Origin of the sequence: Arcticibacter tournemirensis (assembly GCF_006716645.1) — a bacterium.
GTDB classification, from domain to species: domain Bacteria; phylum Bacteroidota; class Bacteroidia; order Sphingobacteriales; family Sphingobacteriaceae; genus Arcticibacter; species Arcticibacter tournemirensis.
This window is the reverse complement of the sequence record NZ_VFPL01000002.1, coordinates 57,672-288,357: the sequence shown is the minus strand read 5'-3', so window position 1 is coordinate 288,357 and position 230,686 is coordinate 57,672. Positions and strand designations below refer to the sequence as shown.

157 protein-coding genes, 5 tRNA genes and 2 pseudogenes (2 of these 164 only partly in view) are annotated in these 230,686 nt (G+C 43.4%); 93 read left to right on the top strand and 71 right to left on the bottom strand.

Annotation, left to right across the window (positions count from 1 at the left end; genetic code table 11):
- Positions 1–26, bottom strand: partial view of a GTPase Era gene (gene era / locus BDE36_RS22760; protein ID WP_141816820.1) — the 5' end (the start) only. It extends 853 nt beyond the left edge of the window; the window shows 26 of its 879 coding nt (coding positions 1–26); the start codon lies at positions 24–26; the stop codon falls past the left edge of the window.
- 145 nt (positions 27–171) lie between these two features.
- Between era and BDE36_RS22755 the strand changes: the two genes are divergently transcribed.
- The 4 genes from BDE36_RS22755 (at position 172) to BDE36_RS22740 (ending at position 1,876) form a co-directional block, all read left to right on the top strand.
- Positions 172–244 (top strand) — tRNA-Met (locus BDE36_RS22755).
- A 44-nt stretch (positions 245–288) separates the two neighbouring features.
- A tRNA-Glu gene (locus BDE36_RS22750) sits at positions 289–360 on the top strand.
- 261 nt (positions 361–621) lie between these two features.
- On the top strand, positions 622–900 hold the full coding sequence (locus BDE36_RS22745) for an ISAon1 family transposase N-terminal region protein (protein WP_244939601.1): 279 nt from the start codon (positions 622–624) through the stop codon (positions 898–900).
- Positions 893–1,876, top strand: coding sequence for an ISAon1 family transposase (locus tag BDE36_RS22740; protein WP_244939602.1), 984 nt, complete (start codon positions 893–895; stop codon positions 1,874–1,876). Before BDE36_RS22745 ends, BDE36_RS22740 begins: the two co-directional genes overlap by 8 nt.
- Positions 1,877–1,932: 56 nt before the next feature.
- On the opposite strand, the gene BDE36_RS22735 is transcribed toward BDE36_RS22740, so the two are convergent.
- From BDE36_RS22735 to BDE36_RS22720, 5 genes are all read right to left on the bottom strand, one after another.
- On the bottom strand, positions 1,933–2,886 hold the full coding sequence (locus tag BDE36_RS22735; protein ID WP_211360934.1) for an ISAon1 family transposase: 954 nt from the start codon (positions 2,884–2,886) through the stop codon (positions 1,933–1,935).
- Positions 2,887–2,896: 10 nt separating this feature from the next.
- Positions 2,897–3,262, bottom strand: coding sequence for an ISAon1 family transposase N-terminal region protein (locus BDE36_RS24050; protein ID WP_202616981.1), 366 nt, complete (start codon positions 3,260–3,262; stop codon positions 2,897–2,899).
- Positions 3,263–3,280: 18 nt separating this feature from the next.
- The gene (locus BDE36_RS22730) at positions 3,281–3,898 is read right to left on the bottom strand and encodes a putative glycolipid-binding domain-containing protein (protein WP_161987787.1); all 618 of its coding nucleotides are present in this window, start codon (positions 3,896–3,898) and stop codon (positions 3,281–3,283) included.
- 642 nt (positions 3,899–4,540) lie between these two features.
- Positions 4,541–5,380 carry an SDR family oxidoreductase gene (locus BDE36_RS22725; protein ID WP_141816818.1) on the bottom strand — a complete coding sequence of 280 codons (840 nt, stop codon included), beginning with the start codon at positions 5,378–5,380 and terminating at the stop codon, positions 4,541–4,543.
- 86 nt (positions 5,381–5,466) lie between these two features.
- Positions 5,467–6,411 (bottom strand): helix-turn-helix domain-containing protein, encoded by a 945-nt coding sequence (locus BDE36_RS22720; protein ID WP_141816817.1) that lies wholly within the window; start codon positions 6,409–6,411, stop codon positions 5,467–5,469.
- 147 nt (positions 6,412–6,558) lie between these two features.
- Here BDE36_RS22720 and BDE36_RS22715 point away from each other — a divergent pair, with 147 nt between their 5' ends.
- From BDE36_RS22715 to BDE36_RS22705, 3 genes are all read left to right on the top strand, one after another.
- A complete protein-coding gene (locus tag BDE36_RS22715; RefSeq protein WP_141816816.1) occupies positions 6,559–7,497 on the top strand; it encodes a helix-turn-helix domain-containing protein in 939 nt (312 codons plus the stop codon).
- A 105-nt stretch (positions 7,498–7,602) separates the two neighbouring features.
- Positions 7,603–8,370, top strand: coding sequence for an SDR family NAD(P)-dependent oxidoreductase (locus tag BDE36_RS22710; RefSeq protein WP_141816815.1), 768 nt, complete (start codon positions 7,603–7,605; stop codon positions 8,368–8,370).
- Between the two features lie 298 nt (positions 8,371–8,668).
- Positions 8,669–8,740, top strand: a tRNA-Glu gene (locus BDE36_RS22705).
- An 81-nt stretch (positions 8,741–8,821) separates the two neighbouring features.
- Here BDE36_RS22705 and BDE36_RS22700 read toward each other — a convergent pair.
- The 5 genes from BDE36_RS22700 to BDE36_RS22680 form a co-directional block, all read right to left on the bottom strand.
- Positions 8,822–9,685: an AraC family transcriptional regulator gene (locus tag BDE36_RS22700; protein ID WP_141816814.1), complete on the bottom strand. Its 864-nt coding sequence runs from the start codon at positions 9,683–9,685 to the stop codon at positions 8,822–8,824.
- 220 nt (positions 9,686–9,905) lie between these two features.
- Positions 9,906–10,220, bottom strand: coding sequence for a DinB family protein (locus BDE36_RS22695; RefSeq protein ID WP_161987785.1), 315 nt, complete (start codon positions 10,218–10,220; stop codon positions 9,906–9,908).
- Between the two features lie 165 nt (positions 10,221–10,385).
- Positions 10,386–11,054: a hypothetical protein gene (locus BDE36_RS22690; RefSeq protein ID WP_141816812.1), complete on the bottom strand. Its 669-nt coding sequence runs from the start codon at positions 11,052–11,054 to the stop codon at positions 10,386–10,388.
- A 125-nt stretch (positions 11,055–11,179) separates the two neighbouring features.
- Positions 11,180–11,731, bottom strand: coding sequence for an isopentenyl-diphosphate Delta-isomerase (idi, locus tag BDE36_RS22685; RefSeq protein WP_141816811.1), 552 nt, complete (start codon positions 11,729–11,731; stop codon positions 11,180–11,182).
- 4 nt (positions 11,732–11,735) lie between these two features.
- Complete coding sequence (locus BDE36_RS22680; protein WP_141816810.1) at positions 11,736–12,563, bottom strand: phytoene/squalene synthase family protein; 828 nt, start codon at positions 12,561–12,563, stop codon at positions 11,736–11,738.
- Between the two features lie 412 nt (positions 12,564–12,975).
- On the opposite strand from BDE36_RS22680, the gene BDE36_RS22675 reads away from it, so the two are divergent.
- From BDE36_RS22675 to uxuA, 3 genes are all read left to right on the top strand, one after another.
- Positions 12,976–13,860 carry a MerR family transcriptional regulator gene (locus BDE36_RS22675; RefSeq protein WP_141816809.1) on the top strand — a complete coding sequence of 295 codons (885 nt, stop codon included), beginning with the start codon at positions 12,976–12,978 and terminating at the stop codon, positions 13,858–13,860.
- A 262-nt stretch (positions 13,861–14,122) separates the two neighbouring features.
- A complete protein-coding gene (locus BDE36_RS22670; RefSeq protein ID WP_141816808.1) occupies positions 14,123–14,965 on the top strand; it encodes an SDR family oxidoreductase in 843 nt (280 codons plus the stop codon).
- 152 nt (positions 14,966–15,117) lie between these two features.
- On the top strand, positions 15,118–16,305 hold the full coding sequence (gene uxuA / locus BDE36_RS22665) for a mannonate dehydratase (protein WP_141816807.1): 1,188 nt from the start codon (positions 15,118–15,120) through the stop codon (positions 16,303–16,305).
- Between the two features lie 306 nt (positions 16,306–16,611).
- Here uxuA and BDE36_RS22660 read toward each other — a convergent pair whose 3' ends face one another.
- The 6 genes from BDE36_RS22660 to BDE36_RS22635 form a co-directional block, all read right to left on the bottom strand.
- Positions 16,612–17,643 carry a LacI family DNA-binding transcriptional regulator gene (locus BDE36_RS22660; protein ID WP_141816806.1) on the bottom strand — a complete coding sequence of 344 codons (1,032 nt, stop codon included), beginning with the start codon at positions 17,641–17,643 and terminating at the stop codon, positions 16,612–16,614.
- Between the two features lie 184 nt (positions 17,644–17,827).
- The gene (locus tag BDE36_RS22655; RefSeq protein ID WP_141816805.1) at positions 17,828–21,028 is read right to left on the bottom strand and encodes an efflux RND transporter permease subunit; all 3,201 of its coding nucleotides are present in this window, start codon (positions 21,026–21,028) and stop codon (positions 17,828–17,830) included.
- 23 nt (positions 21,029–21,051) lie between these two features.
- Positions 21,052–22,191, bottom strand: a complete 1,140-nt coding sequence (locus tag BDE36_RS22650; RefSeq protein ID WP_141816804.1) for an efflux RND transporter periplasmic adaptor subunit — start codon at positions 22,189–22,191, stop codon at positions 21,052–21,054.
- 14 nt (positions 22,192–22,205) lie between these two features.
- Complete coding sequence (locus tag BDE36_RS22645) at positions 22,206–23,537, bottom strand: TolC family protein (protein WP_141816803.1); 1,332 nt, start codon at positions 23,535–23,537, stop codon at positions 22,206–22,208.
- A 100-nt stretch (positions 23,538–23,637) separates the two neighbouring features.
- A complete protein-coding gene (locus BDE36_RS22640; RefSeq protein WP_141816802.1) occupies positions 23,638–24,234 on the bottom strand; it encodes a TetR/AcrR family transcriptional regulator in 597 nt (198 codons plus the stop codon).
- 542 nt (positions 24,235–24,776) lie between these two features.
- Entirely contained in the window at positions 24,777–25,682 is a 906-nt protein-coding gene (locus tag BDE36_RS22635) for an AEC family transporter (RefSeq protein ID WP_141816801.1), read from the bottom strand.
- A 216-nt stretch (positions 25,683–25,898) separates the two neighbouring features.
- On the opposite strand from BDE36_RS22635, the gene BDE36_RS22630 reads away from it, so the two are divergent.
- The 4 genes from BDE36_RS22630 to BDE36_RS22615 all read left to right on the top strand — a co-directional run bounded on the left by BDE36_RS22630 (position 25,899) and on the right by BDE36_RS22615 (position 30,304).
- Positions 25,899–26,954 carry a nucleoid-associated protein gene (locus tag BDE36_RS22630; RefSeq protein WP_141816800.1) on the top strand — a complete coding sequence of 352 codons (1,056 nt, stop codon included), beginning with the start codon at positions 25,899–25,901 and terminating at the stop codon, positions 26,952–26,954.
- 65 nt (positions 26,955–27,019) lie between these two features.
- Positions 27,020–27,544, top strand: coding sequence for an ExbD/TolR family protein (locus BDE36_RS22625; RefSeq protein ID WP_141816799.1), 525 nt, complete (start codon positions 27,020–27,022; stop codon positions 27,542–27,544).
- 70 nt (positions 27,545–27,614) lie between these two features.
- Positions 27,615–28,055 (top strand): hypothetical protein, encoded by a 441-nt coding sequence (locus tag BDE36_RS22620; RefSeq protein ID WP_141816798.1) that lies wholly within the window; start codon positions 27,615–27,617, stop codon positions 28,053–28,055.
- Positions 28,056–28,174: 119 nt separating this feature from the next.
- Positions 28,175–30,304 (top strand): type IA DNA topoisomerase, encoded by a 2,130-nt coding sequence (locus BDE36_RS22615; RefSeq protein WP_141816797.1) that lies wholly within the window; start codon positions 28,175–28,177, stop codon positions 30,302–30,304.
- Between the two features lie 3 nt (positions 30,305–30,307).
- On the opposite strand, the gene BDE36_RS22610 is transcribed toward BDE36_RS22615, so the two are convergent.
- The gene (locus tag BDE36_RS22610; protein ID WP_244939642.1) at positions 30,308–31,411 is read right to left on the bottom strand and encodes a DUF2891 domain-containing protein; all 1,104 of its coding nucleotides are present in this window, start codon (positions 31,409–31,411) and stop codon (positions 30,308–30,310) included.
- Between the two features lie 127 nt (positions 31,412–31,538).
- Between BDE36_RS22610 and BDE36_RS22605 the strand changes: the two genes are divergently transcribed.
- Entirely contained in the window at positions 31,539–32,678 is a 1,140-nt protein-coding gene (locus BDE36_RS22605; RefSeq protein WP_141816796.1) for a TlpA disulfide reductase family protein, read from the top strand.
- 103 nt (positions 32,679–32,781) lie between these two features.
- On the opposite strand, the gene purD is transcribed toward BDE36_RS22605, so the two are convergent.
- Positions 32,782–34,053 carry a phosphoribosylamine--glycine ligase gene (gene purD, locus BDE36_RS22600; RefSeq protein ID WP_141816795.1) on the bottom strand — a complete coding sequence of 424 codons (1,272 nt, stop codon included), beginning with the start codon at positions 34,051–34,053 and terminating at the stop codon, positions 32,782–32,784.
- Positions 34,054–34,217: 164 nt separating this feature from the next.
- On the opposite strand from purD, the gene secA reads away from it, so the two are divergent.
- From secA to BDE36_RS22570, 6 genes are all read left to right on the top strand, one after another.
- Positions 34,218–37,529, top strand: coding sequence for a preprotein translocase subunit SecA (gene secA / locus BDE36_RS22595; protein WP_141816794.1), 3,312 nt, complete (start codon positions 34,218–34,220; stop codon positions 37,527–37,529).
- A gap of 4 nt (positions 37,530–37,533) precedes the next feature.
- Positions 37,534–38,718, top strand: a complete 1,185-nt coding sequence (locus BDE36_RS22590; RefSeq protein ID WP_141816793.1) for a M20 metallopeptidase family protein — start codon at positions 37,534–37,536, stop codon at positions 38,716–38,718.
- A gap of 201 nt (positions 38,719–38,919) precedes the next feature.
- Positions 38,920–39,873 carry a hypothetical protein gene (locus BDE36_RS22585; protein WP_244939641.1) on the top strand — a complete coding sequence of 318 codons (954 nt, stop codon included), beginning with the start codon at positions 38,920–38,922 and terminating at the stop codon, positions 39,871–39,873.
- Positions 39,874–39,973: 100 nt separating this feature from the next.
- Positions 39,974–41,890 (top strand): DNA primase, encoded by a 1,917-nt coding sequence (gene dnaG / locus BDE36_RS22580; protein ID WP_141816792.1) that lies wholly within the window; start codon positions 39,974–39,976, stop codon positions 41,888–41,890.
- Positions 41,890–42,249, top strand: a complete 360-nt coding sequence (locus tag BDE36_RS22575) for a YraN family protein (protein WP_141816791.1) — start codon at positions 41,890–41,892, stop codon at positions 42,247–42,249. Before dnaG ends, BDE36_RS22575 begins: the two co-directional genes overlap by 1 nt.
- Positions 42,250–42,408: 159 nt before the next feature.
- Complete coding sequence (locus BDE36_RS22570) at positions 42,409–43,455, top strand: glutaminyl-peptide cyclotransferase (RefSeq protein ID WP_141816790.1); 1,047 nt, start codon at positions 42,409–42,411, stop codon at positions 43,453–43,455.
- A 58-nt stretch (positions 43,456–43,513) separates the two neighbouring features.
- Here the strand turns inward: BDE36_RS22570 and pgi are convergent, their stop codons facing one another.
- The gene (gene pgi / locus BDE36_RS22565; protein WP_141816789.1) at positions 43,514–45,160 is read right to left on the bottom strand and encodes a glucose-6-phosphate isomerase; all 1,647 of its coding nucleotides are present in this window, start codon (positions 45,158–45,160) and stop codon (positions 43,514–43,516) included.
- A 163-nt stretch (positions 45,161–45,323) separates the two neighbouring features.
- Between pgi and prfB the strand changes: the two genes are divergently transcribed.
- Positions 45,324–46,401, top strand: a protein-coding gene (prfB, locus tag BDE36_RS22560; protein ID WP_202618096.1) for a peptide chain release factor 2 whose coding sequence is annotated in 2 segments (ribosomal slippage) — positions 45,324–45,383 and positions 45,385–46,401 — 1,077 coding nt in all. Because the reading frame shifts where the segments join, the coding sequence is not laid out codon by codon here.
- Between the two features lie 10 nt (positions 46,402–46,411).
- Here the strand turns inward: prfB and BDE36_RS22555 are convergent.
- Positions 46,412–47,281 carry a transglutaminase-like domain-containing protein gene (locus BDE36_RS22555; RefSeq protein WP_128770989.1) on the bottom strand — a complete coding sequence of 290 codons (870 nt, stop codon included), beginning with the start codon at positions 47,279–47,281 and terminating at the stop codon, positions 46,412–46,414.
- Positions 47,282–47,460: 179 nt separating this feature from the next.
- Between BDE36_RS22555 and BDE36_RS22550 the strand changes: the two genes are divergently transcribed.
- A complete protein-coding gene (locus BDE36_RS22550) occupies positions 47,461–48,246 on the top strand; it encodes an O-methyltransferase (protein ID WP_141816787.1) in 786 nt (261 codons plus the stop codon).
- A gap of 2 nt (positions 48,247–48,248) precedes the next feature.
- Here the strand turns inward: BDE36_RS22550 and BDE36_RS22545 are convergent, their stop codons facing one another.
- Complete coding sequence (locus tag BDE36_RS22545) at positions 48,249–49,379, bottom strand: BamA/TamA family outer membrane protein (RefSeq protein ID WP_141816786.1); 1,131 nt, start codon at positions 49,377–49,379, stop codon at positions 48,249–48,251.
- Between the two features lie 140 nt (positions 49,380–49,519).
- Between BDE36_RS22545 and BDE36_RS22540 the strand changes: the two genes are divergently transcribed.
- The 11 genes from BDE36_RS22540 (at position 49,520) to BDE36_RS22490 (ending at position 64,826) form a co-directional block, all read left to right on the top strand.
- Positions 49,520–50,584, top strand: a complete 1,065-nt coding sequence (locus tag BDE36_RS22540; RefSeq protein ID WP_141816785.1) for a LacI family DNA-binding transcriptional regulator — start codon at positions 49,520–49,522, stop codon at positions 50,582–50,584.
- A gap of 323 nt (positions 50,585–50,907) precedes the next feature.
- Positions 50,908–52,827 carry a glucosamine-6-phosphate deaminase gene (gene nagB, locus BDE36_RS22535; RefSeq protein WP_141816784.1) on the top strand — a complete coding sequence of 640 codons (1,920 nt, stop codon included), beginning with the start codon at positions 50,908–50,910 and terminating at the stop codon, positions 52,825–52,827.
- 95 nt (positions 52,828–52,922) lie between these two features.
- A complete protein-coding gene (locus BDE36_RS22530; RefSeq protein WP_141816783.1) occupies positions 52,923–54,248 on the top strand; it encodes a sugar MFS transporter in 1,326 nt (441 codons plus the stop codon).
- A gap of 7 nt (positions 54,249–54,255) precedes the next feature.
- Positions 54,256–55,368 carry a phosphotransferase enzyme family protein gene (locus BDE36_RS22525; protein ID WP_141816782.1) on the top strand — a complete coding sequence of 371 codons (1,113 nt, stop codon included), beginning with the start codon at positions 54,256–54,258 and terminating at the stop codon, positions 55,366–55,368.
- A gap of 22 nt (positions 55,369–55,390) precedes the next feature.
- Complete coding sequence (locus tag BDE36_RS22520; protein WP_141816781.1) at positions 55,391–56,032, top strand: carbohydrate-binding family 9-like protein; 642 nt, start codon at positions 55,391–55,393, stop codon at positions 56,030–56,032.
- 65 nt (positions 56,033–56,097) lie between these two features.
- Positions 56,098–56,916: an alpha/beta hydrolase gene (locus tag BDE36_RS22515; RefSeq protein ID WP_141816780.1), complete on the top strand. Its 819-nt coding sequence runs from the start codon at positions 56,098–56,100 to the stop codon at positions 56,914–56,916.
- Between the two features lie 219 nt (positions 56,917–57,135).
- Complete coding sequence (locus BDE36_RS22510; protein WP_128770998.1) at positions 57,136–57,366, top strand: hypothetical protein; 231 nt, start codon at positions 57,136–57,138, stop codon at positions 57,364–57,366.
- 96 nt (positions 57,367–57,462) lie between these two features.
- A complete protein-coding gene (locus tag BDE36_RS22505; protein WP_128770999.1) occupies positions 57,463–58,032 on the top strand; it encodes a biliverdin-producing heme oxygenase in 570 nt (189 codons plus the stop codon).
- The gene (locus tag BDE36_RS22500) at positions 58,013–59,530 is read left to right on the top strand and encodes a GAF domain-containing protein (RefSeq protein WP_141816779.1); all 1,518 of its coding nucleotides are present in this window, start codon (positions 58,013–58,015) and stop codon (positions 59,528–59,530) included. Before BDE36_RS22505 ends, BDE36_RS22500 begins: the two co-directional genes overlap by 20 nt.
- 10 nt (positions 59,531–59,540) lie before the next feature.
- Positions 59,541–64,391: a chemotaxis protein CheB gene (locus BDE36_RS22495; RefSeq protein ID WP_141816778.1), complete on the top strand. Its 4,851-nt coding sequence runs from the start codon at positions 59,541–59,543 to the stop codon at positions 64,389–64,391.
- A gap of 84 nt (positions 64,392–64,475) precedes the next feature.
- Positions 64,476–64,826 (top strand): response regulator, encoded by a 351-nt coding sequence (locus BDE36_RS22490; RefSeq protein WP_128771002.1) that lies wholly within the window; start codon positions 64,476–64,478, stop codon positions 64,824–64,826.
- Positions 64,827–64,911: 85 nt separating this feature from the next.
- On the opposite strand, the gene BDE36_RS22485 is transcribed toward BDE36_RS22490, so the two are convergent.
- The 4 genes from BDE36_RS22485 to ileS form a co-directional block, all read right to left on the bottom strand.
- Positions 64,912–65,613 (bottom strand): SIMPL domain-containing protein, encoded by a 702-nt coding sequence (locus BDE36_RS22485; protein WP_141816777.1) that lies wholly within the window; start codon positions 65,611–65,613, stop codon positions 64,912–64,914.
- Positions 65,614–65,788: 175 nt separating this feature from the next.
- A complete protein-coding gene (locus BDE36_RS22480) occupies positions 65,789–66,439 on the bottom strand; it encodes a lipoprotein signal peptidase (protein ID WP_128771004.1) in 651 nt (216 codons plus the stop codon).
- Positions 66,439–66,822: a TraR/DksA family transcriptional regulator gene (locus tag BDE36_RS22475; protein WP_128771005.1), complete on the bottom strand. Its 384-nt coding sequence runs from the start codon at positions 66,820–66,822 to the stop codon at positions 66,439–66,441. The genes BDE36_RS22480 and BDE36_RS22475 overlap by 1 nt, the downstream gene beginning before the upstream one ends.
- Before the next feature lies 1 nt (position 66,823).
- Positions 66,824–70,216, bottom strand: coding sequence for an isoleucine--tRNA ligase (gene ileS, locus BDE36_RS22470; protein WP_141816776.1), 3,393 nt, complete (start codon positions 70,214–70,216; stop codon positions 66,824–66,826).
- Between the two features lie 269 nt (positions 70,217–70,485).
- On the opposite strand from ileS, the gene BDE36_RS22465 reads away from it, so the two are divergent.
- Genes BDE36_RS22465 through recO form a run of 3 tightly spaced genes read left to right on the top strand, consistent with a single transcriptional unit; the run spans position 70,486 to position 71,892 of the window.
- Positions 70,486–70,785 carry a signal peptidase gene (locus tag BDE36_RS22465; RefSeq protein ID WP_141816775.1) on the top strand — a complete coding sequence of 100 codons (300 nt, stop codon included), beginning with the start codon at positions 70,486–70,488 and terminating at the stop codon, positions 70,783–70,785.
- Positions 70,786–70,819: 34 nt separating this feature from the next.
- A complete protein-coding gene (locus BDE36_RS22460) occupies positions 70,820–71,167 on the top strand; it encodes a diacylglycerol kinase family protein (RefSeq protein ID WP_141816774.1) in 348 nt (115 codons plus the stop codon).
- On the top strand, positions 71,167–71,892 hold the full coding sequence (gene recO / locus BDE36_RS22455; RefSeq protein ID WP_141816773.1) for a DNA repair protein RecO: 726 nt from the start codon (positions 71,167–71,169) through the stop codon (positions 71,890–71,892). Before BDE36_RS22460 ends, recO begins: the two co-directional genes overlap by 1 nt.
- A 3-nt stretch (positions 71,893–71,895) precedes the next feature.
- On the opposite strand, the gene BDE36_RS22450 is transcribed toward recO, so the two are convergent.
- Both BDE36_RS22450 and BDE36_RS22445 read right to left on the bottom strand, forming a co-directional pair.
- Positions 71,896–72,267, bottom strand: coding sequence for a response regulator (locus BDE36_RS22450; RefSeq protein WP_128771010.1), 372 nt, complete (start codon positions 72,265–72,267; stop codon positions 71,896–71,898).
- Between the two features lie 306 nt (positions 72,268–72,573).
- The gene (locus BDE36_RS22445; protein ID WP_141816772.1) at positions 72,574–78,381 is read right to left on the bottom strand and encodes a carboxypeptidase-like regulatory domain-containing protein; all 5,808 of its coding nucleotides are present in this window, start codon (positions 78,379–78,381) and stop codon (positions 72,574–72,576) included.
- 621 nt (positions 78,382–79,002) lie between these two features.
- Here BDE36_RS22445 and BDE36_RS22440 point away from each other — a divergent pair.
- Genes BDE36_RS22440 through BDE36_RS22425 form a run of 4 tightly spaced genes read left to right on the top strand, consistent with a single transcriptional unit; the run spans position 79,003 to position 83,624 of the window.
- Positions 79,003–80,088, top strand: coding sequence for a hypothetical protein (locus BDE36_RS22440; RefSeq protein WP_141816771.1), 1,086 nt, complete (start codon positions 79,003–79,005; stop codon positions 80,086–80,088).
- A 55-nt stretch (positions 80,089–80,143) separates the two neighbouring features.
- On the top strand, positions 80,144–81,241 hold the full coding sequence (locus tag BDE36_RS22435) for a mandelate racemase/muconate lactonizing enzyme family protein (protein WP_141816770.1): 1,098 nt from the start codon (positions 80,144–80,146) through the stop codon (positions 81,239–81,241).
- A gap of 13 nt (positions 81,242–81,254) precedes the next feature.
- Positions 81,255–82,295 (top strand): aminotransferase class I/II-fold pyridoxal phosphate-dependent enzyme, encoded by a 1,041-nt coding sequence (locus tag BDE36_RS22430; protein WP_141816769.1) that lies wholly within the window; start codon positions 81,255–81,257, stop codon positions 82,293–82,295.
- Between the two features lie 3 nt (positions 82,296–82,298).
- Complete coding sequence (locus BDE36_RS22425; protein WP_141816768.1) at positions 82,299–83,624, top strand: D-alanyl-D-alanine carboxypeptidase/D-alanyl-D-alanine-endopeptidase; 1,326 nt, start codon at positions 82,299–82,301, stop codon at positions 83,622–83,624.
- A gap of 56 nt (positions 83,625–83,680) precedes the next feature.
- Here BDE36_RS22425 and BDE36_RS22420 read toward each other — a convergent pair whose 3' ends face one another.
- Positions 83,681–84,166: a YMGG-like glycine zipper-containing protein gene (locus tag BDE36_RS22420; RefSeq protein WP_141816767.1), complete on the bottom strand. Its 486-nt coding sequence runs from the start codon at positions 84,164–84,166 to the stop codon at positions 83,681–83,683.
- Between the two features lie 104 nt (positions 84,167–84,270).
- Here BDE36_RS22420 and moaC point away from each other — a divergent pair, with 104 nt between their 5' ends.
- From moaC to BDE36_RS22365, 11 genes are all read left to right on the top strand, one after another.
- Positions 84,271–84,768 carry a cyclic pyranopterin monophosphate synthase MoaC gene (moaC, locus tag BDE36_RS22415; protein WP_141816766.1) on the top strand — a complete coding sequence of 166 codons (498 nt, stop codon included), beginning with the start codon at positions 84,271–84,273 and terminating at the stop codon, positions 84,766–84,768.
- On the top strand, positions 84,743–85,357 hold the full coding sequence (locus BDE36_RS22410; RefSeq protein WP_202618097.1) for an NTP transferase domain-containing protein: 615 nt from the start codon (positions 84,743–84,745) through the stop codon (positions 85,355–85,357). The genes moaC and BDE36_RS22410 overlap by 26 nt, the downstream gene beginning before the upstream one ends.
- Before the next feature lie 24 nt (positions 85,358–85,381).
- Positions 85,382–85,621: a molybdopterin converting factor subunit 1 gene (gene moaD / locus BDE36_RS22405; RefSeq protein WP_141816765.1), complete on the top strand. Its 240-nt coding sequence runs from the start codon at positions 85,382–85,384 to the stop codon at positions 85,619–85,621.
- A gap of 16 nt (positions 85,622–85,637) precedes the next feature.
- Positions 85,638–86,033, top strand: coding sequence for a molybdenum cofactor biosynthesis protein MoaE (locus BDE36_RS22400; RefSeq protein WP_202618098.1), 396 nt, complete (start codon positions 85,638–85,640; stop codon positions 86,031–86,033).
- Positions 86,034–86,039: 6 nt separating this feature from the next.
- A complete protein-coding gene (moaA, locus tag BDE36_RS22395) occupies positions 86,040–87,032 on the top strand; it encodes a GTP 3',8-cyclase MoaA (RefSeq protein ID WP_141816763.1) in 993 nt (330 codons plus the stop codon).
- A 5-nt stretch (positions 87,033–87,037) separates the two neighbouring features.
- Entirely contained in the window at positions 87,038–88,147 is a 1,110-nt protein-coding gene (locus BDE36_RS22390) for a HesA/MoeB/ThiF family protein (RefSeq protein ID WP_141816762.1), read from the top strand.
- Positions 88,147–88,932 carry a sulfite exporter TauE/SafE family protein gene (locus BDE36_RS22385; protein WP_128771022.1) on the top strand — a complete coding sequence of 262 codons (786 nt, stop codon included), beginning with the start codon at positions 88,147–88,149 and terminating at the stop codon, positions 88,930–88,932. The genes BDE36_RS22390 and BDE36_RS22385 overlap by 1 nt, the downstream gene beginning before the upstream one ends.
- 1 nt (position 88,933) lies before the next feature.
- Complete coding sequence (locus BDE36_RS22380) at positions 88,934–90,127, top strand: molybdopterin molybdotransferase MoeA (protein WP_141816761.1); 1,194 nt, start codon at positions 88,934–88,936, stop codon at positions 90,125–90,127.
- Between the two features lie 260 nt (positions 90,128–90,387).
- Positions 90,388–94,686: a hybrid sensor histidine kinase/response regulator gene (locus BDE36_RS22375; protein WP_141816760.1), complete on the top strand. Its 4,299-nt coding sequence runs from the start codon at positions 90,388–90,390 to the stop codon at positions 94,684–94,686.
- A gap of 97 nt (positions 94,687–94,783) precedes the next feature.
- Positions 94,784–95,152: a PadR family transcriptional regulator gene (locus BDE36_RS22370; RefSeq protein WP_244939640.1), complete on the top strand. Its 369-nt coding sequence runs from the start codon at positions 94,784–94,786 to the stop codon at positions 95,150–95,152.
- A complete protein-coding gene (locus BDE36_RS22365) occupies positions 95,149–98,337 on the top strand; it encodes a glycosyltransferase family 117 protein (RefSeq protein ID WP_141816759.1) in 3,189 nt (1,062 codons plus the stop codon). The genes BDE36_RS22370 and BDE36_RS22365 overlap by 4 nt, the downstream gene beginning before the upstream one ends.
- Positions 98,338–98,339: 2 nt before the next feature.
- On the opposite strand, the gene BDE36_RS22360 is transcribed toward BDE36_RS22365, so the two are convergent.
- Together BDE36_RS22360 and BDE36_RS22355 are read right to left on the bottom strand one after the other, a co-directional pair.
- Positions 98,340–100,613 carry a GH92 family glycosyl hydrolase gene (locus BDE36_RS22360; protein WP_141816758.1) on the bottom strand — a complete coding sequence of 758 codons (2,274 nt, stop codon included), beginning with the start codon at positions 100,611–100,613 and terminating at the stop codon, positions 98,340–98,342.
- 151 nt (positions 100,614–100,764) lie between these two features.
- Positions 100,765–102,180, bottom strand: coding sequence for a DUF3863 domain-containing protein (locus tag BDE36_RS22355; protein WP_141816757.1), 1,416 nt, complete (start codon positions 102,178–102,180; stop codon positions 100,765–100,767).
- Between the two features lie 663 nt (positions 102,181–102,843).
- Between BDE36_RS22355 and BDE36_RS22350 the strand changes: the two genes are divergently transcribed.
- The 3 genes from BDE36_RS22350 (at position 102,844) to BDE36_RS22340 (ending at position 108,092) form a co-directional block, all read left to right on the top strand.
- On the top strand, positions 102,844–104,070 hold the full coding sequence (locus tag BDE36_RS22350; RefSeq protein WP_141816756.1) for a helix-turn-helix transcriptional regulator: 1,227 nt from the start codon (positions 102,844–102,846) through the stop codon (positions 104,068–104,070).
- Positions 104,071–104,296: 226 nt separating this feature from the next.
- Positions 104,297–107,359 (top strand): beta-L-arabinofuranosidase domain-containing protein, encoded by a 3,063-nt coding sequence (locus BDE36_RS22345; protein WP_235904206.1) that lies wholly within the window; start codon positions 104,297–104,299, stop codon positions 107,357–107,359.
- A 106-nt stretch (positions 107,360–107,465) separates the two neighbouring features.
- Positions 107,466–108,092, top strand: a complete 627-nt coding sequence (locus tag BDE36_RS22340; protein ID WP_141816754.1) for a hypothetical protein — start codon at positions 107,466–107,468, stop codon at positions 108,090–108,092.
- 177 nt (positions 108,093–108,269) lie between these two features.
- Here BDE36_RS22340 and BDE36_RS22335 read toward each other — a convergent pair whose 3' ends face one another.
- Both BDE36_RS22335 and BDE36_RS24385 read right to left on the bottom strand, forming a co-directional pair.
- Entirely contained in the window at positions 108,270–108,560 is a 291-nt protein-coding gene (locus tag BDE36_RS22335) for a hypothetical protein (RefSeq protein WP_141816753.1), read from the bottom strand.
- A 30-nt stretch (positions 108,561–108,590) separates the two neighbouring features.
- Positions 108,591–108,815 carry a helix-turn-helix domain-containing protein gene (locus tag BDE36_RS24385; RefSeq protein WP_141816752.1) on the bottom strand — a complete coding sequence of 75 codons (225 nt, stop codon included), beginning with the start codon at positions 108,813–108,815 and terminating at the stop codon, positions 108,591–108,593.
- A gap of 521 nt (positions 108,816–109,336) precedes the next feature.
- Here BDE36_RS24385 and BDE36_RS22325 point away from each other — a divergent pair.
- From BDE36_RS22325 to BDE36_RS22305, 5 genes are read left to right on the top strand one after another with little or no spacing between them, the layout of a single operon-like run.
- Positions 109,337–110,158 carry a type IV toxin-antitoxin system AbiEi family antitoxin domain-containing protein gene (locus tag BDE36_RS22325; protein ID WP_141816751.1) on the top strand — a complete coding sequence of 274 codons (822 nt, stop codon included), beginning with the start codon at positions 109,337–109,339 and terminating at the stop codon, positions 110,156–110,158.
- Positions 110,155–110,964, top strand: a complete 810-nt coding sequence (locus tag BDE36_RS22320) for a nucleotidyl transferase AbiEii/AbiGii toxin family protein (RefSeq protein ID WP_141816750.1) — start codon at positions 110,155–110,157, stop codon at positions 110,962–110,964. The genes BDE36_RS22325 and BDE36_RS22320 overlap by 4 nt, the downstream gene beginning before the upstream one ends.
- A gap of 41 nt (positions 110,965–111,005) precedes the next feature.
- Positions 111,006–114,392 carry an SNF2-related protein gene (locus tag BDE36_RS22315; protein WP_141816749.1) on the top strand — a complete coding sequence of 1,129 codons (3,387 nt, stop codon included), beginning with the start codon at positions 111,006–111,008 and terminating at the stop codon, positions 114,390–114,392.
- Between the two features lie 2 nt (positions 114,393–114,394).
- The gene (locus BDE36_RS22310; protein ID WP_141816748.1) at positions 114,395–118,126 is read left to right on the top strand and encodes an Eco57I restriction-modification methylase domain-containing protein; all 3,732 of its coding nucleotides are present in this window, start codon (positions 114,395–114,397) and stop codon (positions 118,124–118,126) included.
- Positions 118,126–119,856 carry an AAA family ATPase gene (locus BDE36_RS22305; protein WP_141816747.1) on the top strand — a complete coding sequence of 577 codons (1,731 nt, stop codon included), beginning with the start codon at positions 118,126–118,128 and terminating at the stop codon, positions 119,854–119,856. Before BDE36_RS22310 ends, BDE36_RS22305 begins: the two co-directional genes overlap by 1 nt.
- A gap of 238 nt (positions 119,857–120,094) precedes the next feature.
- On the opposite strand, the pseudogene BDE36_RS22300 reads toward BDE36_RS22305, so the two are convergent.
- Both BDE36_RS22300 and BDE36_RS22295 read right to left on the bottom strand, forming a co-directional pair.
- Positions 120,095–121,119: pseudogene (locus tag BDE36_RS22300) on the bottom strand (IS481 family transposase); the annotation flags it as partial.
- A gap of 166 nt (positions 121,120–121,285) precedes the next feature.
- On the bottom strand, positions 121,286–122,002 hold the full coding sequence (locus BDE36_RS22295) for a hypothetical protein (protein WP_235904212.1): 717 nt from the start codon (positions 122,000–122,002) through the stop codon (positions 121,286–121,288).
- Positions 122,003–122,244: 242 nt separating this feature from the next.
- On the opposite strand from BDE36_RS22295, the gene BDE36_RS23925 reads away from it, so the two are divergent.
- Together BDE36_RS23925 and BDE36_RS22290 are read left to right on the top strand one after the other, a co-directional pair.
- A complete protein-coding gene (locus tag BDE36_RS23925; protein WP_170205941.1) occupies positions 122,245–122,388 on the top strand; it encodes a hypothetical protein in 144 nt (47 codons plus the stop codon).
- Between the two features lie 49 nt (positions 122,389–122,437).
- Positions 122,438–123,994, top strand: coding sequence for a recombinase family protein (locus BDE36_RS22290; RefSeq protein WP_202618099.1), 1,557 nt, complete (start codon positions 122,438–122,440; stop codon positions 123,992–123,994).
- A gap of 962 nt (positions 123,995–124,956) precedes the next feature.
- Here BDE36_RS22290 and BDE36_RS22280 read toward each other — a convergent pair.
- The 12 genes and pseudogenes from BDE36_RS22280 to BDE36_RS22225 all read right to left on the bottom strand — a co-directional run bounded on the left by BDE36_RS22280 (position 124,957) and on the right by BDE36_RS22225 (position 135,967).
- Complete coding sequence (locus BDE36_RS22280; RefSeq protein ID WP_141816744.1) at positions 124,957–125,859, bottom strand: DUF3226 domain-containing protein; 903 nt, start codon at positions 125,857–125,859, stop codon at positions 124,957–124,959.
- Positions 125,859–127,985 carry an AAA family ATPase gene (locus BDE36_RS22275; protein ID WP_141816743.1) on the bottom strand — a complete coding sequence of 709 codons (2,127 nt, stop codon included), beginning with the start codon at positions 127,983–127,985 and terminating at the stop codon, positions 125,859–125,861. The genes BDE36_RS22280 and BDE36_RS22275 overlap by 1 nt, the downstream gene beginning before the upstream one ends.
- 514 nt (positions 127,986–128,499) lie before the next feature.
- Positions 128,500–129,655, bottom strand: a pseudogene (gene tnpC, locus BDE36_RS22270) (IS66 family transposase); the annotation flags it as partial.
- Between the two features lie 334 nt (positions 129,656–129,989).
- Positions 129,990–130,829 carry a hypothetical protein gene (locus BDE36_RS22265; protein ID WP_141816742.1) on the bottom strand — a complete coding sequence of 280 codons (840 nt, stop codon included), beginning with the start codon at positions 130,827–130,829 and terminating at the stop codon, positions 129,990–129,992.
- Positions 130,798–131,268 carry a hypothetical protein gene (locus BDE36_RS22260; RefSeq protein ID WP_141816741.1) on the bottom strand — a complete coding sequence of 157 codons (471 nt, stop codon included), beginning with the start codon at positions 131,266–131,268 and terminating at the stop codon, positions 130,798–130,800. Before BDE36_RS22260 ends, BDE36_RS22265 begins: the two co-directional genes overlap by 32 nt.
- A 328-nt stretch (positions 131,269–131,596) precedes the next feature.
- Positions 131,597–132,031, bottom strand: a complete 435-nt coding sequence (locus BDE36_RS22255) for a helix-turn-helix domain-containing protein (RefSeq protein WP_141816740.1) — start codon at positions 132,029–132,031, stop codon at positions 131,597–131,599.
- 2 nt (positions 132,032–132,033) lie between these two features.
- Positions 132,034–132,366 (bottom strand): type II toxin-antitoxin system HigB family toxin, encoded by a 333-nt coding sequence (locus tag BDE36_RS22250; RefSeq protein ID WP_109414020.1) that lies wholly within the window; start codon positions 132,364–132,366, stop codon positions 132,034–132,036.
- Positions 132,367–132,440: 74 nt separating this feature from the next.
- Positions 132,441–132,953 (bottom strand): hypothetical protein, encoded by a 513-nt coding sequence (locus BDE36_RS22245; RefSeq protein WP_141816739.1) that lies wholly within the window; start codon positions 132,951–132,953, stop codon positions 132,441–132,443.
- A complete protein-coding gene (locus BDE36_RS22240) occupies positions 132,950–133,882 on the bottom strand; it encodes a relaxase/mobilization nuclease domain-containing protein (protein WP_141816738.1) in 933 nt (310 codons plus the stop codon). The genes BDE36_RS22245 and BDE36_RS22240 overlap by 4 nt, the downstream gene beginning before the upstream one ends.
- Positions 133,857–134,249: a plasmid mobilization protein gene (locus tag BDE36_RS22235; protein WP_141816737.1), complete on the bottom strand. Its 393-nt coding sequence runs from the start codon at positions 134,247–134,249 to the stop codon at positions 133,857–133,859. The genes BDE36_RS22240 and BDE36_RS22235 overlap by 26 nt, the downstream gene beginning before the upstream one ends.
- 123 nt (positions 134,250–134,372) lie before the next feature.
- Positions 134,373–135,614, bottom strand: coding sequence for a site-specific integrase (locus BDE36_RS22230; protein WP_141816736.1), 1,242 nt, complete (start codon positions 135,612–135,614; stop codon positions 134,373–134,375).
- 279 nt (positions 135,615–135,893) lie between these two features.
- Positions 135,894–135,967, bottom strand: a tRNA-Pro gene (locus tag BDE36_RS22225).
- Positions 135,968–136,350: 383 nt separating this feature from the next.
- Between BDE36_RS22225 and BDE36_RS22220 the strand changes: the two genes are divergently transcribed.
- Positions 136,351–137,589 carry a PQQ-dependent sugar dehydrogenase gene (locus BDE36_RS22220; RefSeq protein ID WP_141816735.1) on the top strand — a complete coding sequence of 413 codons (1,239 nt, stop codon included), beginning with the start codon at positions 136,351–136,353 and terminating at the stop codon, positions 137,587–137,589.
- Positions 137,590–137,620: 31 nt separating this feature from the next.
- Here the strand turns inward: BDE36_RS22220 and serS are convergent, their stop codons facing one another.
- Complete coding sequence (gene serS / locus BDE36_RS22215; protein WP_141816734.1) at positions 137,621–138,892, bottom strand: serine--tRNA ligase; 1,272 nt, start codon at positions 138,890–138,892, stop codon at positions 137,621–137,623.
- A 129-nt stretch (positions 138,893–139,021) separates the two neighbouring features.
- On the opposite strand from serS, the gene rsmI reads away from it, so the two are divergent.
- From rsmI to lnt, 3 genes are read left to right on the top strand one after another with little or no spacing between them, the layout of a single operon-like run.
- Positions 139,022–139,699: a 16S rRNA (cytidine(1402)-2'-O)-methyltransferase gene (rsmI, locus tag BDE36_RS22210; protein WP_141816733.1), complete on the top strand. Its 678-nt coding sequence runs from the start codon at positions 139,022–139,024 to the stop codon at positions 139,697–139,699.
- 18 nt (positions 139,700–139,717) lie between these two features.
- Complete coding sequence (locus BDE36_RS22205; protein WP_141816732.1) at positions 139,718–140,380, top strand: PH domain-containing protein; 663 nt, start codon at positions 139,718–139,720, stop codon at positions 140,378–140,380.
- Between the two features lies 1 nt (position 140,381).
- Positions 140,382–142,004 carry an apolipoprotein N-acyltransferase gene (gene lnt, locus BDE36_RS22200; RefSeq protein ID WP_141816731.1) on the top strand — a complete coding sequence of 541 codons (1,623 nt, stop codon included), beginning with the start codon at positions 140,382–140,384 and terminating at the stop codon, positions 142,002–142,004.
- A gap of 259 nt (positions 142,005–142,263) precedes the next feature.
- Here lnt and BDE36_RS22195 read toward each other — a convergent pair whose 3' ends face one another.
- From BDE36_RS22195 to BDE36_RS22185, 3 genes are all read right to left on the bottom strand, one after another.
- Positions 142,264–142,731 (bottom strand): RrF2 family transcriptional regulator, encoded by a 468-nt coding sequence (locus BDE36_RS22195; protein ID WP_128770818.1) that lies wholly within the window; start codon positions 142,729–142,731, stop codon positions 142,264–142,266.
- A 74-nt stretch (positions 142,732–142,805) separates the two neighbouring features.
- Complete coding sequence (locus BDE36_RS22190; protein ID WP_244939639.1) at positions 142,806–143,582, bottom strand: precorrin-2 dehydrogenase/sirohydrochlorin ferrochelatase family protein; 777 nt, start codon at positions 143,580–143,582, stop codon at positions 142,806–142,808.
- 77 nt (positions 143,583–143,659) lie between these two features.
- Positions 143,660–145,759 carry a HEPN domain-containing protein gene (locus BDE36_RS22185; RefSeq protein WP_141816730.1) on the bottom strand — a complete coding sequence of 700 codons (2,100 nt, stop codon included), beginning with the start codon at positions 145,757–145,759 and terminating at the stop codon, positions 143,660–143,662.
- 167 nt (positions 145,760–145,926) lie between these two features.
- On the opposite strand from BDE36_RS22185, the gene BDE36_RS22180 reads away from it, so the two are divergent.
- The gene (locus BDE36_RS22180) at positions 145,927–146,889 is read left to right on the top strand and encodes an isopenicillin N synthase family dioxygenase (protein ID WP_141816729.1); all 963 of its coding nucleotides are present in this window, start codon (positions 145,927–145,929) and stop codon (positions 146,887–146,889) included.
- A 6-nt stretch (positions 146,890–146,895) separates the two neighbouring features.
- Here the strand turns inward: BDE36_RS22180 and BDE36_RS22175 are convergent, their stop codons facing one another.
- Both BDE36_RS22175 and tilS read right to left on the bottom strand, forming a co-directional pair.
- Positions 146,896–147,378 (bottom strand): hypothetical protein, encoded by a 483-nt coding sequence (locus tag BDE36_RS22175; RefSeq protein ID WP_128770815.1) that lies wholly within the window; start codon positions 147,376–147,378, stop codon positions 146,896–146,898.
- Positions 147,326–148,717 (bottom strand): tRNA lysidine(34) synthetase TilS, encoded by a 1,392-nt coding sequence (gene tilS / locus BDE36_RS22170; RefSeq protein ID WP_141816728.1) that lies wholly within the window; start codon positions 148,715–148,717, stop codon positions 147,326–147,328. The genes BDE36_RS22175 and tilS overlap by 53 nt, the downstream gene beginning before the upstream one ends.
- Before the next feature lie 125 nt (positions 148,718–148,842).
- On the opposite strand from tilS, the gene BDE36_RS22165 reads away from it, so the two are divergent.
- The gene (locus BDE36_RS22165; protein WP_161987781.1) at positions 148,843–150,987 is read left to right on the top strand and encodes an OstA-like protein; all 2,145 of its coding nucleotides are present in this window, start codon (positions 148,843–148,845) and stop codon (positions 150,985–150,987) included.
- A gap of 14 nt (positions 150,988–151,001) precedes the next feature.
- Here the strand turns inward: BDE36_RS22165 and BDE36_RS22160 are convergent, their stop codons facing one another.
- Both BDE36_RS22160 and BDE36_RS22155 read right to left on the bottom strand, forming a co-directional pair.
- Entirely contained in the window at positions 151,002–151,577 is a 576-nt protein-coding gene (locus tag BDE36_RS22160) for a non-canonical purine NTP diphosphatase (RefSeq protein ID WP_141816726.1), read from the bottom strand.
- A gap of 68 nt (positions 151,578–151,645) precedes the next feature.
- A complete protein-coding gene (locus tag BDE36_RS22155) occupies positions 151,646–152,161 on the bottom strand; it encodes a hypothetical protein (protein WP_141816725.1) in 516 nt (171 codons plus the stop codon).
- A gap of 239 nt (positions 152,162–152,400) precedes the next feature.
- Here BDE36_RS22155 and BDE36_RS22150 point away from each other — a divergent pair, with 239 nt between their 5' ends.
- Positions 152,401–153,750: a peptidylprolyl isomerase gene (locus tag BDE36_RS22150; protein ID WP_141816724.1), complete on the top strand. Its 1,350-nt coding sequence runs from the start codon at positions 152,401–152,403 to the stop codon at positions 153,748–153,750.
- Positions 153,751–153,765: 15 nt separating this feature from the next.
- Positions 153,766–154,728: an AAA family ATPase gene (locus BDE36_RS22145; RefSeq protein ID WP_141816723.1), complete on the top strand. Its 963-nt coding sequence runs from the start codon at positions 153,766–153,768 to the stop codon at positions 154,726–154,728.
- A 39-nt stretch (positions 154,729–154,767) separates the two neighbouring features.
- On the opposite strand, the gene BDE36_RS22140 is transcribed toward BDE36_RS22145, so the two are convergent.
- The 6 genes from BDE36_RS22140 to mutL form a co-directional block, all read right to left on the bottom strand.
- Complete coding sequence (locus tag BDE36_RS22140; protein WP_128770808.1) at positions 154,768–155,622, bottom strand: hypothetical protein; 855 nt, start codon at positions 155,620–155,622, stop codon at positions 154,768–154,770.
- A 148-nt stretch (positions 155,623–155,770) separates the two neighbouring features.
- Positions 155,771–157,231, bottom strand: a complete 1,461-nt coding sequence (gene cysS / locus BDE36_RS22135; RefSeq protein ID WP_141816722.1) for a cysteine--tRNA ligase — start codon at positions 157,229–157,231, stop codon at positions 155,771–155,773.
- Positions 157,232–157,286: 55 nt separating this feature from the next.
- Positions 157,287–158,411, bottom strand: coding sequence for an endonuclease/exonuclease/phosphatase family protein (locus BDE36_RS22130; protein WP_141816721.1), 1,125 nt, complete (start codon positions 158,409–158,411; stop codon positions 157,287–157,289).
- Positions 158,408–159,265, bottom strand: coding sequence for a rhomboid family intramembrane serine protease (locus tag BDE36_RS22125; RefSeq protein WP_170205940.1), 858 nt, complete (start codon positions 159,263–159,265; stop codon positions 158,408–158,410). The genes BDE36_RS22130 and BDE36_RS22125 overlap by 4 nt, the downstream gene beginning before the upstream one ends.
- Positions 159,262–160,014, bottom strand: coding sequence for a rhomboid family intramembrane serine protease (locus tag BDE36_RS22120; protein ID WP_141816720.1), 753 nt, complete (start codon positions 160,012–160,014; stop codon positions 159,262–159,264). Before BDE36_RS22120 ends, BDE36_RS22125 begins: the two co-directional genes overlap by 4 nt.
- Before the next feature lie 26 nt (positions 160,015–160,040).
- Positions 160,041–161,891, bottom strand: a complete 1,851-nt coding sequence (mutL, locus tag BDE36_RS22115; protein WP_141816719.1) for a DNA mismatch repair endonuclease MutL — start codon at positions 161,889–161,891, stop codon at positions 160,041–160,043.
- Positions 161,892–162,368: 477 nt separating this feature from the next.
- Between mutL and BDE36_RS22110 the strand changes: the two genes are divergently transcribed.
- Together BDE36_RS22110 and bshA are read left to right on the top strand one after the other, a co-directional pair.
- Positions 162,369–164,210: a serine hydrolase domain-containing protein gene (locus BDE36_RS22110; RefSeq protein ID WP_141816718.1), complete on the top strand. Its 1,842-nt coding sequence runs from the start codon at positions 162,369–162,371 to the stop codon at positions 164,208–164,210.
- 66 nt (positions 164,211–164,276) lie between these two features.
- Positions 164,277–165,431, top strand: coding sequence for an N-acetyl-alpha-D-glucosaminyl L-malate synthase BshA (gene bshA, locus BDE36_RS22105; RefSeq protein WP_141816717.1), 1,155 nt, complete (start codon positions 164,277–164,279; stop codon positions 165,429–165,431).
- A 24-nt stretch (positions 165,432–165,455) separates the two neighbouring features.
- On the opposite strand, the gene BDE36_RS22100 is transcribed toward bshA, so the two are convergent.
- Entirely contained in the window at positions 165,456–166,589 is a 1,134-nt protein-coding gene (locus BDE36_RS22100; protein WP_141816716.1) for a lactonase family protein, read from the bottom strand.
- Between the two features lie 105 nt (positions 166,590–166,694).
- A complete protein-coding gene (locus BDE36_RS22095) occupies positions 166,695–168,227 on the bottom strand; it encodes a pseudouridine synthase (RefSeq protein WP_141816715.1) in 1,533 nt (510 codons plus the stop codon).
- Between the two features lie 313 nt (positions 168,228–168,540).
- Here BDE36_RS22095 and BDE36_RS22090 point away from each other — a divergent pair, with 313 nt between their 5' ends.
- The 4 genes from BDE36_RS22090 to BDE36_RS22075 all read left to right on the top strand — a co-directional run bounded on the left by BDE36_RS22090 (position 168,541) and on the right by BDE36_RS22075 (position 174,667).
- Positions 168,541–169,389 (top strand): lytic transglycosylase domain-containing protein, encoded by an 849-nt coding sequence (locus BDE36_RS22090; RefSeq protein WP_128770799.1) that lies wholly within the window; start codon positions 168,541–168,543, stop codon positions 169,387–169,389.
- Positions 169,390–169,528: 139 nt separating this feature from the next.
- Positions 169,529–172,372 carry an excinuclease ABC subunit UvrA gene (gene uvrA / locus BDE36_RS22085; RefSeq protein WP_141816714.1) on the top strand — a complete coding sequence of 948 codons (2,844 nt, stop codon included), beginning with the start codon at positions 169,529–169,531 and terminating at the stop codon, positions 172,370–172,372.
- A 34-nt stretch (positions 172,373–172,406) separates the two neighbouring features.
- The gene (locus BDE36_RS22080) at positions 172,407–173,162 is read left to right on the top strand and encodes a DUF1570 domain-containing protein (protein WP_141816713.1); all 756 of its coding nucleotides are present in this window, start codon (positions 172,407–172,409) and stop codon (positions 173,160–173,162) included.
- A gap of 11 nt (positions 173,163–173,173) precedes the next feature.
- Positions 173,174–174,667, top strand: a complete 1,494-nt coding sequence (locus tag BDE36_RS22075) for an NAD(P)H-hydrate dehydratase (protein ID WP_141816712.1) — start codon at positions 173,174–173,176, stop codon at positions 174,665–174,667.
- Between the two features lie 20 nt (positions 174,668–174,687).
- Here the strand turns inward: BDE36_RS22075 and lipA are convergent, their stop codons facing one another.
- The 4 genes from lipA to BDE36_RS22055 all read right to left on the bottom strand — a co-directional run bounded on the left by lipA (position 174,688) and on the right by BDE36_RS22055 (position 177,534).
- Entirely contained in the window at positions 174,688–175,572 is an 885-nt protein-coding gene (gene lipA / locus BDE36_RS22070; RefSeq protein WP_141816940.1) for a lipoyl synthase, read from the bottom strand.
- Between the two features lie 71 nt (positions 175,573–175,643).
- Positions 175,644–175,976 (bottom strand): bacillithiol system redox-active protein YtxJ, encoded by a 333-nt coding sequence (gene ytxJ / locus BDE36_RS22065; RefSeq protein WP_128770794.1) that lies wholly within the window; start codon positions 175,974–175,976, stop codon positions 175,644–175,646.
- 295 nt (positions 175,977–176,271) lie between these two features.
- Positions 176,272–176,763: a 6,7-dimethyl-8-ribityllumazine synthase gene (gene ribH, locus BDE36_RS22060; protein WP_141816711.1), complete on the bottom strand. Its 492-nt coding sequence runs from the start codon at positions 176,761–176,763 to the stop codon at positions 176,272–176,274.
- A 93-nt stretch (positions 176,764–176,856) separates the two neighbouring features.
- Complete coding sequence (locus BDE36_RS22055) at positions 176,857–177,534, bottom strand: YfgM family protein (protein WP_128770792.1); 678 nt, start codon at positions 177,532–177,534, stop codon at positions 176,857–176,859.
- A 149-nt stretch (positions 177,535–177,683) separates the two neighbouring features.
- Between BDE36_RS22055 and recF the strand changes: the two genes are divergently transcribed.
- Both recF and BDE36_RS22045 read left to right on the top strand, forming a co-directional pair.
- Positions 177,684–178,781 (top strand): DNA replication/repair protein RecF, encoded by a 1,098-nt coding sequence (gene recF / locus BDE36_RS22050; protein ID WP_128770791.1) that lies wholly within the window; start codon positions 177,684–177,686, stop codon positions 178,779–178,781.
- Positions 178,781–179,071, top strand: a complete 291-nt coding sequence (locus BDE36_RS22045; protein WP_128770790.1) for a DciA family protein — start codon at positions 178,781–178,783, stop codon at positions 179,069–179,071. Before recF ends, BDE36_RS22045 begins: the two co-directional genes overlap by 1 nt.
- Before the next feature lie 103 nt (positions 179,072–179,174).
- Here the strand turns inward: BDE36_RS22045 and BDE36_RS22040 are convergent, their stop codons facing one another.
- A complete protein-coding gene (locus tag BDE36_RS22040; RefSeq protein WP_128770789.1) occupies positions 179,175–179,594 on the bottom strand; it encodes a nucleoside-diphosphate kinase in 420 nt (139 codons plus the stop codon).
- Positions 179,595–179,711: 117 nt separating this feature from the next.
- Between BDE36_RS22040 and BDE36_RS22035 the strand changes: the two genes are divergently transcribed.
- The 7 genes from BDE36_RS22035 (at position 179,712) to BDE36_RS22005 (ending at position 187,093) form a co-directional block, all read left to right on the top strand.
- Positions 179,712–180,722 (top strand): DHH family phosphoesterase, encoded by a 1,011-nt coding sequence (locus BDE36_RS22035; RefSeq protein ID WP_141816939.1) that lies wholly within the window; start codon positions 179,712–179,714, stop codon positions 180,720–180,722.
- A gap of 28 nt (positions 180,723–180,750) precedes the next feature.
- Positions 180,751–181,725, top strand: coding sequence for an FKBP-type peptidyl-prolyl cis-trans isomerase (locus BDE36_RS22030; RefSeq protein WP_141816710.1), 975 nt, complete (start codon positions 180,751–180,753; stop codon positions 181,723–181,725).
- A 69-nt stretch (positions 181,726–181,794) separates the two neighbouring features.
- A complete protein-coding gene (locus BDE36_RS22025) occupies positions 181,795–182,817 on the top strand; it encodes an FKBP-type peptidyl-prolyl cis-trans isomerase (RefSeq protein WP_235904215.1) in 1,023 nt (340 codons plus the stop codon).
- A 208-nt stretch (positions 182,818–183,025) separates the two neighbouring features.
- A complete protein-coding gene (gene dnaK / locus BDE36_RS22020) occupies positions 183,026–184,924 on the top strand; it encodes a molecular chaperone DnaK (protein ID WP_128770787.1) in 1,899 nt (632 codons plus the stop codon).
- Between the two features lie 86 nt (positions 184,925–185,010).
- Entirely contained in the window at positions 185,011–185,778 is a 768-nt protein-coding gene (locus BDE36_RS22015) for a TatD family hydrolase (protein WP_128770834.1), read from the top strand.
- A gap of 51 nt (positions 185,779–185,829) precedes the next feature.
- A complete protein-coding gene (locus BDE36_RS22010; protein ID WP_128770786.1) occupies positions 185,830–186,879 on the top strand; it encodes an asparaginase in 1,050 nt (349 codons plus the stop codon).
- Between the two features lie 126 nt (positions 186,880–187,005).
- Positions 187,006–187,093, top strand: a tRNA-Ser gene (locus BDE36_RS22005).
- Positions 187,094–187,182: 89 nt separating this feature from the next.
- On the opposite strand, the gene BDE36_RS22000 is transcribed toward BDE36_RS22005, so the two are convergent.
- On the bottom strand, positions 187,183–187,374 hold the full coding sequence (locus BDE36_RS22000) for a hypothetical protein (RefSeq protein WP_141816709.1): 192 nt from the start codon (positions 187,372–187,374) through the stop codon (positions 187,183–187,185).
- Positions 187,375–187,512: 138 nt separating this feature from the next.
- Between BDE36_RS22000 and BDE36_RS21995 the strand changes: the two genes are divergently transcribed.
- Genes BDE36_RS21995 through BDE36_RS21985 form a run of 3 tightly spaced genes read left to right on the top strand, consistent with a single transcriptional unit; the run spans position 187,513 to position 194,790 of the window.
- Entirely contained in the window at positions 187,513–190,701 is a 3,189-nt protein-coding gene (locus BDE36_RS21995; RefSeq protein WP_141816708.1) for a SusC/RagA family TonB-linked outer membrane protein, read from the top strand.
- Positions 190,702–190,717: 16 nt separating this feature from the next.
- Positions 190,718–192,211: a SusD/RagB family nutrient-binding outer membrane lipoprotein gene (locus BDE36_RS21990; RefSeq protein ID WP_141816707.1), complete on the top strand. Its 1,494-nt coding sequence runs from the start codon at positions 190,718–190,720 to the stop codon at positions 192,209–192,211.
- A gap of 20 nt (positions 192,212–192,231) precedes the next feature.
- On the top strand, positions 192,232–194,790 hold the full coding sequence (locus BDE36_RS21985; RefSeq protein ID WP_141816706.1) for a phosphocholine-specific phospholipase C: 2,559 nt from the start codon (positions 192,232–192,234) through the stop codon (positions 194,788–194,790).
- Between the two features lie 38 nt (positions 194,791–194,828).
- Here BDE36_RS21985 and BDE36_RS21980 read toward each other — a convergent pair whose 3' ends face one another.
- Positions 194,829–197,375: a beta-L-arabinofuranosidase domain-containing protein gene (locus BDE36_RS21980; RefSeq protein ID WP_141816705.1), complete on the bottom strand. Its 2,547-nt coding sequence runs from the start codon at positions 197,373–197,375 to the stop codon at positions 194,829–194,831.
- 227 nt (positions 197,376–197,602) lie between these two features.
- Positions 197,603–197,797: a cold-shock protein gene (locus BDE36_RS21975; protein ID WP_128770781.1), complete on the bottom strand. Its 195-nt coding sequence runs from the start codon at positions 197,795–197,797 to the stop codon at positions 197,603–197,605.
- A 592-nt stretch (positions 197,798–198,389) separates the two neighbouring features.
- On the opposite strand from BDE36_RS21975, the gene BDE36_RS21970 reads away from it, so the two are divergent.
- The 5 genes from BDE36_RS21970 to BDE36_RS21950 all read left to right on the top strand — a co-directional run.
- The gene (locus BDE36_RS21970; protein WP_141816704.1) at positions 198,390–206,744 is read left to right on the top strand and encodes a PKD domain-containing protein; all 8,355 of its coding nucleotides are present in this window, start codon (positions 198,390–198,392) and stop codon (positions 206,742–206,744) included.
- A 7-nt stretch (positions 206,745–206,751) separates the two neighbouring features.
- Positions 206,752–207,771: a PorP/SprF family type IX secretion system membrane protein gene (locus BDE36_RS21965; RefSeq protein ID WP_141816703.1), complete on the top strand. Its 1,020-nt coding sequence runs from the start codon at positions 206,752–206,754 to the stop codon at positions 207,769–207,771.
- 194 nt (positions 207,772–207,965) lie between these two features.
- Positions 207,966–213,623 carry a beta strand repeat-containing protein gene (locus BDE36_RS21960; RefSeq protein WP_141816702.1) on the top strand — a complete coding sequence of 1,886 codons (5,658 nt, stop codon included), beginning with the start codon at positions 207,966–207,968 and terminating at the stop codon, positions 213,621–213,623.
- A 4-nt stretch (positions 213,624–213,627) separates the two neighbouring features.
- Entirely contained in the window at positions 213,628–219,645 is a 6,018-nt protein-coding gene (locus BDE36_RS21955; protein ID WP_141816701.1) for a tail fiber domain-containing protein, read from the top strand.
- 18 nt (positions 219,646–219,663) lie between these two features.
- Positions 219,664–230,686, top strand: partial view of a hypothetical protein gene (locus BDE36_RS21950; RefSeq protein ID WP_141816700.1) — the 5' portion only. The gene runs 7,841 nt beyond the window's last position; 11,023 of the gene's 18,864 nt are visible here — the first part of the coding sequence; it begins with the start codon at positions 219,664–219,666; its stop codon lies off the right edge, out of view.

Here is a 230,686-nt window from a genome sequence, read left to right as displayed (position 1 = left end):
CTCACAAATCCGGCTTTATGCGTCATGAAATTTTTTTTAAAAAAGATTTGGACTGCAAAGAAACGAAATTTATCTTTGCAGTCCAATTCAAACGGTACCCTAAGTTATGAGGGGTTGCTGAAAAAGCCTCACAGGAGGTCAAATCAGGGAAATTTGGAAAGGAAAAAATAGTGCGGGGTGGAGCAGTTGGTAGCTCGTCGGGCTCATAACCCGAAGGTCGTCAGTTCGAGTCTGGCCCCCGCTACCGAAAAAGAGTCGTGCGAGATGACTCGGTAAAAAGGAAATATTGGCCCGTTCGTCTAGGGGTTAGGACGCAAGATTTTCATTCTTGAAACAGGGGTTCGATTCCCCTACGGGCTACTAAAGAGGGAAAGATTCAATTGAGTCCTTCCCTCTTTTGTTTTACGTCGGTTTTTAGTCAACGTCAGGTATTGCGCGGATCCAGAATTAGCGATAGTGGATCTGTGGATCAAGCGGAATACTTGGGGGATACAATGAAAAGTTGTTTTTTTGCGGAGAGTTAATAACACGTAAAAAGAGTAACCCTTGCAAGATCCATACCTACAGTTAGCGAGCATATTATTACCGAAAGGCATCTTAGAATTTTTTGAATTAACACAGGTGCTTCAAAGTGCAGCAGGCCTGCATATATATCTTGAAGAGAAGAATATCCTTCCCCAGGAATATCACAACCAAAAGCTGGAATCCAAGGGGTTCATGCCCGAAATCACCATTCAGGACTTTCCTATCCGGGGCCAGAAGGTAAACTTGTGTATAAAACGGCGCAGATGGGAAGTAGCAGATAAAGGGACTATAGTAACCAGAGACTGGGATTTAGTACAGAAAGGAGCGCGGATGACCACAGAATTCGCCGCTTTTTTAAAAGGAATATTTGGATAATTATCCGGTAAGCTGTCATCAACTGGGACACTATTTTAGGATTGACGGTAAACAGTTACAGGAACAATATAAAGATCATATCAGTACATTCCATCAGTGGGAACAGAAAGATCATGCTGCCGAATGGATGATATTCCCGGCCAACATGGGAGAATACCTCAGTATAGATGAAACGGCCCTCTCTGGCGGAGAATTGTATACTATAATCACTAATAAGGCTGCAAGAGGGAGAAAAGGGAGCATTGTAGCCATGCTGAAAGGCACTCAGGCCGATCAGATCATTGCAGTTTTAGAGCGTATATCATTCCGCCTGAGAAAAAAAGTAAAAGAAGTAACCCTGGATATGGCTGCAAATATGGCCAAAGCTATCCGAAGATGCTTTCCATCTGCCCGCCGGGTCATTGACCGGTTCCATGTACAAAAGCTTGCCAGCGATGCTGTTCAGGAGCTCAGGATCAGATACCGGTGGGAAGCTTTGGAAGAGGAGAACGGACGGATTGCCCAGGCCAGGAAAACCAAACAAAGCTATCAGCCTGAGGTGCTTCCTAATGGCGATACCCTCAAGCAGCTCCTGGCCCGAAGCAGATATCTGCTCTTTAAACACGAAAGCAAATGGACTCCATCACAAAAAGAACGTGCAGACATCCTATTTCCCCGCTATCCCCTGTTACATAAAGCCTATCAGTTAGCCCTCAGGTTAAGTAACATCTTTACCATCTGTAAGAGCAAGACACAGGCTTTTAAAAGACTGGCCATGTGGTATAATGATGTGGAAACTTCTGCTATTGATTCTTTCAGCACAGTAGCCAGATCGGTACAAAGCCATTACGAATATATCCTGAACTTCTTTGACAACAGAAGTACCAACGCCGCTGCTGAATCTTTCAATGCCAAGATCAAGGCTTTCAGAGCTACCTCCAGAGGTGTTAGAGATACTGCTTTCTTCTTATTCCGTCTTGCTAATATTTATGCTTAATAAAGCCTTCCCCCCAGGAATTCCGCTTGATCCGGATCTGTTCCAAAACCTGTGGACTAAGCAAATAATTTCATGAGTCTGAAGAGGAAAAAGTTTACATTTCCTACGCCTCTGTATTGGGCTCTGAAAGCTTTAATTTTGGCGTTGAACGATTCGGCCGAAGCGTTTGTACTTCGGTTATCAAAGTAGTTCAGGATATTGTTGTGGTGGAGCGTGATGGTTCTGGCAATGGCATTAAAAGATTTAAAGCCGGATTGCTCCACCTTCTCATTCCATCGGGCCAGTCTTGCAAAGGCGTAGAGCTTATCTTTGGTATTGCTGAATATCCAGGATAAGCCCCGGGTTAGCTGATAGGCTTTCTCCAGGGAAGGATATCGCTCAAAGAGCAGGGAAGCCCGCTCTGCCTGTTCAGCACTCCAGTTTTGCTGGTCCTTGTAGAGCAGATAGCGGCTTCTGGCCAGTAACTGCTTTAAGGTATCTCCATTGGATAATACTTCAGGTGAATAGTTTGTTTTACTTGCTTTGGCTTCTTCCAGAGCCTGATTCTCTGCATCAATGGCTTCCCAGCGGTATTTGATCCGTATTTCCTGCAGCGCTTCTGTGGCTAACTGCTGCACATGAAAGCGATCAATGACCTGAGAGGCCAAAGGGAAGCACTTTTTAGCGATCAGACTCATGTTGCCCGCCAGATCCAGGGTGATCTCTCTGACCTTATTTCGCAGTCTTTGGGGGATCTTTTGAAGCAGTGGAATGATGTTCTCTGAACGGGTACCTTCCATAATGGCAACCAGAGTGCCCTTTTTGCCTCTGGCTTCTTTATTGGTGACCACCGTATAGAGCTCACCCTGGGAAAGACTGGTCTCATCTATAGAGAGATAAGGACCGATGTTCTGTGGGAAGATCAGGCCTTTACGGGCATCGGTACAGTGCTCCCAATTCTTGTATTCACTGAGTTGATCGCGATAATAGCGCTGCAGCTTCTTCCCTTTGATCCCGTAAAAGGAGGCCATCGTCTGTAGACTATGCGGCTGGGTATCGGCTGATTGCTTTTAAAAAAGCCGCGAAATCACTGGTGATCCGCGTTCCTGTTGCCACAACACGCCAATCCCGGTGAACGACCTTTCCTGTATCCAGATTCCACCATCTGCGTCGCTTAACATGCAAATACACTTCTTGTCCCCGTATAGGAAAGTCCTGCAGAATGACTTCATCAAAGAAGCCCTTTGAGAGCAACTTACTGGTCTTGTATTCCACCGGAGTGGAGTTGATCTCTTCCAGGTAAATATGAATCCCGCTAGTGTCTTTTTTGTGATCTGTCAATTGGAAATAATCGGATACTCCTTCAGGAATAATCAAGGGAAGTAGGGCTTTAAACGACTCGTGCATTTATGGATTTTATGCCCGCTAATATCTTACTTTTACTCTTCTCTCCACAACTTTTGTCCCTGTTCCGCGATAGTTGGTTTTCAATACCTTAGTTCTGACAAACAATGACGGATAATCCACCACTAATCCTGATTCATCAACTTGAATTGTCGCTTCAAAATCATTCGGAATATTTTCATAATGATATTCAGAATTAGATAAGCAGGTATATCTCTGGCCTACGGGCTTTATTTGTCCACCCAAAAGGTCGCAATAAAGCACCATGATTTCCCGGGTCTGGTTGAGCTTTAGTTTAAGTCTGCGTATGGGAAGTGTGTTACTGAAAGGCGTTAAGGAGATATCCACGTCAATACATCCTTTGAACTGGTTAGCTTTTTTACTATTATTCATCCAATTACCCTTGCCATCGCCTTCCAGTTTAATTATTTGAGTCTTGCTATTATGCTGACAAGTAAGGTCTAACAATACAGTTTCCCAGTTTTGGTTTGTTTCTATTCGATAAGCTACTTTGTAAATACTTTCGTCATAACACCCAATTATTGAGGAAGTAATGATTGAGCCTGTTGCCTTCGTTTCTATCAAACAGTTTTCTAACGAGTAATATTCCCGTCCGGTCCAAAGTATATTAGTCTGCATAGTCATTTTATAATTACCGAGGGTTAGGGCTTGCAGTTGTTACAGCATTAACTTGTACATAGGTGTGAAGCCAGCACTAATGTAAAAGAAAGTACTGAAATGGCATAACCACACCAGCCGTAAATTGCAATAAGGCAATTGGCGGGCGCCGGTATCTTTGTCGCGGAGCTGAAATGAAACTCGGGCACTGGAGAATTTGGTGAAATAGGTTTTAAGTCTTTCTTAACTCACGCCCAAAATAATTTGAGGAAATAAAATATACATGATTTAGGGTAATCACCAGCAGCAATGAATTCGTGATTTTCAACAAACGGCATTTTTGTACCAATAAAAGAGGGGTGAAAGTTTATAAAAAACCTATAGAATGTCTGACCAATCCCTGACCAGAACCTGATCTCGTCAGCATCTCGTCAGTATCTCCTCAGCATCATGTCAGACTCTCGTCAGACTTTAGTCTGACATGATGCTGAGGAGATACTGACGAGATGCTGACATGATGAGGCACTGGTAAGGGGTTTATCAGAGCTTTGTCAGGCGGTGTACTCATATTTGCCTCCCTGAGGCCCCCCTTCTTTTAGTACATTATTAACGTTTATCGGATTGATCCTAACGGCAGGATTGAACAGAGGTAAAGAGATCTGACTAAAAATCAGTTGACTTGCCAATGTTCTCAAACGTGGTCAGATCATTCTCAACAGCTTCTATCTTAGTGTGGGCCATGCCCAGTGAGTCAGAACCGAGGAAAAGATGCAGAGGGCGTTTTTCCATTTCAGCCACCTTGATAAATGCAGCGGCGGCTTTTTCAGGATCACCCGGTTGGTTGCCAATGATCTGATCGCTATGTATCACCTCTAAATCGCGGGCCTCCTTATATTCTTCGATAGGGTTCGCTGCTGTGTGGAGTGAACCCTGCAGTAAGAAGTTGGTTTTGAAGTATCCCGGATACACGATGGTGGCGGTTACGCCCAGCGACTGGGTTTCTGCTGAAAGTGCTTCGGTAAAGCCCGCCACGGCAAACTTAGTGGCGTTGTAGATGCCCCAACCAGGGAACGTTCCAAGAAAACCTGCAATAGATGAAATGTTAAAAAACGCACCCGATCTTTTTTCGCGAAAATGCGGCATAACGTTGCGGATCACGTTTAATGATCCAAATACATTGACATCGAAATTTTTGCGTGCCTCCTCATCCGTTAGTTCCTCGAGGGTGCCTAACTGGCCGTAACCTGCGTTGTTTACTACTACATCTATAGCGCCCAGTTTGGCAATAATCTCCGAAACGGCTTCTCTAACACTTCGGTCATTGGTTAGATTTACTTCGAGGGGAAGAAAGTCGCTACTTTCAACGCCCGTTTCTTTTCGTAACGCATCTGCATTTCTGGATGTTGCCGCTACCTTATACCCTTCACTCAGCAATCGTTTTACCAGTGCTAAACCTAAACCTTTTGAGGCTCCTGTAACGAACCATACTTTTTGTGTTTTCATGTCTATGATCATTTGTTTGTGTGATACAAATTTGATCATAGCTCGCACAATGGTGTTTATTCAAAACAAAGAAGAATTTTCGAGTTTCAAATATTTACAGGTATCATCGCGTTTTTCCGGTAAGCAGACGGTGAGGTATTTGTCTTCTTTCTGAAAAATGAGGTGAACGCTGCTTGTCCTGAGAATCCCAACCCGTCACTGATTTCATTGATTCCCCAATCCGTTTGCACCAGCAGCGACTTAGCCTCATAGAGCAGGCGGTCCTGTATATGTTCCCTTAAGGTCTTACCCGTTTGGGTCCTCACTAAAGCGTTGAGGTAGTTTGGATGAACGTGCAGCTCGTTCGCAAATTCCGCTGCTGTTTTTAATTTAGCGTATGTGTCACGTTTTTGAACCTGAAATGCAGATTCAAGCAGAGATAAGAAGCGATAGATATATCCGTACTCTTCGGAAATAGTCGTTTTTGCGAGATTTCTTCCTGCGCGTTGGCTTTCCAGCAAGAGCATCTGGAGCTGAAGTAAAATAGCTTGCTTTTTATCATCATTCGCGCCGCGGTCTTCGCTTAGCATCGCTTCAAAATATCCGTTGATGGTGGCAGACTGTTCATCTGTAAGCCGGATAACGGCTCTGTCTGGCGCAAAATACGGATATTGACGGAACAAATTTAGCACGTGATCTGCGTCGGGACCGAAGTATTCAGGATGGACCAGGCAAAAATGACCGCCCGTTTCTCCGGATGTTGTTTGCCACGACATGATCTCATCCGGATGAATAAACGCAATTTCATTCGGGCCCATTTCATACCGGTGTAATCCTACGATAAGTACGCCTGTGCCAGATGTCATATGGAAAACCTTATAAAACTTTCTGCGCTGCGGTGATATATAATCTCTTATCGGAAAGTTGTTACGGTTCTCAATAACAAAATATCTGGAATTGAGCGGGTGATATTCTATATTCAGAATCGGAACTTTATAGCCCTCCCGTGCAAAAGTCTCCAGTTCCAGTCGGGGGATCGTTGAATTCTCCATACGTAGTTATAAAAGATAGCCTTGTTGGATTTAAAAATAGCAAATTTATAGCTAGAGAAGTCCTTTTGGCTAAATCCTTTCTCCAATACTCCGTACAGTTCTATGCTAGTTCTAATTTGCTATCTTTGAATTTTGCAAATCAGTCCATTGAAGAATATCAGGAATATATCGCTAGAAGAGTTTTACAAAGAAGCTGCGGCTTTTACTGGTAAGGATATTATTACACTTTTACCTCCAGGTATCAATAAAGAGATAGGGCATTTTAACGTATTTGATATTTATGAAACACTAAAGGAGGTAAAAAGGAAACAGGCAATGCCTTACAATCGGCGGGCCTATTATAAAATTAGCCTGATCAGAGGGAGAAACAAAGCTGAATATGCTGATAAAGTTATTGATGTTAAGAGGAATGCCCTGCTATTTGCTACTCCTAAAGTTCCTTATCACTGGGTGCCTCAAGACGAAAATCAATCAGGTTCTTTTTGTGTATTTACAGACGAGTTTCTAATAAAAAACAAAAGTGGTATAGTTCTGGATGAACTTCCGATTTTTAAACCAGGAGGTTATCCTGTCTTCGAGATTACCGATGAAGAAGCAGAGGAAATAGGACTGATATTCAGGAAAATGAAAAAAGAGATAGCTTCTGACTATGAGTTTAAATATGATCTGCTTCGAAACTATGTGTTAGAGGTCATTCATTATGGACAGAAGCTACAACCGGCTACAGCTTTACATGCAGACCAAAATGCTTCGGCGCGGATCATCTCCCTTTTCATTGAGCTGTTGGAACGGCAGTTCCCTGTTGAATCGCCCAACCAAAAACTCCGGTTACGGTCTGCCAAAGAATATGCTGAAAGACTTTCTATTCATGTCAATCATCTTAATAAAGTATTAAAGGAAAATACAGGCAGAACCACCACCGAGATTATAAGTAGCCGGATGCTCCAGGAAGCCAAAATCCTGTTGAAGCAAACGGATTGGAATGTTTCTGAAATTGCTTACAGCCTGGGATTTGAGGAAGTAGCACACTTTTCTAATTTTTTTAAAAAACAAACTGCCGTTACCCCGCTCTCGTTTCGTTCTTAAACGTCAATATTTGATTTTAGTAAAAATTGGATTGATGTTCGCAAACCGGAGCTCTGCTTTTTGACTGACATTTGTTTATCAAATAAATAACAAACGAAACAAACTATGGAAACTACAAAAAGTAAGATCGCTTTAGTAACGGGCGGAAGTCGAGGCTTGGGAAAAAATATGGCAATCAGCCTTGCGAAAAAAGGAGTTGATATCATACTCACCTATAACAGCAATAAGCAGAAAGCTGATGAGGCCGTGGCAGAAATTCAGTCACTTGGCCAGAAAGCCATTGCTTTTCAGTTGGATACAGGCAATGTAAAGGCGTTTGCCGAGTTCTTTCGTCAGGTAACAGAACATCTTGAGGAGCACACTGGTAGTCCGAATTTTGATTTTCTTATTAACAACGCAGGGACTGCACTTTATGCACAGTTTGCAGAAACTACCGAAGAACAATTTGATGGGATTATGAATATTCATTACAAAGGAGTATTTTTCCTTACCCAAAAAGCACTACCTTTTATAAATGACGGTGGGCGTATCATCAATATTTCATCAGGACTGGCGCGTTTTTCTTACCCGGGTTCTTCGGCCTATGGCTCTATGAAAGGCGCGATAGAAGTGCTTACACGGTACCTTGCAAAAGAATTGGGTTCACGGGGCATTGCTGCAAATGTGGTAGCACCTGGCGCTATTGAAACTGATTTTGGTAATGGCCACGTGCGAGATAACAAAGATGTAAACGACCAGATAGCAGGTTTAACTGCTTTGGGCCGCGTTGGGCTGCCGGAGGACATCGGCGGTGTAGTGGCATTTTTATGTACAGAAGAGGCGCGTTGGATAAACGGGCAGCGAATTGAAGTATCGGGCGGTGTGAGCCTTTAGAGAAAAGTACCTTATGTATTTCATAGCGGTGAAGTGTCACACGTTTTATTTTACCACATCGGTCCGATATATTTAATCGTAAAATTAAAACGAGGCGACTGTGCAGGTCGAGGCTAATCTATGACAATAGTAAGGAAATAGGTTACTAAGCTAAAGGGTTTTGAGAGAGAGTGGATCAGCCAAAGTGATCCACTCTTCTCATATAAAGAGAAGTCAAATACCATTTGCTAATAAAAATAATTAATCTATTTTTGCACGCGGTTTTACCGGAATATCTTTCGGTTCGTAGAATTTAAGAGGCCCGTTCGTCTAGGGGTTAGGACGCAAGATTTTCATTCTTGAAACAGGGGTTCGATTCCCCTACGGGCTACTTGATGGAAAGGGTTCAGATTTTATGAAACTATAGCAAAGGCCATGTTAGTACGACATGGCCTTTGTTAATACAGGGCAGTTATTTTCTGCGGACAGCAATCCAGACCTCACTATAGGCACAATCCTTATTATTCGAGTCGGTTTTCGTAAATGAAAAAGTTGGCGCATTTATCAATTCGAAATCGGATGCTGGAAGCCACTCTGCGTAGGCTTTGGCCATAGTTTCCTGTAATATTGAAGGGAACGGCCCTTTATTTGGAAATACTACCCAGGAATGAGCTCCCACCGGCACCTTTTCTAATTGGCTGCTTGTTTCCTCTATGGTAGTCAATACACCGATTAGATGTGTTAGCTCTCCTTCTTCTTTTAAAAATTGATGATCGGCATTATACGAAACATTTACTATTTCGAGAGGTGCCAGGTTTTGAATGGCGCGCATTTCCATTCTCTGTTTTTCTGTTATACTTTGGGCCAGTTTCAATATTTCGTTATTAATCCCCTCAAATTGCATGGGGACACGTTTACTTACGCCTACAAAATTGAACGCTGGTTTTTCTTCAATTCTAAATTCCATTGTTTTTCCTCCTTTTATTGTGATGACGAATGATAATTTTGGGAACGATCTGCCAATATTGTTTTTAGACACCTCTGACGGTAAGCAGCCACTCCACTTTTTGAATGCTCTTGTGAATCCGTCCATAGATTGGTAGCTATATTTAAAGGCAACATCCGTTACTCTTTCGCCGTTCAACAAGTCTTTGTTTGCTTCCGATAGCTTTCTGTTCTTAATGTATTCACTAAGTGTCAATCCTGAAAGGTGAAAAAAGACTGTTCGAAAATGATAGTCTGATACACCTGCGTAATCGGCGATCATTTCGAGTGAAATATCATCTGTTATGTGATCTTCAATATATTCAATCACCCGGTTAAGTTCTTTTAACATTGTTTTTTTTATACCTCAAAGTTACTTGTGCGTTGCAACAAGTGCTCGACTTTTCGATAGAACAAATATCGAATTTCAGAATCAGTCAAAACGCTTCTCAAATGACGTATGAAAGAAAATCTGCTGCCATTGAGGCAGCCGCACGAGTTGTAAATGAGAAAATGTGCTTGAACAGGCTGGCAGAGATCATAGTACTACAGCCATTTGGCGAGGTATTTATTTATATGGAGATAAGCACCTTGGTACAATTATTTACCAGCCAACATAACTTGACCTGCTCATCCAGTTGGTCATCTGTAACGTTCGCATGTGCTTTTAGTCCCAGATCATAGGCCTCCCCGAGTGTTTTCGACATGTCGGCCTTCGACAACTTCACCCCTAATGTCCGCTTTGCGGGCGCCTCAACAAAAAGATAAGCTGACGAAAGCCAGGTCATATTATCGGCGATGTGAAGCAGCTGTTCCCGGAACGTCATTTCTTCTGGCGATGGCCTGAAATCATATTTGTCTTCGGGCATCAGATCTGCCAGTTTCAAAGTATAAGTCTTACTGTTTGCCCATTTTTGGGCCAATTGTGCTTGCAGACTGTCGGTGGGCTGTGCAGTAGCGGGACCCAAAGAGCCGGAGAAACAGGCTTTGCGATAAGCGCAGCGGGTCTTATTTCTTTGGAAAAGAAACCATTCTGTAAAATTTCAGGAACGCTATTTTTCCAAACAATCATGTTGAGTGCTGCCCTTAAAATCTATTAGTTTGCGGAAGTCTTTTAGTACCGGCTCAATAGATTTACATTTCACTTCTTTGCTCTGCACCTCTTCTGGCCTTGGATTGTTGGAGGAATTCGACCTCTTTATATATTTTTTCTCCAGACAAAGGAGCGGTTTTTCTTTGACTATGTACAACCGCTGTTCTGTGATATCATCTTTAGTTGCACCTTCGGCTGCCTGTCCTGATTCAAAGCTCCAGCTTACTCCTTTAAAGTGAGCAAAGAACAGGGTGCTGTTACTTAAGAAATACAGGTCAACAGCAGAGAAATGGCTGTATTCATTGTAGCTATGCTTTATCATAGCTAGTTGCCCTTTGTCAGAAAAGTAGGTAATGGTTCCGTTTCTTTCCTGATTGCAGTCATACTTAAAAGATATAGAATCCAATAGCCCGTGCTGTAGCTTGTCGTTTATAATAGCATACCTCTGTTTGATCTCTTCCACCGACAATGGATTAGAGTTAACTGTCCCGGAATTCGAGTTTGCTGGAACTGAATCAGTTTTAACCGTCATTGAATCAGTGTCGAGAGCCGCCTTGTCTTCACTATTGCGCGTTTGTCCGCAGGAAAAGAAAATTAAGCACAGTGTTAAATATATGTAGGGTTTCATCTGAATAAAATCACTTCATGTACTAAACGGTATTTGATCCTATAAGTTTTGTATCCCTCGAATCAGGTAAGGTGTGCCATGTTATACGTGGGACTTCTTTATCTGAAGGTTCCGCTTTGCTGAATTTATAGGTTGTTAGTAAAGCCGGGCAGCTCTCTTAATCTTCTATAAGCAATGTGGAACCAGTGTGTGTAAAGATAGGGTCTTATTTCAAGATCATCATCAATGGTTTCTAAAGATGTGAATTTCCAGTCTGCAACTTCTTCCGGATTTACATCCGGCGTTCCTGAGAAGCGGCCGGTATAGACATGGTCGTATTCATGCTCGAACATTCCTTTATCCAGGCTCACGTGGTATAGAAAGGAAAATGACATTGTCAATGGGCAGGATATCCCCAATTCTTCTCTCAGCCGTCGTAAGGCGGCATCGTCAGTTGACTCGCCTGGTCGGGGATGGCTACAGCAGGCATTGGTCCACAGGCCTCCTGAGTGATACTTTCCCAGCGCACGCTGCTGCAAAAGCATCTCATTGTTATTGTTCAAAAGAAATACAGAAAATGCACGGTGTAACTTCCCTTGCCGGTGTGCCTCAAGTTTCTCCATTTTACCTAACTGCTGGTCTGAACTATCTACCAGGATAACCTGATCAGCGTTGCTGTTCTTGTGGGCTTCCGTCATAACATTAAATTCTTTGAAGCACCATCGTTTGAAGCATAATCCCCAGTTTGTGACTGTTAGCAACCCTGATCCGTTCTGTCATGATCTTCTGCGGAGGCACTCGTTTTATTTTATTAAACAGTACCAGGTAGTAGGCGTAAGCAAGGTATACTCCTCTCCGTGCGCTTTTGGGAAGCCTTTTTATCCCTTCAAGGGCCTCCCTGAAATCTCCGGCTATTTCATTTTCAATTTTTATTTTATCGCAGTGAGTAAAGTTCTTAATATTCACCTGCGGAAAGTATAGCCTGCCAAGTTCTTCGCTGTCGGCCTTTATATCGCGCAGAAAATTAATTTTCTGAAATGCAGAGCCTAGTTTCATTGCCGGATGTTTCAGGGATTCATACAACGCTTCATTTTTATCACAGAAAACCCGCAGGCACATCAGTCCAACCACCTCCGCCGAGCCAAGTATATATCTTTCGAACAGATGCCTTGAATAGAAGTTATGATGCAGATCCATTTCCATGCTGTCAAGGAAAGTATCGATCAATTCCCTTTCAATCCCATATTTATGCACAGTTTGCTGGAAACTGTTCAAAATGGGATTCAGACTAATGCCGAGATCGATAGCTGTATATGTTTGCTCCCGGAAGTCTTTTAGCAATTGTTCTTTCGGATAGCCATGAAAGGAATCGACAATTTCGTCTGCAAATCTTACAAAGCCATAGATCGCATAAATAGGATCATGAATCTCCCGGGAAAGAAAACGTATGCCAAGCGAAAAGGAGGTACTATACGCCCTGGTCGTCATTTTGCTGCATCTAGCGCTGATCTCGTCAAAAAGAGCTTTCATCTGGTCAATATTTGTAGTTGATAACTATAAAGAAGCAGTTCTGGCTGTATCCTTATCATGGCCGCTTATAGCCATTAAATATGTATTGTCTGTCATTCCAGGCCTTTATTGTTTCTTATAAACTATATTCTTATAGACTCCATTCTTAGGTGCGTTATATCCTAATATTCAAATATAGTATTTTGTTTAGGGTTTTTATAAAAACATTAAACAAAATACATAAGCTGTTAAACTCGCATCCGCTTATTTACACCATAGTTGGGTTGTTTGGACTACTTATTAAAAGAATATAATGGATTTGTTTACATTTGAATGTGCAATAGTTAAACAGGAATAGATAGGATTAGCGGTTTGCAATAAAGAAGGCAAAGATGGCAAATTGGAGATGAGATGCTATCTCTCATAATATAAGATGAAAATTATAGAGAATTACTCAATCAGAGATCTTGAAAAACTCTCAGGAGTTAAAGCACATACAATTCGGATATGGGAAAAGCGTTACGGGATAATTAGACCTAGCAGAACAAGTACTAATATAAGGTATTACACCAATGAGGACTTAAAGCAATTGCTTAACATCAGTCTTCTTAATAAGAATGGGTATAAGATTTCGGCAATATCAAAAATGTCTCCTTCTGAAATATTAAATCATATCTCTGCAGTTATGCTGCTGAAGGACAATACAGAAGGATTGAACGAGAGCCTTTTGATGAGTTTGATTGAAATGAATGAGACAAGATTCACCCATGCCTTCATGTCTATGGTCATAAAAGTGGGATTTGAAAAGGCTATTATTAAGTTTATCTTTCCTTTCTTCGAGCGGATAGGTATTATGTGGCAAACCGGGTCTATTAATCCGGCACAGGAGCACTTCTTTTCAAATATGATCAGGCAAAAACTAATAGCTGCAACTGATGCTTTGGATATTGACAGCCAATCAGACACAAAAACGGTAGTGCTGTTTTTACCTGAGAATGAGTTGCATGAAATCGGCCTGCTTTTTTATAACTATGCACTAAGGGCGCGCGGCTACAAAACCATCTACCTCGGTCAGGCTGTTCCATTCGAAAGTCTTGAAGCCGTAATGGATATCTGCAGGCCCGATTATGTAGTTACCGGGGTGACTAATTCAATCCATTCGACCGATTTTCAAGCTTTCTATGAACGACTTCAGCGTCTGTTACCTGATAACAGTATATTCTTAACAGGCCCTGTGCCAAAGGAAATATCGGAGAAGGATGACAATAGAATTCTTACGGTTAAAGATCTTCTCTTGTTCCTCAATATTCAGCTTTAATTAGTTGCTTAGTTCCCCACCTTGTGTGCTTTAAAGTTTGCGATAAAAGATTGTTAAGACAGTTTCTTTATCAAACTTAATGGGGGCAATATGAAGACGCAGGGGAGAAGCCGTTGGAAGTAGATCGTGATGTAAAAGCAGAAAAAGAAACATACCTTTCCCGGAATCGTTTCCGTAAATAATTCCCTTTGAAACATAGGGAGGCGCACTTTTTTTTGTCAATTTTACCTGATCAAACATCAGTTTTAAATAGATTAAACGTATGTCATCAGAATTTTCAGGAAAAGTTGCAGTCATAACAGGCGGCGGCGGTGTGCTTTGCAGTACAATGGCAAAAGCATTATCAGCTCAGGGGGCAAAAATTGCTATTCTCGATTTGAAAGCCGAAACAGCCGAAAGAGTAGCGTCAGAAATTAACAGTGCAGGAGGGCAGGCCGTTGGTGTAGCCTGCAACGTCCTCGATGCTGAAAGCTTAAGGGCTGCACATGCTAAAGTTGTCGAACTATTGGGCACCTGTGATATACTTATTAACGGCGCCGGAGGGAATCATCCCAAAGGAACCACATCGAAGAATCACCTGTATCCGGAAGATCTCAACTCAACTGAAGAGGGATTGAAGACTTTCTTCGACCTCGACCCGGAGGGCATCAAGTTCGTATTCGATCTGAATTTTATCGGAACGCTTCTTCCCACACAGATATTCGCCAAAGATATGGTAGGAAAACAAGGAGCTACTATAATCAATATTTCTTCGATGAATGCCTTTAGGCCGCTTACAAAAATTCCGGCATATAGCGGAGCCAAAGCTGCAATATCTAACTTTACTCAATGGCTTGCCGTTCATTTTTCTAAGGCAGGCATTCGCGTAAATGCATTGGCCCCCGGATTCTTCCTTACCGACCAGAACAGAAGCCTTCTTACCAATCCCGATGGTAGTCTCACTGATCGTGGGAATACGATTATGTCGCATACACCAATGGGTCGTTTCGGCACACCAGAGGATCTGACAGGCACCGTGCTCTGGCTTTGCGGAGAAGGTTCGGCATTCGTTACTGGCGTAGTAATACCGATTGACGGTGGCTTCAGTGCCTTCAGCGGAGTGTAGGAGTTAGTATCAAGTATCAAGATACAGGATGCAAGAATCAGGAAGGTATCATAAGTAATAAGTAATACGTAATAAGTAGTAAAGGGTAGTTTATTTTGGGAGGGATTACTGAATATCCCTGCAACTCATAACTCATATCTCATAACTAAATAATGGCTTTAGAACAAACATGGAGGTGGTACGGTCCCAAAGATCCCGTTTCCCTCGCAGATATCAGACAAGCAGGAGCAACAGGTATAGTAACAGCCTTGCATCATGTACCCAATGGTGAAGTGTGGTCCGTAGAAGAGATCATAAAAAGAAAAGAAGAAGTTGAGGCCGCCGGATTAACCTGGTCGGTTGTTGAAAGTGTCCCGGTTCATGAGGATATTAAAAGGCGGTCGGGCAGCTATCTGCAATACATCGAAAATTATAAACAAACGCTTGCTAATCTGGGAGCATGCGGTATTGATATTGTTTGCTATAACTTTATGCCGGTACTGGACTGGACAAGGACCAATCTCGACTACCCTATGCCCGATGGTTCTACAGCCTTACGTTTCGAAGCAGCAGCTTTTGCAGCTTTCGAACTTTACATCCTGAAACGGCCTGGTGCAGAGGAAACATTTACAGAGGATCAGAAGCAAAAGGCGAAACAGTATTTAAGTCAGCTTTCAGAAGCCGACAAGCAGTTGTTAATTAAGAATATTATCGCTGGCCTTCCCGGCTCGGAGGAGGGTTATACCCTTGAAGAATTTTTGAAGGTACTCGCCGGATATAATGAAATTGGTCCGAAAGAACTGAAAGCAAATCTTTTCCACTTCCTTGGGCAAGTCATTCCCGCGGCAGAAGAAGCAGGAGTACTGATGTGCATTCACCCTGATGATCCGCCATATCCAATTCTGGGTCTTCCTCGCGTAGTAAGTACGGAAGCCGACATCCAGGAGTTGTACGCAGCTGTAAACAGTCCGAATAACGGACTCACTTATTGCACCGGATCTTTTGGTGTAAGAGCAGACAACGACCTGCCGGGAATGGTAGAAAGACTAGGCGACCGGATCCACTTTATCCATCTCAGGAGTACAAAACGAGATGCCGAAGGGAACTTTCACGAGGCAGATCATCTTGCAGGTGATGTAGATATGTATGCTGTGATGAAAGCCTTGCTTGCTGAACAGAGAAAACGCGAGGCTGCAGGCCGTAAAGACCTGCGTATGCCTTTCAGGCCTGACCATGGCCATAAGATGCTCGACGATCTCCATAAAAAGACGAATCCCGGATATTCAGCAATAGGCCGATTAAGAGGCCTGGCGGAATTAAGAGGCCTCGAGCTTGGAATACTCAGGAGCTTGAACAATTGACAATTGACAGTTAGGAGCGACAATTGATACAAGCAGTACTGTCGGCTGAGCATGTACTTTTTTCTTTGACCGCAAAGAAAAAAGCTACCAAAAAAGAAACTCGCGGCTGCTTTCGTTGCTTTGAAATATTGTGCTTTTACGAAGTTTAGCACTGCCGCAACGAAAAAGGCCGCAGATTGCGCTTACGGAAGCTTTAGCCAAGTCATTTGATAAGAAATGGGTTGACCAATTGATAATGCACAGGGTACAATTGCAAACTGCCCTCTATGCATTATCAATTGTCCTTTGTCAACTGTCCATTATCAATTATCCCTTGTCCCTTGTCAATTGCCTCGTCGATTCCCTCTCAATCAGAGTTGATGTAAGCACAATTTTCCTGTCTCTGAGTTCAGAGGCAGTCTTTCCTAAAGCGCCGAATAAAGCAGTGGCAGCCTGTTTTCCTATTTCAAAGGCAGGTTGGGTGATCGTTGTCAGCGGGGGATCAAGCAGAGAGGCTGTGCGAAGATTTGAAAAGCTGATGACCTTCACATCAGCAGGTATCCGAAGGCTCAGTTCTTTACAGGCTTCATAAAGCAGGATCGCAAGAACTTCTACAGAAGCAAATATCCCGTCCGGCCTTCTTTCTGAAAGCAGCAGCGATTTTATTTTGCTGTAGTTCTCCTCAGAATTGTTGCCGCAATGAATAATGAAGTCGTCGTTTACAGGGATATTTTGATCTTTCAAAGCATCCATATATCCCTGCATTCTCTTCTGATCAATAGAAAGATTCTTGGAAAAAGCGAGATATCCTATTTCTCTGCATCCTTTCTCAATTAAATGTTTGGTTGCCTGATATCCACTCTCGTAATCGTTCGTTGTTACTTTTACAGTATTTATGCTTTCGCAGATTCGGTCAAAAAAAACAATTGGAATGTTATATTCTTTCAGTTCATGAAGATGACTGATGTCGTCGGTCTCGCTTGATAAAGACATCAAAACGCCATCAACCCTCCCGCTCATAAGATGGCGAATAAAAGCAGCTTCTTTTTGATGATTTTCATGAGTTAAGTATATCAAAACATGATAGCCATTGGCTTGTGCGATTTCTTCAATTCCCCCTATCGCCAGGGAAAAGAAGTTATTGGCAATTTCAGGAATAACAATAGCAATCGTATTACTGTTACGTTTCCTCAAGCTCCGGGCATATGGATTAGGATGGTAATTGAGCTTTTTAGCCAGGGATAGTACTTTTTCCTTCGTTTCGATGCTGATATCATAGCTGTCGCTTAAAGCCCTCGACACTGTCGACACAGCCAGGTTCAATTCCTTCGCAAGCCTTTTTAGATTTACCTGATCCATTTTAATACGAATATATAAAAAGGATATTTGTTTGTCTTTGGAAGACTGCTATAATCTTTTGAATTGCAATCTGAGAAACTCTTTTCAGCTTATCATATTCGTAAAAAAAGAGGGTGCCTGAAAAGACACCCTCTATACGATTAGCCATTAATTGTCCATTATCAACTATCCATTGTCAATTCTCTCAGATGTTCCCTTCGTCCTTATCATCATCGTTCACATGCAACGTATCTGCATGTTGTTCGGGATGATAATTTGCCTGTAGCTCTGCCAGTTTCTTTTTGCCATAAGCAAATCTGGTGATCAGAACAAATAACACAGGAACAAAGAATATGGCAAGGAGAGTAGCTGCAAGCATTCCTCCAAATACAGTCCAGCCAATGGTTTGCCGCGCTGTTGCCCCGGCGCCCGAAGAAAGCATTAGCGGGATAATACCAAGTATAAACGCTAGTGAGGTCATGATAATTGGTCTCAATCTGAGTTTTACAGCCTCGATAGTCGCCGCGATGAGTTCCATACCCCAGTCCACACGTTCTTTAGCAAACTCGACAATCAGGATGGCGTTTTTTGCAGCCAAACCGATCAAAGTTACCAGACCAATCTGCGCATAGATGTTATTATCCAGTTTTGGCAAGAATATTAAAGCAAGGATAGCCCCGAATATACCAAGTGGAACAGATAGCAGGATTGAGAACGGTACCGACCAGCTTTCATACAGTGCGGCAAGCAGCAAGAATACGAAGATAATACACAAGCCAAATATCAGAATTGTACTGTTCCCTGCCTGCCTTTCCTGCAAACTTAAACCTGAGAAGCTATATGTATAACCCGCCGGTAGTGTCTGAGCCGCTACTTCCTCCAGTGCGTTCAGCGCATCGCCACTACTGTAGCCCGGAGCTGCACTACCACTGATCTCAACAGAACGAAACAGATTATAGTGGTTGATAATAGAAGCATTCTCTTCCATTTTGTAAGAAACGAGCGCGCTTAAAGGAACGTTAGTGCCGCTTATGTTTTTTACATACAACTTATTGAGGTCTTCTATGTGACTTCTAAACGTGGTATCGGCCTGGGTAACTACCCTGAAGTTACGCCCATATCTTGTAAAGTCATTAATATAGCTGCTGCCCAGGTAACTGGAGATCGTGCTATAAACACTTCCAACAGATACTCCCATTTTCTTTGCCTGATCCCGGTCGACGGTGAGCTTATAATTTGGAGTATTGGCATTAAACAGTGTATAGGCCATTGCAATTTCAGGCCGCTGATTTGCTGCACCTAAGAATTTGTAGACCGATCCTACGAAGTTTTGAATTTCGCCTGCAGCCTGTTCTTCAATCTGCAGACTGAATCCTCCGCTCACTCCCAGGCCGGGGATAGGCGGCGGAGACACAACAAGAAGGTTCCCTTCCTTACTTCCTGCAAACATGCCCTGTACCTGACCTATAATTTCAGCTACCGTTCTGTTTCTTTCTTCCCATGGAACCAGCTGGACGAAGAACGTCCCCGCATTAGATTTAAACGCCCTGTTAAGGATATTGATACCGGCAATAGAAGTTATGTTTTTTACTTCAGGAACCTGTTTTTTGATAGTCTCTGTGATTCTCTGCAGAAAAGCGTCTGTTCGGGCTCCCGATGCTCCTTCGGGAAGACTCGCGCCCATCAGGAATATCCCTGCATCCTCGGTTGGTATAAACCCGGCGGACTTTGCTCTGAACAGTCCGAAGGCACCTACATAGATACATACAAGAATGATCATTACTAAAGGAGCCTTTCTGATGGCCCATCTTACGCCATCCGAGTACTTATTGGTGGTCCTGTGAAACCATACGTTAAATTTAAAGAAATAACGGTTCACACCTTTTGACTCCTTGTTCAGGTTCATTGGCACAAGCAACAGAGAACACAAAGCAGGTGTTAACGAAAGTGCCACGAAGGCCGACAATACCACCGACACTGCGATGGTTATCGCAAACTGCTGATACAGCTGGCCTACCATCCCCGGAATAAATCCTACCGGCACAAACACCGCCGCGAGGATTAAGGCAATAGCAATTACCGGAGCTGTAATGTCCTTCATCGCTCGTCGTGTAGCTTCTTTAGCCGATAACTTCTCATGGTCTATGTAATGCTGTACCGCTTCCACTACCACAATGGCGTCATCCACCACTATACCGATAGCCAACACGAAAGCAAGCATCGTAAGGGTGTTGATCGAGAAACCAAAAAGCGTGAAAAATATAAAAGTACCAATGATAGATACCGGAATGGCCAGTATTGGAATGAGCGTTGCCCGCCAGCTTTGAAGGAAGAAGAACACCACAATCGTAACCAGGATCAGCGCCTCAACTAACGTATGTATTACCTCGCTGATGGACGCTTCAATTACGGATACAGTTTCGTAACTTACTACATAGTCCATATCCTTGGGGAACGACTTCTTGAGCTCCTGCAGCGCTTTGTTAATCCCCTCTGCCGTTTCAACTGCGTTTCCTCCAGGCATCTGGTTGATCGCCATCATGGATGCCGTTTTCCCGTTTACCATCGCACGGGTAGAATAAGCAAATTCTCCCAGTTCTATTCTCGCTACATCTTTAAGATAAACAATAGAGCCGTTGGTTCCGGTTTTAACAATGATGTTTCCAAATTCCTCTTCTGTCTCAAGATCGCCATCAAGTACAACCGAAAATTCAAACGACTGATTCGATTGCTGAGGCGGACCACCTACAGTACCGCCCGGAATACGGATGTTCTGTTCCTGTATAGCGGCCGAAACATCAGCCGGGGTAAGTCCTAGCTGAGCCAGCTTGCTGGCATCGAGCCATACGCGCATACTAAATGGCTGACCGAAGGCCTGTACGTCACCTACACCCTTAACGCGTAAAATAGCATCACGGATGTAAAGGTTCACGTAGTTCGACATAAATTTCTGGTCGTATGTGCCATTGGGTGAATATAGCCCCAGCACCATTAGAATATCGGTGTTAGCTTTACGTGTAGTTACACCAAGACGCCTTACAGATTCAGGCAAAGCCGGTTCTGCAATGCCCACCCGGTTTTGCACGTCGAGTGTTGCAATATCTATATCTGTCCCTACTTCAAAGGTGACAGTGATACTTGAGCGGCCATCAGACGTACTGTTTGATGACATATAGATCATCCCCGGAGTACCGTTAATCTGGCTCTCTATAGGGGTGGTGACCGTTTTTTCAACAGTTTCTGCGTCTGCCCCTGTATAACTGCCGTTTACGGTTACAGTTGGAGGCGAGATGTTGGGATACTGACTGATCGGCAGGGTAGTGATAACAATAGCTCCTACCAGAACGATCAGTATGGATATGACGATGGCGGTTACCGGACGTCTTATAAATACTTCTGAGATCATAAAATTCTTCTTACGGTAATCAATTATTTTTGTCCGGGCGCCGGAGCCTGGTTTGCACTAGAGGGGTCAGTTGGCTGTATTTTAGTGCCTTCCTTTAAATTTTGAGTGCCGGCGCTGACAATAGTCTCACCCTCTTTCAGACCGTCCTGAACAACTACTTTATCCTCTGTTTTAATACCCAAGGTGATCTGCCTCTGCGAAACCTTGCTGCTGTCTCCTACAACAAACACCGAGAATTGTCCCAACTGTTCAGTAACCGCAGCATACGGAATTACTATTTGTTCTCCTGACTGTTTATTTGGAACTTCCACCGAACAGTTCATCCCGGCTGTGAGCCGGCCCGAAGTATTCGGAAAACTGGCCCGTACCCTAAGTGTTCCTGTCTGTGGATCTACCTCCCGGTCAACAGCAAGGATTTTTCCGCTTGCATTATATTTTGTTTGATCCGAAAGAATGATGTTAAAGTTTGCTGCTCCGGCCTGTTGTAACTTTACAAAATAAGGGATGTCTTTCTGATTAACAAATATGTCGACTCCAATAGGGTTCGGAGACGAAATTGTGTTGATCAGCGTTGATCCGGCGGTAACCAAACTGCCTTGTTTTACAAGAGATATTCCTACCTTTCCCGATACTGGTGCAACAATTACAGAACGTCTTAAATCAGTGGCAGCGGTAGATAGTGCAGCTTCTGCTGCCGATACCTGGGCCTGGGCGGTTTGGAGGTCGGCCTGTGCATAATCAACACGCTGTTTGGCAATCGCATCCTGTTGTGCAAGTCTGGTGTATCGTTCGGCATCCTTCCTTGTCCGCTCAAGGTTTGCTTTAGCAGTCTGAACCTGCGCTTGCGCAGAGCGGTATGCCGCCGAATAACGGCTCCGGTCTATTTCGTATAGTTTCTGTCCTTTCGAGACAGTTTGCCCATCGCGAACGTAAATCCTGGTAATATACCCGTTTACTTCCGCTCTCAGCTCAACTTCGTTCAGTGCGACGACAGTTCCCGGATAGGTGTCAACACCTTTTACTTCCTCTTTTGATACCTTATACACAGATACAGGTACAGCCTGGGGGGGCGGTGGTCCCTGTTGCTTTTTGTCGGATCCTCCGCAGGCGCTAATAATGGTTGCGCATGTAATAACAGAGGCAAATGCTAAATTTCTATTCATCAGAGTTTTCATTGTTAAAAGGTAATGGTTCCTAAAGCTTGTTGTACGTCGAGTTTGCTTGATAATAAGCTATATAATGCGTTGAGATAATTCACCTGGCTCGTTCTCAGATCGGTCTCTGCAGTCATCAGTTCGAGATACGTTTTAATACCTTCGTTGTACTGTAACTTAATGGTATTGTAAACATCCCGCGACAGCTCTACATTTTGTTTTGCTGTTTTCCAGTCATTGAGGTTTGCTTTATATGATGCAAGGGCCGTTTCGTACTGTGTGAAGATCTGGTTTTTTGTATTCTCAAGATCGAGGTCGATACGGCGTTCCTGAAGTTGCGATTTTCTGATCTCCTGAATGCGCCTTGTTCCTGTAAAGATCGGCAGGCTTAACGTTAATCCAGTAACGGAGTTAGGAAAGTATCTGTCGTAGAGGCTGCCGAAGTCGTTGTTAAAATAGTTAAAATTATAATTTATAAATCCCGACAGCGTAGGCAAGAATGATAGCTTATTGTAACCGGTGTTAAGCGATTGAAGTTTCCTCTGCGTTTCCAGCAGCCTGTATTCAATCCTGTTCTGGTAGTTGAGCTGTTGAGTCGTGTCCAGAAGGACCGCGCTTTCCATGCTCGTATTATCAAAAGAAAGATCCAATGTTTTTTCCGCCGGATATCCCATCAGTTGCTTAAGATTGGCGTACTTCGACTTCAACATTTCAACTATTCTCTTTTTGTCGGCATTGGCGTTACTAAGGCTGATCTGCGCCCTTTTGTAGTCGGTTTTATCAACGATCCCACCCTCATATTGAGCATAGGCATCTTTCAACTGTTTCTCCAGCCTTGCAATATTTTCATTTGTGATAGTTAGCTGCTCATTACTGGTAAGGATATCGTAAAATGCCTTACTTACATCTACCACGGTATAGATCCTGCTGTTTTCGGTGTACTGCTTATATTGCAGGCGGTACCATTTTGCTGATTGCGAAGCCTGGATAAGTCCGGCATTCAGGATTTGCTGCGTTGCCTGCCCGCCTAACACGGACGTGTGTTTCTGCCCGGTTGTTACGATTTGGTCGCCAAAAGCAATTGTCTGCTGTTTAATATTGTAGTTGTATGACCCGGTCCCCGTAATCTGCGGTAACCATCCTGAAAGGGCAGAATTAATATCCCTCTCGCCAATCTCCTCGTCAATAAGAGATTGCCTTACCTCAGGCTGGTTTTTGAGTGCATAGTCAATACATTGCTGTAAAGTAGCATTCTGCAATGTTCTTTCTTCCTGTTGTGGCTGACCCTTTAGCAGAACCGGCGCAAGTAACGGGATGCTTACCAGTAGGGGTAAGAGGAGCTTATTATATCTCATGGTGTAAAAATTGTGTAATAGTTATAAGTAGTATGTATTTTGCTGTCGGCTTTCAGTAATTAGCTCTCAGCTATTTAATTTATCCTAATTCTTCAGCAATCTACTTTTTGCTCTCTTGTTCTTTAATTCCGTCCCATATCACCTCTGCCATTCCATAAAGGCGGTCGGTGGTGAAAGCATGATGACCCGAAAGATGAAATTTTGCTGCAGCCACGATACTACCGTGCACTATTGGCCCCAGCAGTTCGTAGTCCATTTTACGTATCAAACCATTTTCTATTCCATATGCCACAAAAGGTTTCACCTTTGTATTGAACTGCTTGCTTTCGCTGCCTGCAAATCGCTTGGCGTAAGGAGAATTAATATATTGTTCAAGAAAGTAAAGGATAGCAGGATACTCGATGAAAAAGCTGCACTGATTGACCCAGAAATCTAAAAACCGGTCCCTGTAGGGCCTGCCGGCATCATCAGTCTTTAATATTTCATCTGCAAGCTTATCTTTAACATATATATACAGCTCCCTGATTAATTCGTCTTTACTTTCAAAATAATGATAGATTGTTCCCGCTGCCACACCCGCATTTTTCGCGATCTGACTCATCGGAGTGCCATGGAAACCATGCTCCTTAATCAGAAGAAGAGTGCTTTCGAGAATGGCTGTTTTCTTGTGGGTCTGAGTATCTAATTGAATATTCATTCGGTGCGAAATTAACTCATCTTTTTATTACAATTACGATAATGAACTTATATGACATTAGTATGATAAGAGCCTTAACTTTTTAAAATTATCAATGCTTTCTTGGTTTTGTTGAAAGTTTCGTATTGCCTGAGAATCAAACAGTAAGATGTGTTAACAATCAAAATATAAAGTGATCTATATCAATCGGTTTTTTTACACCGAAATCTACTTTTGTCATACAAAAATTCTTTGCCATGACAGACGTTAATGATTGTATTTCAAGAGTTAGCCATTCAGTTTTTACATGTCCATGCTGCAATTCAGCATTAGATTATGTACAGTTGTTAAATGATGATAAAAGGATCCAGGAGGATTTCTTTGTGTGTGAGAAATGTGGGTCGCGTATTGAAAGCGTTTTCGTAGAAGAGGAAGATGTTCCTGCATTTTACGACTAAGAAGCACTCATTTTTTATTTACTATATATACTGATAAGCGGGAAATTGTTAAATCGTTTCCTGCTTTTCTTTTTTTGTACTACCTGTCTTTTATTTCTTCTTCACTTACAGAATGAGTTGCATTACATACCACCAGAAAGCGGTGGATATAAAAGCAAACAAGATGCCGAGGCCCACCATTAAGTTTGATAACTGAGCGTTCAGCTTATACTGATCAGCCAGGAGGTTTCCGGTGACAAGTGTCGGCATTGCCGCTTCAAAAAGACTTATCTGTGCAACCGGGCCCTTAAACCCGAATAGCAATGCTACCAGCAGCACCAATGCCGGCGCGATCATTAGTTTATAAATCAATCCGAAACTTAGGTTTTTAACTTCCGCCCTCCATTTTGAAAACTTAAGCTGTAGTCCAATAGAAAAAAGAGCGAGTGGGCCAACGGTTGCTATAAGCTTATCGAGTAAAGGGTTTACCGGTGATATATCGATGAAACGAGGGAGGATGAGAGCCGCAATGAAGGCAATAAAAGGAGGAAATTTAATAGCTTTCTCCAGGATAACCTTTGTAGAGAGCTCCTCTTTTTCAGAAGCCCTGAGTGCAGAAATAATGCCAACAGTGGATAAAAGTATGAAATTTACCTGGTCTGAGATAATAGCAATGCTTAGTTCCTTTTCACTGAAATAGGCAACGATCAATGGAAATCCCAGGAACGAGGTGTTCGACAAGCCCAGACTAAGTTTCATGCATCCTCTTGTAGCATTGTTAATAGGATTAAAGCGGGCATATATCTTGATAGAAAGCCATGCTCCCACCCAAACGATAACAGGTGCGATAGCAGGAAAAAGCATATCCATATTCCATTCAATTGCCGGAATATATTTCAGAGAGAGTGCCGGCAGGGCGATATATAACACCCAGGCATTAATGCTTCTGTAAGACCCTTTCGGAAGGGTTCTTGAAAAATTGAAAATTAAGCCTGCCAGCAATGATCCGGCGATCAGAATGAAATTTGTCATGGAATATTATAGAAAGCCAGCGGCTTTCCGGCTTCATAAAGGAATAAGATGCCTTTACATCTGCAAAAATAAGCAAAATTGCATGGCTTCACTCTGTTATATCTTTCATTTTTTCAATACGGGTCCAATCAAGATTCGACCGTTGGTAACTCATGATTTGTGGCGGCTCCGGATATCCGGATTATTTTTAGTATGTTTCGAGCCTTTTTCATTTATATGGTTACTTTTTTTGAAGCATCGCTAAGCCAGCTCTCAATACACCGGATCGGCAATAAATCGCAGGACGAGTTTTATGTTCTATCAGAACATCCATTCCGGATGGAAGACGAGACCCTCAACAATCTGCTGCTGCAGTATTTTCTGAAACCTTTTGAAAAGGTGAACGAAGTTTACCATTTCATGCACTCCAGCGACAATCTCGATCTGAACGAAGCTTTTCATTTTTCTACAGCGATGTTTGAAAATGAAGAAGCCTTTCATGAAAATACAGAGAACCTGGCAAAGTATCTGTATGAAATATCCACTCATCCCAAGATTAAACCTGGAGAGCTGTATGTAGCGTACTTTAAAAATGTTCAGATAGAAGGCGAACTTCTGGATGCTATTGGAATATTTAAATCGGAGACAAAGGAAACCTATTTCAAAGTATATCCTGATCAGAGCGGTTTCAAAATGGAATATGAACAGGAGGCTATAAATATTCAGAAGCTGGATAAAGGCTGCCTGATATTCAGAACATCAAAAGAAGAGGGCTACAAGGTGGTGGTGACCGATCAGACGAACCGGAATGCGGAAGCCGTTTACTGGAAGGATGAATTCCTCAAGCTGAAGATCAGGAACGACAGTTTTAATCAAACCAACAACACACTGGGAGTATACAAGAGTTTTGTCAGTACGAAACTCGACGAGGAGTTTGAAATGAACAAAGCCGATAAGATCGATCTCCTGAATAAGTCGATGAAGTATTTCAAGGAAAAGGAAAGTTTCGATATAGACGAGTTTTCAAACGAAGTGATTGGAAACCCTCAGGCCATCGAGTCGTTCAAAAACTTCAAGTCCGACTATGAAAAAGAGTTCGACACTCAAATAGCTGATTCCTTTGATATTTCATCCGCTGCTGTAAAAAAACAGGCCCGTGTATATAAAAGCGTACTGAAGCTTGATCGTAATTTTCACATTTATATCCACGGGAACAGGGAGTTGATTGAAAAAGGCTTTGATGATGGAAAATCAATGAACTATTATAAGGTGTATTTTAAAGAAGAGGAATAAGAGGGGCACATTGTGGAAATTTGTTGTTCTCTGCATCTCAATGATATAAACTTAAATTTAATATCATGGCAGAGCTTACTACCCGCAATGATCGTAGCTCAGGAAGAGCAAAGCATGCGCCCCGTTTAGATCTCACCCCGATGGTTGATCTGATGTTCCTGCTAATCACGTTTTTTATGCTTACCACTACATTGGCCAAGCCATCAGCGATGGATATAGCCATGCCTTTGCAGGATGAAGAACCGATCGGCCTGTCTGAAAGCAGGACAATGACTATTTGTATCGGTCATCATAACCAGATTCAATGGTACATGGGTACTCTCGAAGATCCGTTGATCACTCCGGCTCTGACATCGTTTGGAGCAGACGGAATCAGGAAGGTTCTTCTTGGGGCTGTTTCCGAAGTAGAGAAGATCACGGGCAGTAAGAAGAAGGGCCTGGTGGTACTGGTGAAACCAAGCAGTAAAGCGGTGTACAAGAACGTGGTGGATATTATTGACGAATTGCAAATTACAAAGGTACCTTCTTATGCAATTGTGGATATTTCAGATGAAGAAATACAGCAAATGAAAATGTCGGGGATTTATTAGGCTTGATCTTTTTTTGTAACTTGAACCGCTTATCCCTGAATGGGAGTTCGTAAAAAAGCAGCAAAAAAGTATGGCGGAAAATGAAGCCCGAAAAGAAAAAGGCGGGTATGAAAAAAGGATCAGCTACTTTTTGGTAGCTTTACTGTTAATGGCTCTGTCCTGCACTCCTTCCGTTAAACAGGAAGACCTGTACGGCACGTGGAAATATACAAAAGTTGAAAACCCGAATCAGGGAACTCCCAATGCAACTTCAGGAGACGAGTTAAAAGAGAACGATCCCTCCATCAGCTTTAGTGCCAGCGACAGTTTAAAGATGATCTGGGGCGGGAAAGTATTGTCACGCGGTACTTTTAAGCTTGAGTATCCTACCATATCCTATAAAGAACAATTACCCGGCGGTACAACGCGGAATATCCGTTTTCTGATTAAAAAGTTTGCAAACGACGAGATCGTTTTTGAAACGATGGAAGCTGACGCGGTAAGAGTAACGGCTAAACGAACTGCTCCCTAAAACGTCAGTCTCTTCCCTGGCGGTAATGTTACAGACCCACCTTCCATTGCTATATTTCAAACGGAGAATTGAAGAAGTTCGGGAATGGCTTCTTTTAATCCTTAACTTCGCAGCACAATATGAAAGTTGTTATTGCGGAGAAACCTTCGGTTGCGCGTGACCTTGCAAAGGTATTTGGAAAGACGACAAAGAAGGATGGATATATTGAAGGTCCAGGCTATTCGTTTACATGGGCTTTTGGCCATTTGGTGCAGCTGGCTCCACCTGAAGTTTACGGATTTAAAGGATGGCGGGTTGAGAACCTTCCGATGTTGCCCGAAAGATTTAAACTGGCGGTAAGGCAACAGAAGACTGCATCAGGTACTTCAGATGATCCGGGAGTAGTGAAGCAACTGAATATCATAAAAAAACTCTTTGATGAGGCGACAGAGATCATTGTCGCCACGGATGCCGGAAGGGAGGGAGAGCTCATCTTCCGCTATATTTATTACCATCTCAAATGTAAGAAGCCATTCAAAAGGCTCTGGATCTCATCGCAGACGGATGAGGCTATAAAGAATGGTTTCAGGAACCTGAAGCCAGGCACTGAATACGATACCTTGTTTTTTTCTGCCCAATGCCGGTCGGAATCCGATTGGATTGTAGGTTTAAATGCAACGCAGGCGCTGAGTATTGCTGCCGGAAACAGGGCGGTATTGTCGTTAGGCCGTGTTCAAACGCCTACTCTGGCAATGATCTGCTTCCGATATCTTGAAAATAAAAACTTTAAGCCGCAGATTTATTTTCAGGTGGCGATCTATCTGAACAAGGATGATGTCGGCTTTCGGGCGCTTTCTATAAAGAATTTTAAGGATGAAGAGACCGCTCTCGAAGTACTTAAGAAGGTAAGAGATGTTGCATCAGGTGATGCTGCCGGCGGACTGATACAAAACGTTGAAGTGAAGCCAAGGAAGGAACAGCCACCGTTGCTGCACGACCTGAGCAGTCTGCAGCAGGAGGCCAATAAGCGGAAGGGTTTTACGGCCGATCAGACGCTCAGTCTTGCACAAACGCTGTACGAATCAAAATTGATTACCTATCCCAGAACCGGAAGCCGTTATATCGGAGAGGATGTGCTGGCGGGTATTCCGCAGCTCATTGAGAATCTGGAACATCACCCGCTTTTCGGCAAGCAAGCTTCGTTTCTGAAAACAGCAAAACTGAATAAGCGGAGTGTCAATGCAGCGAAAGTTACCGACCACCATGCATTGTTGCCTACAGAGAATGTTCCGTCGGGCCTTTCTCCCGATCTTCAGGCCGTTTACGATCTGATTGCAGGTCGAATGCTGGAGGCGTTTCATCAGGAGTGTATAAAGGAACTCACCAAGATCACCATTGAATCGGGTTCTTTATTTGTCGCTAACGGGACCGTCATCCAGTCGCCGGGCTGGCGTTCTGTATTTAATCAGAAGGATGATGAAAAGGAGGATGAGGACAATGCAACGCTTCCTAAAGTAAGTAAGGATGAAAGTCTTCCAATCGAAAAGAAAGAAGTACTGGAGAAGCAAACGAAGCCCAAGGCACTGTATAATGAAGCAAGCTTGCTGAAAGCGATGGAAACTTCGGGAAAAGAAATAGAAGACGAAGAACTGCGGCAGGCAATGAAAAACTCTGGACTTGGCACCCCGGCTACCCGCGCGTCTATCATCGAAACTCTGATCAAACGCGACTATATAAAGCGGGAAAAGAAACTGCTCTTGCCTACAGAGAAGGGCTTGGCCGTTTACGAGCTTGTGAAGGATAAGAAAATTGCCCAGGCAGAATTAACCGGGCTATGGGAGAAACGGCTCGAAGATATCAGGACTGGCGGATCTGTCGCAGAATTTAAAAATGAGATCAGGGAGTATACCCGCACGATTACATCCGAGTTACTGGAAGCAGGCAGAGGCCTCTCCGGCCTTATTGCTGAGCCGGAGCCTGAAGAAGGCGCAGTAATTTGTCCTCACTGTAAAAAGGGCGCTCTTCGTTTTGGGGATAAAGCAGTAAGCTGCAACGGCTATCAGCGTGGATGCAGTTTTGTGATATGGCGAACCATGTCGGGTAAACAATTGACCGATAGCCAGATTATGGAACTCATCGAAAAAGGGCGTACCTCAGTTTTGAAAGGCTTTAAATCAAAAGCCGGCAATAGCTTTGATGCCTCACTTCTTTTGGCGGATGGTAAAGTGCATTTTGTATTTGCACCCAGGACGGAGGAGGCTAAGCAGTAAAGTTTACTGCGTGGTAAGCGCATAAACAGCAAAGGACGCAAGCCAGTGTTCACCCATGTAATCACCGCTGGCCACATGAGGTAATGCCGCCTTTAAGTGAGTGTTTGCAAGGTTAAGAAGGGCCTGCTTGTTTTTTTTGCTGTGCTTGGCAATGCCATACAAGTCCCATGCGCGGCTTAAGTTCAGCCCATCGAGATGTACCAGTTTTCCGTCAGAGCGGTCTTTTACCTGCCCGGGCGCAAGGCTGATCTCCGGTTGAAATAAGGATGGCAGAAACTTAACGACCCAGGTGTGATATTCGGCTGGAGAAAGGATACGCCACATCAGATCGGCTTCTTCGAGGGAGGGACTTAGAAAATCAGAACCGCCTGGTTCCCAGGCAATGGGTGCGTTGCTATCGTCTTTATAAAACCGGAGAGCCGTTTCTTTTATAACTGCTTTAAGGGAGTGGTCTTTTGTGGTTTCCGCATAATCCCACGCCAGCCGCAGTCCAAATGCCAGGTTAGAGTGTTCGCCAACTCTGATAGGATAAACCATCTTCGGAAGATATTCCTGGTACATTAGGGATAATTGTTGGGCCAGTGGATTAAGGTTCATGCTCAGTTGCCTGCCCAAAGGGTCGTCCCAGTTGAGAAGTTCGTTTTGTAGCTGAAGCAGCCAGGCCCATCCATAGGTTCTTTCTAATCCTTTATTCTCCTTTGACTGGAAGATCTTAATTTCCCTGCTGATATTTTCGGTCGAAAGGTTCTGAGCTAATTTTTCTCTTGCTTCGGCGGCCTCGGGCAAGTCAGGAAACAGCTTCAGCAGGCGTACCAGCATCCAGTGTCCATGTACGCTTGAGTGCCAGTCGAAGCATCCATAAAATGCAGGATGATAAGAAGCGGGTTTCCCTAAAAGGGCGCTGTCGGTGAAAGTAATGCCGGTTTTATAAGGGAACTCCTGCTGCATGCATTTTAAAGGAAGTTTCGCAAGGTGAGAAGCACCTGCAGGGGTCAGGATATATTTGCCTTGCCTTATCTGATAATGAGCTTCCTGCGCTTCCGACATATGAGTAAAAATGAATGAGAAGGAAAAGATGGCGACAAATTTGAGAGACAACGAACGCATAATGCTAATATAGGAATAATTAGATTGTGAAGCGATAAGCGTAAGATTCTTCGTCAGGGACTGATATACGGAACTTCTATTACACTAAATTTCAACAATTTTCGTTTCTGCTTAATATATTTACAGAATGAAACGAACAATATTAATTGCAATGGCGGTGTTTCCTGCCATGTTATTTGCACAGAACGGCGCTTTTATGGTTAAAGGCAAAGTAGGGAAATATAATGCTCCGGCGAAGGTGTTTTTACTGTATTCAACTAACCCGGAAACGCAGGTTACCGACTCAGCCATACTGAAGGACGGTTCGTTTTCTTTTAAAGGGTCGGTTTCCGAGCCGGTTACCGGAGTCTTGGTGCTTGATAACAAGGGAGTAGGCTTGCAGAATGTTCGTCCGGAAAGCCAGCCGGATGTGCTTCGCTTTTATATTGAAAAAGGTGATGTAACAGTATCCGGTACCGATTCTTTATCGAAAGCTACGGTGACTGGTAAAACGAATGCAGAGAACAAAAAGCTCAGCGCTCAGTTAAAGCCGGTTGAAAGTAAGATGGCAGCCCTGAACGGCGAGTATAATGCTGCATCGTCTGAGAGCAAGCAGTCAGAACAATTTATGACGGCGTTGCGTGGTCGCTACGAAACCCTGATGCAAGAACAAAATGGTGTGTTGAAGAAATTTATTCAGGATAATCCTTCGAGTTATGTTAGTTTGACCGCTTTGAGAAACGTGGCTGGACAGTCGCAGAATCCTGCGGAAATAGAATCTCTAATTAACAGTCTTTCTCCCGCTCTTAAAAGCAGTGCGTCGCTAAAGCCGCTGATTCAAAATATGGAGGCTTTGAAGAAAACGGCTGTCGGCAGTCAGGCGATGGATTTTACGCAGAACGACCCCGATGGTAAGCCGGTAAAACTGTCGGATTTCAAAGGAAAATATGTTTTACTGGATTTCTGGGCTTCGTGGTGCGGGCCTTGCCGCCAGGAAAACCCGAATGTAGTAACTGCTTTTAACAAGTATAAGGACAAGAACTTTACCATTCTGGGTATTTCTTTAGACCGGCAAAACGGGAAGGATGCATGGTTAAAGGCGATTAAGGATGACGGCCTGACATGGACTCAAGTATCTGACCTGAAGTTTTGGCAAAATGAAGTGGCTGTAATGTATGGTGTTAGGAGCATACCAAAGAACTTTTTAATTGACCCTCAGGGTAAGATCGTTGCCACGGACCTTCGTGGGGAAGACCTGGAACGCAAGCTCGCAGAAGTACTGAATTAAGAGTTGAAAGTTTAGAGTTGAAAGTTCAGAGGTCAAAGTCAAAAGCCGCAAATTTCATTTGCGGCTTTTGACTTTGACTATATGCGATGGCTAACATAAACAGCTACAACAGGTCGAAGCCAATATCTGTTCTGAAATAACGGCCATCATAATAAATACGTCCTGCATCTGCTACGGCTTGCTGTACAGCATCGAACATCGTGTCCTGAACTGAAGTAACCGCCAATACCCTGCCCCCGGCAGTCTTTATCTCACTGCCGTCAGAAACGGTTCCGGCTTGGAAGACATGAGAATCGCGGATATTGTCGAGTCCCGCGATAGGGTTCCCTTTAAGATACTCTCCCGGGTATCCGCTGGCTACAAGCATCACCGTAGCAGCAGTTTTAGGAGATATCTTTAACTCTTTTTCTGCAAGGTTCTCCTGGGCTACTCCTAAAAGAAGATTGAGAAAGTCGCTCTCTATTCTCGGAATAACGCTTTCAGTTTCAGGATCACCCATACGAACGTTATATTCTATAACGAAAGGTTCTCCATTTACGTTCATCAAACCAATGAAGATGAATCCTTTATAATGGATTTGGTCGATTTTTAAGCCGCCTATGGTAGGTTTGATAATGTCATTTTCTACTTTTTGCATGAACGCTTCGTCTGCAAAAGGAACAGGGGATATAGATCCCATTCCGCCCGTATTTAGCCCTGTATCACCTTCACCAATGCGCTTATAATCTTTAGCTTCGGGAAGGATCTTGTACGAATGGCCGTCGGTGAGAACAAATACCGACAGTTCTATTCCGCTCATGAACTCTTCAATTACCACCGTGCTGCTGGCCTCGCCAAACTTGCCCCCAAGCATAGCGATAAGCTCGGCCTGAGCTTCCTCAAGAGTCTGGCAGATTAGCACACCTTTTCCGGCAGCTAGTCCGTCGGCTTTTAAAACTACGGGAAGCTTTTGTGTTTCAAGGTATGCAAGACCCTCGTTAATAGAATGCTCTGTAAAAGAAGCGGATGCAGCTGTAGGAATGAAGTGCCTGCGCATAAAGGCCTTCGAATAGTTTTTGCTTCCTTCAAGCTTTGCTCCTTCCTGATCGGGGCCGATAACCGGGATCGCTTTCAGTTTCTCATCAGCGAGGAAATAATCATGAATCCCTTTTACCAGTGGTTCTTCCGGGCCAACGACAACCATACTGATATCATTATGTAATACGAAATTTCCGATCCCCTGAAAATCAGTAACATTCAGGTTTACATTTGTTCCGTAGGCTCCGGTGCCGGCATTTCCGGGCGCTATAAACAACGCAGTGCAAAGAGGACTTTGGGTTATCTTCCAGGCAAAAGCGCTCTCTCTTCCGCCGGAACCAAGTAAAAGAATATTCATAAGCGCAAAGATAATGTTAAATCGTTGCGATTATAGTCTCCTTTTCTATTATCAACTCCCGAATTCTCTATTTAATTTACTAATTTTGATCGCTTGTATGCCAAATTGTCTTTCGAGGGTGGGTGGCGTAGTTATTGAGCAAAAGGAATTTTATTGAACAAACAATGTTAGGATTTTTAAGTAAATTATTCGGAAGTAAATCTGAGCGAGATATAAAGCTAATTCAGCCGTTGGTTGAGCAAATCAAAGCCGAGTATGCGAAGCTGGCTGCTATAAGCAATGACGAATTAAGGGAGAGAACTGTTACCTTTAAAAACAAGATTAAAGAAGCGCTTGCAGATATAGATGCAGAAGTAAGTTCCTTAAAGACAAAGGCAGAAGATCCTGAATTATCAGTACAGAATAAGACAGATATCTATGATCAAATAGATAAATTAGGTAAGGAGCGTGATAAGGAGCTCGAAAAAGTGCTGATGGAAATTCTGCCGGAAGCATTTGCCGTAGTCAAAGATACAGCGAGGCGCTTTACCGAAAATAAAACTATTGAAGTTACAGCTACCCAGGCTGATCGTGAACTTGCATCGCGCAAACCGAATGTGGTGATTCAGGGGGATAAAGCGATCTACCATAATACATGGACCGCTGCAGGTAATACAGTTACCTGGAATATGGTGCATTATGATGTTCAGCTGATCGGCGGTATCGTATTGCACCAGGGTAAAATTTCCGAAATGGCAACAGGGGAAGGTAAAACACTCGTTGGAACCTTACCTGCATATCTTAATGCTTTAGCCGGACAGGGTGTACATATCGTGACGGTAAATGATTACCTTGCACGACGTGACTCGGAGTGGAATGGCCCTCTTTTTGAGTTTCATGGGTTAACAGTCGATTGTATCGACAGGCATCAGCCGAACTCTGAGGCGCGCAGGAATGCTTATCTTGCCGACATTACCTTCGGTACCAATAACGAATTTGGCTTTGACTACCTTCGTGATAATATGACCCTTGCACCTGAGAATCAGGTACAGCGGAAGTTGCATTTCGCGATGGTGGATGAGGTTGACTCTGTACTTATTGATGATGCCCGTACTCCTCTGATTATTTCAGGACCCATTCCAAAAGGCGACGAGCATGAGTTCTACGAACTGAAACCGCGGATTGAACGACTGGTAAATGTTCAGAGAAACTATGTTACCAATGTGCTGAATGAGGCTAAAAAACTTATTAAAGAAGGTAAAACAGGGCCTACTGAAGGCGGGCTCGCTTTACTCCGCGCACACCGGGGGTTACCGAAGAATAAAGCTCTCATCAAATTTCTTAGTGAGCCGGGAATGAAGCAGCTCCTTATGAAGAGTGAGAACTATCATATGCAGGATCAGAACAAGGAAATGCCTAAGGCGGATGCTGAGCTGTTCTTTGTTATTGATGAAAAGAATAACCAGGTAGAGCTTACCGAAAAAGGAATTGAGCTGATCACTGCTTCAGGGGAGGATCCGGGTTTCTTTGTAATGCCCGATGTTGGTACTGAGATCGCTGAAATTGAGAAATCAGCTCTTTCAACAGAGGAGAAAATTGCACGTAAGGACGAATTGATGCGCGATTTTTCGGTGAAGTCTGAGCGGATCCACTCTGTAAACCAGTTATTAAAGGCTTATACTCTTTTTGAAAGAGATATCGAGTATATTATTGACGAGGGAAAGGTGAAGATTGTGGACGAGCAGACAGGTCGTATTATGGATGGCCGCCGCTACTCCGACGGACTGCACCAGGCCATTGAAGCGAAGGAAAATGTAAAGGTAGAAGATGCTACCCAAACATATGCTACGATTACACTTCAGAATTATTTCAGAATGTATCATAAGCTTGCAGGGATGACCGGTACCGCGGTAACGGAAGCTGGCGAGTTATGGCAGATATATAAGCTGGATGTTGTAGAGATCCCAACGAATGTCCCTACTTCGCGTAAGGACATGGAGGATAAAGTTTATCGCACCATGCGTGAAAAATACAATGCCGTAGTGGAGGAAATCACGGCATTGACCCAAGCAGGACGACCGGTACTGGTAGGTACCACGTCTGTTGAAATTTCTGAGCTGCTAAGTCGTATGCTTAAACTGCGTGGGGTTAAGCACAATGTGCTGAATGCCAAATTGCACCAGAAGGAAGCAGATATTGTTGCCGAAGCCGGTTTGGCTGGTACAGTTACGATAGCCACGAACATGGCAGGTCGTGGTACCGACATAAAGCTTGGCCCTAACGTTAAGGAAGCAGGTGGTTTAGCAATCGTAGGCACTGAACGACATGAGTCCCGCCGTGTTGACCGTCAGTTACGTGGTCGTGCCGGACGTCAGGGTGATCCAGGTTCGTCACAGTTCTTTGTGTCCCTGGAAGATAACCTGATGCGTTTATTTGGTTCTGAGCGGATCGCCAATATCATGCTTCGGATGGGAATTGAAGAAGGCGAAGTTATCCAGCACTCTATGATCACCCGTTCTATTGAGCGTGCTCAAAGGAAAGTAGAGGAAAACAACTTTGGTATACGTAAGCGTTTGCTGGAGTACGACGACGTGATGAACTCGCAAAGGACTGTGGTATACGCTAAACGCAGAAATGCGTTGTATGGCGAGCGCCTGGAAGTCGATCTCAACAATTCTTTCTATGATACCGCCGAGGATATTGTAACTGAATATAAAGAGACAGGAAACTTTGAAGGCTTTCAGTTGGAAGTGATACGGGTGTTTTCGGTAGATTCAGAGATAGACGAAAAGACGTTCGCCGATAACTCTATCGCGAAACTAACCGATCTCGTTTTCGATAAGGTTACTGAATATTATCAGCGTAAAAATGAAGCAATATCGCAGCAGGCGCTTCCTGTATTGAAACAGGTATTCAGTGAAAGAGGGGAGTTTATCGAAAATATTATTGTTCCGTTTACTGATGGTGTGAGATCTATACAGGTGGCTGCTAATCTTAAGAAAGCAGTAGAAAGCAACGGCCGTGAAGTATCCAGGGCGTTTGAAAAGACAGTTGTTCTTGCGCTGATTGATGATGCATGGAAAGAACATCTGCGTGAGATGGACGAATTAAAGCAGTCGGTGCAAAACGCGGTTTACGAACAGAAAGATCCCCTGGTGATCTATAAAATGGAAGCCTTCAACCTGTTTAAGCAGATGTTGGTTTCTGTTAATAAAGATATCGTAAGCTTCCTGTTTAAGGGAGGTATTCCGGTACAGCAATCTGAAGAAGTACGCGAAGCGAGGCCTCAGCCTAAACAGGATATGTCAAAACTAAAGGTATCAAAACCACAACTTGCTACAGTTGCAGGTGAAGGCGGGGCAGTGCCAATGGAGGATACGCGTGAACTTCAGAAACAGATGCCTGTCAGGCATGAACAGAAGATAGGAAGAAACGACCCTTGTCCGTGCGGAAGTGGAAAAAAATATAAAAACTGTCACGGTGCGGGTATAGAATAAAAGCATGTTAAAAGATAAGATCCGGGAATTATCCGGAAAGATACACGGCGATGTTATAAACCATCGCCGTTTTCTGCATTCAAACCCTGAATTGTCATTTCAGGAGTATCAGACTTCAGCCTTTGTGAAGGCCTATCTCGATGAGCTTGGAATTTCATGGCAGTCAATGGCTGATACGGGCATTGTCGCTTTGATCAGGGGCAGTAAACCTTCGGAAGAGGTAATTGCTCTCCGTGCTGATATGGATGCTTTGCCGATCACAGAAAGCAATGATGTTCCCTATAAATCGATCAACCCCGGTGTCATGCATGCTTGCGGGCATGATGTACATACATCGTCGCTTCTTGGTACGGCACGGATCCTTCAGACTGTAAGGGATGAGTTTGGCGGCACTGTAAAACTGATCTTTCAGCCAGCTGAAGAGAAGCTTCCCGGAGGTGCTAGTATAATGATAAAAGAAGGGGTACTTGAGAATCCCAAACCTCATGCAGTCATCGGTCAACATGTAATGCCCTTGATTGATGCCGGGAAGATCGGCATCCGTCCGGGAAAATATATGGCTTCCACAGATGAATTATACCTTACAGTTAAAGGTAAAGGCGGGCATGGAGCGCAGCCGCAACAGAATATTGATCCGGTTTTGATATCGGCTCATATCATCGTGGCCCTGCAGCAGGTGGTTAGCCGCATTGCCGATCCAAAGCTCCCTACGGTATTGTCTTTCGGAAAGGTGATTGCCAATGGCGCTACTAATGTTATTCCCGACGAGGTGAAACTTGAAGGTACCTTTAGGACGCTGGATGAAGCCTGGCGTGCTGAAGCTCATAAGCGGATGAAAAAGATCGCTGAAGGCATAGCTGAAAGTATGGGCGGTAGCTGCGATTTTCATATAATGAATGGTTATCCCTTTTTGGTGAATGAGGAAAAGCTGACAGCCATGGTCCGTGGGTTTGCTGAAGATTACCTTGGTAAAGAGAATGTATTGGATCTGGATATCTGGATGGCGGCTGAAGACTTTGCTTATTATTCGCAGGCGGCTGATTCCTGCTTTTACCGGCTGGGAATACGCAACGAAGCTAAAGGGATCACTTCTTCTGTTCATACTTCTACCTTCGATATTGACGAGGATGCTCTTGCAATTAGTACTGGATTAATGGCTTATATTGCCTTGAAGCGATTGGGAAACTAGGCGGGATGTGAATTGTTAGTTCAAAGTTGAAGGTTCAATGTTTAATGTTCAAGGGTGAAGGCTAAATGTACAGAGCGGGAATTGCGTGGGCTACAGTTGCCTGATACAGAATGCCGGGAGCTCGCAAAATTGGAATAGAAAGATGAGGACGTTAGGCTTTGACATATAATTTTAGATAACATGTACATTTACCGTAAGCTTATGCCTTTAAGATTGCTGACTCTGGTTTTGTTTTTTTTGACGATTGCTGTTATTGGCATGGCCCAGGAGGTTAAACGGTTTAATCCGGATACTGTACTTACCGTGAGGCTTGATTCTGCAGTTAATATAAAGGCCGAGCGAATTAACGTACAGACATTTATAAACAAAATTGTTAGTGATACCAGTTTTTACGAAGCTTTCCGACAGATGAAGCGATATAGCTTTACTGCTGAAAATCGTGTATTCACCTATGATAAGAAAAACAGGATAGAAGGAAGGATCTATCGTAAGATATTTCACAACAATAATGGCCCTTATAAAATGCAATTCCTGGTGAAGCAGGATAGTGGTAAGCTGCTTAAAAAGAACGGTAAGTACCAGCTTTATACTGTGGAGATGTTCGACTACATCTTTATGAATGCTTATAATTCTGATTTTGTTGCTTCAGGTGGTGCTACCACAAAAGCAAAGGGAGGAAGTAATGAATCTTATAAGGACAAGCTTAAAACCTTACTTTTTAGTCCCGGACGACCGATAAAAGGTGTTCCTTTTATTGGAAACAAAACGCAGATCTTTAGCGCCAACATGCGGCAGTACTATGACTATTCATTTTATAGCGGAACATATCTTGATTCTATACCCGTTTATACCTTCAGGGTTAAAGTAAAGCCGGACCTTTCAGGCTGGACGAAGGACGGACTCATGATCAAAGAGTTAAATACGATATTTGATAAGCGTACTTTACAGATTATGGGACGATCTGTAGAGATGCAGTATGATAATCTTGCCTTTGATTTCGACGTTAAAATGAATATCGAAATGGGTTATTTTGATGATGGAGAAACTCTTTTGCCCACGAAAATCAGTTACCAGGGCAACTGGGACATTCCTTTCAAGAAAGAGGAACGGGCCAGTTTCCTGATTCTTCATAAAAGCTATAAAAAAGAGAAGTAGCTCGGGAGACTGTTTATTCGGCCGGCTCCCCATGATAGTTCATAATTATGTCTTAAAGGTTGTGCATACTGCTAATGTCTCTTATTTTTGATTCTTTGTTATGATCGCTAAAGAAACCGTTGATAAGATACTTGAAGCCGCGCGAATAGAAGAGGTAGTTGGCGATTTTGTAGACCTTAAAAAAAGGGGGACAAGTCTGATAGGCCTTTGTCCGTTTCATGATGAGAAAACACCGTCCTTCCACGTGTCTGTTGGTAAGGGCATTTATAAATGTTTTGGCTGTGGTAAGGGTGGGGATTCTCTTCGCTTTATCATGGACCATGAGAAGTACTCCTATCCTGAGGCTCTTAAGTTTCTGGCGAATAAATACCGGATAGAAATTGAAGAAATTGAGCAGTCGCCCGAACAACAGGAATCTGACAACCGTCGCGAAAATCTCTATGTCATCTCTTCAAGAGCTGCTAAGTTCTTCAGGGAGACGATGTGGGAAACCGAAGAAGGGAAGACTATCGGGCTCGGTTACTTCCGTGAAAGGGGCTTCAGAGATGATATTCTTAAAAAGTTTGAACTGGGCTATTCTCCGGGCTCGTGGGACGCACTTATTGAAAAAACGCTAGCCGAAGGTTTTAAGGAAAGTGTCCTGGAAGATACCGGGCTTGCGATTCGAAATGATAAAGGGAAGCTTTATGATCGCTTCCGGGCGAGGGTGATGTTTCCGATACATAATTTCACGGGGCGGATCATTGGATTTGGCGGGCGTACGCTTAAAACGGATAAAAGTGTTCCTAAATATGTGAACTCACCAGAAAGTGAGATCTATCATAAGTCGAACGTCCTTTACGGTCTTTTCTTTGCGAAGAAGGCCATCAGGGATCTGGATAACTGTTACCTTGTAGAAGGCTATGCCGACGTTCTATCCGTACATCAGGCCGGGATAGAGAATGTTGTGGCTTCGTCGGGTACGTCTCTGACGACAGAACAGGTGAGGCTTATTGGCCGGTTTACAAAGAACATTACCATTCTTTATGATGGCGACGCAGCGGGAATCAAAGCTTCATTAAGAGGGCTTGATATGATTCTGGAAGAAGGCCTGAACGTGAAGGTCGTACTATTTCCCGATGGGCATGATCCGGATTCTTATGTTCATAAGATTGGAAGCTCTGCCTTTAAGACATATATTGAGAAGAATCAGAAAGACTTTATTCTGTTTAAGACTTCTATCCTTTTGAAGGAAGCTGGTTCCGACCCAATAAAGAAAGCGGGAGTGATCCATGATGTGGTTGAAAGTATCGCAAAGATCCCCGACGGAATTAAGGCTTCGGTATTTATCAGGGAGTGCAGCTCGCTGCTGCAGATGGAGGAACGGATCCTGATCGCAGAGCTGAACAAGCTAAGGCTTGGCAAGAGCAAGAAGGATCCGCGACATGATGCACCTGAACCTCTTCCTCCACCGGATGAGATGTATCCTGAGATAGCGGGAACCAAAGATTCGGATGAGGTACAGGAAAAAGAGATAGTACGCTTACTTCTTAATTATGGCCATGAGCTGGTGCATTGGGATGGCATCACCGACACGTATATTGCTCCTTATGTTATTTCGAACCTTGCCGACGTTACATTTGATGATCCTGCATGCAAAGCCGTCATTGATGAATATAGCAGGAGGATGGAATTGGGTGAGCTTCCTACCATTCAGGATTTTATAAAAAGTGCCGACGAAAAAATTACTGAGCTTGCGATCTCAGTTGTATCCTCACCGTACGTTCTAAGTGAGAACTGGTTCGCTAAACGGAAAATTTACGTCAAGAATGAGACTGAGAATATGCGGGCCACAATACTGGGAGGTATCTTCCATTTGAAAAAAAGGAAGGTCGACAGGATACTCCGTTCTATCAGGGATGAGATTCAGCAGGAAACAAATGAAGATAACCAGGCCATCCTGATGCAGCGTTATATGCGTGTGAAGGAAGTTGAGAAGGGGATTTCCAGTTTTTTAGGATCGGTAATTGTTAAATAATGGCTCTTCACAATCAAACCGGACGTAAAGGAGAGGAGATAGCCACCCGGTTTTTGATGGATAAAGGTTATAAAATACTGCATACAAACTGGTTTTACGGCAAGGCTGAGGTGGATATTATCGCAGCGTACGATCGGTACATTGTTTTTGCTGAAGTCAAGACGCGGAGTTCGACTGATTTTGGACAACCAGAAGAATTTGTTTCTGTGTCAAAGCAAAAGCGTTTACAATGGGCTGCCGAGGGATACATTTATCAGCATAGCTATAATGGGGAGATTCGTTTTGACATCATATCCGTTTTGTTTGATTCGAAAGGGGCATTTACTCTAAGACATATAGAGGATGCTTTCTGGGGCTAAACAATGGAAGGTGGACAATTGACAAGGGACAGTTGGGTTTAAGTTAAAGAGTTGAAATAATAGAAGGCCAGAGAGGGATTTTTTTACTTTGTTCGGCAATTTTTGTTATTTAGTATAGGTTCTTGAGTCTCACTGTATGAGACTGCTAAATTTGTTTAAATGAAAAGAGTAATCATTGTATTATTTATATCTGTTCTGATCGTCGCTGCGTGCAAGACTCAAAAAAGCAGTTCGGTGTATTTCCTGTCGCCTGAAGAGGGACGTTCGGTGCCAAGGGGGCAAAATGTGACCTTAAAGATAGATGCAGAAAGTGGTTCTTTTGATTCAATCGCCTACCTTCTTGATACTGTTTTTATAACATCGCGAAAAGACACATCGTCGGTAAGCGTTCAAACATCCGACCTGTCGCTGGGAATTAAGGTTTTAACGGCGAAGGTTTACGAGGGTGCCGAGTATAAAGAAGTAACTACGAATATTGTCCTGCTCCCAACTGAGGTTCCCGTACAATACAAATATGAGGTTGTTAATACCTTTCCTCATGATACTTCTGCCTTTACTCAGGGGCTTGAATATCATGACGGTATTTTTTATGAGAGCGATGGAATTCAGGGGGAATCGAGCCTTCGTAAAGTGGATCCGACGAGCGGAAAAGTTCTGAAAAAGATTGATATGCCCGAAACAATTTTTGCTGAGGGACTGACAATTGTTGGAGATAAACTGATTCAGTTGACCTGGCAAAACCAGATCGGAATTGTTTATAATAAAGATACATTTGAGAAGCTAAGGGAGTTTCCTTACCAGGCGAGTCAACAAGGCTGGGGCCTATGCTATGATGGCAAGAACATTTACAAGTCAGATGGAACGAACAGGATCTATACTCTCAATAAAGATACTTATCTGGAGGAGGGGTATATTGAGGTATACAGCAATAAAGGAGCCATAGATTCTCTGAATGAGCTCGAATATATTAATGGTCGTATATATGCCAATGTTTGGGAGAGAAACACCATTGTCATTATTAATCCATCAACGGGAGTGGTAGAAGGGGAGCTGGATTTGTCTGATCTTTACCCGTTAGAGTCGCGCAACCCTACCGCCGATGTTTTAAATGGTATAGCCTGGGATGCTGTAGGGAAGCGATTATTTGTTACCGGCAAAAGGTGGGATAAAGTATTTGAGTTACGGGTCGCAGGCCCTAAGTTGTAGGAAATATCACAGTGATAATGCCCCATAACTCAGAGTCTATAACCCGTAACTCAAAAAACTAGCGCCATGCTTTATATTGGTTGATCAATCCGTTCGTGGATGAATCATGTGTCTTTACAGCATCCTTACCCTGCAGTTCAGGAAGGATCTTGCTCGCCAGTTGCTTACCTAATTCAACTCCCCACTGGTCAAAACTGAAGACATTCCAGATAATTCCCTGAACAAAGATTTTATGCTCATACATGGCAATAAGAGATCCGAGTGTTTCGGGACTTACCTTTTTAACCAGAATCGAGTTTGTTGGCCTGTTGCCCTCAAAAACTTTAAAGGGAGCAAGTGCAGCAACTTCTTCTTCCGATTTTCCCGAGGCTTTTAACTCTGCTACTACTTCCTCTTCTGTTTTGCCGTTCATTAATGCTTCTGTCTGGGCAAAAAAGTTTGATAAAAGTAGTGTGTGATGAGTACCTACAGGGTTATGTGACTGAGCCGGCGCAATGAAATCAGCTGGTATCAGTTTAGTCCCCTGATGGATGAGCTGATAGAAAGCATGCTGACCGTTGGTGCCTGGTTCTCCCCAAATGATCGGACCAGTTTCATAGTTCACTCTCTGTCCGTTACGATCAATGTATTTTCCATTACTTTCCATATCACCTTGCTGAAAGTATGCTGCAAAACGATGCATATACTGGTCGTAAGGAAGAATAGCCTGGCTTTCAGCCTCGAAGAAATTATTGTACCATACACCCAGCAAAGCAAGGATGACCGGTATATTTTGTTCAAATTCTGTTTCACGGAAGTGCCTGTCCATTGCATGCGCTCCTGAAAGCAGTGCTTTAAAGTTGTCAAATCCGATGCCTAAAGCGATGGAAGTACCAATAGCGCTCCATAAAGAATAACGTCCGCCTACCCAGTCCCAAAACCCGAACATGTTTTTGGTATCGATTCCGAAAGCGGCAACAGCCTTCTCATTGGTTGAGAGAGCAGCAAAATGTTTTGCTACGTCGCTGTCGGATGCTCCTTCCTGCAGGAACCAGTTTCGTGCTGTATGTGCATTCGCCATGGTTTCCTGAGTTGTGAACGTCTTAGATGCAATGAGGAACAAGGTAGATTCGGCCTTTACCTTTTTTAATGTTTCAGCAATATGGGTGCCGTCAACGTTTGATACGAAGTGAAGGTTGAGGTGATTTTTGTACGCCTTTAATGCTTCTGTTACCATTACCGGACCCAGGTCTGAGCCGCCTATTCCTATGTTGACAATATCAGTGATCGTTTTTCCTGTATACCCTTTCCATTCGCCGGAAATTACAGAATTACTGAATTGTTCCATTTTCCGGAGAACCTCATTTACTTCCGGCATTACATCAACGCCGTCGACCTTCACCGGTTCGTTCCACTGATTCCTTAATGCCGTATGAAGTACTGCGCGTCCCTCGGTTTCGTTAATAACTTCACCGGTAAACATCGCTTCAATGGCTTCTTTTAGCCCGCATTCTTTGGCAAGCTGAATAAGAAGGGCTATGGTTGTTTCATCAATCCTGTTCTTGGAGTAATCGAGCAGAATTTCGTTAAATTTAAGGGAGAACTTTTCATATCTGTGCGGGTCTTCTTTAAATAGATCGCGCAGGTGTTTCTCGCTGATCTCAATAAAGTGGTCAGTAAGATATTGGTAGGACTTTGTTTCGGTAAAGTTTACTTTAGGAAGCATAGCTGTTTAATTTTCAGCGAAGATATAACTCCTTTTTGGGCGGGGGAAATTTTATTGGGAAAATTGCATTGATGAGAAGATGCGACGCCTGATTTTCATCGCTCGTCAATAAAAGCGTTGCCGCAGAAAGAGGAATAGCCGCTTTATTATTACCTTTGCAATTATGACCAAAGAACAATTAACAGACTTGAGGGATAGATCTGCTACCCTGAGGAGGCATCTTTGACATCGACCGGAAGCTTGATGAATTGCACCAGGAAGAAGAACTAACGCTGACTCCTGATTTCTGGGACCGGCCAAAGGAGGCCGAGAAGGTATTACATTCTATTAAATCAAAGAAGGTCTGGACCGAGGGGATTGTAGCTGTGGAGGCTGCGGTAGACGATGTTGCGGTAATGTTCGACTTCTTTCAGGCGGGGGAGGCATCTGAAGCGGAATTGAAGGAGCAATATCAAACTGCTCTGAAGAAGCTCGAGGAGCTGGAGTTTAAAAATATGCTAAGTTCCGAAGAGGACCAGCTAAATGCTGTCCTTCAGATCACAGCAGGAGCAGGAGGAACTGAAAGTTGCGACTGGGCGAGTATGCTTATGAGGATGTATATCATGTGGGCTGAAAAGAATGGTTATAAGGTTGCCGAGCAGGATTTTCAGGAAGGTGAAGTCGCCGGAGTGAAATCTGTGACGCTCCAGATCGAAGGAGATTTTGCCTACGGATATTTGAAAGGGGAAAATGGTGTGCACCGGCTGGTGAGAATTTCTCCTTTCGACGCTAACGCTAAGCGTCATACCTCCTTTGCATCTGTATATGTATATCCTCTGGTTGATGATACCATAGAGATAGAGGTAAACCCCGCAGATATCGAATTCGAGACGTTCCGTTCAGGCGGAGCCGGAGGACAAAATGTGAATAAGGTTGAGACTGCGGTGCGTTTATATCACAAACCCTCTGGAATAATTATTAAGAACCAGGAATCGCGGTCGCAGCTGCAAAATAAGGAAAATGCCATACGCCTGCTTAAATCACAGTTGTACGAGGCGGAACTCCGGAAACGTATGGAAACATCAGCTGCAATTGAGGGGTCGAAGAAGAAAATCGAATGGGGCTCTCAGATCAGAAACTATGTACTTCATCCTTACAAGTTAGTAAAGGATTTACGGACAAACTACGAAACATCTAATGCACAGGCGGTACTCGACGGCGATCTGAACGATTTCCTGAAAGCGTACCTGATGGAGTTTTAACAATACAATGCTAATCGCCGGCACTGGGAGTTTCCAGTGCTTCGAGCAATTCGCCGACCTCTCTGACTTTTTCTTCGTAACCAAGCTTTAAATAAGACGAGGTGAGGTTACGAAGGATCCTTTTGATGATGTCGGCATTGGTGCAGGGCTCATAAAATTGTTTTTCGGGACTCAGATTAAGCTGCTTAAGGAAAGAATCAACATCTCTTTTCCCAAAAATAAAGCCTTTGTTGAATGCGTTAATGTAAAAAAGAACTTTTTCATCAGTATCTTCTTTGCTTTCGTCCACATAAGCAAGTATGAAATGCTGGGGCAGGTTTACGCCATAAACGGGTATATCTAGTCTTTGCGCTATGACCGAATAGATCAGAGCGAGCGAAATTTGATTCCCTCTTTTTGTTTCGAGCACCTGGCTGATATAGGAATTCTGAGGATCCTGGTGATTGGTCGTATTGCCAGAGAATCCGTAAATGTTATAAAATACGTGATTTATCAGCTTTACCTTTTCGATAGCACTCATGTCGTACAAGATTTGCAGCCAAACTTCACGCTTAATATCTTCAATCTGGTTGATTATCTTCTGAGGGTCTATGTCGGGGTACTGGTACTTATTAATAATAATAGCACCCTGCAGGAGATCAAAAGCGCCTCCATTATACCAGAGGGACAGTTCTCGTTTAACCTCGGAGAACTGAATCCTGTGAATCAGATTCTCAAGACGCTCCTGTAAAATAGTATCCATAGACTGCTCCCATGCAAATTCAAGCTGTTCAATGACCTCATTCCCATAGGAAAGAAGGCGGTCTTCTACATGCCGGGCTATCTCTGCGTCCGGATCGTCAAGTAATTTTATCAGTGAGCCTATTTCTTTTTCGTTCATATGTAGTCAACGCATGAGTGAGCGCAGTCGTTTCGGAGTCGTTAAAATAACATTCTTTCCTGATAATTCGTTTGTGTTATTTATCTATTCAACAAAATGTTTCGTTTTTTTTCGCTGTGCCGACGAAATTTATAGGTTCTTCAAAAGCATAAAGCAAAAAACTCTAAGTTTGCGTCAGTATGTTTAACTTACAATTAGTCAAATCATTTATAAAGCACCGGCTAAAAGCCAAAACGCGGCATGGCGTTCATTCACCTTTTGTTTATCATTTGATAGACAAGATCATTTATGACTTCAGGCCCCGCGCCGAATATAATGATATAGAACAATTGCGGCGGCGGCTCCTTTCAGACCAGCGGACGATCAGTATTACAGATCTTGGTGCGGGGTCTCTTGTAAACAACAATAAGCAGAAGCAGGTAAAGCAGCTGGCAAAAAATGCATTGAAATCGCCCTCGCTTGCGCAGCTTATTTACAGGTTAACTAACGAACAAAAACCAAGGAATATTATCGAACTTGGGACATGTTTGGGGTTAACTACCTCCTATCTGTCCAAAGCAGCGCCCGATGCAGAGGTGATCAGCATTGAGGGTTGTCCGGAAACTGCAGCGCTGGCAAAGGAGAACTTAAACAGCCTGAATATAAAGAACGTTAGTATATTGACCGGGAATTTCGATGATATATTGCCCGAAGTTATCGATCGCAGCCCTTTCATCGATGTGCTCTTTGTTGACGGCAATCACCGCAAGGAAGCCACCCTTGACTATTTCATTCATAGCCTTCCTAAAACACATGAAGGTACCTTAATGATCTTCGATGATATCTATTGGAGTAAAGGTATGGAAGAGGCATGGCAGGAGATTAAAGACCATCCGCAGGTAACTGTAACGATCGATCTGTTCTGGATTGGGCTCGTGTTTTTCAGAAAAGAACAGGTCAAGGAGCATTTCAAGGTAAAGTTTTAACATTAAAATGCTTCTGCGAGGGCAAAATAAAAGCCCTTTTGACGTTCTTCTCCAGGTCGTTTCTCACCTGCTGCGTAATCCATGCGTAAAGTGATGCCCCGTGCCGGGTCCATGAAGTAGCGGACTCCGGCTCCATAATTTGGCTTGAACTTTCTGAAGGCGAATTCCCCGTTTTTAAATACCGAGCCTGTGCCCGCAAATGCGGCAACGCCAAAGCGGTTCATAAACCGATAACGCAGTTCCCCATGTGCAGTTACCAGATTCTGATCACGATAACGTCCGGTATAATATCCTCTCATCACCTGATCGTTACCCAGTTGGGGTAAAAGGTAAAAAGGCAGCTTTGATCCCTGAATAGTTTGATAGGTAGTGTTAATTCCTAAAACGAATTTAGGAGCAATTGTCCTGAAGCTCCTAAAATCCGCATGTATCATGCTTCCTTTAAAAGCGTCATCTGTAATTGCGGGGGCATACGAATAGTTCAATTTTAAAAATGAGCCTTTAGTCGTATAGGTATTAGTATTACGGCTGTCGAATATAGCAGACACCCCTATATAAGCTAGCTTTCCCCCTTCTTTATCCTGAAAGGCTTCTGTTTGGTAAATGCCTCCCTGCTCTTTATCTGTGAATGTGTAATTTTCAAAGCCTGCATTAATCCCTGCATATATCTTCCTGGTGATAAGCTTTTCTACATCAGCACTTAGGATAAATATTTTTTGAGACAGCCTGTCCTTATCAATCTCATTGGTTTCATCGCCGGTTCCATAAAAGTCAAAAGGGAAGTTCTTGTATCTCAGTACACCTGAATAGTGATAACGGTTTCCTGGCGACCATATGTCGGGCTTTATAACGAAATTAGACTGTTTCTTGGTGGTAAAAGTGACAATAGCGTTGATTGCTGAACTGCGTGTGGTAGTATCGGCTTTATCAGTGAAGAAAGAAGTGACAGATATAGCGCCAAATTCCAGCCCGGTTTCCTGAGCATAGGCAGCAGCCGGAAGTATAATGAAACTTGTATTGCGGGTAGTGTCGCTTTTTTCGGATAAGAATTTTTCTATTAGTCTTTTCTGAGCTTGAACGCTATTCGCTGCTATCAGGAAAGCGAAACTCAAAAGGGCCAGATGTTTTTTCATTGCCGCTAATATAAAAAGATGAATTAGTTTCCCGAGTGACATTGTTGATTAGCTATTGTATTTTATCCTTTTTTGATTTAAGCAAATGAATGTTAGGTTTGTATTATTGAAATATCAGCGTATTAATGGCCATTGAACGAATGGATAAAAGAATTGTTCGGATTAAGGATATAGCGGAGAAGGCAGACGTATCGGCGGGCACTGTAGACAGAGTGTTGCACAACAGGGGAAGAGTAGCGGAAGATGTAAAAGAGCGCATACTTACTATCATTAAAGAAATGAAGTATGAGCCTAATTATAGCGCAAGAGCTCTTGGTTCTAATAAAGCCTATACCATAGGTGCATTGATTCCTGACTATACCTATGATCCTTACTGGTTTGATCCAAAAAATGGAATCGACAAGGCAGAGAAAGATCTTAAACAATATGGAATAACAGTAAATCAGTATCAGTTTATTCCAGATAATCGTGAATCATTTATAGAAAAGGCCGAAGAAGTAACCGAACTTAGGCCAGACGGAATAGTTCTCGCCCCTATTTTCTATAAGGAAACGCTGCCATTTCTGGAGAAGTGGAAAAAGCTGAAGATTCCTTTCGTCACTTTTAATACTCAGATTGAAGATGTTAAATCCCTGAGTTATATAGGCCAGGATTCATATCAAAGTGGATTTTTGGCTGCAAAACTTTTTCATTACGGCCATCCTGAGAGTTGTTCGGTACTTCTCGCCCATATTGATGAAGATATCAGCAATTCGGCACATCTTCTGAAAAAGGAGCAGGGTTTCAGGAGTTATTTTGAGCAGAACAACCTGATCGATCAATATACTATCAGAAGAGTGGAACTTCAGAGGCGGGATTACCTCGCATTTATGAAGCAGTTGGATAACATTGTAGAGGATAACCCCGATCTGAAGTGTATTTATGTTACTACCTCTAAAGGGTATGAGATTGCAGCTTACCTTGAACAAAGAAATATAGAAGGTATAAAGGTGATTGGTTACGATCTGGTGCCTAAAAATATCTATTATATAAATCAGGGAATTATCAGCTTTGTTATAAATCAACACCCACGCGGCCAGGGATATCGAAGCGTTCATCAGCTTTCAGACCACCTTGTATTCAAAAAGAAAGTTCCTCCCATAAAATATTTGCCCTTAGATATTATTACTAAAGAGAATCTGAGCTATTATTTAAACGAGGTTTAAGAAATTTCAGCCGGGTTTCCCCATAACTCGCAACCCACCTGCAACTCGCAACCACCTGCAACTCACAACCCGCCTGCAACTCACAACTCTCCTCGTATCTAACATATCTTGTCTCTCATTTCGCCGGATATTGCCTGGGAAGTCGGGCATCTGCTCGCTTTTGAATCATCAGTGTGGGCGTTAACATTTTATTAAATCTAGTGTGTGTGCGCAAACATTACTTGTTTTTGTGAAAAACAATTTTTAAGTTTGAATAATAATAGGAAACGTGTGTGTGTTGGTGTATATGAAACGAATTAACCTGGGAATTTTAAAATAAAAATATGTCAAGATTAAATCTATTAGAGGAGACTCGTTACGAGAAACTGCCTGTAAGTGTGTATCCTGATCCGATGAAAGCTTCACTTGCAGTAGCACAAAGAATTGCTGATTTAATAAAAAGCAAACAAGCTAAAGGTGAAACTACGGTTCTGGGGCTTGCCACGGGTGCTACGCCTGTGAGGGTATATGCAGAGTTGGTGAGGATGCATAAAGAAGAAGGGCTCAGTTTTAAGAATGTAGTGACTTTCAATCTCGACGAGTATTACCCAATGCAACCTGATGCCGTTCAGAGTTATGTTACATTCATGAAAGAAAACCTGTTCAATCATATCGATATTGATCCGGCTAATGTGAATATTCCTGATGGTACTTTGGATAAAGATGAAATTCAGGCATATTGTCTCGATTATGAACGGCGTATAAGTGCCTACGGCGGTCTCGACCTTCAAATATTAGGAATAGGGAGGACAGGACATATTGGATTTAATGAGCCCGGGTCGGCGCCAAACTCGGGAACCCGTTTGGTAACGCTGGACGACCTGACCAGAAGGGATGCTTCGTTCGACTTTGGAGGCAAGGAAAATGTTCCGACAAAGGCAATTACCATGGGGATTGGTACCATCTTTAAGGCCCGCGAAATAATCCTCATGGCCTGGAATCAGAAGAAGGCCGAGATTATTAAGAAAGCTGTTGAAGGAGAAATCTCGTCTGATGTGCCGGCGACATATTTGCAACTGTCGGCGAACGTAGAGTTTGTGCTCGACGCCGATGCAGCATCAGAACTCACAAGGTTCGATACTCCATGGCTTGTAAAAGATTGTCACTGGGATGAAAAGCTTATTAAAAAGGCGGTAATATGGCTTTCGAAAACACTGAACAAGCCGATTCTGAAACTGACGGAAGAAGACTATAACAATCATGGGATGGCCCAGCTTGCCACAGAGCGCGGACCTGTATACAATATTAACATTCATATTTTCAATAAGGTACAGCATACCATTACCGGCTGGCCGGGGGGGAAACCAGATGCTGACGACAGCCAAAGGCCTGAAAGGGCAGAGCCTGCAAAGAAGAGAAGTATCATTTTCTCGCCGCATCCCGACGATGATGTGATCTCAATGGGCGGTACCTTCATCCGGTTAGCAGACCAGGGGCATGAGGTTCATGTGGCTTATCAAACATCTGGAAACACGGCAGTGTGGGACGATGATGTGCTTCGCTTCACTGAATTTGCAATAGACTTTGGCAAAATGCAGGGCCAGGACTCAAAGGGGCTTGAAAAGCTGTATGAGAACATGCGCAGTTTTATGGAAGTAAAAAAACCCAATCAGCCCGATACAGAAGAGATAAGAAATATTAAGGGCTTGATAAGAAAGGGCGAAGCTATAGCAGGTGCGCGTTTTGCCGGACTTCCGGATGAGCACATTCATCTGCTTGATCTTCCTTTTTACGACAGAATGAAAACTCAGAAACATGTCAGCTATGAGGACGATGTTAAGATCGTAATGCAACTGCTTCAGCAAGTGAAACCTCATCAGGTATTTGCTGCCGGCGACTTTGCTGATCCGCACGGTACTCACAAAGTTTGTTTTGATATTATACTGGAAGCATTAACACGGCTTAAGGCTGCGGAAGAATGGACGAAAGACTGCTGGCTATGGCTATACCGCGGAGCATGGCATGAATTTGATATCCACGAAATTGAAATGGCTGTACCATTGTCGCCACAGGAAGTAGAAAGAAAAAGGCTTGCTATCTTCAAGCACCAGTCGCAAAAAGATCTTCCGGTATTCCCCGGAGACGATGCAAGAGAGTTCTGGGTGAGAGCGGAAGACAGGAATCGTGAGACTGCCCGTGCTTACGACCAGCTTGGACTGGCTGAATATGCGGCAATGGAAGCTTTTATAAGATGGAGATTTTAACCTCCATCTTATAAAAAAAGCACTTCGATGGCGGGACGGCAATGTGAGTAAGAAGGATTACTCAATGTGAACTAACTCTAGAATTTTAAAAGTAGATGGAAAAATCTGCCGTATTGCCTGATAATATACCGGTAAAAAGATCCGGTTTAAGCCCTATCGTGATCATCGGGGCGCTGTTCTTCATTTTTGGGTTCATTACCTGGGTTAACGGGACGCTAATCCCTTACCTTAAGATTGCCTGCGAGCTAACCTCGGATACAGAATCATACCTGGTTGCAACATCATTCTTTATCGCCTACACGGTTATGGCTCTTCCTTCTTCATGGTTGTTGAAGAGAACGGGCTATAAAAAAGGAATGGCAATAGGCCTGTTTACAATGGCCGTGGGAGCGATGGTTTTTATCCCTGCTGCTGAGGCGCGGAGCTTTAATATGTTTCTTGCCGGACTGTTTATTATCGGTACCGGACTGGCCTTACTTCAAACAGCCTCGAATCCATATGCCGCGATTTTAGGCCCTCACGAGAGTGCTGCCAGGCGAATCAGTATCATGGGTATTTGTAACAAGGTTGCAGGAATATTTGCCGGATTGATTTTCGGATATATAGCTTTAAAAGATGCTGATTCCTTTGAACACAATCTTCTCTCCATGTCGGCGGATGCAAAAGAAGCTGCACTGGATGAGCTCGCGTCGCGTGTTGTAGTCCCCTATATCATCATTTCTGTGATGCTGGTAATACTGGCGATAGTAGTATTGAGATCCTCCCTTCCGGACATAAATGATGATGATCGGGGAGAGCAGGAAAGTGCTGATCCTCTGCACAGGAAAACCAGTGTGTTTCAGTTCAGGCATTTGCTTTTAGGGGTCTTAACGCTCTTTCTGTACGTAGGAGTAGAAGTCATGGCGGGCGACACTATAATAAGTTATGGAAAAGCCATAGGCATTCCTTTGTCGACTGCACGTTTTTTCACTCAGGCAACCCTGGGCTTTATGCTTCTAGGCTATATTATCGGAATTGCTGCTATCCCCAAGTTTATCTCTCAGGAAAAGGCTCTGCAAATATGTGCCATTTCGGGAGTAATATTTACGGTAATGGCTGTATTGAACACAGGATATGTGTCTATACTGTTCATAGCACTTTTAGGCTTATCAAATTCGCTTATGTGGCCGGCGATATTTCCCCTGGCTATCAAGGGTCTTGGAAGATTTACAAAAACTGCCTCCGCCCTGCTTATTATGGCGATTGCAGGAGGGGCCATATTACCTTTGTTATATGGCGGTATATCAGAGAGATTAGCTCTCTCTTTTGATAAAGCAACTGCTTCTACGCAGGCATACTGGATTATGGTACCCTGCTATCTCTTTATATGGTACTTCGCCGTTAAGGGACATAAAATAAAATCCGATAAACATTCCTATTAAGCATAAAATGGAAAGTCAATATAATAAGGAGGACGTGGAAGGCATATTGTCTCACTTTTTTATAAGAGGCAAAGTTGCGTCTATTACTCCTTTTGGTTCTGGCCATATCAATTCGACGTTTTACGTAAAAAACACAGACTCTAACGAGCCTGATTACCTGCTTCAAAAGATCAACCATAGCGTCTTTAAAGACGTACCGGGCTTAATCGGGAATATCTTACTTGTTACTTCACACTTAAAAGAAAAGCTGAAGGATGTACCGGGCGCTGATCCTGATAAAGAGGTTCTTACCCTTGTGGAAACCAAAAGTGGCGGTTTCTTTACAAAAGATGCGAATGGCAATTACTGGCGGGTTTATTATTTTATAAAAGACACCAAAAGTTATGATCAGGTAGAAACCCCGAAACAAGCGTTTGAAACAGGAAAGGCATTTGGCAGGTTTCAGAAATTGTTGTCGGATCTGGATGCAGAGCAACTTTGCCATACAATCCCTAACTTTCATAATATAGAAATGAGGTTGCAGCAACTCCATGATGCAATTGATGCCGATCCGAAAGGACGGGTGAAAGAGGTTGAGTTTATAATCGATTTTATCAATGAAAGGGCATGGCAAATGGGCGCTGTGCTTCGCGCAGGAAGGGAGGGGAAGTTGCCTTTGCGTATCATTCACTACGATACCAAGCTGAATAACGTCCTATTGAATAAAAATGACGAAGTGCAGTGTGTAATCGATCTCGACACGGTAATGCCGGGCTATGTGGCATATGACTTTGGAGATGCTATCCGGACAATCATTAACACATCTGCCGAAGATGAAAAGCAGCTTGATAAGATAAATCTAAATATTCCGCTCTTCAAGGCTTATACGGAAGGTTATTTTGCCGAAGCTTCGGGTTTTCTTACAGAAAATGAGATCGAATCCTTATCGCACGGCATGGTGCTGTTGCCCTACATGCAAACCGTTCGCTTTTTAACCGACTATATTCAGGGGGATACTTACTATAAAATTCATTTTCCCGGTCATAACCTTCAACGGTCCGTGGCGCAAATGCAGCTCCTCAATAGAATAGAAAACGAGTATGATGTGTTAAAGGGAATAATTAAGGATGTAGCATATTAATCATGCTAATTATAAACGTTGTATGAAATCGCTTTCAGTCCCCTTTGTTTCAGGTGCAGACAAGGATACACCGGTTGAGGAAGTCTCATTTATACTAAATGGCCTGGGCAGAAGTGCTATTGAAACCGTATCCTGGCCTGTCCATTCATATAAACCGGATACTTCCTTTGTTTTGGCTTACGCAACAGATTGCTTCTTTTTAAAGTACTATGTTAAAGAAGATGCGTTACAGGCTGCGGAGCATCATCTCAATGAACCGGTGTATAAAGATAGTTGCGTGGAGTTCTTTATCGCTTTTGGCAGAGATAGAGAATATTATAACCTCGAATTCAATTGCCTTGGGTCGTGTTTAATAGCGTATGGACCCGAACGTAACGGAAGAAAATCATTGCCGGGAAATTTAGCAGATAACATTCGGTCGGGGACATGGATCGGTTCGGGCAATACAGTGGATGGTATTTATTGGGAGTTAACATTAGTAATTCCGTTTGAGGTATTTATACATCACAAGGGTCTGACGCTAAACGAGATGGAATGTAGGGCTAATTTCTATAAATGCGGTGATGATCTGCCCGTTCCACACTTTCTATCCTGGAACAAAATAGATACAGAAGCTCCGGATTTTCATAGACCTGAGTTTTTCGGAAACCTGTATTTTGAATAATAAAGATAAAGCTTTGAGAAAATTGGAAAAGCTCTAAATTTGGCTTTAGCAATCAGTTTGTGACAATGAAGTATTTTTATCGTTTCTTTATTCTTTCCAGCATCATCTTGTTGTTTCAACCGGCTTTAGCAGCCCGTGTTGATACCGTTGAGACTTTCAGCACAGCGATGAATAAAAAAATTAAGGCTGTAATGATTTTTCCTGAAGACTATTCAGTTGGAAAGGAGTTTCCGGTAGTTTACCTTTTGCATGGTCACGGTAACGATTACAGAGCTTGGTCGAAGGTTCCATTCCTTACTGAAGCTGCCGATAAGTATCACATGATCTTAGTATGTCCGGACGGGGGCTATTCAAGCTGGTATTTTGACAGTCCAGAGAACTCAAAATGGAAGTATGAAACGTATGTTTCGGATGAACTTGTGAAATGGGTAGATAAGAATTATAAGACCAGGAAAAGCAGAGAAGGCAGGGCCATTACGGGCTTAAGCATGGGCGGACATGGTGCTTTGTATCTCGCGTTCAGACATCAGGATGTTTTTGGTGCTGCGGGCAGTATGAGCGGCGGTGTCGACTTTCGTCCCTTTCCGAATAATTGGGACATAGCCGCCAGGCTGGGAAGATATTCGGAATATCCCGAAAGGTGGGAACAGAACACAGTGATCAATATGCTACATCTCTTAACGCCGGGTTCCCTCTCGCTGATAATAGATTGTGGCACAGAAGACTTTTTCTACAAAGTCAATGAGAATCTCCATAGCAAGTTGATTGATAGAAATATTCCTCACGATTATATTACCAGGCAAGGGGCGCACAACTGGAGCTATTGGAATAATTCTGTAAAGTATCAGCTCCTTTTCATGAACGAGTTTTTTTCAAGAAAGTAACCCTTTCTGTCCGGATCTTTTCGTCTACTGAAGCCTTAAGAAGATTGGGGCTCCGGAAAAAGTTGTTTAATTTTAATGATCTATCAAACAAGCTCGAACGTAAAATTGTTATTTGTCTGCTTTAGCATCTCTTCAGACAAGTATCAGCAGAAATCCCGAACATAAGTTTTGGGTTTCGTTATTTTGGGATGCTGGCAGCAAATTAATAAATGTAATACTATGGGGCAGATATTTACAATTGATTTAGCTGGATCAAGCTTTCATTTTCAGTTAATTAAACTTCAGCAGGTTGATCGTATCGTCGAATCACAAATATTGCTGCAGGGAACAACTGTTACTCTTTGCAAGGGGGATAAAGGCGATTGGATGCAGAAGGAAAATTCAAACCCAATTGTAAAGGAGCTGGTACAGGCTATAGGGAACTCTATTTCTCTTCGCTACCGTATTTGACATCCCTGGTCCCAGGTTGAAGACATTCCCGAGAAGGATGTTTTTTTAATTAATGACGACGGCGGCACGTCTTTGTGCCGTTTTAAATAGTTTTGAATGCTTAGCGCTCTTTTAAAAGATCAAACCAGGCAACCGCATCAGTCGCTCGAGAAATTGCTGATAGGAAGACTCAAGGATATTAGAAGTAAAGCAGATTATGGGTCTGTTTTACGACTTTTTTACGGATTTATAGCTCCTCTTGAACGTAAGATATCAAGAATAAACATAGAAAGCATTTTATCCGATTGCTTTGAGAGGAGGAAAGCTTTATCGCTTTTAAACGACATGGAGGTATTGCAGTCAGGTACTTATGAGCTGGAGCAATGTTACCTCCTCCCGGATATTAGAAACACCTCGGATGCATTAGGCGCACTCTATGTACTCGAAGGGTCTACTTTAGGGGGGCAGTTGATTAGCAAGATGATAAAGGGAAGGCTTGAAGTGCCGGATACTACACTTACTTATTTTAACAGTTACGGCGATAATACTCCTGTTATGTGGAGCAGGTTCAGACAAGTTTTAGATAACACTCCCGCAGTTGATCATAAAGAGGTTATAAAGAGTGCAACCGACACATTTGAAACATTTAAAAACTGGATTGCCAGGCATGAACAAAAAGAACTTTGATTCTGATTTTTGCGGAAGTTTACCTCTGCATCAGATCAATATGATACAGTCCTACGGATATCTGCTCGTTTTGGAGCGTGAAGATTTAAAGATAATCCAGGCCAGCGAAAATGCTAACGAAATATTAGGATTGGCAGTTCAGCAACTTGTGCGAACCTCGTTCAGAGATTATATAACGAAGGAAGAGGCTGACAATCTTTATTTTAAGTTTCAAACAGATATTATTGAAAAAGTGCCCTTGCCGTTGACAATAAAAACGGAGGGGTATACGGGGCGCTTTGTTGCGATAGCTCATGTCAAAAACGGATATCTTATTTTAGAGATAGAGAAAGCGGGAGAGGAGAATTCATTTTTGAATGTATTTCAGGAGCTGAAGTATGTGATGGCTGAGATTAACCGCAGCGAATCTGCTTCCCAGGCTAGTTCAGTTGTAGTACATCAGTTGAAAAAGCTTTCGGGCTTTGACAGGATATTGATGTACAAATTTGATGAAGACTGGAACGGAACCGTAATAGCCGAAGTAAAAGAAGACGACATGGACGCTTATCTGGGACTGAAATTTCCGGCCTCAGATGTTCCCAGGCAAGCCAGGAATTTGTATCTTAAAAATCCTTATCGTCTCATTCCTTCACGTGATTATACTCCAGTGAAGCTCTATCCTGTCATAAATCCTGTTTCACAGGCATTTATTGATCTTTCAGACTGTAATCTACGTGCGGTTGCGGGTGTACATCTTGAGTACATGAAGAATATGAAGATCAGTGCTTCAATGTCAATCAGGGTTATCAGGAACGATAAGTTGTGGGGTTTGATTTCCTGCCATCACCGCAGTCCAAAATACCTCAGTTACGAAGTGTGCTCTGTATTTGAGCTGCTGTCGTCTGTTATTTCCAATAAAATAGCATCTATAGAGAACAAAGAATTTTTCCAGTATACAAGCGCTCTTCAGGAAAAGAAAAGCAGGCTCATTGGGAATACATACTCTTATTTGAATTTAAGCGAAGGGTTACTGAACCAGGATATAAATGTTGCGGATCTTTTCAATGCCAAAGGTGCGGTGCTGACATTTAAGGGAACAACATCGCGTATAGGAGATGTCCCGGATGAAGAGGATCTGAAAAACTTAATTTACTGGCTTCAGAGTAAAGGTGATGAAGAAGTGTATAGCAGCAGGAACTTGCCGGGCGAATACGAACAGGCAGCGAGCTACCAGGAGAAAGTCAGCGGTATACTATCCATTCCGATAGATGCTGAGAAAGGGGAATATCTTATTGTATTCAGGCCTGAAGTGATCACAACTGTAACCTGGGGCGGAAACCCCGAAGAAGCTGTTCGTTTCGAGGCCGACAGGCAAAAGTACCATCCCAGAAATTCATTTTCGGCCTGGCAGGAGATTGTTAGCCAGACTTCATTGCCATGGACAGAACAAGAACTGGAGGTTGCAGAAAGTTTAAGAAGTTTTATATTTGAGTTTACTACTAAACACCTGAAAAATTGAGTACAAGGGGATGGAAGAAAACCGGGCAATAAGTCTGTTAAAGAGGACGGGAGCCGCGCAGAAACATTACGTCGTGGCTATCGGAGCGTCTGCTGGTGGATTAGAAGCGATCCACGAGTTTTTCGACAATATGCCCGAAAACGCCAGTCTCTCGTTTATCATCATTCAGCATCTTTCTCCGGATTATAAAAGTTTGTTAGTTGAGCTTTTATCTAAGCACACGCATATGAAAGTTTTTGAAGCGGAAAATGAAATTACCGTCCAGAAGCAGTGCGTCTATGTTATTCCGAACAATAAATTAATGACTATCAGGCATGGGAAACTTCTCCTTGAGAATAAGGCTATCGAGAAAGCTCCTAATATTGCTATTGATAATTTTCTCTATTCGCTGGCGAAAGATAAAAGAGATAAGGCCATTGCTGTTATATTATCGGGTACCGGCAGCGATGGAACAAAGGGTATTGAAGCAGTGAAGGCCTGTGGCGGTTTAGTGATTGTCCAGGATCCGCTGACGGCGAAATTCGATGGAATGTTAAACAGCGCAATCACTTCGGGAAACGCTGATTTTATTCTTCCTCCCGAGATGATGCCCGAAGAGATCTACAACTATATAAAAGAAACACCTGTACATCCGCTTCAAAAGGGATCGGTAGACGATCGTCTTCTGGACGAGGTGTTTTCTCTGATATACCAGGTAAAGGGGTATGATTTTCAATACTATAAAACGCCTACAATAATCAGGCGTATCGGAAAGAGGATGGGGCAACGGGATGTTAATAAGCTGGATGAATATGTTAATTATCTCCGGAAAGATAAGGAAGAAGTGATCCGCTTAAGCAAGGACTTTTTAATTGGAGTGACCCGTTTCTTTAGAGATGAGCCGGCTTTTGAATGCCTTTATTCAGAAGTGCTGCCTGCCCTGATCAATAATAAAGCTGATGGCGACACTCTGAAAGTTTGGATATGTGCCTGCAGTACCGGCGAGGAAGCATATTCCCTGGCTATTCTTATAGACCAGTATCTTACTCAATATAACCGAAAGTTAGATGTTAAAGTTTTTGCGACAGATATTGATGAAAGCAGCATTGAGTTCGCGGGACGGAATATTTATCCTTTGGTGATAGAGAAGGACGTGCAGAAGGATATACTGAGAACTTACTTTGTAGAAGAGGATAAAGGCTATTCTGTAATTCCACGTATACGCAAGCAAATTGTGTTTGCGAAGCATAATGTTATTAAAGATCCTCCATTCATTAATAACGATCTTGTAAGCTGCCGCAACATGCTAATTTATATGAATAGCATATTGCAGCATAAGGTATTGTCGACTTTGCATTTTTCAGTGAGGCTGGGGGGCTATCTCTTTCTTGGATCCAGCGAGACTGTCTCATCAATAAGAGAAGGACTAGATGAAATTAATAGTAAATGGAAGATCTACCGAAAGACAGCAAAGGTAAAAGCAGCCGCCAGCGAGTTTTATCATAATCTGGATGGCGGTGGGGGCGGGGTGTCACGAAGGCTCCCTCCATTACCCCAGCGCGAGGACAAAAAGAAAGCCAGTGACCTTGCTGACGAGTTTGCAAGATCAATGATCGACGATTTTGGGTATGTATGCTTTTATATTGATAACAACTATGAAATAAAAGAGGCTGTTGGAAACTTCAACCGGTTTCTAACGCTGCCGGAGAAGAAACTTAATCTGAACATTTTAAAGATGGTTTCTCCCGAACTATCCGTAGCATTGAATACGGCGGTACGTAAATGCTGGAAAGATGAGCAGAAAGTTTTTCTCAAAAGCGTTAGAATTAAGGGCAAGGACTCCGATTTTTTTGTCAGTATTTCGGTAAAGCCTCCCCGGTATATGGAGGGTAAACCATATACGATCATTGTTCTTGGAGAAAATAATTACAGCCATTCTCAGAACAGGGAAGACGTACAGATATTACCAGCTGGTGATCATAACGAATATGTCGCCGAACTTGAAGAGGAGCTTAATGAAACGCGGGCCAATCTTCAGATAGCCATTGAAGGGCTTGAGACAACCAACGAGGAACTGCAGTCGAGTAATGAAGAGCTTCTGTCTGCAAATGAAGAGCTGCAATCAGGTAATGAAGAACTCCAGTCGCTTAACGAGGAACTACATACCTTAAACGCTGAACATCAGCTTAAGATAAAAGAACTAATAGAGCTTAACGACGACCTGAATAATTATTTTCGCAGCACCGATATCGGGCAGGTTTTCCTGGATGCCGATCAGCGCATACGTAAATTTAACTCCGCGGCGGTTAAAATAATAAATCTTATAGATTCAGATATTGGCCGCCCCATATCCCATATTTCGACGAATATTCGTTATGAGAATCTCTTGTCTGATATAAAATATGTCCTCAGTACAGAACACACAATAGAGAGGGAGATCCTGCTTAATAACGATAATCTTTGCCTCGTTAAGATTTTTCCCTATATCCGGCAAGACAGGCGCATTGACGGAGCAATCATAACCTTTGTTGATATTTCGACCATTTCTAAGCTTAATAATATCATAAGTGGTGTTTTTAATTCCAGCCTCAGCGCCATAATGGTATTTAAGGCAGATCGCGATACCAAGGGGCAGATCGATGATTTTACGCTTGTAACCTGTAATAATCAGGCGGAAAAGCTGTTCCAGTCCTCTGCTTTTCAGGGAAAGCGTTTAAGTAGTATTCCATTGATTGTTCAAAATGGATACTTCGGAAAGTATCAGCAGGTTGTAGAAGAGGACGTGCCGCTGCATGCCGAGATTCCCTCTGTGGAAGATAGCCATAAGTGGTATGAAGCTGTGGCCGTAAAAATGATGGACGGTTTTGTAGTTACATTCACCGACATTTCGGAAAAGAAGGCAGCCGACCAAAAGCTTCGGAAAAATTATAATGAGTTAATATCTGCGCGTGAGAAACTAAAGAACTTGAATGTTCTCCTTGAAGATAAGGTTGCAGAACGGACCCGTGAACTATCGGAAAGTGAAGAGCGCTTTCGGTTGGTTTCTAAAGCCACCAACGATGCAATATGGGACTGGAACCTGGTAAATAATTCATTGTGGTGGAGCGATAGCTTTTATTCTCTCTTCGGATATGAAGAGACTACGGGAGGAATTGGTTTTTGGTTTGACCACATTCATCCCGACGATAGGAAAGTGGTTGAGGATGGAATTTATCAGGTAATAAACAGTGGTGAGAAGCAATGGAGTAAGGAATATCGCTTTCTAAGGTCGGATGGACAGTATGCGATTGTACTTGACAGGGGATTTGTATTGCATGACGAATACGGAACGCCTCATCGTATGCTGGGATCGATGGTTGATGTCACCCAGCAGCGCGAAGCTGAATTGAAGGAGTACCAGGCCCTGCTGGAAATACGCAAGAGCGAAGAGCGATTTAAATTTCTCGCCAATGCCATGCCCCAGAAAGTTTGGACCGCTACTTCTGATGGAATAGCAGATTACTTTAACGAGGGCTGGCTGGAGTATAGTGGTAAATCGTTCGGGGATCAGCAGGAATGGAATTGGGAAGAGGTGGTGCATCCGGAAGACTGGCCTGAAAACCGCAGGTTATGGGCTAAATCGGTGGAAACTGGTGCCGATTTTGAAATGGAGCGTCGCCTGCGAAGGCGCGACGGAGAATACAGGTGGCATCTTAGCAGGGCCATAGCCCTCAGAGACGAGTCAGGCAGCATCAAAATGTGGGTAGGCACCAGTACAGATATCCACGAACAAAAAACGGTATCTGAGGCCCTTCGTGCCAGTGAGGACTATTTTAGACAACTGGCGGATGAATCGCCGTTTATGATTTGGAGAGTTGATAATCTGGGCCGCTGTAATTATGTGAACAGGCAGTGGGTCAGCTTTACGGGCTTGAGTTTTAACGACAGTTTGAAGTTTGGCTGGAAGGATGCCGTTCATCCGGACGAGTCGGAGCGTGAGTACAAGAAATTTAAAAATGCCTTTCAGCAAAGGATGAGATATCAATCCAAATTCAGGCTTAAAAGTATAACGGGCGAATACCGGTGGGTGCTTGCAGAAAGCAACCCAATAGCAGGTAAAGAATTCGGAGGGTATGTGGGCAGTTTAACAGATATAACAGATCAGGAACTTGCCCAACAGGCCACAAAGCTCTTGTTGCAAAAGAAAGATGAATTTATGAGTATTGCTAGTCACGAGCTTAAAACACCGATTACCAGTATGAAAGCATCGCTGCAAATTGCTGAACGACTCGCGTCAAAAAATGGCGGCGCTACACAGATTCAGTCGTTTATTGAGAAGGCAAATAAACAGGTAAACAAACTTACATCCCTGGTAGACGATTTATTGGATGTTACAAAAATACAGAGTGGAAAGCTCCAGTTTCATAATGCCATCTTCAATATTGGTGAAGTAATACAAGACTGTCTCGATCAGATCAACAATATCAATATAAAGCATACTGTCATCCTGGAGGGTAACACGGATATCCTCATAAAGGCCGACAAGCATCGTTTGGAACAGGTAATCATTAATTTTCTATCCAACGCAATAAAGTATTCACCCGACGCCGACACGATAATACTGAAAGTAGATAGGACAGATGAACTGCTGAAAGTCTCTGTTACCGATTTCGGAATAGGTATTCCTGATGACAAAAAGGATCTGGTTTTTGATCGGTTTTTTAGGGTTCAGGAGTCCTCTCAAAAGTTTTCAGGACTCGGATTGGGTTTATTTATTTCAGCTGAGATAATTCGCAGACACGGAGGCAAAGTAGGCGTGTTCTCGCGCGAGGGAGAGGGGTCAACATTTTGGTTTTCAATGCCTTTGGAGTATCAGCCATCTCCGGGAGACTATGCTCTCTGAGCGCTTCGGCTATAAAGCAATAAGTTAATTATATTAATAATTAACTTATTGCACAATTAATAGATTTGTTATAGCTTTAGCTCGATGAAGCGTATAATGATTTTTGACGACGACGCGGATATTCTCGACATTTTAAACTATCTGCTAAGTGAGAAAGGATGGGATGTACATACGCGTACTAATTGCACCGATATAATTTCTATCATTGAACAATGCCGCCCGGACGTAATTTTAATGGATAACTGGATACCCGATACAGGGGGAATTGTTGCCACCCGGACTCTAAAAACACATGAGGAATTCAAAGATATACCTGTTATCTATTTTTCTGCAAACAACGATATTAAGAAGTTGGCTGAAGAAGCCGGCGCCGATGCCTGGTTAGCGAAGCCTTTTGAACTCGACGAACTTGAAAAGATGCTATCGGAGTTTTAGCGACGTCAGCGGTTGAGAGTTGAAGGTTGTGAGCTGCAGGCTTAAGAAAACCAATCGCATTCAACTCACAACCTGTTACAGGGAACTATTTCAGTTGAAATACTACCCTCATCTGGTAGTTTAATTTTATCTTTTTAAAGTCTATTTCCGGAGAAGAAGCGTCTGCAGATTCCATTTGCGTTTTTAGCATCGTATTGGCCCTGTACATAGGCTGCGGATAATACTCATTGTTGATTTCCTGTATTTCAAGTGCATCACCAACCTCATCGTCAACAGCTTTTGCGAGGTAAGTCGCTTTATCTTTTGCTGCCTGCAGAGCTTTAATCTTCAGGTCTTTCTTAAGCGACTCAATCTTTGAATAATCGTAACTCTCGATATTCGTGTATTGAACAGCTTTCTGATCAAGAGCCTCCATAATCTGGTTAAACTTATTCAGATCGGTTAACTTTATCCTGTATTGTTTTGATATGAGGAAGTCCGGTGACTTCTTCTTTTGCCAGGTAGCGTATCCCGAAATATTGTTCACTGTGAAGTTTTCTTTCGGCACGCCGGCATTAGTGACAGCAGTAAGAAGCTGGCGTTCATGATCCTCAATATCCGTTTTCTTTTTATTACTGTTGTCTTTGAAATATTCTTTAAGGGAGATTCCAACATATATAATGTCGGGTGTTACTTCAGCCTCTGCAGAACCGTTTACTTCCAGTTTTCTGCGGGTGTCAAAGGTAGATTGTGAGAATGCATTAGTTGCAAGTGCGCTAAATAGAGCGACGATCAGATACTTTTTCATATTTCTGTATTTTGTGTGTGTACTAGATAGATGTTCATTCATATTAAATTCCACACGGGCATTAAAAATTATGTTCAGAAGCAATACGAAAATTTATGCCGGAATGTAACATCAGGCAATGATTACAACAACGAATGGCTTGAAAAGTATTCTTTTACAGATTGCAGGAGACGGCTTATTCTTCTATTACCTCGCTATGAGGGTAGCTTTCTTCCTTTTTCTCTTCTTTAAAGTAGCGTTTTTGAAAAACGAGTATAGCAATAACCCCTACAGATATTGCTGCGTCTGCAATGTTGAATACCGGACGAAAGAAGATAAAATCCTCCCCTGACCATATAGGGAACCACTGAGGGAAGTTGCCCTGAATGAGGGGGAAATAAAACATATCTACTACTTTTCCATGGAACAAGCTTGAATAGCCTCCTTCAGGGGGTAATAACTTGGCTGGCTGGAAATAAGAGCTCTCACTAAACAAAAGGCCGTAAAAAGTGGAATCAATGATATTGCCTAATGCACCCGCAAAGATTAAGGCGACATTCAATATTAATCCGCGGTGGTATTTATGTTTAACGAGGTGTACTACGCCGTAACCTATAGCACACACTGCCGTAATTCTGAACAGCGTAAGGATTAATTTACCGGCTTCTCCTCCAAACTCCATCCCGAAAGCCATTCCATTGTTTTCGGTGAAATGTATAATGAACCAGTCACCGATGATACGGTATTCCTGGCCAAGGCTCATGTTTAATTTTATCCAGAACTTTAGAACCTGGTCTGCAAATAAGACCAGGATTACAGCCAGAAAAGGCTTGGTATAAGCTTTCATCAATACTGCTTCATTTTAGCTTCCATGCTTAGCGTAGTGTGCGGCACGGCACGCAGGCGCTCTTTAGGTATAAGTTTACCTGTTTCCCTGCACACGCCATAAGTCTTATTTTCAATGCGAACGAGGGCTGCTTCAAGATTCTCAATGAACTTCTTCTGCCTGGCAGCCAGCTGATTTATCTGCTCTTTTTCCAATGTTGCAGATCCGTCTTCAAGGGTCTTATACGTTCCTGCTGTATCATCCGTACCGTTCAGGTTAGGGTTGCTTAAGGACTGTGCAAGCGATCCGAGTTCTTCTTTTGCTACACGCATCTTCTCAAGAATTATCTCTTTGAACTCTTGTAATTCTGCATCCGAATACCTTGTTTTTCCGTTATTTTCCATATTAAGTCTTTGTAATAGATATTAATAATTCCTTTTCTTCAATTTCAACTTTTTCACCTGTTTGAAGGCCGGATCCAAATTCAAAAGAGTCAGCCAGAATTTCGGCGCAAATATATGATAAATTATTCTTCACTGCTTCTTCGAAATAAGGGTCCGGAGATACAATAACATTAATCTTATCTGTTACCTCCAATCCAATTTCTTTTCTCAGGTTCTGAATTCTGTTAACAAGCTCCCTTGAAATGCCCTCCTGCTTTAGTTCAGTAGTTAGCGTAACATCTAAGGCGACTGTTAGTTTTCCAATATTTGCTACCTGCCATCCGGGGACGTCCTCGGCAATGATTTCAGCATCTTCAACCGGAATGGTCAGGGTAAAGTCGTCCCTTAGGAACTCTATGGTTCCTTTAGCCTCAAAATCAGCAAGTTCTTCCTGACTAAGAGATGTAATAAAAGAGGCGACGTCCTTCATGTATTTCCCAGCTTTAGGGCCGAGGGCCTTGAAGTTTGGTTTTACTTTTTTAGTGATAATACCCGAAGTGTCGTGAATAAATTCTATATCCTTGATATTCGTTTCAGAAAGTATGAGCTCTTTTACACGTTCAACTTTTTCTCTGAAGGTATTATCGAGTACAGGGAGAAGTATTTTATTCAAAGGCTGGCGTACATTAATGCCAACTTTTTTCCTCAACGACAGTACCAGTGAAGAGATGTCCTGAGCAAGGGCCATTCTTTCTTCAAGGCCTGTGTCGACCAGGCTATCATGATATTCAGGAAAGTCTGTAAGATGGACGGACTCTGCGCTATCTTTCCCTGTAATAGTGTTCAGATCAAGAAACAATCTTTCGCTAAAGAAGGGTGCAATAGGCGACATCAAGCGAGCTATGGTATCTAAACAAGTATAAAGTGTTTGGTAAGCCGATATTTTGTCTTCTGTATAATCGCCTTTCCAAAAACGGCGACGGCATAGTCGTACATACCAGTTACTTAAATGCTCGTCCACAAAGTCCTGAATAGCTCTTGCGGCTCTGGTAGGCTCGAAATCGCCATAATAACCATCCACCTCTTTCGATAATGTATTAAGCAACGAGATAATCCATCGGTCTATCTCAGGCCTTTCTGAAATTGCAATCTCTTCTTCACTGTAGTTGAAGCCATCTATGTTGGCATACAGGGCAAAGAAAGCATAAGTGTTATAAAGTGTGCCGAAGAATTTACGGCGTACTTCATCAAGGCCTTCAATATTAAACTTAAGGTTATCCCATGGTGAAGCATTGCTGATCATATACCAGCGAGTAGCGTCAGCGCCGTATTTTCCTATTGTTTCAAAAGGATCAACAGCGTTACCAAGTCGTTTAGACATTTTGTTGCCGTTCCTGTCAAGAACCAGTCCGTTTGACACTACGTTTTTAAATGCCACTGAATCTTTAAGCATTACCGCTATTGCATGCAGAGTAAAGAACCAGCCGCGGGTTTGATCAACCCCTTCAGCTATAAAGTCGGCGGGATAAGCATTCTCAAAGTTCTCCTTGTTTTCAAAAGGATAATGCCACTGGGCGTAAGGCATTGCTCCTGAATCAAACCAGACGTCGATCAGGTCGGGCTCACGATACATTTTCCTGCCATCAGAAGAAACCAGGATAATATCGTCAACATAAGGACGGTGCAGGTCGAAAGAAGAATGATCAAACGAGTCAGCTATTTTAGTGATCTTGTCGTTTTCTTCGGCATTGAGCACACCCGAATTTAAAGCTTCAGTGAGTTTGCCTCTCAATTCTTCTACTGAGCCAATGCATACTTCTTCTGCGCCATCTTCTGTTCGCCAGATTGGTAAAGGGGTGCCCCAATACCGTGAGCGGGAGAGATTCCAGTCAACAAGGTTTTCCAGCCAGTTACCAAAGCGTCCGGTACCGGTAGCCTCGGGCTTCCAGTTAATGGTTTTATTAAGTTCTACAAGCCTGTCCTTTACGGCTGTGGTACGGATAAACCAGCTGTCAAGCGGATAATAGAGTACCGGCTTGTCAGTTCTCCAGCAATGAGGATAGCTATGCTCATATTTTTTTACGTCGAACGCCTTATTGTCTTCCTTTAACTTGATGGCTATTAGAACATCAGTAGGCTTAAAGTCAGGCTGATTGCGCACTTCATCAGGATAATACTCTTCTTTTACAAAGCGGCCTGCAAAGTCGGTAACTTCATCTGTAAAGCGTCCCTGACGGTCAACCAGGGGATATTCGTTGCCTTTATCATCGGTAGCTAACACTGAAGGAATGTTGTTTTCCCTCGCTGCCCTGAAGTCATCAGCTCCAAAAATAGAAGCGATGTGCACAATTCCGGTACCATCATCTGTAGTCACAAAATCACCCAGTATAATCCTGAATGCATCTTTTTCGAGTTTCTCGTTCGATACATAGGGCATAAGCTGATGATAACGCAGGCCTATCAGATCACTGCCTTTAAATTCTCCTGCAAGCTCCCATGGGATAACCTTATCGCCTCCTTTGTAATCCCGAAAAGAAGCAGTCTGTCCTTCTGGTTTAAAATGCTTTGATACCAGTTCTTTCGCCAGAATCACACTTACCGGCGAATAAGTATATGGATTGAATGTCCGGATCTTTACATAAGAAACATCTTTCCCTACAGCAAGCGCGCAGTTAGACGGCAACGTCCAGGGAGTAGTAGTCCATGCAAGCACAACTGTATCTTCCGCTTCGTTCTGAAAAAGAACAGGCGTAAGCGGATGCACCTGATCATGTTTGAGGTGAAACTGGGCTACAATAGACGTATCCTTTATGTTACGGTACGTTCCCGGCATATTCAGCTCATGTGAGCTCAGTCCGGTGCCTGCAGCAGGGGAAAAAGGCTGAACGGTATAACCTTTATAGAGAAAGTTTTTATTATAAAGCTCCTTAAGTATCCACCACAGGGTCTCTATATATTCATTTTTATACGTGATGTAAGGGTTTTCAAGATCAACCCAGTAGCCCATTTTTTCAGTAAGGTCATTCCATACATCGGTGTATTTCATTACTTCTTTCCTGCAGGCTGAATTATATTCCTCGACAGTTATTTTTTTGCCGATATCTTCTTTTGTTATCCCTAATGTTTTTTCAACAGCAAGCTCAATGGGAAGTCCGTGTGTATCCCAACCTCCTTTACGCTCTACTCTAAAGCCTTTAAGTGTTTTATAACGGCAAAATATATCTTTGATGCTGCGGGCCATTACGTGATGAATGCCCGGCATTCCATTAGCTGAAGGGGGACCTTCGTAAAAAGTATATGGTTTTGAAGCAGGGCGGTTCGAAATGCTTTTTTCAAATATCTGACGGTCTTTCCAGTATTCAAGGATTTCTTTTCCTGTTTCCGATAAATTAAGTTGTTTATATTCTTTGTACATCAGTGCTTTATCTCCAAAAAATGAGGGTGCAATTTACTAAAATACGCCGAAATAAGCAGGAAGTATGAGAAAAACATGGGCAATTGTCCCCGCCATATACGATTTTGAAAGCAAGGTTTACCAGAGAATGACACTGAGAAGCAGACAATATCCTCTGCGATACTGTCTGCTTCTCTATACATTAAATACTCACAACATTATTTAATCCTATTGTCTGCATGAATAAAGACCTTTGGCACTAGTGGCACATCCTTTGTCAGAGATTCACTATGAATAAGTATCTTAAAAGAGGTCTTCTGCTAATCGTTCCGGGTATAGGGTTTAATATTCTTGGTTACGCGATAAAACAAAATGAATGGGGGCCGTACGGCTGGGCGATGATATTGGGTACAATACTTTTTGGTGCCGGCTTCCTGTTTGTTTTCTATAGTCTCGTGAGGAAAGTTGAATATAAAGGCCTTGTGGAGGAGCGTGCCGCAGAGGCAGAGAAAAAGGAGCAGAGAAAAGCAGAAAGAAAGGCGTTACGCAGGAACAGAGAAAGGAAACTACAAGTTAATAATATGACATAACGCTTGTACCTGTTTTCTTCATAGCTACCAAAGGATGAAAAAATTCTTTTACGGTTTCCAATATGCATGGCAAGGGATCCGGTATGCTTTCAAAACGCAAATCAACTTCAGGTTTCATTCTCTCGCTGCAATTTTCGCAGTTTCCATGGGTTTCTATTTTAAAATACAAACGTATGAATGGCTATGGATTCTAGCGGTTATCGCAATGGTGTTTATAAGCGAACTTTTTAATACCGCCCTTGAAGTTTTGGTAGATCTGGTTTCTCCGGACTATCATGTAAAGGCGGGTGTAATAAAAGATTTAAGCTCCGGAGCAGTATTATTTACTGCTTTTTTTGCCTTTGTAACAGGCTTGCTTATCTTTATTCCGAAAATCTTCTGATGCTTCATAAAACCCGGGGAATTGTTTTAAAGACTACCGACTATTCGGAAAGCAGTGTGATAGTGCAGGTATTTACCGAGAAGTTCGGCATGCAGTCATATCTTATCAGCGGAGTAAAAAAATCTAAAGGGAGAATACGCATGAATATGCTGCAACCCCTGCATTTGCTGGATATGATCGTCTATCACAAGCCTTCTGGCAACATTCAGAGAATTTCAGAACTAAGGAACGATCCGGTTTTCGAGAGCATTCCTTATGATGTTGTGAAGAGCTCGCTTGCTATCTTTTTGAATGAAGTTCTTTATCGAAGTATACGGCAGCATTCTGCAGATGAAAGGCTGTTTGAATTTTTAAGTCAAAGCATTGAAGTGCTCGATCATCTCACTAAAGGTCTTGCAAATTACCATCTATGGTTTTTATTAAAGTTAACCAGGTACCTGGGGTTTTATCCTCAAAGCAGGTCATCATCGGGATCTCTATATTTTGACCTTAAAAACGGGGTGTTTACAAAGGAGCTGCCGTTGCACCTTCATTTTATACAGGGGAGTCTGGTTAATCATTTTGTAAATCTGTTATCCTGTAACACTGAAACTCTGGAGCAAGTGAAGCTGAGCTCTTTAGAAAGGAAGGAGCTCCTGACTAAAATGTTAGAATACTATCATTTACACATCGACAGCCTGGGTGAAATCAGGTCGCATCTTGTTTTAGAAGAGGTGCTCAGTTAAGCATCATGCTACCTTACTAGCCATCACCCTCTCAATCACCAGTTCGAGTTCGTTTAGATCGAACGGTTTCTCAAGATAGGTATCCGCTCCGGCCTGTGCAGCTAAAGATTGGATATCATTATTGGCAGAGAAGTATATTACCGGAATCGTCCTGAGGTCTCTTTCACTTTTAAGTGTTTGGGTGGCAATAACGCCTCCTGAATCGGGTATCCAATTATCCATGAGTATTACATCCGGTTGAATACCCCGTACAAATTCAGAAATATTGTTGCAATGCGGGGAAGTATGAACATCCCATCCCTGTTCTTCAAGGATATAACTACAAATAGATAGTATATCGACGTCATCGTCGAATATGAGTATGCGTTTTGACATGCCTTCAGCTCCCTTTTATATAATTACGTCTATTCCGATAGTTCCGGATAGCATATAGCTTATGGATCTTAACCCCGTTTATCTGGAAATGTTTCACCGACTGCGAATATTTTTAAACACAAAACTCATGCTTTTAGGTAGTTGAAAAAAAAGTAAAAAAGATTTGCTTAGTGTTATTATTACACTTACCTTTGCGGCAGAAATTATAAGGAATTTCTTTCTGCATAATTTAGGTTTATAATTGGTTAGTTTGAGCTCCTGCCCATCAGGAGCTTATTTTTTTAACGTCCTTTCTGGCTTTTCTTTTTACTTAATCCGAATTTGTTTTATTTCTTCACGTCCGAAAAATACCGGGAAGTACATCATTTCTACTTTTGCAGGATTGAGGGTATAGGTTCCGGTGTAGCGGGGGACCAGCTTTATGCTATAGCTATATCGTCCTGCTTTTAGCTTATTGCAAAAGATACTCACTTTATTTTTGAAATACTCCCTGTGCACTTCGCTTCCTGTGTATGAATAGGACTGTTCTTTGCTTTCGTAGGAACAACCGGCAGGTATGGGTATCTCAATCATTACATAGTCTGCGTCAGCCCGGGCAATTACGTCAGCTTTAAGTACAACGGGTTGTCCGCCCTTCAGCTCGTTCAGTTTGTTTTCGTCTTTTTCAAACGAAGTATTTACAGTAAAGTCCTTGTTTGTTTTTGCCGGCGAAGAGTTAAAAAACTGCTGATAAGCTGTTAGGTAAACCGGAAATTCCCCCTTCTTCTCAATAGTTAATTTCGCGTTGTTATCGAGCATCGCTGTATACGGAAAACGTGTAACTGTTTCATTCCTTTCCCCTGAAAGTATAAGAGAAGCTGGTTCTGGCGTCTTTCCGTCTTTAAGAATGTCAGGAAGAATGGTCTCAAGGATCAAAGACGATTCGTAAGTGTTCCGCCATTGCCCGTCTTTTCGTTGCTCGAGGAAGTAGTTCCTTATTTTGCTTAAAAGCGCAGTGTGCTTTCCGTCTTCGCGGAGGATCCGGTAAGCCAGGATACTAAGTTGTATGGAGTTGTCGAAGAAAAGATATCGCTGCTCGCCCCAGTAAGCATTCCCAAACATAGTATAACGTATTGTTTTAAGAAGGCTATCAGTTAAAACCGGTAGTCCGGCCCTTTGTCTGGTTCGCATAAGTTTCATCTTTTCATACGCCGTTATTTTCTGTTTAGGTGAAAGCGATCTCTCGTAGTCTTTTATCAACGATTTAAAATCAGCTTTCGCATTCAATGTGCTCAGCAGTTCTATAGCTGTCAATTTGTTTTGCCCCTTCAAAAAGCTTACTTCATATATCAGGTAGTCTATCAGTTTCTGCTTGTCAATCTGGGTTCTATAACCCATTGCGTCGGCCTCGAGCAAGGCTTCGGCAGCATGCAAACTGATCCATAACTCCGCACTTGTATCCTTCCACCATCCCCATGTACCTTCTTTCCTCCTGTTTTCAAGTAGTTTCTTAATCAGTTCATTGATGTCTTTTTCATGTTTGAAAGGCTCCTTCAGATAAGCTCTTATCTTTTTCTCAGCCAGAAGTCCCTTGAGTTTAGACGCAATTTGTTCATTACAGAGATATTCATACTTCCGTAGCCGGTTAGTTTCTTCCAGTAGCACGGGCAGGAGAGAGGCTTCTGCCCGGAGAGTGACCTTCCCAAGTTTCGGATCAAAGCGTAGCGATATGGAGGTGTCTTTTTCAAGGGTTTCAAAAACGCCCTTTGTTTCCAGTACTCCTCTCTCATATAAGGGAATTGACCGCCTTTCTCCGTCGAAATATCCGGTCGGTCGTTTAATGGAATATTCAAAATGCAGGCTGTCTTTCCCTTCTGCCTGAATCCTGAAAGTGTCTATTTTTGAATTCGTAATTCTAAAAGTATCTTCTTTCATGAGCTTTCCGTTGAAGCTGAAACTGCGGTTCAGACTGATGGTATCGGTAGTATAGTTCATGATCTTGCCAACCGGTTCAAACGTATCTCCGCGGACTGCAAACAATGGCGATGTAAAGCTGGCACTAATAGATTTGTAAGATTTGATCTGCCCTTCAGCATAGCCGCTTTGCTTATTGCCACTCATTCCTATAAAGAAGGTACGCCAGTTGGTAATATCATCAGGAAAGGTAACGGTAAAGCTGGCCTTGCCTTGTTCGTCAGTTCTTAACCGCGGCTGCCAGAAGGCGTAATCCGCGAAGTTTCTCCGGAAAATTGGTTGCTGTTCTGGCTGTGCTTCTCCTGCTCCAGCTTTCCCCACCTTCTTTTTTGTGCTTATTAGAATTACGCCATTTGCCCCCCGGGAACCATACAGTGCTGTAGCGGCTTCATTTTTCAATATATTCATTTCTCCAATCAGAGAAGGATCCAGGCTTGCCATGTTTCCTGCATATGGAACACCGTCAACAATAATCAACGGGCTTCCTGAAGCGGAGGAAGCGACGCCACGGATCTGCACGCCCTCCAGTCTGTCATACATAACAGAAACAGCACCAGTTACTGCTGTTTTCTTTTGTGCGCCATAACCCACGACCACCACTTCATCAAGTGAAAGATGGCTCTCTGACAGGTAAACATCGGCGGTACCTCCATTTTGTATGCTTACTTCTTTTGTTTCATAACCTATAAGCATTATCTGAAGCTTGCCCGACGAGGGAACCTTGATGGAAAAGCGGCCGGACATATCTGTAGTTGTCCCGGCAGAAGTTCCTTTTACTTTAACAGTAACTCCAGGAATGGGAGTTTTATCTTTTTTGTCGTATACTGCTCCGCTCATCAACCCTGTAAATGTCCCTGTATCCAGATATTTTTCGTTAAATACCTCTTTTATCAATTGCGAGGACTCGTCCTCTTGGTTACTACCATTTAATCTGCTCTTGTTTTCAATGACCTTTGCAATATTAAAGCTCACAGCATCTGCCGGCAGAATATCGGGTTTTCCGGTGCTGTAGTAATTTGTTCCGTTAGCTCTGATCCGGACGTTATCCTGGAGAATGTATTTATTCCCTTTCAGAAGGTAGAAGACCCTGTAAATACCCGGACTATAATTCTGAAGGTCCGTTGTATTTCCGGGAAAGATTTTCATAAAATCAGGATCACCTTTTTTATAAACAATAATGTTTTTTACAAAAGGGACTTTTCCTGTATTCAGGGTATCTACCTTGATAATTAGTCTTCCTGTACCCCTTCCAGATAAGTACTCATTTCTGAACAGGCGGGTGGTATGGCTTCTGAGATCAAGATAATATTGCCATAGCGTATCCACCTCCCCGCCGGTAAGCGCGTACTGCGTATAATCATTACCATTGGATGTATTGTTATCCAGGTACAAACTGAAAGGATATTTTTCATCCAGCGACTTCTGTTTCAGCAGGCCGGGTTGAAACTCGAATGAGTACCCTGGTTCCGGATTGAAATACACCGGCTGGGAGTCCTTTCGTGTAAACCGCACTGCAAGGCCATTATACGGGCCGGTTAGTACTGCATCGCTATGGGGCCTGATGCCATAGTTATCCGAACTTTCGGTATTCAGAAGGAAAATACTGTTGCTCTGCTCTATTGTGGCGAAACGGTCTCCAAAATTATTAACCACGCTGATGAGGTATTTATTAATCAGAGTAGCCTCGTATGAACTTAAAACTTTCGCTTGTTTTACAAATTTGGCAGAGGTGTTGTTCTGCATATCGCCATTTAAGGAGAGAATAAGTTTTTCGCCCTTCGTAACAATGACGCTGTCCAGGGTAATCATCATGTTTTTGGTCCTGAAGCGAACTTTATGAGACCCGGGCTCTACTCTGAATGAATAACGCTGGAGATGTGTCGTTTGGCTGAAATAGACGGGCTTTTCATCAATGTACAGGATATGCACAGGAAGGATATCGCCGTCTTTTACAACAAACGGTGCGATCTGAGTGATGCTATCGGGTGCGGGCTCCCCGATTCGGTAAATAGCTGATGGATGAGTGAATTTATAGTGCTCTATGCTGTCAAGGCCCATTTCTTTACTCCATCGCTGCCAGTTCAATTTAAGTTCGCCACTTTCCTGGAGCTTTCCAATAGTAACCGGATTGGAAAGTGTTCTGTATGGATAGACTCTGCCGAGGTAGGGTATAAAGGGGACGGTGGCGTTTTGAAATTTACGGGTAAACGAGTAACCAGTAATGTCGGCTCCCGCGACGGGTTTCCCTGAAGCATCTTTCACGTCGACTTCAATATTTATCTGTTGGCCGGGATAAACGGTAAGGGGCTGGCTGGTTTGAATACTCAGCAGTTTATCCTGGTAAGGGACCTGTATCTCCTGTTGTGCCGGTTCTCCGCCCCAGAGGAAGTTGAGCAGAACCGAGACATTTTTTTTCTCTTTAAAAGGATGGGCATAATTAAGATTATTGGTTTTACCCTGTAGTACGATTTTCTTTCCTGAAAAAACGGTGTACCAGAAATTTAATTTTCGCGGATTAGAAACCTTAATAAAGAGCGAGTCGGCATTGCGATAGCCTGACGCTGATAGTTCGGCGGGGAAACTTCGTACGCTAAACGCCTTCGTGTACGAATCAACGCTTACGGAATAAACGTCAGCGCCCTGACCAAGCAGTTCGCGGGCCGGTAACTGTATTTTTTTAACCAATAGGGTGTCGTTATTTGCATTGCAAACAGCGAGCATGGCGGTCGTCCGAATCTCTTTGCCTCCGATACGATAGTTTATTTTCAAAGTATCACCGTCCAGTTTCGCATCAATCTCTTTGCTTTCAGACTTGAACGACAGATATTTGAGGTCATTCAGTCTTTCGTTATTTGCATTCAGGAAAACCGCGTCAGCTGTAAAGTCCAGATCTGCTTTTGGGAATATAGAATCGGGAATTACCAGTTTTGTTTCTCCTGTTGCGTCCAATTGCATTTGATGCTGCCACAAGGTATCCGGGATAAACACAGTGTTTTCTTTGTAATTCCTACTGTTCCGGCTCATTAGCGTCAGCTCAATCCTTCCATCAGCAACGTTCAGGTCATTTTCATCTGTCGCTTTAAAATATAGCGAGATAGGGCTTCCCGGAGAATGGCCGGTTTTATCAGCTCGCATAGCGAAGCGGTTGGTCTTTAACTCGTAATCCTCGTAATGGAAGTTGCTTGCCTGAAAGACTGTGCGTTTCATTAAATACTCCCGGTCCTCAAGGTCACCGTCGTATTCATCAAGGTCGTATTTCGCGCTCTCAAGGGTTTCGAGACTGACTGTATAATCATCGTCCAGATCGAGATCCAGGCTATCGGTTAGTTTGAATTCATATTCAAAGCCTCCCGGACGATAGGCGTTTACATAGCCAATGATCTTTCCGTTATCCCATGGGTCGTCTTTTAATCTCACAAGAAGCTTCGGATATCTTATAGGCTTTTTCGACTTTTTGTCGAGAATAAAAGCCTTCAGCTTAACTGTATCGCCGGGCCGGTAAACAGGCTTGTTGAAAACAAGGAACCCCGGATTGACTGGCGGAGTATAGTAATAGGGTCTGCCTTTTTGTTTTTTCCGGAAGGGCTTTTTTACAAAATTCCATAACCGGGAGAATAAACCAGGTTTTTTATAGGAATAACGGTATTCCGGTTTTGAGGTGAGGCTGTAATAGTTGCTTATCCCCTGATGCTTAATTTGGAGAAGCTGGTTTTTCCGGGGTCTCCGTGTATGGTACAGTTGTCTTTCGGGATCAAAAGGGATCTTACGTCCTTCAAGATAAACCTGGGCATCTTCAACTTTTTCGCCATTAACGCTGCTCAGCACAAACTGCAGGTCATGCCTGTTTTCAAGTATCTTCAAATATGCTGATCGCCGTTGCAGAAGTTTATACTGAAGTTTGTTTTTTAATGCGTGTACTTCAAGATAATTACCTGGCTGCAGGTGAAGGGGCCGGGGCTTATCTGTGAGGAACGAGTCGAGGGGATGACCGGCGATCTCATTGGTCAAGATCTTTTTGGAATAAAACCGCTTGACGGTCTCGTCGTCCAAACGATAAATATAAGTGTAATAGCTGCTCTGTCTGCTGTTTGTAAGCGGCTTTTGAGCGTGCGTCGACGAGATAAGGATAATCAGATTCAGGATAAGTAAAAGGTGTTTCATCTGAATGTTTATAACCGGATGTTTTGTTGCAAGTTATTCCATAATTTCGAATTAAAAAAGCAAATTTGAGAAAGCTTTTATCTGTAACATAATAAATCTTAAGGAGGCCCCGACCTGTTGACTTAAGTTAAACACAGGTCTTTTTTGGAGCGGTCTTAGTCCGGTCTTGTCAATAAGTACCGTGTTCATCGCATAGCCCTCCCGGCCGCCCCCTGTTATCCCCAGGCTATGCCCTGAGTATCAATATTGCCCTACTTCTGCTAATGATTCCCTACTGTGAGTCTACCTTTTGGACAAAAAGGTAGACTCACTATACGCTGAGCCACCCTGATGTGAAGAAATACAGATAGCCAGGGGATACGCAGTAGCAGACCACTCGCGGAGCCGGGAGGCTCCTGCCTATGCCTTTGCTTGGATTGCCAGAACAACTCAAACCAAAGGGAATCAATCGTTTAGTTTAAACTGATTATAAATTGCAAATACCTGTTTCATCTTTTTGCAGTTCTTATCAACTTTACTTTACATCAGCTAAAGCCGCCGACCTCCGCATCGTGTTACCGTCCTAACCCTGCCCTGTGCCAGCTGCTGATGGCTGAAGCAATTAAAAAAAGGAGGAAATATATGGCAGTAATCGATAGTAAAGGCGGCATCCACGGCACTGCAGGCTCCGTGGTATACCGCAGCTACCGGGGGATGAACATCGTTCAGGGCCGTCCCCGGCGCTTCAAACAAACCCAGGCCAGCCAGGAGGCTGCCGGAGAATTCGGACTGATCAGTCAGGCATCCAAAATTCTCAGGGAAGCCTTCCGGCCCTTTTATCATCACTTTTACGATGGAGGGATGGTCAACCGCATGACGGCCGCGGTCTCGCGCGCCATCCGGGGCAGCCGCAGCCGGGAGCGTGGTGATCGCGACCTGCACGACGGGGAGCTCTCATTCCTGGAGGGACTGGAGTTCAATGAATACAGCAAGTTCTCGCAGGTGCTGCAGATCCGGCCACAGGTAAGGCGTAATGAGAAGGGACAGGTAACGATCAGCCTGCCGGAGATCGATCCCCGCAGGGACTTTGTCACTCCCTTTAAGGGACATTACAGGGTTACCGGTTACCGGCTCAGCTTTGTACTGGTAGGTTTTAACTTCAAGGAAGAGTTCTATGAGTATATCGGCGAGAAGAAGATCGTCATGGAAAGCAGCGGCCTGAATGCCGCTCAAGAGCTGGTATTTGAACAGGAAGTACCCAAAGGCTGCCTGCTGCTGGTGCTGGGCATGCTGGAATGCATGGCAGCGAACATCTATACATACGAGCAGGAGCCCCTCAACAGTAAGGACTTTAACCCGGTAAGCCTGATCGCGGCCTTCCAGTCGGAAGATGAAGCAGAGGCAGGATACGGGGAGAGCAGGGCCATACAGCACCATGAAGAGGCAACAGCATCGGGCGTCGCTCCGCGTATCCAGATCATGGCGGGTTACCGGGGGAACGGCTTCCAGAGCAGTATGCGAAAGCAGCGGGCGGCAGCGGGCGGTGAGCGAAAGTCCATCGAAGCAGAAGAGAGCCCGGGGCTTTCGGGTCAGGAACGACAGCAGCAGCTGCAGGAAATGGATCAAATCGTAAGGGAGAAACTCCGGGAGATGAGCGGGCACTCGGCCATTGCTAAAGAAACGGCTATTGATACCAGCAAGCTCATGGGGAAAAGGGTGAAGTTTTAGGAGGTTTAGACTACTATTGTTGGATAATAAGCCGGGATAGTGTAATTTAGGAATTGTGATATTTACATCTTTCGAAATCTACAAATATTCTATCCCGATAGAGCCCTTTGTAATAGCAACCGGAACTATGTACTATGCCCAGAATGTATTCGTCAGGGCTCATACTGATGCTGGGATAACGGGGGTTGGAGAATGTTCTGCTTTTCCAATGATTGTTGGAGAGACACAGGCGACATGTTTTGAGATGGCAAAGGACTTTGCGGCTATCTGGAAAGGAAAAGATGCCACGGATATTGAGGCCAGGCTGAACGAGCTTGATCTGTATGCCGCCGGCAACTATACAGCCAAAAGTGCTTTTGATATGCTGCTTTACGATCTGGCTGCAAAAAAAGCAGGTATGCCCCTGTGTCAGTTTTTAGGAGGCCGGAAACGAACCATCACCACCGATCTTACGATCGGTATTGACACTCCTGAAGCGATGGCTGCTAAAGCGCTTGAATACACCGGTCGTGGTGTTGCGATCATTAAGGTAAAGCTTGGCAAACAGCCCATCGAAGATATTGAGCGGGTTAAACAAATACGGAGGGCGGTTGGTCCCCAAACAGAACTTAGGGCAGATGCTAATCAGGGCTGGACCTTCGATGAAGCAGTTTATGCTTTAAAGGCGCTGGCTGAGTATGATGTTCGCTTTTGCGAGCAACCTATGCGTAAATGGGATGATCAGCTTCTGCCTGAACTTGGCAGGATCTCACCGGTCCCCATTATGGCCGACGAGAGTGTGTATACCCATCATGATGCAAAAAGGATTATTGAAAATAAAGCCGCATCATACATTAATATAAAGTTTGCGAAAAGCGGCGGCATTCGCGAGGCCATAAAGATAAATGAGGTGGCCGAAATTAACGGTGTACAATGTATGATCGGCAGTATGCTAGAGAGCCGCCTTGCCCTCACCGCCAATGTTCATTTTGCAATGGCGCATAAAAATGTTGTTTTTTTCGACCTCGATACCTGTTTGCTTGGACAATTGGAAGATCCTGTTTTAGGAGGAGTGGAGTACGCCGGGATGGATTTACATGTGACAGACGCTCCGGGTATAGGTGCAGATGTCGACCAGTCTTATCTGGATAAATGCGTTGCGGTAATTATATGAAACAGATTGGTAAATGCATTATTTAGAGAGAACTCCAGGGCGTACAGCACTTTCAGGAGGTAAAGAATATCTGTTCTTTTCCGGGTATAATTATCTGGGAATAAATGCAGTTCCAGGATTCGCCCGTTTGTTACAGGAAGGTATTTGTAAATATGGATGGCTATGTTCTTCTGCGAGGGTCTCCAATACCCGTTTTAATATTTATGAGGAATGTGAAGCACTTCTATCAGACATAACCGGGTCTGAAGATACGGTTCTTTTCCCTTCAGGGTTTAGCGCTGGCCGTGCTGCGATTCAGGTGAACGATGGCGAGTTCTTCAACGCCCCCGGCTCACATCCCGCCATTTTAAAGAATAAGGCATTGCAAACAGATTATAATGAATGGTGCCGTTGGTTCCTCAGTAAAATAAACGATGACGGCAATTATGGAATTGCTGGTTTTGCGGGAGATTCAGTAAATCCATTAAGGGCTGTTGTAAATGACTTTTCGTTTTTAGAAGAAGTTCAAAAAGAAGTAACAGGGATCATTGATGATTCACACGGGATTGGATTAATAGGAGATAAGGGTTCGGGAATACATGCATTATTGCCGGCCGGAGCATTGCTTGAATATATCTTTACATATTCGCTTTCAAAAGCCTTCGGTATCCTCGGGGGAGCTGTAAGTTGTTCAAAAGAAATTGCGGGACGCTTAAGAGCTTTGCCGGACTATGCTGCCGTCACGGCTACCTTGCCTGCACAGATGTACGCTTTTGTCAATGGGCAGGAGATATATTCAGAGCAAAGGGAGAAGCTTGCCCGGAATATAACCTACTTTTCTTTATGCATAAAGGATATACAGGGCATTCAATATCATCCTGAACTGCCGATGTTTATATTACCCGAAGATATGGACGAGGAACTTCTCGCCGGATACGGTATTATTATTTCATCGTTTGCGTACCCTGATCCTTCCGGAAAGAAAATCAAACGATTAGTATTGAACGCTTTGCATACCCCAAGGGATCTGGAGTATGTAGCTGAATGTTTACACCTGATTTTATCCAAAGGTTAATTTATGAAGAACATGTTTGCTGTACGATCCGGCTGCCTTTTTATCTTAGTTCTACTGAGTATTTCCGCGGCGGCTCAAAAGATCAGCGCACGAAAGATCAGGAAACTGGTGGAGAAGTCAGAGATCCTTAAGGACCACTTCACCGGCTTCGCGTTATATGACCAGGACAAAAACAAAATGATCTATGAGTTGAATGCCGACAAGCACTTTATCCCTGCCTCTAACACGAAGCTGTTTACTTTTTATACGGCGCTGAATATGATCGGGGACTCTATCCCCGGCCTTCGGTATGTTCATAAAGGCGATTCATTGATCTTTTGGGGAACGGGAGATCCTTCCTTGCTTCATACTTATTTGAAATCCACCCGCGTTTACGAATTTTTAAAAAATAGCCCGGAGAAACTTTTTTATGCTCCAGGAAATTACTCCGGAGACATTTTTGGAAGAGGCTGGCCGTTGGACAATTATAACGATTATTACCAGGCCGAGATAACAGCCCTTCCGTTAGAGGATAATGTAGCCATTGTGTTTGCAGATAAAAATAGAGAGCTGCAGATAAGGCCGTCGTATCTTAAGAGATTTCTGAGACAGGATGCGGCCTTTCGCCCCGGCTCTTTTACAGTCGTACGTAAGGTTTTCGGTAATGAATTTATATATCCCGCAATGCCTGTGCCCGCCGGTTTCAAACAGGAAATTCCCTGGAAAACCAGTACCGCACTAACTCTTGCCTTGCTTCAGGATACGTTGAAAAAATCGATTGGTATAGTCGATACTCCAATGCCATCAGCTGCTTCCGTGATATATAGTATGCCGTCGGACTCGGTTTACCGGCGAATGCTTCTGGTTAGTGATAATTTCATTGCAGAACAACTGTTGCTTACCTGTTCGTCTCTGCTTGGGAGTACACTGAGTACGGATTCTGTAATCGCATATAGCAGAAAGAATTTCTTGAACGATCTTCCCGATACTCTCCAATGGGTAGATGGTTCGGGCCTGTCCAGACATAATTTGTTTACTCCCCGCTCGGTTGTTTTTCTTTTAAATAAAATAAGAGATAAAGTTGGCAATGAAGAAAGACTCCATTCTTTACTACCGGCAGGGGGAGTAACCGGAACTCTTCGCCTTGCCTATAAAACCGACAACGGGCTTCCCTTCGTGTGGGCCAAAACGGGCTCTTTGTCAAATAACCATAACCAGAGCGGGTATCTTGTTACGCGGAAAGGAAGAAAGTTGAGCTTCTCTTTTATGAATAATAATTTTGTGAGGCCGACGTCGGAAATAAGAGCCGAAATGGTAAGGGTAATTACGGAGATTCATAACAGATTCTAAAAAAGAACAGGCCCCGGGGTATTCCGGAGCCTGTTCTTTTTTGTTCAGAAAGAGGGTTATTGAGCCCTTCCAGTTTGTTTGTCTTTTTGACGACCGATAACATAACCAGTACCAGCTCCGACAACACCGCCAATTATAGCTCCACGTGCGTCTTTCTTATCCACCAGAATACCGGTTACTGCACCAGCACCCGCTCCGATGGCGGCGCCTTTAGCCGCTGCGCTCCATCCTTTTTTCCTGGGAGCTGTCTGTTCGTAGTAGTCACTTTGTACTACTGGGTGGACACTTCCTGATGAACGGCGACTGGCATATGTACGTCTGGCGGCGGCAGCCTGACTTGCAGCTTTCACTTCAGCTAAGGAATCTATTCTTGCTTTTTCCTTCGCCTGAACTTCAGCCCTCTGGAAGCTATCCAGCTTGATACTGTCCTGCACCGCTTTTTTTATCGAATCACGGTACGCCTGTGTGTTATTTGCCTTGTCATTATTACTGCATCCTGTTAATGCAACAGCTAATGCGAACATTGTTATTATAGTTTTCATGATTTCTTTTTTTTAAACTCACCACTAGTAAAGAAAAAATGGTGCCAGAATCTGAAATGCGATAAAAGTATTTGTTGTAACGCGGGAATTATTTATATTTAATCATGAATGATGAGAAACAGGTCTTTACTCATATTGACGAAGCCAGCGGATATCCGGTAATGGTAAATGTGAGTGATAAAGCTGTTACGAAACGCAGTGCGACGGCCAGATGTATTATCCTGCCTGGAAAAGAGATAATGAAGCATCTTAACGGTGGAGACATAAACACGAAGAAAGGTCCCGTTTTTCAGACAGCTATCATAGCAGGTATTATGGCTGCAAAAAAAACATCCGACTTAATACCTCTGTGTCATCCACTGGCTTTGGAAGATTGTAAAATCACCATTAACGTGAATAGTGCCGACGAAGTGGTTGTCGAATGCACTGCAGTAATTACCTCTAAAACGGGAGTTGAAATGGAAGCTCTAACAGGGGTGACGGTTGCAGCACTTACCATATACGATATGTGTAAAGCTTTTTCGCACGATATCGTTATTAAAGAGACAAAACTCATTGCTAAGAGCGGAGGAAAAAGTGAATATAAGAGAAGCGAAGCTTAAGGGGCTGATCCTCTCAGGAGGAAGAAGCACGAGAATGGGGCGGGATAAAGGCTCCATTTCGTATCATGGTAAAAGTCAGCGAGAATATCTTCGCGAGCTTCTTGTTCCGTTTTGCCAGGAAGTTTTCATTTCCTGCAATAAGGAGCAAATACACGATCTTGATGGCTTTGCTGTGATAGAGGATAGCGTAGAAGGCCAGGGCCCGATGATCGGGATATTGTCGGCTTTTCAGCAGGATCCGGGCGTGGCCTGGCTTACGGTTGCCTGTGATCTTCCCTTTCTCACTCAGAAAACGGTAGATCATCTCGTTACGCACCGGAATGCATCGAAATTAGCAACTGCTTTTCACAATCCGGAAACAGGTTTCCCCGAACCCCTTATTACCATCTGGGAGCCGGAGGCACGGCAATCGCTTCTTGATTTTCGGGAAGCCGGATACTTATGTCCCAGAAAAGTGCTGATTAACTCAGATATCGAACTTCTGGAAGCCGTGGATAAAGAAGAGTTAAGAAACGTAAATCATGCTCATGAGTATGAAACGGTCATAAAAAAGCTGGAAGAGAGAGCTATCTTTAACAAGGCGTTTTAACGCAACGGATAAGCAATTAAGTATATGGAGGTATTATTATTCGGCATCACAAGGGATATCGTCGGCAGCGATAAGATCTCTATAGCTTCTGAGGAGAGCCCTGAAACGGTGGCCCACTTGAAGGAATGGTTAGAACAGCGATACGGGGGCTTAAGTGCTTTAAGGTCGTTGGCCGTAGCTGTTGACAATGAATATGCTGATGATTCGACGGCTTTGACCTCTTCGATGGAAGTGGCTCTTATTCCCCCTGTTAGCGGAGGTTGAAGCGATGGTTGAGATTGTGGAACAAATAAATATAAACAAGGCTTATCGGCATTTACAGGCAAATGGCGCCGGCGGTATTAACGTTTTTGTGGGTACTGTAAGAGACCACGCCAACGGCAAAACTGTCGTAGGACTTGAATTTGAGGCCTATGTACCTATGGCTCTGAAAGAAATGAAGCGGATAGCTGAACTAGCCTGTGAAAAATGGCCGCTTGAAAGGGTAGTCATTCAGCATGTAACAGGAATGAAAGAGCCGGGTGAAGCGGTAGTTGTTACCGGTGCTTCCTCGGCTCACAGAGACGCATCTTTCGAGGCCTGCCGTTTTTTGATCGACGAGCTTAAAAAGAGCGTTCCTATCTGGAAAAAAGAATACTACGAAGACAACAGCATTTGGGTAAATGCACATCCCTGAAGATTAATGGAGAAAAGGACATTGACAGACAAATATGGGCGGCAACTAAATTATCTGAGGTTATCTGTAACCGACCGTTGTAACTTCAGGTGTTACTATTGTATGCCTGAAGAGGGAATGGATTTTGCGGCGAGAAAGGACCTGCTTTCCTATGATGAGCTGTTATTTCTTTCGGAAATATTCTGTGATCTGGGGGTTTCCAAAATCAGGATTACCGGGGGGGAGCCTTTTGTAAGACATGGTATAATGCCGTTCTTAGGAGAGCTGAGTACGCTGCCGGGACTTGAAGAAATTACAGTGACCACCAACGGTACTTTGTCGTTTGAATACATTGCACTGCTGAAGAAAGCCGGGATCCGGAAAATAAATGTGAGTATTGATTCCCTCGACCGGGCGCGTTTTTTTCAGATCACGAGACGGGACAACTTCGATTCTGTTTACTCTTGCATTCTCAGGCTTCTTTCCGACGGCTTCGAGGTAAAGCTGAATTGTGTTATCTCGGCAGCAAAAAATGTGGAAGATATCATTCCGTTTGTTGAACTGACGAGGGATTATCCTCTCAGAGTGCGGTTTCTGGAAGAGATGCCTTTTAACGGAAGCAGCGAGTTCGACGTGCTAAACTGGAACCATCGTAGTATATATAATTACATAGCAGGTAATTATCCGGAAATCATAAGGCTGGAGAATGAACCCCATTCCACTTCGGAGAATTACAGGATTCCGGCTTACAAAGGATCGTTCGGTATTATTGCCTCTTTCAGCAGGACGTTTTGTGGTACCTGTAACAGGATACGCCTGTCGGCAACAGGAGAATTAAGGACTTGCCTTTATGGCCCTCCAGCAACGAATCTTCGCGATCTGTTAAGGGACGGGGCGACACGATCGGAGATAGAGGATGCTCTTTTGCTGGCGGTATCCCAACGCGCTAAAGATGGCTTCGAAGCCGAAGACCGGAATGTAAAAACGCTGAAAGAATCAATGTCGGTATTGGGGGGCTAACTGAAATGGACAATGCGAAATTCAAAATGAACGATGATGATACGAGATACACCCGGCAGATCCGCCTTAAGGGGTTTGGCCCGGCGGCACAGGATAAGCTAAAGGCTGCTTCTGTGCTTGTGGTGGGAGCCGGGGGACTGGGCATCCCTGTTCTTCAGTACATGGTGGGTATGGGTATTGGCCGGATCGTTATTGCGGATGGAGATCGCATCAGCGTTAGTAATTTACAGCGGCAGGTTCTCTACTCCACTCCGGAAGTAGGGCAGCTAAAGGCAGAAGTGGCTGCGAAGAAGCTGGCAGAATTGAATCCGCTGGTAAAGATCGAATGGCATCCCTGGATGCTTACACCTGAGAATGCCTTAAGTTTGATCGAAGCTGTTGATCTTGTAGTGGATGCCACTGATAATTTTGCGAGTCGTTATCTTATTAATGATGCTTGTGTTATTGCCGGCAAGCCCTTTATTTATGGGGCCGTTCAGCAGTATGAAGGCCAGCTAAGTGTTTTTAATTACCAGGGCGGGCCTACTTATCGCTGTCTTTATCCCGAACAGCCGTCGCCCGGGGAAGTGCCAGACTGTAACGAAGCCGGCGTACTTGGTATAGTGCCCGGTATCGTCGGATCTTTACAAGCCCTGGAGGCCGTTAAAGTGATTACAGGCATAGGCAGGACTCTTTCCGGCAGCCTTAAGATTGTTGATTTTTTAAGTGGTAATGAATATAAGGTCAGGCTGAAGGCCAGCCCTGAAAATCAGAATATTGATCGTTTGCGGGATAGTTATGAGTTTGCTTGTCAAACGGTAAATGACTTATCCCCGCAGAACCTGCATGAATGGTACCTGGAAGGTAAAAAATTTCTACTGGTGGACGTGAGGGAAACTTTCGAATATGAAAGCGGACATCTCATGCATGCATTTTCCGTTCCTCTGGCTCAGTTAAACAAATTTGAAATGGAATTGCCTGCAAATGTTCCCCTGGTAACGTTTTGCCAGATGGGAGGGAGAAGCCTTAAAGCAGCGGAAATCTTGCAGCAGAGAAAAAACACAAAGGTTTATAACCTCCGGGGCGGAATGGAAAGCTGGATGAGCCATTTTAATGATGAATTTATAGAATATTGATGCCCGACATTCACACTGTTTTTCTGATCTGCATCGGCTTTTTTATTATCGCTGCATTATATTCTTCAGCCGGCTTTGGTGGAGGGTCAAGTTACCTTGCATTGCTGTCCCTTTTTATAGGTGATTTTTCGGCTATTAAAACAGCTGCTCTGTTCTGTAATCTGGTAGTTGTTGCTGGCAGTTCGTACCTCTTTATGAAAAATGGTTATTTCGATAAAAAGAAATTTCTTCCCCTGGCTATCTGTAGTATTCCTGCGGCTTTTGTAGCTGCCACTATTCACCTTAGCCAGAAGTCCTTTTTCATTTGTCTGGGAAGTGTGCTTACGCTGTCGGGATTATTACTCATCATGCAACTGTATACACAAACCCGGCCGGCTGAACCGGGATTGGGTAACCGTGTCTCCTCCTTGCCAGTCAATGCGGTACTTGGCGCAGCTGCGGGATTTCTTTCAGGACTTGTGGGTATCGGGGGAGGAATTCTTCTGTCGCCTGTACTCAACTTAATGAGCTGGGATACTCCGAAAAAGATTGCTGCGCTTGCGAGTTTTTTTATTCTTGTGAATTCTATAGCCGGGCTGGCCGGGCAGGCGAGCGGAGGAACCTTTACGTTTAATATACAGCTGATGCTGCCGCTGCTTACCGCTGTTTTTCTTGGTGGACAGGTTGGTACCAGGCTCAGTCTTAAAATAGTAAGACCAGGGCTGCTAAAGGCGCTGACAGGGGTACTGGTTGCTTATATTGGAGTAAAACTGGTGTTAAAATACACTAACGGAATTGATGTATAAAATGATTTCTGTACAAGAAGCTCTTGAAAAGATTGAGTCGTTCAAGAAAGATTTTGGAACTGAAGAGGTGTCGCTGTCTGATGCCCTTCACCGGATCCTGGCAGAAGACATCCAGGCGGACCGCGACTTCCCTCCTTACGACAGGGTTACTATGGATGGAATCGCTATCAATGTAACCTCATTTGAACAAGGCAGAAGGTCGTTTGCTTTAGAGAAAATTCAGGCGGCGGGTGACCGGGTTCAGGTTCTTGACGATCCGCATAAATGTATCGAAGTAATGACCGGGGCTGTATTGCCCCAAAGTACAGATGGTGTTATACCTTATGAAGATATTCTTATCGGTGAAGGAAAAGCTTTCATTAAAGCCGATACAGTAAGGAAGTTCCAGAACGTGCATTTAAGGGGTACTGACAGCAAGGCTGGAAGTTTACTTATTGAGAAAGGCGTAAGGATTAACGCCTCTCATATTGGCGTTTTGGCTTCAACAGGCAAAAATAAGGTCGTCGTGAAGAGGACTCCGACTGTGGCTGTTTGCTCTACCGGCGATGAGCTTGTAGATGTTGAGGCAACACCTGAACCATTCCAGGTGCGGAGATCAAATGTGCACATGATCGCATCTGCGTTGATGACTGAAGGTATTCGTGCAGAAGTATTCCATTTTCCGGATGACAAATTCATTTTGACTGATGGACTCAAAGCTATTGTTAAACAATTCGATGTTCTTTTGCTCTCGGGCGCTGTATCTAAGGGGAAGTTTGACTTCCTGCCTGAAGTGTTGCTTTCCCTTGGCTTAAATACCGTGTTTCATAGAGTGGCTCAGAAACCCGGCAAGCCCATTCTGTTCGGCAGCTTCGAATCCGGGAAATTGGTGTTTGGCTTTCCTGGTAATCCGGTGTCGACTTTTGTGTGCTATCATCTTTACTTCCGGTACTGGCTCTGCCAATCACTTGAAACCCCTGTAGTGTATGTCCCCGTCAGGCTGGCTGAACCTGTTGCTTTTAAACCCAGGCTCTCTTATCACCTGATGGTTTCTCTGAGAAATATAGCGGGCGTTTTGGAGGCCGTACCGGTAACCGGATCGGGGTCTGGTGACCTGACTGGCCTTGTGAAGGCGGAGGGTTTTGTTACATTGCCTGCAGAGGAGGATGTGTTTGAAGCAGGCAAATTGCTTTGGATGATTCCGTTTTATTCCTGAATAAAGGCATCTGAAGTAAAACTGGATAGGTTTTTTCTTTTGAAAATAATACCTGTTGCCTATTTTGTTTGATAGTAAAAGTTTTAGTAAATTGCTCGTATTGCCGGGATAGAAAAAGGAATCGCGGCTTTTTAAGATATTATTCATTTGAGGGAATGTATGATAAATCTTTTCAACTGAACCTTAGCAGGGAGATAAAGTGCTATTCACCTCCTTTAACCGATACCTTAAGTTTTTAAGGTGCGTCTAAGAGAACCTGGATGAGATTATATAGGGAGTTTATTTTTGTCGGTGTTTTATTGATATCCTGTTTGTCGGGGGTGTTTTCTCAGGAAGCGTTGTTGAATTTTACCCAGATCAATACTTCAGACGGCCTTTCTCAGAATTCTGTTCAGTGTATGCTGAAAGATCAGTATGGTTTTATGTGGTTCGGTACTCAGGACGGCCTGAATAAATACGATGGGTATAGCTTTACTGTTTATAGATACAAGAAAAATGATCCTGAAAGCTTGCCGGCCAACAATATAACAGCCCTGTATCAGACGAAAGACGGTTACATATGGATAGGAACGCGTATTGGCGGGTTGAGCAGATATGATCAAAAAACCAACTCTTTTACAAACTTCAGAGAAAAAGCAGGGGATGAGAAATCGTTAAGCAGCAACCGGATCACGTTTATCTACGAAGACAGGCGGAACAGGCTGTGGGTTGGCACCGAATCGGGGCTAAATGTATATAACAGGAAAACCCGAACGTTTAAACGTTATCTTAAAACATCTGATCCGGGCAGCTTAAGCAACCCCCGGGTTTATGCTGTTTTTCAGGATTCTAAAGGAAAAATGTGGGTAGGAACCTCCAGAGGCTTAAATCTGCTCGATGAAAAAAATGGCAAGTTCCAGCATTTCTATTACAGCCGCGCAGACATAAATAGTATAAGCAATAATTCGGTAAACGTAATAGGAGAAGACGGAAGCGGACAGCTATGGGTTGGTACAGGAGCCGGATTAAACTTGCTGAACAGGGAAACAGGTAAGTTCTTACGTTTTAACACAGAGTCGGATAATAATACAAGCTATGAAACCAATCCGATTAATTGTATCTCCAAGAGTGGCAGAGATCGGTTTTGGGTAGGCACGGAGACTAAGCTTCACCTGTTTGACACCAGGAAAAGGACTTTTGTCCCTATAAACAAAAGTGTAAGTAATAAAAATTGGATTCCGGACAACGGTATTTATTCTATTCTCGAAGACCCACAGGGTATTTTATGGGTAGGAACAGCTTCCGAAGGTGTGAATAAATACGATAAGAATCTGTCTTTTTTTCCGTCTTACAAGGCTAGCAGCGGGAACGAGAATAATGCCGACAATGTAGTAAGAGCTTTTGCTGAAGACGCGTCAGGCAATCTCTATATAGGAACCGACGGTGGTCTGCAATACTTTAACCGGTCGCGCGGGACCTTCACTTTTTACAGGCACACTCACGATAAATATGGCCTTAGCAGCAACTATATATCTGTGTTACTCAAGGACAAGGAGAGCGACCTGATATGGATAGGTACGTATGACACAGGACTAAACAGCTTTAATCCCCGAAACGGTACTTTTCATCATTATAAAGTGGGGAAGGGAATTTCCGATATCAACAGCATTGCGGTGTATGCTCTGATAGAGGATAGAAGGGGCCGGATCTGGATAGGTACCGATGGCGGGGGAGTTAATGTTTTAGACAAAAAGACCGGCATTGTTGAAAAATACGTTCATAATTCTCTTGATAATAATAGCATTAGCGATAATACTGTACAGGCATTGCGTGAGGATAAAGGCGGAAATATCTGGGTAGGATCCTATTCAAGTGGTATCAGTATAGTCAGTCCTGAAACAAAGAAGGTTACGAGATTAAATAGCCAGAACAGCGGTCTTAGCAGCAATGTGGTAAGCTCGCTTTATGAAGACAAAAATGGCACTATGTGGGTCGGTACGATGGAAGGAGGAGTAAACCGTTTTGATCCCCATACAAAAAGATTTAAGTCGTACACGGAGGAGGAAGGTCTGATCAATAATGTAATAAACTATATTAGTGGTGATGAACAAGGAAGGATATGGCTAAGCACCAACCAGGGGATCACCTGTTTTGACCCTAAAAAGGAAAGCTACAGAAACTTCAATGTTCATAACGGTTTACAAAGTCACGAATTCAATGTTGGCGCCGGCTTAAAAGCGAAGAATGGAGATATAATATTCGGTGGGGTGAGCGGGTTTAATATATTTCATCCGGCTTCCCTGGCCCGTAACACTAATATCCCATCGGTAGTTCTTACCGATTTTCAGTTGTTTAACAGAAAAGTCGTTGTCGGGCAAAAGAACTCACCCTTGAAGGAAAGCATTTTGAGCGCCAGGGAAATACATTTATCTCATTCTCAATCTGTATTTACGATCCAGTTTGCTGCTTTGAACTTTACTATTCCTGAAAAGAACCAATATGCGTATTTCCTTGAAGGTTTTGATAAGGACTGGAATTATGTAGGGAATGAAAGAAAAGCAACCTATACCAATCTTAATCCCGGAACCTATATATTCCGTGTGAAGGCTTCAAATAACGAGGGCTTATGGAATAACAGGGATACTTCTATTAAGATTGTAATTTTACCGCCATACTGGATGACATGGTGGTTCAGACTGTCGCTTGTTACGCTAATAGGATTTGGCGCATGGTCATTCTATCGTTTCAGGATTGATCTGATAAAAAAACAGAAGGCCCGGCTCGAAAAACAAGTTCAGCAGCGAACGGAGCAAATAAGCAGGCAGGCTGAATACTTGCGACATTTAAATCGTGAGTTACAAACTCAATCGGAGGAACTTCAGGCTCAGTCGGAGGAGCTGCAAGTGCAGGCCGAAGAGCTTCATTCACAATCCGACCAGCTGTATACAATGAACTTACAGCTCCTGAAGCAGCAGGAACAGGAGCAGAAAGCCCGGAAAAAGGCAGAGGAAGCCCGAAAAGAAGCAGAAATGGCCAATCAGGCGAAAAGTACATTTTTAGCTACAATGAGTCATGAAATCCGGACGCCGATGAACAGTGTTCTTGGTACAGCGTCACTCTTGCTCGAAACGCCCCTTAATCATGAGCAGCGCGGGTATGCAGAAACCATTAATACAAGTGGCGAGGCGTTGTTAACGCTCATTAATGACATTCTTGACTTTTCTAAAATAGAATCAGGAAAAATGGGCCTTGATTGTCAGTATTTTTCTCTCAGAGAGTGTATAGAAGAGGTGTTGAGTTTATTCTCTCACGAAACAGCACAATTGGGTGTCGAGTTAATGTATCTGATTGATCCAAAGGTTCCTTCTCTCATTTTCTCCGACAGGTTCAGACTTCGCCAGATTCTGATAAACCTGGTAGGGAATGCGTCGAAATTCACTAAGGAAGGCGAGATACTTGTAGCAGTGACTCTGGGAAAAACGCTGAAAAACGAAGAGGTAGAACTGTGTTTTGAAGTCAGGGATACAGGAATTGGCATTTCTGAAGAAAATATTTCAAAATTGTTTAATGCTTTCTCGCAGATTGATTCATCGTCTACAAGAAAGTTTGGCGGAACGGGATTAGGCCTGGTGATCAGTGAGCGGTTAACTAAGCTGCTGGGCGGTGAAATATCTGTAAAAAGTACAGCTGGTGCTGGCGCTTCTTTTTGTTTTACGATTAAGTCGAAGGTTTCTGGCAGTACAGATGATTTAAATAGCATGCCGTTTGATAAGCTATTTAAGGGCAAAAAGATACTCATCGTAGATGATAATGAGACCCATCTTAATATACTTAAAAGACAGTTAGAAGCGCATAAGCTTTATGTGTTTACAGCGGCGTCGGGAGAAGAAGCGTTGCGGATATTTACCGGAACAAAGGATCTGGACTTAGTTATTACCGATCTGCAAATGCCCGGGATGGATGGTATCACCACGAGCCAAAGAATAAAAGAAATAAATAACCTTGTTCCTGTGATCCTGCTGAGTTCTTTAAGAAATAGAGTGGAATCAAAACACCCGGATCTTTTTTCTTCAATTGTTATTAAACCCGTTTCGGTTAGTAAGTTACTTGTCGGTCTAGAGAAAGCATTTGAGCGGCCCATAGATAAGTCGGTTCCTGAAAACGCGAATGCCGCTAATGTTCTTTCTGTTCATTTCGCGACAGAGACACCTCTTCGTATTCTGGTTGCTGAGGATAATCTGATAAACCAGAAGCTGATTATCACGGTTTTAAAGAAACTCGGTTATCAGCCTGATCTTGCCGAAAACGGTCTGGAAGTGATCCGTATGAACGATGGAAATGTATATGATCTTATCCTGATGGATGTTCGCATGCCCGAAATGGATGGACTTGAAGCAACCAGAAAGATACGGGAGCTCTCTGTCAACCAGCCTGTAATTATAGCGATGACTGCGAACGCTATGGTTGAGGACAAAGAAGATTGCCTGAAGGCCGGAATGGATGATTTTATCTCTAAACCTTTTAAAGTAGGTGATCTGATGGAAAAGTTGAAGAGCTGCCGACGCACTTTACAGGGGTGATCTTTGAGATCATTATTTCATCATCAATATAATAATTCTGTACTAAGATTGCTATAAAACTGGTAAGTAGCTTAAAATCAATATACATAATTTTTCTATGTATAAAAGAAAGCTATATATTTGCAGAATGAGTACCAATGGAATGTTAAAAGGCAGCTTGCAGACGATTATTTTAAAACTGCTTCAGGAGAATGAAAAGATGTATGGCTATGAGATCACCCAAAAAGTTAAAGAAATTACGAACGGGGAAATCAAGCTGACGGAAGGTTCTTTGTACCCTTCACTCCACAAGATGGAGGCAGAGGGGATTCTGAGTACGAGCACCGAGATGGTAGAGAACCGTGTCAGAAAGTACTATTCGCTTACGAAAGAAGGGCTTGAAGAAGTGGAAAGTAAGCTTGAAGAAGCGAAAAGCTTTATTGGTAATCTGCAGTTATTACTCAACCTTAACCCCAAACTATCATGAAACCGAACACCGGGCAGCAACAGGAAATACGCAGTCTTCTGAAGGAGTCGTCGATCAATGAGGATGTGTTCCATGAACTTTATGATCATATTATTACGGGACTCGAAGAACAAGCCTCCTCTAAATTTGATATTCGCGAGATCCAGGTTATGGTAAATAACGAATTCAATGAGCTGGTCAATACGCAGGAAGAGAAACGGGCATACCGGCGCATGAATAATGCCCTGGGCTTTGTTCTGTTTGGTATTGCCTTACTGACTTACTGGCTAACAATGGAGCCTACCGTGAGCTTCTGGGACTGCGGAGAATTTATTGCAGCATCATATAAGATGCAGGTAGGACACCAGCCGGGGGCCCCGGTATTCCTCATGATTGCAAATCTTTTCAGTCTTCTGGCTTTTGGCGACGTAAGCAAAGTTGCATACTGGGTTAATTTCAGCGCCGTTTTAGCCAGCGCAGCCACGATTATGTTTTTATTCTGGACGATCACTGCTCTTGCCCTTAAGGTGTACAGAAAGGAAAAGATCAAGAGCAAGGCCACGCATATTTTTACTGCAGGAGTGATTGGAGCGCTCGCATTTACCTTTTCTGATACGTTTTGGTTTTCTGCTGTTGAAGCGGAAGTGTATGCCCTTTCGGCTTTATTTACAGCTGTGACGTTCTGGGCAATATTGAAATGGGAAAACCAGCAAACCGATCGTTATCTTGTCTTTATTGCCTTTATCGTGGGGCTTTCAACGGGCGTGCATCTTTTAAGTCTTTTGGTGATCCCAGCGATTGCACTTGTTTATTATCTAAGGCAGTCCAAAAATGTTACTACCTACGGCTTGATCAAGGCTCTGCTCGCAGGCTGCATTATTGTAGCTTTGGTACAGTTTGTAATCCTGCAGTATCTCGTGCTGCTTGCCGCGAAATTTGACCTGTTGTTTGTAAACTCCTTAGGTCTGTCGTTCGGATCCGGCGCTTTGTTTTTCCTGCTGCTGCTTGCAGGAACCATAAGGTGGGCAATCTACTATTCTATCAGGACAAGGAAGTACAAACTTAACCTCGGATTGATTTGTCTGACCTTTCTTCTGCTGGGTTTTAGCTCATACTTTATGATCCTGATCCGGGCAAATGCCAAGCCTGCTATCAACCTGAGTAACCCGGATAATATTTTTTCACTTTACGGTTATCTGGGGAGATCGAATTACGGATCAACGCCCCTGCTCTATGGAAACACATTTGATGCGAAGCTGATGGAGAACAAAGTAACCGGCAATACTTACAGAAAGGGGAAAACAAAATATGAGATATCAGGAAACACATATGAGTCTGTTTTTGATAAGAATATGGTTTTCCCAAGAATCTACAGTCAGAAACCAGGACATGACACCTACTACCGGAACTGGTTGAATATAGGGGAGAAAGATAACGCCACATTTGCCGATAATCTCAGGTTTTTCAGTACCTGGCAGGTTGGTTTTATGTACTGGCGGTATTTTCTCTGGAACTTTTCGGGTCGCCAGAACGATATACAGAGCCAGGGCGAAATCGTGAACGGTAACTGGGTGACGGGAATACAGCCTCTGGATGCGCTGCACCTGGGCAGCCAAACCAATCTGCCTCAAACGATTAAGGCCAATGAAGCTCATAACCGGTATTTTGGTTTGCCCTTTATCATCGGCATAGCCGGACTGATCTGGTTGAGCCGCAAAAATAAATACAGCAGCATTGTTTTATGTACATTGTTTTTCTTTACGGGTTTAGCGATCATACTCTATCTTAACCAGGATCCTCTCCAGGTAAGGGAAAGGGATTACGCCTATGCTGGTTCGTTCTACACCTTTGCTATCTTTATAGGCTTTGGCGTATTAGCGCTTAAAGATGTATTCGCTAAAGTGACTCCCGCGAGATGGAGCATGGTTTCTGCCGCCGTAATTTGCTTTGTCGCTGTTCCTGTGTTGATGGGTACTCAGGGTTGGAATGATCATGACCGCTCGCAGAAAACAACTGCCCGCGACTGGGCCAGGAATTACCTGAACTCATGTGCTCCCAACGCCATTCTTTTCACCAATGCGGATAACGATACCTATCCTCTATGGTATGCTCAGGAGGTCGAAGGAATCAGAACGGATGTGCGGGTGGTCTGTATCCAGTTTTTATCTGGCGATGCCTACATTAACCAGATGAAGAAACAGTTGAACCGGTCGGCGCCACTTCCCATTAGCATGCCTGAAGAAAAATATGTCGACGGCTTAAGGGATTATCTGCCTTATGTAGACTATGGGATTCAGGACAGCGTGGAATTAAAGGAGCTGTTAGCTGTACTCACTTCCGACAACAAAAATGACCAGGTGCAAATGAATGACGGAAGCTTTATGAATTTTTTGCCGACAAAAAGGCTCAAAATTACGATCGACAGCGATCAGGTAGTGAATACGCGAACGGTGAAACCTGAGGAGAGATCCAGACTGGCTCCTGCAATAGAGTGGGAATTTAAGAAGTCGTATGCCACGAAAGCAGATCTGGCAATGTTTGATATTCTGGCGACCAATAACTGGAAACGTCCGGTATATTTCGCCACCTCGGTGTCGGAGGATACCTATCTGGGACTGGATAAATATCTTTACCTTGAGGGCTATGCTTATCGCTTAATTCCATTTAAAACCAAAGATGACGGTAAGGACAAGTCAGAGCGTACCAATTCGGACGTAATGTACAATAACGTTATGACTAAGCTCGACTATAAAGCATTTAAGAAGGCTGCTTATCTGGATCCCGAAAGCAGGAGGATAATAAACAGCACCTGGGGTTTTAATAACACCCTTGCAAATAACCTGATCAGCGAAGGGAAAGCGGATAAAGCTAAGGATATCATGAAGAAAAGCCTGGATGAGCTTCCGGTAAGGAATTATACAGTTTCTGATACCCTTGCACGGTTGTATACGGTTAAAAACCTGTATGCACTCCATCAAATAGAGGAAGCGAATAAGCAGGCAGAAGCCACTGCTGCTTTCCTGATGCAGGAACTTGATTATATCGCTGCTCTTTCACCTGGATTTCAAAGAGGATATATAGAAAATGCGCAGGTGGGGTTATATGTGTTAAGCAGCCTTGATAAGCTGACAGCAGATAACCATCAGAAAAAACTGAACCGCTCGATCCGAAACGCCTTTAATTTACAGGTTAAGAACTTTGGATAAGTTTAATCCGGCATGCTAAAAGAAGGGGGTAAGGCATCTTCAGTTGAGGCCCAGAGCTTATTGGGATGTTTTCCCATAACAAACTCAAGCTTGCCTCCCCGCATTAGTTCCTTGTGTGAAAACCAGGATTTGTTCCAGACCTTCCCGTTAAGTTTAGCAGATTGAATGAACTTATTTTCGGGTGAATAGTTTAAACACGACACTTCGAAGGTCTTTCCATTGCCGATATCTATTTTGGCATTTTTGAACATCGGCGCTCCTATTACATACATCGGTAAGCCGGGAGTTATAGGATAAAATCCCAAAGAGGAAAAAACCACAAATGAAGTTAAGCCTCCGCCATCTTCGTCGCCGGGTATTCCCATTAAATCGTTCCTGAACCACTGAGTTAATAACGAGCGAACACGTTTTTGTGTTCTCCAGGGCTGCCCTCCGTAATTATATAAGTAAGGAATGTGCATACTTGGTTCGTTGCCCATTGAGTATTGGCCGACGATCCCTGTATGGTCGCCGAACATGTGATGAAAATCAGGCCTTCCTTTGCCAAGAGGGGTACTGTACATCCGTTCCAGTTCGTTAACGAAAGAATCCCTGCCGCCCATCATCTTTACGAGGTCGCCTATATTATGCTGTACATCCCAGCGGTATACCCACCCGTTGTTCTCGTCGTAAGCCTCGCGTGCGCCGATGCCGCCTGAAAATCTGTAATCGAATGGTTCTATAAATTTTCCGTCTTTGTCTTTAGGGTGAAAGAACTTTGTTTCGGTGTTAAACACCTTATGATAATTGAGACTTCGCTGCGCAAAGTAGGCAGCATCATTTTCCTTCCCCAGAATCTTTGCAATTTTCGATAAGCACCACTCGTCGTAAACAGTACCGAGGGTAACGGCTACCGGCTGACGTTTTTCCCAGGAGTGAACTTCGGGAATGGTTTCCTGCTCGCCGGGAGGTAAAGCCGGGATGTAGCCATGTTCCTTATAGAAGCTGTCGAGCGCCCCGGCTTTCTTTGGCGACCATGGTGCCAGTGTTTTTTGTGTGATTGCGTTTTTGCATGCAAGGTACGCCTTTTCCAGGTCGAAGCCTCTCAATCCTTTGTTGTATGCGTCAATAACGGTAGCCACGCCGTGATTTGAGTTCATTCTCCTGCTGTCACCGTTGATTTCCGGAAATGTAGGCATCCAAAAATTTTCCATCTGTTCAGCCATCCGAATAAACGAATTGATCATATGCTGCTCTTTTTCGGGTTCAATGATGGCACGCAGAGGATGAGTTGCCCGGTAGGTGTCCCAAATCCAGTCGTCAGTATAAAATGGAAGGCCTTTATCGTCGTGTACCTTTCCGTCGAAAGCGCTGAAGTACTTGCCATCTTCGGAAATGCAGATCATGCGTTCGTAAGTGCGATACAGCGAGGTATAAAATACGGTCTTCTGATTTTCATTGTCGCCCTCTATTGCTATTTTATTCAGGGTTTTATTCCATATACTTCTCCCTGCACCGGCTACTTTTTCAATATTGTAATCTTTGATTTCGCGCTGCAGGTTTCGTTTTGCCTGCTCAATGCTGATAAAAGAAATACCATACCTTACCTTTATCTGCTTTGTATTCGAAGGATATTTCAATGCGACGCAGGCGTCTTTTCCACTTGCTGCTTTTATATCCGAATTTAGTTTTTGTGCGGTTAGAATCCCTGTAAGGACGGGCTTTAAATCGGTCTCCATGTAAACAAACACCCTTGTGTTGTTCCCCAGCGACTGATAACCGCTGACAGTATTTCCATCTACCTTCATTTCGCCGTTACGCGAGTTAAGGATCAGGTAAGCCTGCTTTTCTGAGTTAGGAAAAGCGATCTGGTAGATAGCTGACTGATGAGAGGGCGCAAATTGTACATTAATTCCGTAGTCGTCGAGGTCAACCTGATAGAAATAAGGTTTCACAATTTCATTGTCGTAACCATAATTTACCACGTTATTCAAACCACTTTCTTCACCCAGGTAAGGGCTTAAGTTAAAGGCCGATGCTCCCCGGTGACTGGTTACAATGACGGGTAGGCCACTGACCTGGTTTCCTGTAAAGTCTGCTCTTTCGGGATAAACACGCAGCAGGCTGTTTGGAAGGTGTATAGTTGGATACGTGGGGACAAGCAAATGACTGATATTGCCAATGTATGGATTTACGTAATCCACCGGCTCTTTGCCAGGTTTCACATTTTGAGCTTTGGCCAGCAGGCTGGCGAAAGACAATATAAATAAGAAAGTGAATGCACTTTTTTTGGTCATTTTGTTAATGCTTGTCATATCCATAAATGGTTGCTAAAAGGTTTTACTAACCTAGTGCAAACTTGTTTAATATGCAAGTTTATATAAAGCTGCATATAAAATAATTTATTCAGGGCTGTTTTAAGGTTCAGGAACGCCTCGTGCGAACATCCTATTCCGTAAATAATTCAGGATAGTACTTTTTTATAAGTAACTGATCAGTTTCTTCAAGTTCCTTCAGAAGCTTAGGCTTATCCTGTTCCCGCAGTCCCTTTTGATTTATCCTGTTCATAAGGCTCCAGTCCTTCGCCGGTTTTTGCGGTGTAGGGTCAGCCGGCTCCTGAGCTTTCAGATCATACCTGGTAAAATCGATTACATGCGCTGCCGTGTTATTGTGCCAGTCGCGTAACAAGGCTAACCGGAACGATTTGTTCATAAACCATTTTATTTCAAGATTATTATATGAATCGCCCAGCCCTGACCCGCGTTCTTCAAATTTATAATTCCAGTCGTCATTTGATTTGTTTTCCTTTCTCCAGATCTCGCCGAATTCCCCGAAGGTTACGAAATGGGTATCAGGCCAACGTTTCTTTGTATCCGTAACCCACATTTCAAGAGCCTTGCAGATGAATTTTTTTCCAACCTCATGTACCAGTTGAGCCTCCCAGATGTTGGTTACCCATCCAAAGTTGTTCAGTTCAAATCCCTTGTCAAAGTGAATAGACTGTGTATGCATCACCTCGCGATGACCTAAATCAAGCCCCCAGCCTATATACGTTTCGATTGGACCAACGCCCCGGCGACTGTTATACCCTTCAATCCCATGACCGATAGATCCGCTGCGCCGGGCACAAAGGAAGTCCATTGTCCAGCCGTCAAGGTTTACGCAGTCGATAAAGTCTTTTTTCCCTTGGGCCGGTTTGCAAAAATGCTCTGAAGATGGATAAAAAGGATAGGATGGAGAACCATCTGCTCCCCCTCCGTCTATATTGTGCTGACTCCAGATGACGGCATGAGCGGTATGGATATTTTCTTTTTCGGCAAGGTATTTTAAGTTATCGGCCGACAAGAAGCCACCGATGATTGACTGAGGACGATAACCATTCCCTGCTAACTTCGAAATAATCTGTATTGCCTCGGACATCTCGCGGTTTATCCTTTCACGGGGAAGATACATAGCTGGAAAATAGCCGGGGAAATATGAGATTTCGTCGTGATACTTCTTCTGACATTCGACGACATATTCGCGTATTTCACGATAGTTCTGTCGTTGATCTTCCAGTGCATTTAAGGTGAAGCCCCAGGTAAGCCTTCCATCCGGGTTGTTTTTGGCGAAGGCCTCTCTTAATGATCGTACTCCATCAAGCGTATGCCAGCTGGCTTCATCGCGGGGATGAAGCTTCACATCCCTCGAGACTTCCCACGGAGTGGTCCTTATCATTATACAGAACGTTACAAACCTGTTGCCTTTTAATGTAAGGGGGACATCGCCGGCTCTGGCACTAAATGATGCAACGGATATGAATAAAATGAACAGAGGCAGTACGAGGTCCTTATATACAATTTGTTTTAAACAGGTATGATTCATCTCAGTATTGGTTTGGAATTTTATCTAAAAGGTAAGTTTATTCAACTACAATGTTTTTCTGGAACTCGCTACTATTTATATGCTGAAGGTATCCTCCTTGCAGCATATATTGTATTTAAAGGTACAAATTCTGCGTCAATTCGCTTCTCATCAATGGTTTGAAAAGGCAGCGTTGAGTTCATTTACTTATATAAAGGCGTGCCTCTGCGGTTTCGCACGATAGTCAAACCGGTCTTCATACGAAACTGCCCGGGGTCTCATAGTCGCCGTTGTGGATGTTCATTCCGCTATGTTCTTTTAAAACAGCCCTCAAAATGTTCGTTTTTGTAACATAGAACATGTTTGTGACGCAAAAAAAGGACAGTCCTTGATATATTTGTTGCAACATATTTATAAAGGTTCTATTTCTCATTAGTATGACCAATGCTCTCAATTCAGATCCGTTTAAAGGGGAGAACGGATCCTTACCTGATTCTACTAAACAACCTGTTACTGCTTTGTGCCCACGATGCGGAAATCTTACCGATTACCGTATTCGCCGTAGCGCGTTCGTGAAGACATTTTTTCCGTTTCTGACAAGGCGGTTCTGGTGTCCACGTTGTTTTAGACGTTTTTACGCACGCCGTCGTTAATTTGGCCTTCGGTTGTTATTTTTGTACCAACATGCATTTTATTGTTGATTGGGCCCTTTGTGGCCTTAACTTTATATTGCTGGTCAGCGGCTTTATATTATGGTGCAATTCCTCTCAAGAACGTTTCAGGAAACGGTTACTGGGAACGGTGTTTTTCATAATGGGATGGCATGTATTGTTTGTTTTGCTGCAAAAAACGGGGTTGTTAGCCAATTATGCTTTCATCCTGCGTACGGTTGCACCCTTTTATTACCTGGTTCCACCCTTACTGTTTTTTTATGCACGCAGCTTTTATTTTGGAGAAACTCACTTCAGACCAGGTGACTGGCGTCACGGCCTGCTTTTTTTGTTTTCGTTAGCAGATCTGATTCCTTATTGGATCTTTACCCCCCTGCAGGTGAAATATCATGATGCCCAGATGATCCTTCAGGATGAATCAGCTATTGTTGTTGTTGCCAGAGGGTTGTTGATGCCTGCTGCTTCACATTATATTTTGCGTATGGTCGTCTGGCCTGTATATGTTTTTTTTCAGTGCAGGTTAATGTTTCGGATGGAGGACAAATTCAGCTTGAACGGTATATCCCGGAAGCCGCTATTTGTTACAATATTAAGTGTGATGCTGTGTTTCTGTAATATTATCGCAAGCAGCGCCTTGTTATTGGAAGGGTATCAATATGCACCGGGGATCGCAGCCGATGTCGTAGAGAATACGATGCTGTTTTTTTTGGCTGGCGCTATGGTATTGTCAGGTTACATCTTTTCGACTCCCGATTTTTTGTACGGCGCTGCCCGCGCGGAATCTTTCTCAACAGAAAACTATGTCGTTAAAGAGGAGCAGAGGAGCGAGGTGGCGACGGCTGTAACAAAACCAAAAGAATGCCATTTAGCTGCCGGCATGATTGAACAACTCGATGAACTTATGGCGCAAACGGGTATGTTCCGGATAAAAGGGATTAAAATCGCTGATGTGGCTCATTCCCTCGGAGTGAATCCTTACCAATTATCGCAAGCCCTAAATTCGCATTCGGGGCAGCGCTTTACCGATTATATCAATGAAAAGCGAATAACGTATGTGAAAGCTCAGATTTGCGGAGAAGCCGGCTGGAAGAAGTTTAGTATTGAAGGACTGGCGGCCGACGCCGGCTTTTCTTCCCGTACCCCCTTTTACGCTGCTTTCAGGAAATTGACTGGACTTACACCTTCGGAGTATATAGATATTGTAATGAGAGAACGAAAAGGCGGGAACGACGCGCTCTAACAACCTGCCTGAATGGTTAGTAGTGAAGGAGGAGTTACATTCTTCCTGCCATTTACATGTACTCTTAGTGAGTCCCCTGGATAACAATCTGTTAATATTATATAAATAATGGCTAAAATGAACTTAGAGTAACACAAAGCTTATTCATAGTTTTAGATAATTATCATACAATGCACCGTCTGTTCGAATGCGTTGGTTTACACGGATTTATATCTTTGATATGAAAATGCACAGAATATTATTGCATGCCACGCTTTTTGTTACTTTTTTGATCCAGAGTGTTAACACCGCTAAGGCGCAAAATGGCGATCAGATATTAGATGGAATTGGTGAAACAGGATTGAGCGCACGTTATGTGTTCAACGGAGATGTGAAAGACTGGTCGCGTAATAATTTTCATGCGAAAGCCCATGGTGCCGGAGTTAACTTTGTCAATGATAGCCGCTTCGGGAAAGTTTTGTCGCTCCCGGGAGATAATTCTTCCTTCGTTACACTTCCGGGTGGTGTATTTACAGATATAGAATCGCTAAGTATATCGTGCTGGGTATACATGCGCTCAAAGCAGGCCGGCCAGCGGCTCTTTGATTTCGGAAAGGATGCTACCAGGCATTTTTTTGCCGCACCTCTGGGGATCAAAGCCCAGGCGGGCTTCTATGCTGTAATCTCCACAGGAGGGGATAGTAAAAATGAGGCGGTGGCTCCGGCTATAGAAGTGAATAAGTGGGTCCATCTTTCGATAGTTATAGATGTCCCATCAAAATATATGATTACGTACGTGGATAGTAAGCCTGTGGCTCAGACTAAAAACATCCCTCTGGAGTTAACAACGGTGTTTGGTGAGCGGTCGGAGGAGAAAAGACTACTGTATATCGGGAGATCCTTATTGCCGGGAGAGCCCGGACTTGCTGCCATGATCCATGATTTTCGTGTGTATCGTGTTCCGCTGAGCAGACGACAGATTGCCGGAATTTATAACAATTCACCAGGCGGCATCAACGAAAATACAGTAAACACAACTGCTAAGCGTGAGGATGATCTGCCAGCATTTCCTTCGGGCCGGGCGCAGCTCTATAATACTTATTTAGTTAATGTGCCTGACGTGCAGGTAGAAACCGAAGCGGGAAGTTTGCCGCGATTACCCGGTTATATACGAGGTACATACCAAAGCGGAAAGAAAGGCCCTGAAGTACGTGTGATCTGGCCTGCGGCAATCGACAATACCGCCGTTTTGAAACCGGGGCAATATACTGTTACAGGGCGTATTGCGGGAACGGCTTTTCAACCTAAGGCGCTGGTAACTGTAAAGGAGCCTGGTAAATCAGCCACGCCCGGTTTAAAGCTGGAGACTTTTGCACTGGACAGAGTTTCTCTGCAAACTGATGCTCATGGTCATGCAACGAAGTTTATCGAGAATCGTGACAAATTTATCAAAACACTGGCGCAGACAGATCCTAACTCTTTTCTCTATATGTTCCGCCATGCCTTTGGTCAGAAACAACCCGAAGGAGCAAAGCCTTTGGGGGTATGGGATAGTCAGGATACCAAATTAAGAGGCCATGCTACAGGACATTACCTTACAGCAATAGCACAGGCTTATGCCAGTACGGGTTATGACAAGACACTTCAGGCGAATTTCTCCGCAAAGATGGAGTATATGGTAAATTCGCTTTACGAGTTAGCACAATTATCAGGAAGGGCTAAAGAAGCAGGTGCCCCGTATGTGTCTGATCCTGCCGCCGTGCCGCAAGGCCCCGGAAAATCAGAATATGATTCAGATCTCAGTAACACTGGCATCCGAACTGATTACTGGAACTGGGGAAAGGGGTTTATCAGCGCTTACCCTCCGGACCAGTTCATCATGCTGGAAAAAGGGGCGAAGTATGGAAGTCAGAAGAGCCAGATTTGGGCACCCTATTATACATTACATAAGATTTTAGCTGGCCTGATAGACGTTTATGAAGTGAGCGGTAACAAAAAAGCGCTTGCGATAGCTACTGGTATGAGTGACTGGGTATATGTACGGCTAAGTAAGCTGCCGACTGAGACACTGATAAAGATGTGGAATACGTACATTGCAGGGGAGTTCGGCGGCATGAATGAGTCGATGGCTCATCTGTACCGGATCACTGCTAATCCCAATTATCTCAAGACAGCTCAGTTATTCGATAATATCAAAGTGTTCTTCGGCGACGAGGCTCATTCGCACGGACTGGCCAAAAATGTAGATACTTTCCGTGGCTTGCACGCCAATCAGCATATTCCCCAGATAGTAGGGAGTATCGAAATGTACCGTGTATCGCAGAATCCCGAATATTACAAGGTAGCCGATAATTTTTGGTACAAAGCGGTCAACGATTATATGTACAGCATTGGAGGAGTAGCAGGAGCACGTAATCCCGCCAATGCTGAATGTTTTATTGCTCAGCCGGCAACGCTGTATGAAAATGGCTTCTCTGAAGGAGGGCAGAACGAAACCTGTGCTACATATAATATGCTAAAATTGACCGGCGACCTGTTTCTCTTTGATCAGCGTGCAGAGTTAATGGACTACTATGAGCGAGGCCTCTATAATCATATTCTGGCTTCTGTAGCTAAAGATAGTCCCGCCAATACCTATCACGTGCCCCTCAGGCCGGGATCTGTTAAACAATTCGGTAATGCTGATATGACAGGCTTTACGTGTTGCAATGGTACCGCAATAGAAAGTAGTACCAAGCTGCAAAGTGCCATTTATTTTAAAAGTAAGGATAATCAGGCGCTTTATGTGAATCTTTATATACCCTCGACGTTAAAATGGACGGAGCGAAAGGTGACAGTTGAGCAGACAACAAATTTTCCGGAAGAAGATAAAACCCGTTTGACTATCAAGGGTAGCGGAAAGTTCGATATACATGTGCGTGTGCCTGGCTGGGCAACCAACGGGTTTTTTGTAAAGATTAACGGTAAAGAACAACAGCTCCATGCTCTGCCGGGCAGTTACCTGAAAATAGCCCGTTCGTGGAAAGATGGTGATATTATAGAATTGAAAATGCCCTTTCAGTTCCATCTGGATCCGGTTATGGACCAGCAGAACATAGCCAGCTTGTTTTATGGACCGATACTGCTGGCCGTCCAGGAGCCCGAAGCAAGAAAGGAATGGCGTAAAGTAAGCCTGGATGCCGACGATATAAGTAGGTCAATAAAGGGCAATCCCCAGCAACTGGAGTTCACCATTAATGACGTGGTTTTTAAACCATTTTATGAAACTTATGGTCGTCATTCAGTCTACGTGGATGTTACGTTAAAATAGGATTTGAGGATTATCGCTTAGAAATTTGTTGTGACCTGTAGCGCAAGTGCTTTTTCATGCGTTATTATGGAACTAACAAACTGACAATCTTAAAGAAAACACGATTATGCGACCAAACCTGTACCTCCTTTTTCTTATTACGCTTCTGTCTTTCACAGCATGCAAAAAGAGCGACATTGAACATGAGAATAGTTTTGAGGGAAGTTTTAAAGCCTGGAAAAATTTCAGAGAGTCGAGTAGTAATTCATATAGGTATGTTGTTACTGGCGGAAGCTGGACTGGTTACTCCTGGCAGACAACATTGACTGTGATACGAGGAGTAGTGACGCGCAGGGACTTCCGGTATAACGCTTTCAATGATATCCTTCGGCCAGCGGGGGGCTGGGATGCGGAAAGCCGGGAGAAAATACTGGCTGCAATGAAAGTGACCGCTGCCCAGTTTGCAGAGAGATCCGGAAGGGAGCTGGAAGATGTACTGGAATGGAGCGAAGAAGAGGGTGATCTAGGCAAAAATATGGAGACGCCTGCATCCTCTTTAATGACATTGGACGAAGTTTACGACAAAGCCAAAAATGATTGGCTCAAGAAAAGAGAAAACGCGAAGGTTACTTTTGAGACGAATAATAATGGCCTTATTTCTTCCTGCGGCTATGCAAAAGACGGGTGTCAGGACGACTGCTTCAACGGGATAACAATCTCTTCCATTGATGCTCTTTTAGTCGGTATTGATTAAGTATCTTAATAGGAAAAACGACCCATATATATCAAATAGTTTTCCAAAACAGCATACACAGTTATTCAAGGTAGGTTGTTGTATGTTCGTAAGGGCATACGTCAATAAGATAACAATACGGGTAGTTTTCCTAAGATAATACTACTGGCTGTATTGCTTAGTTGCCTAATAATATCTTTATTTCTTTTGACAAGTAGTTTCTAACTTAATAGTAATTGTAGTACCCCCATTATTGGAAGTGACAGTTGTATTGCCGCTTTTAAGATACGCATCCAGCGTTGTCTGATTCCATCCGCAGTTTTCTACAGTCATCGTAGTTACTGTCGGCTCTATTCCATTAATTAAAGAAGTTTCTTTCATTGTGCACTCTACACAAAATTCTTTTTTTTCTGCCTCATCCTTGCTACAGGAAGCAGTAACCATAATAACCAGTAAAGGCAAGGAAATAAATCTTAGGGGTCTTTTCATTTATGTATAAATTTATAATATGCGTATTGGCTATATTTCTGTGAAAAAAGTTATGATTGGTACATCCAGGGTTTTGGAAATGAGATATAACTGATATACGCTGGTGTTAATTATTCCGCGTTCGATCCGGCAAATCTGGGAATAATCCAGTCCTGCTTCTAAGGCTAGCTTTTCTATAGAAATCTGTTTGTCTTTTCTACAGCTTCTAATGTTGCTTCCGATTTTTTTAATTATGTCTTCTTTTTGATAAGGCATCGTTCAAAAGTATAAGTAACTTGGGTTTTAAATTATAGCAGATCTGCCCTGCCTGAAAAAAATATCCTCCCTAAGACTCATATTAAGATCACGTAAGTTACACAAGTATTCAAAAAATACGTGGCAAGTTAATTAATAAAATATAGGTCAAGTTTAAAAGCAAGCAGATCTGGTCACAGTTATGAGCTTTCAAACCAGACAAGCCTTTAAATCAGTAAAGAAAATAATTCCTAAGCTCTTAGGGGGCACCCTATATCACGTCCGACATAACAAATAAGAAACAGGAGTAAACTTTGCCATGTCAGCATATATTGCAATTGAAATTGTTCGTAAATACCTGGCGGGCACCTCGTCGCCCGCAGAGCATTGAATGCAATGATACCAAAATTATATTCCGTAGTTGATTAGTCAGGTTTATCCTGACCATTTAACTATGATTGCAAAAAAAAAATGCTTATTTGTCTATCAGGATAGATTATTTTTCATATCATTGTAGTCAGGTTTAACCTGACCATGCAACTATGAGAAATAAGTACATCTCTACACAGTCAAATGAACTCCTGTCATACTTTAATGAACAGGACAGGTTTTGCTTTGGTTATGCAGAGGCTTTCAAGGCTTTACCCGAATCAGGCGAAAGTGCAGTAAAGGAATTATTAAGCGATATGACCAAGAGGGGGCTTTTAATGCGCCTAAAAGAGGGCGTTTATTATATTATACCCTACGAACAGGATGCTGAAACATTTATGCCTGACTGGCACCTAATACCGGAATTCATCGTAAAAGATGCCCAATATTATATTGGCTACTATTCTGCGTTGCAAATTCATAATTTGATTACACAGCCATCCCTGAAAGAGCAAATCGTGGTTTCCAAACAGCTTAGGCCTTCAGTAATTAAGATTAAAAACGTTCCCTTTCAGTTTATATACCATAATCCGGACCATTTCTTTGGTATGAAAAAGATTTGGATTGACAACTTTCATAAAGTACAATGTTCAGATCTTGAAAAAACAGTTATCGACTGTCTTTTTAAGCCTGATTATGCAGGAGGCATCGTTGAGATTGCAAGGGCGATTGGCATTTCTGCAAATCAAATTAAATTTGATAAGCTACTGGAATATGCAAAAAGGTTTAAGTCACAGGCAGTTATCAAGCGGCTTGGTTTTCTCCTGGAGCTGTTAGAAATTGATAACCCGATTATAGAAAAATTATTAAAGGAGAAGACGGCCTCTTATGTTTTATTAGATACTGAACTACCTAAGTCAGGAAAAATGATAAGCAGATGGGGTATCCAACAAAATCTGGAAACAGAAACCATTAAATCAGCTATTTATACATGATTAAACCCGGAGAAATACAGCAAAAAGCAAGAGAAGTCGGGGTTCGTGACCAACAGATAGAGAAAGACTATATCCTCTCCTGGATATTAAAAGGTGTGTCTCAACATGACCAGCTTTCAAACATCATGGTATTCAAAGGTGGCACTGTATTAAAGAAAATCTATTTCGCAGACTATAGGTTTTCAGAAGATCTTGATTTTACTTTGTTAACCAACGAGATCACCAATGCACAAATATTTGCATGGTTTAAAGAAGCATTTGAATATATCCGGGACGAAGCAAATATTCCCCTTGAAATAATCGACAATAACGAGCATGAAGACGGCGGGATAAACTTCTATATCAGTTATGTAGGGCCATTGGGTGGACAAGGCAATAATAAACGGGTAAAAGTGGATATTTCCAGAAGCGAAAAACTTGAATTTGAACCTGTCTTAAATCCTGCTTTTATTGATTATACTGATTTAGATGAATACAACCTACTATGTTATCCACTCGAAGAAGTATTGATTGAAAAGCTACGCTCTGTAATGCAGCGTATGGCAGCAAGGGATTTCTACGATATATGGTATTTATTGGTAGAGCATGGAATGGAAGCTGATTTTTATTTAGACGAGTTTAGAAAAAAATGCGCAAGCAAGGGATTAAATCCTACAGATTTTCATAAGAAGTTAACAGAACGCCTACCCCAATATAAAGGCCGTTGGAAAAGTTCTATGAGCGAACAGATAAAAGACTTACCTGAATTTGATAAAGTAGAACGCGACGTATTAAGACATGTAAGGAAAATAAATTTTAATGATTAAACACGATCAAGTACTGCAGTAATTAATAATCAGTTAGTATAATGATATTAGATAACGAAAATGAAAATTTAAAAGTCCATGAGTGGATTGCCTCTTATACGGAACAGGGTAAATTAGACATTGTAACCGGTTATTTTACTATCGGTGCGCTTGCTTGGCTTTCAAAAACTGTTAACGATAAAATTTCAGACTTTAGGCTTGTACTTGGAGATATAGTAAATGTTGATTCAATAGACAACCGACCTCTAGACTTATTAAATGAAAACATTAGCATTGAAGCATCTCTCAAACTAAGCAGCATATCAAAAGAAGCAGTTGCTTTTTTAAAACAAGACAAAGTCGTAGCAAAAACTTTAGAGCCGAATTTTTGTCATGCAAAAAGTTATTTGTTTAATCCTCTGAACAAAGATGATCGAGCGAAATATTTTATTTCTGGAAGTTCAAACCTTACAGAAGCTGGAATCGGACTAAAGCATACGAACAATATTGAATTGAATATTGCTGAGACAGGCAATAGCAATCAATATAAAGAACTTGTAGAATGGTTTGAAGCGCTGTGGATAAGACCACAAGCACATAAGGAAAAGACTTTGGTCGCTCCTGACGGGACCAAATCAAAGATTGATTTCAAACAATACCTTATAAATGAAATAGAAAAGATTTTCATCACATACACACCGAGAGAACTTTACTACAAGGTGCTCTTTGAATTATTCGGCAATCAACTACTAGAAACTGAAAACGACCCTGATTTTAACAGACAAATTGGTCGCTTGGAAAACTCTATAGTTTATAACACTCTTTATGAGTTCCAGAAAAAAGGTGTACTAAGTTTAATTAGAATGCTCCAAAAATATAACGGGGCTATTTTGGCTGATGCTGTAGGTTTGGGTAAAACATGGAGTGCTCTTGCAGTGATTAAATTCTTTCAACTTCAAGGACGTGAGGTTTTATTGCTTTGTCCCAAAAAGCTAGACCATAACTGGAGAAGATATTTAAAGCATCAAGATTCACGTTTTGAAAAGGATCAATTTGACTTTTTTTTGCGATTCCATACGGACATGCACGAAGAGCGGGTTGAAAAATACATTGACAGAGCTGACAAATACTTTACTAATGACAAGCCAAAGTTGATTGTCATTGATGAAAGCCACAACCTTAGAAATGACAAATCAAACCGTTATAAATTTTTACTCGAACGAATACTTAAAGAAAATGAAGATATAAAGGTATTGTTACTATCAGCCACGCCTATAAATAATTCACTAAACGACATCCGCAATCAATTCAAACTGATGTTACAAGGTGATGTTGGTGGCTATGAAGAAACCTTGAGCATCAGAAATTTGGACTATACTTTCAGAACAGCACAAAAAGTGTTCAACGAATGGCGGGAAGAACCAAGACCGAGAATTAGTGATTTCATCAAAAAGTTACCAGCAAACTTCTTTACGCTTACTGATTCATTAATAGTTGCCAGAACTCGAAAGATGATTGAAGGGCAGCAAACAGGATTAGCCTTTCCGACTAAGTCAAAACCTGTAAATCTTTTTGTTACACCAAGTCAATTAGGAAATTTTGAGTCTTTCGAAGAATTATTTGACCATTTCCCTCCAATGCTTTCGGGATATCAACCTTCATTTTACTTGGAAGAAGAAAACGAAGAAGAAAAGGACATACTTCATGATGAAAGACAAAGAGACCGCTTCTTGGTTAAAATGCTGTATATCTTGATGGTTAAGAGATTGGAATCATCTTGGTTTTCATTTCAATCAACAGTCGAAAAAATTAAGGACCATCACCAAAATGCTTTGGATAAAATCAAAGCATATCAGGAAGGGAGAGGCAATAGTAAACTAAATGAAAAGAATGAAAACCTTTTTTATGATGATAACTTGCAGGACGATTACGAAGAACTCACATTAGGTAAAAAGCGGAAAATCAATCTTTCGGATATTGATGCAGCAGGAAACTTGGAGAACTTTAAAAAGGATTTAAAAAAAGATCTAGATGCACTCGGAAACCTGTTTATCAATCTTCAAAAGTTTGAAAATAAAATCCAGAAAGAAACTATACGTCCTGGAAATCTAAATTCATCAGATGACAAACTTCAAGCATTGATAGCTGAAATAAATAAAAAAAGAGCTTCAGGTGAGAATAACAGTAACCTAAAAGTTGTAATCTTCACCGTATATCGTGATACCGCTCAATATCTTTTTAATCAATTGAAAAGTCGTGGTTTTGATAAGTTGGCTTTGGTTTCAGGTACCGGGTCACAAACCAGCGATTCAGAAGAGGAAACTAAAAACTTTGAGCCTATCTTGGAGCGCTTTGCACCTTTCACCAAACTTTTCAAGGAAAAAGAATGGGACTTTCATACAACCCAAAAAGGAATAGAAGCATATCATGAGTGGATTACTTGGATTGCACAAAACCATCCAAAGACATATACCAAGGTTCAACAATCGATTGATATCCTGATTGCCACCGATGCATTGAGCGAAGGGCAAAACCTGCAAGATGCTGACATGGTAATTAATTACGATATCCATTGGAATCCAGTAAGAATCATTCAACGATTAGGTCGTATTGACCGTTTGGGAAGTCCAAACAAGAAAATATTTGGCATCAACTTCTGGCCTTCAAACAATATTAATTCTTATCTAAATCTTCAAAAGAGAATTGAACATCGAATGGCCGCTATGAAATTAACCGGGTCAGAAGTAGATGAAGCATTTTCAGAGACGTTTCAGGAAATGGTTTTTGATGAAAGTTTAGACCAACGAATGAATAATCGGATGATGGAACAGATGCAAGTCACCTTAGAGGATTTAGATGGTGAAAAAACATTTGGCTTTGATCATTTATCGTTGGAAAAATACAGGCAAGATTTACTGGAAGAGTTCAATAAAGATAAAGCCAAATATCTGCGGATGCCTAAAGGCGTTTATACAGGTTTTAAAGCCGATACCACTGTCTGTGCAGAAAACGGTTTGATTGCTTTGCTGGGCTATCCGGCTCGACCTGCAAAAGCACCACAACATGCATACACAGTTTTTGACCTCATTTACATCAATGAACAAGGCAAATTAGTTTTGCTAAACCAGAAAGATGTACTTGATGCCTTAACCCATCATAAAGATAAAGACAGATTTGTACCCGATGCTGTGGATAAAGGCGATGATAAAGCTATTCAAAAATTGGTAAATGCCATTAAAGCATGGTTGGATAGTCAAGCCGCAGAAGAACAAATACAAACAGACGGAAGTACTAAAAAAGTAATGGGCACAGAAGCAAAAGACCTTTTGTCAAAATTGAGAAAGGGGGATAAAGAAGCCTTATCAAGAGTAAGGCAAAACGTCAGAGTGGATGAAAAATTCCAACTGGACAATTTCGATTTAATCACTTGGTTTTTAGTAACAGCATAGGTATGAGACTTCAGATATTCAATCAGGTTAATTTACTTCAGGCACTCAAAGCGCTTTTCAAAGACTTGAAGGTGCCCATGAATTATGTGGCAGACGAACCCACTACAGCCAAGGAAATCCTCAAAGACACCTACAGGGACAATGACAATTTCCAACTCATTGATGATGTGTATTTCGTAGGTATGGTGGACGATGCTGCCTTTGAAGGCAATAAATCTTTGGATGCAGAGAAAATAAAATCCGACTATGACGGTATTCTAATTTTCGGGGTAACGCTTAAAAACAGACCCAACGGACTACTCCCTACCCGTTCGCAATTGGCAGAAATTTCAAGAGCGTTTAATCGTGAGTTTTACTACACCCCTGTGGTGGTGATTTTCAAATATGGAAACTATTTAGCCTTTGCTAATACCGAGCGTCTAAAATACAAGCAGGAATGGCGTGAAGGGGAAAAAGCCGGAAAAGTAAGCTTGCTGCGTGATATTCATATCGAGAAACCTCATTCGGGTCATGAACGTATTTTAGCAGAACTGCAAATTCCTATCACTGGAACTAAGAAAGTGGATTCTTTCGCTAAACTCTATGTCTATTGGCAGGAAGTATTCAGCGTAAGCCTGCTCAACAAAAAATTCTATCAGGAACTTTCTAATTGGTATTTCTGGGCTACTCAACATGTAACCTTTCCGGGGGAGCCAACTATAGCAGATGCCCATACAAAAAAGGCCAAACTGGAAGACCTGCTACAGGAACATCGGGCAACCAATGTAATACGGATGCTTACCCGTTTACTTTTTGTTTGGTTCGTCAAAGAGAAAAAGCTGATTCCCGAAGAACTTTTTGAACTGGATGCTTTACAAAAAGATATTTTGAATGAAATTGCTCCTTACCATCAGGTTGGTTCAATGTTTTCTGAACGTAATAAACAAAGTATCTACTATAAAGCCATTTTGCAAAACTTATTTTTTGCTACGCTCAATTGTCCCATTGAAGGCGACAGTTTGGACAAACGTAAGCGGGGCTTCCGGGGGGAAGGTTATGGCACACACCGAGGCATTGATTACTTGATGCGTTATAAGCAGTATTTTAAAAACCCGGATGCCTTTTTAGAAAAACTGAACCAAACTGTTCCATTTTTAAACGGTGGTCTTTTTGAATGTCTGGATGATAAATTCAACAACCTCTATATTGACGGCTTCTCTGACCAAATGACCAAAGGCAATCAACTCATTGTGCCCGATTACCTCTTTTTTGGCGTGGAAGAAGAAACCGACCTGAGCGACATAGTAGGTATCAGCGATAAAAAGTATAAACAAGCTGCTGTAAAGGGACTGATTAACATCCTGAAATCTTACAAGTTTACCATTACCGAAAACACCCCGATTGAAGAAGATGTGGCACTTGACCCAGAACTATTGGGAAAGGTATTTGAAAACCTTTTAGCAAGCTACAACCCCGAAACCAAAACAACCGCTCGTAAACAAACAGGCTCATTCTACACCCCGCGAGAGATTGTAAACTATATGGTGGATGAAAGTCTGATTGCTTACCTCAAAAACGCTATTCCTGATTGGGGCGGCTTGGATGATGAAACTTTAGATAAGGAACTCCATGTCTTGACTTCATTTGATAGCAAAGTGCCTTTTGCCGACAATCCCACATTGCAGCGAAAAATTATTACAGCATTAAGTACTTGCACCATTCTCGACCCTGCTTGTGGGTCGGGTGCTTTCCCTATGGGAGTATTGCAGAAAATGGTGCATATTCTGCAAAAGTTCGACCCAGATAATAAAGTTTGGAAAGAAGTTCAATTAGAAAAAGCCCGCAAGGAAAGTGAAGCGGCATTTGAAATAGAAGACAAACAAGCCCGTGAAGAACGATTGCTGGAAATAAACGAAGCCTTTGATCAAAACATCAACGACCCAGACTACGCCCGCAAATTGTTTCTAATAGAAAACTGTATTTATGGGGTAGATATACAGCCTATTGCGGTACAGATTTCCAAACTTCGATTTTTTATTTCACTTGTTGTGGAACAAAAGCCAAGCGACAAACCTGCGAACAACTTTGATATTAGACCACTACCTAACCTTGAAACGAAGTTTGTAGCTGCAAATACTCTCATAGGTATCAAAAAAGATGGTGGTTTATTTGAAACGGATGAAGTAAAAAAACTTGAAAACGAGCTTAGGATTGTTCGACACAAAATATTCAGTCTTAAATCCAAAGAAAGAAAAATTGTATGGAGAGAAAAAGATAAGGAATTGAGAGAGAGACTATCCAATGTTTTAAAGAACCAAGGTTTGCCTTTAGAAACCGCTGAAAAATTAGCAAATTGGGATCCTTACAACCAAAATGCATCTTCGCCATTTTTTGATTCGGAATGGATGTTTGGGATTAAAAATGGATTCGATGTTGTGACTGGCAATCCACCATATAAGCAAATATCAAAAGGATTGTTTAGTGTGGAGCAATTTCCCTACTCTGAAGGCAAAGACAAAGGGAAGCAAAATTTTTATAAGGTATTCGTTGAAGCCTCTAAGAATCTAAGCACTAAGGAAACAGGTATCGCATGTATGATTGTTCAAAGCAGTTTATTATGTGACCTGTCATCAACTCACACAAGAGAATTATTATTGAGTAAAACCACCATCGAAGAAATATTAGAATTTCCCAAAACTGCGCCCACAAAAGAAGGACAGGTTTTTGAGAATGTTTTACAAGGCACGTGTATCTATCGTTTCACAAACAGGAAACCAACTAAAAGCCATGAATTTAAAATTTCTATTAATAACGATGTTACAACACTAGAGAGAATTAAATATGAATCAGTAGTTCAAAATTCACTTTTTGAATTATACCCTGATACCTATTACATACCCTTAGTAAATGAAGGTGATTTTAATGCAATGCTTTTAGCCAAAAACTCCACACAGCCGCTTAATAACTTTATTCAAAGCATTAATCAGGGAGACCTAAATTTAACAAGTTCAAGTGATTTTTTCTCTAATAGAAATACCGGCATAAAACTATTTCGTGGTAAAAATATCCAGAGATATCATTTAATTAATGAGGTAGATGAATATATTATTGAAGGCTTTAAAAATGATAAAGTTAATTTCAATAGGATACACAAGTTTCTTGTTTGTCAAGAAATCACAGGTACTACAGATAAATACAGACTACATTTTTGTGTAACAAAGCTTAATCAGAATTACCTCTTTGGCCATACCGCCAATAAAATATTAGTTAAAAAGGACTATTTACCAGAAGCTTTAGGAGTTATTCTTAATTCAAAATTTTTAGACTGGCTTTTTAGAAAAACCTCGACTAACAATCATGTGATGGGTTATGAAATTATACAGTTTCCCATACCAATAAAGTTTAGAGAATATGATGATCTGCTTAAGGACTTATATTTTATAATGAATCATATTAATACGGATAGAAGGTCAAATAATACAGCTTTTGAGCAAACAATTAATGGTGTAATTTTCAACCTCTACTTCCCCAAACACATGAGAGAGCGTGGCATCGATGTTTTGGAGTTTGTGGAGCAGGAGATACAAGAAGTAATGCAGGGCCGGGATTTTGAAAAGCTAAATGACCCGGAAAAAGAGCAAGTAATAGAAGCCCTGCATGCCACATGGGGCCATCCTGATAATGAAGTCCGCAACAGAATCAAGTTGTTTGCTGTGCGTAGCCCGGAGATTTTAAAACCGATATTGGAAAGCTAATGAAGAAGATTAAGGAAATAAAAATCCAAAACTTTAAGGCTTTTCAACGAGAGCAGGTTTTCTCTGTAAACGGAAAGCACGTTTTGGTTTACGGTAATAATGGTTCGGGAAAGTCCTCTTTATTTTGGGCATTGTACACACTTTTGCAAAGCAGTATCAAGGAAGATAACGGTGTACAAAAATATTTCAGAAAATATGTTGCTTCGGATAAAGCGACGCACCAAACCTTGAAAAACGTGTTTATGGAAGACAATGAAGAATCCTTCATCAAACTCACTTCCATAGACACTGAGACTAAACATGAAGAAACATTCACCATTTCTCACGATTTAATTAATACAAATGATGATGCCAATACACTGATCCAGGAACTCAACATAGCCAGTGATTTCATTAACTATAAGCTATTGCATAACTTTTATAGGGCTTCCCATAAACAAGAAGTAAACCTTTGGCCAGTTTTTGAGCGGGATATTTTTCCATTCTTGACCGAAGGCACCCAAAACTGGCTGGATGTAATTATCAAAGCCCCAACACTTGATGTTCCAAGAACGCCAAAGGGTGCGGTTGCATCACGTAACAGAAAGCAGCTTTACATTGACCAAATTGATGCGTTAAATGAAAAGATTCAAAATCTTCTAAATGAAATTTCCGGTCACGCTAATAAATTTTTGAAGGATCATTTCTTTGAGGGAAAAGACGTGATTAAGGTGTCCTTGAGTTTTGATAAGAAGTTTAGATTTGACTTAATTCGCAACAGAATTTGGGAAGACAATAAACAAGGACATCGCTTTGATGATTTACACATTAAACTAGGTGTTGAAATTTATGACGACACCATCCCGGAAAAATGGAGAGCCATTGAGCGAGTTCAGTCTTTTCTGAATGAAGCTCAATTGACCAGAATTGCCATTGGTGTTCGCATTGGTGCATTGCGAACAAGGCCTTTAGCAAGCGCCAGATTCAAAATTTTGGTTTTAGATGATATGCTTATCAGTTTGGACTTATCTAACCGCATGGACGTAGTTCGCATTATTCTGAACAAAGAAGAAAAGGAAGACCTAAAATTCTTTGATGGCTTTCAGAAATTCATCCTCACCCATGACAAAGGATTTTTTAACCTGATTCGCAGAAATACCGATGAAGAGGAATGGGTATACTTCAATTTCAGCAAGGATGAAAAAGACAGCTCAGCCCCCAAAATTAAAGAGGACAAAACGCCTCTTCAAAAAGCCATCAAAAACTTTGAAGAAGATGAATTTGATGCTTGCGGAAATGAGCTAAGAAAGGAAGCTGAAGCTATATTAACCGAGTACCTCGACCCGGATATGAAAAAACTGAACGGAGATTTTGAGACCTTAAGTTCTAAATTGGAGAAGGCATTTAACCAGTTGACAGGCCAAAGACACCAAAAATTCACACAACGTTTCTTGCTTGACCTGGACTTAGCCAAACTCAAGAAAATCAAGTCCGACTATTCGACAGACGGCACTTTGACACCGGAAGAGAAAGCAAATCTTGACAGTATCAAGATCCGACTATTTGATTTCCTGATTGAGTTTAATGAAAAGAAGAACAGAAAAGAATTACTTATCACCGAGACCAAAGACATCTTGGACAGAATCATGAATGCCGCATCACATCATTCAGAAAATCCACTGCACCGTGAAGAACTGAAAAGCGCAATAACGAAAATGGTTGAATTAAAGGAACATTTGAAGCATGATTAGGCAAATCTTGATAACACATGTATCGCGAATTGTCAAGATCGGCAGAATAAGTTAAGATGATACCTTAGTTGTAATAGCCACTACTTGATCTGACAGTTGGGTGTTTTTAAAAATTGTCAGAGGTGCTCTTCGAATATAACTTATTTTCTGCAAATCCCTCAGACGCATTTTGTGGCTTACCCTCCCAGATGTGGCTTAAGGAGGGATAAGCCACAAAATGGTCTTCCTTCAGTGTTTCTAACATCTTTTGTCTGGCAAGAGGAGTGCTGTCTTGGAATGTTTGCATAGGTGTTTTTCCGAAGCAGTATTTCCCTGAATGAGTACGCTCCTGATTATAATAATGCATCCAGCGGTCCAGATCATGTTGCAGCTCCTGAATGCTTCGGTAAACTTTTTTCCGGAACGCGATAGCATAGAACTCGTCCTGTATCGTTCTGTGGAAGCGTTCACAAATGCCGTTGGTCTGCGGGCTCTTGGCCTTGGTTTTACTATGATCGATGTCTTCTATAGCTAAATACAGCTGATATTCATGCTGTTCTCTGGCTCCGCAATATTCTGTCCCCCGGTCTGTCAGCACTCTGAGCAAACGTAAGTCATGTTGTTCAAAGAAAGGGACCACCTGGTCATTGAGCATATCGGCGGCAACCAGCGCATTCTTTCTGTCATATAGCTTGGCAAAAGCAACCTTGGAGTAGGTGTCAATAAAGGTTTGCTGATAGATATGGCCAACACCTTTGATATTCCCGACATAGTAAGTATCCTGTGCTCCCAGATATCCAGGATGGTGTGTCTCAATTTCTCCCTGTGCTTTTTTTCCTCTTTGGCCCGTTCCAGAGCAGCTAACTGTGCCTCCGTTAAAACGATCCCTTCTTGTGCAGATCTTGCTTCCAGTGCTTTTAAACGCAACTTAAACGTGTGAAGATCGTGCCTTAACCAAACACTGCGTACGCCTCCGGGAGATACGATGATGCCCTTTTTCTTTAATTCGTTGGATACCCTTAATTGTCCCAGGGCCGGTTGCTCTATGGCTAGCTCAACAATGGCCTTTTCTATATGTTCCTCCACCCGGTTCTTCAATACCGGTTTCCTTCTGGATATTTCCTGCAGGGCCAGCTCTCCTCCCTGCTCGTATAACTCTTTGAAACGATAGAAACTATCCCGGGAATAGCCCATCACTTTACAGGCTTTTGATACATTCCCTAAATGTTGGGCTAACTCTAGTACTCCTAACTTGTTCTTGATGATTTTCTCTTGTGTTGTCATAACTCAAATCTGTTTTTCAGTTGTTAATTTATTGCAACTGTCAGATTAAGTCTTGACTATCTCACCTTAGTATTAAATTGTTTTGTTCTTGACTATGCAAGAATAAAACAAAGCATAGTTGGATTCCACTGAAATTGACCATCCAGTTCCGGCGATAGAGTAGTTCTTAATATTTATCTTTTTCGAAATGCTTTAACCACTTATCAACCTGTTTCCTTATTTCACCAGCATCATTTTTTGGATAATATTTTTGCAGGCACTCTGTAAAAGCAGCTTGCGTATCGCCAGTCTCCCATTCCATAACCGTAAGGCTGAGCATAGGCCATTTTTTTGTCTGCTGCATAAAACCATATAGAGGTAGATATGGCGGTGCATAATACAGCGAATTTTCAGCCAGTTCCTCATATAGGGGTTTAGTAAACGCTCTTTTCATATCCCGTACAACATCATAGGCAATGCGGTACCTGCTGCCTTCCCGGATGGTTACGGCAAAGGCTGGCATACCCTTATCCTGAAAGAAGGTGTACATATAGTCAATGAAGCCTTCTTCCGTAATATCACACAGATCCCTGCTATAAAAGGCGTACTCCTGTTTGAACAGGTCTAACGAAAAATCGTCCGGATGTTTGTTAATGATAAAATCAATGACCTCGTTTTCTTTAGCTGTTATTTCCTCAATAGAGGGGCCACGGCTCAATCCGGCAGCAGACAGGAAATACCTGGGCTTTGAAAAAAGCTCAAAATAGTAGCTTTTGAAAAAGATGGTCTTGCGCTCAAAAGTCACCTGAACATATAAAGGATAGGTTAACTGGCCATGCAGATATACCTGCTTTAGCCGGTCATTAAGGTAGGTTTTGTAACTAACTTTATACACTTTGCTCATTTGCCCTTGTTTGCTTGTTTTTCGCTTGCTTATACCACTATGTAAGTTTTGTCGATGGTCAAACTGCGCCAAATCTAATCAAATGAGATAGCTGTATTTATATATTATCTCAATCTCCTGACAAAGATAATAAAAAAAGTTTTGGTAAAACAAAAACTATCAAAACAATTTACTATCTTAGCTTTTTGAAAGGTGTCCTTCTGCACGAAGGTTTTGTGTGAATGATTTAATGAAGAGGTGCAATGGAAAAATTAAAACCAGAGCAGGCGGTAGAACTGCTGCGCAAAAAAGGAATTGAGGTATCTTTAGAACAGGCTGTAGTTATTCTTGAGTTCCTGCATTTATTGGCGAACATCCTGATCGCACAATATCTGAGAAAGCATTAGGGTTATATCCCATAGGCAAAGTGATTGTTGAATTTAATTTAAGGTGAGTATGAAAGTAGCTGATTTGTACATACGGGTAAGTACAGATGAACAGGCCGATAAAGGCTACTCGCAGCGCAGTCAGGAAGAACTGCTGCGCAAGTATTGCGACATTAACAACATCGCTATCCGTAGGGTGATGTTTGAAGACCATTCGGCAAAGACCTTTGCACGTCCTGAATGGAAGGCATATTTGTTGGAACTTAAAAAGCACAAAGGAAAAGCCGATGTAGTCTTGTTCCTTAAATGGGACAGGTTTAGCCGTAACGCCGGGGATGCTTACCAAATGATAAACACCCTGCGAAAATTAGGCGTAGAGCCGCAGGCAATCGAACAGCCATTGGACTTATCTATTCCTGAAAACAAGATGATGCTGGCATTCTATTTAGCTGCTCCCGAAGTAGAAAATGACAGGCGGGCATTAAATGTCATTCATGGAATGAGGCGGGCAAGAAAAGAAGGCCGTTATATGGGTTTAGCTCCTGTCGGCTATATCAACAAGACCGATGAAGCCGGAAGAAAGTACATTGCCATTAATGAACCGCAGGCAGGCATTTTACGCTGGTCATTTGAAGAAATAGCCAAAGGGGTATATAATACCGAGCAGGTCTTTAAAATGGCAAGGGAGAAGGGATTTACAGGCACCAAGAGCCTTTTCTGGTTTGCTATCCGTAATCCCGTTTATTGCGGGAAGATATTTATTCCAAAATACAAGGATGATGAAAGCCGATTTGTCAAAGGCTTGCATGAGCCGTTGATACAGGAAGATTTATTTTATCAGGTACAGGACGTGCTGGATGGCAGAAAGCGGAACCAATACAGGCTAAAAGTAGTCTCCAACTCAACCCTGCCATTAAGGGGCTTTCTGATTTGTCCTACCTGCGGCAAAATATTGACCGGGAGCGCATCAAAAGGCCATACCAAGCACTATTCCTATTACCATTGCTTTGCAGGCTGTAAATTCAGGCACAGGGCTGATGCAATCAACCAGCAATTTGTTTATGAACTGAAAAAGTATATACCTCGTCCTGAAATGGCTGAGCTGTATAAAATTGTATTGCAGGAAGCCTGGCACAGCCAGACCGCCCATTTGCTGGATGATAGAAAGCAATTGTTGAAGCAGATTAAGGAACTGGAAGATAAGCTATCCTATATCCGTGACCTGTTATCGTCAAAGCAGATAGAGCCGGAAGATTTCAGGGAAATGAAATCTGATTATAGTGGCAAGGTAGAAAAACTGGAAGCCAAGCTAAGCGGGCTTTCCCATAATGATAAAAACATTAAAGACCTGCTTGATAGAGGCATTGACATTCTTTTAAAGCTGGATTATATCTATGAGACCGAAGATATAGAAAAGAAACGGGAAGTCATTAGTTCGATGTTCCCTGAAAAATTGCATTTTGAAAATAGTTCACTTCGAACTGGCAGGGTAAATGAAGCTGTCAAATTTATTTATATGATAGACAGCAATTTAGGCGGAAATAAAAAAGGACAAGCCAAAAATAAATTTGACTTGTCCTGTAAAGTCGGGATGGCAGGATGCATCCACAACGCTCTAAATTATTGATTTACAATGCCGTTCTTCTTGACTCAGGAATGAGGGTGTGAATTAGGGCATTTTTTGAAAAACTTCTGAACGAACTATTGACGCATCTATTTAGCTTTTATTTGCTGTCGCTGCTTGTCAAAAATAGAGATATAAAATCATATTGACAAGATGAATAAAAGTACCATACAATAGGTTTCTTATGGAGTAGTAAGATGGAAGAAGCATTAAAGAAAAAAATCATCCACTCATTATTTACTCAGCCAAAATACCCTAAGATTCTTTCTCTGGCACCTTATAACTCTCTAACGTTTCATACAGGTGTTTCTTGATCTGTTTGACTAATATTCTCGGTCCCAATACTCTCATCCTGGAACCAAAGCCTAAAAGCTCCCGCTCCAGTTCAAAATTAAGAATGACCCTTATACGAAAAATCTTGAGCAGGTCATTCTCTACTGTTGCGCCGATGTGCCGAGCAAAGTAAGTCATGAAGTCGAAATCCGGTGTGGCGTTGAAGCTAAAGATCAAAGCGGATGATGTTTGCCGTAAAATACAAAATAAAATAGCTATTGTAGATGACTGCAAACCTAGGTAGTATACCAAACCGCCATTGTAGTTAAAGGATGCCGCCAATATGTAATGAGTACCGGGCGATACTAACTCAGGGAAGCCGCGTAGGGCGGTAGCTCCATTGCTGTCTTGTATTGAATCGATTTAGATCGTGTGCTGGGGGCCTTCGAGCCTTTATCTCAGATCACTATTTTTCAGTAACTCGTGCTGTGAGAAGAACAACTCAGCGTGGTGTTCACAATATCTATAACGTATCTGGTGTGTTGCACAGATATACGCACCAAAAAAACGCCTGATGAAGTTAAATGAACAATATCCGTCTACACGTTACTATGAAGTTAATTTATTCCATCTATCAGATAATACTTATACATGCGTTAGGTAATTCCTACAAAGGAATTTATGATCAGGCATTAAACATTCGTAAAACTTTCGAAAAAAGAAGCTATTTCAACACATTTATGGTTGTTTGCTAACTTCTCAAGGGATAAGTAATCACTATCACTAATACAAACCACATTTGATTTACCAGATCGCTGTAATTGCCCAACTGTCCCAATTAAAGATTTCTTTTGATCAAATTTCTCTTTGTCTCCTTGCCGTACGCTCCGAGCTTCAGTAATTGCAGTTCCCTCTATAGTCAACTTTAACGGATATAGCCGCGCATCATCATGATGTTGTACGAGATAAGCAGCGGCAGCATCGAATGACGGCTCGTTGTCAATCTTCATTAAAGGGACTAAAATATCTTCCAATTTTCCGGTTATATTTCCATCGTCAGTAAAGATGAAGGCGCCTAGTTTCATTTTTGAAACTTTCGCATGAGTCCCATTATTTGCAAATAGATCGGTGGTAACTTCAGATGGTAGCGCCGATTTTATTTCGTTATTAATTTGGGCTAACCGGCCGGCAACACCTAGCTGATCGGCATCAAATAAATAGACTAATGACAAAACCGCATCATTATTTCGATCGGCAATTATTTCACCATCTTCAACAACAAGACTTCTAAGCTCAGTTAAAATACGTTGCCTGATTTGTACTTTTCCATCACCACCCAGGGAATATAAAAACACATGAGTTTCACCTCGAAGTAATACGTTTGAGGGCAATAAATTTCGCCTCAATTCAGTTAAGTTAAGTTGTTCAACATCTGTTTTTGTAGCTTCCCGAGTTAATAACGCATCAAACGGCTTTGGATATTCTCCGATCTTAATGCTTTCGTTGCTTTTATATCCTATGGATTTCAGGATGCGACAAATAAATGCAACATCATGGGGTCCCTCGCAAAGCACTGTAATAATTTGCTTTGCCATTATCTGATATCGAGATTAATTGATTCCACCAGTTGTTTTAATTTTGTACCTGCAAGAAAACGGCAAACTATTCTACCGTCTTCTTCAGTTAGAGAATAGGCAGTTAAATCATCATCAGGATAGCTATTCTCCACAAATGCGTCAATACATTCTTTGCTATGAGTTGAAATAAATACCTGGACGTTAAATTCAGCGGCGGTGCGTTGAAGAAATTCTGTGAAACTCACAAGAAGACTTTTGTGTAATGCTGAATCTAGTTCATCAACACAAAGTATTCCGTTACGGCAATAACCTAATAACAGTGCAATCTCGAAAATTCGTTGGAGCCCCTCACCGTAGGTTGTTAAATCCGCTGCTTTATCAAGTCTTTTGGATGATACACGAAATCTGTTTTCCCCATCATCGTTGACTAAATCAATCTTTTCAATATCTGGGTCTAGATATTCGTTAATGAATGCTATTACATCTTCGAAGTACTTATTATCAACTGCCGTTTTGTGCGCTGCATGCAAGAGCGATTCATTATAGCGATAAGGACTTGTAAACGCTGCGGTACAAAGAGTATTGGTGCGACTGTAGTGTAACTGTGGCTCCTTATTCGAAAAGAGGTGAATATAACTTGAAAGGTTTTCTCCATCAACTTCTACCTCGGAAACTAACGTATTTAAATAACCAGTACGTTCAATATTTTCGTCTGTAGCTTCTTTCCTAACATGAAGACTGGTATTGATTGAATTAAATATTCCACCTATGTCTATATCGCTAACAAAGTTTTTTTCGATCCATTTGCTATGAAAACTAGATAGAAATTTACCTCTAAATCTTTCCAACTCCAAAAGTGAAACAATATCATTTAGCTGTGACAATAAATAAATTGCCTCAAGGACAGATGTTTTTCCCTTATTATTTCCACCCGCAAAAATGTTAACCCGTTTTACATTTGTAATTGTAATATCCCGTAATCTCCTGTAAACACCCAAATGAATTTTAGTAAAATGCTCAAATATTTCACTGAAATAGATTGGGGCACGCCTTTCATTTAGGCTGATCATGTCTCGGCTGGCCGGCAAAAGGTCCGCAATTTTTGTGCGTACTCTATCTAATTCCTCAATGTCCGTCTCGTTTATTAGATCTTTAAAATTATAAGCAACTTGGGCAAAGCTTTTTAGATTATCAATAGAATTTCTCAACTTGACTTCACCAACCGAATCGCTAAAAATGTACCCTTCGTTGATACTTCGGCTTTCTTCCATTCTTGAAAGTGCTTTTTCATCAAATACGAATGTTGCAACCTCTTTAACTTGCCTATATTGTGTTATTATTGGCTCCCTTGTCATAGGGCGCTCTCGGCCTTCATCATTCCAATCACTATCTTCAGTTTCAGAAATCCAGGAGAAGAAACGATCTATGTTTCGACTGTTAACGGCGATGTATCGGCTGTCGTCCCAATCGATCCACCGCTTCATAGTTGAATTGCCAACTACAGCTTCAAAAATCGAATACATATCAGATTGAAACTGATCGCCGTAATCGCTTTGCTTGTATTGCTGAATCAAGCCCAGAGACCGCATGCTGCGCCTCAGCGTATACTTTTTTATACCCAACGATTCACAAATATCGTTTTCCGACCTATTGTATTTATGTAAGAGATCGTCAATAAGTTGTGCTTCGTTTACTGCGCTCCACCGTTTCTTGCCACTAATATGGTGCAAGCCCATTGTCACGAGGTGCTGGACTGGATCTTCGTTTTCGATATTGACAACATTAACACTTTTAAAATCGCTTTCGGTTAGCTTACCAACATCGTTGCCCTTTTTAAATTCTTCGTATAAATATTTTAGGGTAGCAGTACGTCTATTACCTTCCAGAACTAAAAAATTATCTCCAACTGGCTTTACCTGTATTTGATCAATGTCCAAGAATCCGTTTGTCTTGAAGCTGCTTAACAAATCGCTAATATTGTCGTTATTTTTACCGAGTAGAAAATTTAGGGTACGCATTTGTACTCGCGTATCGGCTAACTCGTTATCCGGGACCACCTTATATTCTGGCCTATCGATGAACCTATAGTTGTTAGGGTCAAGCAATAGCCTATCTATATGTCTTACAATTCTTTTGCTTTCCATGCATTTATTTTAATAATATAGCGGATACTGTCGAATTGATCAAAGATTGCTCCTTTAGCCGCCCATATATAAACACGTAAATGTACGAAATACAACTTAATAAGTTAATTCAGCGTAGATTAAAACACCTGGTTAAAATGCGATTAAAGGGATTTAGGCCATTCAAGCAGGCTATAAAAGGAATGGGGATAGCCGGGGCTTATAACTCTATTTAGGCGTATCTTTTCCTCAGGGTATGCTGTATTTATCTCTCTCTTAAATAAATTTGAATTTAGAAATTGCTCTCTGCCTTGAGAGATCCAAGGCCCTTAACTGAGATCGCGTAAATTTGTTATCATCTAAGAACTCAAAACCAGCGCCCCGACACATTTTAGCGACGGCGCCTTTATAACTGTTAATGTCGGCGTTTCCAACGGCCATTGAACTTAACTTTATTTCAAAACTATGGATAATCGCACGTTCAATATTCACCAAGTCGAGGTCAGCATGCTTTTGTAACGTATGCGCCTATGAACTACATATTTGGCTCTAGGGATATTTTTGCGAAGTTCTGCGGATAAAGATCCTTCAGTTTTTTTTGGTTTATGCTCATAATATTCTCCAAGGCGTTTTTCAACCGTTTGTAAGGATTTACATGGTGCTTCTTGCAGATGGCGAAGAATGAATATATCATGGCAGCTCTTTTTGCCGCCTCATGAGATCCGGCGAACAAGTAGTTTTTGCGACCCAGGGGGATCGGCCTGAGCACATTTTCGCACTGGTTATTATCAATTTGAAGGTAACCATCATACAAGTAGGCACTAAGGGCATCCCACCGTCCCATTGCGTAGGCCATAGCCTTTCCAATATGGCTCTTGGGCAGTGTCGATTTGATTTCATGGAATATCCATCTACCTATTTCATTGATCAGGGGAAGGCTTTCCTTCAGCCGTAGATCTTTAATAGCTACCGGGCTAAGGTTCTCCTCTCTGGCCTTACGCTCTACGGCATATAGTTTCTGGCTCAGGGTAAGTGCCATTGTTTCCCTTGGCTGATCATTGCTCAGGGCTTGTTCAAATTCGCGCCTGGTATGAGCCCAGCAGGCAATATGGTTACCCCTTTGCGGGCACCATACATTTGGTACACCACATAGCCGTCACTTTGCAGGTAACCTTTGAAGTTTTCCAGCATGGGTAATGGCACGGCAGATCCGCGGGTAGGACTATAGTCAAAAAGAACGGTTCCATCCAAAGGGGAATGGTATACCGAGTACCAGCCCTGATAGCAGCTACCTTTTTTCTCGCTTTTTAACACTTTTATGGGGGTCTCATCACACTGCAGGTTTCCCTGCTGCCTGACGTCAAAGACCAGCTGCTCATATAAAAGTTCCAGTCGGATCAGCGCCTCCTTTGTCCAACCATCAACAGTGGAGGAGGCTATCTGTATCTCTTCCCTTGCAAAGCGCTGCTTTTGGCGGTATAGCGGGAGGGTGGTCCATGTACATATCGGTTAAAATGGATGTCAGGAGTCCGGAACCCGGAATACCTTTATCGATTACTCTTTCAGGAAGCTCTCCGGTCCTTTCCTTCACCCTTCTTTAGGGCATATTTATAGCGGATATACCGTTTGATAAAGAAGCGGGCGGGCTTACATTCCATTTCCTCAATTACTTCGTTGCCAATGCATACCATTAGTACGGCGATTGGCGATTTGGAATTACACCGAAGAAGCTACCGATTTGCTAACTTTAAATACTTAGCTAATAATTTTTAATTGTTTGGCAGGTCATCCAGTTCGGTCCTATCCGGCCCGAATGTTTTTTAATTCCTTACAAGGATCATCTTCATATTGGATATGATGGGCATATCTAAATACTAAATCGCCTACACGCTGAGAAGCAATCATGGCATAACTTTTTTAAGACTCCGATAAGCTCCTATTTAGCAATATACATAAGCTCCTTCATTGTCAAGGTTTAAAAGCAAAATGCGATTAAGGCTATGGATCAGCAAAATTCTCCAGTACTCAATCAAAAAAGGCTTCAGCTTCCTCCTTGGTTCTTTTTTCCGGCAAGCTACTTTTCGGTTTAAAGGCGGACAGTGGGCCAACGCGCCGTAACTGGTCCATGTATTTTTTTGAGAACACGATGCTACCATAATAAAAAAGGTCAAAAAGAATATTGATACAGTATCGGGATTCCAGGGACTGCTTAATCGCTAAGGCATGTCGGCCACCCTTGCCTGAAACCATCAGTGTAGGCGCTAGCTGCGTTGGTGTCATCGCCGTGGTACTGTCCATCAATACCGCTGGGCTCAGTTCATTAACGATGCCCATAAAGTTGAATAATAGCTCCGGAAAGGGTGTGAACTGCTTGGCCTCGCAAAAGCTGACCAGATCCGTTTGGCTGACATAAGAAAAAGTACTCTTATTTTCATAATGCTCCTTGGTGTACCGGACAGAATCTTCGCGGATGATGGTGATATCCGGCGTAGTATAGATACTCGGATGATGAGCAGATTGTACGGCGAGATTATGCTGCACTTCGAAGACATAGGTTTCCTCTCCGTCTTTGAAAGTGACTTTGAAAAAAGAGAAATTCGATTGAATACCAGCAGGAGAGCATTTATATTTATACAAACCTTTTTGGAGACCTGCAGGCGTTACCTGATAGCCACATCGTTCGTAAAATCGTACCACCCGATTAAAGCAACTCATTTCGAAAAAATCGCTCATCCGTTCAGCCTTGTGAATCACTGATGCCTTATAGCGGTTAACAAAGCCGGTGACCTCTTTTTTAAGTTCCTCGATATCTTTAAATGGGGACTTTGGCTTCTTACTCGTTGCTTCCTTGGTCGTCCCGCTCATTTTCAATATTCTTTATTCTCACCAACCTGTTCAAAAGCTCATGCGTCCGTTCATAATTAGCAATTTGCGGTGTTAAGCTGAAATGAGATAACAGATTCTCATAACTGATAATTAGCCTTCTGATCTCCAGCACTTCACGACGATTCAATATATAAGAGCCGATACTAATGCCGTCGATATTCCGGTTTTGAGTAACGGTCCCGTAAAATTTTTCTGCGCCATCCAGATTTGCAATAACATGATTGTAAAACACAGATAACGCCAGTAAATATTCAACGGTATCGAGATTCTGACGGATTGGCTGGTAAAACTCATACCGGTTGATCATTCGTTTAGCTTCGTCGAAACGTCGCGTGAAGTCCTGGAACATGGGTGCGACTAATTGTCCGGGTAACTGACTGGTAATGATGTTGATAATTGGACTTCTACGAGCGGCCATAGTTTAACGTTTATCAAATATATGAATATAGTATTACATTAATAATGAACCAAATCAATGAGCTTCGATGCAGGTCTCGGGAAATGTGGCACATAATTGCACTCATTTATAAACCTCTTACAGCTTTCGTTGCGCAGGCTATCTTTACGCCTTTCGATGACAATATGCTAAAATCTATTAATCACGTCTTCGCAGATATGTCGAGTAAGAGCGTTTCTGCGCTATGAAGCGAGAGAGCGCATGGTGAGACGTAATTACCGGCCGCAGCGATTGCAGCTGTCTTCTCTATTTGGCTTAATGTTTAACGTTAATGTTTAGCTGCATGTATTCACTTAGCAGTATTTGCGACGCCAAGATTTCCAGTATAAGTATCGGTAGAAGGGATTAATTTGTAATGCCTGTTAAACGCCTCCTGTCTTACTTTAAAGTAATCAGCCAATTTTCTGATCACTTCTTTAGACAACCCCTTTTTATAGTTCAGTATATCAGAAACGTATCCTTTACTGACCCCGAGAATTTCAACCAAATGCTGTGATTTTAAGTCACGGTCTGCCATAAAAGAACGCAGCAAAGCAATAGGGTCGCTCTCCGTAAAGGTGTTATGCGCCTCATCAAATTTCTCTATTAGCAACGTCAGCAGATCAATTTCATCCTGTACCGCTTCATTCTGCTCACCCTCCAGCAGCTCCTCCAATTGCCTGCAGTATTGATCGTACTGGCTCTTATCCTTTATAACCGTATATTTTAAAGTTGTCGCTTCCATGTTTAATAAAGATTAACGGTGTACTGTTCTCCCTGTTTACAAATCTTATCATATTCCGCATGCGTACCCATCCAGCATACAAAGAGGTGAGCCTGCCTTGCACCGAATACGTATTTGCAAATCATCCTGTAGTTGTTACCACCAATATCAAAAACTACTCTGCTGCTGCCTTTACCTAAAAGGTCAGCGGTATTATAAGTGTATTTCATATCGCCTGGCTCTTCCCAGTCGGCGAACTTTAGCTTTTCAATCCAGTCGTTCAGTGAAGTCCTGCTCCTGGGATGAAGTTGCGCAAAACGCTCTAACGTATTCTTTTTTATCAGATGAACCCTCATCTTTATACAAATTTAAATAAAAGTTCTCAAAAAGAGAACTTCAAAATATTAATACCGATCTCGAGGCTCTTCAGTTATCGGTTTGCTTTTTGCCAGGCCTCAGCCATCCGCTTTTTAATCACCTTGTTCTCCGCGTGTTCATCGAGATAAAGCCACGCCTTTACATATTGGTCAGCCCGGTCGTTGTAATCTTTGATCTTCCATACATCGAGCGCCTTTTGCCCAAGCGAAAAGCAATAAGTGGTCGCCACGAACAGCAATCCCCACGGCAGGAGCCTGCCGAAGACGATTTTATAATACTGCCCCTGGTTTGTTTCGGGGAACAACAGTAAGCGATGCTGCTTAACAGTACGCGGTTCTGACTTTAGCTTTTTCAGCTGTTCAACCAGCTGATGGAGTTCAGTCTGTGGATTCCCTTGCTTTAACTCAGACAATTCCTTATATATTTGATCCAGTCGCTCAGTATAATCCGGGATCCTCATCTCTCCCTGCCGCTTTACTTCCTGCTGCGAAAACCTATTTATTGATATCACTAACTGTTGCAGTACATCTTCTATATTTTCCAACTTTTCCTCCGTATTGTTCATATCCGCCATCCTTTCTTTCGTTTACGTTTACGCTTTTGCCACGCGGGCAAGATTTCGCTATTCTGCGTTTGCTCTGACCTTAATAGTTCCGGGACCAAAGAGGGACTATTATCAATTAACATATCCCTCGTAGTATTGAACCTTATATCGGATACTGGCCTCTCCCCTTTACCCACTGACCACTGCTCTTTAGGCAAGCTGCGCATATTGCTATCAATCTGCAGACGAATCTTTCCATAGCTCAGACTCCGGTCGATCTCTGAACCCTTCAGTCTGATAGCCCCCTTACTAAAACTGATCCCCTGTACGGTATCGCTTCCACCCAAGTGCTTATAATGAACCTGTATCCCTTGCTGCCGGAGCATCGTCTCCAGATGCTGAAAGCTCCTGGCGAGACGAACGGCGGCTTGAATAGTGTCATTCATTTCATACTTCACCTGGTCAGCACCCCTAAGCCGATGCCTGTTTACTGCTGCTTTACCTTCTGACAAGTGATAGCCATACCGCAACGTGATCTCCTTACATACTTTCGCGTTTTTTACTTTCTGATAGCGATCTGTAATCGTTCTTCCATTATTTGCGACGCGATTATAAATAAGGTGCAGATGAGGGTGTGCCCTGTCTGTGTGCTGAACGATCACATACTGCGTATCCTTGATTTTCATCTTTTCCATATACTCTCTCGCACGCTCAACCATAATTACCGGGCTCAGCTTACTTTTGTCTTCGGCACTCCAACTCAGGACGATATGGCCGACTGCCTGGCCCAAATTGGGATTGAGCTTGCGTTGCATATTAAAATCATGGATCATGTCTTTAATACTCGTTTCGCGCACGCCGTACGCCTCTAAAAGGTCCGCTTCCGCCCTTTCCAAATTATAGACGATACATCCCGCAAAGCTTTTACCTATGATCACCTTCCCTATCATCGCTATTCAATTTTTTAAGCGTGTTGTCTATCTCTCCTATTAAGATCCGGCAATTCCGCTGCACGGATAACAAGCCGCTCCTGTGCGCCAGGTGCGTTAGTTGATTAAGGTTGTTTGCCATACCCGCCAGAACTCGCATATAGCCTGCTTCTTCCGGGGTCAGCCTTGAAACAACTCTTGCCTTCTGTGCTGACTTTCGAAAAAAGTCGCTTATTGTGATCCCGGCATTCTTAGCTTTAGTAGCAATGCTAAACTGTTCCAGATCGGTTAGCCTGATCATACAGATATGGCTTCGCTTGATTTTTTTGGGCGGTCTGCCGCCTTTAGGACGGCTCGCCTTTTCTCCCTTTTTCTTTGCTTCTTCCATCGCGTACTTTCTATCTGATGATTTTCTTTTGCAACCAACGGGCGCGAAAGGCAAGTTTTCGTTCGGCCTCGAGCCGAACAGTTTTTGTATAGCAAAAACACAAACTTGCTCCTTCACAAGCGATCATGCTTGCTTCAACCGGTCTCTTAGTATTTTCATGTCTGAGCTGACCTTCTTTTTCTTCACTTTGGAATAAATCTGCGTAGTTCGAATACTCGTATGGCCGAGCATTTTAGATACACTTTCGATAGGTACCCCGTTCTCCAGGGTGACCGTAGTAGCAAAGGTGTGACGGGCAACATGGAACGTTAAATCAAAGCCTAACTCTGCCTTTTTACTGATGGTCTTCAGATAGCGGTTGGTGGCCTGATTGGAAAACAAGGGAAATACGGTGCCCGTATAGGAAGCCATCGGATCGTTGCGATACTTGTTAATCAGTTCGATCGCTTCAGGCAATAGCAGTACATAGAACTTCCTTCCGGAAAAATTGGCTGTTTTCTTCCTGACCATTTCAATCCATTTCTCACCTTCTATATCGGTTACCAGGTGCTCCTCACTGAGCTGGCTGACGTCAGCGAACGCGAGACCGGTATAACAGCTAAAGACAAAGGTGTCGCGCACAATCTCCTGCCCTCTTATATCAAAAGTCAGTGCCTTGATCGCCTCCAGTTCTTCCAGCTCCAGGCAACGCCGGTCGCGGTGGATCATGCGCCTTTCGAAGCGCAGAAACGGGTCTTTAGCCAGCCAGTCATTCTTCAAGGCAATGTTAATCATCTTGCGAAGCCTCTCCATGTGCTTCATCACGGTGTTATTGGTACAAGGGCGCTTACCTTTGTCCGGCTCTCGCTGGCGCAGGTAAATCTCAAAGTCGATGATGAACTTGTAGTCCAGCTGCGATAGATAGATGTCGGTCTTCTTCTTCCGTTTGAGGAGGAACTCTTTGATATAGCGCTCGGTACTGTAATAGTTCTTCATGGTACCTGGCTCCAGCAGCTTTTTGATTTCGGTATTATGATAGGTCATTAGAAACAGTAGGGTGATCTGCTCTTCTTCTCCCATCCCCTCCATCTTTGCCTTTATAGCTTCCGCGCTCACCACTTCCTTGCAGAAACGGAGCTCGTCATACGCGGCATTGATCTCCGTTCGCATCCGACGGATCTTTTCCTGCACTTCTTTGGCTTCCTTCTCCGAGCCGTTCACTTTCTGAAGCTTGCTGTTCCATGAAGTTTCCTTAATACGCCGCTTCAGGGAGATATCAACAAAGTTCTTGTTAACGGTAATCCGAACATATAAAGGCGCAAAGCCTTTACTTCCCTTATCCTTTTTAAGAAAAAAAAGGATGCTGAACGAATTGGTTGTTTTCATACGATTTGTTCCTTTCCACACTTTTTGTCACTGCCCGCCTCAGCTCATTCAAAGTCTTACCGGGCAGATTAAATTTTTAAAACCTTTAAGGGCGACCAAACCGATCGCCGGCAAAACGCATCGAACAATTGTACAGATTAAAAACAGGGTGCGAAATAGGGCATTGAGAAGTTGATAATTGTTTGGGTTTGTTTGGGGTATAATTTTTCAATTATCGCAAAAAAACCCTCTAAATCATACAATTTAGAGGGTTTTGAACCCCTTTGAGGGTCCTTGATGTCGGGGTGGCAGGATTCGAACCTGCGGCCTCGTCGTCCCGAACGACGCGCGCTACCGGGCTGCGCTACACCCCGAATTTTGTGTTGCTTAGCGCTGGTAAAGTTAGCTATTGCTTTAAAAATTGCAAATAAAAAGGACTTGGTGTTATGAGCTGATGTATCTTATCAGGTGTGTGTCGATTCCTAAAAAAGCTATACACTGGCAATATTGTTGAAAAATTGGGGACCTTTTCCTGACCATGTTCGTAGTGGCAACTACTCACCTTCTGGCTGGCTATGACTTGGCTTCGGTCTGGGTATTGGTTTTTTTAGAAGAACTGTAGAAGAAATCCCATACCTGCGCCGAAGCCAGCCGGGAGCATGTACGGCGGCCTCCGTCACCGAGCTCACAAAACTACCAAACAGTAAAACTATAATGGCCTTAATTTTATTATATCAAAAATAGCCCGATCAACGCCATGAGAACAATAGCTCTTTTATCGGTAGCAACTGTGATTTTTGTTGCTTGCCAGTCAAACAGTCCAGACCACGCTTCGACTCCCGATGAGCATCAGGATAGCACATTGAGTCCTGTCGAGACTAAAAAGCCCAATACTACCTACAAACCTGCTTTTGAGGGACAGACACGTATTGCAGGCGTTCGTACCAAAGCCGGCCTGGACGTGAAGGTCGTGGCAGAGGGACTTAGAAATCCATGGGGAATGGTGAACCTGCCTGATGGACGGATCCTGATCACCGAGAAAGGTGGTACCATGCGCATTGTAAGCACATCGGGGCAGCTTAGTGCTCCAATCACCGGACTTCCTCCTGTGAATGACAGCGGACAGGGTGGATTGCTTGACGTCGCCATTGATCCGGACTTCTCGCAGAATCGTCTTGTATACTGGAGCTTTTCGCAAAATGTACCGCCGGGAACGCTGACGGCTCTTGGCAAGGGGAAGCTTTCGGCGGATGAACAGCGTATTGAAGGCGCGGCAGTGATCTATCAGGCGAAACCTGCTTTTAACAGTTCGCTGCACTATGGGTCGCGGCTTGAATGGGATAAACAGGGTAATTTGTTTATGAGCACCGGCGAACGTTCTGATATCGTATCCCGTCCTCAGGCTCAACAGCTCAATTCGGCGCTGGGAAAGGTGCTGCACCTTACTAAAGACGGGAAGCCTGTGGCAGGAAACCCTTTCATGAACAAGGATGGTGCATTACCTGAAATCTATTCATACGGACACCGTAATGTTCAGGGTCTGGCTACTCATCCTGAGACAGGCGACCTGTGGGAAATAGAATTTGGTCCGCGTGGAGGAGATGAAGTCAATCGTATTCAGGCAGGCAAAGATTACGGATGGCCTGAGATCACTTACGGGCTAGAGTATAGCGGGGAACGCATCGGCAAGGCCATTACTCAGAAAGAGGGGATGGAACAACCTGTTTATTACTGGGATCCCGTAGTTTCGCCCAGCGGGGCAGTGTTTTATAGCGGAAACATGTTTCCCGAATGGAAAAACAATCTGTTCATTGGAGCTTTAAGCGGTATGCATATTGTAAGGTTGGTAATTAAGGATAATAAAGTGGTAGGAGAGGAACGTCTGCTGGAAGATATGAAAAACCGCATCCGCGATGTCCTCCAGGGGCCGGATGGATCCTTATATGCAATAACCGACGGGGGAAACGGAAAACTTCTACAGATCCGCAGTAAATGATAGCGATCTATCATTACTGCGGTATACTGTATTAATCAATCCATTCAAACTTAGTATATGGAATGAGGGCTTCCGGAATACGGATTCCCTTCTCTGTCTGATTGTTTTCCAGTAAGGAGGCTACGATCCTTGGCAATGCAAGCGCACTTCCATTGAGGGTGTGAGCTAACTGAGGTTTGCCCTCTTTTCCCCTGAAACGTAATTTCAGCCTGTTGCTCTGGAAGGTCTCGAAGTTAGATACAGACGAAACTTCAAGCCAGCGGGCCTGTGCAGCGCACCATACTTCCATGTCGTAAGTAAGAGCGGATGTAAAGCTCATGTCTCCCCCGCAAAGACGTAATACCCGGTAAGGAAGTTCAAGCTTTTTTAGCAGCGACTGAACGTGGGCACTCATATCTTCGAGAATCCCGTATGACTTATCGGGATGCGCAACCTGAACTATTTCCACTTTATCAAACTGATGCAGCCGGTTTAATCCCCGCACATGTGCACCATATGAACCAGCTTCGCGACGGAAGCAAGGGGTGTAGGCACAATTTTTTACCGGCAGATCTTCTTCTCTTAAGATGACGTCGCGGTAAAGGTTAGTAATAGGCACTTCGGCAGTCGGGATGAGATAAAGATTGTCAATACCTACGTGATACATCTGTCCCTCTTTATCCGGTAACTGGCCGGTACCGAATCCTGAAGCCTCGTTTACTACAATAGGTGGCTGCATTTCTCGGTATCCTGCTTCCTCAGCATTGTCGAGGAAAAAGTTAATCAGCGCTCTTTGCAGCTTTGCTCCTTTGCCTTTATAAACGGGAAAGCCCGCACCTGTGATCTTATTCCCCAGTTCAAAATCGATAATATCATATTTAATCGCAAGCTCCCAATGAGGCAGGGCGTTGGTTGGCAAGGATGGTTTTTCTCCATATTCGAAGGCTACTTCATTTTCTTCCGGTGTTGATCCCAGAGGGACCGACCTGTGCGGAAGGTTAGGCAGCAGCACAATCTTGTTTTGCATCTCTTCTTCAAGAGAGGTCAGCTTTTCGCCCAGAACCTTTATTTTCTCTTTCAGGAGCGGGCTTTGAGCTTTAAGGGCTTCGGCTTGCTCTTTCTGACCCTGCCGCATCAGATCGCCGATCTGCCGCGCAATGGAATTTGCATCTGCTGAAGTGGAGTCAAGCTGCGACTGTGTCTGGCGGCGTTCTTCATCTAAAGCGATGATCTCATCTACCAGCTCAGGCTGTTTAAAATTTTTAACAGACAATCGTTCCAAAACATTTTCCCTGTTTTCGCGGATATAACTAACTTGCAGCATTGTTGTAATTTTTGGACAAAGATAACAGATGAGTTTTAAGTTAAGAGTTGAAAGTTGAAAGTAAAATGATTAAAGAATGCTTTTGCTAATCCTGCAACTCACAACCCGCAACTTGCAACCAATGAAGAAATGAGTAAACTATACCTGGTTCCCACTCCCATAGGCAATCTCGAAGATATGACCTTCAGAGCAGTAAGGATATTGAAGGAAGCTGATGTGATCCTGGCGGAAGATACCCGTACAAGTGCACCGCTACTTAAACATTTCGGGATAGAAAAGAAAGTATTCGCGCATCATCAGCATAACGAGCACAAGGCGAGCAGCGAGATTGTACGCTTCCTTAAGGAGGGGAAAATGGTGGCCCTCATCTCTGATGCCGGGACGCCTGCGGTATCTGATCCTGGTTTTTTTCTGGTGAGGGAGGCGCTGAAAAATGAAATTCAGGTTGAATGCCTGCCCGGCCCCACAGCTTTTGTACCCGCGTTGGTTAATTCGGGACTTCCGACCGACAGGTTTACTTTCGAGGGGTTTCTGCCGGTCAAGAAAGGACGGCAAACGCGTTTGAAGGAGCTGGCGGAGGAAGACCGGACAATGATCTTTTACGAATCACCCCACCGCCTTCTGAAGTCGCTCGAAGAGCTGGCAGCTGTTCTGGGCGAGGAGCGACAGGCATCTGTGTCGCGGGAGCTTACCAAGGTGTTTGAGGAAACCGTTCGGGGTACTCTTCCTGAAATTAAAAACTATTTCGAGACCCATACATTAAAGGGAGAATTTGTAATTTGCGTTGGCGGAAAAGGCAGAACTTAAAACTTATATAAAAACGAAATGAGCTTTGAACAATATTTAACTGATGAGCAGGATCCCAAAACAGCAGAGAAGGTTTTAGGGAAATTGAATGACATGCTCACTCCCGGCGAACAGATGTTATACCTGGCCGTTCAGAAAAAGCCAGCCATGAATCTTATTCCCGACTCTGTAATAGTGACAGACAAACGTATTGTTTTCTGTATCCCGGGCAATCTGGGCCTGACTACCAACTTTGAGATCTTCTCGTGGAGGGATGTGAAGGAGGTGTCTTTTAAGGAAGAATTCTTTGGAGCCAAATTTACGGTGGTGCCCATGAAGGGCGAGAACTTTACGGTCGACTATATTCCTAAAGTGCAGGCGCGGAAACTATATCAGTTTTCGAACAGACAGCTTGAGAAGGTAAAAGAACAACTGCATCAGGAGCAGCAGGAGAAGGAAATAAAACAGGCAGCATCCGAACCGCCAAAGAGCCAGATCGTTCCTGATTCTGTGCCGGTGCCACCTGCGATTTCTGCCCCTCCAATAGTGTCTGAACCGCTACCTCCGGTATCCGCTTCATTAAATGACCCGGAAGATGAGGTGACACTAAAGTTGAAAAAACTAAAGACTTTGTTCGAGAAGCAATTGATTTCGTCGGACGAGTACGAGGCAAAAAAAGCAGATATCTTATCTCAGTTATAACGTGAAAAGAAATTATCTCCTTGGTTTTGTCAGCGCCTTTCTATTGTGGTTGGCCTGGCCTCCGATGCGTTTTACGGCGCCATTGCTACTGATCGCTTTTGTGCCCTTGTTAACTGCGGCAGAAGATATTATCCGGTCGGATTCTAAGAAGAAAGGGAAGAAGATCTTCTGGCTGGCAGGCGCAACTTTCTTTGTTTGGAATACTTCCTGTATCTACTGGGTGTTCAACTCGCTGGATGCGGTTAATCCAGCCTGGGTTGCGGCACTGATCTCACTGATCCCCTTTGGCCTTGCCGCTGTGTTGATGACCCTCGCATTCTGGTTATATTATCGTTTGCGAAGGAGCTTCTCCAAGGTGGTTAGCTATGCAGGTTTGATCAGTTTCTGGATCGGGTATGAATACCTGCATCAAAGCTGGGATCTTGCTTTTCCCTGGATGACGCTGGGCAATGGCTTTGCTGAAGCACATAGTTTGATCCAATGGTATGAATACACCGGTGTTTACGGAGGAACGTTATGGGTGCTTATTGCCAATATACTGGCTTTTGAACTAGCCTCTCAAAAGGAGAATACTGCTACCGGATATGCGATGAAGAAAAGGCTCAGCCTGGTACTCGCCGCCTGGGTTATTCTTCCAATTACCATTTCGCTGGTTATTTATACTAAATATCAGGAGAAGACTAATCCGGCTAATATCGTAGTGGTACAGCCCAACGTTGACCCGTATATGAAATGGGGGGCTATTCCTGCTGATGTGCAGGTGCAGCAGCTTATTCGACTCTCCGACTCACTCGGTCAGCCCAATACGGAATATTTTATCTGGCCGGAAACTTCTATACCCCAACCTATTGAGGAAGATGAAATAAGAGGAAATGTTAACTTTCTCACTGTACAGAACTTTTTGAGTAAGTATAAGAACGGGAACGTGCTGACGGGTATTGAAAGCTACCTATTGTACGATATGGCTAAGACTCCTACGGCGAGGTTTGAAGAACGCATGGGGAAGTATTCTGATATATTTAATACAGCAGTGAATATTGAGAACTCGTCAAAGGTCCAGTTCTATCATAAGTCGAAACTGGTACCAGGAGTAGAACAAATGCCTTTTGCCACGGCGCTTTCATTTCTTAAACCTGTTTTTGCTGCTTTCGGCGGTTCGTCAGGAGGCTTTGGCAAGCAGGATAAGCCTTCTGTTTTTTATACCCAGAGCGGGATGGGAGTCGCTCCCGTTATTTGCTATGAATCTATCTGGGGAGAATATGTTGCTAAATATGTAGTACAGGGGGCGCAATTTATCGCTATTGTGACAAACGACGGCTGGTGGGGGAATACCTCGGGAAAAGATCAGCATATGGATTATGCAAAACTGAGAGCGATAGAAACGCGCAGATGGGTAGCGCGATCGGCAAACACAGGAATCTCCTGCTTTATAAACCAACGTGGTGATATCACCAAAAAGAGTAAGTGGTGGGAAGCAACTGCCTTGAAAGAAGATATAAACCTAAACGACGATATTACGTTCTATGTTAAACATGGCGACTATATCGCCTGGGCCGGCACTATTGCCTGTGGTATCTTTATTCTCCTGCTGACGCTGAGGCGACTTTTCGGTGGAAAAAGGTAGTACTCTTTCGCTTTATAAAAACGGCCAGGTATCAGAAGATACCCGACCGCTTGCTTAACCCTCATCACCCAACCTTTGTCTTTCTATAGAAAATACTATGGTTTCAATTAGGGTTATATGATTAACAATAAATTGAAAGAGAATGTTTCGTTTGTGAAATCAGAAATGATAAAGCAGGCGGAAAAATCGTATAAGGAAGGTTAGCTTTGGCTCCTGCCATACCGGTTATCTCTATACGAGGTGATTGCAGGAATACCCGTTAATTCAAAAACTGCTGGGTTTCTCCTTCTGATAACTTTTCCTTTATGGAGTCTTCCCGTGCGATCATGTCTGCAAGACTTGTTTCGGTAAGGATTTTCAGGGTCGCATCGCGGACATCTTTCATGACGTCTCTTATACCGCAGTAAAGCTCGCTGGTGCACTCTTCGCAGCGTTCATAGAAGTTAAGGCTTACACAGGGAAGTAAGGCAATGGGACCGTCTATCACCCGTATAATAGCAGCAAGTTTAATCTCTTCTGCTTTTTTCATCAGGTAATACCCGCCGCCGGCGCCTTTCTTACTACCCAGAAAGCCGTTTCGTTTCAGTTCCAGCAGGATTGCCTCCAGGAACTTTTTAGGCAACTGCTCCCTGGCGGCGATCTCTGAAATAAGCATCGGCTTATTCTCTTTATTTCGTGCCAGAGCCATCAGTGCTTTTACAGCATATTTTGTTTTTTTTGTGAGCAAAGCAAATTAAATAATTGAACAAATATAGTGTTTTCTGTAAGATGCAATCATAAAGCATCCCGGCAATTTATAATCTATTTTAGTATGTAAGAAAGAATGAAATAACCGGCAAACATAAAGAAGACAGCAGCTCCGGCATATAGCAGTATCGAAAGTAAAGGTTTCCTATAACGTTTTTTTTCGGGAGCCAGAACGCGGGTGATATGATTAAGCTGTCGTACTTTGTCTGAAAAATCGCCTTTAAGGGTATTGCGGATCTTTTCCATATTATCCAATACATTCTCTATTTCATCCGGAAACGTATCGTTCAGCACTTCCTTCACTCTTTTGGCAATGGTGGGGGATTTGCCGTTTGTAGAGATAGCAATTTTGAGGTTCCCCTTTTGTACAATAGAGCTCAGGTAAAAGTCGCAATATTGGGGCTTGTCGGCCACGTTCGTTAAAATCCTCTTTTCTTTACAGCAGGCATGGATCGCTGTACTCGCAGCCTTGTCGTTGATCGCTATAATGACCAGGTCGATCCCCTCCAGGTCTCCAGGCCGGAAAGCCCTCTCCTCATAAGGGATGCCGTGTTTTATAACGATATCCTTAACATCTCTGCTTATTTCTGTTGCCACGAGTCTGATCCTGGCCTGTGGACTGTTTGCCAGCAGAGCCGACAGTTTCTCTAGCGCAACGTATCCTCCTCCAACGAGCAGAAGATCTAAATTCTCAAGCTTCAGGAAAACCGGAAACAAGGGGTTGAAGCTACGCGATTCCGGTTGTTTCGCTGCAGGTGCCGTCATTTGCTCCGGGGCCAGCGAATTTGTTTTGCCTTCGGCCTGCGCCGAAGGTTTTTCCGGTTGCTCCATTTTGCTCATTCTGATTTCCTCCAATCGCTTTTATCTCAATACGAATATCGCAATAATGACCAGACTAAACAATCGGATTAGCCTTCCGACAGTTGCATCGCCCTGTATTCAGTAAGCTGCTGATTGAATAACTGTGACTGCTGCAAATAGTATTCCGCGAATTCCCGTGTTGGTTCCTGCTGATTCAGCTGGTATACCAGGTCATGAAAACCAGAGGTGAGTGCGAATTTTCCTGTATCTATAAAATGCAGGTCAAAATCTCTTACAATTCCAGCCTGAGTATTGGTCTTTATTCCTTCAGAAACCAGTAAGGCCTTGGCAGAGTTAATAAATCCGGTATATGCATGATAGATAGAATCTGCATACTCGCCCGTTTCAAAAGCCTCTGCGCTCCATTGAATCCTTTCTTCTGCTTCATAAAGAAGGGTGGCTACAAGATCAATCATTACACTCGCACATTCGCCAATGCCGATTGCTGGCTTGTAAGGCTCAGTGTGTTCCCAGTCGATAAAATCCTCGGGCGTAACATTTTCTGCACTGGCAAGAGGATGTAAAAGGTCGTAAAAGTAGATTTTCCCCTGCCTGTTATAATACTGATTAAACAGCTCTCCTTCTGTGGCGTTGCTTAAATAATCCTCTAAAAGAGCTCGCAGCACCTGGGGACCCCGTTTGCTAGGTACCTTTATGATTTTCTCGGATGCTACGCCATGTCCGTCGCCAGTTGGTCCACCACCCAGAAGCACCTGCAGGGCAGGAGCGACAAGCTTTCCTATTTTCATGCTCGATCCATGGAATCCAATGGCCGACATAGCATGCTGTCCGCAGGCATTTATACATCCGCTGATCTTGATAGTAATGTCCCTGTTGTAAATCATTTCGGGATATTCTTCGGCGATCACTCTTTCTAATTCTCTGGTAATCCCGGTGCTATTAGAAATTCCGAGGTTACAGGTATCTGTACCCGGGCAGGAAGTGATATCAGCAAGGCTTTCGAAGCCGGGAGTAGCCAGGCCAAGTGCGTTCAGTTTTTCAAATAAGTAAGGGAGGTTTTCTTCTTTAACAAAGCGAAGCAGAATACCCTGCGTATTTGTAAGTCGTATATCATCGGCAGCAGCTTCATGGACGATCTCTGCAAACTTGCGTGCTACCGGAGTCTTAATATCACCGTTCTGAACTTTAATTCCTACAGAAACATACCCTTCCTGCTTCTGAGGGAAGATGTTGGTGCGAAGCCATTGCTCAAATTTCAATGGGTCTTTAATTTCCGGGGCAGGAAACACAGTGACAGGCAGCGTAAGCTCATCTGACGGCCGGTTAATTTTATATACTTTGTTTTTAAGAGCAAGTCTTTCTTTCTCGGCAAGTTCGAGGAAAGCTTCTTTTCCTATGTCCTGTATCAGATATTTCAAGCGCGCTTTATTTCTCTTTGCACGCTCGCCATAGCGGTCGAATACACGGATTACGGATTCGGCAAACGGAATGAGAAGATCCTCATGCATGAAATCTGTTACTTCTTCAGCAATATGCGGCTGGGAGCCTAAACCTCCACCCAGCATAACTTTAAACCCGCGTATTTCCTCTCCGTTTTCGTATTTTACTTTTGGCACGAAACCAAGATCATGCATAAATGCATAGGCGGTATCCGATTCGGAAGAAGAGAATGCAATTTTAAATTTGCGGCCCATGTCCTGGCAAATCGGGTTCCTTAAAAAATATTCGAAAAAAGCATGAGCGTAAGGCGTAACATCAAATGGCTCATTAGGATCTACACCAGCCATTGGCGAGCCTGTTACGTTCCTGACGGTATTTCCACAGGCTTCCCTGATTGTTACAGAGTCTTTTTCAAGCTCCGCCCACAATTCTGGAGTCCTTTCAAGGCTTACAAAGTGAATCTGAATATCCTGACGTGTGGTAATATGAAGGTTTCCTGTAGCAAATTCATCGGATACATCAGCAATTCTGTACAGCTGTTGTATAGTTAGTCTGCCATAAGGAAGTTTTATCCTGACCATCTGTACGCCAGGTTGCCTTTGTCCGTAAACACCACGTGCAAGTCTCAGACTACGGAACTTTTCTTCATGTATTTTACCTTCTCTGAAAAGTCTGATCTTTCTCTCAAGTTCTATAATATCCTTCTGTACGAGCGGGTTTTCCAGCTCAGTTCTGAAACCTTGCATTCTCTATAGAGTTAATAGTTTTATCAAAAGTAATGAATTCAGGCCTCTTGCCGAAATTTTTTTAGCTTTTGACTGCGGTGGCGTCAGTTATTAGCTTCCTTTCCACTTTTACCCTTTCTGCTTTCAACTTGGTCTTTCTTCGCGTATCTTTAGGTTAAAATACATTTATGAGTGAAATTAATATTCCCCGTTTAGATCTGAATGATTATGTAAACGGTACCCCAGAGCAGAAGCAGCGGTTTTCGGCGGACATAGGCAAGGCTTTCACCGAAACAGGCTTTGTGACTATCGCCAATCATGGCTTATCGCAGGCTTTAATGGATGAACTATATTCAGAGGTTAAGAAGTTCTTCGCATTGCCTGATGACTTAAAACGGAAGTATGAAAAACCTGAGCTCGCCGGACAGCGTGGTTACACTTCGAAGGGCCGGGAGAAAGCAAAAGATTCAAAAGTTGCCGATTTGAAGGAGTTTTGGCAAAGGGGGCAAACAGTTCTGGATGGTGATCTCATAAAAGAGCTATATCCTGACAATATTGTGGTTGAGGAGCTTCCCCGGTTTAATGAAGTAACGCTCGAAGTTTATCAGCAGCTTGAGAATGCAGGAAGGCACCTGTTGAAATCAATATCGGTATTTCTTGGCCTGGAGGAGGATTATTTTGAGGATAAAGTACATAACGGTAACTCTATTCTGAGGGCAATTCATTATTTCCCCATAGAAGATCCTGCCTCCCTGCCACCTGATGCAGTACGCGCCGGGGCGCACGAGGATATTAACCTGATTACACTGCTGATTGGAGCCAGTGCGGATGGTTTGGAGGTGCTAACGCGACAGGGCGACTGGTACCCGGTAAAGGCGCAGGCGCAGGATATTGTAGTGAATGTAGGAGATATGCTGCAGCGTTTAACCAATAATAAATTGAAGTCCACTACTCATCGCGTAGTAAATCCTCCCGTTGAATTAATGAGGACTTCGCGGTATTCGGTGCCATTTTTTCTTCATCCTAAAGTAAGTATGGATCTTACCTGTCTGGATATTTGTGTAGATGAAAACCATCCTAAGGCATATTCCGATATGACCGCAGGGGAATACCTCGATGAACGCTTACGACAGATAGGACTAAAAATGTAACGGCGCTTAAGCGCCCATTTCCTTTCTGATCGCTTGTTCCAGCTCGGCGGGACATTGTGTGCCAATAATATATTCCAGACCGTCTCTGTCGGTTAGGCTGATGGCTTCTTTGCCTCCTGCGTAAAAGCGGATCTTCCCTTTTGTATGAAGGTTGTAAACAGGATTGTTGATAATGTAAGAGCTATATTTAGTTCTCTCTACTTTAACAATGCTATTTAAGTCAATCTTGACAAGCCTGGTAGTCCACAGTCCATCGAGGATCACACTCTGATTTTTAACGGTAGTACGGTAGTGAACCATAAAAAGCATAATCACAGAAACGATCAGGATTGAGCAGCCCACAACGAGAAACAGATCGCCGTTTCGTTCACGCTCATAGTTTATATAATAAGCGGTGAAGCAGAATAAGATCATCACAAGCCTGATACTTATTCTGTTATAGTCTCTTCCGAGGTATTGTTTCTCGGTAAACGTGGCCTTGCTGCTCATGTGTATTAAGATTTTCTAAAATAAAAACTCTATTTGTAGGAGGGGTAATTTTATACCGGTCGTCTGTACGGAACCCCACGATCCAGAGAATATCTCCGTTTCCGTTTTCAAGCACCGGCACATTTTCTTTAGAGAAAAGCGAAAGCTTTAAACTGGTAAAAAGATCACTAACTTTCTTTTTGCCCTTCATTCCGAATGGATAAAAGAAGTCCCCCTTTTTCCATAGACGCAACTTGAGGGGGAATTGTAACAGATCTGCGTCAAAAAAAGCGATATCATGCCGGGTAGGAATAGTCAAACCATGCGTCGTTTCATATCTGCTTTTGAAATAAAGGTGTTTCCATTGAATGGCGTTTTCATGCTCCTCTATCAGAACCTCGTGTGTTTCCGGCCTTTCGTTACTCTTTAAGATCAGTTGCTGACGATCGAGAAGCAGCGTATGTGTCGGCGACTCAAACTTCTTTCCCGACTGCCCGTCCCAGGCTTGAACAAGGTCATCAAGCACGGGTTCTTCAAAGTTATATGGCTTAAAAAGTTCAAAAAGCAATAGTTTAAGAGGAGTAAGGGCCTTAAGTTTACCAATTGGAATATACGTTTCTCCTTGCTTGCCAGCTTCGAACAACGTACGTCTCAGAGAGCCGGCATGTATATTCAGGAATTCTTCTATATCTTCAAAGCGACGGCTGTTAGACGCAAAAGTTTCGTCGAGACCGGGATTCAGCTCCCGGAGATGAGGAATTACATTCAGCCTGATTTTATTGCGGGCATACTTCACTGAAGAGTTTGAACTGTCTTCCCTGAATTGAATATTATTGGAACTTACATGCTCCTTTATTTCCTCGGAAGAGAGGAACAACAATGGGCGGATAATATTTATACGCTTTGGCCGGATGCCATGCAGTCCTGAAATACCCGTTCCGCGAACGAGATTAAGAAGTATTGTTTCTGTGGCATCACTTTGGTGGTGTGCAACTGCGATATACTGATACCCATATTGTATGCGCATTTCTTCGAACCAGTTATAGCGAAGCTCGCGTGCTGCCATCTGAATGGAAATGCGATTTTCCTCTGCGAAGGCAGCCGTTGCAAAACGAACAGTGATGAAGGGTACATTAAACGCTGATGCGAGCTCTCTAACGAAAGTTTCATCGTCGTCAGACTCTTTTCCGCGCAAACCAAAATTGCAGTGTGCTATACCAAAGTTTAGTTTAGCTTCGTTAAACAAATGTGCCATTAACACAGAGTCACGGCCTCCGCTTACTGCCAGAAGCACTTTTTCCGGTTTCAGGAAAAGCTTATTTCTTTGGGTGAACTCCAGGAAGCGGGCAATGGGTAACATTTTCCAAAATTATATATTTACAGCCGGAAATCGGCAATATGAAATTTTGATATGATAATTATCATTCGAGTGCCTGATCCTGTGATAACATGTTCGCATCGAAGAATTTTATCTACTTTTGCACGGTGAGAAAAATCGTTTTTCTTTTATTCTTATTACTAACTGCTTTACAGGTTGCTGCCCAGAGGCGAAGTCAGATACAACTTACCAGTTCGGAAAAGCTGAAAGGCGTTGGAACGAATACAGCCCGTTTTATAAGGCCTGTATTTGCTCATGAGGGTTCTACATTAGCGGCCGACAGCGCTGATTATAATCAGGCAGGTAATGCCTTTGATGCCTTCGGCCACGTTGTTATTACCCAGCCCGACGGGACGGTGATATATTCCGACGTTTTAAATTACGATGGTAACTCGCGGGTTGCGATTTTAACCAATAACGTGAGGATGGTTGATAATGATGCTGTTCTAACAACGAATCATCTTACGTATAATATGGGTACCCGCATCGGGACGTACATCGGAGGAGGAAAGATTGACAATGGGCAGAACGTATTGACCAGCAAGAACGGTTACTATTTTGCCAGTTCGAGAGATGCTTATTTCAGGTACGATGTGGTAGTCAACACTCCCGATGCTCTGATTAAGACGGACACATTGAAGTATAACAGTACTTCGAAGATCGCCTGGTTTTTCGGACCGACGAATATCCAGGGCAAGGGTCAGAATAAACAGTCGAAGCTGTATACAGAAAATGGCAGTTACAATACGCTTACCGATCAGGCCTGGTTTGGGAAGAAGAATCTTTACACAGAGGGTAGTAAATCATTAAAGGGCGATAGTTTATATTATGATGGAAAAGCAGGTTTCGGTAAGGCAATCAATAATATAACATTCCTCGATACGGTGCAAAAGGTCACGTTAAAAGGCGATCAGGGCATATACCGGAAAAAGGATGAAAGCGCTCTGGTAACAAAGAATGCGTATGTAATTATTGAAACAGAACAGGATTCTGCAAAAGTAGATTCAATATGGATGGCCGCGGATACTCTTATTACGAAGCTGATTCCAATGAAGGAATTTGTACCTGCAACAAAGGAAGAGTTGAAGTCGGATGCCGAAATAGCGGTGGATCCGGTTGTGGAAGGCGAGGGGATCGTTGTTCCGAAACAAAGCGATACACCTCCGCCTGCAGCAAAAGTAAATCCTCCCGCGACAAGGGATACAAAGCCGCAGAAGCGAAGAGGGTTGTTCAGGAAAAAGGAGAAGCAACCTTCGATCCCGGAGAGTGACTCCACCAGGACGGACACGCTAACTATGAAAGCGAAGCTCCCTGTGAAACCTGATTCTCTTTCGGTTCACACGGATTCTGCATTGCATGCGCCCGACACTATCGCTAAGAAGGTAAATATTCAGCAATCAAAAGCAGATACATCTAAAAAAACAAGCTTGCATAAGGACTCGGTTGATAAAAAAGTAATCAGCCCCGCAGATACGGCTAAAACAAGGGCTATCTATGCCTTCCATAATGTGAAGATCTTCAAATCGGATTTGCAGTCGCGCTCAGATTCTGCATTCTATAGTTATGCCGACTCGATCATTCGTTGTTATAAGAATCCGATAATATGGACGCAAGGATCTCAACTAACTGCCGACACCATTTATATGCAGATGAAGAACAGGAAGCTGGATAATATGCTCCTGCAGCATAATGGTTTTGTGGTTAGTGCCGAGGGCGATTCTACCAAGTTCAACCAGGTAAAGGGTAAGGTTATTACTGGTGTTTTTAAAGATAATAAATTAGAAAGCATGTTCGTGGACGGGAATGCCGAGAGCGTTTATTATTCGATAGAGGACAGCGCCTATACAGGAATGAACAGGTCGTTGAGCAGTCGCATGAGGCTTACCTTTGGAGATAATAAACTGAAACAGGTAATGTTTGTCCGGAAGCCTGAAGGGAAGTTTTATCCGATAGAGAAGATGCCGAAGGATATCGAAATACTGGATGGTTTTATATGGAAACCCAAGGACCGGCCAAAGTCTAAAGAGGAGATCATACCGGCATTACGGCGAAAAAAAGCTTCATCAAAATCGACGGGCGTGCCGAAGAAGAAAGTAACAAATGTGCCCGCGAAGACAAATAATCCGGCAGGAAAGAAGGGTGAAGTTAAAGTGACAAAGCCGGAAGTAAAAGCACCCGCTGCCCTCCCGTTAAATAAAATTGAAGGATCGGATAGTACGAACAGGAAACAGGACTCGGTAGTCAGGAAATAGGCAGATACATGGCATTATATCTTGTTTAGAAAACTGATCAGTGCGTTTACTGCCTGCCCCCGGTGACTTATAGCATTTTTTTCGTCCGGATCCATCTCAGCAAAGGTTTTTGAATATCCCTCGGGTGTGAAGATAGGGTCGTAGCCAAAACCATCAATGCCTGACTTTTCATGGGCAATTGTACCTTCAACAGTACCCTCGAAAAAGTATTCTTTCCCGTTTATTATTAACGAAATTACGCAACGGAACCGGGCTTTTCTGTCTTCTTTGCCTTTCATCTTTTCGAGTACCAACTGAAGATTCTTTTCAGAATCTCTTGTTCCCGAATACCGGGCGGAGTAAACCCCAGGGTCCCCGTTCAGTGCGTCGACCTCAAGTCCTGAATCATCAGCAAAACAATCCACTTTAAAATTAGCAGCGAGATAATGGCTTTTTTGAGACGCATTTTCCCGGAAAGTATGTCCGGTTTCGGGAATGTCGTCAAAGCATCCGATTTCTTCCAGTGTTTTAAGCTTAAATCTGTTGCCTGTTAATGCCTGAACTTCTTCAAGTTTATGCTTGTTGTTTGTCGCAAATATCAGTGTTCTCATTACTGTCCGTTGTTAGCGTGTTAAAAGGTGTTCAGAAAGGTGAGGGTGATGAGGAATGCACCACCGGGTTATAACTTTTTCATTTCGTTCCAGAAAGCCCTCTTCCTGTTATTGTTGTTGAGCATTTCTGCAAAGCTATCGGTAAACAGTACGTTCATTCCTTCAAATGATGTAACGGCGTTTTGGGGTATTTCATTCAGTTGTAACCGATCGGGAGTAACTCCGAGTAAAACCAGGCTATTGCATGCAAAGTATTCTTTTAGCTGACGCCATGTAACGGAAGGGTACTGTGCAATATTTACGATCGCAACATCTTTGATCTCCATTTTCTTAGCGAGCAGAATGGTGGTGAGCGTGTCCAGCTCGCCCGAAGGCATAAGTTTCTGATTAGAGTTATCGTGCAATAGCAGCATGTACCGGTTGTTTTCGCCTTGGTAATCAAACACAGGCATGGGCTCCTCCTCTTTTTCGGTGGAAGGCGCGGTAACGACAGGGGCAGCATCCTGTAATTCATCCACACTGAAAATGTCTTCAGTCATCAGGAAGTGAAGAGCGAGAGGGTGAGATGTTTTCAGTTCTGTCATGCAGCAAAAATAATAATCTGTTTCTGTTAAAAATAGTTAAATCGGTGTTACCTTATTAAGGTGATGAGAATTTAAAATTACCTTTAGGCCGGGAAAATGGGGTTATTTCTTATGGTGAAATAAGAGATTATATCAGTATTTTCGCGAAGTTTAAATTGTAAATAAATAATACAGAAATAAATACCGTGTATATACAGGCAATAATACCGCCTGTCATGCTATAACGTACTAAAAACATAATGAAAAAAATCTCAGGGATAATTATTGTATTACTTGCTTCTGTTAATGTTCTTTTTGCTCAGAGTACCACTATTAATAAAATTGTTGCGGTTGTGGGAGATAATATCATTCTTCAGTCTGATATTGAAAGAGAATATTCGAACTATATTTTACAGGGAAATCCTCAGAACCCGGAAGTGAAATGCCAGGTATTACAGCAGATGCTTACGCAGAAGCTTTTAACTCAGCAGGCTGTAATTGACTCTGTGACGGTGACAGACGATGAAGTGACAAATGAAGTAGACCGCAGAATGCGTGTTTTTGTACAAAGAGCAGGCGGGCAGGAGCGTCTTGAACAGTTTCTGAATCGTTCTGTTATTCAGTACAAAGATGAAATACGCCCGGATGTAAGGGAGCAGCTGGTGGCAAACAAGATGCACAGCAAGATTACGGAAAATGTGGGTATCACCCCGCTGGAGGTTAAACGCTATTTTGAGTCAATTCCAAAAGACAGCCTTCCGGAATATAATGCGGAGGTGGAAGTAGGAGAGGTAGTTGCTTATCCGAAGCTTACCAAAGCTGAGAAGGAATCGTTTAAGAATAAAGCTGAAGCCTTGCGTGCGCGGGTGAAGGCTGGTGAAGATTTTGCGACACTGGCGCGTTTATATTCTGAAGATCCTGGTTCTGCTGCCGAGGGTGGCGATCTGGGCTTTTTTGACAGGACAGCTATGGTGAAGGAATTTTCTGCCCTGGCTTTCAAACTTAAGGCGAATGAATTATCGCAGGTGTTTGAATCTGATTTTGGCTTCCATTTCCTTCAGGTGTTAGAGCGCAGAGGAGAACAGGTTAGAGCCCGCCACATATTAATTAAAATAGAACCTACAGCAGCAAGCCTTGAACGGGCAAGGTTACATATTGACAGTATTTATCAAAGCGTAGCAGCCAAGAAAATTCCGTTTTCAACCGCCGCATCACTCTACTCCGACAACAATGATACGAAGTATAACGGTGGAATGATTATGAACGCGGAGAACGTTCAATCGCGTACTACATATATTCCAACGGATAAATTAGATCCAACAATATTTTTTGCTATTGATACGATGAAGGTAGGCAAGTATTCGAAGCCTTTCCCTTTTACAGCGAGAGATGGCAAAAAGGGCTATCGTTTTGTATATCTGAAGTCTAAAACAGAGCCACACAAAGCAAGCCTTGATAAAGACTTTCCCAAGATCAAGGAAATCGCTTTTGATGATAAAGTTGGGCGGACAGTGAGCGAATGGTTTGAAAAACGCCGGGAATCCACTTATATTAAAATAGATCCCGAGTATCAGTCCTGCTCAGACCTGAGTATGTGGGTATCTAAATAGAAGATTAAGTTACGGATGACATACAGCTCGGACATTGAAGGAATTGATGCATTAAGTGCTTCATACAATGAGATAAGGAAGGAGATTGGCAATGTCATTATAGGGCAGGAGGATGTTGTTAAATCTGTACTTATCTCGATATTCAGCAATGGGCATTGTCTTTTAGTAGGCGTGCCGGGACTTGCAAAAACACTTCTGGTAAACACACTGGCGCGGGTACTGGATCTGAGTTACAACAGGGTGCAGTTTACTCCCGACCTGATGCCTTCGGACATTCTGGGTTCTGAAATTCTCGGCGAAGAACGTGTATTTAAGTTTCTTAAGGGGCCGGTATTCTCTAATATCATTCTGGCCGACGAGATTAACCGCACTCCCCCTAAGACGCAAGCCGCTCTATTGGAAGCTATGCAGGAAAAGATTGTAACCGTTGGAGGTACAACCTATCCGCTGCCCCGGCCTTTTTTTGTACTGGCTACTCAAAACCCTATTGAGCAGGAGGGAACCTATCCCCTTCCGGAAGCTCAGCTGGACCGCTTCATGTTTAATGTGTTGTTATCTTACCCTTCTTTTGAAGAAGAACTGAGGGTGGTAAAAAACACGACTGCCAACAAGCAGGTGGAACTTCGAAAGATCCTGAACGCCGAAGAGATTGAATATTTTCAACGACTGATACGCAACGTGCCGGTAACCGACCATGTTCTTGAGTATGCCGTCTCTTTAGCTGCCAGAACCCGCCCGGGTACTACACTGGCTACCGAAGAAGTAAACAAGTATCTCAGTTGGGGAGCAGGGCCGCGAGCTTCACAATATCTGGTGCTGGGCGCTAAATGTCATGCAGCGATATCGGGAAAATACTCTCCCGACATAGAAGATGTTCAGGCTGTGGCAGAACCCATTCTCAGGCATCGTATAGTGAGAAACTATAAAGCCGAAGCAGAAGGGATATCGGTTGAGCAGATGATAAAAAGACTTTTGTAACAGATCTCAGCTTTTCGCTTTCACCTTTCTGCTTTTACCTTACTCAGCTTCAGTAAAGACTTCCATGATGACATTCCATTTATACCCTGGCTGGACTTCCCATATCCGGATGTAATTGTATTTCTTGGCAAGAATGGTTGCATTGCCGTACGTGTAGGCAATTTCGCCGCTATAGGAACGGTCGGCCTTTACCGGTTCTGTGATGGCCTTATATCCTTTCGTTTTCCAGAACTCCATTATTGCTTTTTTACCAACTACAGGTTCGTTGCCCGGAAATAGCAGCCAGCTGTTATCAGTCAGGAACTCATTCTGTGCAATCTTGTTATCTGCTTTTGTAATGGTTGCAAGCAGCTTATCCGAGCTAAATACAATATCTTCACGTTGCTGAAGTCGTGTGTTGGAGCGCTGATGAAGAAAAATTTCGTTTCGGGGGTTGATATATAGCCTCTTGAGCTCTGCTGAAGGCTTTTTATGGGATACTCCGGCGTCCATCGCCAGTTTCCATACATTTTTACTGTTCTTTTTCCATACGGAAACATAGGTGCCGTAAAACGCTTGTGTGTCGCTTTCTCTTTGTTTAAATATATAGGGTCCGGCGGTAAAGCCCCAGTCGCCACTCTTGGAGATCTTGGCATATACCGGGTCAAGGCTCAGAAAGCCAATGCTGTCAGGCTGATCTTTATAAAATTTCTGGGCCGGCACAGGATTGGGCCTGAATGCGACGGTACTATTGTCGGACACGGAAAGGAAAGCTTTTTTTAACCCTTTTTCTTTTACCAGGGCGTTAAAATAATTTTCGGCAGCCAGGAGCTGGCTCACTTTGTCAGCGGTATTCTGAGAAAAGACATTTGCAGTTAGTAAAAGCAAGAATAAAAAGCTGAAAGATAATCTCATTAATGTTCTTTATAATGTATGTAATATACACTGATTAAAAGCGGGATATTCAATAATTGTCCCAGCATAAAATCAGTGGTCAGCCGATAATACTGCTAACGGATAATTCCCAGCAATAACGATAAAAGTAAAGAAAATGTTTTTTATCCTATATTCTGCTCCAGGTGGTGCCATCCTTACTGTCTTTCAGCTGGATACCCAGTTCCTGCAGTCCGTTTCTTATCCTGTCAGACGTTGCGTAATCCTTGTTTGCGCGAGCTTCAAGGCGGAGATTGATGATGAATTCAACCAACTGTCCTAGATCGTCTGTAGGGGAAGATTCTTCCCGTAATCCAAGGATGTTGAAGATGAAATCGTTCATCAGCGACTTTAGCGCTTCAAGATCATCAGCAGATATAGAGGCTTTACCGTCATTGATGCTATTGATCATTCTGGCCGCTTCGAATAATTCTGCAATGGCTACCGGACTGTTGAAATCATCGTTCATCGCATCGTAGCACCTTTGTTTAAGCGCCCGGATGTCGACATCCGACTTTTCAGAAGCTTTTAGCTTATCAAGCAGGCCTATGGCATTCATCAGACGTCTGAAGCCCTTTTCGGAAGCTTCCAGCGCTTCGTTCGAGAAATCCAGGGTACTGCGATAGTGAGCCTGAAGCATAAAGAAACGCACAGTCATCGGCGAATAACCCCGGGTAAGCAGAGGATGGTTGCCTGTGAACAATTCTCCGGGTAGGAACCCGTTTCCTGCGGACTTTGACATGCGTGTGCCGTTCACTGTGAGCATATTGGTATGCAGCCAGTACCGGGCGGGATGTGTATGGTGACAGGCTTGCGACTGAGCAATTTCATTTGTATGGTGCGTCGCCGCCAGATCCATTCCGCCGCCATGAATATCGAATGTTTCGCCAAGGTATTTACTGCTCATCGCTGAACATTCGATATGCCAGCCAGGGAATCCCCAGCCCCAGGGAGAAGGCCAGCGCATAATATGCTCGGGTTTGGCTTTTATCCACAAGGCAAAATCGAGCCTGCCTTTTTTGTCGCCCTGCCCACCCAGATCGCGGGTGTTTGCAAGCAGTTCTTCTATATTGCGGTTTGTGAGGGCTGTATAATTATACTCCTTACTGTATTTCTCAACATCGAAATAAACCGTGCCATTGCTTTCATAAGCATATCCATTTTTTATGATCTCCTTAACCATCTCGATCTGCTCGGCAATATGTCCGGTAGCAGTTGGTTCTATGCCTGGAGGCAAGGTGTTAAAGAGCTGCATCACATCATGAAAACCTATGGTGTACCTTTGGACAATCTCCATGGGTTCGAGTTGCTCAAGACGAGCCTTCTTCGAAAACTTGTCGTCGCCTTCGTCCCTATCGCCTTCGAGGTGACCGGCATCAGTAATATTGCGAACATATCTAACGTTATATCCTGAATGTAGCAGATATCGATAGATCAGGTCGAATGATACGAAAGTACGGCAGTTACCTAAGTGTACGTCGCTGTAAACGGTAGGTCCGCAAACATACATTCCAACAAAGGGCGGATTCAAGGGCTCGAAAAGCTCTTTTTTTCTTGTCAAGGTGTTATAAACAACGAGGTTGTTATCCATGTCGCAAACTTAATAATTACTTGTCAGTTTTCAGCAGGTCGTGTTTTGTAAGTTCTCAATTGAACTCGAGATCGCTGATGACCGGGTAATGGTCGGACAGCTTTTTCTGAACCGCCAGATAGCTCTTGATCGTAAAGTCTTTCGATGCAAGGATGTAATCAATCTGGAAGTTTGGAAAATCGCCGTTATACGTTATTCCAAACCCGCTGCCTTTTTTTCTGAAGCTGTTGTACATTCCTTTTGATAAAGTATTCACAGCATACGATGTTGGAGTATCATTAAAATCACCGGCAATAATATAAGGAGACTTGCAGGTTTTCGTAATATGATCCCTGATCAGCAAAGCCTGTTCGCTGCGTTTGATAAAGGCTCTTTTAAGACGGCCGCCTATACGTTTTGAAGATTCAACGTTGGTGTTTATTTCTTTTACGTTCTTGATATATTCATAGTCTTCAGGCTGAAACCGTATAGACTGAAGATGGATATTGTATACCCTGAACTTTTTCTTGTTAAAAACAAAGTCTGCAAAGATCGCTTCATTCCCACGAATGGTATTGGGAAATGCTATCGCCCCGCTATCGGTTATAGGTAGCTTGGAGAAAAATACCATGCCCTGAACTTCCCACTGATTGCCAAAATCTTCGTGGATATAATAGTGTTTCGAATTTAAGATTTCGATTAATGCTTTTTTTATATTGTTTTCTCCCCGGCGCTTTGAATAATACTCCTGGATACAAAGAATGTCGGGCTGCTCTTTTCTGATGATATCAAGCATCTGATCCTTAACTGCCCTGTCGTTGCCCGGATTAAATGGTTTGAAGCCGTGTACATTCCAGGTCATAATGCGGATGATGTCTTCTGATGACTTAGGCACTTCTATTGCCGTTGATTCGCGAAACCCGACAGTGCTGAACAGGAACTTCCACCCGATAAGAATTGAGAGGGCCGGCACGAGCATAAGCACCGGCTTCCTGAAAAGCCAGTAGATTAAAAAAAGAGTATTTATTAATAGTAAAAAGGGATAGGCGAGACCAATAAATGCTGCAGGCCAGAACGAGGAAGGATTTACAAAAGAAGCGAGATAGCTTAGCAGCAGGAGCAGAGCAAAGAGCACATTTAATGCCAGAGCTGTCTTGCTTATAAAGCCTATACCCTTCTTTTTCCTTCTTTTTTTCCTCATCCTTTATTACTGGCTTTAAAAAGTTGTTCTTTTTCCTTTTTTGTAAGGCTTTCGTAGCCCGATTTCGAAATTTTATCGAGGATGTTGTCTATTACTTCCTGATCGGGCACCGCATTAGTGCTGGCTGGCGTCTTATTATTTCTGATTACCTTAAGTCTTTTTTTGCGTAAAAAGATCTTGCTCCAGTCATGGCCTGCCTGAAGTTGTTTTATGAACACGAAGCCCAGCAGAGCTCCTCCAAGATGGGCGATACTGCCACCTGCGTTCATTCCTGCTACTCCGAGGATATCCAGTATAACATAAACGATGGCGAGGTATTTCAATTTGACGTCCCCGAAAAATAACAGGCGAAGAGCATAATCAGGAAGTAAAGTCGCAGTTGCCACAACAATAGCCATTACGCTGGCAGATGCGCCTATGAGTGGCGGAGAAAACTCAAGCGTGTCTTTAAATGCCGGAAAAATATTATAGAAAAGTATGAACAAAAAAGCGCCTGAAAGGCCGCCTGCTAAATATGTAAAAGTAAACTGCCTGCTGTTCAGAAAATCTTCAAAGATGCGGCCAAGCCAGTACAGCCACAGCATATTAAAGAAAAAGTGGAATAATTCGCGGTGCGCAAACATGTACGTAAAGGGCGTCCAGAACTTGTAAAGGAGTGCTGGGAGATAAGGGGGGACTGAAATATACAGGGTTATCCAGTTTGCTAATGGCGTCTCCCGCGTAAAAAGGAATTCCACCACTGTAAGAAGTCCGATTATTACAAATACGATAGCGTTAATGCCGATGAAGAGGTTCAGCTTGCTGCCTGATTGAACCATCTTGTACCATAATTCGTTGCTTACTGATCTTTTCATATAAATCCTCCAGGGCGACGTATCTTCCAAATTTTGATTAAAATAAAACCAAACAAAGCGCCTCCGAGATGAGCAAAGTGGGCAACTGAGTCGCCTGAGAACTGAGCAACACCAAGGAATAATTCTATTACGATATAAACGGGAATTAAGTATTTCGCTTTAACAGGAACAGGAATTAAAAATACCATAAGTTCAGCATTCGGGAACAGCAGTCCGAAAGCAGCAAGCACACCGAAGATCGCCCCTGAAGCACCTACCATTGGCGTAAGATAGATGTTTGCAATGGTAGCAGCCTGACTCTCTGTGAGAAGCTGTGTGTTGTAAGAGAATCCTCCCGTGATGGTATCGATCATGAAACTACCATTGCTGGTAATACTTCCTGTAATATTATACAATTCAATTGCCTGAACGAAATACTGTAAAGCCAGTGCTCCCAATCCGGTAATCAGGTAAAAGTTAAGAAATCGTTTTGAGCCGATCATATATTCAAGGACGGACCCAAAGCTGTATAACGCAAACATATTAAACATAATATGGGCGAAGCCCCCATGCATAAACATGTAGGTAACCAGCTGCCACACCCTAAAGAAGGGTGAGTCGAAGTAGTAAACTGCAAGATATTGAACAATAGGAATCGATGGATTGCTTTTAAATAGCATTGTCGCAAGAAAGAAGATCCCGTTAATAATAAGCAGGTTCTTTACAACAGGTGATATATTGGCAAAAGGGGAGGGTCTGTAATTATTCATGTGTGTATGTTTCCGCCGATGCGGTGTTATTTTTCAAATTTTTGTATTAGCTCCTCAAGTGAGTATTTAATGATCACCGGTTTTCCAAGTAGTGATATATTGGGTGTTTCACAGGCAAACAGCTGATCGATCAGGTTGTTCATTTCTTCCTGCGATAAACGTGTTCCAGTTTTCAAGGCAGCATTTCTGGCCAAAGTGCGTGCTAAATTATCCCTTTTATCTAATTTTAAAAGGGTGAAGTTGTTTTTAAATCCTTCAATCAGATGTTCGAGCATTTCTACTTCGCTAACGTTCGAGCTGATATCTGCAGGGATGCCTTCTACTACGAACGTGTTTTTCCCAAATTCTCTGACCAGAAACCCTAAAGCCTGAATATCCGGAAGAAGTTCTTTGACCAGTTCGAAATCAACCGGGTTAAGATTAACAGTTTGAGGAAATAAACTTTGCTGGCTTGCACCCTGATGTGTTTCGAGTTGCTGCAGGAAACGTTCGTAAAGGATGCGTTCATGTGCTGCCTGCTGGTCTATGAGCATGAACCCGGTTTTTATGGGCGAGATAATGAACCGGGTATGAAGCTGAAAAAACTGCCGGTCTGATTTATTAATTATTTCCTGTTCTTCGGGTGTAATACCAAGGTCTATTTTTTGTTGTTCATGCTTTACGGTATCTACGATTTCATAAAGAGACCCCCAGTTTTTAGTCACATCCCTGGGACTTTCACCGAAACTGCTGGCATACGACGACGACCTCTCTGATTTTCGTTCTGACTGAAAAGGGTTAAAGTCGGGATTAAAACTAATCTGAGGTGGAACAATATCCTCAGGCGCCTTATGGGAGATCATCTGACTAAAGCCGGTTTCCTGGTTAAAGTCGAGAGTTGGGGTGATGTTGTACTGACCGAGCGAGCGTTTTACAGCCGATCGTATAATGGCATATATTGCCTTTTCATCCTGATACTTAATCTCCGTTTTAGTCGGGTGGACATTGATGTCGATTTTGGAAGGATCAATATCTATAAAAAGGACATACAATGGATAGCTGTCGTCGGGAAGCAATTCGTCGTAAGCTGTTAATACTGCATGGTTGAGGTAAGGGTCTTTTACGAAGCGGTTGTTAACAAAAAAGAATTGTTCACCCCGTGTTTTCCTTGCAAACTCGGGTTTTCCTATAAACCCTTTTAGTTTGATGATGCTCGTGTCTTCCTCAAGTGGCACCAGCTTCTGATTGTAGGAACTGCCTAAGAGATGCACGATCCTCTGCTTTAAACTGGCTTTTGGCAGGTGGAAAAGCTCGTTACCCTCGTGATGAAATGTGAAATGAATATCAGAATGTGCCAATGCTACCCGCTGAAATTCATCGATCATATGCCGAAGCTCGACCGGATTTGCTTTCAGGAAGTTTCGTCGGGCAGGCGTATTGTAAAACAAGTTTTTGATGCTGATACTGGTACCTGCGGGACATAAAACAGGTTCCTGTTTAATAACTTCAGACCCTTCGATACATATTAATGTTCCAAGCTCATCCTCATGACGACGGCTTTTGAGCTCTACCTGCGCAATGGCAGCGATAGAGGCCATAGCTTCACCACGGAATCCCATCGTCCGGATAGCAAACAGATCTTCGGCCTTACGGATCTTGGATGTAGCGTGGCGTTCAAAACACATGCGGGCATCCGTAACGCTCATGCCACAGCCATCGTCAATAATTTGAATAAGAGATTTTCCTGCGTCTTTGACGATCAGTTGTATTTTACCTGCCCCGGCGTCTACCGAGTTCTCTATAAGTTCCTTCACTGCCGATGCCGGTCGTTGGACTACTTCGCCAGCTGCTATCTGGTTGGCAACCGAATCAGGTAAAAGCTGTATAATATCAGACATAGTTAATGCACAAAAATAGGAATAAAAAGCTATCGGCTCTCAGATATCGGTAAAGTATGACATTGGGTGTATTAAAATTTATCTTACACAATAAAGTTTTTTTCCTGTCGTTATCAAATTACAACTTCCTGTAAACTACATCCTTGCTGATGTGTCTGATAGCTGGTAGTCTCTAAAAGACAGCTATTTGGAAATCTTTTTAGCCGTTTTTTTTAAATATAGTTGCATAATTCGTTTTTTATGCTGACTTTCATGTTTACAAACTCTTAATCAACAACTAATACAAATTTAACCAACTGATATAGTATAAATTCGAGCCAGGCGGCTTTTGCCGAAAGATCTGGCCTGTAACGGTACTGTAACAAAGATGGGAACAACAACACTCAAACTAACCAGGCCCGGATCATCCGGGCTTTTTTCATTTTATAATAATTAGTTCTTTTTAAATTCGTTATTCTTACCGGGAATATCGTGCATATGAAATTTAACAAAACTCATCTCTCCTCTGCTCTGCCTTTTTTTCTGATTATGCTTATGGCCCTTACCTCTTTTGGTTTTTCGTGCAGCCAGCCGGGCTACGAATGGCTGGAGCAAATGAAGAATGCAGAGAAATCTACTGTGCTGCTCAATAACAGTAAAGGGGTCGTCCCTCTTTTAAATTTAGCTGATAATAAGATTGCAAGCGTGAATATGGGGTATCCTTATGCCACCGAATTCGATAGCGTTCTGAATAAGTATACGGATATTTCACGTTTTTCATCGTTAGGATACTCGAGTGAATCGCCAGATCTTGATAGACTCAGTTTTGACCTTAAACTTTTTAATACAGTAATTATTCAGACTCCGGGCGCCGTACTGAACGATATCAAAAGCAGGACGTTTATAAGGGATCTGGAAAAGAGCAAACAGGTGATCCTGGTATTGTTTGGAAATCCAACGCACTTAGCTGTGCTTGATAGTATTGAGTGCCCTATTATCTGGTCGGCACAAAGTTCTCCCGTTGCTTCAAGTTTTACCGCTCAGCTTATTTTCGGCGGCACAGCTGCTTCAGCGAAGCTGGCGGTTGATGTTTCCCAAAAACATAAAAGGGGTGACGGTTTCAGCACCGTGGCTACGCGCCTTAAGTATTCGGTTCCTGAGGACGCTGGGATCAACAGTACGGCATTAACCCGCATTGATGATGTTGTAAAGGAAGCAATCAACAAACACGCGACTCCGGGCGCTGTAGTAACGGTGGTAAAGGATGGGAAAGTAATATTTGATAAAGCTTACGGACACCATACTTATGGAGGTCCCTTTACCACTAAGCTCACGGATATATTCGATTTGGCTTCTGTAACCAAAATTGCAGCAACGACCATGGCGGCTATGCGGTTGTATGAACAGCAGAAGCTGCGACTTGATACTAATATTGGGGCTTATATTCCCCTTGCAAGGGGTACTAATAAGAATAATCTTACTGTGCGTGAGCTCATGCTCCACGAAGCAGGTCTTGTTCCTTACATTCCTTTTCATAATAGTATTAAACCGGATGACTTTAGCAGGGATTCATCTGCGTTGTTTCCTGTTAAGGTAGCTGACAACTATTATATACGTAAGGGATTTTACGAAGACATTATGCTGCCGAGGATGCTCAGTACAGGCCTGCGGCAAAGGGGTAAGTATGAGTACAGCGACCTCAGTATGTACTTCATGAAGGAAATAGTGGAGGGGCAGACATCAGAAAAACTGAATGAATATGTGTTTCAGCAGTTTTATAAGCCTCTTGGAATGCAGACAGCGGGCTTTAACCCGAGGATGCGTTTTGATACAAGCCGCATAGTTCCCACCGAAAACGATACTTATTTCAGGAAAACGTTGTTGCAGGGTTATGTACATGATCAGGGGGCCGCTTTAGCGGGAGGGGTAGCAGGCCATGCCGGTGTTTTTTCCTCTGCTAACGACCTGGCTATCCTGTTTCAGATGATGCTTAATGGCGGTACCTATGGAGGACAGCAGTATTTTCAATCATCAACCATTAGTATGTTCACGTCCCGGCAATCCAATACAAGCAGAAGAGGGCTCGGTTTTGACCGATGGGATCCCGACCGTACCAACAGGTACCCCTCCGAGCTCGCATCACCTGAAACATATGGGCATACCGGTTTTACGGGGACGTGTGTGTGGGTAGATCCGAGATATAACCTGATATATATATTTCTGTCTAATCGTTTAAACGATCAGCCTGCAAACAAATTAAGCAGTCTGAGGATAAGGCCTCGAATTCAGGATATTATATATGAAGCCATTCAAAATACGCGTGTCAGCAGTAACAGATAGCGTGCCTGTTAGAAGAATTTACGGAGAGCAAACAATCTGTTCATCTTTTTCTTTTTATTTTGTGCAATGAAGATCGGAATAGTATGTTATCCCACTTTCGGTGGGAGCGGTGTCGTGGCAACGGAGCTTGGTAAAGCGCTTGCGGACAATGGACATCAGGTGCATTTTATCACTTACAGTCAGCCTGCGAGACTTGATTTCTTTTCTGAGAACCTTTATTATCATGAAGTTTCAGTTTCTCAATACCCGCTCTTCGATTACCCGCCATACGAGCTGGTACTGGCAAGCAAGCTGGTCGATGTAGTTCGTTTCGAAGGTTTGGAACTTTTGCACGTACATTATGCTATTCCGCATGCCTCTGCCGCTTTTATGGCGAAGCAGATCCTGGCAACCTATGGAATACATATTCCGGTAGTTACAACTCTTCATGGAACTGACATTACCCTGGTAGGGAAGGATGTTACCTTCAAACCTGTGGTTACGTTTTCCATTAACCAGTCCGACGGCGTGACTGCTGTTTCTGAACATTTGCGTGAAGCAACTTACAGTCATTTTGAGATTGAAAAAGATATTAAGGTAATTCCCAATTTTATTGATCTGGAAAGATTCAGCCATAAGCGGAAGGACCATTTCAAGAAAGCAATTGCTCCGATGGACGAACGCATATTGGTACATACGTCTAATTTCCGAAAAGTAAAGAGGGCGGCAGATGTCATGAGGATCTTTAAGAAAGTACTTGAAAAGATCCCCTCTAAACTTTTAATGGTTGGCGACGGGCCGGATCGGGTAAACTGTGAGCAGTTATGCCGGGAACTGGGAATATGTGATAGTGTGCGTTTTCTTGGAAAGCAGGATGCTGTGGAAGAAATTCTTTCTGTTGCCGATCTTTTTCTTATGCCCTCGGAATCTGAAAGCTTTGGCCTGGCAGCTTTGGAGGCTATGGCATGTAAAGTTCCGGTTATCTCTTCTAATGCCGGTGGCCTGCCCGAATTGAACGTTCAGGGTGTCACCGGGTTTCTGAGCGATATTGGGGATGTGGAGGAAATGTCGAAAAATGCTATTTATATCCTTGAGGATAACGAGCGGCTCAATGCTTTTAAAGAAAGCGCGCTTGCTCGTGCTAAAGAATTTGATCTGAGCCTGATTTTACCCCAGTACGAGTCTTTTTATCGCGAGATATTAGAAAGCAACAACAGTAAACATCTGGCGGCGAGCTATTAGACTGCAGCAATCGCAGACGTCGGCTTATTCAACAAACTTCAGGCAAACAGGAGATCCTACTTTTATTCGTTCTCCTGTATCCGTTAGAAGTCCGCTTTCCTTATTGCGTTTAAAAATAATAATGAGGTCACTATTCTGATTTCCAACAAGCAGGTAACTTCCTGAGGGGTCGATGACAAAGTTTCTGGGCCCTTTGCCTAGGGTAGAAGATCTTCCTTTTAATGCCAGCTTCCCGGTAGTTTTATTGACAGAGAATACGGCAATGTCATTGGCATCGCCTCTGTTGGAAGCATAAAGAAAGTTGCCGTCTGGAGAAACATGAATATCTGCAGCTCCGGTATTGCCTTTAAAATCGTCGGCAAGCATAGATATATTTTGAAGGCTGTTTAACCTGCCGTCTTTATATCCGAAGACTGTAATATTTCCGGTCATCTCCTGGATGGAATAAGCATATTTACCATTGGGATGAAAGTCGAGGTGACGGGGGCCATTGCCCGCTCCTGTACTTACGAATGGAGGATTTGCCGGACTTACAGGTTGAGATACATTGCTGCCATCGAAATGATAGATATTGATCTTGTCGGTTCCAAGATCGCTCACCATCACGAATTTTTCATCGGGAGACAATACGGTCGAATGCACGTGAGGCGCTTCCTGCCTGTCCTTATTGACACCATTGCCCGAATGCTGAATAACCTGCACCGCTTTTCCAAGTGCCCCGTCTTTCTGAACCGGATATACCGAAAAATTACCTCCGCTATAATTGCCGGCAAACACGTGGCTGCCTTTTTTATTAGTTGCTACGTAGCAGGGTGCTGCTCCGTTAGACTTTTGCTGGTTAAGTGTTTTCAATGCGCCGCTTTTTCTGTCGAAAGAGAAGGCTGTTACCGTTCCTTCCCCACTCTCATTTGCCGCATAAACGAGTTTCCCATCGGAGCTGATAGCGAGATAAGAAGGATTGTCGATTCCTTTAGCAACGTTTTTATAGGAAGCCTTCCCTGAATTGATATCAAAGTCGTAAACATATATACCTTCACTGGTGCCCTTGTCGGTATAGGTACCCACCAAAAGATTTAGTTTTTGAGCTTTAACCTGGTTCATAAGTGCAGCAGATGACATCAGTAAGAGTATAACAAATAAGTAGTTGCAGGTTTTCATATATGACGAAGTTAAAGAATTATAAGTAAAAATTCAGGGATAGTATATTATTTGATCACCGTTCATAAACGAAGAAGGCTCCGGTATTTCCGGAGCCTTCTTCGTTTACTTTATAAGATGCTTAAGCTGGATGACTTCCTTCTCTTCGAGATATCGCCATCTACCCCGTGGCAAATCTTTCTTAGTGAGGTTTGCGTAAACCACCCTGTCGAGCTTTTCAACCTCGTATCCGAGGTGTTCAAATATGCGGCGTACGATGCGGTTTTTACCACTATGGATTTGTATGCCTATTTCGCGTTTTGTTCCTCCCTGGACATAGCTAACAACGTCAGGTTTAATTAATCCGTCCTCAAGTTCTACTCCAAAGGCGATCTTATTCAGGTCGCCCTGAGTTAAGTTTTTATTTAGTTCTACCTGATAAATCTTCGTTATATTATTGCGGGGATGCGAAAGCTTTTCTGCAAGGTCGCCGTCATTGGTCATTAACAGCAAACCAGTGGTGTTGCGGTCAAGGCGACCAATGGGATAAATCCTTTCTTTTGAAGCCTTTTCTACAAGGTGCATTACCGTTCTGCGCTCCTGAGGATCATCGGTGGTAGTGATATAATCCTTGGGTTTGTTTAACAGAACGTAAACCATCTTTTCCCTTTTCAGCGTTTCTCCGTTATAGCGAATCAGATCCTTCATCGGATTAATCTTATACCCGAGCTCTGATACTACTTCGCCATTGACTGAAATAACACCTGCTTCTATAAGTTCGTCGGCTTTCCTTCTGGAGCAGATACCCGCGTTCGCAATATAGCGGTTCAGGCGGATAAGCTCATCGCCCTTTGGTGCGCTGTTCTTTCTTGACCGCAATACCGGAGCTTGCTCCAGGTGTTCTTCCGACGTCCAATTGCGGCTCACACCGTCTTCATATCTTCTGCGTTCAGGTTTGAATGGTTTCCTCTCAAAAGGACGTTCTCCTGATGTACCACGTTCGCCACGTTTGTCGTTGCCATATGGTCGTTTTTCAAAAGAACGATTGCCTGATGGCCGGTCTCCTTCTTTTCTGTCGCCTCTATACGGGCGTTTTTCGAATGGGCGATCACCGGTAGGCCTTCCACCTTCTTTTCTGTCGCTGTTATATGGGCGCTTTTCGAATGGGCGGTCACCGGTAGGTCTTCCACCTTCTCTCCTGTCGCTATTATATGGGCGCTTTTCAAACGAACGGTCTCCTGTCGGTCTTCCACCTTCTTTCCTGTCGCTGTTATATGGGCGTTTATCAAAAGTGCGATCTCCGTTTGAACGGCCCCCCTCACTTTTGTCGCTATTGTAAGGACGTTTATCAAAAGAACGCTCTTTTGAAGCCCCTCTTTCAAAGCTTCGTCCGCCTTCAGGTTTTTCCCTTCGACCTTCGGAAAAGGGACGTGTTCCTGAACTCCGCTCTCTGAAAGGCCTTGAGTCTTTGTCTTTATCTCTGAATGCCGGTTTTGTGTCTCGGGATGAATCTCCGCTGTAAGGCTTTCTGTCACCGTCAAACATTTTCTTTGATCCGCTGTTACTTCTCTTCGGCCGTTCATTTTTTGAATTGCCTTCGAAGCGATTGTTCTTTAAGGACTTGTCCTCGCGACTGTTCCTGTTGTTTTTATCTGGCATGATAATGCTAATAACCTTTTTGAAATGGGGTGCAAAGATAGTGATTTTAACATTAAAACGCTGAATCTGTTTATTTTATTTTCAAAGGTAATGGGAAAATGCCGTAGGACTACAGACCTGAAATTATGATAAAGACAGGTAAATATTAAGTCCTGAAGTACCCCGGGAAACGGGAGAAATAAGCTGCTGATATTGCTGGTTTTAGAGGGAGCTAAAACCTTGGAGATGAGTGGTTAAAATGTAAGTGCTTGTAAATTAAGAATATATTGTTTATCTTTGAAATCTTTTTTTGTTTAACTTAAGAACGGAACGCATGATTAAGAAACATTTGATCGCGTGTTCTGTGATCCTTGCACTAATAATATCGTCGAAGATTTTTATTAGCAGGAACGCAGCGACACACAACAATTCGTTTCCACAAACAGTGGATTTCCCTTCTCCCCAGGAAAAGAAAGTCTCATCTTCAAAACCTGAATTCAGGTTTGCCGACGAAAAGGTGCCTCTTCACAATAAGAAGGTGTCTCTGAAGATGAGCAGGTATTTAAAGGCTAATAGCTTTAAACATATTCAGACAGACAGGTTACATCATACTGCTGCACGCTGGTTTCCTGTTATTGAACCCATCCTGAAAAGGCATGGCATTCCTGAAGATTTTAAGTACGTTCCCTTGGTAGAAAGCGGACTACTGGGAGGTACATCACCCAAGGGGGCTTCGGGGTACTGGCAATTCATGCCACAAACAGCGAGGACCTATGGCCTCAGGGTGAATAAATCTATCGACGAGCGGCAGGATTTAAAAAAATCTACCGTCGCTGCTTGCCGGTATTTACGGTCTTTGTATAAAGAATTTAACAATTGGACATTAGTCGCTGCTGCCTATAACATTGGGGAGAATAGTTTAAGACAGCAAATGACGGCCCAGGGACACCGTAATTATTTTAAAATGAGGCTCAACAGGGAAACAGCTTCCTACGTTTACAAGCTTGTTTCAATGAAAGAGATCATCGAAAATCCGTTGAAATACGGTTACGCAGCCAGGAATAAGAACCTTCTGGCTCAAAAGGTGCAGGATAAGCCTGAACCTCTGAAGCATTTTCTTAGTCGGGGTGTTGAGCGCGACGCTTTAAAAGCGATGTCGCTGGAGCAGCCGGAAGTTATGTAACAAGAACGAATGACCTTACCGGAACCGGCAGCTATGCCGGTTCCGGTCTTTACGTCATAATTTAGAATTCTTGATTTCATGTGCTTGATTCTTGCTACTATTACCCGATCTTTACAAGATATTTTTGACAGGTAAATTAATGGATAAAAGTACGCCCGACCTTGGAGAACAGAGTGAAGTGGAAGTTTTTGGAGCCAGGGTCCATAATTTAAAAAATATTGATGTTTCTTTTCCTCGTAATAAGCTGGTTGTAATTACGGGACTTAGCGGAAGCGGTAAATCGTCGCTTGCATTTGATACTATATATGCAGAAGGCCAGCGTCGTTACATGGAGACTTTTAGCGCCTATTCAAGACAGTTCCTGGGTGGCATGGAACGTCCGGATGTGGACAAGATCTCCGGGTTAAGCCCGGTAATCGCTATTGAACAGAAAACGACATCAAAAAATCCCAGATCTACGGTAGGTACCATTACTGAGATATACGACTTTATGCGTCTGCTATACGCACGTGCCGGAGAAGCCTACTCTTACGTGACGGGCCAGAAGATGGAGCGCATGTCTGAAGATCAGATGTTGCGTAATATCCTTCAACAGTTTGATGGAAAGCCCATTAATGTTCTGGCGCCTGTAGTCAAGGGAAGGAAGGGGCATTACCGGGAGCTTTTCGAGCAGATACGAAAACAGGGCTATCTTAAAGTACGCGTAGATGGCGAGATTGTTGATCTTGTGGCGAAGATGCAGCTTGACAGGTACAAGATCCATGACATCGAAATGGTGATAGACCGTATTGTGGTAACGGATAAGGATACCAAAAGACTATATAACTCTATACAAACCGCATTAAAAACCTCCAAAGGAATCATTAAAATTTCGGACCAGGAGAATAATGAGTTCTTCTTCAGCAGGTATTTAATGGATCCTGTTTCTGGGATATCGTATGACGAACCTCAGCCCAATACATTTTCGTTCAACTCGCCATATGGTGCTTGTGAACGTTGTGATGGTTTGGGATATATTTTTGAGATAGAGGAAGCATCTGTCATCCCAAATCCTAAACTAAGCATTATACAGGGCGGCCTGGCGCCACTGGGAGAATACAGAGAAACCTGGATGTTTCAGGTGCTGAAAGCCCTTGCAAAGAAATTTAATTTTTCCTTGTCTGCTCCTATTGAGAAGATTCCGAGGGAAATACTGGATATCATTCTTAACGGATCTGATGATATTATTACGGTTCCGGTGGAGTATAATAAATGGAACGTTCAGAATTATCAGATCACTTTCGACGGCATTATTAAAATGCTGGAGGAGCAGACAGAGCGGCGTGGAGATAGCGGCATGGAGGATCTTGAGAGCTTCAGGGTACTCAAAACTTGTCCTGTTTGCCATGGTGCCCGGCTAAAAAAGGAGTCGCTTCACTTTAAATTGGGGGATAAGAATATTTTCGAGCTTGCCTCCATGGATATAAATAGTCTCTCTGACTGGTTCGAAAACGTTGAAAGTCGCCTTGATGAAAGGCAAAATATAATAGCTAAAGAGATCTTAAAAGAGATCAGGGCACGTATTGGCTTCCTGTTGGATGTTGGCCTGAATTATTTAACGCTTGACCGGACGGCAAAGACCTTGTCGGGCGGTGAAGCGCAGCGAATCCGTCTTGCAACTCAGATTGGGTCGCAACTGGTTAACGTACTTTACATCCTGGATGAGCCGAGCATTGGTTTACATCAGCGCGACAATGCACGACTTATATCTGCCTTAAAAAACCTTCGGGATATTGGCAACTCTGTGCTTGTAGTGGAGCATGATAAGGATATGATCCTTGAAGCCGATCACGTGATCGACATGGGCCCCGCAGCAGGTGTTCATGGAGGGGAGGTGGTAGCAGAGGGAAAGCCTGAGGAAATCAAAAAGGCCAGCACTCTTACAACGGCCTATCTCAATGGTAAAAAGGAGATTGCTGTTCCTGCTGAACGAAGGAAGGGCAACGGGCATTCTTTGATACTGAAGCATGCCACCGGAAATAATCTGAGAAATGTGACCGCGGAATTTCCGCTGGGCAGATTTATTTGCATCACCGGTGTCTCGGGCAGTGGTAAGTCAAGCCTGATTGCCGAAACACTGTATCCTATTCTTAATCACCATTTCTTCAGGGCAAAGAAACATCCACTGCCTTATAAGAAGATCGAAGGCCTCGAGCATATAGATAAGGTAATTGAGATAGATCAGGCCCCTATAGGCCGTACTCCCAGATCGAATCCTTCCACTTACACAGGAGTGTTTTCTGATATAAGAAATCTTTTTGTGCAGCTGCCGGAGGCTAAGATCAGGGGCTATAAACCAGGCCGTTTTTCATTTAATGTAAAAGGAGGAAGGTGCGAAACATGCCAGGGCGCGGGAATGAAAGTAATTGAAATGAACTTTCTGCCCGACGTACAAGTGCCTTGTGAAGAATGTCAGGGAAGGCGTTATAACCGGGAAACACTCGAAGTGAGATATCGTGGAAAATCGATCAGCGACGTTTTAGACATGAGCATAGAGGAGGCTGTTAGTTTCTTCGAACCGATTCCATCTATTTACCGGAAAATTAATACCTTGTATGAGGTAGGCCTGGGCTACATCAAGCTCGGTCAGTCGTCAACCACTCTATCAGGAGGAGAGGCACAACGTGTAAAACTTGCTACTGAGTTATCCAAGAAGGATACAGGAAAAACATTTTATATCCTCGATGAGCCTACGACAGGACTTCATTTTGAAGATATCAACGTATTGCTTGGAGTGCTCAATCGTCTCGTTGACCACGGTAACACCGTGCTGGTGATAGAACACAATATTGATGTGGTAAAAGTAGCCGACTGGGTAATAGACCTGGGGCCCGAGGGTGGTGCCGGTGGTGGCCAGATACTTTTCTCGGGTACTCCTGAGAATTTACTCAAAGAGGAAAAGAGCCATACTGCCAGGTTTTTGAAACTTGAAATGGAACGTTAAAGATGTTGGCTGTCGTTTCAGCCTTTTATATATAATGAAATCTAAACTCCTGTTGTCGGTGTTATTTCTGCTGTTGGCTCAAAAAGCTCTACCGCAGAAGCTCCTTATTAACGAAATCGGCTTTAAACTGACAGAACAGGAGAGAGAGAATATTCAGCTTCTGTCAGAATACGAGTCGCAGATCTACAACGGCCTGTTTGATACCCGGAGAAACGACAGTCTGCTGATCACCATTAACCTGTATAAGAACTTTGGGGATTACAAAAAAGCCAGTCTTGCAGCCGCATCAGACGTGGTCTCCAAAACCGGCTTTTATTCTCCACGTTTAAAACAGATTTTTGTCTACCGTACTAACGACTTTATAAGAACTCTCGTCCACGAGATGAGCCATAGTTTTATGCATCATAATATAGGAGGCATACCCCGTTGGTTTAACGAAGGGCTGGCGGTATTTTTTGAGTCGATGGCCGTGGCATACGGACAGGTGTCTGTGGCTGTTCAGACAGCGAGGATTTCAGCTGTTAAACGCGAGATCCAGGGCGGAGATGTGAACCTAACTGAATTCCTTCAACTTGACGACGAGGCCTGGATGAATAGTAAATCAAAGCTGGATTATATGTATAATGTATCATATAGTATTGTTTATTTTATGGCTAAGTCTACTCCTGCGTTCACTAAGAAATTGCTTCTGAAATTAAAGGAGGGCAAGAGTTCCATTGATGCGATCGAATCCCTTTCCGACGGGGGATTTGATTTATTTGAGAGGAGATACCAGCATTTCTACAGATAATAGAAAGGCCTATGTTAAAGCTATTGACATCATCGCAAATAAGGGAGGCAGATGCTTACACCATTGCTAACAAACCAATTCAGTCTTTGGACTTGATGGAAAATGCTTCCCGTGCGTTCGTTGAATTGTTTATGGAAGATTTCTCAGACCGGACGCTGTCCATTTCGGTCTATTGTGGCACCGGCAACAACGGAGGCGACGGTCTGGCGATCGCGCGGATACTCCATAAGGAAGGATACGAACGAATTAAAGTAATCATAGCCCGTTTTTCGGAAAAGAGCAGCCTTGATTTTAATATTAATCTCGATCGACTTAAATCTCTTGACCTGGAAGTTAAAGAGATTTACAGGGCTGCGGATGCCGGTCCGGAGAATGCGGATATTATCATTGATGCTTTGTTAGGTTCGGGACTTAATAAGCCGCTTGATGGGGAATGGAAAGATTTGGTACTGTGGCTGAATACATTAGATGGAGCTAAGGTAGCTGTGGACATCCCAAGCGGATTTAAAGCGGAAGGAGCTGTGGGAAGGACTGACGCGGTATTTCGGGCCGACCTGGCCATAACTTTTCAACGGGCCAGGCTTAACTTTCTTCTGCCCGATTCATCACCATATCTTAAATATTTTGAAGTTGCGGATATCGGTCTTGACGAGGCCTTTATGCAGGACGGGGAGGGACCATATTATCTCCTGTCGGAAGATGATATCCGGGATCGGCTAAGAGCGCGGTTGCCTTTTAGTCACAAAGGCTCCTATGGGCACGCTTTGCTGGTCGCCGGAGCTCCGGAAACAATGGGAGCGGCCCTGCTGTGCTCCAAAGCCTGTTTGTATACCGGCGCCGGCTTAACTTCTGCCTGTATACCGGCCGAAGGACTTAATGCTTTAAATGCGGCTATGCCTGAAGTAATGGCAGTAGTGAGAGAAGGAAACCGGCTTCCGGCAAGCCTGCAGTGGGGTAAGTATCAGTCTGCAGGTATAGGGCCCGGACTGGGAACTGGCGACAAAAGTCTGCACGTATTGAAAGATACCTTAAAAAACTTCGCCAAGCCGATTGTGATTGATGCAGATGGGCTCAACCTTATATCATCTAATTATGAATTAATGCAGCTCGTACCCGAGTTCTCGGTGCTGACACCTCATGTCAAGGAGTTCGACAGGCTTTTTGGTGAACATACAAGCTGGTGGGAACGACTGGAAACGGGAATAGACCGGGCAGTTACCCTTGGCTGTACCATTGTACTGAAAAATCGCTATACCATTATCTTCACCCCTGAAGGACGGTGTTTGTTTAACCCCACCGGTACACCTGCCATGGCAACAGGAGGGATGGGAGATGTGTTGACAGGAATGATCGTTTCGTTTGTTGCGCAAGGGTACACACCCGAGGACGCAGCAATCATGGGGGTATATCTTCACGGTATCGCTGGAGAAAGTGTGCAAGGATACGTGGTCCCTCCATCCCGCCTGATAGAAGCGCTTCCCGAAGTAATTCTCAGGTATTTATAGTCAACGGCGAATTACTGCGCTTACCTTATCTGATCAAACAGATGTTTTTCGGCATGGTAGGAAGAACGTACCAATGGTCCGCTTTCTACATACCTGAAACCCATATCCAGGCCTATCTCTTTATATTTTGCAAACTGATCGGGGTGGATCCAGTCTAACACCGGGTGATGGTTTTTTGTCGGCTGGAGATATTGCCCCAGCGTAAGTATATGCACACCAGCATCAGCAACATCCTGCATGGTTTCAATAACGTCGGCTTCTGTTTCCCCTAAACCAAGCATAATGCCCGACTTGGTTCTCAACCCAAACTCCGAAATGCGCTTCAGGGCCTCAAGGCTTCTTTCGTATTTTGCCTGGATACGCACCTGTCGGGTAAGTCTTTTAACAGTTTCAATATTGTGGGATATCACCTCAGGACTCTCTTCGCACACGCGGTAAAGATTTTCCCAAATACCCCTGAAATCGGGTATCAGGGTTTCCATTGTGGTCTGGGGACTTTCACGTCTGATCGCTTTGATCGTTTCGGCCCATATGATGGAGCCGCCGTCTTTAAGGTCGTCACGGTCAACCGATGTGATAACGGCATGTTTAACGTTCATGAGCTTGATTGAGTTAGCCACTCTGTTCGGCTCGTCAAGATCCACTGCATGAGGCCTCCCCGTAGCTACGGCACAAAAAGAACAGGACCGGGTGCAGATATTCCCCAGGATCATAAAAGTAGCAGTACCAGCACCCCAGCACTCTCCCATATTCGGGCAGTTACCACTTTCACAGATCGTATGAAGCTTATGAGTATCAACTAATCCCCTTACATTTGCATATTCTTTTCCTACAGGTAGCTTTACCCGTAACCAGTTAGGCCTTCTTTGAGTTTCACTGGCTGGAATTACCGGCAATTCAATCATAGAACAAAGGTAGCTATTTAGTTGCGGGAAACCCGCTGTCTCCCGGTGGAATTTGACATTGTGCTTATGATTTAAAACCTCATCTGTGCGGAGGCCTCGTCTGCTGATACTTCTCCATGCGATGTATGGTAAATACATTCGCCATCTCTGATTAACAGTAATTGAGGAGATTCGTGATGAACCTGGAATAGCTGTACAATGGCAGCTGAAATATCACGATGGTTTAGAAGGTCTAAAAAATAGACTGGCGTTTCAGATGGCAGAGATGCCCATTCTGATTCAAACTTTCTTTTTGCCATCATGCTAATAGCACAACGGGTGCTATGCTTAAATAATATACTATACCCTGTTGCATCCTTAATTTCCTGCAACTGGTCTATTCTTTCCAACGGTATCCAATTCATAGTATCAGTTTTTTAATGTATCCTAAGAGGTTCAAAAAGTAATTGAATTGGCGGATTAGCCCCTTTTTGACCTGGGATAAGAATTATAGGCAGGGCATACTTTAGAGGAACATGACCCTAATAGTATTGCTACAAACATCAGCAGGAGTAAACCTGCAGTAAATTTCTTCATCTTAACAATTGTTAAATTCTAATTGTGCACTATTCCCTTTTACGGAAAAAGGCACCCATAAAGTTTCGAAAAGTAAAGGTATTAAAAATTTCTAATACAACCATTTAAGAGTATAAATGGTTTTTAGCAGAGGGAGCGTTGAAGATCAGCCATTAAAATAGCTGTGGCCGCCGCTTCTTCCCCTTTATTGCCATGTTTTCCCCCTGCTCTTTCCAAAGCCTGCTCCTGGTTATTTGTAGTGAGAACTCCAAATATTGCGGGAATATTATATTTAAGGCCAACATTGGTGATGCCGTGAGCAACTGCGCTGCAAATATACTCAAAGTGGGGGGTATCGCCTTTAATGACACAACCAAGGCAAATTACGGCGTCTACCTTTTTATTATTCAGTATCATGTCTGCGCCCGAAGTTAACTCGAAACTTCCGGGAACCGTTACTGAAATGATATTTTCTGGAGAGGCACCCTGTTTAACCAGAAGCTCATAGGCACCCTGGTATAATGCTCCTGTGATGTCTGCGTTCCATTGAGCTGTAACAATAGCAAATCTATAGGGACTAGCAGAAGGAATGGTTGTATGCGAAAAATCGGAAAGGCTCTTAAGTTGAGTGGCCATTGCGTTGTATGTTGTGCATTGCTGGTTGCAGGTAACGAGTTGTAAGTTGTGGGTAACAGTCACACAACATACAACCCGCAACTTACAACTTCTTTATTTCCTTGCTTCGGCTCTGGCAATATAAGCATCTACCACAGCAGCTTCGTAGCTTGTAGGATAGCTTTCTTTGATCTTGTTATATGCCTTAGCAGCCGATTCGTAATCTTTTTGCTCTTCGTAAACTAATCCCATTTTTTTAAGGAAAAGAGGAGCAGTAAAAGAGTTATCCGATTTATCAGCCGCTTTTTTATAATAAGTGATCGCCTGATCGTAATCTTTTAATTCGGTATAAGCATCTCCCAGCATACCTAAAACAAGAGGATCGATAACCGGACTGCCCGTACTGCTATAAGTTCCCAATGCATCAATTGCTTTTTGATACTGACCTTTTTGCAGATATAAACCGCCCAGATAAGCATTTGCAAGATTTGCAGATTTGGTGCTGGAATATTCCTCGGCGATTTTTTCGAATCCTGGATAAGAACCATCGCCTTTGATTGCCCTGTCTGACAGGGAATCTATAGCAACGTATTCTTCTGCCTTAAACATTTCGTTGGAAGCTTTTTCCGCACGTGGGGCCAGATAGAACTTCTGGTATCCAAAGTAAAGTAGTACAAGAGCTACTATAGCGCCACCTATAAATGCCAGACTTTTTTTATTCTCCTGCACAAATTTACTGGTATTGCCTGGTTTGTCAGAGTGAGTAATAGTATCTTTTTGATTAATCGCCATTTGCGTTATATTGAAGTCTGCAAAAATACATTTTTAAGGAATACTGTCAAGGGGAAATCATGGACATTTATAGGAGTGCTGTTTTATTATTGAAAGCTGATCGTCAAAGCGCATGCTTTACCCGGAAAGGATTAACTTTGCGGTAGTTTATGTGGCTTAAAAAAATAGCGCTGATAAATTTTAAGAATTACGAAGAAGGCGGGCTTGATCTTTCCCCTGCTGTTAACGCTTTTACAGGTGATAACGGCGCAGGCAAGACCAACCTGCTGGATGCAGTACATTATTTGTCGCTTTGCAAAAGCTACTTTAATCCTATAGACTCACAGCAAATCAGAAATGGTGCTGACTTTTTCATGCTGCAGGGTACTTTTGATAAAGACGGCTCGGAAGAGGTAGTTGCCTGTTCATTAAAGCGAAACCAGAAGAAGCAGTTCAGACGCAACAAGAAAGAGTATCAGCGTTTGGCAGACCACATTGGGCTGTTTCCTCTTGTAATGATCTCTCCGTATGACGTGAGTATCATAATAGAGGGAAGCGAAGAACGTCGTCGCTTTATCGATAACGTGATCTCTCAAACCGATATTCATTATCTTGACGAGTTAATAACATATAATAAAAATCTCACTAACAGAAATGCCCTCCTGAAAAGTATTGCCGAAACGGGGAGATACGATCCCGAGCTTCTGGCTATTTTTGATGAACAACTAGTTACTTCAGGTAAACGTATTTTTGAAAAGCGGCGCAATTTTATGGAGACATTCCTCCCCGTATTTCATAAGCATTACCGCCATCTTACGGAGGGAGCAGAAGAAGTAGATCTTATATATGATTCGCCTCTGTTAAACGAAGATTTCTCTGTTCTTTTGAAGAAGGCTGCCGAACGCGACCGGATATTGGAACGTACAAGTACAGGTATTCACAAGGATGATCTTCTGTTTGCAGTAAATGGGATGCCAATGAAGAAATTTGGTTCACAGGGGCAACAGAAGTCCTTCCTTATCGCCCTTAAACTTGCCCAGTACAGTTTTCTCCAGGAGAGAAAGGGTTACAAGCCGCTGCTGTTGCTTGACGATATTTTTGACAAGCTTGACGACAAGAGGACCAGGAAACTTATGGAAATGGTATCACATGATGATTTCGGGCAGATTTTTATTACCGACACCAGTCGCGAAAGGATTAGTTCGATTTTTGCTGCAATTGGAGTTGAGCTTACTATCTTTGAGGTAGAAAAAGGGACCGTGAAATAATGCGCCGCACAAACGATAAATCGCTGAAGGATGCCATAGAGCAAATGCTTCGCGTCTATAAGCTCAAACGTAAGTTTGACGAAACCGCACTGATCGCTGCATGGCCGGAAATGATGGGTAAGGCAGTTGCCAACCGGACCAGTCAGTTGTTTATCCGCGAAAGGAAACTATTTATAAGAGTTGAGTCCTCCGTCTTGAAGAACGAGCTTCTGATGATCCGCACACAGATTCTGGATAAGATGAATGAACGTGCGGGATCCAAAGTGCTTGATGAGATTGTCTTTATGTAGGAAAACGACTATAACAAATAGCTATCAGCAATTAGCCTTTAGGCTTCATGCGGATAGCTAAATAATAGTGTCAATAGATGCTGACAGTTGTCAGATACTGATTTTAAAACCTTTCGAGGTTCGAGAAGAAGAAGCTTCCTTCAATCGCAGCGTTCTCGTCAGAATCGGATCCATGCACCGCATTTGCATCGATTGATTTTGCATACTTGTTGCGGATAGTACCTGGTTCAGCCTTAGACGGGTCTGTCGCTCCGATAAGTTTACGGAAATCTTCAACAGCATTGTCTTTCTCAAGAATTGCAGCTACAATCGGACCTGAACTCATGAATTTCACCAGGTCGGCATAAAACGGACGTTCTTTATGCACCTCATAAAAGGCACCCGCAGTCTCTGAAGTAAGATGAGTGTACTTCATTGCAATCAGCTTAAAGCCGCCTTTAATAATATCATCTAAAATAGCACCGGTAAAGCCGTTACTTACAGCATCCGGTTTGATCATTGTAAAAGTTCTGTTAGTTGCCATGGTTGATTTAATTGCCGGCAAAATTAAGTTTTTAATGCGAATTACGTCTATTTGAATTAATTTTTCATTTTGTAACCCCAAGGTTTTTAATAGCTTTGCATTTCTTTTGACTGAATGATGCTGGAGTTAACCTCGCTTAAAGAATTATTAGCTGATCCAAAGCAAATTGTAATAACTACCCACCATAAACCTGATGGGGATGCAATAGGCTCATCATTAGGTTTATATAATTGTCTTATTCAAAAAGGGCATCACGTAAAAGTTGTTTCTCCAACAGATTATCCGGTTTTCTTACAATGGTTGCCCAATAATCCAGAAGTGGTAATTTATACGGAGAAGCCTGAAGAATCGGCGAAATACGTAGCTGAAGCGGATCTGATCTTTTGCCTTGACTTTAATTCACTGGCCCGTATCAACGGGTTAGGCCAGCATGTCCAGGAATCAAAAGGCAAGAAGGTATTAATAGATCACCATCTTGAACCTGAAGATTTTGACGATTACCGGTACTGGAGTATAAATGCTTGCGCAACGGCTCAGCTCGTTTATGAGTTTATAGTAAACGTACTTGAGGAGCCACAGACCATCAATAAAGACGTGGCGACTTGTCTCTATACAGGAATCATGACGGATTCAGGGTCCTTTCGTTTCCCTACCACTACGCCAAGAGTTCATCATATCATTGCTGATCTGATCGAGAGAGGAGCAGAAAATGCAAAAATTCATCAGTTGGTGTATGATAACTTCTCCGAAAATCGTTTAAGGTTCTTAGGGTTTTGCCTTCTCAGGAAGCTCGAAGTGTTAACCGAATACAATACTGCTTTGATAACTGTTTCGAGAGACGAATTACATAAGTTCAATATTTCCACAGGGGATACTGAAGGACTTGTAAATTATGCCTTGACCATAAATGGGATCAGGCTCGCAGCATTGATTATTGAAAGGGCAGACCAGGTAAAGCTTTCTTTACGCTCGACGGGTGATTTTCCGGCCAACGAAATCTGTAAGAAGTATTTTAATGGCGGAGGTCACAGGAATGCCGCAGGAGGCCAGTCGACGGAATCATTACAGGAAACAATTCAACGGTTCAAACAAATCTTACCCGAATATAAAAGTCTTTTAATTCAATAAACCAGAAAAATACAATAACCACAACAAAATGAAGAAAAACTTAATTGTTTTAGGGTTTGCAGTACTTGCATTTTCAAGCTGTAAGCAGTTTAAAAAAGGAGAGGGTGATATGCAGTACATAATCCATGAGGATAAAGAAGGTGCTGTTATCAAAGAAGGTGATTTTATAGCATTACATGCTATTCAGAAAACCGAGGAAGACTCTGTAATGCAGAATTCATATGACTACGACAGGCCAATGTTTGTTGCAGAGCAGAAGTCGGCGTTTAAAGGTGATATCTATGCTGCTTTAGCTATGCTTAGCGAAGGCGACAGCGCTACCTTCAAAATTAACCTCGACTCTTTACAGCAGAAGATGAACATGCCTAAGCCACCCAATACCAAAGGCAAGTACATGATCTTTACATTCAAGATCGATAAAGTAATTCCTAAAGGAAAGCTTAGCGATGCTGACTTCAACGGAAAGATCGAGCAGTTTTTTAAAGCTGAATCTCAGAAAGCTAAAAACCAGGAAGCCGGAAAGATCAGTAACTACATCAAGTCGAAGGACTTAAAACCAACAGTAACGCCGTCTGGCTTGAACTATGTGGTTGAAAAGCAGGGAAGCGGCCCGAAACCAGTAGCGGGCGACACTGTAAAGTTAAACTATACAGGACGTTTCCTTACTGGTAAGATCTTTGAAACAAGTGTAGTTGAAGTCGCAAAGAAGGAGAACGTATTTAATCCTATGCGTCCTTACGAACCTATGAAAGTAGCTGTTGGCGGATCTAACACTATCCCTGGTTTTGATGAAGGTTTGATGCTATTCTCAAAAGGCACTAAAGTATCATTAATTATCCCTTCAAAATTAGGTTACGGAGAACAGGGCAATCAGGCAATTCCTCCTTATATGCCTTTGATCTTTGATCTTGAAATCTTAGATATTATTAAGCCAAAAGCTGGAGCGCCTGCACCTGTAGCAGCAACACCGCAACCAGCGGCTCCGTCTGCACCAGCGAAATAAAGCATTGCTTTGTTATAAATTCATTTAAAAGTCAGTCCGGTATCCCCGGGCTGACTTAATTCTTTAAGTATGAAGCTAAAAAACATAATTACGCTGTCATTGATGATAGCGTCGATGTATACGTTTGCGCAGGACAACAACGGGTTTACCCGTTTACCCAACCAGGTTCAGTATAAAATTTATACGCCCAATAACGGAGCAAAGATTAAGCTGAACGACGTTATTACATTTAATTTTACTCAGAAAACCGATAAAGATTCTGTTCTCTTCAGTTCTTTTACTGCCGGAAGACCAGTAACCATTGCTGTTCAGCCTTCGCAGAATATCACCGACCTGATGTATTTTTTTCCTTTGCTATCAGAGAAAGACAGTGCCCTGGTTAAGATTCCGGCGGATTCGCTGTTTGCTGATTCATCAATGCAGCGTCCTGCCTTTTTTCCTAAGGGAAGCACGCTGCAGTTCGTGATCAGGATAGATAAGGTACAATCCATGGAACAGGCCATGGCTGCCCAGCAGAGGTTAATGGATTCATTAAAAACAGCTGAGGTAAATACGCTTAATAAATACATTGCTGATAATAAGCTAAACCCCACAAAAACAGCGTCTGGTTTGATGTACATCATCACTCAACCCTCTGTTAAAAGCAAACCTGTGGCTGGCGATACAGTACTGGTGAACTACACCGGACGCACACTTGAAGGGAAGGTGTTTGATTCAAGTATTGAGTCTAATGCAAAACAAGCGGGCCTGGAACAACCAGGTCGCACTTATGAGCCCATCAGCCTTACATTAGGAGAAGGGCAAGTAATTAAAGGTTGGGAAGAAGGACTTCTTTTGCTGAATGAAGGCTCCAGGTCGACTTTCTTAATTCCTTCTGACCTGGCATATGGGCCGAGGGGAGCCGGGGCGGATATAAAGCCATTCAGTTCTCTTATATTCGATATAGAACTTGTAAAAGTTAAGCCCGCGAAAAAAGCGCAGACAGCCACACCTGCTGCCAAACCAGCGGCAACAAAGAAACCAGCAGCTACAAAGAAGCCTGCTGCAAAGAAAACAACAACACCTGTAAAGAAAGCTCCGGTTAAGAAATAGTAAGTTTACAAAATTTAGCTATTAGCACTAAAGGCCCCTGCAAAGGGGCTTTTATGTTTCAATCTGTCATCCTGTCATTTCTATGCAATTCAATCCTGACTCTATTCTTGTCAGAATCATGTCAAAGTGATTTAATTCCAGGCTTGGCATAAGCATTGATAAGTAAACGTAAATTGTTAATTACGAACAAGCAAAAGGAAAATATATCATGTCAAAGATTATTGGTATCGACTTAGGAACAACAAACTCTTGCGTAGCTGTAATGGAAGGTAATGAGCCTGTAGTTATAGCAAACAGCGAGGGAAAGCGCACGACACCTTCTATCGTAGCATTCGTTGAGAATGGTGAGCGTAAAGTTGGTGATCCCGCAAAACGCCAGGCGATCACTAACCCGAAAAAAACAATCTACTCTATAAAACGCTTCATGGGAAACAGCTATAATGAAGTAAGCCGTGAAATTGAGCGGATGCCTTATGTTATAGCTAAAGGAGACAATAACACTCCCCGTGTAGAAATCGACGGACGTAAATACACTCCTCAGGAAATTTCGGCGATGATCCTTCAAAAAATGAAGAAAACTGCCGAGGACTTTTTAGGACAGGAAGTAACAGAAGCTGTAATCACAGTTCCTGCATACTTTAACGATGCGCAGCGTCAGGCAACCAAGGAAGCCGGCGAAATTGCAGGTCTGAATGTAAAACGTATTATCAATGAGCCAACCGCTGCTGCCTTAGCTTACGGATTGGACAAGGCTCATCGCGATATGAAGATCGTTGTGTTTGACTGCGGTGGTGGTACTCACGACGTATCCGTACTTGAATTGGGCGATGGCGTATTTGAAGTAAAATCAACCGACGGTGATACTCACCTGGGTGGTGATGACTTCGATCACGTTATTATCGACTGGTTAGCCGCTGAATTCAAAAATGAAAATGGCATGGACCTGAGCAAAGATGCAATGGCTATGCAGCGTTTAAAGGAAGCTGCTGAAAAGGCGAAAATTGAGCTTTCAAGCTCTACCCAGACAGAAGTGAACCTTCCCTATATCACAGCTGATCAAAGTGGCCCGAAACACCTTGTGCGTACTTTGAGCCGTGCCAAGTTCGAACAGCTTGCGGAGAGTCTGATCAAACGTACCATCGAACCATGCCGTTCTGCTTTGAAGAATGCTGGTTTATCCACAAGCGATATCGACGAAATTATTCTGGTAGGTGGTAGTACCCGTATCCCGGCTATTCAGGACGCGGTTAAGAGCTTCTTTGGAAAAGAACCTTCAAAAGGGGTGAACCCAGACGAAGTGGTTGCAATTGGAGCAGCGATCCAGGGTGGTGTATTAACGGGTGAAGTAAAAGATGTATTACTTCTCGACGTTACCCCGCTTTCTCTTGGTATCGAAACGATGGGTGGCGTTATGACGAAGTTAATCGAATCTAACACAACCATTCCTACTAAGAAATCAGAAGTTTTCTCTACAGCATCCGACAATCAGCCATCTGTGGAAATTCATATCCTTCAGGGTGAGCGTCCGATGGCCAATCAGAACCGTACAATTGGACGGTTCCATTTAGACGGGCTTCCTCCTGCACCTCGTGGTGTGCCTCAGATCGAAGTGACTTTTGATATTGATGCTAACGGTATCCTGCACGTGTCTGCAAAAGACAAGGCTACTGGCAAAGAGCAGAAAATCCGCATCGAAGCTTCTTCTGGTTTAACTGATGATGAAATTCAGAAGATGAAACAGGAAGCTGAAGCGAATGCCGAAGCAGATAAAAAGGCCAAGGAAGAGATCGACAAGCTGAATGCAGCTGATGCATTGGTTTTCTCAACCGAAAAACAGCTGAAAGAGTATGGCGACAAGATCCCTGCTGATAAGAAAGATCCGATTGAGAGCGCTTTGAAGAAGCTGAAAGATGCTCATTCAGCCAGGAACTTTGCAGATATTGACACAGCACAGACTGAACTGCAGAATGCATGGAATGCTGCATCTGAAGATATGTACAAAGCATCTCAGGATGCTGGAGCACAGCCTGGCGCAAACGCCAATAGTGGGCAGGCAGGTAATACCGGCGATACAGTTACTGATGTTGATTTTGAAGAAGTAAAATAATATATAAATAATATAAATTTTCAAAGGTCGTTTCTAATTGCAGGAACGGCCTTTTTTATTGCATAATGTTTAGTTTTGCCTCCGGAATGATTTTAACCGATACACACACGCACCTATACTATGAGACAGATATTGATAAAAGAAAGCAACTGCTTGAGAGATGCCTGGAGAATAAAGTATCCCGTTTGTTTCTGCCCAATGTAAATTCTGAAACGATAACTCTCGTGAACGGCCTTGTAGCAGACTATCCTGAGTACTGTTTCCCAATGCTCGGCCTCCACCCCTGCGATGTGCAACAAAACTATCACGCTGAACTGGAGGCTATTTTCCGTGCTATCGAAGCACAGAAGGTCTGGGCCATTGGAGAGATTGGAATTGATTTATACTGGGATAAAAGCACCCTCGAAATCCAGGAGGAAGCTTTTCGCACTCAAATCCAATGGGCTAAAAATAGGAAACTTCCTATTGTGATCCACTGCCGCGAGGCTTTTGACGAAGTTTACAATATACTGCTCGACGAAAAGGATGATACACTGAGGGGGATTTTTCATTGTTTTACCGGAACGGGTGAACAGGCTGAAAAGATTATCGGTCTGGGATTTTATCTTGGTATTGGGGGCGTTCTTACTTACAAGAATTCGGGACTGGATAAAGTACTTGCCGGGCTGGACCTGCAACATATCGTTCTCGAAACTGATTCGCCTTACCTGAGTCCGGTACCTTTCAGGGGGAAACCAAATGAAAGCAGCTACCTGATTTACATAGCAAAAAAAGTAGCGGAAATTAAAAATATACCGCTTGAGGAAGTCGCAAAAATCACTACCAATAATTCAAAAAGCATTTTTGGCATCTGACTAATGCATTCCTTTTATATCTTTAACAAAAAAATTACATGAGAAGGTAGGATGACAAAGGTACTGATTATATATACCGGGGGGACAATAGGTATGGTTCAGGACAGGATAACTGGTACCTTGAAGCCACTTGATTTTAACCTGATTACAGAAAACGTTCCTGAACTTCAAAGACTTAATTACGAAATTACTGTTTATTCTTTTGCAGAGATCATTGATTCATCGAACATGCATCCACGGGTATGGGTTGAATTGGCCGATCTTATAGAGAAAAACTATCATTTATATGATGGCTTTGTAATACTTCACGGCTCGGATACCATGGCTTTTTCTGCTTCGGCACTTAGCTTTATGCTTGAGGGCCTGAATAAGCCGGTTATTTTTACAGGATCGCAATTGCCTATAGGGGAGATCCGGACAGATGCCAAGGAGAATCTGATCACGGCCCTGGAAATTGCTTCTGCCAAACAGAACGGCAAGGCAAGAGTACCAGAGGTATGCATCTATTTTGATTTCCAGCTCTTCAGGGGAAACAGGGCGTTTAAATACAACTCTGCCAAATTTGAGGCGTTTCGGTCGCCAAACTACCCGGTACTTGCCGAGGCTGGCGTTCACTTAAGATTTAATGATGTTAGCATACGCAAATGCGACGAATGTACTTTCAGGGCTCATAAGAAGCTGAGCAATTCCATCGCTGTACTAAAGCTATACCCTGGTATAAGTGAGGAGACTGTTGCCGCTATTGTGAATTCTAAAGCAGACGCTATCATACTTGAGACTTTCGGTGCCGGAAATACCAATACCGATAAGTGGTTTCTTAACTGTCTCGAGACTGCAATAAATAAGGGTAAAGTGGTGCTCGACATTTCTCAATGTAAGGTCGGAACAGTAGAACTCGGGCGTTATGAAACGAGCAGACCGCTAAAGGCTATGGGCGTTGCCAGCGGTTATGATATGACATATGAGGCTGCCGTAACCAAGTTAATGTTTTTGCTGGGAAGAGGTTATTCAGCTGAACGGATCAGTCATCTTCTTGAAACCAATATCCGCGGTGAATTGAGCAAGACTCCCGTTACTGCACCTGCTAAATCTGTGTTTTGAGGGTTGAGTTATTGGCTTAACATATTGTTGTATAGGTTTATAACGACGTTTTTTTGCTTTTCTGGCAAATAAAGCGAATATCGTCCTGTTAGAATTAAGTATTTTGTTATTTTTGCACTCCTTAAAGGAGAGTTGTCCGAGTGGTTTAAGGAGCACGCCTGGAAAGTGTGTATACCTCAAAAGGGTATCGAGAGTTCGAATCTCTCACTCTCCGCAAGTTTTAATATAAAACAAAGAGCCTGAAAGTCGTCTGATTTTCAGGCTCTTCTGTATTCAATGGATCCGTCTTAGATTATTGAAGTGCTATTGCAGTGCGTTCTCTATCCCTATTCTCGTTAACGTACTCCATTGCCGGGCTTTGTGTATAGTCTTGTTTAGCAAAGGTGCGCGAATGGCGCGAGGCCAATAGTCCAAATCAGAGGAAGACGTATCCAGGTCGGTGATTAAAAGAACAGTAGGTCTTTTGCTGATGGTTGAGTATTTATTTTGTTTCACCACACGATAATTTCACATGTGATTTTAATCCTGCCGATCCTTATTGTACAAACTAAACAATATCTTAATATTTAGTTAAAGGCCTGCTCCTAAGTTTGCGCCAGCAAATACATCCGCTGTAATCATATTTTTTAATTCATGAAAGCTTTTTATTTATCCATTTTGCTCATTTGCAGCTTATTGTCTGCTGCGTCAGGACGAAGTCTGGTCAATGTTTTGGCAAATCGCTTGTCCATTGATGAAGTCCGTCAGGTTTCCGGAACAGTTAAAGATTCTTCCGGAATGGCCATGCCTGGTGTGTCTGTACGTGTCAAAGGCGCTAAAACGGCAACTCTTACTAACTCTGAAGGTAAATATTCTATCTCGGCGAATCCTCAATCCGTGTTGGTGTTTACAATGATTGGATTCGGGCAGAAAGAAGTGAAAGTGGGGAGTCAAACCATAATCGATGTAGTGCTTAGCGACAACATTGCAAAACTGAATGAGGTAGTCATTACGGCTATCGGAATAAAGCAGCAGAAAAGGAAACTGGGATATGCCACCCAGGAAGTAAAAACAGAGGTTCTGGCCGAGGCGAAAACGATGAATCTGGGTAATGCTTTATCAGGGCAGGTTGCCGGCCTTACGGTGAATAACCCAACTGGCTTGTTCCAGGCTCCATCCTTTTCACTGAGAGGCCGGTCGCCTATTATCGTTGTAGACGGCGTTCCGGTGGAGACCGATTTTTACGATATTCCTTCGTCAGATATTGAAAATATCAACGTGTTGAAAGGAACAACAGCTGCCGCCTTATATGGTACGCGCGGTAAAGACGGAGCTGTACTTATCACCACCAAAAAGGCCAACAAAGACGGCCTTGAAATTAATCTCGGTACTAACAATATGGTGACCGCAGGATTCACCGTTTATCCGGAAACTCAAACGGAATATGGAAATGGCTCTAACGGCAAGTATGAATTTTGGGACGGTGCCGATGGTGGAGTTTCAGATGGCGATATGATCTGGGGACCGAAGTTCGAAACCGGCATTAAAGTAGCACAATGGAACAGTCCGATCAGGGATAAGCAAACGGGAGAGGTTATACCCTGGTGGGGTGATGTGAAGGGCACTAAATACGATGATAAAGCGCGATATGAAAGAGTTCCGATCGACTGGGTAAGGCATGACAACCTTAAGGACTTCCTTGGAACAGGAATAGTAACGAATAACAACTTCTCTGTTGGTTATAAGGGAGCGAAAGGGCAGTTCTATTTTTCTGCAAAGCAGGCTTATCAGAAGGGTCAGGTTCCGAATACTTCTCTTTCTACCGGAGGACTAAGTTTCAATTCGAGTTATAATATCGCAAAAAACCTGCAATTGGATGCCAGCTTATCCTATAACAAAGTGTATTCTCCCAATTACCCGCGTTACGGTTACGGCCCTAAAAATCATATGTACACCATCCTGATCTGGATGGGAGATGATGTAAACGGAAAAGATCTGAAGGAGCATATGTATGTTCCCGGGTTTGAGGGTTTCAGACAGGCTAACTACAATTACGCGTGGTATAACAATCCTTATTTTGCATCTTATGAACTGGAGCAGAAACTGGATCGGAACGTAGCAACAGGTCAATTGAAGTTATCATGGCAGGTACTTCCCGACCTTACCTTACAGGGAAGAGTGAATTTGCGAGAGAATAAATCGTTCTCCGATATGAAGAGCCCAAAATCGTATATGAATTACGGAGATTCCAGAAATGGCGACTATAAGCTATGGGATGACTCGCAGCAAAATCTGGATGCCGATTTCCTGGCTAATTATTCAAAAAACCTGACTTCCGATGTCGCATTAACGGTCAATGCCGGAGCTTCTGTTTTTAACAGGCAATACCGTCAGGAATACCAGTCGACCGACGGTTTAATTGTCCCTTTTGTTTATAGTCTTAATAATACTCAGGGGCGGGTGCAGGCAACGAATGAGTTCAATGAGAAAGCGATTCGTAGTGTATATGCATCTGTGAATGTTGACCTTTTCAAAGCATTGTACCTCAATGCTACCGGAAGGAACGACTGGTCATCTACACTTCCCACAAAAAATAACTCCTATTTCTATCCTTCTGTTTCAGCAAGTACGATCGTATCGGAATATGTTAAAATGCCCGGGATGATTGATTATCTCAAGCTGAACGCCTCCTGGGCCCAGGTGTCCAGTGATTTGGATCCTTATAAAATCAGCCCTACTTACCGGAAGGGGACTACATACGAATCTACGCCTTCCGTTTATTACCCGGGTAATCTTGTAAATCCGGATATTAAACCCGAGACGAGCACGTCCTTTGAAACAGGGTTGTCTTTCTCTTTATTCAGGAACTTGTTGTCATTCGATGCTACGTACTATCGTATTCTTGATGAAGATCAGATTATCGATCTGACTATTTCTGAAGCATCGGGCTTTGCTACAAGAACCGTGAACGGTAACAATTATATCACAAACGGATTAGAGATTATCGCCGGAGCCAGGCCCTTTAAGGGAAGAAATTTCTCGTGGGATATAGGAGTGAACTGGAGCCGGTCGGTAAAGAAGATTACGGAGATTTATGGAGGACAGCCTAAATTCAATAATCTGAGTTTGAATGACCGCGCCGATAGTTACTATGCCACGGTATGGCAAAAAAGCGCCGCGGGAGAACTGATCCTGGATGCTAATACAGGACTCCCGACGAAGGACCGTGATCTTGCGAAGCTGGGGCACCTTGATCCCGACTGGAGGCTTGGCGTTCAGAATAAGTTTAAAATAAAAGGATTTACGCTTAATGCCGATGTTGACGGCGCATGGGGAGGTTTATTAAGATCGGTAACCATAGAGAAAATGTGGTGGGGCGGAAAACATCCTGCTTCTGTCGAATATCGTGATGCCGAATATGAGGCAGGAAAACCAGTGTATGTGCCGCAGGGGGTAATTGTAACAGGAGGACAGTTGGAAAGAGATGTAAATGGAAAGATCACTTCGGATACCCGAACCTATGCGCCGAATACCAGAGCTGTAAGCTGGCAAACCTGGGGGCAGATTTATCCCTATCAGGCCCAGGTGACCGAATCGGAAAACAAGAAGTTCGCCAATGTCTTTGACAGAACCTATTTTAAGCTGAGAAGATTATCGGTAAGCTATGACCTTGCAAAGATCATCAACACTGGTAAGGTAAAGAACCTTGATCTTTCTCTTTACGGATATAACCTGTATGTCTGGAAAAAGATTCCGTATATCGATCCCGACTATGGGAATGATAATGACCTTCAAGATCCTTCAGCGCGTTACCTCGGCGTTTCTATCAATGTAAAGTTCTAATTCAAAAAGTACAGTCATGAATAAGCATATAATAAATACTATTTGTATCCTTGGATTAATACTGGGTCTCTGCTCCTGCAAGGATTTCGGCGATATGAATGTCGATCCAAATAATGCATCAACCACCCATCCCCAATTTCAGCTAACGAAGATTCAATGGAACGCTTTCAGGGATTTTGGCGGCACAGGGCCTCTTTATGCCAATAAAATGCTGGTACAAACAGATGGAGAAAATGCGAATCAATATTATAAGTGGGCAAGGGGGAGTTTTGAGGCTTATGGCAACCTGAGGGATGTTACCAAGATGATGGAAGAGGCTGAGCGAATAGAGGATAACAGGTATATAGCCCTGGCTAAGTTTTTCAGAGCGTATTATTTTTATAATCTTACACTCACTTTCGGCGACATCCCATACAGTGATGCGCTACATGCGGAAAAAGACCAAACCCATGTGACGCCCTTTTACGATGAGCAAAAGCAAGTATTTAAAGGTATCCTGAAAGAACTGGCGGAAGCAAATGATTTGCTGAAATCATCCGAGGTAGCTATTGAGGGAGATATTATTTATGATAAGTCGGTCGTCAAATGGAGGAAACTGGTTAACGTTTTCAGAATGAAAGTTTTACTAACCCTTTCGAAAAGGACGGGCGACAGTGAATTTAACGTTGTTTCTTCCTTTGCTTCGATTGTCGGCAGCGAACCAATCTTCGCGAGTGAGGCTGACGATGCGCAGCTTGTCTTTAAGGACCAGGACGGAAACCGCTATCCAGAGTTTAACTCTAGTTCATTCGGTTCTGGGATGTATATGGATTCTACATTCATCCAGCGCCTGCAGGAAAGACAAGATCCGCGCCTTTTCGTTTTCTCTGCTCGAACAAAGCTTGCAAAAGAGAATGGTAAAGCTGTAAACGACTTTAGCGCCTATGAAGGTGGAGATCCGGCAGCACCATATGCCCAGGTAAACACGAAGGCGACATTAGGAAAAGTATCGAAAGTAAACGAACGTTATTATTCAGAACCTACCACGGAGCCCAGAGTACTAATTGGGTTCGCAGAACAGGAGTTCATACTTGCAGAGGCGGTTGTAAGAGGCTGGATTAGCGGAGATGCGAAGTTACATTATGATAGCGGGGTAAAAGCGTCATTTAAGTTCTATGAAAGTAACACAAAAGAGTATAAGCAATATTTTACAGATGCAGTTGTGCAGTCCTATCTCGAAAGGCCATTGACCCGCTTCTCAAACTCAGCAACTACAGAAGTTAAACTGGAACAGATCATGATGCAAAAATATTTGCAGTCATTTTTCCAGTCCGGCTGGACATCTTTTTATGATCATCTGCGGACGGGCTATCCTTCGTTCAGGAGACCGGCGGGAGTGTCTGTTCCGTTCAGGTGGATCTATCCACAATCAGAATACAACTATAACAGTGCAAATGTCAGCGAAGCCATCAGGCGACAATTTGGAGAAGGAAAAGATCTGATCAATCAGCCGACCTGGTGGATTAAATAATTGTTCTTTATATTTAAGTCATGACAACAACCGAATCCAGACGAGAATTTATCAAAAAGGCCGGGTTATTAGCCGGGTCGGCAGGACTCTTCAGCGTGTTCCCTTCTGCAATACAGAAAGCGCTGGCTATCGAAGCTGATCCTGGAACCACCTATCTGGATGCCGAACACATCGTTTTTCTGATGCAGGAAAACCGTTCATTCGACCATTGTTATGGAGCGTTAAAAGGCGTCAGAGGGTTTAATGACCCTAGAGCGATCGAATTGCCCAATAGAAATCCGGTCTGGTTGCAAACCAACACGGAAGGAAAAACTTTCGCTCCTTTCAGGCTGGATATTAAGAATTCAAAAGCTACCTGGATGGGATCGCTTCCTCATTCCTGGAGCGACCAGGTAGATGCACGAAATAACGGGCGTTTTGATACCTGGCTGACCGCGAAGAAGGCTGGCAATAAGGACTATTCGCATATGCCGCTGACGCTTGGTTATTATGACCGGCAGGATATTCCCTTCTATTATGCGCTTGCGGATGCATTTACTGTCTGCGATCAGCATTTCTGTTCTTCCCTCACGGGCACCAGTGCAAACCGGTCTTATTTCTGGAGCGGAACAATCAGAGAAAATCCGCATGATGAGAAATCTAAAGCGCACGTATGGAACCATGAAATCAACTACAAGGATGTTAACTGGCCGACGTTCCCTGAAAGGCTTGAACAAGCGGGGATTTCATGGAAAGTTTATCAGAATGAACTAAGTGTGCCTGTGGGTTTTAACGACGAGGAGGATAATTGGCTTGCCAATTTTACGGATAACAACCTGGAATTCCACAAACAATATCATGTACGTTTTCACCCTGCTCACCTTGCATGGCTTGAAGAACGCGCCGATAATTTACCGGGCGAAATTAAAAGCCTCGAAGACAAGCTCGAGAGTAAGCCCTCGGACAGCAATATTTCAAAAGAACTGGATAAAAAGAAAAGCCTCCTGGAGGAAGTAATGGAGGCTCGGAAAACGTACAATAAAGAGGCTTTTGAGAAGCTGCCGGACTTTGAAAAAAGTATCCATCGCAGGGCTTTTGTAACCAATGAACATGATCCGGATTACCACAAGCTAAGTACGATACGTTACGAGGAGCATGGAGAAAACCGCGAAGTAAAGGTGCCAGAAGGAGATATCTTTCACCAGTTTAGGCTTGACGCCGAAAACAACCAGCTTCCCGCGGTGTCCTGGCTGGTAGCACCCTGTAGCTTCTCTGACCATCCAGGGGCTCCCTGGTATGGTGCCTGGTATGTCTCTGAAGCGCTCGACATTCTGACCAAGAACCCCGACATCTGGAAGAAGACTATTTTTATACTTACTTACGACGAAAATGATGGGTACTTTGACCATATGCCTCCATTTACGCCGCCCCATTCGGCGAGACCAGAAACTGGCGCCGTGTCAAAAGGCATGGACACCCGTGCTGAATGGGTAACAATGGACCAGGAAAAGGCTCGCACAGACAATGTGGGTTCGAGGCGTGAGAGTCCTATAGGTCTCGGTTATCGTGTTCCTCTTGTTATTGCTTCACCCTGGACAAAAGGGGGATGGGTTAACTCTGAGGTCTTTGATCTAACCTCTTCGCTGCAGTTTCTTGAGCACTTCCTTTCTTCTAAAACCGGTAAAGCTGTTCGTGAGCCAAACATTACTGATTGGCGACGAACCGTCTGCGGAGATCTTAGTTCAGTGTTCAGACCTTTAAACAAGGAGAACATTGCTCCTCTATCCTTCCTGAAGAGAGACGAGGTAATCGAAGGTATATTTGAGGCTCAGTTTAAGCCCTTGCCGGGAAACTTTAAAGCGTTTAACGCAGAAGAGATCAGGCAGGTCAGGGAAAACCCATCGGCTTCGTCTCTTCTCCCCAGTCAGGAGAAAGGCGTTCGCGCGGCATGTGCTATTCCATACGAGTTGTACGCCGACTCGCGTTTAAACAAAGACCGAAAGAAAGTGGTTGTAAGCTTCAGGGCAGGAAAAGAAGTGTTTGGCGAAAAGTCGGCAGGAGCTGCCTTCAATGTCTATTCTCCCGTTAAGTTCAGGCTTGGGAATGATAACGACTATGAGACAATGCATAACTGGTCTTTTGCAGTCAAGGCGGGAGATGTAGTGTCTTACGAATGGGATCTCGGATCTTTTGAAAACGGAACATATAATCTTAGATCGTATGGAGTCAACGGTTTCTTCAGAGAGTTTTATGGAGATACCAGCGATCCGGAAATAGAGGTTTCGACTTCCTGTGAACGAGTAAACGGTTCGAAAAGCAAGATCAGTCAGAACCTCATACTGAACTTAAAAAATAAAAGTCAGCGTAAAAGCTACAGGCTTGAGGTAGAGGATAAATCGTACGGAGCAGACAAAATCGTACTTGTACTTCCTCCTGCCTCTGCATTGAACAGAGTAGTTAACCTAAAGAAAAGTTCCGGCTGGTACGACCTCAGCATCAAAGTTGAAGGGTTCAGTTCTTTTGGAAAAAGATATGCAGGGCACGTCGAGAGCGGAGAGGGAAGTATAAGTGACCCCTTGATGGGCAGAGTTACACTATAATAATATGTCAGCGGGTACGCCGAACGTGCCCGCTGATGTTAGTTATCCGTGTTATCGAGGTCTTTAACTTTAATATTGTCGTAAACAGGCATCGCATCATACGATCTCAATCCAATGGCTCCCCTGGTAAATTCAGTATCGCGGGCTCTCAATACAGGTTCTTTTACATCGTCCAGAAAGATCTGGATATTTGCGCCCCGTGCTATCACTTTTAGCTTGTACTTTTTGTCGGGTGCTATGCTAAGCGAAGCCGAAGAAAGCATCGTGTATTTTTGACCATCTGCTTTGCCTATTTCAATTCTATCGGATGCAGCGTTCAGTCCGACGTAATAACCTTTATACATATCAGCGCCGAATGCTGGCCGGGAAACACGGAATATAATACCTGCATTTCCAAGGTCTCCGGGAGTTATTTCGCTTTCAAATATTAAGTTGGCGATGTTCACAGAGCTCTCAATTACCTTAGATCCATGTATCCCCGAGCCCCATGAGCCCTTGTTGGAGGCGGCATGAATCGCACCGTCTTTTGTAAACCAGCCCCCGCCGTAATAAACCCAGCCCTGCATGTTATTGTTGTCAAAGTTTGCTTCAAACGAGCCAACCGGTTTGCCCGGCTCACCAATCACAGGGAAGTTGGAAATCCGGATATTCTCAGATCCAAATGGCGTTAAGGTGATTTCTTCCACCGGCTCACCGGATGTTAGCGGACCGAAGGGCACATCTAAAGCGTGCATGCCATTGTAGGCCATCGTCCAGTCCTTGATTTTTTGCGCCTTTGCCTTTATTTTAACAGGGGTTTCTGCCTGTACAAATGGATTTTCAGGCATGGCGCCCTTTATCGCAGTGAACGACGACTGGATATTTTTTTTGTCGAAGATCAAACCATAGTTCCACGGGTTAACAGGATATACTTCGTAATCGTGAAAACCCTCTACTTTGTGTTCTTTTATAGACACGTATTTTGCATCCATTTTTAACGAGTAGACGATTGGGCCGCGCTCAACACTTACCGAATGATGCACTTGTGGGGAAACGTTTATTTCCATCGGGAAATTCAGAAGCACCTCATCCTTACTTTTCCATTCCCTGCTGATTTTCGCTATCTGACCACTGGTGATCCCTTTGATTCGCTTCCCATTCACACTTATCGACGGGTTTTTGCACCAGGAAGGGATCCTTAGACGAAGCGGGAATGTAGCAGGCTTATCCAGAGATATTTTTAGCTTAATTTGTTCTTCAAAAGGATAGTTAGTTTCTTCGTCGATCCGGATATGTGCCCCGTTTGCCACTACGGCGCTCACCTCTACAGGTGCATAGGCGATAATAGCCAGCCCTTTATCCGGAGTAGCCGCCCAGCTATTTTTTACAAAATAAGGCCAGCCCATGTGCATATTATACCTGCAGCACCCCATTCCCGAGTAAGGACTAAGCAATAATCCCTCGGGATAATCTTCATCAAAACCAGCGTTTCCATGTTTGCATACCGCCTGATTGGGCAAAGTGTAGTATAGATGCTCCTTAAGGTCGCGACTGAACTGAGCCGGAAGCGTGTTGAACGCAATTTTTTCAAGCCTGTCGCCGATTGATGGATCCTCAAATATTCTGGCAGCCGTTTCCAGACTTTGCATCCATTCAACTACTGTGCAGGTTTCGACGCCTTGCACCGCGCTCCTGCCTGCCAGGAACTCAGTGCCGGAAGCAATCCCCGACGACTGTCCGTGATCTCTCACTAAGTATTCTATCCCTTTGGTAAAAGCCTCTTTATAGGACATATCGTTACTTCTTTGGTAAACGACTGCAGGAAACTTTAATGCCTGTCCCACGCTGACGGCGTGTTTTGTATGAAAATCGCCGCCGAAGTGATAAAACATGTTTTTTGAATAAATATCTTTCCACGGATAGGCCTGATCCTTCAGCAGATCAGCCAGCTTTAAAAGAGATTCATCCCCGGTCCTGTTATAGAGCCAAAGAACAATTTCGATATTATCTCCGGTCCTTGATTTACTCCATTCCCTTAAAGGATCCGTTTTCAGGTTCTCCAGTTGATATTTAAAATATTTACTGAAAAAGGGGATAACCTGGTTATCTCCCGTTGCTTCATAATAGCTTTTTATCGCATAGAGCATCGGCATTCTTGGCCACCAGTCCTTCATTTTTGGGGGACCAAATAATCCATCAGCCTGTTGATTATCCAGGGTCCAGGTAATCCATTTTGCAGCTTTCGCTTTCAAGGCGGGATCATCCAATGTGTAGGCCAGAGCAACCAGGCCTTTTACGTAATAGGGCACCCTTTCCCATCCATTGCCCATTCCGCCAAGCCAGTCAGAATTGGCACCCAGGTTATCTGCTTCCGGATACAATTCCTCCGCGTGACCGGTGAATCCGTTTGCCTGCAATTGCAGCTGCTTTAGCAGCCAGCCCTTAGCCTTAATGCTGCCCAAAGGAAGTTCGGCATAGCTGCTTGTAGCTAAAGGTTTACGGGAAAAAACATAATCGTATTGGTGATTAGTTTGAGCAAATAAATTACTTATAGTTGTTAAAATCAGACAGCAAAATACAACTGATGTTTGTATTATTTTTCTCATTTAATTGTATGGCTAGCAGTTCTCCGGTTTTTAATACCGGTTCATAATAGAGGAGAACCCTGTTTTGAATCTCCTGTACTAAGGATCAAAGAAAAGCAAACTTCTATAAAAAAAGCTCTCAAAAGTTAGATGGTTTGTCTCAATCTGCCCGGGAAGCAACTGTCTTAAATAAAAAAAGCACCTGATCAGAGACCAGATGCTTTATACGATTAAAATATAGTGATCTTTTAAATTACTTGTACATTTACCGCATTAAGGCCTTTAGGGCCACTTTCCACATCAAACGAAACTTTATCGTTTTCGCGAACTTCGTCGATCAGTCCTGTCGAATGAACAAAAACATCGTTGCGATCATCGCTCTGTGCGATAAATCCGAATCCTTTAGTTACATTAAAGAACTTCACTGTTCCTTCTTTTTTCATATTGTATTTTATTATATAAGACTGTAAAGGTACGAAATTATTTAACTTATTGACTATTAATGAGTTTTTATTTCGAATGGTTTGTGTTTATATGCCCACATGGGCCGGTCTACCAGAAGGGGCTGGGACCGTTATTTCAAAAGTGCAGGGGATACGGCCAGTGTTACGCAGGATGAAAAATTGGAATAGAAGTTTGGAAAAGAAAGGACAAAACCCTGTAAAGTACCTTACCAGTGCCTGACCAAAACCCGATAAGATCAGACTAATGTCAGCATCTCCTCAGGATAATGTCAGACTCTCGTCAGACTTTAGTCTGACATGATGCTGACGAGATGCTGATGAGATACTGACGATATCAGGCTTTGGTCAGGCATTGGTAAGGGATTAATCAGAGATTGGGGGTAGCACGGGGCTATGGTTGGATGGTTTTAATAATAATATCGTCACAACACCAAATACATATTTAGTTCCCTATTGGTAACATGTTGTTGCAGCGAGCGTATTACCACAATATTTGGAATTTGTCAATGGATGCTCATTCAATCTGTTCCAGACTTGTATGGAGTTTTAAATCTGCGTTTTATACTGTTGTATGCGGAGATTTGTAGCTGTACTTCTGGTTTTTTTTACTTTCTATTTAGGACTGTGTGTTGATTGTAAGGCTCAGATTGCATTCGGTACCATTGATCCGGGGCCTTACGGGCCGGGAAGTAATATAACTGTTCCCCTCACAGTTAGCGGATTTAAGGCAGGCAACAGATTTGAATTGTGGATGTACGATTCGGGAGGAAATCTTGTGTCTTATAGTCCTATCGGAACTTTCGACGGACATTATACTACCTTTATAAACGGTGTCATTCCGGAAACCACTATGCCTGGAAATGGCTATATGATCAGGGTGAAAAGTTCAAATCCAGAGGTAATGGTTGACTACACAGGTATCAAGATTACTGATAAACCAGGACCTAAAATAAAAATATCGCCGTTGGAAGAAAAAAATCTTCTGAAGACTGATCTGATATATGGCTTTTGCCAGAATATTCAGGACGGTAACGTATTGACGCTTGCGGATTCGTCGGCATCCGCTGTGACAGTTACAGGATTACTGTTCGATGATTACGACAAGCTGAAGTCGCCAGAAAGTTTTACCGTGTCGCCGGATGGTCTTTTAGATATTATCCTCGGGAAGTCATATTATACAGCACGTTTGAGGTCCGAACTTAATGGAGTTGTATCTACAAAAAGTTATGTTATTTTAAATGTTGATTTTACCCTCAATCTTCAGGCTAGCGGAAGTCAGATTGTATGTTTAAAGTACCCGATTGACCCTAATAACGAAAGCGAGAAATTGGGATATTCAGTTATAATCGATTCCGAGAAAGGTATTGCAAAAAATTACCCCGGCCTTTTATATAATTTTGATTGGGGCGACGATGTTATCGAACATTTCACTAAAGAAGATCTCATTGCAAGGGGTGGAGTGGTAAAGCATCATTATAATGAAAGCTCATGTAGTGAGCCTCCTGTCATGATATATCCTCCGGTGTATAACTCTTACACTGCAAACATATCAATATCTGCGGGTTTTTGTATTGGAGCGGCTCCTCAATTTACCTCTTATCCTAAAGTTTATTTGTTGCCGAAAGCCGACTTCGTTGTTCCATCTGTAGGTGGCTGTGTCACTAAGGATGTGACATTTATAAACACCACTATACCTGGTATGTCGCCGAACTCTTCCGGGACGGGTTGTACTGACTTAACCACGTATAAGTGGTATATAAAGAAAAGCACCGAAACATCCTGGCACATTAAAAGTGCAGCCCAAAACTTTACTTTCCAGTTTCCCGAGGTTGGTACTTATAATATTAAACTTGTGGCGAGCAATAACAGCTGTTCTCCCACAGAGATAATTAAGGATATATGTATTTCAGAGCTCCCTGTCCCTGATTTTGAATTTACACAGTCGTCGGCATGCAATTCGGCTCTGATCACTACGGTGAACCATACAAATGTAGCGAACCTGTGTAGTAAGCATTATTTATGGCAGGTTATCGACTCGTTAAGTGGCGTTGCGGTAAGCGATGGGATCACCTTCCTTGACAAGGATACAAGTGATGCGCCGAGAATTAATGTGGCTAAACCGGGGTCTTATATTTTAAGGTTGACGGTAACAAACTCCTGTAGTGACGTTGTGCTTGATAAGCCGTTCATGATAGCTGGTGGTTTAGCTGTTACTCAACCAGTAGAAGCTAAGATATGTAAAGGTATTCCTGTTGTCATAGATTTCGCAACAGAAGAAAGGGTAATGCCAATGTATGAGGGTTTCGGGAGGAACAAGACGTATCAATGGACAGTTACGGGAGGAAGCTATGAGTTTATTGGTGGTTCTGATAAAGATCCTTTTCCGGTGATAAAGTTTAATGAGGTTGGAAAGAAATACACCGTATCGCTAGTGTATAATAACGAGTGCGGACCTGCTGTCAGCAGTAGTCAAGATGTTACGCTATACGCTTTGGTAAATCCTGACGCAGGATCGGATGGAGTATTGTGTGACTACACTCCGATGAATAAAAAATATGTGTTAAGTGCCACGACTCCAAATGTTTTAAATGGAGAATCTGGCAAATGGACCGTAGTTTCAGGGCCTTCTGGTTCTCTATTTGATGATTCAACCAAACCAAATGCCACAATATCCAATTTGCTGGTTGGTACCTATAAATTGAGATGGACTGTGAGTAATCCGGGCGGATGTGAGGAGTTCGAGGAGATTACATTAACCGTATATCAACGGGCTACAGGAGGTTCTGTTACCTGTTTAGAAAGTCCAACAGCTAAGCTTGTCTGTAGCGGATCTGACATAACATTGCGAGCATCAGGATATATTCAAAAGATTATCCGGTGGGAAGTATCGACAGATGCAATTAACTGGACCCCTATTGACAATACTAGTGATATACTGGCCTATCCCAATATACAGCAAACGACTTACTTCCGGGTACAGGTGGGCGGTAAGGGATATGACCAGGGCTGTACCAATCTCGTTGCATCAGGCGTGCTCCAGGTGAAAGTTGATCTTCCCTCAATTGGAGGAACTATTTCGACTGCCGGTCCAACGGTTTACTGTATTGAGTCTTCAAGTCCGGGGATACTGATACTTAAAGATTACAGGGGTACCTCTATTCAGTGGGAAAAATCGGAGGATAACGGAGGTTCATGGAGCCTGATTAGTGGTGCTTCCGGAAATTCGTATGGATATAGTGCGTTATTAACAACAACTCAGTTCAGGGCTTTGGTAAAGAATGGTGAGTGCAGTGCTGAATATTCCGACCCCATTACAATTACCATCGATCCTAAGCCAACCACTGCAAATGCCGGTCCAGATGAAAAGTTGTGTTTGAATTCTGGTTTGACTTATCAATTAAACGGAAACCTTCCTGCAATAGGAACCGGAATCTGGACGCAACCACCCGGACAAACAGCAGTTATTGATAATCCGGGACTCAATAATACCACGGTTAGCAACCTGGAGAAAGGTAAACGATATACGTTTTTGTGGACTATAAATAATGGCACATGTGCCGGCAGCACATCCACGATGAATCTTGATGTGCTGGCTGATATTGTTAACTCTATAAAGTCAACTCGCCTTGTATCCTGTCCCGGCGAAGCGGTCACTCTTTCAACCGATCAGTTATCAGGAGGAGATGTTCCATCTTACGTTTCTGCAAGTTATTCGTATTCATGGGAATCATCTCCCGATAAAATTTCGTGGACTGTAATTCCTGGCGCTAATCAGGAGAATCTCACAGTAAACCCTGTTGTAACGACTTATTACAGGAGGACTGTAAAAAGTTACAATAGCTGTGACGTTACAAGTGAAGCGGTTGAGATATTTATTAATGCGATCACTCCATCCGCAGATGCAGGAGGAGATGTGATAATATGTGGTGAGACAAGTTATAAGTTAAATGGTAACGATCCGGGTGCCGGATTTACGGGAACATGGAAGGAGCAGTCGGGTAATTCTTTAACATTTACTCCCGACACGCATTCTCCGGATGCTGTGGTGGGTAATCTGCTGCCAGGCCAGACTTATCAGCTTGAGTGGCGGGTTGGGGGCCTAAGCCCATGCCCGGATAACACTTCGCTCAAAAGCATTGTTGTCAGGAAACCTGTGACAACCGCAGCTGTAGGGGCTACAGTCCGGATTTGCCTTCAGGAGGACGGTTCTAATAATCACGTAACGCTGTCGGGCAATGCGCCTGATGCCGCTAATGGCGAAACAGGTTTATGGACTCAGACATCGGGCGTGCCTGCTCATATTACAGATCCTTCATTATTTAATACGGAAGTTACAGGGCTGCTGCCAGGCTCTTACGTGTTTGAATGGGGAATAAAGAATGACGCAACTGTCGGAGATGCTGGTTGCAGAGAAAGTAAAGCGACGTTAACTATTGAAGTGACGGCCTATCCTGTTAAGGGATTAATTAGCAATGGTAATATCACCGTATGTAAGGGGAACGACCCCGGCTCACTTGATCTTACCGGATATTCTTCATCCGACCTGCTACAGTGGCAATCTTCAACAGATAGTATAACGTTTAACGACATTGCCGGCGCTAACGCACCCTCGTTTGCTCCTGGAAACATGGCCCAAACAAAGTGGTATCGCGTAAGAATATCTCAGGCTTCTGGATGCTTGAATTCAATATACACCGATAATATTAAGATCCGGGTGGATGAGCCATCCGAAGGCGGTATTACAACGGGCAGCGTGGCGAGGGTTTGTACAGGTGTCAACAGTGTCACCGTTTCTTTAAGCGGAGAGAAAGGAGATGTTGTGAGATGGGAGCAATCGGGTGATAACTTTAACACATGGATTCCTGTGTTATCAACATCCAAATCAGGTGTATTCCATAACCTTAATGCTGATACCTGGTTCAGGGCTATAGTCAGGAATGGAGCCTGCTCTGAAGTGCCATCCGCTGTAACCTATGTACAGGTGCTTCCGAATGTCACTACAGCTATTGCTGGAGATGATCAATATTTATGTAATGAAGCCAGTGCTACGCTGGACGGCAATATAGCAGTGAAGGGTACTGGAAGTTGGACGAAGATAAGCGGTCCGTCATGCCTCATTGAAGATCCGGCAGATCCTCATAGCAAAATAAGTGGTCTTACTGCAGGAACCTATATTTTCAAATGGTCTATAGAGAACGGAATCTGCGATGCAAGCACTGATACGATTACAATATACAATTACCCGGCTTTAACAAATGCCATTACGGGAAGCGTTACCACGTGTTCCGGGCAGACGGTACATATTACAGGCGGCTTACCAACGGGAGGCAATGGAGCGTATGCATACCAGTGGCAATGGAGTTCCGATAACATTAACTGGACAGACCTTCCCGGGGAAGTCAACAGGGAACTCACATCGGTATTTACTGCATCAACATGGTTAAGGAGAGTGGTAAAATCAGGACCGTGTTCCCTTGAAAGCAATACAGTGTACATCGCCGTTCAACCTCCTTTGGGCAATAATAGTATATCGTCAGATCAGGTATTATGTGCCGGCATGCCTTCTGTTCAGCTCGCAGGAAGCTTACCTACAGGGGGTGATGGAATCTTCTTTTATCAATGGCAGAAGAGTCTGGACGGAACGTCATGGTCGGATATTGCCGGAGCGGTTGCAGCTGTATTTGATCCGGGAACATTAGCAGAAACCACCCGGTTCCGGAGAATAGTTACAACATCACTTTGTAACGGAGATCAAAAGAGTATAAGTAATGAGGTTGGTATCACCGTGAATCCTTTGGCTAAGGCAGAATTTACAGCTGTCAGGTTGAAGTCGTGTATCCCATTTGATCTTAAACAAGTTATCACATTGATTCCTCACGACGACCGCGTAGCGACTTATCAATGGTATGTTAACGGGGTAAGTGTTGGATCGGGGAAGGATTTTCCGGGTTATATATTATATAACGATGGTGAATCGGCGACTGTGAAATTAGTGACCGACAGTAAGTTTGGTTGTGGCTCAGACAGCATGGAGCTTACTTTTGAAACAGTGAAAGACGTAACGGCTTCCTTTACCAAGGACAAGGTGGTAGGTTGCGGGCCGCTTTCTGTCAGCTTTAACAATACTTCCGCTCCTTTGAGTCGCGGAACCTATATATGGGATTTCGGGAATGGTATAACCTCTACGGATATTCATCCCGCAGCGATAACCTTCGAACCCAATCCGAATCATAGAGATACTACCTATGTTATTACATTAAAGGCGTCGACCGGATGTAAAGAGACTATTTTTACCGACTCTGTATTGGTACATCCATTGCCTTATGCGTTGTTTTCGCCGAATAAAACGTGGGGATGTTCTCCTTTCGAGGTAACTTTTAACAATCAGTCAAAGGCCGGTTCAAACAGTAAATATACTTTTGATTTTGGTGACGGCCAGACTCTCGTTAAGAATGACGTTTCGGATGTTACCCATACATTTTACACAACTAAAACCGATACGGTAACAGTAAGGCTCAAAGTAGAGAACGAGTGTGGGGTAGATTCAAATAGTTATAAGATAGTTGTTTATCCTAATACAGTCACGCCGCAGTTGATTATTGACGGTGACAGGAAATTTGGATGTGCCCCCCTTACCGTCCGGTTTGATAATCATTCTGAAGGGGCGAATTCTTTCTACTGGGATCTTAAGGATGGCAATACCTTTACCACGAAGTCTGCTCCTGAATCAATAACGCATACGTTTACGGTGCCGGGGACTTACGAAGTATCCTTGCTTGCAACAAATGGATGTTCTTCTGCAACAGATACAGAGATAATAACAGTGTATGCCCAGCCTAATGCTAATTTTAGATTTAACAATGGACAGTACTGTGTGAAGGATTCCGTGCAGTTTTTCAGTACACCGGAGACCTCGGCATCGTATCACTGGGATTTTGATGATGGTACCACTGCGAATACTGCTAATCCCCGACACGCATTTGCACGAGCAGGCAAGTATAACGTTAAACTGACAGTCCAGCAATCTCATCCCGACGGTTCAGTTTGCAGTAGTTTTACGACCCAGGAAATAGAGATTCTTCCTTTACCGGTGGCTTTGTTTACCAGTAATGCAACATCGCTCAACTGCGCACCATTCAAGCTGACGGTCTCTGCTACGCCGGCTAACGCCGCTTATGTGGAATGGAATTTTGGTGATCCTAATGGTAATGACAATATATTAACGGGGCATGTAGCTGAACACACTTTCCAGCTTCCCGGACTTTACAGGGTAAAGCAGGTGGCGTATAATGCATCGGGTTGTATGGATACCATTGTCAAAACGGTGAAAATCACAGAACGGCCTACGGCGAATTTTTCTGCTGCTGACACAATGTTCTGCGGAATGAGCGCTACGGTAAGTTTTGCAAACCAATCAACATACAGCGGAACAGACGCTGTTGTTTATAAATGGCTTGTCAATAACAGGCCAGTCTCCAGTCAAAAGAACTTTAGTTATCCGTTTGCAGTGCCGTCAGATGCAGTAATGCCTTATAAGTTTGACGTGAAACTGATAGCGGTCAGTACTTTGGGATGCCCGGATACAGTAACGCATACAATTCAATTCAACCCGCTTCCTAAAGCTGATTTCGATCTGAAAACGAATATTGCATGTACGCCATTTAAAGTTGAAATCGAAAATAAGTCAAGATATACTGATGAATACCTTTGGTACCTGGATGGACATCTGATTTCTATGGAGCAAAGTCCCTCAGATATTGTTTTAACAGGTGTAGGCAGGTCGTATAAACTAAAACTTAAAACCTTAAATAGTTATGGTTGCAAGGCCGACAGTATAGAAAAAACAATCAATACCTACGGCAGGCCAAAAGCTTTCTTTACTTTGAGCGATAGTGTAAGCTGTAATGGTAAGCTCGAAGTTGCGATTACGAATAGCAGTAACGGCGCGGTAAAATATGTGTGGGATTTTGGCGACAACAGCCCTTTGTCGAATGATGCAGCCCCTCAGCATCTTTACGGCGAACCAGGCATTTATAAACTGCGGTTAATCGCTTTAAATAGCTTCTGTAGTGATACGCTCACCAGGATGATCAGAATTTCCGGAAAGCCGCTGTCGGCGTTTGTACCGGATGTCAACCGAGGCTGTACACTGATAAATGTAGCATTTCGGAATATATCCGAAAATGCTCTTACTTATATATGGGATTTCGGCGATGGAACATACTCCTCAAGTAAAAATCCAGCTCATACTTTCTCCTATCTCAAATCACCCTATGTAGTTAAACTGGTTGTAAAAGGAGAGTATGGATGTGCTGATACCGCGATTACAACAATAAATGTTTCAGCGCCGCCCGTCGCCGATTTTACGGTGTTACCAGATAGTGTTATAAAGGTGCCGGAATACACCTTCTCATTTAAAAACAGGAGTGAGGGAACCGGATTAAAATATCAATGGTTTTTCGGCGACACGAAAGTATCTACAGAGGAAAACCCTGTTCACACTTACATCAACAACGGGTCGCACACAGTCAGGCTCATTGTAACCAACGCAGAAGGGTGTGCGGATACTCTTGTTAAGATTGTCAGGATAGACGGCGTACCGGGCACCTTATACGTTCCGAGTGGTTTTGAACCAGGCAGTTTAAACCCCAGCATCAAGACATTCATTCCAAAAGGCTCGGGTATTGCGAAGTATTCTTTGAAAATTTTTAACAAGTGGGGACGACTTGTATGGCAGAGTGATAAACTGACTGAAGACGGTAGTCCTGCCGAAGGGTGGGATGGTACAATAGATGGAGCTCCGGCATCGCAGGGAGTATATATCTGGGATATAAAAGCCTCGTTCCTTGACGGAAGTGAATGGAAGGGGATGAAATATGAACGGGGCTCAAAAAACACAGTGGGGCCGATAAATCTGATAAGATAGGAATATTATGAAGCGCTTCTTTACCGTACTCGTATTTTTGGTGCATAATATAGCATTTGCGCAGGATCATATCTATTCGCAGTTTTATAACTCCCCTAACTATTTAAATCCCGCCTTAAATGGACAGTTTGAAGGAGACCTTCGAATGAACCTGATCTACCGGAATCAGTGGAGTGGTGTGCCTGGAGGGCTGGATTATTTTACCTTTTCAGTGGATTACACCGTGCCAAAGCTGAACGGGGGATTGGGGTTTCTCGCCACGAGCTCTAATGAGGGAACAGCGTATCTGAGAAAATTAAACCTCTCCGGAATTTACTCTTACAGCGTGTCTTTTGAAGAAGCGGTTCTTTCTTTTGGCGTTCAGGCGGGATTTACGAAGCGGAAGATCGATTATGGGCGTATTGTGTTTGGTGATCAGATTGACGCTCTCACGGGTATTATCCCTGGCTCTGTCACCGATGCTACTGTGCCGGCGATGAATAATAAATATTTTTTCGATGCGGGAGCCGGAATTAACCTTGTCGCCGGGAAATTTATGATTGGAACCTCTGCCCAACATATAAACAAGCCCAACGAATCGTTTACGGGGTTAAAGGCGACATTGCCGATGAGGCTCAACGGGCATGTGAGTTATCGGCTGCCATTGGATCGTTACGATGAGGAAACAGGGCCCGTTGTTATACCCTCTATTGTTTTTTATAAACAAGCCGAATCAAAGTTATTAAGCACAGGCTTCCAATATAAATATAAAGCAGCCAATGTGGGTCTATGGTATCGCAGTGAGTCGGGTACTAAAGGTGATGCTGTAGTACTTTCTCTCATCTTTGATCTTTTTGTCAAAAAGGACATGTATGATAAAGTGCGAATGGGGGTAAGTCACGACGCGACCTTATCTAAACTTCAGTATGGCAATACCGCCGGATCAACAGAGGGAGCGCTGAGCTATGAGACCACTTTTCCTAACAGGAACTCGGCTGCCTCGGAGTATCGCAACAGTTCGGGCAACAGATGTTACGATTTTTACTGAACTCATTTTATCAAGTCTTCTCCTGAGCCGGTTACTGTCTGTTAATCAGAAGAAAAAGTAAAAAATAATTCTTCGTCGCCGGTAACATTCGTCTAAAACCGGCGTATTACCGCGATAGGTGCCATATACATATATTTTTCTCAATGTGTTGTGCTCTGTATATCAGGTTTTTAAGTGTAATTCGAACTGTTAAAATGAATAAAAGATTTATATACCTTACCCTTATCGTCGTACTATTTTCAATTGGTGCAAGAGCTCAGGTAGGTATAGGTACCACCACTCCGGATGCAAGTGCTCAACTTGAAGTCTATTCGGTTGCTAAGGGTTTGTTAATTCCAAGGCTAACTTCGTCGCAGAGGACCAGTATATCATCTCCCGCAACAGGCTTGCTGGTTTATCAGACTGACAACACACCCGGTTTTTATTTCTATACTTCCGGAGAATGGAAAAGACTGGCGAACAGTACGGAGATTAATAACGGCGGTGGTACGGGCACTTCAGGCAACAGTTTGTTAAACGGAGCTGTTAACCCTTCTTCGGGGGTAGGTAATAACGGTGACTTTTACATCAATACCGCAACTTATACATTGTATGGCCCTAAAGCTAATGGAGCATGGCCATCTACCGGCGCTTCTATGATAGGGGCTGCAAATGTATCGATGGGTGGTTATAAACTAACAAATCTTGCAGCCCCTACAAACAACAAAGATGCTGCAACAAAAAAATATGTGGATGATCTTGTAGCTTCCTCGGCGGGCAAGTTCAATCCGGTGTTAAGTCTGGATAATGAGCAGAACCTTTCAATTGAAGGAGGTAATTCAGTAAGTCTTGCTGACCTTTACCAGTCGTTAAGTATAGCCGGAAGCGTATTATCGATCTCTGGCCCAAGAAACAGTCACGTTGATTTATCCGGAATACTTGCACTGGTTAATGGAGGTACAGGAGTTCCTGGAATAGTTTATCACGATGAGACACTAGTAGGAACAGGACAGACAGCAAGTAAGTTATCGGTAAATGATCAGGGAATTACGGCTGTAAAACTAAAAAACATTACTACAAATGGAGGCTCAGGCCAAGTATTGACGTCAGACGGGATCGGAGGCTTTAAGTGGGCTGACCAGGGTGGACTTGGAACCATTGGAACAGGTACTGTGTTGGGAAACAATTCAGGTCTGGATGCCACTCCTGCTCCTTTAACTATGGCTCAGCTTAAAACGATGTTTGACGTGAAGGCGTCAGAAGTTTCAGTGGCTGCCGGCTCGTTGTCATCCAATAACGTTCAATCCGCACTTGAAGAGTTAAATACGAAAATAGGTGTGGTTGACACAAAAGCGTCAGGAGCCTTAGCAGAGGTTAGTGTTGGTTCTATGCTCAAAGGGAAAGGAACTACTGCCAGTCCTTTAAATCTTGCTGATATAACAGGACCCTCGTTGCTGGGAAGACAAACCGGTACAGGAACACCTGGACAGATGGGAATTGGATCAGGGTTGACATTCAGCGCAGATTCTAAGCTGATGGCTGATTTTACAGTCGTAGCGTTGTCATCCCATAATCACACCATCGACGGCTTATCCAATGTAAGCACAGGAACGAAGTCTGTGAACGATCTCTTACAATGGAACGGAACAAACTGGGTAAACGTACCGGCAGCTACTGCAGGTGGAAGCTTTACCGGTGTAACCACTGATAATTTAACGATTTCCGGCGATGGTAAAACGACACCTCTTTCGCTTGCAAATAAATCGGTTTCCTTCGGTAAAATGGCTGATTTGACTGGACCTGCCCTGATTGGCAGGTCGTCGGGCTCTGGCTCTCCCGAGAGAATTAGCCTCGGCGGAGGTCTTTCTATCTCAGGAACTACTTTAGGATTGATGTCCGGAGCCAGCTCCGGTGATATATTACAATGGGACGGCACCCAATGGCAGAGTAAGTCGTTGGCTGCAGCCGGCATCCCGGTGGGAGGTGGAACCGTAACGTTCGCACCAGTTGGTACGGGCGATGTAACAGCTCCGTCTGTTACAGGATCCAATCTGGCCCCTACGCTCTCCATCAGGGACGGTGCGGTTACAAATACGAAATTAGGTCCAGGATCAGTGACGTCTGATAAGCTCGCTAACGGAGCAGTAGATTTGTCAGGATCAAAAGTAACAGGAACTTTGCCTGCAGGCAGCCTGCCAACTGATCTGGGGACTGGTAAGACTATTAACGGCCTTACCCTTACAAATACCGGTACAGGCTTCAACGTAAAAGATGCTTCAACCGGCACAACATTACTTAATGCTGCTACAGGATCTTCTGTATCGGGAAATAATACAGGCGATCAAACCATTTCCTTCCAGACCACAGGGGGAGATATAGCTACGGTAGCTCCTGTATCAAGTACAACAGCTCTTAACCCAACATTGACAATAAATAATGACGCTATTACTTCGGCTAAGATCAAAGACGGAGCTGTAACAGCAACGAAACTTGCAGCAAATGCTGTCGATTTATCAGGAACTACAGTGACTGGTTTGCTGCCTGCAAATAAAGTTGAAGTTTCTCCTTTAATTGCCGGAGCAGGGACCGTGCAGGCTGCTCTCGCTGCACTGGACGGCAAGATCGGAACAACGCCATCAACGCCAACTGCTCATACACACCCCCTGTCGGATATAACTGACATAACTGTTGCGACTCCGGCTTCAAATGATATTTTACAGTTCAACGGAACTAAATGGGTAAACAAGAGCTTTTCTTCCGCAGGTGTACTAACGAATAGTTTGCAGTTCTCGCCCTCCGGAGAGATTTCGGGTACAGCTACAGCATCTTCCGGAACGCTAGCGCCTGCGCTTACGATTAATAGCCAGGCTGTTTCTGATCTTAAGCTGAAAGGAATAACAGTAGGAGGAACTGCTGGACAAGTGTTAACTTCTGCCGGCAGTAACGGATTCCAGTGGAGAAACCTTGACGTTAGCAATTTAACTGCAACGGGTTTTACCGGAGGTACTTTAACGTCAACATTGAACGATCTCTACAGCAAGATCAGTGTAGGTGCGGGTGGCGGATTGAACTTTGTTACTACCGACAATGTCACGATAGAAGGCGATGGAGTAGGAGCCTCAACGTCGGTTAAAATCAAAGATGGTGGTGTTTCACTTAATAAGATAGCTACTTTACCTACCGGCTCTTTACTCGGTAATGTTTCAGGTACTAACACAACTATAACGCCAGGAGCGGGTTTGCAGTTTAGCGGTTCCTCATTGGCATTGAAGCCAGCAACCTCATCAAGCCTGGGAGGAGTAATTGTAGATCCCGCGTCATCAGGTCTGGATATTACTGCAGGTGGAAACTTGTCAGTTAAGACTTCCACTTTGACAGGTGTTATAAAAAGTATATCCGACGGAGCGGGAATTTCCACCACTACTAATACATCTACGGGTGTTGCAACGGTGGGAATCGCAGATAATGGTGTAACAACCGTTAAGATACTGAACGAGAACGTAACGTTGGCGAAAATTGAAAGGATTCCAACTCACACTTTACTTGGCAACTCAACTGCGACTTCAGCTTCACCCCAGTCGCTGACCCTCGGATCCGGTTTGACATTTTCGGGAACCAGCGTTGTTTTAGATCCAACAACTCTTCCTGTTGCTTCTACAACCACGTCTGGTACAGTCAAAGTTGGAAGTGGACTAACCATGACTACCGGAGTGTTGTCTGTTGATGCATCTACTGTAACCGGATTGGTAAAAACAGTTTCAGGTCCTGAAATTACGGTGACACCGAATTCGCCGACTGCGGGTAATGCATATGTTAGTTTAAATAATAGTTCTATTACAACAGCAAAAATTGCAGATGCCAATGTGACCTTGGCAAAATTGCAAAACCTTAGTGGCAGTAGTAAATTATTGGGATCAGCATCAACAGGAACCGGTGTATCAGAAATAACGATAGGAAGCGGCTTAACATTGACTGGTACTACTTTAAGCGCATCGGGTGGTGGCGGAACCGTAACAGGAGTAAGTGTAGCGACTGCTAACGGGTTTTCGGGAACGGCAACTGCTACATCAACACCTCAGATAACTTTAAAAACCTCAGTTACCGGATTATTATCTGGTGACGGAACAACGGGTGTGATTTCAGCAGCGACAACTACCGGAACAGGGAAGGTTGTGATGGATACGAACCCGACTATAACAGGTGCAATAATCACAGGTACGTTAACCGGGAATGCTTCATCTGCTACAACTGCCACCACTGCTACTACCGCTACCAATGCGACTAACACAGCGGTAACTACCGCGGGAGCAACGGGTACAGTATATCCTACATTTGTAACAGCAACGTCAGGCAACTTACCTCAGCAGGCTACATCTTCACTTTCTTATAATCTTGCAACGCAAGAGCTAAATGCGAAGATCCAGCCTTCGAATATCATAAATTATCCAGCGAATGGGAGCGTTTATTTAGCTGGGGACGGAACATGGAAAGCAGCTTCGGGCTCAGCTGTTAGTATTACAGGGGGTACCGGCATCACAGTAACAGGAACATCACCTAGTTTTACAATAGGTTTGACCTCCGGAACCAATGCAGATAATCTGGGTTTCGACAACACGAAGACAACCGGAAATCTAGCTCTAAAAAGCGGAGCTACCAATCTTGCAACTACCACTATTGCTCCCGTAGGAACAACGGCGAGTACATATGGATTGATGTCATCTACTGATAAAATAAGGTTGGATAATATATATGCTAGTCCTACAGCAGGTTATGTGCTAACATGGGATGGTACAGCATCGAAACCTGTTTGGCTGGCATCAAGCGGCGGTGCTGGTGGTGGATTCACAGGCTTACAGTATTCCTACAGTTCTCCCGATTTAATAGCAAAAATCACGCCTTTAACCACAGGAACCGGCACAGGAGATATTCCGGTATTAAGAGACAACTACAATTCGACTACAACTTTAGCGGGATTGATGATAAAAGAGGATAAAGAAAAGCTATTGAAAATTCCGACAATCACAAATAACCCGGCTGTCGGCCAGTTACTTGTACCCACAAGTCCAAGTGCAGCTGCCTGGACATCTCCGACTTTGACTTATTCATCCACATCATCGACTTATAATTCAGGAGTGCTGAATCTGACTTTAGGAAGCTCAATTGTCTCAGGCACGATTCCAGAAGCAACAACATCAACGTCAGCGACAGCCAATGATGGGAAAGCTGGACTTTTAAATAGCAATGATAAGCACAGATTAACCAATTTATTGCCAAGTCCAACTGCCGCGGGGCAGGTTTTAACATCCTCTAGCGCAAATGCCGCTAGCTGGATTACTCCAACTGGTAGCGGGGGCAGTTCAAAGCCTGATATGTATATGGCAGCTAAAGCTTCAGGAAGTTCTGGTACATACACCAACGATGTTTTAGTTAAAAGCTGGGGGACCAGTAAAGTTACATACTCATGGGATTCAAAAACGGAAGCAATGGGAAATGTTACTTACTTGAATATTTTGATCCCTGAGGGAACTATTGTTGACTACGTTCGGATAAATGTGGTTGAAGCGCAGCAACTTGAGCTTATAAAGACACCACAGTTTGGATATTTTTACCTATGTCTAAAAATTACAGGCGGTACCCCCTCTTATAATAATGATACGCAAACATTATTAGTGCCTAATTTAATGGCAGTTTCCTTGCGCAATGGGAACAGTCCTACTGGCGTTAGTACGTTCCAATATCAAATAGGTGGATCTGGAAATGTTCAAATCTCTCAAATCACATCGGGAGAATTAAGGATGAATATGGGAGGGCTTAAGGGAATGCCTTCAGGAACAGATCCAGGGACTGGGTTTGCGTTGATTCTTAATTATTAACAAGATGAAAGAATTAAGGTGGCTGTTCGTTTTTTTGGTACTCACATCGAATCCGAAAGTGGGTTTGAATCAGACTATTAAACAGTTTAACGGTCTTTTTAATATTACGGCAGTAAAGACTGTTGCGTCACAGTATGAAATCACTGGTTACTTTACCGACAATAGCAATACCTTTACTGCGTCTAATGTATTGGCAAATGATCAAATCATTGATCCCAATGGGACTGCACTGAAAATTTCTACAATAACTTCAATCTCAGGAAATCAAATTGTAGCGGTTTGTGACAATACCTCTACAAACTATCCATCAATTGGAATGGGCATAATATTCAGACCCACCACAAGTGGATATCCTTTGATTGCAAACTCCACGCCTACAAATATCCTGAATACGGCTCTTAATACTTCCACAATTTCTATTGATTCGGACCTTCCATCATTTAATTCCGGTCCGGCATTGCCAACCATACCCTATGTTTCTGGAGATGTAATTAGGTTGTCTTCCAATTCATCATTTTTCAAACTTGCAAACTCTAGATGGAGTCAGTTAACAGCAACACCATCTGTTAAGTTTGCGATGACGGTTGATGTAGTACCTGTTGACCCAGCAGGAACTATAGCACTAGTTTTGGGAAGTCAAAAGTATTATTACTCAGATGGGGCCTTATGGAAAGAGATCCCAGCGATCTTATCTTTACCTGTTCTCCCAAAGTTCGGCGATGTTTTTTTTGTAACGGGGGAAAAGAAACTTTATATGTATGCTGATGGAGGAGTAGACGGAGCAAAATGGATGCCGATCAGTAGTTCTGGGATAGCCGGAGGCGGAACGGCAGATTTTCCTACTGATCCCAAACCTGGTGATCTGTTTTTCAACACGGACAACAACACTCTTTACTTATTTGATGCCACATATGCGTGGGTAGAAGTTTCAACGAATGGCTCTACGCCTGCTGGCTATAGCAATCCAGACCCTATGGCGGTTTATGTAAAAGAAGGACAGCTTTTCTATAATTCGTCAGAAACGCAGCTCTATGTGTATAATGGAACAGAATGGATTCCGGTAGGGAATAAATTAGGTGACGGACAAATCTTTGTTGGTAATAGTTCCAATGTGGCAGCTCCAGTACCGATGTCAGGCGACGCGACAATTAGCAATACAGGGAAACTTACAATAAAGGATAAAGCAATAACAGATGCAAAGCTGGATAAGACAAATATTCCTCTGAGCGGTTTTGGAAATCCTGTTGCTGATATATCAGTGGGGGATGGGACTAACAATTATAAGATAACAAACTTAAAAGCGCCATCTGCATCGACAGATGCGGTAACAAAAGCTTATGTCGATGGACTGTTTTCCAATTCGGGCAGTTTAACTCTTGCTTTCAATAACCTTTTTGTTGGTAGTGCGCTGAATAAAGCAGTGGCGACGCCTAAGACCAGCATCCCATTGAGTGGGTTTGGTAATCCGACCGCCAATATTTCAATGAATGGTTTTCGCCTTACCAATCTTCCCAACCCTCCGAGTGCAGGGTCGGATGCGGTAAGCAAAGACTATGTTGATAACGCGGTTTCAAATAAAACCGTTCTGCCAATCAATATTAATCTGAGCCGGAACATGGTGCTGGTCGGAAATGATCAGGATCAGGCTGGAATGATGGAGAAATTTGATATACCTGTTAGTGATTTTGGTGCAGCTAAGAAGGATGTATCATTAGGGTCTTTCAAAATTACAAATCTCGCAACGCCGACTTTAGGTACTGATGCGGCAAACAAGGATTACGTTGATAATAAGGTTTACCCTTCAACGAATATTGCACTCGGAAATGGTAATTTTCTTATTGGGAACAGTTCGGGAAAGGCAGCGGAAACTACAAAGAATCTCATTCCGATTAGTGGCTTTGGTGCTGCAGCAGCGGATGTGTCGTTAGGAAGTTATAAGATTACAAATCTTGCCGCTCCTGTAGGTGATAACGACGCTGTAAACAAAAAGTATATTGAGGACCTGTTGAAGTCGCCCAGCAATGCGCTGGCACTTCCATCCGGTAATTTGTTTGTCGGAAATGCGACAGGAAAAGCGGAAGCGACGCTTAAAAACGCAATCCCCGTTAGTGGTTTTGGGAAGGCCACCGCTCCTGTTTACATGGGTGATGCGATTACACAATACACTATCAGTAATTTGGCGAATCCCATGGATGCGCAAGATGCCGCAACAAAAGCATATGTTGATCTGAAAATTGCGAATCCTTCATCGATCACCTTAGCGAATAATCATATTCTCGTCGGTAATGTAGCAAATCAAGCTGAAGCTATAGCGAAGACGAGTGTTCCAATTACTGATTTTGGCGCTGCAGCACAAAATCTCTCTTTAGGTAACTTCAATATCACAAACGTTCGCGATCCCGTAGATGACGGCGATGCTGTAAATAAAAAATATCTAACTACTCAACTATCATCTGTCGGAAATCTCCTTGCTTTGCCCTCCGGGCAAATGTTTGTTGGAAACCTCTCTGGAAAAGCTGCCGCCACCGCAAAGAATGCCATCTCGCTCAGTGATTTTGGACCTGTAACCAAAGATCTTTCCCTGTTAAATTTTAAGATCACCGCACTTGCCGATCCAACTGCCGACCAGGAAGCTGCGACCAAGAAATATGTCGACAGCAAAACAGGAATTATAACAGTTACTCCGCCGACAACTCCTGTAACCGGAAGTACGTATTATAATACAACAGAGAAGAAATTATATGTATACGACGGCACGAAGTGGATTCCTGTAAATAGTCAGTTGCCTGCCGGCCAGTTATATTTAGGGGATGCTTCCGGAAATGCTGCGGCTGTGGCAAAGAATACAATCCCATTAAGTGGCTTTGGAGCACCGGAGACTGACATCGCATTCGGTGCACATAAGATCACGGGTCTGGCCGATCCTACAGCAGATCAGGAAGCTGCGACCAAGAAATATGTCGACAGCAAAACGGGAATTATAACTGTTACGCCACCGACGACCCCCGTCACAGGAAGTACCTACTATAATACAACGGAAAAGAAATTATACGTCTACGACGGCACGAAGTGGATTCCTGTAAATAGTCAGTTACCTACCGGCCAGTTGTATGTGGGTGATGCTTCAGGAAATGCATCAGCGGCAGCAAAAAACACGATCTCGCTCAGCGAGTTCGGGGTTGTTACCAAAGACCTTCCGCTGGCAAACTTCAAGATAACGGGTCTGGGTGTGCCGACGACCGATCTGGATGCTGCAAACAAGAAATATGTTGATGACCTGCTTTCGGGGATCAATAACCTGCTTCTTCTTCCTAAAGGCAATATGCTAGTGGGAGATGCGTCTGGAAAAGCAGCTTCTATGGCTAAGAGCGCCATACCGTTAAGTGGCTTTGGCGACGCAGAAGCGAACATCTCGCTGGGTACAGGCAGCAATAATTATAAGGTGATCAACCTTGCCGATCCGACGGCAGATCTGGATGCTGCCAATAAGAAATATGTGGATAGTAAGGTAGGAACAGTAACGGTGACACCTCCGACAACGCCAGTTACGGGTAGTACTTATTACAATACGACAGAAAAGAAACTATATGTATATGATGGCACAAAGTGGATCCCTGTAAACAGTCAGCTGCCTACCGGACAGTTGTATGTTGGAGATGCTTCAGGGAATGCGGCAGCAGTGGCAAAGAGCACCATTTCGCTTAGCGATTTCGGGACTGTTAATAAGGATCTTCCGTTGGCTAATTTTAAAATTACAAACCTGGCAGATCCCGGTTCTGATCTGGATGCAGCGAATAAAAAATATGTTGATAGTAAAGTAGGATCGGTAATAACCACCCCACCTACTACGCCTACTACAGGAAGCACATACTATAACACTACTGAAAAGAAACTATATGTATACGATGGCACGAAATGGATTCCTGTGAATAGCCAGTTACCCACCGGCCAGTTGTATGTAGGAGATGCTACAGGGAATGCTGCAGCAACGGAAAAAAATACAATCCCATTAAGTGGTTTTGGAACTCCGGATGCTGATATCGCCTTCGGCGCTCATAAGATTACGGGGCTAGCCGATCCTACGGCAGATCAGGAGGCGGCGACCAAGAAATACGTAGACGGCAAGGTGGGATCGGTAATCACAACTCCACCAACAACGCCTACTACAGGGAGCACATACTATAATACGACAGAGAATAAGCTGTATGTATACGACGGCACGAAGTGGATTCCTGTAAATAGTCAGTTGCCTACAGGCCAGTTGTATGTAGGTGATGCTTCAGGAAATGCTGCAGCGGCAGCGAAAAATACAATCTCACTTAGTGATTTTGGGCCGGTTAATAAAGATCTTCCCCTCTCCAGTTTTAAAATTACAGGTCTGGCCGATCCTACAGCAGATCAGGAAGCTGCGACCAAGAAATATGTCGACAGCAAAACGGGAATTATAACTGTTACGCCACCGACGACCCCCGTCACAGGAAGTACGTACTATAATACAACGGAAAAGAAATTATACGTCTATGACGGTACGAAGTGGATCCCTGTAAACAGTCAGCTGCCAACTGGCCAGTTATATGTTGGCGATGCTTCGGGTAACGCAGCCGCCGCAGAAAAGAATACCATCTCTCTCAGCGAGTTTGGTATTGTTACCAAAGACCTTCCGCTGGCGAACTTCAAGATAACAGGTCTGGGTATTCCGACGACCGATCTGGATGCAGCCAACAAGAAATATGTGGATGATCTGCTTTCGGGTATCAATAATCTGCTTCTTCTCCCTAAAGGTAATATGTTGGTGGGGGACGCGTCAGGAAAAGCAGCATCTGTGGCTAAGAGCGCCATACCGTTAAGTGGCTTTGGCGACGCAGAAGCGAACATCTCGCTGGGTACAGGCAGCAATAATTATAAGGTGATCAACCTTGCCGATCCGACGGCAGATCTGGATGCTGCCAATAAGAAATATGTGGATAGTAAGGTAGGAACAGTAACGGTGATACCTCCGACAACGCCAGTTACGGGTAGTACTTATTACAATACGACAGAAAAGAAACTATATGTATATGATGGCACAAAGTGGATCCCTGTAAACAGTCAGCTGCCTACTGGTCAGCTATATGTTGGTGATGCTTCGGGTAATGCAGCCGCCGTTGAAAAAAGTGTAGTTTCCTTGAGTGAATTCGGCTCGGTAAATAAAGATCTGCCTCTCTCCAATTTTAAGATCACTACACTAGCCGACCCTACAGCCGACCAGGACGCAGCTAATAAGAAATATGTAGACGCACAAGTTCTGAACGCGAAGGCCGCTCCTATCGGAGCCAATACGCTATTGGGAAATAATACTGCTTCAGACGCGGCTCCGCAGGCCTTAACTCCTGCACAGGTAAAAGCAATGCTGGCGCTTAATAACGTAGATAATACCACCGACGCGAGTAAGAACGTGTATTCTGCGACCAAGCTAACTACTCCAATTACCATAAACGGCGTTACATTCGACGGATCTACGAACATTACAGTGCCAGGCGATAACCTGGGGAATCACACCGCCAGCCAGAATATTAAGACTTTATCCTACTCTATAAGCCAGGACGGAACAGATGGCCGCGGCCTCAGCTTTGAGTCGTCGGGGAGTGGTGTCTTTGCTCAGGATGTGACAATTAAAGGAAACCTTTATACTCCCTCTGATGCACGGTTGAAAACGAATATTGAGACGCTGACCAACGTATTGGAAAAAATAGATAAAATGAGGGGAGTAGCTTTCGAGTATAAAGATCAGAGGAAATATGCGAAAGGCCCCAAAATAGGTGTCATCGCGCAGGAGCTGCAGAAGGTATATCCAAATATGGTTAGTAAAGGGCAAGATGGTTATCTCAAAGTGGACTATACCCAGCTGACAGCCGTTTTGATACAGGCTGTAAAAGAACAGCAGCAGAGGATGATAGAGCAACAGTTAGAAATAAACGAGTTGAAATCCCGCCTTGATAAACAGCAGCAGCAGATTAACTCTATTCTAAAAAAACTGGAATAAGCGCTATTATCAGAAACCTTGAAACGAATTCTCCACATAACAGGATTTTTAGTTTTACTCTTTGCGGGATTTAATCCTGCATTGGGACAAAGCTATTTTCGCGTTGTTGATGGGGTTCCTCACTTGCCATTTCTGAATCCCTCTTCTGTAGTCGCTCCTGAACCCGGGATGCTTATCTATAGCACGTCTGATCTTAAGCCGATGATCTATACCGGTACAGGCTGGGACAGCTTTTGTACCAATACAATCAATGCCACATCAACAGAAGAATACTTTGTGGTTAAAAAAGGGATTCCCTGCTTGCCTTCCCTTAACAGCGCTCCTGTTGGCTCATTGAAGCCAGGTACAGTGTATTACTCGGTGGATTTGAAGGCCTTTATGGTTTATAACGGCGGAGGCTGGAATAAATTAGCTGAACTGGTAACCGGAAGCTTTACTGAAAGCAGCGGTTTCACTACCGGCCTTGGTGTCAAAACTTGTAAACTGCCTGTATTAAACAGCGATCCGATAATCGTAGGCTTGTCTGTCGGAGCAATGTATATTAACAGCGCCAGTAAATCTCTTAGATACTATAACGGCTCTGAATGGAAGAATATAGAATGCCATGCTGTAGTGAAGACTCTTCCGGTTACAGATCTGGCGGCGTATACAGCAACGAGTGGATCGGATGTCCTGGCTAACGGCGGTTCGCCGGTAACACTTACCGGTATTTGCTGGAGTACAAATTCTGATCCTGACACTGCTACCGCAATCGGTAAAACCCGTATAACCACAACTGGTACTGGTCTGGGCGTATTTCCGTCTCAACTGAAGGACCTGCTGCCAAAGACTACCTACTACATCCGTGCGTATGCTGTTAACGATAAAGAAATCGTTTATGGGGAAAATGTCGTTATCACAACACCGATAGCGCCACCGACAATTATTACACTTCCTGCAGATAGTATCACCAGTATAAGGGCCAGAAGTGGAGGAGATATTACTTCTGATGGCGGCGCACCGGTAACGAAGAGGGGGATTATATGGAGTGCCACCGGAGATCCTTTGAATGACCCGTCACATATCATCACGGATGATGGTTCAGGTGTTGGTCCATATCCAAGTACCTTGGAGGGCCTGCTTGGAAATACAAAATACTATGTGAGAGCTTATGCTGTTAACGCAGCAGGAAAGGCATATGGTAATCTGGTTGAATTTACCACACCTCCTCCGGTGCCGCCAGTGCTCAACCCCACAATCACGATCACGGATATTACAGGCAGCTCAGCTACCGGAACAGCCCTTATTCTGAATAACGGTGGAGCCATTGTAACGGAAAGAGGATTATGCTACAGTACAGATGGTGTTAACTATATATATGTTCCTTCATCTACGGTTACGCCTACAGATATCGGGACCTTCATTACAAATCTAACCGGCTTATTACAGGGAACTACTTATTATGTAAAGGGATATGCCAAGAACATTGCGGGTATCGGCTATAGTAGTGAAACTAGTTTTGTCACTGCGTCCTATGCGACCATTATTACTAAAAAACCGGGATCTATTTCGGGTAATACAGCGATGAGTGGAGGTGATATTTCAAATTCAGGTTTCTCTGTAATAACCACCAGAGGGATCTGTTGGGATACGACAAAGATACCGACAATTGATCTGGCAACAAAGACTTCCGATCCAGTGAATGGAGATGGCACCGGTTCTTACACCAGTAAGATGATAAACCTGCTTCCTGGTGTTACTTATTACGTGCGGGCCTACGCTGTAAATAAAGCCGGTACTGCATATGGTAATCTTGATAGTCTGGTAATGCCAGATCTTCCTAAGGTAACCACTTCTGCTGCTTCGTTCTATCAGACAACTACCATCACCGGAGGAAATGTACTTGACGATGGAGGGGCGCAAGTTACAGAAAGGGGCATTTGCTGGAGTACTACATTCAATCCAACTATATCAAACAGCCGCACTGTAGACGGAGATGGGCTTGGATTATTTACAAGTATCATACCTGGCCTAACTCCAAATATTACATACCATATAAGGGCATACGCCCGAAATAGCGTGGGAGTTGGTTATGGAGAAGATCTGACGTTTACTATCAATCCTGATGCCCCGGTAATTATAACACTCGACATTTCTGATACGACAAGTATGTCGGCCGTAAGTGGTGGTAATATCACCAGCCGTGGTTCGGCTGTAATTACCTTGCGTGGATTAATGTTTAGTACCAAGGGAGATCCGGCCAATGACCCGGATGCGAGAATTGTGACGAATGATGGATCGGGAGAAGGAATATTCCCAAGTAAGATGGAAAATCTGTTGGGGAATACCACCTACTATGTCAGAGCGTATGCAGCGAATAAATATGGTAAATCTTTAGGTGATCTGAAGGTGTTTACTACTTTGCCTCCGATATTACCAACTGTCTATCCACCATCTTTTGACATTAATTATATAACTAACACTTCTGCGGTTGGAGAATTTTTGGTCAAGAACAATGGAGGCGACCCTGTTACAGAACGAGGAATCCGGTATAGTACCGACAGAGTAAATTATACTTACGTAGCATCTGAAAATAATAACACGACAGATATTGGCACTTTCATAGCTAATCTCACCGGCCTGACTCCAAACACCACATACTATGCACAGGCTTACGCAATAAATTCAGTAGGCACTGGCTTGAGTGCTGAGGCAAGCTTTAGAACCACTTCGTTAGCCATCCTTAATACTATTCCACCGTATGATATCACCGGTTTTGAGGCATATAGCGGAGGTGAAATTTTCTCTACCGGAGATGATATTATTACGGTAAAAGGTGTCTGCTGGAGCACTCAAAAGAATCCAACAGTGGATCTGGCTACAAAGACGTCAGAACCGATAAGCGGAATTGGAACAGGGATCTATACAAGTCACATAACAGGGCTGACACCTGGTGTGAAATATTACGTCAGGGCATATGCAATCAATAGCTTTGGTGTTGCGTATGGGAATCTTGATAGTCTGACGACGTCCTCCACTGCATTTATTACAACGATGCCTGCTACCAGTGTTACAAGCACAACAGCGATGACGGGCGGGCATATACAAAACGACGGGAATCAATACGTTACGTCCCGGGGTGTTTGTTGGGGGACCTCACCCAATCCAACTACATCAGGTGATTACATTGAGAACGGTGCAGGCACCGGAACGTTTAATGTGAAGCTTATTAATCTAATGGGTAGTACTAAGTACTACATCCGGGCATATGCAATTAATAGTGTTGGAATCGGGTACGGTAACCTTGATAGCTTTAAAACTGCTCCTCCGGTTATACCATCTGTTACAACTACTGACGTTGTAAATATCGGCGGCACTTCTGCGACAGGAAGAGGAAACGTTACAGGGAACGGTGGAGCACTGGTTAATGAGCGGGGTTTCTGCTGGAACACAACCGGAAATCCTGACATCAATGGAGATCATGCCGCATCAGGCAGTGGAACAGGCGCTTTCTCGGGAGGTCTTACAGGCCTGACGCCGAATACTAAATATTATGTGCGGGCTTATGCGATTAATGATGTTGGTATCGCGTACGGCAACGAGGTTGTATTCTCTACATTTACGACGGCAACAGTTTTAACTTTGCCAGTAGACCAGATAAGCAGTACAGGAGCGAGGGGTGGTGGAAATATTATCAGTGATGGCGGAGCTGCCGTCACCGAAAGCGGAATTTGCTGGAATACCACCGGTAATCCAAATGTATATGAAACGCATACGGGAAATGGAATAGGAATCGGCCAGTTCCTGCACAATATGGGGAACCTGATGGGTAGTACAGTCTATTATGTTCGCGCCTATGCAATTAATAGTGCTGGAATCGCGTACGGACAGGTAGAGACATTTACAACTAATCCTCCGATTATACCAACGCTCACTACTACGCCGGGCAGGAGCGGGGTGAGCGGGACGACTGCGCTTTGTGGTGGTATCATTGTCAGCAATGGTGGTGGTTTGATTAATACAGAAGGTATTGTATATAGTACGGCTCCCGGATTTATCCCCGATACGGTTGTTGTAAATAAAACGGTTCAGGCTGGTTCAGGGAACTTTAGTTCAACTCTTAAAAACCTGAAGCCGGGAACTACTTATTATGCGCGGGCATATGCGGTAAACAGTGCCGGCATTGGGTATGCTTCAAATGAAGTAAGCTTTACCACCTTCGATTTACCAATTATTACAACTATTCCGCCTGATCCGGCCTCTATCACTAATGTGGCTGTAAAAACAGGAGGAAATATTGTTTCGAACGGAGGTACAGACATTATTGAAAGTGGAATTTGCTGGAGTACCGAAAATACACCGACAACAGCAGGAGAACATATTTCTAATGGACCAGGTTCGGGAAGTTTTGTAAGAACGCTAACAGAGCTTATGGGCAGCACGACCTACTACGTTCGTGCATATGCAATAAATAGTGTTGGCACAGCTTATGGTCAGGTAGAAAGCTTCACAACTCGTCCGCCTGTTTTGGCTACAATAGTGACAACTCAGCCTGTAGCTACATCTTCTACTACCGCTACAAGTGGCGGCACGATTGTTAGTCATGGTGGTGCACTGGTAACAACGCGTGGTATTTACTGGAGTACACAACCTAATTTTATCCCTGATACTATCAATAGAACCGCTCAGCCTGGCTATTATACGGGCAGCTTTACTGCAAATCTCACCGGTTTAACTCCAAACACGGTTTATTATGTGAAGGCGTATGTTGTAAATTCAGTTGGTGTTGCGTATGGTGAGGAGATGAGCTTCAAGAGTCCAACATTGCCAACAATCACTACCGCATATGCTTCGGCTGACGGACCTACGAAGGCAACAAGCGGGGGAAATATCACCGACAATGGAGGCGCTGAGATTACTTCTCGCGGTGTTGTCTGGAGTACAGATCCTAACTTTAATCAGGATACGGTTATTGTTAACAGGATCAATAACGGCGGAGGCTCAGGTTCGTTTGTTAGCAAATTGACCGAGCTCAAGGGTAGTACAACCTACTACATAATGGCTTACGCGAGGAACATTGCCGGAACAAGCTATGGGAATCTCTTAAGTTTCATTACCGATCCTCCGAAGCTTGCAACTCTGACGACTCGCGAAGCGTGGAACGTATATGGATTAACGACATCGACCGGTGGCCATATATCAGATAATGGAGGAGAGCCGGTCACCACTCGTGGTGTAATTTGGAGTACAACCAAAGGATTCAATCCTGATACTGTTGTTAATAATAAAACGGTTCAGACAGGAACCGGAATAGGGTACTTCACAAGTGGTATGACCGGATTAACCCGCGGAACGACCTATTATGTTCGGGCTTATGCAATCAATAGTGTAGGGATTGCTTATGCTTCTAACGAAATAAGCTTTACGACCCTTGATCTGCCTAAGCTTACTACCAAACCTGCATCACCATCGTCAACGGGATACGCAGCCACATCAGGCGGAGTATTGATTAGTGATGGCGGAACATCTGTGACAAATCAGGGAGTATGCTGGAGCACCAATCCGAATCCGACTACTAACCTCTATACAAAAACGACTTATGATAGTTGGTCGGGGAACAATTTCTTTAGCTCGCTTACCAATCTGTCGCCTGTTACTAAGTACTATGTGAGGGCGTATGCGGTAAATAATCAGGGTACTGCTTATGGCGATGAAGTTAGCTTTACTACCCCACCTGCATTACCGATAGTAACGACCTCTTATGCAACGCCAATATCTAAATCCAGCGTTTTAACCGGGGGACAGGTTACAAAAGACGGCGGTGCAGAAATTACGCAGCGAGGCGTTATATGGAGCACTGATGCGAATTTTAACCCGGATACTGTTACTGCGAACAAAACGGTGGATGGACAGGGCATTGGTAAGTTTAACAGCACGATTACTAATATGGAATTAAGTATTTCATATTATATAAGGGCATATGCTACAAACAGTGCCGGCACAGCTTATGGTAATCAGGTAACGGTTACGATCTTCCCAACATCGCCGATTCTGAATACGATAGAATTGACAGAGGTTACAGGAACAACTGTAAAGACCGGCGGTGAGATTACCAGCGACGGCGGAGCTCCGGTAACGCTTAAAGGGATTTGCTGGGCTACCCATACGAATCCTACTGTTGATGATAGCCGTACCTATAATGGCGACGGAACGGATACTTATCTGGTTACATTAAGCGGGCTGAAACCAAACACGCTTTATTATGTCAGGGCTTACGCCATCAATAAAATTGGTACTGCCTACGGAATTGAAAGAACATTCCAGACAAATGGTATACCAACGCTGACGGCTACCACGCCGGTAACAAATATAATAGCCACTACCGCCACGAGTGGAGGAGAAGTAACAGATGATGGCAGGTCCAGAATCCTGGCACGGGGAATTGTTTGGAGCAGATACAGCAACCCTGATATATCTCTTACAACCAAAACTGTTGATACGACAGTCCACACTATCGGAAGCTTTATAGCCAAAATGAAGGGATTGTCGCCTAATACTACTTATTACGTGAGGGCATATGCCTCCAATGCAGTAGGAACAGGTTACGGCAGTCAGGTTCAGTTTACAACGCTTCCTGTGATGCTGCCAACGCTTATAACGATACCTCCATTTGATGTGGATAGCATTAAAGCAACAAGCGGGGGCGATGTAACGGATGACGGAGGGATGCCAATTCTTAGCAGAGGTATCATATGGGGAACGACTAAGAATCTGGACATAAATACCGTTACGAAGTTGACGAATAGTGTGAGCGACACCGGGTACTACACGAATCAATTCACCGGGTTGTCGCCGGGGACTAAATACTACGTGAAAGCCTTCGCAATAAATAGTAAGGGAACCGCTTACGGTAATCTCGATAGCCTCACAACTAAAGCTGTACGCGCTACATTAAGTAATGTGGTGATGTCTAATCTCACGAATAGTACAGGTGATGGCACAGCATCGGTTATTGCTGATGGAGGTGCCGCCGTAACAGAAAGGGGAATTTGCTGGAATACAACAGGTAACCCTACCATTGCGGACGATACTATACGTGTTGGTTCCGGAAAAGGCAGCTTTACAGCCAACCTAAAAGGACTTATAGAACAACCAACTTATTATGTACGGGCCTACGCAGTAAACAGCGCAGGTGTGGCTTATAGCTCAGTAGTAACAAGTTTCAAGATATGTCCGTCAGCATTTGATGTCATTCACGTCGAAGGACTTAACGGAGCCCCTGTATCAAAGACGGTAACTTATCACTCAATAAGTACCAATATTAGTGGAAAGGCAGCTTGCTGGCTAACACAAAATCTTGGGGCCGACAAACAGGCTGTGGCGGCAACTGACGCAACAGAACCCGCGGCAGGCTGGTACTGGCAATACAACAGGATTCAGGGATATCAATATACTACAGTCAGGTATCCGCTTACATGGGTGCCAGCCATTACGGAAGATAGTGACTGGAAACCCGAAAATGATCCTTGTAGTTTGCTTATTGGTACAGGATGGAGAATTCCAACTACTCTTGAGTGGACAAATGCCGACGGCGCTCCGCAAAACTGGAATAACTATACTAATACTTTTAATTCCGAGTTGAAGCTACATGCTGCAGGATATCTTGATAATGGAGGACTTGTATACCGTGGTTCTACAGGAGAATACTGGACGAGTAATCAGGCCACTACGGCAAATGGTGGGAATATAGGATTTAACTCAACTGTAAGTTATGTTCATAGTAATCCAAAGGCCAGATATGCATTTTCTCTAAGGTGTATAAGAGATTCTATTGTAATTTCCAAAGCCTCTGTTAGTAACGTGGTTATTTCTGATATGACGAGTTCTTCAGTAAAAGCAACGGCTACAGTTGCCCCAGATGGCGGAGCGGAGGTGACAGAACGCGGATTCTGCTGGAATACTACAGGCGATCCTCAAATTGCAGATAATCAAATTACAATGGGGGCTGGAACCGGCAGCTTTACCAGTTTAATCGATGGTCTGAAAGAAGGCCCTACATATTATATAAGAGCTTATGCTGTCAATGCGCAGGGCACAAGTTATAGTCCTATAGTCACCAGCTTTAAGATCTGTCCGCCTGAGTTCATTGTGCAGCACGTCGAGGGGCTTAATGGAGCACCTGTTTCGAAGACCGTTACATATCACTCCGTAAGTACGATGTATTCCGGAGCAGCAAGATGCTGGATCACCCAAAATCTCGGGGCAGATCAGCAGGCGACAGTTGTCAATGACGCAACAGAAACATCAGCTGGGTGGTACTGGCAGTTCAATAGGCCTCAAGGATACAAATATACTAGTGCCCGAAGCCCTGCTACTACCTGGACAAGCTTAACACAAACCAGTGACTGGGTTCCCGAAAATGATCCTTGTAACCTTCTTTTGGGCTCCGGTTGGCGTATTCCTACTTCAACGGAATATGCGAACGTCATTGCTAATGGTGGAATTCCGTTTACGACACCATTGAAATTACATAATTCGGGTTACCTCAATTATGCCGACGGCTCACTAGCAGGCAGAGGAACCTATGGTATATTCTGGAGCAGTACCGCTACTGCGCCAACTACTGCGAATTATCTTCAGTTTAGTAGTGGCGCGAACGCTATTTATAGTAGCTATAAATGGCATGGCTTTACGCTTCGTTGTTTGAGGGATACGGTAGTCATGTCGAAGCCATCGGTAAGTAAAGTGACATTCTCTGAAATGACTTCAACCGCCGTAGACGCAACGGCAATTGTGACACCGGACGGCGGGTCTCCCGTAACAGAGCGCGGTTTCTGTTGGAATACTACTGGCGATCCGACGACAAGCGATAATAAAATTGCATCGGGTGACGGCCTGGGATCATTTACCAAGACTTTATCAGGACTAAAAGAAGGGCCGACCTATTACGTGAGGGCCTATGCGACAAACAGCATCGGCACGGGCTATAGTACGGAAGCAAGTAGCTTTAAAATATGTCCCCCGGAATTTACTGTACAACACATCGAAGGCATTGATGGAGCTGCAGCTACGAAGAGTGTGACTTATCATTCTGTAAGCAGTACTCTCTCTGGTCAGGCGGCATGTTGGTTAACCCAAAACCTGGGCGCAGATCAACAGGCAACCTCACTCGCTGATGCTACCGATGCATCAGCTGGATGGTACTGGCAGTTTAACCGGACTCAGGCTTATCAATACGGAGGTGCTGTACGCACACCTCTTACCGGTTGGTTTGCGATCAATGAGACCCGTAATTGGACGTCATTAACAGATCCTTGTACTTCATTGCTTGGATCAGGCTGGCGTATCCCGACAAATACAGAATGGACGAATGTGATTAGCAACGGAGGCCTTCCTTTTGCGAGCTCTCCTCTTAAGCTTCATTATTCGGGATACCTGAATAATACCACTGGGGTGCTTGCGGGTCGCGGTACACAGGGTAATTTCTGGAGCAGCGTACAAACGAACACTACGACAGCGTATGACCTTCCTGTCTATTCATCTGCTAATCCGGTGCTAAGTCATGATAAGGCATATGCCTTCAGTGTTAGGTGTCTTCGCGATTCAATCAAGATATCGCTTCCCTCTGTCGGCAGTGTCACTGTTGATCCTTTTACAATGACTGCAACCACAGCAGACGTATCAGCAGCAATAGGGTCAGATGGCGGTGCGCCGGTCACAGCCCGTGGGTTCTGCTGGAATACAACTGGCAGTCCTACACTAGCAGATCAGGTAATTGCCATTTCAGGCGGCGGTACCGGAGCCTTTGCCGGGAAAGTTACCGGACTGAAGGAAGGGGACGTTTATTATATACGGGCATATGCAACTAACAGTGCTGGTACTGCTTACAGTGACAGTACGGGTTTCAACGCGGTGATGACTGTTGTTTGCCCTGCGTCTTTTGATATTCAACATACAGCAGGAGTGAAGGGAGCACCGGTGACAAAGAAGGTAACGTATCACGCGACCGGCACGTATATGACTGGCGCCGCACGATGCTGGATCACTCAAAATCTGGGGGCAGACAGGGAAGCAACATCGGTAACCGATGCCACTGAGCCTTCTGCCGGATGGTATTTCCAGTTTAACAGGATGCTGGGATATCAATATACTACAGCACGCACCCCGATTGCCTGGATGACCGCAATTAATGAAGCAAGCGACTGGGCTCCTGTTAATGATCCATGTAATAATATGCTTGGTGTCGACTGGCGTATGCCGACCTATACAGAATGGCTGAATGTAGATGGTGCTCCTCAGAACTGGACAGTGCAGAACGATGCTTACAATTCGGTATTAAAGTTACACAACGCAGGATATCTTGCTTACAATACCGGGGCACTTGGAGGCCGCGGCACACAGGGTAACTATTGGAGTAGTACGAGAAACAGTACCACAGCTGGCTGGGATTTGCAATTTTATAATGCAGGCAGCGCAATGATTGCCCATGATAAAGCATATGGCTTCTCCGTTCGTTGTTTGAGAGATGCAGCAGTGAAGATGCCTCCAACATTGAGCAACGTAGTCATTTCTACTACAACGATGACAGACAGCACTGCAGAAGCTATCGCTTCCATTGTGACTAATGGAGGATCTCCGGTAACTGCACGAGGGATTGTGTGGAACACCACCGGATATCCTACAATCAATGATAATAAAATTCCGAGTAGTTCAACTGATTCAACATTCAACGGAGTAATAGAAGGATTGAAAGAAGGCCCCACCTATTATGTGAGGGCATACGCTGAAAATAGTATCGGGCTAAATTATAGCCCTCAGGTTACCACATTTAAGATTTGTCCACAGGAATTTGAGATTTTGCATAGCGCAGGCTTTAATGGCTCTCCTGTTACGAAGAAGGTTAAATATCATTCGGTGAATAGTACATTATCTGGCTCCGCTAGTTGTTGGCTCACTCAAAACCTGGGTGCCGATCAGATAGCGGGTTCAGCGACAGATGCGTCTGAAGCCTCAGCAGGATGGTACTGGCAGTTCAACCGCGTTCAGGGTTACAAGCATGATG

Coding starts and splice junctions, on each gene's coding strand:
- ribH (WP_141816711.1), bottom strand. CDS start 176,763: ATGGCCACTCAACTTAAGAGCCTTTCCGATTTTTCGCATACAACCATT.
- BDE36_RS22620 (WP_141816798.1), top strand. CDS start 27,615: ATGGCGGAAAATGAAGCCCGAAAAGAAAAAGGCGGGTATGAAAAAAGG.
- serS (WP_141816734.1), bottom strand. CDS start 138,892: ATGCTGCAAGTTAGTTATATCCGCGAAAACAGGGAAAATGTTTTGGAA.
- BDE36_RS22590 (WP_141816793.1), top strand. CDS start 37,534: ATGTTAAAAGATAAGATCCGGGAATTATCCGGAAAGATACACGGCGAT.
- uxuA (WP_141816807.1), top strand. CDS start 15,118: ATGGCTTTAGAACAAACATGGAGGTGGTACGGTCCCAAAGATCCCGTT.
- BDE36_RS22355 (WP_141816757.1), bottom strand. CDS start 102,180: ATGAATCATACCTGTTTAAAACAAATTGTATATAAGGACCTCGTACTG.
- BDE36_RS24385 (WP_141816752.1), bottom strand. CDS start 108,815: ATGCCTTATCAAAAAGAAGACATAATTAAAAAAATCGGAAGCAACATT.
- BDE36_RS22365 (WP_141816759.1), top strand. CDS start 95,149: ATGAAACCGAACACCGGGCAGCAACAGGAAATACGCAGTCTTCTGAAG.
- uvrA (WP_141816714.1), top strand. CDS start 169,529: ATGGATAAAAGTACGCCCGACCTTGGAGAACAGAGTGAAGTGGAAGTT.
- BDE36_RS22680 (WP_141816810.1), bottom strand. CDS start 12,563: ATGAAAGCTCTTTTTGACGAGATCAGCGCTAGATGCAGCAAAATGACG.
- BDE36_RS22670 (WP_141816808.1), top strand. CDS start 14,123: ATGTCATCAGAATTTTCAGGAAAAGTTGCAGTCATAACAGGCGGCGGC.
- BDE36_RS22450 (WP_128771010.1), bottom strand. CDS start 72,267: ATGTCAAAACGCATACTCATATTCGACGATGACGTCGATATACTATCT.
- BDE36_RS22080 (WP_141816713.1), top strand. CDS start 172,407: ATGAAATCTAAACTCCTGTTGTCGGTGTTATTTCTGCTGTTGGCTCAA.
- BDE36_RS22150 (WP_141816724.1), top strand. CDS start 152,401: ATGAAAAAAATCTCAGGGATAATTATTGTATTACTTGCTTCTGTTAAT.
- BDE36_RS22425 (WP_141816768.1), top strand. CDS start 82,299: ATGAAGAACATGTTTGCTGTACGATCCGGCTGCCTTTTTATCTTAGTT.
- BDE36_RS22345 (WP_235904206.1), top strand. CDS start 104,297: ATGCACAGAATATTATTGCATGCCACGCTTTTTGTTACTTTTTTGATC.
- BDE36_RS22175 (WP_128770815.1), bottom strand. CDS start 147,378: ATGAGCAGCAAGGCCACGTTTACCGAGAAACAATACCTCGGAAGAGAC.
- BDE36_RS22555 (WP_128770989.1), bottom strand. CDS start 47,281: ATGAACGAAAAAGAAATAGGCTCACTGATAAAATTACTTGACGATCCG.
- BDE36_RS22290 (WP_202618099.1), top strand. CDS start 122,438: ATGAAAGTAGCTGATTTGTACATACGGGTAAGTACAGATGAACAGGCC.
- recO (WP_141816773.1), top strand. CDS start 71,167: ATGCTTCATAAAACCCGGGGAATTGTTTTAAAGACTACCGACTATTCG.
- BDE36_RS22440 (WP_141816771.1), top strand. CDS start 79,003: ATGGCAGTAATCGATAGTAAAGGCGGCATCCACGGCACTGCAGGCTCC.
- BDE36_RS21990 (WP_141816707.1), top strand. CDS start 190,718: ATGAATAAGCATATAATAAATACTATTTGTATCCTTGGATTAATACTG.
- BDE36_RS22550 (WP_141816787.1), top strand. CDS start 47,461: ATGTTTAACTTACAATTAGTCAAATCATTTATAAAGCACCGGCTAAAA.
- BDE36_RS22605 (WP_141816796.1), top strand. CDS start 31,539: ATGAAACGAACAATATTAATTGCAATGGCGGTGTTTCCTGCCATGTTA.
- dnaG (WP_141816792.1), top strand. CDS start 39,974: ATGATCGCTAAAGAAACCGTTGATAAGATACTTGAAGCCGCGCGAATA.
- BDE36_RS22635 (WP_141816801.1), bottom strand. CDS start 25,682: ATGACAAATTTCATTCTGATCGCCGGATCATTGCTGGCAGGCTTAATT.
- BDE36_RS22155 (WP_141816725.1), bottom strand. CDS start 152,161: ATGACAGAACTGAAAACATCTCACCCTCTCGCTCTTCACTTCCTGATG.
- BDE36_RS22530 (WP_141816783.1), top strand. CDS start 52,923: ATGGAAAAATCTGCCGTATTGCCTGATAATATACCGGTAAAAAGATCC.
- BDE36_RS22190 (WP_244939639.1), bottom strand. CDS start 143,582: ATGGAGCAACCGGAAAAACCTTCGGCGCAGGCCGAAGGCAAAACAAAT.
- BDE36_RS22585 (WP_244939641.1), top strand. CDS start 38,920: ATGCCTTTAAGATTGCTGACTCTGGTTTTGTTTTTTTTGACGATTGCT.
- BDE36_RS22030 (WP_141816710.1), top strand. CDS start 180,751: ATGAAGAAAAACTTAATTGTTTTAGGGTTTGCAGTACTTGCATTTTCA.
- BDE36_RS22110 (WP_141816718.1), top strand. CDS start 162,369: ATGAAATTTAACAAAACTCATCTCTCCTCTGCTCTGCCTTTTTTTCTG.
- BDE36_RS22360 (WP_141816758.1), bottom strand. CDS start 100,613: ATGACCAAAAAAAGTGCATTCACTTTCTTATTTATATTGTCTTTCGCC.
- BDE36_RS22720 (WP_141816817.1), bottom strand. CDS start 6,411: ATGGAGAATTCAACGATCCCCCGACTGGAACTGGAGACTTTTGCACGG.
- secA (WP_141816794.1), top strand. CDS start 34,218: ATGTTAGGATTTTTAAGTAAATTATTCGGAAGTAAATCTGAGCGAGAT.
- BDE36_RS22475 (WP_128771005.1), bottom strand. CDS start 66,822: ATGGAAAATAACGGAAAAACAAGGTATTCGGATGCAGAATTACAAGAG.
- BDE36_RS22265 (WP_141816742.1), bottom strand. CDS start 130,829: ATGAGCGGGACGACCAAGGAAGCAACGAGTAAGAAGCCAAAGTCCCCA.
- purD (WP_141816795.1), bottom strand. CDS start 34,053: ATGAATATTCTTTTACTTGGTTCCGGCGGAAGAGAGAGCGCTTTTGCC.
- nagB (WP_141816784.1), top strand. CDS start 50,908: ATGTCAAGATTAAATCTATTAGAGGAGACTCGTTACGAGAAACTGCCT.
- BDE36_RS22305 (WP_141816747.1), top strand. CDS start 118,126: ATGAAGAAGATTAAGGAAATAAAAATCCAAAACTTTAAGGCTTTTCAA.
- BDE36_RS22460 (WP_141816774.1), top strand. CDS start 70,820: ATGAAAAAATTCTTTTACGGTTTCCAATATGCATGGCAAGGGATCCGG.
- BDE36_RS22180 (WP_141816729.1), top strand. CDS start 145,927: ATGAGTGAAATTAATATTCCCCGTTTAGATCTGAATGATTATGTAAAC.
- BDE36_RS22010 (WP_128770786.1), top strand. CDS start 185,830: ATGACAAAGGTACTGATTATATATACCGGGGGGACAATAGGTATGGTT.
- BDE36_RS22540 (WP_141816785.1), top strand. CDS start 49,520: ATGGATAAAAGAATTGTTCGGATTAAGGATATAGCGGAGAAGGCAGAC.
- BDE36_RS22390 (WP_141816762.1), top strand. CDS start 87,038: ATGGACAATGCGAAATTCAAAATGAACGATGATGATACGAGATACACC.
- BDE36_RS22220 (WP_141816735.1), top strand. CDS start 136,351: ATGAGAACAATAGCTCTTTTATCGGTAGCAACTGTGATTTTTGTTGCT.
- BDE36_RS21970 (WP_141816704.1), top strand. CDS start 198,390: ATGCGGAGATTTGTAGCTGTACTTCTGGTTTTTTTTACTTTCTATTTA.
- BDE36_RS22505 (WP_128770999.1), top strand. CDS start 57,463: ATGCTTAGCGCTCTTTTAAAAGATCAAACCAGGCAACCGCATCAGTCG.
- BDE36_RS22485 (WP_141816777.1), bottom strand. CDS start 65,613: ATGAAAAAGTATCTGATCGTCGCTCTATTTAGCGCACTTGCAACTAAT.
- moaD (WP_141816765.1), top strand. CDS start 85,382: ATGGAGGTATTATTATTCGGCATCACAAGGGATATCGTCGGCAGCGAT.
- BDE36_RS22260 (WP_141816741.1), bottom strand. CDS start 131,268: ATGGCCGCTCGTAGAAGTCCAATTATCAACATCATTACCAGTCAGTTA.
- cysS (WP_141816722.1), bottom strand. CDS start 157,231: ATGGATAACAACCTCGTTGTTTATAACACCTTGACAAGAAAAAAAGAG.
- BDE36_RS21955 (WP_141816701.1), top strand. CDS start 213,628: ATGAAAGAATTAAGGTGGCTGTTCGTTTTTTTGGTACTCACATCGAAT.
- BDE36_RS22325 (WP_141816751.1), top strand. CDS start 109,337: ATGAGAAATAAGTACATCTCTACACAGTCAAATGAACTCCTGTCATAC.
- BDE36_RS22640 (WP_141816802.1), bottom strand. CDS start 24,234: ATGAATATTCAATTAGATACTCAGACCCACAAGAAAACAGCCATTCTC.
- BDE36_RS22310 (WP_141816748.1), top strand. CDS start 114,395: ATGAGACTTCAGATATTCAATCAGGTTAATTTACTTCAGGCACTCAAA.
- BDE36_RS22445 (WP_141816772.1), bottom strand. CDS start 78,381: ATGAAACACCTTTTACTTATCCTGAATCTGATTATCCTTATCTCGTCG.
- BDE36_RS22575 (WP_141816791.1), top strand. CDS start 41,890: ATGGCTCTTCACAATCAAACCGGACGTAAAGGAGAGGAGATAGCCACC.
- ileS (WP_141816776.1), bottom strand. CDS start 70,216: ATGTACAAAGAATATAAACAACTTAATTTATCGGAAACAGGAAAAGAA.
- BDE36_RS22015 (WP_128770834.1), top strand. CDS start 185,011: ATGATTTTAACCGATACACACACGCACCTATACTATGAGACAGATATT.
- BDE36_RS22240 (WP_141816738.1), bottom strand. CDS start 133,882: ATGATAGGGAAGGTGATCATAGGTAAAAGCTTTGCGGGATGTATCGTC.
- BDE36_RS22185 (WP_141816730.1), bottom strand. CDS start 145,759: ATGCAAGGTTTCAGAACTGAGCTGGAAAACCCGCTCGTACAGAAGGAT.
- BDE36_RS22710 (WP_141816815.1), top strand. CDS start 7,603: ATGGAAACTACAAAAAGTAAGATCGCTTTAGTAACGGGCGGAAGTCGA.
- BDE36_RS21995 (WP_141816708.1), top strand. CDS start 187,513: ATGAAAGCTTTTTATTTATCCATTTTGCTCATTTGCAGCTTATTGTCT.
- BDE36_RS22315 (WP_141816749.1), top strand. CDS start 111,006: ATGATATTAGATAACGAAAATGAAAATTTAAAAGTCCATGAGTGGATT.
- BDE36_RS22520 (WP_141816781.1), top strand. CDS start 55,391: ATGAAATCGCTTTCAGTCCCCTTTGTTTCAGGTGCAGACAAGGATACA.
- BDE36_RS22245 (WP_141816739.1), bottom strand. CDS start 132,953: ATGAACAATACGGAGGAAAAGTTGGAAAATATAGAAGATGTACTGCAA.
- BDE36_RS22350 (WP_141816756.1), top strand. CDS start 102,844: ATGCATTTTATTGTTGATTGGGCCCTTTGTGGCCTTAACTTTATATTG.
- BDE36_RS22510 (WP_128770998.1), top strand. CDS start 57,136: ATGGGGCAGATATTTACAATTGATTTAGCTGGATCAAGCTTTCATTTT.
- BDE36_RS21980 (WP_141816705.1), bottom strand. CDS start 197,375: ATGAGAAAAATAATACAAACATCAGTTGTATTTTGCTGTCTGATTTTA.
- rsmI (WP_141816733.1), top strand. CDS start 139,022: ATGAGTAAACTATACCTGGTTCCCACTCCCATAGGCAATCTCGAAGAT.
- pgi (WP_141816789.1), bottom strand. CDS start 45,160: ATGCTTCCTAAAGTAAACTTTACCGAAACAAAGTCCTACCAATATCTT.
- idi (WP_141816811.1), bottom strand. CDS start 11,731: ATGACGGAAGCCCACAAGAACAGCAACGCTGATCAGGTTATCCTGGTA.
- recF (WP_128770791.1), top strand. CDS start 177,684: ATGTGGCTTAAAAAAATAGCGCTGATAAATTTTAAGAATTACGAAGAA.
- BDE36_RS22250 (WP_109414020.1), bottom strand. CDS start 132,366: ATGAGGGTTCATCTGATAAAAAAGAATACGTTAGAGCGTTTTGCGCAA.
- BDE36_RS22335 (WP_141816753.1), bottom strand. CDS start 108,560: ATGAAAAGACCCCTAAGATTTATTTCCTTGCCTTTACTGGTTATTATG.
- dnaK (WP_128770787.1), top strand. CDS start 183,026: ATGTCAAAGATTATTGGTATCGACTTAGGAACAACAAACTCTTGCGTA.
- BDE36_RS22465 (WP_141816775.1), top strand. CDS start 70,486: ATGAATAAGTATCTTAAAAGAGGTCTTCTGCTAATCGTTCCGGGTATA.
- BDE36_RS22160 (WP_141816726.1), bottom strand. CDS start 151,577: ATGAGAACACTGATATTTGCGACAAACAACAAGCATAAACTTGAAGAA.
- BDE36_RS21985 (WP_141816706.1), top strand. CDS start 192,232: ATGACAACAACCGAATCCAGACGAGAATTTATCAAAAAGGCCGGGTTA.
- BDE36_RS21965 (WP_141816703.1), top strand. CDS start 206,752: ATGAAGCGCTTCTTTACCGTACTCGTATTTTTGGTGCATAATATAGCA.
- BDE36_RS22430 (WP_141816769.1), top strand. CDS start 81,255: ATGCATTATTTAGAGAGAACTCCAGGGCGTACAGCACTTTCAGGAGGT.
- BDE36_RS22375 (WP_141816760.1), top strand. CDS start 90,388: ATGAGATTATATAGGGAGTTTATTTTTGTCGGTGTTTTATTGATATCC.
- BDE36_RS22690 (WP_141816812.1), bottom strand. CDS start 11,054: ATGAAACCCTACATATATTTAACACTGTGCTTAATTTTCTTTTCCTGC.
- BDE36_RS22675 (WP_141816809.1), top strand. CDS start 12,976: ATGAAAATTATAGAGAATTACTCAATCAGAGATCTTGAAAAACTCTCA.
- tilS (WP_141816728.1), bottom strand. CDS start 148,717: ATGTTACCCATTGCCCGCTTCCTGGAGTTCACCCAAAGAAATAAGCTT.
- BDE36_RS22235 (WP_141816737.1), bottom strand. CDS start 134,249: ATGGAAGAAGCAAAGAAAAAGGGAGAAAAGGCGAGCCGTCCTAAAGGC.
- BDE36_RS22525 (WP_141816782.1), top strand. CDS start 54,256: ATGGAAAGTCAATATAATAAGGAGGACGTGGAAGGCATATTGTCTCAC.
- BDE36_RS22130 (WP_141816721.1), bottom strand. CDS start 158,411: ATGAGGAAAAAAAGAAGGAAAAAGAAGGGTATAGGCTTTATAAGCAAG.
- BDE36_RS22625 (WP_141816799.1), top strand. CDS start 27,020: ATGGCAGAGCTTACTACCCGCAATGATCGTAGCTCAGGAAGAGCAAAG.
- BDE36_RS22700 (WP_141816814.1), bottom strand. CDS start 9,685: ATGTTAAAAGAACTTAACCGGGTGATTGAATATATTGAAGATCACATA.
- BDE36_RS22040 (WP_128770789.1), bottom strand. CDS start 179,594: ATGGCAACTAACAGAACTTTTACAATGATCAAACCGGATGCTGTAAGT.
- BDE36_RS22630 (WP_141816800.1), top strand. CDS start 25,899: ATGGTTACTTTTTTTGAAGCATCGCTAAGCCAGCTCTCAATACACCGG.
- ytxJ (WP_128770794.1), bottom strand. CDS start 175,976: ATGAATTGGATACCGTTGGAAAGAATAGACCAGTTGCAGGAAATTAAG.
- BDE36_RS22120 (WP_141816720.1), bottom strand. CDS start 160,014: ATGAATAATTACAGACCCTCCCCTTTTGCCAATATATCACCTGTTGTA.
- BDE36_RS22140 (WP_128770808.1), bottom strand. CDS start 155,622: ATGAGATTATCTTTCAGCTTTTTATTCTTGCTTTTACTAACTGCAAAT.
- BDE36_RS24050 (WP_202616981.1), bottom strand. CDS start 3,262: ATGCACGAGTCGTTTAAAGCCCTACTTCCCTTGATTATTCCTGAAGGA.
- BDE36_RS22280 (WP_141816744.1), bottom strand. CDS start 125,859: ATGGCAAAGCAAATTATTACAGTGCTTTGCGAGGGACCCCATGATGTT.
- BDE36_RS22095 (WP_141816715.1), bottom strand. CDS start 168,227: ATGCCAGATAAAAACAACAGGAACAGTCGCGAGGACAAGTCCTTAAAG.
- BDE36_RS22385 (WP_128771022.1), top strand. CDS start 88,147: ATGCCCGACATTCACACTGTTTTTCTGATCTGCATCGGCTTTTTTATT.
- BDE36_RS22035 (WP_141816939.1), top strand. CDS start 179,712: ATGCTGGAGTTAACCTCGCTTAAAGAATTATTAGCTGATCCAAAGCAA.
- BDE36_RS22045 (WP_128770790.1), top strand. CDS start 178,781: ATGCGCCGCACAAACGATAAATCGCTGAAGGATGCCATAGAGCAAATG.
- BDE36_RS22725 (WP_141816818.1), bottom strand. CDS start 5,380: ATGAAAACACAAAAAGTATGGTTCGTTACAGGAGCCTCAAAAGGTTTA.
- mutL (WP_141816719.1), bottom strand. CDS start 161,891: ATGTCTGATATTATACAGCTTTTACCTGATTCGGTTGCCAACCAGATA.
- BDE36_RS22100 (WP_141816716.1), bottom strand. CDS start 166,589: ATGAAAACCTGCAACTACTTATTTGTTATACTCTTACTGATGTCATCT.
- BDE36_RS22025 (WP_235904215.1), top strand. CDS start 181,795: ATGAAGCTAAAAAACATAATTACGCTGTCATTGATGATAGCGTCGATG.
- BDE36_RS22370 (WP_244939640.1), top strand. CDS start 94,784: ATGTATAAAAGAAAGCTATATATTTGCAGAATGAGTACCAATGGAATG.
- BDE36_RS22515 (WP_141816780.1), top strand. CDS start 56,098: ATGAAGTATTTTTATCGTTTCTTTATTCTTTCCAGCATCATCTTGTTG.
- BDE36_RS22090 (WP_128770799.1), top strand. CDS start 168,541: ATGATTAAGAAACATTTGATCGCGTGTTCTGTGATCCTTGCACTAATA.
- BDE36_RS22615 (WP_141816797.1), top strand. CDS start 28,175: ATGAAAGTTGTTATTGCGGAGAAACCTTCGGTTGCGCGTGACCTTGCA.
- BDE36_RS22735 (WP_211360934.1), bottom strand. CDS start 2,886: ATGGCCTCCTTTTACGGGATCAAAGGGAAGAAGCTGCAGCGCTATTAT.
- lipA (WP_141816940.1), bottom strand. CDS start 175,572: ATGATTGAATTGCCGGTAATTCCAGCCAGTGAAACTCAAAGAAGGCCT.
- BDE36_RS22420 (WP_141816767.1), bottom strand. CDS start 84,166: ATGAAAACTATAATAACAATGTTCGCATTAGCTGTTGCATTAACAGGA.
- BDE36_RS22125 (WP_170205940.1), bottom strand. CDS start 159,265: ATGAAAAGATCAGTAAGCAACGAATTATGGTACAAGATGGTTCAATCA.
- BDE36_RS22230 (WP_141816736.1), bottom strand. CDS start 135,614: ATGAAAACAACCAATTCGTTCAGCATCCTTTTTTTTCTTAAAAAGGAT.
- BDE36_RS22295 (WP_235904212.1), bottom strand. CDS start 122,002: ATGAGCAAAGTGTATAAAGTTAGTTACAAAACCTACCTTAATGACCGG.
- BDE36_RS22055 (WP_128770792.1), bottom strand. CDS start 177,534: ATGGCGATTAATCAAAAAGATACTATTACTCACTCTGACAAACCAGGC.
- BDE36_RS21975 (WP_128770781.1), bottom strand. CDS start 197,797: ATGAAAAAAGAAGGAACAGTGAAGTTCTTTAATGTAACTAAAGGATTC.
- moaA (WP_141816763.1), top strand. CDS start 86,040: ATGGAGAAAAGGACATTGACAGACAAATATGGGCGGCAACTAAATTAT.
- BDE36_RS22655 (WP_141816805.1), bottom strand. CDS start 21,028: ATGATCTCAGAAGTATTTATAAGACGTCCGGTAACCGCCATCGTCATA.
- BDE36_RS23925 (WP_170205941.1), top strand. CDS start 122,245: ATGGAAAAATTAAAACCAGAGCAGGCGGTAGAACTGCTGCGCAAAAAA.
- BDE36_RS22145 (WP_141816723.1), top strand. CDS start 153,766: ATGACATACAGCTCGGACATTGAAGGAATTGATGCATTAAGTGCTTCA.
- BDE36_RS22480 (WP_128771004.1), bottom strand. CDS start 66,439: ATGAAAGCTTATACCAAGCCTTTTCTGGCTGTAATCCTGGTCTTATTT.
- BDE36_RS22255 (WP_141816740.1), bottom strand. CDS start 132,031: ATGGAAGCGACAACTTTAAAATATACGGTTATAAAGGATAAGAGCCAG.
- BDE36_RS22650 (WP_141816804.1), bottom strand. CDS start 22,191: ATGAATAGAAATTTAGCATTTGCCTCTGTTATTACATGCGCAACCATT.
- BDE36_RS22380 (WP_141816761.1), top strand. CDS start 88,934: ATGATTTCTGTACAAGAAGCTCTTGAAAAGATTGAGTCGTTCAAGAAA.
- BDE36_RS22490 (WP_128771002.1), top strand. CDS start 64,476: ATGAAGCGTATAATGATTTTTGACGACGACGCGGATATTCTCGACATT.
- moaC (WP_141816766.1), top strand. CDS start 84,271: ATGAATGATGAGAAACAGGTCTTTACTCATATTGACGAAGCCAGCGGA.
- BDE36_RS22320 (WP_141816750.1), top strand. CDS start 110,155: ATGATTAAACCCGGAGAAATACAGCAAAAAGCAAGAGAAGTCGGGGTT.
- BDE36_RS22495 (WP_141816778.1), top strand. CDS start 59,541: ATGGAAGAAAACCGGGCAATAAGTCTGTTAAAGAGGACGGGAGCCGCG.
- BDE36_RS22570 (WP_141816790.1), top strand. CDS start 42,409: ATGAAAAGAGTAATCATTGTATTATTTATATCTGTTCTGATCGTCGCT.
- BDE36_RS22205 (WP_141816732.1), top strand. CDS start 139,718: ATGAGCTTTGAACAATATTTAACTGATGAGCAGGATCCCAAAACAGCA.
- BDE36_RS22340 (WP_141816754.1), top strand. CDS start 107,466: ATGCGACCAAACCTGTACCTCCTTTTTCTTATTACGCTTCTGTCTTTC.
- BDE36_RS22730 (WP_161987787.1), bottom strand. CDS start 3,898: ATGCAGACTAATATACTTTGGACCGGACGGGAATATTACTCGTTAGAA.
- BDE36_RS22545 (WP_141816786.1), bottom strand. CDS start 49,379: ATGAAAAAACATCTGGCCCTTTTGAGTTTCGCTTTCCTGATAGCAGCG.
- BDE36_RS22075 (WP_141816712.1), top strand. CDS start 173,174: ATGTTAAAGCTATTGACATCATCGCAAATAAGGGAGGCAGATGCTTAC.
- bshA (WP_141816717.1), top strand. CDS start 164,277: ATGAAGATCGGAATAGTATGTTATCCCACTTTCGGTGGGAGCGGTGTC.
- BDE36_RS22660 (WP_141816806.1), bottom strand. CDS start 17,643: ATGGATCAGGTAAATCTAAAAAGGCTTGCGAAGGAATTGAACCTGGCT.
- BDE36_RS22610 (WP_244939642.1), bottom strand. CDS start 31,411: ATGCGTTCGTTGTCTCTCAAATTTGTCGCCATCTTTTCCTTCTCATTC.
- BDE36_RS21960 (WP_141816702.1), top strand. CDS start 207,966: ATGAATAAAAGATTTATATACCTTACCCTTATCGTCGTACTATTTTCA.
- BDE36_RS22275 (WP_141816743.1), bottom strand. CDS start 127,985: ATGGAAAGCAAAAGAATTGTAAGACATATAGATAGGCTATTGCTTGAC.
- BDE36_RS22500 (WP_141816779.1), top strand. CDS start 58,013: ATGAACAAAAAGAACTTTGATTCTGATTTTTGCGGAAGTTTACCTCTG.
- BDE36_RS22645 (WP_141816803.1), bottom strand. CDS start 23,537: ATGAGATATAATAAGCTCCTCTTACCCCTACTGGTAAGCATCCCGTTA.